The following is a 230,686-nucleotide window of genomic DNA, read 5'->3' on the forward strand; positions in this document are numbered from 1 at the left end:
GGCGTGAAATGGATTTGGCCGCTCATTCTCCCCCACAAAGTGTCGCGCAGGATCTGCTTTTCGACAACGCGGCGCGGAGCGGAGAGCTTGCGGTCTCCTGCTTCGATGCACCGTTACTTTGGCAGGGAATGCGCGCCCCCGCTTTCTCGTCCGTACAGAGTTTTGCTCAGGAAGAGCTTTTCGATGCTACGGATCGCGAGAGCCTGATGGCAGCCGCACCCTACGATCAATCGGCGCTTTGGCGAACGATGAGCGCAGCCTCCCATTCGAACCTGCAAAGCGCCGACCAAGCGGCGCTTTTCCATGGCATCGATCGAGATGATTTGCTGCCGGGGATGGCCTTCGATGCACCGGAACCGGCGTCGCGGGTGAATCTGGTCGTCCCTTCGCCCGTGCAAAGCATAGCCCAGAAACAGCTTTTCGAAGCCGCGGATCTGGAGGGCTTCCTGGTCGCGGACGATCTTGTTGTGCCGGAGTTTTTGCGGGAACTGGAGTCAACTGCCAACCTGCCCATTGAAAGTGCCGGCCGAGAAGAGTTTCTCGATGCTGCAACCTCGCAGCCGAACTCGCGACTGCGGAACCTTGCCTCTGAAGAATACCTCGCACGGACGATGGACCAAGGCGGTGCCGCCCCGGCCACAACGCCATTCCCAGCCAGCGAAAGTTTTGATGCTTCTTTGGTCGTTCCAGATGACTTCTCCCACGGCAACCAGCCCGCGCCGGATATGATGCGCTCCAAACTGGGCCATTGGGGTCTGTTGCCGGACGCGACGCAGCCGGTGAAGACCTACGACATTCACGGCGAGCCCTATACTGCCGTGTTAGGACCCGGAGGACACAATGATATTCAGCTTATTCATCTGCGCTCTCTCGCCGTCGGCGACACGTTTGATGTTTCATTCGCCGTGCCGAAGGACTTTTCCCATTGCACCCAGCCGGCACCCGACATGATGCTTTCTCAGTTGGGTAATTGGGACTTCTTGCCTGATGCGGAAAATCCGGTGATGAACTATGAGATTGCCGGTGAACGCTACACGGCTGTATTGGGACCGAGAGGGCCCAACGACGTTCAACTTATCCACCACCCTGGGTTCGTTTTGCGGGGTGAAGCTGCGCTTGTGACGCCGACGGCTCCCCCGCATATCTATAGCGGCCCTGTATCCGGGTTTAATCCACCCGCCACGCTCGAATTACGAAAGGACGCCCCTTCGACACTGGAGCCAAACCTTCCACTGCCGTCTGCGGCTTCGGCATGGAGCCATCAGCCGGCCCCGCAAATGCCTGAACTCGGAGAGTTGTTCGGCCCAGACTGGAGGCACGGCCCCCGAGAGGCTTCGCCTTTCGTGATCGACATGCTCCAAGACCTGGGCCTTCTGCCGAGCCAGGGCGTCCCCATGACCTGTTTTTTGATCCACGGTCAGCCCTACACGGCCGAAAGCTTACCCGGAGGCCGCATTCTTCTATTTCATCGGCCGCAATTTGACTGAGTGAGGTGCTCGTTGGCACCTTGTACGGCTACTCAGGCCGCGAAATCACATCGAAGCGTTTGCTTTTAGAGAACTTAAGACCGCAAGCGCATCAGAAGAGAGCTCGGCAAACTGTATCCGCGAGCGCGGAGAAGACCTTCAAAGACGCCGCTGGACATCTTCGCCTTCAACGTCGGTGACGGCCAACACGTCCTTCATATTGAGAATGTCGGCATAGAGATGGACACCGTCCACGCGGTAGGCGAAAGCTCATGAAGGACGATCAAGAAGAGCCTTTGAGAAGACTCTCTCCATGCGACTTGTCCGAACCATCGATTTCGTCAAGTTCGCCGAAACCAAGAATGCCGCCCTTCTTACGCTCTCCTCGGCTTGGATCATCGGTACGATGAACCTGCTAACGAGCCAGGCCAGCTTGCCACTTGGTTACAACGTCGCATTCTGCGCAGCGCTTCTTCTCTTCGCTGTGGGCGGTCTGGTTTGTATTCTGTCGTTTGTCCCGCAGGTGTTGGCTCAGTTTTTCGAGACGGATGACGACTCCGTCAGCTTGCTATATTGGGGCGCCGCGCCGAGCACACATTCAGGCGCTGCCTTCTTATTCCATATGCGAGGCGCTCCAAACCCTGATGGCCCGGGGTGCCAGTCTGGTATCGACGAGTTTGCTCCAGGACTTGCCTACTTCGATCCAGCGGCATTTTCGCGCGGGCAAGGTCTCCAGCACTTTTTGGGCAATAGGTGCGAGACTCGCAGCTTCGGAGGTTGGGTCAAGGCCAGCATCTGCAAGGATTTTCACGGCGGTCTCTTTGGATCGCATCCACGCCGCTTCGGTGAACCTGCTCTCCGAGAAATACTCGAAACAGGTGCGAAACGTCAGAGCACGTCCGATGACCTTATGGTTTGGTAATCCCGTCTCACTGAGCCATCGGCGCAAATGGTCGCACCATTCCTTGCTACTGAGATCGAGAAGATTGCCACCTTCGAAAATCAAAAGCGCCGCCATGCCGGCGATTTCACATCGCACGTCCTCATCTTGTTTTTCGAACCATTCGCGGATTGCTTGCAAGGGCGTCCTCGGCATCTCGGCCGCGCCGGTCCGTTTGAACGGGACGACGTTTTCCAGTGGGGGCATGCGCGGCCAAGGCTTGCCCTTTGCGTCCCATAAGACCCAACGCTCTGCGATCGCTTTTGCCTCTTCCGGTGATCTGGTCCGCCAAAGCTCCTTGAGCGCCTCGTCGACGTAGTATGAAACATCCGCCTTCAGGCCACGTGTACGCGCGATTGCTGCTAGGCGTCCGGCGTCAAGGAGCCGGGCCGCGAAGTTGTTTTCTGCGTTCATCTTCCGAGGTCTTCCGCGCCCTCTCCAGCGCGTCCCGTTCATTCTGCTCTAAGCGCACTACAAACCCGCTATTCATGCCGTTGAAAGTTAGCGGCGACGTGACAAGACGCCCGCCGGTATCGGACGAGCACACGCCGTCTGCCTTATGTCACGCCGCTAACTTCAGTGGCCAGCCACGGCCGCAACTTGCGATGGTAGCCATGCCCGGCGGGCCCCTAAGCATGGCTAGGGGTGTGCATTCTTCGTGCCAAGCAATAGTCGACAGTTTGGATGACGTTTGTGTTGGGTTTGTCTGTTTCCCGACATACTAAGGTCCCGATCCGAGCAGTAGAGCTTGTCCGCAGCGGCTCATCTTGATGCTGCCGTCTCCGCAACCACGCGAGCGACGTCGCTGGTGGATCAAAAAGCTTCTGTTTCGCTATTGGCGCTTTAAATCGGCCCCCGGCAACAGCGCTTGGTCCCCTCATGGTTAGTTTAGTCAGTCCAGTTCGTACAAAATTCCCGCTCCAAGCTGGTCGCGGTCACTCTTAGACACACAACCTGCGCTCCAATCGTCTCAATAGCAGTCTGGCCATTGGTGATTGTGCTTTCTATCTCAGGCGTCTTTAAAAATTTTCCGACAACGACGGCAGTTTAACGTCGCCGGCACGTGCATACGAGAGAGATGCACTGATACCCTAATAGGACAATTTTCATTCGCCGACTTTTTGGCAACTTAATGAGCGTATCGCGTACGGAGATCGACTCTAACAGATCGTTCCTTTTCGAGGACGATCATTTCTTTACTTTCTTCCATCGCCAAAAAAGGAGATGACTGGCTCTCAACTGTTGAGGAGGTCGATCGGCGCCGTGTTGTGTTTGCCTTAGTCGAATAAGTAATTTATCGAGTTGGCGCGTCGGCTTCGCCGATTTGGCTCGACGCGCGCCGAGCCTCCCATCCCGGCCTTCGATTACGCCCCCTCGCGAGGGGCTCCACCCCCGGCACCCACGAGGGCCGTTGCGCTCGCCGCGGCCGTCTCTCCGGCCTTTCGCGCTGCGCTTGTGCGGGCTGAGTCATCCCCTCGGCAGCGTCGTCCCTGCGTGCGCCCCCCGGTCTCAGTGGGCTGGGCATGACGATTCAGCGTGGAAGTCTGCGCTGAATCGTTAGCTCAAAAGGAAAACTGAAAAATCAAGAATTGCGTCCAAACGACAGCTTAAGCGGCGTGCAAACCACCGCGGCAGTCGCGGCACGATCTTAGGCGGGATGGTTCAATCACCGTGACCACATTTGGAACCACGATACTCTCAGATGAACGGACCAAAAAGACGTGGGATCCATGATACAAGCGCATTGTCGGGCGGCCGAGGAGTAAGCGTCATCAGCGCGGGCCGGCAGCTTGAACGGGTCCTCACAGGATCGCGGATCACGTGCGGACGTACTTTGGAACGACCCGTCTGGAATGTTCAAATGACAGGCCTGTCTCCGAACAATATGAGGATAGCCGGAACCGCCGATCTCCCGATAACTGCCGTTCAATGATGATCGATGGCCGTCGTACGATACCTTTAGACAGCAAGTTCGTGCACTCGATGCGCTTCAGGAAGAGACGGCCAGAAACAATCTGGCCGTCTCTCACGATCGAAACCATCCATCATGACGTGCGAAGGTATTTGCACAGTTAAAGGATCAAGGTTTCGAAGCGCGCCCCCCTGCGCTGTACTCTTCGTTTACCAGATGAACTTAGCGCCATCCGGCAGTTCGCAGATGAACTCGCCCTGATTCACGAGTTCGGTGCTCCCGACGACAAGCTTCGAGGCCCGCACCGTGAGCTTGCCTTCTCGGCTGAGGCTATGGCGGATGTACTCGGTCACGGCATGTCCGGAGCTGTCCACCGTTTGGTGCGCGTTGGCGAAGCTAATGCCGTTCTGGGGGGTCACCCTGAAGGCATTGATGACCAGGCCAGCCTGAGTTGCCGATGCAGCTTTGCCGCCCTCCGCGGGGGTACAGCGGCTCATGTCCAGGACGAGCTTCACATTCTTGCCGGTCTGCAGGGCGTTGAGCACCTCGGTGTATTTCGGTGAGGCCTCATCGGCTCTCGCCATCGTGCTCACGCCTACGATCGAAAGCAAGGACAACACGATCGCCAGTCCCCTGCCAGTGCACTTCATACGTTCTTCTCCCTCGATAAGTATCACAGATCGCACATTGCGAGACGTCGTGCTCCGAAGCCGATTGGCGGATTCAAGACATCATGCGCGCCTGCCACAAAGACAACCAGCGCAACTAGGCGCAAGAGGTTGTGACGGCTATTCCGACGTCACAACCTCGTAGGTCAGGTTTGCTAAAGCGGCTCGCCCCCGTGCGAAATCGACTAGAACGATTTGATCGAGCGTCGGCCGCTTGAAAAACACAAAACTGCAACCGGTCGCGCTCGTCCATTGATGCTGATCCGACGGCCGAGAGGGCCGTTCTTGCATCTTTGTAAGCAAACGACTTGAAACGAACACGTCGGTCCGTCGCATCCGCCAGCTCGTTCATATGATAGCTAGGGACTGCGGCCCCAAGAGGGCGTGGCCGCAATGAGGTGGTGGAGCAACCTCGCGCGGCGGTCCGAACAAGCTCAGTCAAGGGGGCCCGATCTCGGCTTATTTGCAACAGAAATGACAGAGGGTACCAGACAGCGCCGACTTCTGATGCCTAGTATTGCGCGCCTTCCTTCTGGCTGACGATCGCCTCACTGACCAAATCCATCCGGCCCCTCAAAACCCAAAGCAAATGGCTTTCTTCCTGGTCCGTCAGCTTCTCGAAAGCTGCGCCTGCAATAGTCTACTCCAATAGCCGGCGCTCGAATGGAGACTGAAATGAACGTTGATCCCCGGGTTGCCGCAGACACTAAATTCGAGGCTCACGACGTGCTGCAGCAGCCGAGCCGCGACGGGCGTTGCGAGGATCAAGCAAGCTTTAAGCAGCAGCTGGATGACCTGGACCTAGATGACCAGGATTCGGTCTTCCGAAGGAAGGATTCAGTCTCGTCAATACCAGGCTCCACAACCGGCACGTCCTCGTCTGCGCCGAGCGAGGCTACGAAAGCCGGTTGCTATCCAGCCACATCATTTGTCAGCGCCCGCGCCCAACTTGCCACAACACTGACGGGTGCCACTCTTGAAGCGCTCAGGAACGAGATCAACCTTGCCGAGCGGGAATCGGCGCGTTGGTCACCGGCGATCGCACCTCCCGTCGATCGGGATCGTGTGTTCGAGGACGTGGCGGGCTCGTCATACGTCACACTGCGGCGCTTTCAGAATCAGAACAGCGATTGCAAGCCGCGCGCCGAAGAACACACAAGCGCAATATCGCATGTCCGTAACACGGCTCGGGATCACTCTTCCGTTGGATACCCGCTAGAGCGCTATCCTCTCGACCGGGCGCGCCAAGCTGGCTGGCATATGCGCGGCAAGACAACCGCATCTGCGTTCGTATCGTTGGTCGAGGATCCGGAAAAGCTCGCCGTTTCGCGCGATACTTGGGCGAGAGCGATCGCCAACTATGCGGACGCGCTGCACACCTACACGGTACCTAAGGCCACGGTCTGGACGCCCGACGACGTGCTGAGCAGCATCGGGCTTGGAATGAACGCCGAAGATCCGGACCACATCGACGGGGACGTCGATTTGATGTGCTCACTCGGCAGAACTCCAACCCGAGAGACTGAGCGCCTGTTCCTAGGCGGCAATTTGGAGAGCTACCGAACCGCCCGCGAAGCAAATCCCTACAAGCGTGGGAGTAATGAATAGATACTCTGTCAATTGCGCAATTTAGCAGGTTCGTTTGGGTTCACACACCAAGATAACCACCTCAAGGAAGACTTGGAGCACGGCACACCTCACGCGCAACGATTTGAGCATAGGGCGTCAGCCCCTACCAACGCGCTAAGGGCGGGTTGACGGCTCCGAGAGCGACAGTCGCACTACGACTATCGGGAGGAGCTAGCCGTTCGGGACATCCTCGTTTCTTGGCTGCGTTCCGACATCGCACGGCCTCAATTTGTTAGTGGCCATCACACGTGGCCGGAGGCGTGATGAAGTAAGCTACTGAACGCGAAGCATCGCCCCTTTTAGCTAGCTCGACCTTACATTGACCGCGCGATCAACGCTTTGGCTCCGATCGCTTCAGCTATTCATTCGTCTGCGGCAAGCGATGCTGTTGCAGCAGGGCCGATCCGTCACCTGGATGTGTTCCATCAAAACAATCGATTTTTCCGATGGCACCTAAGCACCTCATAATCGACCGCGATCTATGGAGGCAGCATTCAAAATGACGTCTGGTAATCGATTCTCTCCTCAGTTCCTTGATGATCAACTTGGCTCGCGCGATCGCTCGTCCGCATCTCGGCTATTAGCTCATGCTCGTCACGTGAACGCGTACCCACCTCGGTCTTTACGCAATATTGCCACACATGAGGCGGGTCCGTCGCTCGTGCGATGGTGACGCCATGGCTTTGCTCAAAGCCTGGCACGAACGGCTGGCTCTTCGTGCGCATCCATGGCTCTGGCGCTAAGCTTGATCGGACGGCGAAATGATCACGACCCGGACAGCGCGAGACAGACCGCCATTCGAAGATTGATGGTCTGGTCCAAACTGTTTCACCCGCTATCTCTCAGGGCTTTCGAGTTTGATGGCATCGCCACAAGCAGTCAAAGGCACTTGAATCTCACCTAGCGTCAGATTGTAGGATTTCCGACAGTCTCGCGACAGAATCCGCTCGCGTGAACTCTTCCCGACAGGTAGCAAGAAATGCGAACGTCTCGAAAACTCAATGCTCGATGGCTCCGCCTCGTTAGGTTCCCTCGATAGCTTTTCTTCAGAGCGGACATCGTGCATCGCCTCTGCGCACAGCGGAGCACGAAGCGCACCATGTGTAATCAGGGCTAGATCCAGCCGGCGAGAAGAACGGGGGCAGCCGCAATTTTTCTCATGCCGGTCACACACCGAGTTAGAAATCAAATCATTGATTCGCCGTTCATCCCGTGTGACGACACGGTGCCGGCGTAAGCACCTCAGTCGATGCGCGATGACAACACTGGATTCGCTTCGTTCTTCGTTCGCAGCATTCGCTCCGCGGCGGCGTGAGAGGACTTCGGCGCGTCCGAACTTCGGGACGCTTGGCACCTCGCGTGGCAATCACCAACCGGCGAGAGGATGCCTAACAGGCCGATAGACGTACTGATCTTTTGTCATGCATCTCGGCCTTATCCAGCACTCGGCCAGATGCAGAGCGCGTGAACCGTCTTAAATGCGCGGGAAACCTTGCATTGTCGTGGCTTGACGACGCCACGGGCTCAACGCCTAGCAGGGACTGACCGCGGATTAAGACGAATTGGGGGAGTTTCCAAATGTCAGCTTCGCTAGTCTGTTCGGCCAATTCAGCCGCCCTCGCCTGCGATTTCGTTTCGCTCGTGCGGTTTGGCGCAATCGCCCCTGCAGGCGGCGGCCTCGGGCCACAGATGCATCAGCGCGCTGCCAAGGCTTTCAACGTTGTTGGAAATCGCAGAGCTCTTGCCGACATACAAGGTCTTTTGAACCCAGTCGCTGGCGGACGCGATGCGCGGCAGGCCGCCTATCCGATGACGATAGACCGGCAGACATTGATCGCCCGTCACTATGCTCAACCCTGGCAGTTCCGACTTTTCGAATTCACGACAAAGCGGCCGCCTCTCGGATCCACCGAGCCTCATGGTCAACCGTGACAGGCTCAAGTCCTGCCGAGGATGGACGAGAGGCGATGAATGCGAATTCTCCTGGTTGATCATCATGCCGACTTTGGTCGCGCCGTGAAGGAAGCGCTCTTGGATTGCGGCTTCGCCGTTGATGTGACGCGTACACTGGATGAGGCGTCGGCCGCGCTGGAATGCGCGAACTACCACATGGTCCTGCTCGAATCTGTCTTGCCCGACGGAGACGGACTTGAATGGCTGAAGCAGTTGCGGCGCGAGGGACGATCAATGCCGGCGATGATGATGAGTAGTCTCAATGATCTCAACCGCCGAATTGCGACTTTCAATGCAGGTGCAGATGATTTCCTGCCCAAGCCCGTGGCTATCGACGAACTTATCGCCCGCATGCGAGCTATTCTGCGGCGGTCGACGCAAATGACGGCGCCGGTGGTAACATTCGGCAACCTGCATTTCGACCCGATCGCAAGGCAAGTCTCGGTTGGCGGCCGGATACTGAGAATTGCGCGGCGCGAAGTGTGCATTCTCGAACATCTGCTCAACCGCGCCGGCCGCACCGTGCCGCGCACATCGCTGGAAGATAGCTTGTATGCGTTTGACGACGAGGTCTCGACCAATGCGCTGGAAGTCGGGATCTATCGCTTACGCGCGCATTTGAACCAGGCCGGTGCGACGCTCAGGATCAAGACTGCGCGCGGCGTCGGCTACACCCTTGAACTCGTCGGCGCAGCATCGGCTGCCTAGCAATCTAACTTGAAAGCAACAATCCCTTGAAGGTCGTCAAGAATGCTGCCGGCGCCAGTCTGCCGCCGATGGTCATCATCTCGCAACGCTCCGCCGCCCTGCCCCGCTTGTGCTACGTCCTGTGCGGGCTTGCTCTGCTGTTTCCACTTGCTGGCGCAGCCGAGACAAAACGGGACGGCAAAGGAGAGCCTGCACGTGCGGCGCCTGGCAGCACCACCGGCACGCTCAACCTCACCTCCTCGCAGGGCAAGACGGTTCATCTGAACGCGCCGGCAGCAAGCATTTTTGTTGCCGACCCGGCGATCGCTGATTACCAGGCGCCATCGAGCAGCACGATATTCGTATTCGGCAAAAAATCCGGACGAACCAGCCTGTTCGCCTTGAACGAGAACGGCGAGGCTCTCGCCGAGCTGCGCGTCGTTGTCACCCAACCGATCGAGGACCTGCGTGCCACGCTGAAGGCTGAGATCGGCGATTATCCGATCCAGGTCAGCTATACCCCACGCGGCGCAATCCTTGGCGGTACGGCTCCCAACGCCGATATCGTCGAGACGGCCAGGAAGGTGACCGAGCAGTTTCTCGGTCCGGGTGCGCTGGTCGTCAACAAGATTCAGGTGGCAGGTTCGCTGCAGGTGAATCTGAGTGTGCGGGTGGCAGAAGTCTCCCGCAGCGCCGTCAAGGACCTCAATATCAATTTCACGGCTTCCGGTCCGAACGGCGCTTTCCTTGTCACCGGAAAAAGTGGCGGTTCCGCGCCGGCCCGCGGCGGCGGCACGATCGGCATCGGGTACAGCGCTGGCAATACCAACCTGAGCGCTGTTCTCGATGCACTCGCCAGCGAACACCTCGCCTCGATCCTGGCTGAACCGAACCTGACCGCCATGTCTGGGGAATCCGCAAGTTTTCTGGCCGGTGGCGAATTTCCAATTCCGGTGATGCAGGACAACCGGCAAGTCTCGGTCCAATTCCGACAATTCGGGATCAGCCTGGAGTTCGTCCCGACCGTCCTCAGCAATAATCAGATCAATATCCATGTGAAGCCTGAAGTCAGCGAACTGTCGAAAGAAGGCGAGGTCAGCGTCAACGGAATATCGGTGCCCGGTCTCTCCACGCGTCGTGCCAGTACTGTCGTCGAGCTTGCCAGCGGGCAAAGCTTCGCCATTGGGGGGCTCATCAGGCGCAATTTCAGTACCGACATCGGCACTTTTCCTTGGTTAGGAGATGTTCCGATCCTTGGTGTGCTGTTTCGCTCCTCTTCATTTCAGAAGCAGGAGACCGAACTGGTCATCATTGTCACTCCCTACATCGTCCGGCCGGGATCTGGCCCGGGCAAGATGAGCGCTCCAACTGATCGCATCGGGCCACCTTCGGACGCAGGGCGCACCCTGACGAATACGCTGGCTGGTTCATCGAAGGGCCGTGAGGCGGCGCCGGCCACGGCCAGGGGTGCAACCATCGGTGCCGGCTTTATCATTGAATGAGGACTGCCAATGACCTTGCGACGACACCTATGTCTTTTGATCGCAGTTGCGGCTGCCCTTGGCGGATGTGCAAACAGTGCTGCGATTTCTTCCGGACCGGCCGGACAAACGGTCAGGGTGGAGCGGAAGACCAGTGTCCTACTGCTTCAAAATCTTCGTCGCAACGAGAGGTACGGCCTGCGGGATTTCATTGCGAATGCTAGCCGCGGCAGGCGCGATGCACTCCAACTCGACGTAGCCGGCTCACCGCGGCTCGTAGCGCAAGTTGCCCATGAGGCGCGCGCGATGGGCATTGCCCCCTACAATATCCGCCTGTCCGCCTCTCCCGTCGACCTACCCGCACATTTCGGGGTCCGGATCGAGGCAATTACCTACGAAGCACATCCTGCCGCCTGTCCGCCGTTCGCCGTCACCGGCCCTTCTCTAGGCGACAATTCTTTCGATCCAACGCTTGGCTGCTCAGTCCGCAATAACCTCGCAGTCATGGTCAATGATCCCGGCGATCTGCTAGGCAATAGCGCCGTCATGCCGACCAGCGGTGATCGTGCAGTTCTTCCCATCACAGCGCGTGGGCCCGCGGCGACCGGCAATCGCAGCAATTTGGAGGATGGAGCCCAAAACAAGGGTGCGCCCGAAACCCAATAATATCCGGCCAGGACCAATGACACTGGGCACTCTGGTTTCCATATCAGTTTTGCGATCGGCCGACGAGCTCGTGGACTCCGGTCTGTGCTCGGCCGTTGTTTTTGGTTCGCGGAGCTTTTGCCAAGTTCTGCGACAATAGGGGTTTTGACCGAAGGTCCGAGCGCGTCGACGCTACACAAGGCCGGCGGCAAACACCGCCTTTGCGACCCTCTCAAAACAAACCATGGGAACGGCCTTGCCCATCGCACCTTTACTGATCAGCTGACGCGCCAATACATGATCCTCGACAATGCTCAGACGCTGGGCCCGCGCCTGCGCAAGTAACTGTAACGCCACCTCGCCTTCACCGCGGCACACCAGGACCGGGACGCCTGTCTCGCCCCGCACGTAGCGCAGCCCAATCACCGTCGCCGGTCCAGTCAATATCAATGTTGCCTGGTGGATGCCGAGCGGAGACTCGTTCGCCGACTCGCGACGGAGCCTGCGGTGTTCACCCTTGATGTGCGGATTACCATCCTGTTCCTTGGACTCGCGCTTGGCCTCGCTCTGCGTCATGCGCATGTCGCGCAGGAATAACCAACGCTGAATGAGCAGATCGGCGAGCCCACCAATCAGAAAGGCGACGGCAGCAATCGCTATCAGCACTTTCAGCTCGTTAAAGACAAAACCAAGGCAGCTTAAATCGCACACGGGCAAATAGACCAATGCCCTCCAACCTGCGAGCACAGTGAAGACGAACGTGGCACCAAGAACCAATACTTTGACGAGGGACTTTCCAAGCTCCACAAGCGAGCGCTGGGACACAATCCGCTTCAGCCCCTTGACCAGATCCAATTTCTCAAAGCTCGGTTTCAGCGGCTCGACGGAAATCGTCAGCCCGCCGTTGGCCAAGACGCCGGCCAAGATGGCCGCAACCAACGCCGCACCCAGGATTGGGGCTACGGCTGCCATAGCAAGGTCCATCAATCCGACCAATGCCTGCCGGACCGCACTGTTGAATGGCTGGCCCTGCAGCTTGTCGATGAGCCGCACTGCTTCGCGCCATCCGTCTTCGATCGAGCCTGCCCTGAAGCACAGGCAGCCGAAACCAGCGCAAAGGCTTGCCGCGGTCACAAAGTCGGCGCTGCGCGGGCTCTGCCCTTTCTTACGCGCGTCCCTCAGCTTCTTGTGGCTCGGTGGAAGCTTTTTCTCCTCACTCGTGTCATTCATTTCAAGAACTTCTCGAGCCAATCCAGTACACCATCGAACTGAACGATCTCGGCTCCCATATATTCGATCAGGAAGACGGTGTAGCTCACCATGATGATGCCAAAGGCCGCATTCTTGATGGTCGGAGAGAGATCGTTCAGCTTGATTTGCGGCGCAAAGCGCCCAAGCAGCATGAGGGATACGTCAATCAGAAGCAGCAGAGCCAGCACAGGCCCGGCGACCACGAGCGTGGCATGCATGATATGGTCGAGAAGCTTGATAAATTCCATTGCCCCCTGCTGGGTCAGGGGCGGTAGCAGCCGATACACGGGCCAGATCAGATAACTCCCGTAAAGGCATCTGACCATTGTCTGCAGGCCTCCCGATACGACGAAGATCGTAACCGCCGCAGTTCCGAGAAAGAGCCCCATTGCGGAGGTTTGGCTGCGTGTCGCCGGATCGTCTACCTGACTGGAGATGCCGCGCTGGGTATCAATGATGTCACCAACGGCTTGGATGCTCCAAAGTGGTATGCTGAGCAGAAAGCCGAACAATAGGCCGATAAATATCTCCTTCACTCCGAGGAGCGCGACCGCAATCATACGGGTGCCGGGATCCAGCGCCTGCAAGCCGCTCTTGATTTGCATCAAGCAAGGCAATCCAATTACAACCGTCGCGCTTGCGCGGATCATCCCGCCAATGTGCGGCCGCGTGAATACCGGATGAACCAGCATAATGCCAAGCGCACGGGCCGCGCTAAGTCCAGCCGCAACGACGAATTCGACGGCAGTCTGAACCAGACTTTGCGTCTCGGTGGGTGACAACGCGTCCATTTGAGCTCAGCTCACCGCTCGCTTCAAGCCAATCTAATCGCCCGGGCGCCTCGCCATTATGCGAGTCGTCAACTCTGCTGGTCATCTACCTCGTGTCCTAGCGGCTGCAGATCGACATACCTAGCGCTAGGGTCACGTCACTTGCGCTTCAACTCTCCGCAGCCACGGCTGTCCACCAATAAGGTATGACCATCTCAATGATAGGACCCGCCGAATAGCGCCGCTACCAGGCCAGCAAGCCAAGCTCCTTTGGCTGTCACCGGCCGCAGGGCGGTTTCTGGTGACCTGGAGCTTCGGAGCTTGCATCAATTCAACAGTTCGCGGCGATCGGTCTCGGCCGGCACTTCATCGCGGCTTGATCCATCAGATCGTCAAAACCCTGCGCCCACTTGAGATCAAATCGGTTCGCCTATCCACCCAGTTAACAACTCGCCAGGTTATGCATCGAGGGCCAGGCCTCACAGCAGGTCATTTCATCGTGGAGCCAGACTCGAATTGAGTGGGTGACAATTTCAGATGAGGTCATTCCTCCTCCGAAGGCCGATCGAGCTGAACAGGACAGTTCGGATATCTATCTGTCCCATGATAATGAGGCGAGCTTTCGGTAAGCTGACGAAACTCGTCTCTTTCCATGGTTCAGAATGAGGACAGACAAGCGCGACGCCATAGCTGCAGGCTTGGTCCGCCTTGCGTTCCCCGCACTAATACCTCGCTGTGAGCGCCGGGAACTCGGTGAAGATGTGCTGTGCTTGCTCGATCAGTGGCGCGCTCAGCACCGGGGCGAACAGAACGAGCACCGCGACGACGACGAGGAGCTTCACTGTCAGTGGCAAGGTTTGATCCTGGAGCTGGGTTGCTGCCTGCACGATGCCGATACCCAGTCCGGCCACGAGGGCTGCCAGGAGCGGGGGAAGAACCCAGATCATGAACAGGACAAGTGATCGGCTCAGGTGGGTGAGGATGCTGGCTTCGTCCATCTCAACCTCCGGGGGTTGCGTAGCTTAACACCAGTCCGTGCATGAGCCGCGACCAGCCGTCGATTGTGACGAACAGAAAGAGCTTGAAAGGAACGGATATCATTGTTGGTGACACCATTGACATGCCCATGGCCATCAGAATTGTCGTCACGATCAGGTCGATCGTGATGAACGGAAGATAGAGAAGGAAGCCGATCTCAAATGCACGCTTAAGTTCCGAGATCAAAAAGGACGGCACGAGAATTGCAAAATCATCGGCTGTTGCGTTGCTGCGCATCTCGTCCGACCAGATATGTTCCGTCGATGACAGGAAGAACGTGCGCTGCTCCTCAGTAGTGAACTTTTTGAGGTGGGCGCGCAGCGGCTCGCTGCCCTCCTTGGCGGCGGTCAACCAGTCGTCGGCGGTTTGGTAGCGAAGTTGGGGATCGGTCACGCGGTTGTAGGTCTGCTCGAACACTGGAGCGCCTATGAACACGGTAAGAATCAATGCAGCGCCATACAGAACGATATTCGGTGGTATGGACTGAGTCCCGAGCGCGTTGCGAACCAGGAACAGAACGACAGAAACCTTTATGAAGGCGGTCGTTGTGACGACTGCGAACGCCAGCAGGCCAAGGCCGACCGTCGCCGCAAGAAGCGCAAGGATGCTCGGTTGAATGTCAACCATTGACTGCCAACCTGCTACGCAACCGGATCCCAAGCGCCTCACCAATGCGCACGATATCGCCCCGGCCGATCAATTGACCGTTGGCTACAATATCGACCGCACCGTCCAGGGACCGCCCAAGTTCGAACACGTGTCCCTCGTTGATGCTTCTCAACGTACCCAGCGGGATAGGCCAGCGGCCGCATTCGAACACAAGCGTGATCTCAACACTGTCGATGTCGGCTTCCGAGCGCGGGATTGCTTGTTCCGTTTGGGGGCGTATCGTCATATCTACATACCTTAGAGGATGGGGCTGCAGGCGGAATGGTCCGCGAAGGACAAGTCTGTCGTCCACGGCCTGCGCCGGCGCCCACAACTTGTCCGCCGTGAGGATCAGCTGACTATGGGCAAAGGGAATGACGTCGGGCAGCAGTGCGTCGCCGGGCTGTGCTTGGCGAAGTAGCCTGACAGGCGCCCGCAGCGAGCCGATCTCTGTCGTAATCACGACCGGCAATTCCGACGAAATCTTGCCTTGCTCTCGCGGTAATTGGCCGATCAATTCGCCTAACAAGCGAAACGCAGAAGGAATCCGACCATCAAGCGGTGCGAACAATAACAGGCGGGCCTTTCCCGCCAGCGCTCCGATGGCAACATCGAGCTCCAGATAGGGGTCTTTGGCCGTTGCGTCTTCGATGCGGATCAACTGCACATTCGATGCGAGCACGTTCTCTAGTCCAGCGATCCAGGGTTCCAGTGCGAGCTCGAGAACGAGCGAGCGGGTTGGGTCGGAAGGTAACGTAAGGCCCTGCTGGACCGTTGAAATCAGTGTCTCGACGAGAAGACGAGGTAAGGACAAAACAGCTGTCTCGCCGCCGGCGCCAAATACGCAGTCGAGCATCGACATGTCATATGGCTCTGCCTGCCAGACAAGACGGCTCACACGGATGGATAGTGGCTTGTCGCCATGGCGGCTCTGGAAGATGGTACGCCGTGCGGCAATCTCGTTGGCCCACGAGACCACTTCATGCGCCAGCTTCACCGCTGGCTGAAATAGTGCGGGCTCAGCCACGGCGCTTACCGACAGGTTGCACAGGCGCAGTTCGTGACGTCATAACAGAACAAGCCATTAGAACGCCCCGCCGATCGTCTGGCTGCGCGAACCACCCCGATATCGGAGCAAAACCTCATCGTCGGCGTCGATTTCGGCCGCAGACTCCGAACGAACGGCGCTCGCGCGCTGGACATTGCCCTCAATCTCTTGCCATTTCTGGCTCGCCGCCGAACGCCCGGCCCATACTGCCCGCGCCTCACTCACCGCCCGCTGTGCCTCCTCATGCGCGATGCGTGCCTGCTCAAGCGCCTGACGCGCCGATTCGATCTCTGCTGCCAGTCGCCCAGTGACGAGTTGACACCGTCGATCGAGTTCGGTCACGGACGTTATGCCGAGCGCCGCCAGTTCCCGATAAAGTTCAGCTTCGACCTTTGCGCGATGCTTCTGCGCGGCTTCAAGCCCCTCAGACGCCAGCTGCAGCGCGTCGGCTGCAATTCGGCGCTTGGCTTCCATGTTCGACAATTCACGAAGCGCGCTTCGCTCCCTCATGTCTTTCACCAGCCGCAATTTCGACGCTTGCACGGGATTCAGGCCGTGAGACGCGACATCCATGAAACGGTCTCCTCAAAGCTGGACGGCTCGTCCTGTCCCTGGCGCAAGAATGCGCGCAGTTCCTCGATTGAATCGATTGCCCGATCAGTCAGTGGGTCGCTGCCGGGCTTGTATTCACCGACCTTGATCAGAAACTCAGCTTCATTGTAGCGCGAGAGCAGATCGCGGAAGACGGAGGCCGCCTTGCGATGTGGCGCGGAGGCGACCGCATCCATGACACGACTTCGGCTCGACAGCACATCAATGGCGGGAAAATGCTCGCGCGAAGCCAGCGCGCGCGAAAGAATGATATGACCATCAAGAATGCCGCGCGACTCTTCGGCAATCGGATCGCCCGTGCCGTCACCTTCGACAAGCACTGTATAGAATGCCGTGATGGAGCCCCGCTCTCCCATACCGGCACGTTCCAACAGACCAGGCAGCAGCGCAAAAACGGAAGGAGGAAAGCCGCGTCGGGTCGGAGGTTCTCCCGCGGCGAGGCCGATTTCGCGCATCGCGCGGCTAAAGCGCGTCAGCGAATCCATCATTAGCACGACCTGCAGTCCTTGATCCCGAAAATACTCCGCGAGTGCGGTCGCCATATGAGCGCACTGCGCCCGCTCCATTGCGGATCGATCGGATGTCTCAACGACAACGATCGTGCGCGCAATGGCATCTCCAATATGACGTTCAATGAATTCACGTACCTCGCGGCCGCGCTCTCCTATGAGTGCAACTACGGTGACATCAGCGGCCGCCCCTTTTACGATTTGCGACATCAGCGTCGACTTACCGCACCCAGCATCTCCATAGATTCCGATCCGCTGACCTTCGCCACACGTCAGAAGCCCATCCAACACGCGGACGCCGAGAGGAAATGGCTGCTCGATGCTACGCCGTTTCATCGGGTTGGGTGCCCTGCCGCGGAGCGGACAAGTGTGGACCGTCTTTATGGGCCCCTTGCCGTCGAGTGGACGGCCGAAGCTGTCGATCACGCGACCGAGCAGGCCGGGCCCGACCGACACTTCCTGCATGCGCCCGGTCGGGACCACTTCCGCGCGGTGTGACAGGCCTACCATGTCGCCGATAGGCGTCAGCAGAACCCCATCCGGCAGCAAACCGATGACTTCGGCCTCAAGCGCCCATCCGGATGCGTGATCCTGCAACAGGCAAAGTTCTCCGACACGGGCCCCTGGTAATACGGCATGAAGTAACGTGCCGATCGCTCGCGTGATCCGTCCCCGCACAGCACGCGTATCGACATCCTTTGCTGCGGACCTTACAGATGCCAGCGCCGCACGCAAATCTCCTTCTCTGGCCGCTTGACCAGGGCCTGATCGTTGCATCGTCACGATTCGCCATCCTGAGAGGACGGATCAAGGCTGAGACGCAATTTGCGGAGTTGTGCGGCAAGTCCTAAATCCACATTGCCGAACTCGCTCCACAGAACGCACTGGTCAGGTCCCATAGCCGGGTCCTGATCAATTCTGACTTTCGGCCGACCATCCGTCCCGTCGAACGCCTCGAATTCATGTCTTAGTGCATCAGCGTTCACAGGAGACACGTGAAGGCATACTTCCGCGCTGCCATATCTTTGCTCGACGGCGTGACGAACGGTTCTTACCAGCATCTCGCCGGGATCAAAGGAGCCCAACAGGTCGGTCAATATCTCAAGGACGAGCTGTGGCAACTCCTGCTGCAGAACGGCTTTTCGCCGGGCCACATCGGAAGCAGCTCGGGCGATCAGCTGCGCCATTTGGTCCGATCCTGACCTAAGACCCTCGCTGTGGCCGCGCTCCCGCTCTTGCTGATAGGCTTTGCTTGCCCAGCTGCGAACCTGCTGCAGATATCGGTCGGCTAGCGCACGCGTCTGCACCGCATCGTACCAGATGCCGAGTTCCGCGGCTGGTATGAGTGGACCAACCGGCCGTATCCGCGGGCTATCTGGCTGGGCCATCTCATTGGCCGTCATGCCGCTGGCGCCTCGTTGGCCAAGTGGGCTACCACCAAAGACAGCAAACGACCCGCTGCGCTGTGGTGTTCGGCTGCTGGGGATTCGGCGGCGGTCCCAACACGTAAGCGGAAAAGGACGCGCAAACGGTCAAGCTCTGATGCGTCCTTGAGCCAGGCACCAAGGCTCGCATATCCGTCATGTTCAATCTGGCTCGACAGTTTATACGGATCGACAATCGATGTGGTCGCGACTGCAGCAGATAAGTGTCGGATTGCGAAAGCGTGCGCTTCCGCACCAATATTTTCGATCAGAATCGCCACATCATGCTTTGACACAAGCTTCAGCACCGAACGGGCATGCCAGATACTGCCAGCGAGCAAGGCCGCCCGACGCGGATCATGCCCGAGCAGAACGTCCCTGCCCCAGTCAGTTCCGTTCGAGGCCAGCTCACTTAGCAGCAATTCGGCCAGTCTTTGCTGCAACCTCGGAGTCTTCTGCAACTGCAGCACCGTGGCCTCCGACAGGAGCCCATCAAGATGGCCGGCCAAACGGCTGGGATGGATCAAGGCGGCAAGCTCGCGCAGGCGATCGGAATGCGCGTTGAGTGAATGATTTTGGTCGGGGGATACCATCGATACGAACCTGAATGCCGGCCTATTTCGCATCGGAGGAGAGCTTCTTGCCAGCGGACTGGACCGCTGGCTTGCTGGCACCACGGCCGAGATTTATCAGCTTACGCCAGGATTGGCGAAGTTGCCCCCCGCGTGCGCTCAGCAGCAGGCAAGATACGATGCCCAATACAGCGAGCGCACCGCCTGCGCCGATCGCAATGGGAGCCGCGACGAACCTGGTAGACTCGTTTGACGCTGCCGCTGGCGTAACCGAGACCTCATGCTGAGTCCGCTCGACGGGCACGAACACGACCGCCACTTTGTCGTATGATAGACCTTCGATGCTATTGGCGACGAGCATCTTGATTTGCGGCAGCAAGGCTGAGAGCTTCGCGCTGGAGGCGTGCCGAATGAAAACCGACGCCGAGGACGGGGTTGCATCCTGCCGCAGCAGATCATTCTTCGGTAGGACGACATGAACACGGGCGGAGAGAACCCCATCAATATCGTTGATCGTACGCGACAATTCTTCACTTAGGGCATAGACGTAGCGGGCCCGCTCCTCGACCGGAGAGGCAACGAGCCCCGATCCCTTGAACACCTCACCAAGGCTCTTGAAAGGCTGGCGCGGCAAGCCCTGGTCATTTAGCAACTCGATGGAATAGGCGAGCTGCTTTTCTTCGACCTGAATGGTGCTCGTCCCATCCTTACCGACGACCCGGATGGCATCCACGCCCCTGCTCAGCAGCAGCCCAAGCATCTCGTTGGCGTCACGCTCCTGCACTTTGGTATACAGATCCGTTTTGCAACCGGTGAGGGTCGGTAAAAGTAGCAGCAGAACAAGAGCATGAAGCCGCTTGCTCACGGGCCGACCGTTACCGATCTCACCTTTCGTCAAGACAGCCAACGGCCCGCTCAGCCTGCTGATAGAAGTTTATTCAGAGATGAACTGACGGCACCCGTACCCTTGGAGATGAGCGAAACCTGGACGACGCCGTTGTAAACATCGCGCAAATTCGTCAGCGCCGAATCGAAATGATCCGCACCTTCCGGCTTGCCTGCCGGATGCACCTCGACTTGCTGCGGCCGCAGGAGCGGTTGCGCGGCCGGCCCAAGCTGGAAACTCTTCGCAGGATCAAGGCCGCCGACGAGCGTCGGCGAAACTGCATCTCCAGGAAATGGTTTGCCCTGGTGGATAGCAGAAATGCTCTGAAGGACGCGATCGCCAAGCGGGCTCGCCGGCGTGACGGCGCGCTGCAGTTCCGGCACTGATGAAACTGGCGCGCGCCCGGTCACAGAAGAGTCGGCCCCCTGTTTCAAGGCGGCCTGCGCGAGACTCTCGTGAAACTGAGCGTGCGCCAGGGAACAGCCGCTGGAGGCACACTCGACGGGGTTGGCGGAGACCGACGCAATTCCAAGCAACATGGGAGAAATCATTTCTGTCCCGCGGTGAGATTAGCCATTCGCTCGCATGAATGGGCTGGCACCCTAGAGACCCAAACTGACCAAAAGCTGACGAGCATCTGTCATCTAATAATCACGGTTGGCTTCCAATTTCGGGCGAGGCGTCGGCCTCCAAATTTTGGGACGAATTCCGGTGCTTGGTCTCAATTAGAAGAAAATCGCTGGAATGCTCATCCGGTCTACAAGGTTGCATATCTTGAAGAAAGTTCTCTGTCTTGCTGTTTTCATGTGCTTGGGCGCCATCAAGGCGCTCGGCGCCCCGCTGGCGCTGCCGTCGACGCCGTATAGTTACACAGTGCTGGATCAGGACCTCGCGACCGCGCTGCAGGAGTTCGGTAACAACCTCAATATCAGAGTCAATATCAGCACCGGGGTGAAGGGACGAATTCGCGGGCGAATGCCGGATCTCCCACCGCGGGAGTTTCTCGAACGGCTGATCAGTCTCTACAATCTTCAATGGTACTACGATGGGCTGGTGCTCTACGTATCTGACGCGCATGAGGCGCAAAGTCGCCTTCTGATACTGAATCCGATCAGCTTTGACGCGTTCAAGGCGGCGCTCGACGCACTTAACATCTCGGACGAGCGCTACATCGTGAGAGCCGTGCCGGGAGATGGCCTCGTCTTCGCGTCCGGTCCACCTCGCTTTATCGCGCTTGTGGAGCAAACACTCAAAGGACTGGTGACGGAGGCACAGGCGCGACGAAACCCGAACGGAGCCGAAAAGCCACCGCATGAGTCGGTCTTGATGCTGTTTCGCGGATCTTCCAGCGTGGTCGTTCGCGAAGGACGCCCCAACGACGCTCCTTCACCCGAGCTTTCACATCAAGACGGCGTGGATCACGCACCCGATACTGGTAAGAAATGAACGGATAATAACAGATGGGTTGGGAAGAGATGTAATTTCTACCTATGCCCTCTGTCAGCTTTTCGAAAGCTGCAGCTGTCATGACGAGAGGGCGGCTGTCCAGCGGCGATGCCGCAAGACAGGCAATAAAGGGCCGGGCCTGCACCACGGATGCTCGAGCCGAAAAGGGCAAGCAGTATCCGTGACCTGCCTTGCAGCCTTAGCGTTTCATGCGAGCTTTTGAAAAGCTCTACGAAGTCCGTCATGAACTTCGCCGCATCGGTTGAGAGCCGCTTTGTTGTACAAAGGGAGGAACAGGATGGACTTCAATGCGCTAGGCGGAGCAGACAAGAGCCCACCGCCCCGCTCGCCCTCATCGCCCGCCGATCGAAGTGAGTTTGAGCGTGAACTGATGGCATTGCATGAAATGCCTGGATACAGTCAGGACCTGATTTGGCAGGAGCTTGGAGGCCGACCGCCGCATGTCGGGCCATCATTGACCGGCGGCGAGCAGTCCAATTCCCAACAGGCGGCCGCTCAAGATCGCGCGGGCTCCTCCGATTTCGGCAACGACCCGGTTTGGCAAGATCTTGAGCCTGGACTCATGCACGCGGGGTCGCCTCACGCCGGACGGTCTGAAGGGCGGCCCGCGCTGCCCGCACGCGTCGCGCCGCCGGAACTTGGCGATTTCGTCATGGCGAACGGATATCTCGCCAGGGAAAACTGGGTCTTTATCGGCCAAACAGCTTCGCCTGCTCAGATCGAGATGCTGAGAGGCCGTGACGTCATGCCGAGCAGAAATGTCCGGACTACAACGTTCACCATCCTGGGTGTGCCTCACACGGCGCAATGGCGAGCAGAAGGGTTCATTCGTCTCGAACCGTCGCTGGAAGCCGCCCTTAGGCCCGCAGGTTCGGGCGAACACCCGCCAGGTGACCAAGCACAATAAGATTGACAGATGCAGAGTGCATCTGAGATTCGAGGCGTCCAGAGTACCATGCACCGCTCAACTTTATGGGCGATGGATTGATTCGCGCGGCCACCCCAGCAATCTGATCCGATCATGCTGCATCGCCCCGTTCGGGCAGACGCCAATAACTTGTTTGACACGCAGGCGCGAGCTGGCTGAGCGCTGGTGAGTTGCCGAGAGATGTTGCGGAACCCGCGATGTGTTGCATGAATCAGCGCACGCGAATCCTGCGAAGAGCGGCAGACTCGTTGGCCAGGCCGTCGCAGAGGCGAGCGACCGAGCACCGAAGCAAGCCGATGCCGAATTGAGGACCCGTCGCCGCCTTGAGCGACGTCATTCTCAACTCATTGTGAAATCCTTTGAGCGCCGTCAGCTTCTCGAAAGCTAATCGCTCCTACCATACGGCGTGAATATCTAGACGGCGATATGCCTATAGATTGTAGCCAAACTGAGCGCTGGGAGCGCTGTGCAATCGGAAGCAAGCGGTAGGAGCCATTGAAGCCTATCGACATCTCTTGCTCGTTGTTCGCCGCGATCTCAGGCTGCGCCACATAGCCAGCTTGTGGTGCGATCTCAAATCAGAGGACGTATGATGTCAGTCAACAATCTGCCGCTAACCACCAGCTCGAATTTGGCTTTGTCGGGGCTAGCTTCCGGGCCCTCGCCGGCGCGTGACTTTTCAAGCTTCGAGGCGGTGCTGGTCAGTTTGTCGTTGAAGGACGCGACTGACGAGCATTCCCCACCGCAAGGTCCGGCGACCGAGGACTCGGCCAAGCAACTGACGGAGGAACTCACGCAAGAGGTGCGGAACATCATCCCGCCGGAGATTAAGGCCGCACTGGACGCATGTCAGGAGACCCCCGAGCCGTCCTCTGAGGAAGCCTCCTCCGCTGCGAACGCTCCAAAGATTGCAGAAGCCCCCGTACAAAGCTCCAGAATTACGTGGAACAGCGGCACCCCGACTGAGGCCGAGCTGCAGATTGTGTCGGTGCTGATCCGACACAAGGACAAATGCCCGCTGGATTGGAAATCTCTGGGAGATTTGGCTAACGATCCCTCCACACCGCCGGATCTAAAGGCGGCCATCGAGGCACTGCAGCGAGACCCCGAGCTCTTCTACGCGATAGGTTCGCAAGGCGACGGCCGCTGCGGCGGTAAAATCAAAGCGGGTGATCTCTCCGGCTTCTCCGATCACCACCCGCAAGTTGCTGAGTTCCAGGAGCAGCGGGCAAAGAACTATACGCAAAACTACATCCCCTCCGACGGCAGCGGCAATGGCGAGCCATCGGTTATGATGCTGACCGATGCATTGCGCGAGCTCTATCGCTATTCCGACAACCTGCCCAAGAACCTAAGCCTTTCGGATTTCAAGCAGATCGTCGACGGCGAAGCTAAGACGGGCAAATGCCCGCCGCAGGTTCTCGCGGCCGCTCAATACTTCCTCGACCATCCGGATGAATGGAAGCAGTTGTATGGCGGCTCGATAGACAAGGTCCACAAAGAGGACTTTCTGCAGGTTGCTTCATCATCGGTGAATCTCACGAAAGCCGAGCTCGATACGCTCGACACGATCAGCAAGAACCAAAGCGCCTTTTTCGGGAAGGGCGACCTGACGCGGGAAAAGCTGGCGAGCATGGCCGATGACAAGAGCCTCGCGCCCGAGGTGCGAAAGGCGGCATCCCAGCTGCTGTCCGACCCTGTGCTGTTCGGGTTGATGAACAACGCGATTACGGGCTACAAAACCCACCACAAGTTCTTCGACTTCGGCGGCGGCCATACGGTCGATTCCGGCAATATCAGCAAGAGCGACTTCAACCAGTTCTTCAGCAACATGTCCGGTGCGAACCGCACCGTTCAGCATGTGAAGACGCATGCCGCCCGAACGGCCGCCGAGAAGGACGCGGTCGCGGACATGACGATGGGCGTGGCAGACCAGCCCGACATCAAGTCTCCCAAAAAAAACGGCGGCGCCTTCATGCACGCAATCAATGACGTGCTCAAGGTTGGCTCGAAGGTACTCGACTGGGCCGCGACCGCAGTCGGTGTACTTAGCTTCATTCCAGGCTTGGGCGAATTGGCCGATCTGGCGTCAATGGTGCTCGAAGCCGAAGCGCAAGCTGCAAATCTTCTTCACACGGCGATCAGCGGTGGCAATATAAAGCAAGCGCTCGAAGAAGCTGGCCTGAACCTTGCGGCACAGGCGGTAGGTTGCGTCGGCGGCCCTGAGGTCAAATTGGCAATGCGAGAAGGCTTGGTGAAGCAGGCAATTCAAGAAGCAGCCACGGCGGGGGTCAACCTCCCGGTTTCGGTAGCCCAATCCTACGCCGAGGACTACCTGAATAACTTGAAGGCTCGCATCGAGTCCGAACGCATGCAAGCTGCAGGCGCTAACGCCTAGCCGCATCACACTATCTGTCAGGATCAGGCTGAAAACGCCAGTCGAGCTTGTGCGGCTTACGCGCGGTCGGGTCTCCCTGCCGAGCAGTCGGTCGCGCAAGCTCTACCATCCTCGATGCCGTCCGCCGGATCCGAGGAACTTGCTCGCTCTTCACTGCGCACAATTTGTGTAGGCCGCGCCCGATCGCGCGAGGCCGACCTCAAATGCAGTCTGCCGCTGCGAAGGTTAATCGGCCGCATACGCAGTCCGGCAAGAAGGTCGATGCATTAAAGCCGCGCGACAGAACCGGTCAGAGGTGCGGAGCCTGCCGGCTTGCGCAAGGATCAGGAGCATGCTGATCGCAGAGCGCCAGGGCGATGGACCGCTTCTCGAGCCGCAGGCTGCTGTTCGCTCTGCATGAAGGCGGGCCCCGATTGACGGATCCTTCATGAGCCCTCCAGGACCGAGGGATCATCCTTGATCGCTGAATCGCCGTCAATCTGGCTTTCCGCCCCGCTCCAAACCAGGTCAAGCTCCGTCCCGCTGCGCCCGGCCGCAAGAAAATTGTCGAAAGACCCGCGGGCATCGAAAGTGACGTCAGCCCGGGATTGCAACGCGTCGACTTCAAACGCGATCTATTAATCGTCGCGTTAACATCAGCCTGCTGAAGCTTTCGACTTGATGAGCAGCGATCCGACCCGATCGAGCTCCACAAACGAACGTTTATCCTGGTACATACCATCTGATCTGCAGCTTTCGCAGATCCAGCATCGGCCCATTGCATTTTGTAGAACTCGTCAGCTTCTCGAAAGCTAACGTTTGCACATTGGTGGGCGGAGACTTCCTCCATTGGCACGATTGAATTGACATAGGAGAACCCGATGCGCGTTACAAGCTCCAGCGCCACTGGGCACGTTGATGCTGACCTCCATGCGGCTGGCGGCAAAAGCAGCGGCAAAAACGGATCTCACAAACCTGACGAGCGCGATGAGCATGGCCGATCGCCAGATGCGAACAGTCCCGTAAACGGCGGCGCGTCCACGCCAGGCGGAACCTCGCGCGAAGCTGCTATGCAGCAAGCATTCAACGTCGCTCTGGGAGCCGCTGCTCTGCAGCTTGCAAATAGTGCAATGGGTCATTTTGACGACGTCATGGCCGAAACAGAAGAGGATTCCTGACGTCGCATGTTGCGACGGCAGGAAATTGGGAGCCGCACGTTGCGGCGAAATACAAGCAAACAGGAGAACTAGTATGACTAAGGGTGTTGGTGCAGCTGGCACCGCTGCTGCTGCGACCGCTTCCACCGCCGCTGAAGTTGCTGGAGAGGCAGCATTCCAACGGCAAATCGCCGCTCTGACTCTCACCAGCACCAAGGCTGCTGAGAGGGATGTGGAACTCCGCGTCGTCTCGACCGAGCTCTCGACCGTCAAGAAAGCAGCCGATGAGCGGGTGCAGTAAGGGATGAGGTGGGCGACGTACGTCGCCCACTTTCTCGGGCTGCTTAGTCCGTGAAGTCGCAACGGGCCGTACGGTTTTGCCGTACGGTTCCGTTCGCTGTTCAGGAGAGCGACCGTGAATGAGCCACATCGCTGGCGTTTCGAAGTGCTGCTGGGGTGCTATTCTGGGTTAACAGGTGAATTGGGGGTCGGATCGTGTCTGATCGGCAGCAGCCTCGATGCTGATTTAATCTTTGTCGAGCAAGGCCTCGAACCGCACCATCTTCGTGTTACCCCGCATTCCAATTCCATCGAGATTGAGGCCCTGGCGAGCGACGTCCGTGTCGACGGGCACGACACTGTTTTGCCTAACGAGCCCGTCGTTGTCCCTCTTCCTGTCGTCCTGCATGCCGGCCAGATGTCGATCCGTTGGTCTATCGAGGGTCTCGAAAAAGCCGGCTCTATCGATCGCCGGCGTGTGTCGCTCATCGGACTTGCCTTGGTTGTTATCGGCTTTGCCGCGGTTGGCGCATTAACGACCAGTTTTGTCCAGACCGACACCGCTGCGGTGCCAAGTTCCTCGCCTCCTGCCACGGACATTGCACCCAAGCTGGCGCTCAGCGCTCCTGATGCTCCGACCACCGATGCAGCTGCCGGGCTGCTGCAGGAAGAAGTTGACAGAGCGGGCCTTGTCGGCATCAAGGTCGGTTCTGGGGCCGGGGTTGTCACGGCCGATGGCAGCGTTACGCCCGCTGCACTCGCCGCTTGGCAAGACATCCAACAACGGTTTGATCGCACTAGCAACGGTGCTTATACGCTCGTCAATGCAGTCGCCATCAAGGATGAGAAGACACCTTCCGCGATCGGGATCCAGGCTGTGTGGCGCGGCAGCGATCCTTACATCGTCGTTGCTGGCCAAAAGTATTTTGTTGGCGCGCTGTTGAGCAATGGATGGACCGTCAACGGAATTGAGGAAGGGCGTGTTCTGCTGAGCCGGAATGGCCGGCTTTCCGCTCTGTCTTATTAGTATTTCAGGCTGCAGGTAAGGAAGCAAAGTGCCATGACTAGGCTGCCCCCGAATTCTGTCGAGCCTGGCCCATCTTTTGAGGGACCAAACGTTGATCATCATGCATCTGCTATCACGCCGGTCAATTCTCGAGCCAAGTCCATCGGGATCGATCGGACGCGCGGCAATGATGACAGGAGTCACGGCGCAGTTTCCCAGCATAACGACGCGCCCGATCGCTTGGTTGAGGGCACGATCGACAGCGCGCTCGAGCTCGGTTCGATTAATGCGATTTCGCGCGTCAATCTCGACGAGGCCCGCGCCCAACCAGGTCAGATCGAGCCAGGCTCGGAACTCGCTTGGCTTAAGGGGCCTAATCTCGCGCATAGCCTGCTCTCTTTCGTGACGCCGCGGCTACGTCATTCGCACGTTCTGCGTCCCGAGCAACACGGCCCTCTTTTGGAGCGTTTAGCCAATACGCTATCTGCCGCGCCAGAGGATTTGGTGGCACGCGAAGGAGCCGCCCTTCTGCAGCTGGAGCTGCAGCGGTTAATCTTGCTCCGGCAGAGCCACAACGGCTTGATCAAAGGCTAGCGATGGCCGAGCCAGACAAACTGCAACACGTCACATCTACGCAGCCGCCAAACGTTTCCGACGCCGATGCTCTCGAACTGGTCTCTGGGCCGGAGCGAGATTTGCTCTGCGTGCTTTCTTATATCTATCTTTCGTGCGGGCAGAGCGCAAAGAGCCTGGCTCTGTTGCGGCTTATTGCTCACGAACACTCTCGAGACATCGGCCTGCTGCGGATTCTGGCCTATGCTCTCATCTCGGAGCGTCGCGGTGACGAAGCACTGTCGGTATTGGATCGGCTTGACAAACTAGATGGCGAACCGTCTTCGTCTCTGCCCTTGATGCTGATGCGCAGCCACGCCCTGCGTCACGCCGGCCGTATGACCGAAGCGCAGGCCGTCTTCAAGCGCTATGTTTCATTGCGCGGCAACACAGCTCCAGCCAAACAACAATAAGGCTTCTCATGGCCAACGTTCTACGAAATCTCATCACGCGCGCGCCCGCCCACCCGGATTTGATGGTCGCGCTGATGCTTCTTCTGGCGATCGGAATGATGATCATGCCGATCCCGATCGTCGTGATCGATATGCTGATCGGCTTCAATCTTGGCTTTGCCATACTGTTGCTGATGGTCGCCCTGTATCTCAACACGCCGCTCGACTTTTCGTCCCTGCCGGGCGTGATCCTGATCTCCACTGTTTTTCGTCTCGCTCTTACCGTTGCAACAACGCGGCTGATCCTGGCCGAGGGCGACGCCGGCAGCATCATCCATACGTTCGGCGATTTCGTCATATCTGGCAACATCGCTGTCGGCATTGTCATATTCCTGATCGTAACCATGGTGCAATTCATGGTTCTGGCCAAGGGCGCCGAACGAGTGGCAGAGGTGTCGGCGCGCTTCACGCTTGATGCGCTGCCGGGCAAGCAGATGGCGATCGACGCAGAGCTGCGCAACGGCCACATCGACCAGCACGAAGCCCGCAGCCGGCGCGGCGTGCTGGAGCGGGAAAGCCAGCTTCACGGCGCGATGGACGGCGCCATGAAATTCGTGAAGGGCGACGCCATCGCCGGACTCATAGTCATCTGTATCAATATGCTTGGTGGTATCACGATCGGCTCGCTTTCCAGGGGCATGTCCCTTGAAGAAGCGATGCATCAATACACCATCCTGACGATCGGTGATGCGCTCATTTCGCAGATCCCGGCCCTGCTTCTGTCAATTACGGCCGCAACCATTGTCACTCGTGTCAACGGTCCTTCCAGACTTAATCTAGGCGCCGATATCGTCAACCAGCTTACGGCGAGCACACAAGCGCTCCGGCTGGCCGCCTGCGTCCTGCTTGTGATGGGCCTCGTTCCTGGCTTCCCTTTGCCCCCCTTTGTCATACTGGCCGCGCTCTTTTCCGCCGCCAGCTTTGTCAAGGTTGGCGAGCCAGAGAACAAGACCGCTCCCAAGGCCGGCGTCAGTCCCTCCGGTTCGGCTCCCGCTTCCACGCAGGCTCAGAAGCAAACCCTGCCAGCCGAAGCACTTCCGATTACCCTATTGCTAGCGCCGAACCTGATGAAGGCAATGGACGTGGGGGAACTCGAGCGGTGCGTCGCACGGGTTTCGGCACTGGTCTCAGCTGATCTGGGCATCACAATTCCACGCATTCCCGCCCAAAGCGCAAACCACCTTGCCCGATCGCAATTCAGTGTGGCCGTCGAGGGCGTGCCCGTAGAAGAGGGCGCTATTGACCCGACAAAGCTCCTGCTTGATGACGACGTAGCGAACATCGAATTGAGCGGCATCCCCTTCTGGCAGGATCCAGACACGAATCGGATCTGGATCGAACAGGGCCATGCGGCTGCTCTCGAAGCGGCCGGCATAGGGCATCACGGACCGAGCGAAATCATCGCCTTGCGCGTCCGGTCCACGTTGACGCGCTATGCACAGCGCCTGGTTGGCATTCAGGAAACGCGCCAGTTGCTTGGCCGGATGGAGCAGGAATATGCCGATCTGGTGAAGGAGGTGCTGCGCACGACACCGATCCCTCGGATCGCGGATGTCCTGCGCCGTTTGCTGGACGAGGGCATCCCGATCCGGAACACCCGCTTGGTTCTGGAGGCGCTTGCGGAATGGAGCGAACGGGAGCAAAATGCTGTACTGCTCACCGAATATGTGCGCTCTGTTCTGAAGCGGCAGATCTGTCACCGCTATGCCAACGCACATCGCGTTGTGGCTGCCTTTATCGTCGAGCGTGAGACTGAGGACATCGTGCGGGGTGCCGTGCGCGAGACCGCCGTCGGCCCATACCTCGTTTTGGAGGACCGGCAAAGCGAAATGCTGCTCTCCCAATTTCGCCAGATCCATTCAAGCATCGCGCGCAGCCAGAACCAGCCAGTTATTCTAGGTTCGATGGATATCCGGCGTTTCGTTCGCGGCTTTCTTACCCGTAACGGAATCGACCTACCTGTCCTTTCATATCAAGACCTCGCCGCGGATTTCACGGTCCAACCGATCGGATCCGTGAAGCTGGCAGCCGCCAAGGACAAGAGCCCTTCCCCAGGCGGTCTCCTGAGCGCTGCGAGTTGAGACTGCACGGCAGATCATCGTGAGCAGGCTATGAATTCAAATGGAACCAAACGTCGGCGACGCTTGTGCTTCGTTAGTCCAGGCCCACGGCCGGCTCTGCCTGCGATGCTCACTATTGTGATGCTCACCGGTTGCGCGAGCCCGTCCGATCTTTCGCGCCAGCAGCGGTCCACGTCAGACTTAGCAAGCGCCAAAGAGTTTGACCCCGCCATGCGCGAGCGCATCTCGCGCGCTCTCGTTGATGCCGATGAGCAGAGTCTACGCGCTACGTTGGACCAACAACCGGACAACGTCAATGCGGCAATTTCCCTTGCACGGGCCTTGTTGGCGCGCAACTCCGCAGATGAGGCACTTCAGGTGCTCAATGCGGTACTATTGGCAACACCCGGCGACCCGCGCGCATTGAATGCCAAAGGCGTAGTACTCGATCAACAGGGGCGCCACGAGGAGGCGCAAGTGCTATATCGTCGAGGCCTCGCGATCGAGCCCACAAATACGATGCTGCGCAGCAATCTCGAGTTGTCGGCCGCACTTGAAAGCAAGACGGGCATCCGAAACTCCAATCAGGAGTTGCAACCTGGTGACCAGTACGCATTAGCCAGATCGAGATCTCAAAGCCGACAACCGTAAATCGCGGATGCCTATCCATGTCAGTCGGCTGGCCGACAGACAGCCAGATAATAATCGCGTGCAGAGACTACAAGGCGCATTTGGTTTCGAACGATGTTGTCGCGAGGAGCGCAACTTTATCATGTATAATCGGGAGAGCCGAGCGCTGTCTCTTGGCTAAATGGCGTGAGCCCGACACGCGCTCGCTTGGACGGAGCAGGCCTCTACCCTCAGTTAGACGCCGGTAGGCAGCCGATCTTTCACACGACTTCGTAACCAGGTCACCTGCCCAACATTCTGTATCTTGAGTTTACCTATTCTTGGGTAGCGGATCTTTGGAACGTCCGGCCACTTCAACGAAGACATGCAGGCGAACAATCAAAATATCTCTCGAGCTCCGCAACCGCGCGCTCCTCCCACTCTATAGCTTGCGCCAGCAATGAGCCGCCTTGTATTGGCCGAAATGCGGCGGCCTGCCGGCACAGAGACGCTATCGCGCGATAGCGGCGCACGTTTTCCATAACGGCAAGTCCGGTCATGTGCGGATATTTCCCCTGCTGTCCCAGGCGAGAACTTGCTGCATAACAGTTTTCGATCCGTTAGCGGCAAGGGCGAAAGGCGTGAATGGTTGGCAGATTCTTGCCGGCCTGACAGCCGATGAACCTTTCCCAGGAGATGATCCTCCATCAAACGCGCTTCGGCATTGCCGGCCAAGGGCGCAGCCGCTCCGCGTTTGCTCCGCATACATCTTCAGCCAGGCAAGAGTATAGATGAAGAACAGGAGCGAGGGCACGTCTCGGCTTGCACAACAATCAAGCGACCTTTGTTACTGGTTGGCTTCCAATTTGACGTCGCATGCGGAGGCCAACGTTATCACCCCCCGCGACGAGGCCAAGGTTTGGAATCGACGCCGACGTACATCGACGTCCCTTGGTGCCAGTCCGAACCTCGGTCCCATGCCACACTACAGGTCTAATTCAACGCGGTCCAGACTGACCGATCCGTAGCCCTAACCAGCGGCGTCGCTGGATCTGGAGACATTAAGCCCATCAGCATGACAGCCCGCCGAGGCAGCACTCTCAGCGTCAGGTGCACCATCTTTCGCCTCCGAACGAGAGCCGGGCTTTCGATTTGCGGCCCTGGCCCCAAGCAGTTGCCGCCCCTCTCGGGTGACGCTTCGGTCAAGGCTGACGTCTCCGACCTAGAATCAACTCGCCAAAACAGATGGGTGACGGCACGTGTTGTTTGCAGCAGACTGCCTTACAAGCGCTCGGTTAACAATGGCACGCTGGAGCACTCGCACCGCGATTAGGGCACTCAGATGATCACGCCGGTTCGGCGGAACTGGAGTCCAAAAGAACTATTCAATTCTCTTACGCCAGCGATGTTCAACGCTGAGCCGTCGGCTATACGTGCGCGTTGGGATAAATTGTGGCCTGACCTGTACACGGAGTATGACGCCCGGCACTTGAAACAAGAGTTAGCCGACCGACAACTCATCGTTAGCGATGAAGCTGCGGCATTCTTCAGCGCCTGGGCGATCGACGAGGAGCGCCACACCGATGGCTTCATCCGCGTCATTGAACTCGTCGCTAATGGATCCGAAAAGGATCTTCGGGAGAGATTAGACGCTCGGTCGCACGATTTTGGTCCAATCGGTGAACACCTGAGGGACGAATTCTCCCTGATGGTTATGATTGCATTTGATGAGATGTGTACCTGCCGTGCCTATGCGGCAGAGAAGCCCTTCTATGACGCCCTTGGCAATACCACGTTTCATCACTGGCTGAGGGAAGTGATTGCCGACGAGGCGGTTCACTCGATGAACGCCGTGAACGTTATCCGTGCGCGCCACCGCGACCGCATTGGCCAAGCGGCCTCAATTCTCGATAACCTAATCCGCGCAACCGAAAGTCTACGCTATTCCGGAACCTTCGTCCTCGACTACTTCGGCGCAGTGTACTCTAAAGAGCTGCTCGCCGGTTCTCGCCTCGTGACTATGAGAAATATCAGCAGGCCATTCACGGTGTAGCATGGAATGTTGGCAGGTATCCTATCGAAGCTTGAGTCGCGCCACATCGCCGCCCTTCGCCTAACTTTCCATCGTGCCAGCTGGCCCAGCTCTTCATTTGCGTTCGAGCGGTTTCGACGACCGCGTCGGGAAGCCGCAATTCGACGCCCGATCTTTTGCAAGTCCGCCTTAGCTAGATAGATGCGGTTGGCATTGCGCCCGATGTTGTCGGACCGGTGCCCGGATTCCCTGCCTAACTTGTCCGCGACAAGATAATCCTGCTTCGACGCGAACAGATGCAGCATTGCGATTTGCGCCGTCGTGGATTCAAGCGCTCGCACATCCCGACGCCATCCTACCAGGGAGAGAGCGAGTTCGTACCCACCCATTTTTGAAACTGACAAGCCGCGTTCTAGCGAAAACGTCATCACGCGTCTGGAGACATTGGATCGGGCCAACCCATGTCGAACGAGCTAGATCCGCAACTTTTCTCAAGGCCAATGTAGCACCACCTCGATCCTGTTTACATCGAGGTTGAAAGCTGCCGCAGCCTAAGATTCACGCCCTTCATGCCAATCCAACGATCGGTAGATAGAACCTATCGTTATCGCCACGACCACCAAGCTCACGGTTGATCCTTTGGTCGCCGACCTTTCGGCTACTCACAAACCTGACGTAGATCACGAGCAGGAGCGATTACTTGCTGCTCTCGGCGTGCGTCGGCGCCTCAATCACACGACGCAACTCGCTCGATGTTGAAAACGTCGTCAACCTGAGGAGCTCCTTCATGGAAAATTCAATTACCCTTCTTTCTGCCATGTTCTCACCCAAAGCAGAGACGCGCCGATTGCGCACTTCGCGCGCGGCAAGAGCGAGTGTCTCAGGAGAATTTCATGGTGAAGCCAGTTGTGATTGTGGTGGGCGCAGACAAGGGAGGAGTCGGTAAGACGACCGTATCACGAACGCTGCTGGACTACTTCAGCGTCAACAACGTGCAAACACGCGCCTTCGATACGGAATCTCCGCGGGGGACGTTGAAGCGCTTTTATCCTGCGATTACTGAGATCGTCGACATGACGACGACCGCAGACCAGATGAAGATTTTCGATACCCTGAACTCCGGGCTATCCGTCACCGTCATCGACGCTCGCGCCGGACTGCTGTCCTCAGCACTGGCCTCCTTGCGCGACATCGGATTTCTGGATTCGGCGCGGTCCGGCCAGATTACCTTTGCCGTGTTCCACATCCTAGGATCGTCTATCGCTTCACTCGACGAGATCGCGGAGACCGCCACCTTCATGAGCGGCGCAAAGTACTATCTGGTCAAGAACTTCATCAATGACACTCAGTTCTTCCAGTGGGACCAGGCGACCTACAATTCCTACTTTCACCGCATCAAACAGGCGACCGAGTTGACCATCCCGAAACTTAACGAGATGGCCTATGAGCAGGTCGAAGTCGCATCCGTCCCGTTCGTAGATTTCGTGGCAAACAAGGGCCGCAACGATGAGCCCGCGAACAACTCCTTCGTGCTACGCGGTTATGTCCGGCACTGGCTGGCAAATGTCTGGAGCGAATTTGATCGCATCAACTTGACGGAATTGGCCGGCGCTAAGTCCGCGACGCGGAGTGGCGAGAAGTAGTCACATATTCTTGCGGGCCAAGAGCAGGCCCACATACGAAACGAGATTGATCTGCTGGCTATGTTAGCGACCCCTATCTACATCATCTGCTCTCCTAGCCCGCAGGTCGGAAAAACCCTCGTCGCTCGCGTCCTGAGTGAGTTCCTGCTGCTCAAAGACGGCACCGCCCTGTCGTTCGATGTCAATCTAAAAGAGCCATCACTGCTCGATTATCTCCCTAAGATCACCGAGACCGCGGATGTGACGGACACTTACGGCAAGATGCAGCTGATGGACCCGCTCATCGTTCACGATCGGATACCCAAGGTGATCGATCTCGGCTTCCATGCCTTCGACGAATTCTTCAAGATGTGCGAGGAAATCGGCTTCATAAAGGAGACGGCGCGCCGCTATGTTGCTCCTATCATTCTCTTCATCGCAGGCGCTGACCGCATTTCCTTTCGCGGTTATGACATGCTGCGGCGGCGGATCCCGCCAGCATCGCTGGTCACCATCCACAATGAATTTGCGCTGCGCGGCGGATTACCTGAAGTCATGGATGGCGAGCGGGTGCTCCAGATTTCCGCGCTGCCGCTGTTTCTCAAGAGATATATAGACCGACTTGGCTTTTCCTTCACCGGATATCTGCGGGACGAAAAGGACTGGTCCACCGAGCTGCACCAGTGGATACGACGAAACTACACGATGTTCCGCGATCTAGAATCGAGTTTGATGCTGCGAAGCTCCTATCGATCGCGTGGAACGAACATCGAGAGCCTGCGTTGCACAAAGGCAACTTGAGGCTGAGACTACTCGCCGGCTATTTGTCCAGCTTATGAGCAGTCGTTTGACCGACGCCAACGGCTTTGCCCATAATGAAATGCACTGCGCGAATCCCCGCCTGGATTTGGTGCAAATCAAGCGTACTTTTCCTTGAGCTCATCCGCCCCCAATCGCGCGACCGGCAACTGCCCTCTTGGGCTTTGCGGACGGCCGAGACGCATCGATGGTCTTTCCAGCGGAGGAGCTCATAGCTCGAAGCCGAGCTTCCCGAGCACCCGGTCCATGACCGTGCCTTTGATCTCGCGGGCGATCTCGTTGCGTATCTGGGCGCCGAGCACCCGCTCGGCATCGGCGCCTCCTGTCAGACCATCCTCCGCCAGCCGCCGATCCAAGCGGGCTTGAAACGGCTCACCCATCGCCTCGACGAGCCGTTCCTGCATCTCGGCATAGTCTTCGGGCGCGATGCGCCTTAGCACACTTTCCCATGGCTGCCATCGGGTCGCCAAGAGCTGCGGAAATTCCGTCGCTTCCTCGTTCCGTACTGCCGTCTCGGCCCTGGCGACATCATCCCCAGTAACGTGAGCGACGCTCATGAAGCGCATGTCAGGAGCGATGTGCCGCAGCTCCAGCGCATCACGCAGCTGGGTCTGGAAGGCAAGGTAGACCTCGATCTCATCGACGTCCGCGTCCGCGTCCGGATCAGTACGACGACGCGAGTTGACGGTCTCGCGCGCGATTCGGTCCAGGACCTCCAAGCGAAACATAACGCGGCCGTGCTGGAGCATTTCGTCAAGGCGTCCGTCATGGGCGCCGTCCTCGACATCCGCGTTCAGGCGTGCGCTCTGCATGCCGTTCCATGTCAAAGTGACGCGATCTTCGCAGCTCGCGCTCGCTCCGGAGGCCAGTTCGAAATACTGCCGCGCAGATTCGGCCTGATGACTGCCTGCCGCAGATCTTCGGCGACCGCGTGCCGGAACGCGTCGCTACCATAGTTCACGGTGCCGCGGAGCCTGTCGAGAAAGCGTGCATAATCTAGTGCACCTGGCTCTTCGGCGAAGGCCTGCCAAGCGGTTATTGCTGCCGGCCCGCCCTCGAGCCAGTGCGTGACAACCTCCTGCAGCGACCGCGGCTCAACTTGCACCGGGCCTGCGGTGTTCGAGAAGAAAACCTGCGGGCCGGCATAGTGTCCGGCATGCATGGCAGTCGCCTGGCCGGCCTGCACCGCGTCGGACAGAGGGTTGTTCTCCAGATCAACACTGGCGTCGCGGCTTAGCTGTGTCAGCATAGTCTAGGGCGCGCTGGTTAGCTGGTTGTTGCTGGCGGCAAGCCATAGCAGCTCGGCCGGAACCTTCTCGCGCAGACTGGTCAGCCGATTATGGCGGCACTAAGCCATTCAAGCCCGGCCGGAGGAGGCTCGGGCAGGTCGGTTGACCGGGCCATGATCCTCAAGCTCAACTGGCGCTTTTGCGGCTTGCGGCAGGCAAGCGGTAATTCCGCTCGCGGATCCGTTCCGAGACGAACAGACACCGCACATCATTATCGGGACCGAATTTCCTTACGTTGCGCTCAGTGTAGCCAGCCCTCGCCGCGACCAACGAACTCAAGCACCGACTGCGCTTGGTTGATCTCGCGCGACACGCGCTTCAATATCCGAATTGCGACCTCTTCCGTCGCGATCAACCCCGCTCTTTCGCAGGCCAGCCCGAAATGATGCAACACCTGTTCGTCGGATGGCGCGATACGATTCTGAAACAAGCTGATCGTCAATGATGAGAGCATATGCTCGACGACATCGTTTTCAGCCTGATTCACGAATCTACGTCCTTCTGATTGGTCGCTCAATTCGGTACAATATGGCGTCGCCGATAGAGCTATGACACCTTTCATTGTTCCGGGTTGTCGTGTCATGACATCGCCCCACGCGTATTGAACACCGCTAGCTGGCGCTTTCTTTCTTCGAACGCCTTATCTGCTAACGTCGCCTCTCCTCTCACGGACCTACGCGGTCTCAGACGCGAGTTGCAGCTCCCTGATGATCTCAGTCACCCTCCCTTGCTCGGCGGCGTGTTGCGGCCACTTGCTAAAGCCACTAAGCAAATTCTCCGCTTCCAGCTTGGTAAAATTAAAGAGCCTAATACCCCGCCCAAGGACCTCATTGACGATCGTGATCGTGGCCTGGCGAACGGCACTTTTTGGTGGCGATCTGTTGAAGCCGATCAGCAGCCCCCTGAGATCCTGGGTAGTGAAATCCGAGAGCCCCGTCTTCCGATCGGCGCGGCGAAGGACCTCGTCTGCGAGCACGACGGTCACTTGACCACACGGCAGCTCGTCCGGCCAGTTAGTGAAGCCGCTCACTAGGTTCGCAAGTCCCTGCTGTGAGAACTCGCAGAGCAGAGCGGCGCGGCGCAGGACCTCGCAAGCGAGTGCGACCGCGGCTCGGCGAGACGCGGCCTCTTCCGGCCACTTACTAAAACCGTTCACGAGGTTTGACAGCCCCTGCTGAGTCAGATCGGGGAGCTGGGCACCACGGCAAGATACTTCACCGGCGATCGCGACCGCAGCCTTACGGCAAGTCGCATCGTCAGGCCACTTGCAGAACCCGTTCACCAGGTTCGCCAATCCTTGCTGGGTATAATGCGGAAGCTGGACGGTACGGCGCAGGAGCTCACTTGCGATCGCGACTGTTGCTTGACGAGATGCATTCTCCTCTGGCCATTTACTGAAGCCATTCACCAAATTCGCCAGATCCTGCTCGCTAAACTCGTGGAACCGCGTCGCACGTCCAAGCACCTCGGTTGCAACCGCGACGGTGACTTGACCACAGGGCAACTCCTCAGGCCACTTGCTAAAACCGTTTACAAGGATGGCCAACCCCTGCTGAGGGAAATCGGCGAGCCGGCGGGGACGCCGCAAGATTTCCAGTGCAAGCGCGGCCGCGGCTTGGCGCGAGACCGCCTCTCCTGGCCATTTGCTAAATCCGTTTACCAGGCTCACTAACCCTTGCTGTCTAAATTCAGAGAGCTGATGGGGGCGCCCTGCTCGGCGGATGACCTCACCCGCGATTGCAACCGCGGCTTGTCGAAAGTCACTCCCTTCCGGCCACTTGCTGAAGCCGTTTATCAGCCCTGCCAGGCTGAGATTGTTCAATTCTTGAAGCGATCTGCTTTCCTCGCAACAAAATTTGGCTATTCGGACCGCCCCATGGCGACAATCCACTCTCCTGGCGTGCCTGCCGAATGATGCCACAAATACGGAAAGCGCTCTGATACCGATCTTTCTCATCAGAGCATGGTCCAGCTGCGACACGCGAGAAGCTATTCTCTCGCAAGTATCCCGCCCCGCCTGACCTCCAGCCCTTCGGCTCACCGCATTGCATGTCGTGGCATAGCCCCACGATTTCTCTGCACGGATGCTTTCCTCGAAACTCGGCAGAAATCTGGATTGAAACTCAACGGCAGCTTGTTGCAGAAACACCGGCAGGTCCGCCTTGCACAGTTGCTTGTCGCGCGTGACCACTGCAGTTGAGAATTCAACAATGCCGCTAGCACGATCGATTTCGTTTAGCGCCGTCGTGAGATTAGTTTGAACGGACATAGGACCTTCCGAGCTTTCATCGCAGCGCCCTTCGGCTATGTGCGTCATCGCCTCTGGCTAGATATTTATCATCTACGGTCTTCGAGCATCTGCCTGTGGGCGCCGGACTCTTCATTCAGGGCGCCTTGCTTGCGCGACTAAATGATTGCAGTTGTGGCAAGCCACATTTTGCTGCCCGCATGATTCCATCGGTCCAGCCATATGCCGACTCCCTTGCCAGCACTTGCCGACCGCCCGCCCAGCGTTCCCGTGGCGATGGTGCAACTGCCCTTCCTGGCTATCGCCTACAAGCAACAAGATGGCAATCAGCAAGCCGTCTTCCCTCGATCCAGATTTGGCAATGAGCCGTCGACACCTGCCCTATCCCGAGCTTTGTCTTGACGCATCGGCGCAAGTCTACAACCTGTCGCAACGTTAGATTCAAGCTATAAATCGGCCTCCTAGACCGGTGGCGGATTGTATACGGCGGATGTCGATCGCAATGATTCCCGGTGGAGGGCTTATTTAACGGGACACCGCGTCCAGCCGACATTTACGTCGATAGCTGAGATCCCACCCTTGGCTCATGCGCTTTGTTTGATCGATTCGCGAGCGCCGGAACCGCGGTCAGGCCCACCCATAGAGGAAAACATTTCCGCCCTACCAATTCTCATGCTGTGGGTGGAGGCGCCTTACTCATAAATATATCCATTGGGAACGACGATAGCCAATGCCCGGTGGCAACGCGGACTGCCCAACCATTAGAGAGGAGGCCAGTGCAATGAAGGCGCCACTCTTTATACCGCTCGAACGGCCAGAGAATGACGCCGCTTCATTCCGTCTCGCGCCACTGGTCTACAGTTTAGCCGCGCCCAGCCTGGGCAATCAACAAAGCCGCCGGACGCTTGTAAGTTTTAGTGCCATAGAGCACGGCGAGATGCGCCCAAGTTTGCCAGTTCATGCTCAAGCTGCCTAATGCCGGACGTGATTTAACATCTCTCCATCTTTCGTATCTGATGAGCAGGAAACTGCAGAGCGCAGGAATCATGCGAGATACGCCATCAAGGCGCGGATAAAACTCGCGAATCTGCCGCGATTTCTCGTCAGACACGCGGTGCACGGTGATAACGATTAGTAGGGGCCTTGCACAAATCGACCCGCTCGCCACATCTGCGCAGAAATGGGTGGACAGTCACAAGTCCTCAGACGGAATTATTCGGCGTGAATGCGGAGCCACCGCTACTCATGAAGATTCGCGTGCTTAAGCTCGAATGCCAAAGTGAACTACATCTGCAATGACTTCGATCGATGATAGATTAAGTGAGGTCAGGTGGCTGCGGAACGAGATCTGGCGCCGCCGGCGGCTACTTAAGACCGATCTATCTGACGCGGAACGCGAGGGTGTTGAGAAGCGCCTGCTTGAACAGCTGTCTGCCTTTGAGCGGCTCTTGTCGACGACGTTTCCTTTGGTTTTGAACCCTAATGTGAATTCAACCACGAGCACCTACGACCCGGCCAAGCGGCTTCTCTGAAGCGTCCATCGAAAACGCCGCAATGGCATCGAGCAGTTCCTTCGCGAACTCAATTGGGGGTTAACCTCGGCGGTCTTCTCGATTCGTCCCCTCGAGCCCAACCCAATCTCATTGGGAGAATATCTGGAAGACCGCGATCGAATGCCTACCCCAACGCGAGCATTCGCGATCTTTTGCCAGTCATAGTCGATCTAGTCACCTGCGGGAAATGCTAGACTGCCGACAACAACGCCATAGATTGATGGACAATACCGACTCCCGAACGATGTGCCGCCTAACGATCTCCGACGTTGAAGCAGATTAGTCCGTCGGATCATTTACAGGCAGCCGATGGCAACTTCACGGTTGCCTTGTCCGCCGAAGGGGCTGCAGCGCAGATAGCGCGCAACCGCCGCAGTAGCACATCGAACCTCAAGGCGAACCATGACCTCGTAACACGCACGGTGGGCCGGTCGATCGCCGAACGAGGTCAATCGGTTCGCGACGTTCATTTTCCGCTGGTGGATGCGTCCGGCTCGACTGGGTGACGATTCCAGCCCAATCGAACTTCGAAACAGCAGACAGGGCAAGTCCAGCGCCAATCAGCCTGGAACAGTCACTGTGCGTCAATTTCGGTGACTTCTGCCCGGACGGATCACTCTCGATGGAGGACGATCGAACCCTATTGAGACGTCGCTTTCGTCCGCCGCTTCTATCCGCGGCGGTTGGCATCGCGCGGCGACATTCGACGCCCAAGCTTTTGAAATTGTCCCTAAGACAAAACATGGCTGCGTCTACATCCCTACGTCCTGTGAAGCGCTCACAGAAGCGCATTACGTCTGGTCTGCACGACGTGAGGACCTCCTCGGCCCGATGATCTCGCGCGCGAGCGTGTCCTGTACACCACATGGCCGCGATCGCGATCACAGCAAGGGCGGTTGCCCAGCGGCGCGCATTGTAAGTCCACCCAATTCGTCGTTTTTGATTCACCAAACCCCTCTTAAGCCGCGTATCGTTCACTATGGTTCTTTGCTCAACGAGCATCATCTGTTTACCGGGAGCTAGGCGACAGCCCGGCAGCGGCCGTCGCGGGGCCGCCGCAATCATCGCGGTCTCCGGAATCATCGTCTCGCCGCGCGCAACACGTTCAATGCGAAGACCGAGACACGAGCAGAGGCCGGCTGCGCTTTGCAGCGCGCGCAACACGTTCCGGCGTTTGTGACATTCGCGATGCTAGCTCCCAATGTGCCGTTCCCTGATGCGAAAGTTCTGCTTCGCAATGCCTACAACCTGACGCTACGATCGATTCAAGCATTTTGAGTCCAGCAAGTGTGGATACGCTCTGAGACGGGCACATCCGCATTGCCGACGAACTCGCGCCAGCTGCCGTTTTCTGACTGCCCCCGGCGTATGAAACGTCGCCCGTGTTGGTCGATGATCGCTCGGCCTAGTCGGGTTGAAGGCGCGCTGGGATGATCGGCGAGAAGTTGTCGCCAATGCCGCTCGCTTGTTCGCCGCCCGCGCCAACGATCTTAGAGCCTACAGACAAGAGTTTGGCACGATAGTGTTCCGAGATGCACAAGACTTTGGACCGGTGGGTCAGAATAGCTTGCTCTGGATTGTGACGGTCGCGGCTCGGACCGACGGCGGATTCCGTAGGCTTAAGCCGCCTGCTGCCTATTACTAGTTTGCAATTGCTCGACGCCAGCTCGGCGGCTTCGACCTTGAGTCCCGCTGGCACGGCAGTTGCTACTCAGCGCGTGAGCTGGGTTTGGGTGAGCCTAGCCGCAACGCGGAAGACATCATTCGTCGTTGATTGCTGCGGATCTTTCTGTGGACGACCTGAAGCGCCCGCACCGCCCTATGCTTGCGATTGCATGATCTACAGCGGACGAGGCTGACTATGAGGAAACCAGCGGCAAGCGAGCTTTATATGGTAGGCAAGCTATTTGCCGTGGCCATTGTCATTCTGGTTTCGTCAGCGGCGGATGCCAATGATGATCTAATGAGCGCCGCCAGGCGGCTTTTCAAGCCGATCCCTTCAATGGTTCCGGCGGTGAAGGACAACCCGATCACCCACGAAAAGGTCACCCTTGGCAAGTCCCTGTTCTTCGATCCGAGGCTTTCGGCGAGCGGCGTCATTAGCTGCAACACGTGTCATAACGTTGGGATGGGCGGGGTAGATGCCGGTCCGACTTCGATCGGTCATCGCTGGCAGCAGGGTTCACGTCGCGCGCCAACTGTCTACAACGCGGTCTTCAACGTGGCACAGTTCTGGGACGGGCGCGCGGCAGACCTCAAGGCGCAGGCCGCGGGCCCTATCCAGGCCGGCGTCGAGATGAATGCGACGCCCGATCGCGTGCTCAGCACGTTAAATTCAATGACGGAATATGTCGTTATGTTCAGTAAGGCGTTCCCCAACGATGCGGCGCCCGTTACCTTTGAAAATTCTGCCAAGGCTATCGAGGCTTTCGAGGCGACCTTGATCACACCCACCGCCCCCTTCGATCAGTACCTTGAGGGCGATGGATATGCTCTCAGTGACAAGCAGAAAGTCGGGCTGAAGCTATTCATCGAAAAGGGCTGCTCCTCCTGCCACAACGGAATCAACGTCGGTGGGCAGGATTACTTCCCGTTCGGCGTGATTGAACGGCCCGACGCAAACGTGCTTCCGAGAGACGATAAGGGACGTTTTTCCGTCACTAAGAATCCTAGTGATGAGTATGTTTTCCGCTCCGCGCCGTTGCGCAATGTCGCATTGCGGTCTCCCTACTTCCATTCCGGTCAAGTTTGGAGCCTCAAACAAGCGGTTAGCGTAATGAGTGAGGTTCAACTCGGCATAAAGCTGAGTGACAAGGAAACGGACGAAATTGTCGCCCTTCTAAATTCGCTTACCGGGCAATTGCCGAAGATCGATTATCCGATACTACCCACACGCACCAACGTCACCCCAAGGCCCTCTTTAGACAAATAGGCCGTCACGATCGCGAGACTCACTTTGATTAGCGAGAATACAGCGCGGTGACTCAGGCCGCGACGAAGTCAGAATGGTGTGTGGTCGAGCTAGAGCTGTCAGCCAAACGTCTAAGCCGCCACCCTTTCGTCGACACCTCGGGTGCACTGACGGTGAGTTGGCCATAGCGATCGCGGATCGTCAGCGCTCGCTCATAATCGGACTGAACCAGCGACGGACCGGCGATCTCGTCGGCCAGGACGTGCGAGGCAGCAGATTCCGGCTCGACCAGCATCGCAAGACTACAAGAGCTCCAGATCGCCATTTCATTCCACGAAATGACAGGCTTGCGCCAACCGCGGCGACCTGATCAATGTCCGATCTCCCCGGCCGCCTGTAATATCTTGGCTTCGCCACAGCTGCCGTGATTGTTGCGGCCGGTCAGATATGCGATCATCTCCGTCAGCAGATCGCGCGCCTCGGCCTCGACAGCAATTGCCACCGGACGCTAGGTGCCGCTGATTGGACGTACATCATTTGGTCGACAGCTCTTTGATTTTCCGTGCTGTGCAATCGACGGGCTGCCAAAGATCGAACCTCTGTCGGCATCATGGCAGACGACCCTGCCAGTCGAATCCGTCTGCTCCAAGAACGCAACGTCGTGCTCTCGACATCTTTATGCAGGGCAGATGCGAGATGCGCAATGGAGCGATGGTGTTGTGTTGTGGTGTGTTGCTCCTGATGAGAGAATGCTCCACGCAGGGGCATCGTTGATCGTTCGCGACCGAATCCACCTGTGTTCCGATGTGACCAGGAGATCGATCATGAGTTCGCGCGTGACGCCTCGCCATCGGGTTATTTGGACGATCGCGCGAGGCTACGAATTGGACTGGATCTGAATGCTCATGCCAGCGATGACTCGTATCCGTGAGATGCCCGTCTAGGCGATCACGAAATCTTCTAGATAGCCAGTCACGTTCCTCAGGTTGCCAATGACTCAACCTTCTCTCCTCGGGCATATCGGTAAGATCTGACAAACTGGATCGTGTCTTATGCATTGTTGACGAGTTTGACGATCGCATGTTCGCCAACGAACCATCTCCAGCGCAGCGACGATAGCATCTCGCGCAGCTGTCATCTCATCGCCCTCCGTGTGCGGTTGATGACGCGAGCGTCCAAAACCCCACCATAAGCATGCGCGACCATCTAAGGCGCCGGGGCGGAGAGCGATGCGAACCCCCTTTGTCACGCGAGCCGCACGCCATATTCCTTGAAACGGCACGCGGATTGCTGGGCAAGGTTCAACGAGCTGCCGCGAAGAAAGCGGTCGCAACGGGCCCGGGGTCCAGAATGAGGCTTATCCGATTGATCTTGATCGATCTGACTTTGATGCTGCTTGCACCGGGGAACGCAGAAGCCACCATTAGGGCCACCGGCGCAGCCTTCACGTCTGCTAACAAAACTGTGGCGTCATTGGAGCGGATTTCGGCCGCAAAGCCAATCTTGAGCTCCGGCGCGAGCCGACAGCCTTCCCGCTCAACGACACAAGCGGCGCTATTTCAGCTTGCAATGAACACCCTTGGTCCGGCCAAGCCGGCTGAGCGTTCCACGATGCTGGAATTGGGCTCTCCCTGTGTGATCGGCAAGCGCGCAGGGCAGCGTCCGATTGCCACGATCATCGATAGCTCGGAGATGCTCAACAAGCCGCTTATCCTAACACCATCAATCTGTAGAGCCGCAGCCATGCGTTATGGCCTTTTGGGGGCGGAGACACCGGGCTGGAGCGGAACAGACTGGATTCTCGGAGGCATGGTGATCGCGACGATTCTGCTCGTGATCTTGGTAGAAAGATGCATCACAGGCGCGGGCACGTGAGAGAAGCAAGATCTGGCTATATCGAATTCGCCTTCAACGGCTCTCTCGCAAACGTTCCCCTAGTGGCCCAGTTTAGCGTACCCGCGAAAGGCGTCACGGCTATTTTCGGCCCGCCTGGCTGCGGCAAAACCGCGCTCGCACGCTGCATCGCCGGCGTGCAGCGTCTGCCGGGTGGATTTTGCGCAATCGATGGTGAGATTTGGCAAGATCAGACGACGTTTCGGCCACCTCATCTGCGTCCCGTCGCTTATGTATTCCAACGACCAATTCTCTTTTCTCATCTGTCCGTCAAGCGCACCCTTCTGTTCAACGCGTCGAAATCGAAACCGACACTGATCGATTTTGATGGCGTGGTCGAATTGCTCGCCCTTACCCCGCTGCTCGAGCGTTCGCCATCACATCTTTCTGACGCTGAGCGACAGCGCCTTGCCCTGGGCAGCGCGCTGCTAGCACAACCTCGGCTACTTTTGCTTGACGACCCGCTCATTTTGCTCAACCGCTCCGCTAAATGCGAGATCTTGCCGTTTCTCGAGCGCTTGCGGGAAGAGCTCCCATTACCCATGATCTATGTCAGTCATGACATGGCTGACATAGAGCGCTTTGCCGATCATCTCGTCATGATGAAAAATGGCGTTGTGACTGCGGCTGGGCCACTCAATGTCGTTCAGATCGGCCCGGCTCTTGCCGCGCGCGGCGATGCGGCAGTCTGCCTGGATACCGTGGTCGGCGGCTATGACGGGCGCTATGGGTTGATCATTCTCCGCCTCAAAGGTGCGCGCCTGTTGGTTCCTGGAGCGCCGCTTAGGCCGGGCGCACAGCTGCGGCTGCGCGTCGCAGCCGGCGATGTCAGCATCGCGTGCGAGCCGCCGCGCGCCAGCTCCATCCTCAATGTCTTTCCGGCACGCATCAAAGCCTTTCTGCCGTTCGACGACGCTGAAGTCACCTTGGTCCTGGCTCTCGAAACTGGCCGTTCGGGCGTACCGCTTCTGGCCCGCATCCCGCGTCGCTCCTTTGATGCGCTACGGCTCGGCAATGGCATTGACGTATTCGCCGAGGTCGCGCGCGCCGTGCCGGTCGCAGTTCCGGAGCGGTTGCGCGTAGGGCCTTCCACACCAGCACGAGGTATTCGACAGATAAGCGCCGATACGGGAAACGAACAGCAATCGGAGTACGACGATGATCGACGATCTTGATGAGATAAATCCGAAGCATATTGCGGCCGTCTTCGACCGGTCAGACGATGTAGATGTCCTACGGCGCGATTTAGCCCATGATCTCGCGCGGCAAGCCGTACGCGTCGGCGCCGTCATCCGACGACACTTGACGGGCGCACACGGTACCCGGCTTGGCCGCAGGGGACATTACGTCAGGGCAAGAAATCTCGATTTCCGAGCAAGTCGGCAGCGCAGCGTTGTCTATAAGCTCGACACAAATGGACTTGCGAAGACCGCAGCTATCGCTTTCCGAGCGCTTCGCGACCTGGTTGATCTCATCGAGAAGAGCATTTTGCCGGCGCAAACAACTGGCGACCGCCCCCGCGCCGAATTCGTCGACCCAGTCGCCCGTGACGTACCACTTCTGACAGCCGTTCTAGTTAGATGCCTTGCCGCTTGGCGAACTCTCCCGGCTAATATTGGCAAGTTGCTATTTTGCGATCGCCAAATCGTTCAGCGATGGTGGCGCTATATCTCCACGTGCCTAGCGCGCAGCTGGGCTTTCATTCCCAGCTGCGACAATTTAGGCACTGTGTTACCGGAGCGCTTGATGACCACTGTACGACCACCGGATACGTCGGCTCCGAAATCGCTCGTCGGGCTCCTTCGCCGTCTCTGAAAACAGCCTTAGCTCCGGGCTCCGCCCCTCGTTGCGAGGCACCATGATTGCTTTGATGCAAGGCTCCGATTGTGGACGTTCGACCGGCGAGAAGTCGCAGTTCAATCAACTTGGCGCTACTCAGTCGAGGCCGATATCAGCCCCTCAGCCGGGTTTGCAGTGCCTGCCGATCAATGACGAGATTGGTGAGACTGAGGTCTGACTGCCGTCCAACCTGACGCTACGTAGATTTCAAGCCTTCATTGCGACCGCAGCGAGCCTGGTTGAGTTTCATTCCTGTTTCAGATGCTGCAAATCCTCGCAGCGTGGTGATCAACCTGCCGTTTCGAGCGGCCTTAACGCGCGAGGCGACCCCTGCAGCCAAGCCGCTGCGCGGCACAACCAGGACAGTCGGCTCTTGAGAACTGATGGCATGTCGTTTGCTTCACCAGCGTGGTCACCATGTCCGGAAAACAAACGTGTGAGGACCGTATGCTTGGAATAGGAAGTCAATTGCCGCCGTTCGAGGTCACAGGCGTGAAGCCTGGCTTTCAAGCGCAGGAAGAAGATGGGCAGAGTGCATTCGAGACGTTGACCGAAGCCAGCTTCCCAGAAAAATGGAAGATCATCTTCTTCTATCCCAAGGACTTTACCTTCGTCTGCCCGACCGAAATCGCCGAGTTTGCTCGGCTTTCCAAGGAATTCGTCGACCGCGATGCAGTAGTCCTGGGGGGTTCGACTGACAACGAGTTCTGCAAGCTTGCGTGGCGACGCTCACATGTCGATTTGCAAAATTTACCAATCTGGCAGTTTGCCGACACAAAGGGGACCCTGGTCGATGGCCTTGGTGTGCGTTCCCCTGAAGGGGTCGCGTATCGTTACACCTATATTGTTGACCCCGCCAACAGGATCCAGCACGTCTATGCGACCAATCTCAACGTTGGGCGCAGCCCCAAGGACACACTGCGCGTGCTGGACGCCCTCCAAACCGACGAGCTCTGTCCCTGCAACCGCGAAATCGGCGGCGAAGTCCTGAAGGTCGCTTGAGGCAGCATGTCGTCGATTGAACAGTTGAGCGAAAAGATCCCCGATTTCGCCAAGGACGTCAGACTCAATCTGACGTCCTTGATGGCCGATGAGACACTCTCGCCGCAGCGGCAATACGGGCTGTTGCTGGCGAGCGCGATTGCGACCCGCAATGCAGACGTAATTGCCGCAATGGAATCCGCCGCGGTCGCGGAGATGACGCCTGTGGCGATCGCGGCAGCGAAATCTACGGCCGCAGTGATGGCGATGAACAATGTCTACTACCGCTTCGTTCACCTCGCCTCTAACCCGGAATACAAGACAATGCCGCCACGGCTGCGCATGAACGTGATTGGCAGTCCGGGTGTTGATAAGTCTGATTTCGAGCTATGGTCACTTGCTGTCTCCGCAATAAACGGATGCGGTGCTTGCATCGATGCCCACGAGAAGACACTGCGAGCTGCGGGCGTCAGCTCCGAAGTGATCCTCACTGCCGTGCGTTCTGCTGCTATCGTCCAGTCAGTGGCGATTGCTATCGAAGCCGTTCGGCGGAGCCCATCCCAGGCAACGGGCTGATGCCTCCTCTGCCATCCGATCGACAGGGTGTGGCGCCGTTCCGTATCGCCACACCGGTCCTGTTACCTTGATACGTGTCTAGCTCAAATTGCTCGCACCGTGCCAAAGGCGGAACGTGCGAAAGAAGCTAATATTCCGACGCTTAGGGGCGGTTCGTACCACGGCTTCGTTCCATTCTCACCTCACCCTCAGCCAAACTTGAACAGCACCCCATATCCGCCGCGCGGGTAACTCCACTGAATATCGCCGGTGGGCTCGGCGATCACCCGGCAGGTACCGCATTCGATACAGCCGTCGACAGTCACCTCGACCCGCCCCTCATCGTTCAGCTCATAGCATCGCGCGGGGCACGCTTTCAAAAGCGCAATTAGCTGCGGCGATGGGGTCGTGTGTGCGCGAACCTTTACGTGAGGACGACCAATGTCGACAAGGTAGCGGTTGTAATACAGCTTGTCTTCCACGCGCACCGAGGGTTCGGCATCCATGCTTTGTCCTTCCATACTTGGAACTCACACTGTTTGATAATTAGCGCCAGGCTCGCGCAAAGCGATATGCATCGCCGAACAGCCCCATCCATGAGCGCGCCTTGACAAACGATCTCAAGGTCGCCTTCTCCTTCTCAACCTTTGGCGTACCATCGACCCGCACAAAGTTTTGCATTGCCTTAGAGATGAGCTGCGGATAGGTGAGAAAGAAGTTTTGTGAGTGAGTATGCATCAGCGGCGGCAAATCCTTGTACTTCTTGAGGTCCTTGATGACGAAGGACTCATCCAACATCTTCTTGTAGAGCGACAGGTTTGTCGCTGTCATCGGCTCGCCGCGCGATTTCACCAGGCCGACCGCTTCGGCCGCTATGCGACCTGAGGTCATCGCGAGATTGGAGCCCTCGCGATGAACGGCATTGTTGAGTTGCGCCGCATCGCCAACGACCACCCAACCTTCCCCGTAGAGCTGCGGGATCGATTTGTAGCCTCCTTCAGGGATGAGATGCGCCGAATATTCCTTGACTTCGGAACCAGCTAGCAGAGGCAACACAGAGGGATGCCTTTTGAATTGATCGAGCAAGCCGTAGGGCGTCTGGCCGGTGCGCTGGAAATCGGCGACGAGACAACCGATGCCCAGCGAAATGCACTCTTTGTTGGCATAGATGAAACCCATTCCGGTCATACCGCGGGAAATGGTGCCCGCAGCCTCGATCACGACGCCTTCATCGCCCTTTAGATTGAAACGCGCTTCGATGGTCTCGCGGGGCAAGAAGTGCATTTCCTTGACGGCGAGCGCAACATTATCGGGTATTGGCCGCGCGCGCAGGCCCGCGCGCGTCCCAAGCAGACCATTGACCCCTTCAGCGAGCACGACGACATCGGCACGTATTTCGCCGTCGCGGCGGTCTGTACGAACGCCGACAATCCTTTCCCGCTCGTCCCGTACGAGCTCCGTCACGGTCGTCTCGCAGAGGACGGTCGCGCCGGCTTCGCGCACCTTTGACGAAAACCATTTGTCAAACTGCGCGCGTATGATCGTGTAACGGTTCGGCCGTTCCTCGTTGAAATCGTCCGAGCGGTAATGCATCCCGACATGCGAGCGGTCGTCCATCATCCAGAACCGTTGTTCAACCAGATGACGTTCGAGCGGCGCCTCTTCGCGAAACTCGGGGATTAGCTTTTCCATCATGTCCGCGTAGAGGATTGCGCCCTGCACATTTTTCGATCCAGGATATTCGCCGCGCTCGAGCTGCAGCACCTTCATGCCTTGCCTGGCCATGGACAGCGCCGCTGCGTTACCAGCCATACCCGCCCCTACCACGATGGCATCGAACCTCTCTTCAATCATCATCATCTCCTCTAAACCGCGATCCGGGCGCGCGAATTCGGCAAGAGCCGAGCGCGAAATGCCGCCGTCAGCGCCGGCAGCAATTGCATGGCATCACTGACGATCGCAACATGGGCGAAGTCGAAGATCGGAGCACGTTTGTCAGTATTGATGGCGACGATTAGATCCGCCCCCTCGACACCTACCCGGTGCTGGATCGCGCCGGAAATCCCGGCCGCAATATAGAGCTTTGGCCGAATCGTCTTGCCGGTCTGACCGATCTGCCGGTCAGACGTAACCCACCCCTTCTGCACCAGAGGACGCGAGCAGCCATATTCAGCGCCAAGAAGAGTTGCAAGCTCGCGCACCAGCCGGAAGTTCTCAGGCGATCCCAGTCCCAAGCCTCCCGCAACCACGACGTCGGCATAGGCCAGATTTGATGTCTCGGAATCACGATCTGGGAGGAACGACAGAACTTTCGTGACAATGTCGTCTTCGACGAGGCCGAGTGGATGGACGATGATACGGGCGGCATCACGTGCGACGCGCTCAGGCATCGGCATAACCCGCGGGCGCACGGTTGCCATCTGCGGACGATAATTCAAGGTATAGATCGTGCAGAGCAGCGAGCCGCCAAAGGTCGGACGGGTCGCCGCAAGAGAACCATCGGCGTCGACATCGAGCGCGGTGCAGTCGGCAGTGAGTCCCGTCGACAAAGTGGTCGCCACCGAACCCGCGAGATCGCGCCCCAGCGTGGTCGCGCCCAACAGCAGGATCTCGGGCTTGTAGGTATTGACGAGTTCGGTGAGCGCCTTGGTATAGGACTCGTTGCGGTAATCCGTCAAAACGTTGTCGCTCACGAGATAGGTCAGATCGGCCCCATAGCAAAAGGATTCAAGTGCGGCGTTACGGGTGGACTGCCCCTCCGGGCCGATGACGACGGCGGCGAGATTCACCTTCAGCTTGTCGGCAAGCCTGCGCCCCGCTCCCATGAGCTCCCAGGAAACCGGATGCACCTGGCCGCGCTCCAGTTCGACGAAAACCCAGACATGCTTGTAGGCCTTAAAGTGCTCCGGCAGTTCCTTCTTGGCTGCTGCGCGGCCGGCCGCCGCAGGCATAGCCGTTTTGGTGACATTGCTCATGCTTTAAAGTCCCCTCAAGAATACGCGCGCCCGCGCCACAGGTTTGTGTCTAGATTCGGTTTACTGAGGATCAGTTCTGATCAGCAAGTAGCCGGCTGCTCGGCTGCCCGGCCCGCTTGGTGCAAAGCGACCAGGCAATAAGTCTCGTCATCGACGTAGACGCTCCGGGCGGGCCAGAGCCAGGAATGTCCTCAACGGTAGTCCCTCGCGCGTCCGGCTCGACAAGCGTCATGGTGCCGGCGACGCCCCTGCGGCGTCGGCGCCCGGAAGAGTTGCTGCGTCCGCTTACTCTGCAATATCGGAGCCTCACTTTCGGCCCGGCGCTCAGCACCGGCTGCGAGCACCAAACCGATCCGAGGACCGCAGCTGCCATCCATTGCGTGGCCAGCCTCCAGCCCCGGCACCTTGCATCGGCGGAGCTTGGCGCGCCCGCCGAACGCATGTTGCTATCCGCGTTGCGACGAATGCCCCTTTGCGCGCATCCGCGGACCTGCTCGACGCTGACGACTACGTACATACCCTCTCCAGCTGTTTCGCAACGGACGACTTAGCCATTGACCACCATCTCACGGTTTGTGTTGGCTTCGTCCGCATCAAAGGCCATATCGAACGGACCGGGCGCGAGCGTGAGCCGCGAGATCATGCCGCATCGCTCATTAGGCGGTAGAAGCAGCGTCATAGTTCTTCCCTTCAGTCGACCGCCATCTGTCAACATCGATGACGCGATAGGCACGACAACAGCAAGTGTCGTACCACTTGCAAAAACCACTAACAATCAGGCGGACGCAGTGATTTGACAGACACTTAAATGCTTGCTCAGGGCCTTGGACGAGAACAGTCCGGACATGGGTCGGGAATGCGACAGCGCCGCTCGGGTCATGCTGGCAGAGAGATGATCCGGATGAAGGAGCCTTCAGACAGCACGGCAATCGTTGGAGAACACCTCATTGCGGTGGAACGCGGGGTCACTTCAGCTCGCTCAATGGAACAAAACCTGTCGGCTTGCCTGAGCCTGCAACCGCATCCTTCAAGACCTTGAAGACGCGCTGATCAATCGGCGGCGATGCCACGAAATCAGCATAAGCCTGCTCCAGCATCGCTTTGCAGCGAGCTCTGATTTCCGGCTCTGTGGCGCCAGAAAATTGCTCTTTGGCGAAATATTGTCCCATGCGCTTTAGGATGTGAAGGCGCGCGATATTTACAATCCTGGGATCATAATCGACGCCAAGCAACGAAAAGAACTCCTCTGCCGATGCGGCGTTGCTTAACCGGTCCAGGATAGGGGCCGCCGCGAATGAGTTGATCATCGAAAAGTCTCCTCTGGATCAGCTCTCGGACGCAAAGCAAAATACGCTTAGCGCCTGATGATATTGCCGCTGTTCTACCTCGCACAGCAGGATGCGCATCGCCAACGCCCGCCCTGGAACTGCAAATTCGCGATCCAGATCTGCAGGTTCGGCGGGCGGCGACGTCAGCCCGGATGAGGAAGGGGCATGAACGGCCAAACCGCAATCGGTGCTGACGCTCGTCCGACCGGTGGCCGCGCGGGACGGCAGCCTCAAGAGAAGACGTCGCTTGGCAGTCCGCGGACGGCTCGCTTCTGGATTGCAGATCACAGCATGAATGCTGAAATAGCCCGCAACAACTGGAGCGCAGATTTGCGACCGGCGCGCTGGCATGCGGAAGTGGGGCATTTTCGCGCCAATCAGTGGCATCGGATAGCTTCCTCGCGACACACTTGGTCTCTCGAATAGTCGGCGTAAACGATGCTGAGCACGGCTCTTCACCCGCCTCGCGTGACTGGACATCCGCACACGTCACGCCAAATTGCCGCCACCGTTTGGCGCTCGACCGGCAGCTTGTGGTCGATCGCATGCTTGCGAACTTGCGACAGGATCTGTCTTGCTTGATCGGCGCTGGCGGCGAGCTTGAGTTCATCGAGCAATGCCGTAATCGCCGCAAGTCCGGAATGCTTGCCGATCACAAAGCGGTTGCGGCGGCCAAGCAAAGCCGGATCAAGCGACTGATAGGTACGCTGATCTTTCAAAAGGCCATCGACATGAATACCGGATTCGTGCGTGAATACGTGCTCTCCAACGATGGCCTTATTCAGAGGAATGGCACGCGCGGCCGCGGCTGCCACCAGTGCGGCGACGTTCTCGAGTTCCGGAAGTATGATGCCGGTCTCGCGCCCGTAGAGCTGCTTGAGTGCGACCGCGACTTCCTCAAGCGGCGCGTTTCCGGCCCGCTCGCCTAGCCCGATGACGGTCACCGAAGCGTGGCTCGCGCCAGCTTTGATGGCGGAGAGTGTATTGGCGGTTGCGAGTCCGAGATCGTCGTGACCGTGAAATTCAAGTTCCAAATCGGTGGTCACACGCAGTTTCCTGACGAGCGTGTAGGTTGCGTCGGGATCAAGCACGCTGAGCGTATCTGCAATACGAAAGCGACGCGCGCCCGCGGCTTTTGCGACTGCAATCAGCCGGATCAGAAACTCGACGTTGGCGCGCGAAGCGTCCTCGCCGCCAACAGAGACCTGAAGCCCCTTCTGACGAGCATAGCCGACCAATCGCCTCACCTGTTCCAGTGCCAGACCGCGATGACCGCCAAGCTTGGCCGCGATCTGCACATCGGAAGTCGGGATCGACATGTTGATCATGGACACCTGGGCTTCAATCGCCGCGTCGACGTCCGCTTCCCTCATCCGGCACCAGCCTATCGTAGTCAGCGGAAGATCTGCTTCGACAATGGCGCGGATTGCTGTGATTTCCTCGCTGCCCATCGCGGGCGTTCCCGCCTCGATCTCCGTGACCCCGGCCCGCGCAAGCGCCTGCGCGATCGCCAGCTTTTCCTTTGTGGTGAACGCAACACCGGGCGCCTGCTCCCCGTCCCTTAGCGTGGTATCGTTAAGCACGGTCGGCTTTGCGCGTTCTTGATCGGACCATGAGGGTTCGTTGATAGAGGCGATCACGCAGGCTGGCTCCTCATCGTTTGACCACGTCTCCTTCAGCAACCCGCATGCCACTGCGCTATCCCCGGCAACCGATTGAAAATCTACGCTCCGTCCTTAACCTTCGCCCCCAACGGATTATCGAAGGCGACGGGCTCCTGAAATGGACACCTTGCTATTCGCAAGTCTGGTCCCAAGTCTCGCTCGAAAGCCAACGCGATTGCAGCGCGCCGAGATGTGGCGCTTGATCACTGAGCAATTCTAGCCGGCTGCCTTGGATCCATGGTCAGTTGCTGGCGTCGATACGGCGTTTGGCCGCACAACCAACCTGCCGGAGTTCGCCAGATCTGGGGGCGCTCTCGTGCCGCAACGTACGAGAACAAGCAAGTCAGATGGGCCAGTCAGCTGCGACCTCCTGGCGGGCCGCCAGCAGCAGAAGGTCGCGCCGGCGCTCCGCCATCCGGCTCTCACCGCTTTCTTCGCCGAAACACAGGTTGAAGTCGTTACATTGCGTGCACACTGGTGTTGTACACATCGCGAGGCCTTCATTCTCGCAAAGCATGCGATAGAAGAAACGCTTCCAACGCATATTGTTGACATTGCGCGCGGCGAGCGGCGCGTAATGACGGCTGAGCAACCGAGAGAGCTCGCCACGATTGCGCAATCCGAGATCTTCCCATAGATGGTCTGGTTCGATGGCTCGTCGTGCGATCATGGCAGCCAGCCAGCGGCCGAGATCTCCTTCCGTCGAGCGGTGCTTTAGCAGAAGATCGCGCACCATTGCGATTTCTTCGTTCTCGTCGCATGTGTACCTCAGGAGCTCATCGGGGAGTCCGACCTCAAGTGAGGAAAAGTACCGCGCGAGCAAAGCCGCGAGTTCATCGCCCGATAGGCCAGCCTTCTCCGGAAGAGCGCCACCATCCATCGTGGCAGCCGCCAGAATAGATGCCAAAGCGTGGCGGTCAAAATGACTGTCACTGGCAACGTCGGCATCCGCAGGAGGTACGCCGGTGAGGAGGCGGTAGACAACAATTCCGCTGCCATTGCTCGCATCAGGCTCACGAGCAACCATGAACGGAAGGAAGTGCACTTCGGACATGATCTTATGGGTCTCTATAGCGGCCAGATTTACCCCGCCGCATCCTGGTCCCGGCCGGCGGCGCTGATCAGAATGCCGGCCTCCCCGGATGGGGGTTGGGGGAGGCCGGCATCCGTCGCGGGCCTTGACAAGGCCGCGACTCACGACCCTTACGAGGCCGCAAGTTCGGCAGCAGTTTTGCCGATGATGGTTTCGTCGACCGGCTTCATAATGCCATGCTCCATCAGCATGTCCTCGAGCTCGTCCATGGAGATCGGAGTCGGAATGATGCCCTTCCCGCCATTGTTATGAACCTTGGTAGCGAGATTGCGATAGTGATCGGCCTGTTTCGAGTCCGGTGCATACTCAAGCACTGTCATGCGGCGGAGTTCGGCATGCTGCACCACGTTGTCGCGCGGCACGAAGTAGATCAGCTGCGTGCCTAGCTTCTTGGCCAGTGCCTCCGCCAGTTCCAGCTCCTTGTCCGTCTGTCGTTCATTGCAGACCAGGCCACCCAGCCGCACACCGCCCGAGTTGGCGTATTTCAGGATACCCTTGGAAATGTTGTTGGCGGCATACATGGCCATCATTTCACCGGACATCACGATATAGATCTCCTGCGCCTTGTTTTCACGGATTGGCATCGCAAAACCACCGCAAACGACGTCGCCGAGCACGTCATAGGATACGTAGTCAATGTTCTCGTAGGCGCCATTCTCCTCGAGGAAGTTGATTGAAGTGATGACGCCACGACCGGCGCAGCCGACGCCCGGCTCAGGACCACCGGACTCCACGCAGCGGATGTCCTTGTAGCCGACCTTCATCACGTCCTCTAGTTCAAGATCCTCCACGCTGCCGGCGCTCGCCGCCAAGCTCAGAATCGTGTCCTGCGCCTTGGCGTGCAGGATCAAGCGAGTCGAGTCCGCCTTAGGATCGCACCCGACAATCAGGATTTTCTGACCCATCTCGGCCAGCGCCGCCAACGTGTTCTGGGAAGTCGTCGACTTGCCGATGCCACCTTTCCCGTAGAACGCGATTTGCCTTAGTGAAGACATGTTGCTCTCCATCAACCGATTTGCCAAACGTTGCGCGCTTCTGATGCGCGAGCTTGTTTCTCTCTCAGAAACGGGGCACACGGGTTCAAGGGAAGGAGCACATCGCTCGTCTTACGCGTCGGCGTGCACTCAGCCCTCACTCAGTGTTGCTGCCCGATATTAGCAACCGCCATGCCAACGCTCATAAGCGCTCCCCAAGTCTTTGATTACATTTGAAAAGCGAGGTGCCCGTGAGTGCGCCTAGCTGTTTTGGAACCTATCGGTCAGCGCGGCTGTCAGAAAACGAACAAGAGCGGCAACTGCTGGCGCGAGAAGTTTGTTTGCATGGGCTATCCAATTCTTCAGCCATGGAATGGGACTTGGAATGGAACTTGCTATTCCTCTCGTGAACCGGCTCTCTGGGACTTGAGCAGTGCGACAATGTCGGTTGCGATCCAGACTAACCGGACAGCGGATACCAGCAGCGCTCAGCCAACCGACATTGAAGATGATCGGTAAGACCATCGAATGGGCGTAGAACGTAGCAGCCACATGGCAATTCAGCTCGACCTTCCGACATGGGTATGACATGGCGACAGTCATCTTTTATCAAAAGCCCCGCTGCGCGACCAATGCCCGTCAGCTTCAAGCGCTCAACGCTGCCGGTCACAACATTATAGCCAAAGATATTTTGACGGAGCCGTGGACTTCGGAAAAATTGCGCCGCTTCTTCGGCAATACGCCGGTCGCCTCCTGGTTCAACCAAGCGGCCCCCCGTATCAAATCAGGCGAAGTCAATCCCGCCATGATTGACGCCCAGAGCGCACTAGCGTTGATGTTAGACGATCGGCTCCTGATACGCAGGCCTCTGATCGACGTCGACGGATCACGATGCGCTGGATTCGATCATGAACTCGTGCTGTCGCTGCTTGACCGCAAGACCCCAGCTGATCTCGAGGGATGTGCGCATGACGCAAACGAGACGCGCTGTCCGCAAATGTGAGGCTGGGACAGAACGCTTTGATGTGACGCACCATGCGAAGAACCAGATTTCCTGCTTCCGGCTTGCTTCGCGATCGCCGATTTTGCCTTCGCTGAGAAGGCCGGCATGGTTGCTCCGTAACACGGATCTCTCCATATTGCGCCTTGGGTGTGCGCCCCCAATGCGAGGGGTTGCTGCATCGCCACCTTGATCGTAGATGGCCGAGCGGGACTGGTTGGACCAGGGACTCAAGCCAACAAGCAATTTGCTGAAGAGACTGAACTCAGCACAGGCTATGAATCGAACAAGCGATCTGAGCAAAGACAACGACGCTTCGACGGCCGTGCCTCTTATGCAACTCAGCCGTATAATTGCGGTGAGCCAGGCACCTTTTTGATCCGCATCAAATCCTCCGCCGCTCGTCCCGTGTGACAGAGTTCTCGCGCGCCTTATCGCGCGACTATTGGAATGGAGAATTCGATGAGAAAAAACACAATCCTGACGACGACGTCGCTCCTCTCGCTCGCGATCTCGTTGGCCAGCATCTCGGCACAGGCTGCGGATCTCGGTCCGGCGCCGGTTTACTACAAAGCGCCTCCGATCGAACCGTTCAATCCATGGATGATCCGCCTGCGGGTGCTCGGCGTTCTGCCGGATACCTCAGGCAGTTCAGTCCACGTCGGCGGGGTGCCCTCGCTGTCTTCTGCCAACTCTGGGCTGTCGATCAGCGATCAAGCCATACCGGAGCTCGACATCACCTATTTCTTCACAAAGAACATCGCGGCCGAACTCATTCTCGGTGTGACCCGCCATCAGATCAGCGGCACTGGCGCGCTTACTGGACTCGATATCGGCAAAGCCTGGCTATTGCCGCCGACGCTGACCCTGCAATATCACTTTACCGATTTCGGCCCACTTAAGCCTTATATCGGCGCAGGCATCAACTACACCGCATTCTTCAATCAGTCGGCGGCCAATACGTCGTTCGCCGGCCTTACCGTGACCGATCTGCGCATCAGCAACCAGTTCGGCGCGGCAGTCCAATTCGGCTTCGATTACATGCTTGACCGTCATTGGGGCCTCAACTTCGACGTGAAGAAACTGTGGCTGCGACCGGACTATTCTGCGACCGTAAACAATGCGATTCCCGTCTACGGGCGTGCCAATATCGACCCATGGCTCATCAGCGGCGGCATCGCTTACAAGTTCTGACGTCAGGACAGAATCCAGAGAAGAAGACCAGGTTGATCAATCCGGACGCGGCGAGCCGTCGAGCGCGTCCTTCAACCGCACCGCAGTGCGTCCGCGAGCGAGATGGCGTGTCAAAGACGCGTCGTCTCGCGAAGACAGTGAGCGCCATCCGCACCTTGGCTTACCCCGTGTCGCGTACAGATTGATCCGATAGCTATCAAAGAAATACGTTCTTGCTTTGTCAGGCGTTGCGACTGCGCCAGTTGCCGATCGGGGCCGAAAATTTTCAAGGCGGTGCGTTGCGCCGTGACAATGACCGTCTGACAAGGGAGTTGACGCTCAAGGTTCAGGCCCCGGGTACGAGCAGCGCTCTAATCTGGGCCCCATCTCACCGAACGTCTCAAAGAGCGCCTTAACGATAAGCTCCATGACGTGCTGCTCGCACGCCCTGACGCCTGAACGCCGCCCGGTCATCCTGAGCCGACCGACGCGCCGAGGGACAGCTAATCGACGGAGAAGCTGTCCATGCTCGATTGCCCGGCCAAGCGGCGCGAAGCAAGGCGTTTAGCTGCGCTTTAGCACCATTACGAGGCGGTCGACTCGTTTGCCCTGCTTGAGATGGGACTCCAGGATTTCGTCAACGTCCTCCGGCGTAGTCGCGCGGTACCAGATCCCGCCAGGATATATGACCATCAAGGGACCGGAGTTACAATAGCCGAGGCAGCCAGCCATCGTGAAACCGATATCATTAAGGCCTTGCGCTTCGATCGCCTTGCCCATTCGATCCCACAATGCTTGCGCGCCAGAGGCGCCGCAACTGCCGTGCGGATGGGTAGGCGGACGCTGCGTGTTGCAGGCAAAGACGTGATGCCTATAAATTTGGGGGAGCTCGAATTCGGTTTCTGAATCCATGTGCTTATCCTGTGATCGGTGCAAGTGATCCGAAAGAGACATGGCCCCGGGCTCGCATCGCCCTCACAGTGTCTCTTGCTGTTGAACGCCGCATCGATCGATTGATGTTACTGATTTCGACGCGTGCCCTGGGAACGCAGGCGAAATGAGCTAACGCGACACTAACTTTAATCGCTGACGATCAGCGACGGATGACGACTCACGTGCGGCACAACCTTCCTGATCCGATTCAACGTCTTCTCCTATCATCGCAATCTCTTCGCTCCTTCATTGCTCAATGGTCCGGTTGCTCCAAAGCAAGTTCTACACCAGATGCACAATCCTCGCGTTTTTACGACGATCTCTTGTTCTACCAAGGCGCTCCTCATCGTTGATGCTGGAGTTCCAACAATGTCGTTTCTTCTTCTGTTTTGGACAGAACAATCGTTGGCTTCGCGTTTTGACGCTCTCCATTCTTCCTCGGCCGTTCGCACGCAGATATGCGGCAGTTGCGATCGCTCTGTTTCGGCTGTTTCATGATCACGTCGTAACAAGCTTCGACAGCCCTATGCCGCTTTTCCAGCGGTGAGCGATCGGCTCGTGAAATCCAACGCCCTGCTCAGCCTTGGCGTGATCGGCTAGCTGCATCATCGGCGCGAGCCACCGTATCCGTTCGCCCAACATTGCATGATGCGCTCCAGCGTTGCCGAACTATTGTTTACCTCAACAAGATAGCGCCTGTCGCGAAAGACCAGCCAGGAGTGATCGCCGACCTGCGTTCAAGGTGATTGTTTAGGCTTGCATGGACTTGATCGGCCGCGGCAACACAGCGGTCCCGGATCGCGCCCACAGCCGTGCACGATACCGTCAAGGCGCACTTGCCGCCTTAATGTCGAACAGCGAACACGTGTTGATTCATACATGCGTCCGTAAACCGGCGGCGCCCACTGAGGAGCCGAGCGCTATACATTGAGAGGTCGCATTAAGGCGTTTGGCATCGCACTTGCAGCCCAGGCAATAAGCCAGCCATGGCGGACGGCCAAAAGCTTCGGACACAGGATCGTCATTGTTCCTCCCAAACGATCCTGTCAGTCTGGGTCTCCCCATTCTCGCAGCCCAGACGGTGTCCTCGGCGGACTTCCAGCCGCCGAGGACATTTTCTTGAACTATTCTATCGGCCGGCAGCAAAAACCATGTCCCGCCTGCCAGGTCCATTTGGCGAGTTGACGTAAGAGCAGCCTTTTGTTGTTGCGGCGGAGCTCGCCGGGCGTCTGGCAGCAATGCGCTGGATTGCCGTTTGCTCTGACAAGCTAAGAAAGCGTAATGTCCATCTGCACCAGCGCTCAGGAGCGACGATTTCGTCCTCTGATAAAATCCCTCAGACAACTTGAACAACAGCCAAATGATCCGCCGCTAATCGGGATGGATCGTGATATCCATTGTTTCTTCGCTGTACTCGAAGCATTCGGAAGCCCGATCCTGCTCCAGCAGCTTGACGCCGCATAGGCAAACGTCACCTTCGATCACGGCGAGCGCAACCGGCTCAAGCGCTTGTCCATTGCAAGGACCATCGATGCACACTCCGGTTTCGATCTCGAACCTTGCACCGTGCCGGCCGCATCGGAGAAAGGAGCGGTCTGCCGAGAAAAACTCGCCGGAGCCGATGTTGAGCCAGACGCCGTCATGCGGACAACGGTTGACATAGCCAAAATAGTCGTTGCCGAAGGTGCGCACCACAATAATGGAAAACAGCCGGCTCTCGCCGCTGTCATCGATACGCGACAGGCTAAAGCCCCTGGCGCCACTCCGCTCGATGGCATCGGCCGGACAGACGGCAAAAACCTCAATCTGATCGCGCGTTGCGTTCCCGATCATCGTTTGGTTATCCCGGCCTCGCGGTCTCCTGCTTGAAGGCTTCGATCGTAGTGCGGCTCAGTCGGAAAATGCCACGGCCACGAGCGAGCGGCCGATATGCCGAGCTAGCGCGGGCATTGAGGACTTCAAACCATTGGTTCGGCGTGAGCTTTGCCGGGCGCTCGCTGATCTGGACCACTCTCCCGTTCGGAGCGAAGCGGACGTGAATGATGACTTCTTGTACGTTCATAGTAATCTCTGTTTGACTAACTCGAGACAGCCCAGCCGAAACCGAAGATGGCGTGCTCAGATTCGAGCATCTTGGCGCGTAGGCCTCAAGCCACGGCGTGGGCACGGCACTTTGCGACGATCGAGCATGTTTTTTGCGAGCGCGAGGCTGGAGCATTTCTCCCACAGCATTCCGAACAGTACAGGATGCAGCGGCATGCGGCGTACTCCGCATTTACGCCGATCGCTATCTGCCCGCGGAGCATCGCATGACATGCGCTCGGTTGATTTCTCATCTCGCGCGCGCCCAAAGCTCCGATTGCACTCAATCAATCCTCCTCCTTTCATCTGGTGCATAACGATCATCTCAGTAGATCGCCGCACCTGCGCCCACGTTGATCGAGGCATCTTTCATGGTCTCCACGATAAACGCGATCTGCTTGTTCGCGAGATGGGTGTGAAACGGCAGCGCTAAAGCGCGATCGGCGACCTTTTCCGTAACCGGGAAATCGCCACGGCGATAACCGAGGTCATAATAGTGGCGTTGCAAATGCAGCGGTTGGCTGTAGGCAGCGGATTGAACCTGGGCGGCGCGCAGATCATCGATAATGGCGTCCCGACCGGATCGCGTGAAGCGTGTCCCTAATTGAACGAGATAAAGCATCCAGTTCACATCCGTCACATCGGGACCGACATAAGGCGGCTTGATGCCCTCAAATGACTGGATATGTGCGTTATAGAGCTGCTCGATGAGCCGACGCCGCTCCAAGATTTCATCGAGACGCTTCAGCTGCGCCAGCCCCAAGGCAGCCGTGAGATCGCTCATGCCAGCCTGGTAAGGTGCTGTGCTCGCGACGACAACTGAGAATCGCTCGTCCAGGCGATGGGCGCGATGGCGGCGCAACCGAACCGCAATATCGATGTCATCCGTCACCACCATTGCGCCTTCACCGCAGCTTAGGGCTACCGGCTGGGCAAAGTCGAACACGGCCAGGTCGCCAAATCGGCCGACGAGCTCCCCCTTGTAACTCGATCCGATCGCCTCGGTAGAATCCTCCAAAAGCAACAGCCGGTGGCGCTGTGCGACCGTCCGCAGTTCTGCCCATGGCGCAGGATGACCGTTCGGATTGGCGGCGACAATCGCCCGCGTGCTGGCCGTAATCCTCTCCTCGACCTTCGCGGGAACCAATGTTCCCGACCAATAGTCGACGTCGGCAAATACCACGCGTGCGCCTGCAAGACTGATGGCATGCGCTGTTTCGCGAAAGGCGTAGGGCGAGGCGATGACCTCGTGCCCTGCTCCGATCCCGAGCGCCTTCAGTGCAAGCAGGAGCCCAATAGTACCACTCGAAACCGCAACGGCATGTTTGCGGCCCAGATAAGCCGCGAAACCCTGCTCGAACGCCTCAGTGATCCGTCCACTGGAGATCTGCGACGAACACAGCAGGGTTTCCACTGCAGAGAGCTCAGCGACGGTAATATCCGGGTCCGACAGTGGGATGAAGGATACATTATTCTCCAGATTGTGCGCGCCATCGCACGGATGCCCTGCGAGCTCAGTACCGCTCACTGCGCAGCGTCTCTTTTGGCCAATATGATGCCGGTCGCCCGCGACGGATCGGCCGTAAGCTGCACGCAGTGATCCGATCCATCGATCAGATGGAGATCGAAACACACAAACTGCCGGAATGGCTGATCAGTGATATCCGACGCATCGCAGCGCACACAAGCAAGCTGCGGAAACCGGCGCCGCAGCTCGACAAACGGCTCCTCCTCGGCCCCTGTCGACCGCAAGCAGCTGCTCGATTTCAATCAATTCCTGCGTAGTGAGCGTCATCGTGGCTCCTCTGCCCCCCCAAAAGCCGCCCCTCATTGCCAGAACAGATGCTCCGGATCCGCGTTCAATTCCTCGATCGCTGAAGTCAGGCGGTGATATAGGCTGTAAAATTCCCAGATTCCTTGGGCGTGGTTCTTGCAAAACACCTTCCAGATTCCGCTCACGCCATCATAGAGAATCAGCGCGACGTCGATTAGAGCGCCGTCCTTGTCAATATTGCGCGAGCAACAGGGGCTCTCGACGAGGTAGCCGCCCTTCACCGGCGTCACCTTCGGCGAGACGTAGAGATAGCGCGTGCGGGAGCTCAAGCTGCGCTCGATCCGCCTGCGATCAAGCTCGTTGGGGTGCGCCACCAGCCCGGTCTTGACCTTCCTCATCAGCCCGGCATTCATCGTAAAAGCCTCCCTTCAAAGAACTGTGATTTCTTCTTCAAGACAACCGATGAGCAGCCGCTCTCCAAAATCGACAGTATAGATCGGCACGTTCGCCTCGGTATGGATGGCAACCCTGATGATCTCTCCAACCACTCCGGCACCGAGCAAGACGCCGTCAGGCTTCGCATTGGGAAAAGAGCCGTCGTTGATGATATCGACTGCGGTCATAACCCGCTGGCCTCGCCGATATTTTGGAAAGCCGGGTTCACTCATGACACGGCGTCTTCCGGCAATGGCAGATCATCGACCTCCCCGCTGCCATCCACTGGCTCGAGTTCCTTGCGCTTCATGCCAACGCGGTAGCCGCTTTCCAGAAACTCGACACCGTAGATGTAGAACTGCTGCAGGAATGTGCCGATCGAGATGACGTAACCGATCTCACCCTTCTTGACCAAGATGTCGCCAATCTCCTTGCCACGAAAGGTGCCATCATTCCGGATGGTACGATTGGCTCGTACCTTTTGGCTGAAACTGAAGACAGGCGGCTCGTCGAGCTCGACGACGTCGCTGTCGCGAACAATACCGCTCATGTAGCGCTCCTCATGCATCGCTCGCTGGCAGACAAGCCGGGGGTGCCGCCCAGCCCGACCAGGAGACATCTTTCACGATTGTTGCTCATCCCTCGCCGCACTCAGCCAATTCGTCCACCGCAATGCGGTTCGCCAGTTCGTGTCGACGTGCTGACCAGGATGTCGATGTAGGGCCGTTCGTGACAGCCGTTCTGCGATATCTAGCCGCGCTCTAGCGTATCTGCCCGTAGTTACGCCAAGTAGCCCAGCAACGGCAGCGCGACGCGGCACCATGTGGCGGAACTGGACGTCCTTGGCGCAGACCGATTGATTGTGGAGCTGCGCGGCGAAGTGGCGCACGAGAGTGTCGCCAGCTCCTTGTCGGTCCGCATCGGCATCATTTCCCGGTATGAAACGATCTTCCGGCTTGGACGACGAGGCTTCTATGGCCGTCAAGCATCGACAATAAGACAACGGCATTAGCTTGCGTGGACACGATCGCTCGGACCTCGACGTCTGCGCGCCAAACGCCGCCGTTGCTGAGCGCGGGATTCTGCTGGGAGAACTGCTGGAGACGTTGCCGGCACGATCATTTGCGCAAATAGCCGGACGCCGGCAGTCGCAGCCCTTCTTGCGCGACGGACGAGCGCAGGCACTGTAATTGCAGTGATGCTCCGGGACGGCGTTGCCAATGTGGTCGATCATCGGATTGGCTGCTCCGCTCAAGGACGTCCGCGAACGATTCGGCACCGATCGTGTCAGTCGGCTCGAGTTCGAACAGCTTGGTGGCGGCCTCGTCCCTTCTTCCAGATTGCCGGCCCATATCGGGAGGCCGGTGAAGTCCTTCAACCTGGAGGGATGCAACCGCGGCATGATGATATCGGCGTGATCAAGAGCAGCATCAGTCGCGTTAACCGTCCACCGGTCTTGGCCCGGGGCTTCACCGAACAAAGTACGCGCGATCAGCGCTCCCTGACCGGCAGATAGCGACTTGGCTGCTGCCTCGAAGGTCATCGGCAGCTTCGCTCGCCCGGCCCATTTCGCGATGTTGCGCGTCGGTAAGGCTGATCCCGCCGGGCATGCACGGATCGGCGTGGCCTCGTCAGTCACGTCAACGATAGCCGCGCCGCCTAGAAGCCTACGCTCGGAATTGAGAGGCGTTTTTGGCGCGCCGCGCCAGATGAAATGCCTGCCGATGCTCCGCTGCCAGCGAGCAACAGCACGATCGCGATGACATCCGCAGCAGTCGCCTTCGCGAAGGAATGTGCGAAGGTCGAGACCTGCGGTGTTGACAAAGCGCCGCACGACGTCTGCAACGCTTTCAGCCCCAGCTCTTGGCATGCCGTCCATGGAAGCTCGCGTTCTAGGCTGGCGCCTGATAGCGGGGCAAGGAGTTGTCAATTACGCAGGTATCGTCGACCGGACAGGCCGCAGCGCATTGCGGCTCGTCGAAATGGCCAACACATTCGGTGCATTTCGTCGCTTCGATGACAAAGCTTCCTCCCTTTTCCGAGATGGCAACGTTCGGGCACAAGGGTTCGCAAGCTGAGCAACTGGTACATTGAGAGGCGATGATCTTGAATGGCATATACCCCCCTTACGCCGCGGAGATCAGAGCTCCCTGGCGGATCGCGGCGTCGCCCCGCGTCTCATGCTGGACATCACCGCTCTTCACTTTGTCGAGATAGGACCTGAACCAGGCGATCGTCGACTTCTCGATGAACTCATGCGCGTATTGATCAACCGGCTCGATCCCGGCCTTGATCAGGTTGCCTTTTGGGCAGCCGCCGATCTTGGCCACGAACACCGCATGGCAGTCATGGATGCCACGAATGATGGTCGAAAGCCTGTCCTCCTCGCCATAACCCTCCTGGCAGTAGACGTCGACGCGACGGTGACCGATGAATTTGGCGCCGGATATAGAAAGTTCGTATACTTGGAATTCCTTTGCATGCCCAAAGTGCTCGTTGATGAGTCCCGAGCCCTTGGTTGCGACCGCCACCAGAACCGTGATCGCGCTCGTCTCGGCGGCGAACTGTGTAAGCTCTTGTTGGTGGGCCACGACGCTGGCGGCCCGCTCGTCCTCTACCCTGTCTTGATAAGCCTTCCGCGTAGCAAGGTCATATTTGACGTCCATTTTCATGATCTGATCGGTACTAAACTCTGCGCTGCGATCCTCTCCGATCAATCCGACAGCATCAGCGCGGCACTGGCGACAATGCCGCATGATGTTCATCTTCCCTTCACAAGCATCCTGCAGCGTCTTCAATTCCTGCGCCGTCGGCCCGCGCTGACCGTTTAGGCCAAACACTGTGCCGTGCTCAGGCGCGGAGATCAGCGGCATGATATTGTGCAGGAAGGCACCGCGCGCCTTCACCGCCTTGTTGACCTCGACGAGATGCTGATCGTTGATGTGGGGGATCATCACCGAGTTGACCTTGCACAGGATACCCCGTTCGCTAAGCATCTGCAGGCCTTGCAGCTGACGGTCGGTGAGTATCCTCGCCGCTTCGATGCCGATGTAGCGTTTATGGTTGAAGAAGATCCAAGGATAGATCTTGGCGCCGATTTCGGGATCGATCGTGTTGATAGTGATGGTGACGTGGTCGATTTTGGACCTGACGATCGTGTCAACATGGTCTGGCAGAGCCAGTCCGTTGGTCGACAGACATAGCTTGATGTCGGGCGCCGCCTTGGCGACCAGTTCGAATGTCTTGAACGTCTTTTCTGGATTGGCGAGAGCATCGCCTGGACCAGCGATGCCGAGCACGGTCATCTGTGGAATGGTGGTCGCGACCACGAGCACTTTTCTCACCGCCTGCTCGGGGGTAAGCTTTTCGCTCACCACGCCCGGGCGAGATTCATTGGCGCAGTCATATTTGCGATTGCAGTAGTTGCACTGGATGTTACAGGCTGGCGCGACCGCCACATGCATGCGGGCGTAATGATGATGCGCTTCTTCGCTGTAGCAGGGATGGTTCTTCACCTTTTCCCAGATTTCGCTCGGCAGATCGCCTTGGCTTGTCTGTGACCCGCAGCCTGCCTGGGCTGTCTTGGCTGCGGTGCGACAGCCCTTATGCTCGGCGGCAGACTGCATCATCGTGCCGTTATCCGGCGCAGCTTTGGCGTATCCGCCGCTCCCCACGACCGCATTCATTCTCTTTCTTCCCCGCAGGCACATTGGCTTCCCAGGACCATCCGTGAGCGAGCCTTAAGACGAGGCGTAGCAACTCACATGCCACGGCGCAGAAGACGACATTTGGCCAGCACGTCATAGCGTTAGCCGGCCCGACCGACGTTGAGACATGTAAGAGCGGCAATGATACGCTTGTTAAGAATGCGACAGATACGTCCTCATCCTCACTCACTCTGCGGGCTGGCGCATCAATTATGGTGCCAAAGCGCGCGCAACACCCGGCTTCATCTGAGCGGGCGTTTCGTGCATCGCGCCATCTCACAACTGGCGATACCAGTTGGGCTATCGAGCTTCACACGTCTAACGCGTGAGCAGTATCTCAACCGCGCAAGGGAGCCGAATCGCAAGCGGCGCCAGACCTTGTTCGAGTAGGAAGCGGAACTCGTTGCGCGACAGCGTATCCGGATCGACGATCGCATAGTGGGCGCCACCCGAGCGCTTGATAATCTGCCGCGCATAGCTGCGCAACAGCTGGTCGTTAAAGCGACAGCCGATGAAGAGAAAGGTCCGTCCGCTCCGCCTTTCCTTGATGATGTCCGGAATTGGCGTCTGAATGTCGATCTCGGTCAAGGCCTCGACATAGTCAGCATCGGAGATCAGGAAGTTGTTGGCCGGGTGCACGCTGCCATGCGGCTTATAGAGCACCGTCGCCCAGCTGCCGGCCACGGCACTGTCGACCTCTTGGCCAGAGGAATCATAGAAGCGATACCAACGATTCTCGCCAATGCCGGCACGGGTAATACCCTGCACTTCACCCCATCCCTCGCGCTTGCCCAGCGCGGCGCGCATCGCCCCATCGTACCATGCATCGACGATGACGGGCGGCGACAGGGACGCGAAATGATGATGTAGCGGCGTCGGCTCCGCTGATCGAGCGAAGGCCTGCACCATCAATGTCGTCAGCGTAGAGCGATGTTTGCTGACCTCGATATGCTGCGCCGACGCCCACGCATTGCCTTTGGTCCGACGAGGCAGCGCAATCTTGCTGGCGAAGAAGTCGGCCAGCGCCTCGGGCGTGGCCGGCACATCGGATCCGGACAGTCCGGTGAGGCCAGGACCGAGATAGGGCACCACGCGCGCAGCCCTTAACCCGGCAGCGATGTCGACGAGAATGGTCTTGGCATCGGCTGCATCGACAAAGTCGATCCGCCGAGGCCCCTTCACGGGCCCCCTCCGTCCGCGCCTCGTTTTTTGGCATCGATTGTGATTGGCAACTTTGTATCGCTCGCCATTTTGGGCAAATCGAGTACCCAGCCGTTGGCTATTTTGATCCATCCCCCCCAGAGCGTCTCGTACTCGGAATCAACGATCGGCTCTTCGAGATCCTTCTTTGGTACGTAGATCGACAGGCCTGCCTCTGGAGACCGGCGGATCATGATTTTCACATTCAACTCCTTGACTGAGTGCTATGGCTGGCCAAGCGGGCCGACTCCCGCGAAGTGGCGCGCAGGCGAGCCACGATGTCAGACACGGCGTACACGACCTCGTCGACCTCCGCGAATGAGGTTTCTCGCGATAGCGAGAAGCGCACCGCACCGCGCATGCTCCACGCCGGCACCTGCATGGCCTGCAAGACATGCGATGGCTCCATTGAGCCCGCATTGCAGGCTGATCCGAGCGACACGGCAATGCCGGTCCGATTGAGATGGTGGGCGATTGCTTCGCCTTCGAGATGGTCGAAGGCAATATTGGTCGTGTTCGCTAAACGGTTGCTGATATCGCCGAGCGGAATGCACTCGCCAATGTGTAGAATTCCCTGCTCCAGACGGTCGCGCAACGCAGCAATGCGCACGCGCTCCGGTTCGAGCCGTTCCGCCGCAAGCTCTGCAGCCTTTCCAAGTCCAACGATTGCGGGAATATTCTCCGTCCCGCCGCGGCGCCGCCGTTCCTGTGATCCGCCCCAGATGAGTGGCCGGAACTTTGTCCCCTTGCGCAAATATAGCGCGCCGATGCCTTTGGGCCCATGCAGTTTGTGTGCGGATAGCGACAGCATGTCGATCGCGCTGTCCTTGAGGTCTACGCGCGTCTTGCCGACGACCTGGACCGCATCGGTGTGAAACAACGCGCCTGCCTCATGGGTCAACCCTGCAAGAAACTCGACGGGAAATATCGTACCGGTCTCGTTGTTGGCCCACATAACGGAGACAATCGCTGTCCGTGGCCCAAGCGCGCTGCGAAACGCCTCGATATCGAGCCGGCCGCGGGAATCTACCGGTACGACGTGCGTCTTGACTCCTCTTGTCGCCAATTGCTCGGTTAGCGCAAGAACGGCAGAGTGCTCGACCGAGGTGGTAACGATTTCGTCGCGACTTTCCTCGGTCTCAAGTGCGGAGAGAATCGCGGTATTGTTGGCCTCGGTCCCTCCCGAGGTGAACACGATCTCATGATCGTAAGCGCAGCCTAGCAACCCCCGTAAGTTACGCCGAGCCTGCTTCAAGGCGACTGCAACCTCGCCGCCAAAGGCATGCGTGGATGAGGCGTTGCCAAATTGCTCGGTAAAGAACGGCAACATGGCTTGCACAACAGATGGATCGGTCCGCGTCGTTGCATTATTGTCGAGGTAAATCGGCACTTGAATTCCGCTCAATCCATTATCTCGCCGACAGCCGCAACCGGGACGAGACGAACGCATTCGCCGATTTTTTCGACCAGCCTCGTCTGAATGCGGTCCACCGTCAGTCTAGGACGCTTACGGAACGCGGATGCGCCATACAGACTGCCGATGGTGCTGTGGCTATTGGTCCCGATGAGCCGACAGTTGCTACGATCGCCATGCAGATCCACTTGCATCTGTCCGATTGCGTCGCGAATGCAACGCTCTCTTGCAGCGACCGATGATTGCCATAATTGTTCCGGTTCCGCCAACATGCAGCGATGTTCGTCTTCGTCAGCTGAACGATTTTCCGCAGGAGCAGCTCACGGTAGCGTTCGGGTTTTGAAAGGTGAAACCGGAGCGATCCGACGCCAAGACGAAATCAATGGTCGTGCCGATCAGATGCTCATGGCTCTTGCTGTCGACAAATACCTTCAGACCGCCGCATTCGATCACGGTGTCACCGAGCGTCGGCACCTCGGCCAAGCCCATATTGTATTTGAACCCATTGCAGCCGCCTGCTTCGACCATAATGCGCAGGCCGCCGGTCGGGTGCATCGATGATGCCATCGCGCCTCTGATTGCACTCACCGCGCTATCTGTCAGGTTGATCATGGTTTACCTCTCAAGAGCTTAGTCTGCCTGACAATGGCAAGTCATGTGCCAGCGTGCACAAGCTTGATCCCGCTTACTTTCTTTGATCGTATCTGTCGGCTTCAGCACCGGTGTCGAGTTCATGACAACGCTGCCTGGGACGATCGCCTCTCGCATACGCGTTTTATTTCGCGGCACGGCTGGATCGTTACAGAGGCGGCGGCAAGCATTTTGCATCGCGGCTGGCATCGGCCAGCGCGCCGGTGAAAAGCTCAAATCGAGGACGAATTTAATGACTGCAATCGAGAACACCGCACTCGGTCGACTTGAAAAGGAGGGCCGCCTGCTCAATGCTGTACTCAAGGGCGGGACGACCAAGCCGGGGCGGTTTGGTTTTCGCGGCGACATCGCACTAAAATTTCAGACTCAAGTCGCGGACGAGAAGCGGCCGCCGGATTATTCGATCGAACAGGTTCTGACGGTCGCGCAGGACGGAGAAGGCACTATTCCGGTCCTGGCCGGCTACCTGCACTCCTTCGCCTATCTTGCTGACGTCGCGGCCGTGCTTGATGGTGCCTTAAGCCCACAGGGCAGTTATTTCTTGTTCTGTAACAACATAGATTTGCTGGCGAAATACCAGACGAAGCTCGGTGGCATTACCTTCCACGTCCTGCCGTGCGATGAGTCCACTGTTTGGAAGGAAATGATGGACCTGGTCGGGCTCAACAAGGACGACCTCAAGAAGCTTGATGCAGGCGGTAAGCTTGACTACCTCCTCGAGGCGGCAAAGACTCTCGATCTGTCCTACGACGAGATTTCATACGAAGACGGGCTAAAAAGGATGGAGCCAGTAAGAAACCGCAACGAGAACCGGCCGGTCTGAGCGCGGACGTCATTCGTTCCGGGACGCATCGTCTTCGACAAGACGCACGCCGATGACGCAGATACACCATACAGAACTGTCAAGGCGATCGGCGTGAGCGTTCTGTCCTTACACGAACCCACCGACGCACAGCCCGGTTGCGAGCTCGAAGTGGATCAGTGCTTGCCGCACATCAGCTGAACGCCGTATGGGTCGAGGAACTCGTTCCGTTCCCAGTCTAAAGCAACGCCATTGTGCGGGCATCTATTGATATAGCCAAGCACCTTCTAGCCCCAGCGTACCACAGCGATGGACCACGGCCGGCGATTGCCGTCATGATCGAGGACCATAAGGTGGAATCCCATGGCCTTGTGGCTCGGAATGTCGTTAAAGCCACAAATCGCGCAAATAGCATCTGGCTGCATTTACTGCTCGTCTACCGCAAGGGCTCTGCACTGTTGCTGTGCCTTGAGCTGCAAGAACCGTCGGAGCGCTGCTCGGCGTTCGCGCAGCTTTAGCGGTGCCGTACAACTTGTCCGGCTAGCAGAACCGCAAGCGCGTACGTAGCTCGTTGCTCCTGGTGTAGCGGTCCATTCCGCCTCCCAGCGTACGCGCATTGGCGCTCCCGGCGTCTCTATGAAACTGATGTTCTATTGTACCGATAATTTCGCCTATGCGCTGGAGAGCCTGAAAAGACGCTCGATCGTACGCTGGAACGCCCGTTTGGTCCCACCCGATGGCACACCTCGTGTTCTTCACGACCGCCAACTACGCAACCCGTTGAGTGATACCAGATTCAACGGAAGTACTGACATCGTGAGCGCAATGGGTTCTCGCATTTTCCTCAGATTGCCGCTCAAAAGCCGGATTAAAGCAGGTCCTCTCCCAAACGGCACCAAGGCCCTGCTGGCTCGGCGCCGCAGGCCCTCCGGCACGCATGAAACACAAGACCGGCCCAGCTCCACCAACCAACTCACGAACTGGTATTTGGCAAGCATAAGGGAGCGCGACGTGGCGCGCGCTCCCTTCAAGGCTACGACTTCCGCTCGGGCGCGAGCAATGGCGAAAAACCGATCAGTTCCGCCGCGCTCCCACTATTCCGAATCGTCTTGCCCAACCGCCAATCCTCGAAGAGCGCGTTCCAAATAATACGAAGGATCATCGTCAGATGAATCCGTCTGAAAGCTCTCCTGACTATTGCTATCGCTATCTTCGACTTTGGAAAGATACTTTGTAGGCTTGCCTACTCGCTGCCACTCGTCGTTCTCGTTCTTTGTCCACACGTCGGGATGCTGGTGAGGATCGAGCACCCAGTGATTGCGGCCCACGTTAATAAAACCCATTTCCGCCAGGCGTGGTTCCACCTCCTCAACGGCAGGACGTGACAACACCAACGGATGATCACCGTCCATTCGCAGTTGATGCTCAAGCAGGATATCTCCCGCGTTCTCGACCAACGGATGAGTGACGCGTAGATCTACCACCGACGTAATGTCGTTTCGTCCGAACTGTTGGCGAAACTGGTCCCCCTTGATCCGGACCGGGCCTCCCGCTCTTAAGAGGCCGACACTTTCGTCACCCAGCTGATAGCTGAAAAATCGGGCGGGCTTATCCGGATCATCGTACGTGCTGGTATAGCCTCCAGCGACAGTTGCGGCGCGCTCGGCTTTCTCCGAAACGAACTGAGAGTACTCTTGCGGGTTGCTCGCGATGTGCCTGATATCACGACCCAGGAATTTCCTCACGCCCTCCATGAAGTCTTCTCGATCGAAGATCTCTATAATGGGTGGATCGGAACGCAGAGAGTATGGCGCCGCTGCCCCCGACGACGACCCACCTCGTTCCAGGCGGCCAACTGTCTCCGCGAAACGGGGGCTATCTCCCGCCTCGCTCGAATCATCAGCCTGATAAGCGCTTGTGGACTGGCTGGATGAGCCAACGGTTCTGCCATACATCAGATCGCTCTCCTATCGGCGAATTGCACGCAATCGAGCTCGTGCCGCGCAAGCTCCGCCGATGAGGATACCGAATCTAGCTGACCACAACCTGACCGCAGCACCGCCCCACTCCGGGGCCGGCAAGCCGCCTCCCGGAAGAAGGGCAGCGACTCGGCAACCGTAGGGCCCGCCCAATAGGCGAACCACGCGCCCCTTGTCGCGGACGGGCAATCAAGACTTGGCGCTCGACATTGCTGCGCTCGACCAGCACGAAAATAGCCGGTCAACTATTTTGGAATTGATCTTGGTCTCGGACATTCGAGCACGCCGCCTGATCGGCATGCGTGCTCACCTGATCAGGTGCGCGTCACCTCCCCCTGGCCCACGTGGCGCATTGAGTGCATGTATCTTCTCTCTGCTGCCGGACGAAGCGGCCTCCGCTCAGGCGACTTCAGCTCCGGCTGAGGCGTGGATCTGGCAATTGGCCGGGCACACCCTGGCGCAGGCGCCGCAGCCGATGCAGGCGCCCTCATCGTTCAGAACCATGATCTTCTTTTCGATCTCATCGTCCGCGTCATCGTCTAGATCGACAAGGTCACCCTCTTCGCTGATTCCTTTCAAAGTCATGACATCTCGACCGCACACTTTGAAACAACGGCCACAACCGATGCACTTCTTGTCATCGATCGATATCAAGTATTCCGGTATCCACTCGCGGCCATCGCGCGCTGCAAATGACATAAGTCAGCCCCTCTGGTTATTTTCCAGCGCCTTCAAATCATGACTCTTGCGCTCGAGTTCGGCATAGGCATCGTACGCCTTCTGCGCCACCGTCATGATCGAGCCCCAGTTGACAGGTAATTCTTCCGACAGGTCGTGCAAATCCATTTTGGCTTGCAGCGCTTTGCCTGACAGCTTCTTCAGTTCTGCTTTCAATGCGTCACGATCGTTCATGAGCGCCCTCAATAGTTCGCCACGTCCGGAAATCTGCGAACCATCTCGATTCCGTCGTTGACATATTTGTCGCCTTCCTCTGCCAGCTTTACGAGATTAGCGAAGCCGAAACGATGCACATCGCGTAGCTGCTTGTTCACGGCGATCAGCCGGCCAGCGATCAACACCACGCGGCCGAAGCCTTCATGATGCAGCTTCATAATGGGCTGGATCATCACGCCGGTGACCCTCTCGATCGAGAGCGCGACCGCGTCGAAGAATAGTTCAAGCCGCCACAGCGTGTCGGGATCGGGATCGCCGACAATAGGTAGGGCGCGCCGCTTCTCCTTATCCAAGATATAGGGTTCGAGCAGGTCGATGTCGCTTTTCTTCGTCCAGGCGCCGTTGGCATCCTGAGCACGCCAAATCTTGATCAATTCCATGAGGAACGGTGTGCCGATGCCGCTACCCTCTCGCACTATTTCTTCGGTCATCTCACCTCATTCGTCGAACTCAAACGCGCGGCGCTGGTCCTTGGCCATGGCCTTGCGCAGCCAGGGAGGTGGCGTTCCCTTCAGTACGTCCTGAAGCTTTTCAAGCAGCTCCAGGATGCTTTCCGGCTTGCTCACCTTGATGGGATGAATCTTGTTGGCCACCACCCGCGCGGCACCAGCACCGCCGATGGCGGCGACGTACAGAATTGCGCATTCCTTGATTGCCTCGATCTTCGGCGCCAACTTATCGTCATTGCCGTCCTCTTTGAGATCGCCCTCAAACTCAATTGCTTTAAGAAAGACGTGCCCGCCCGGCGCGACATCATAGATTGCGATATTCTTAGCCCAACCGAAATGTGCATCGACCCGTCTAAGATCTTGCGTAGCGAATGCGACCTTCATGCAATGGACCTCTCAGCTGTGCCAAGCGAGCTGTGGCCGGCTCGTCGCGGCGGTGGGGGCGGAGCCCGCCAGCTATCCGGCGTAGGCTGATGGTTCTCCTCTCGGTCAGCAATCACGAGATTGGCGATATCGAAGATCATGTCCCGTGTACCACGGTAGCCGACGGATAGCTGGTGTCCTGCACCAAGCCGATCGAACATTGGAAAGCCCGCGCGATAGAATGGGATTTTCAGCCGAGCCGCCGCTTGCCTGCCATGCGAATGCGTGATCAGCAGGTCGCATTGCCTGGTTCTGGCAAGCTCTTCGAGATCCTCGAGATCGCCAATGAAGACTTCCTCGGTCTTCACTCGCTCAATAACGACCGACTGCGTGGTTGTCACTGCTGCGGTCACCTGCGCACCCATGTCATGCAGCATACTGGACAGGTCGAACAGGAGGTCTGGCTCGGCGGCAATCGCAACTCTGCGACCACCAATATGGAAGTGCGCGTCCAGCATTGCATCGGTGAGTTGGCCACGCTGCCGCCGATATTTCACCGGTACTGGCCGGCCGCTGATCTCGCTTAAAAAGGTGATAAATTCGTCGTTGGGGTCGAGACCGCAAAGCCGTTCGAACAGGCGAAATGGCACGCCGGCCTTGGCCTGCAGGACCTCCGCCGCGCGTCGCATCTGTGCGCCAATTGCGATCGTCCATTGAGCGCGTCCCATGCTCGCAATTTCGTCGATGCCGATGCCGCCTGTGGTTGTCGGCATAAACTCATCGGGGATATGCCCATCAAGCGAGCCTGCCAGATCAGGCAAAAAGGACGGCCGCAACCCGAAATCCTCCAGGATGGCCCGGAGTTCGTCTAGATCACCGGGGGTGAGGTGGCATCCTGGAAGAACATTCACCTTGGACGGGTCGCGCAGTCCACTCGCGCCCGGCCGCTCGACCAGCGCCTCCACAATGCGCACCACAGCCTTCTCCCAGCCGTCCTGGAACGCTCCCTTGAAATCGGGTGTCGAGACATAGACCAGCGGCAACTTCGCAAGTTGCGGGTGCTTGTCGCGGATCAGCTTGAGGTAAGCATCGACATCGTCGCCATTGGTCTCTGTGACCCCAGTCGAGCAGATGCCGACGATCTTTGGCTTGGCTCGGCCGTAGATATTGAGTATCGCCTGCTCGAGATTCTCGTAGCCACCGAGCACGGTTGCGACCTCGCTCATAGCGGTGGTTTGCAGCGGCACTGCCTCCTTGAAATGCCGCACGAAGAGCGTGAGCCCGAAGGATGTACAGCCTTGCGAGCCGTGCAGAAGCGGCATAGCCCCACGCAATCCCATAAAGGCGAAGGCTCCACCGATCGGCTGGCTCATCTTCAGCGGATTGACCGCACAAGATTTAGTAGACGCTTTGACGAGGGCCATAACAGGTCTCTATTCTGCGGCCTGTGGCAGGGCAGATGGTGAGGCCGCCAAGATTCCCTCGATGCGCCTGTTGCAGCAGCCGCCGACCGCATTGGTGTGCTTTCTGACAGCCTCCACGCTGATCAAGCCATGCGCGGTGATTGCATCCTCGATTGTTCCGCGATCGACCTTGTTGCAGGAGCAGATCTCCTTGGCGCGGCGCGCCGTTTCGTCGAGCGCAGGATCGCAAGCGATCTCGGCCAGCGGCGATCGCATCTGCACCATAGCCTTCGCCAAGACCTGCCATGGCGCTGGTTGACGCAGTTGCTCCCACATCGGATTAGAGAGCGACTTATCGATCTCTTCCACCAGTTTGACCATTCCAACATAGCCTAGATAGGCATGGCACCGCTCCTGGTTGATATCGATCCAGGGCATCGCCGCCTTTAGTGCGACAAACTGCGATTTGCCGCCCGACAGCATGATGTCCGCTTCCGCTTCTTTCAACATTCTGTACATTTCGCGCGGCGTCATGTCTTCGATCATGTGGGCATCCTGCCCCATCAGCTCCTTGATGCGTTCCTTGTCCTGCTTGGTTGATTTCTTTACACTGGTTCCGACCAATTCGAGGCCAGCTTCCTGCAGTGCCGCGACGACCGACCATGACTTGACGCCGCCGGTAATCAACAAGACCTTTTTGCCTCTGAATCGTGGCTTGTACGGTTGGATGGCAGCCCAGGCGCGCGCTTCCTCGCGCGCGATCACCGCATCAGTGCGCCCGAGTAGCTCTTTGGGAGCTCCGCGCTCGACCAACAAGCGGGCAATCTGGCGAAGCGAATCACTCGAATCCTGAATACCGTAGAACGCCCCCTCGAAGAACGGGATCCCGTAGCGTTCCTTCATCCTGCGCGCGACGTTGATCATAGATTTTGAGCACACCAACATCGCCGCCCGCGCGCGATGAGAAGAAGCGACCTCGCGATACTTTCCGTCGCCAGAGATGCAGGAGAGAATCCGGATTCCGAGCTCGTCCAGCAACGGTTTAACTTGCCAGAGCTCTCCCGAAAGGTTGTATTCTCCGATCAGATTGATGTCGTACGGCGTTGTGTAGTCCGGCTCCTGCGTTCCGATGACATGTTCGAGCAGGGCCTCGCCGGCGAGCTTGTTACCCAGGTTCTTGGAGCCAACGAACCCGGGGGAATTGATCGGGATCACTGGCTTACCGAACCTTTGAGACGCCGCCTTGCAGACCGCATCGATATCGTCGCCGGTCATCGCCGGGATGCAAGTCTGATAGACGAAGATCGCGGGAGGGTCCCACTTATCGATGATTTCTTTGATTGCTTTGCACAGCCGCTGCTCGCCTCCGAATACGATATCGGTTTCGGTCAGATCGGTTGTGAATGCGGTCCGCCACAGGTTCAAGCCAGAAGACGCGGAGCCGCGATTGTCCCAGGAGTTGCCTTCGCACGCAATCGGACCGTGCACCAGGTGAGCGACATCGGTAAACGGCTGCAGCGCGATCTTGGCACCGTCGAAGGCACAGCCCCCCGCAGCACTGCCCGGCTGCAGTTGCTTGGTGCAGCCCTTCCTGCGTTCAGCCTCCGACTTACTGCCATTCTTGGCGCAGCCCGGCTCGTCGAAAATATTCTGGACCGTAGCCGCCAGCGAACTCATCCGTTTTCCCCTCAGCGGAAGCCAATTGAAAGGTTTAATGCGTTTGTGCCATCGCCGGGTTCGGCGATGGCACGTGCGTACTATTCGTCATCAACGAATGATGTCGAAGCTGTAGTCGGTTTTGCCAAGAAGGTTGGTCTTCTTGTCGATTTCGTCGAATATCTTGTCGAGGATCTTGACCAGCACATTCAGGCCGCCCTGATAACCCCAAACGGGCGAGCGGTGATGGTGATGCCGATCAAAGACTGGAAAGCCAATTCGGATCAGTGGCGTTCCAGTATCGCGCTCAAGGTACTTGCCGTACGTGTTGCCAATTAGAAAATCGACCGGCTCGGTAAACAGGAGCGAGCGCATGTGCCAGAGATCCCGGCCAGGGTAGACTTGGCAGCCCTGCCCAAACGGCGAGCTTGCAAGCAGCGCTGCCATTTTTGTCTGCCATGCCTTGTTGCCGTTGGTGGAAAGCACATGGGTTGGCTCGGCGCCCAGTTCGAGCAGAAAGGCAGCCACCCCATAGCAAAGATCCGGATCGCCATAGATCGCAAACTTCTTGCCATGGATATGCGCACTGGAATCAGCGATGGCATCGACCAAGCGGCCACGCTCTCGTGCGAGTTGCTCCGGAATGTCTTTGCCTGCGATCCGTGATAACGCCACCAGCAAGTCATCCGTTGCGGATATGCCAATCGGGTAGTTGAAGGATACGACATCCTGCCCATGCTCGGCCACGAATGGCAGCGTTTTCTCCGTACACCACTCCTGCATGGAGATTGTCGCCTTGGCGTGAACGGCGTTGGCTGCGTCTTCCAGCGTGGTGCCACCGTCGTACATCCGGAACTCGCCATCTGTCGGGGTGTCGAAGACTTCGGAGTTGTCGGCGAGTATGGTGTGCTGGATTCCCATCAACTCCAAGATGCGCTTGATCTCGCGAAGGTTACCGACGGTATAGCCATCGAACCCGCCGATGATGTTGATGGCTTGGTTCGGCCTGCGCTCCAGCTTCGGCGCTGTTCCGGCCTTGCCGTCCCAAAAATGCTCCAAGATGCCCTTGAGCGCGTTGTCGTAGCCGGTGACGTGGCTGCCGACGAAGGCGGGCGTGTGGGCGAATGGCACGTCGAACTCCGCCGGAACCGAGCCTTTCTCCTTGGACGTCTTGATGAAGGCGTTCAGGTCATCGCCGATCACCTCAGCCATGCAGGTCGTGGAGACCGCAATCATCTTAGGTTTGTACATGTTGTAGCTATTGGCGAGACCGTCGATCATGTTGTTCAGGCCACCGAATACAGCAGCGTCCTCCGTCATGGACGAAGAGACGCAGGAGCTCGGCTCCTTGAAGTGTCGCGACAGATGGCTGCGATAATAGGCCACGCAGCCTTGCGAGCCGTGGACGAAGGGCAGCGTGCCTTCAAAGCCGACGGAGGCGAATACGGCGCCAAGCGGCTGGCAGGCCTTGGCCGGGTTTATCGTTAGCGCCTCCCGCGAAAAGTTCTTCTCGCGGTACTCCGGAGTTTTCGTCCATTCCTTGATACGCTCGACTTCGGCTGGCTCGCGGGGATCCTCGAACATCTTCTTCTTATCCAGCATCTGCTGGTATTCTGGACCGCGGAACAGTTCGAGATGGTCGAGCACGTGCTCGGCACTTTGCGCCATTATTTAGATCCTTTTACTATCGAAATTGATCGCCCACTCTCTGCTGAGAGCGTGACTTATTGCCCTATTCTGCAGCCAGGAGCTTTGCGCTCGGCGTTTCCTTCCAGGGCGCCTTCGTCTTTTTCCAAACAGGCGAGTTGACAGCCATGTCCATGTCGCGCGCGAAGATCGCAAAGCCGTCATAGCCGTGATATGGACCCGAATAGTCCCAGGAATGCATCTGCCGGAACGGCACACCCATCTTCTGGAACACGTATTTTTCCTTGATGCCCGAACCGATGAGGTCAGGCTGGAGCTTTTCGACGAAGCGCTCGAACTCGTAGCCATTGACGTCGTCATAGATCAACGTGCTGTCCTTTACGTAGTTCTGAGCGGTGCGCTGATAGTCGTCGTTGTGGCCAAACTCGTATCCGGTACCCACGACTTCCATCCCGAGGTCTTCGTACGCGCCAATCACATGACGCGGACGAAGCCCGCCGACATACAGCATGACCGTTCGGCCCTCCAGGCGCGGGCGATACTTCGCAACCACCGCGTTCACCAGCGGCTGGTACTTTTCAATCACCCGCTCAGCCCCTTCCTTGATCTTGTCGTCGAAATAAGCGGCAATCTTTCGCAGCGATTCTGCGATCTTTGAAGGTCCAAAGAAGTTGTATTCGCACCAGGGGATACCGAATTTCTCTTCCATGTGGCGGGAGATGTAGTTCATGGAACGGTAGCAATGAAGAAGGTTAAGCTTGGCTTTCGGAGTTGCCTCGAGCTCAGCGAGTGAACCGTCCCCGGACCACTGCGCAATCACGCGCAGACCCATTTCCTCCAGCAGAATTCGCGATGACCAAGCATCGCCGCCGATATTGTAGTCGCCGATGATAGCAACATCGTAAGGCGTCGGCTCGAACTTTGGCGCGCCGTCGGCCTCGAGCTTGTCGAAGATCCAGTCACGTACCGCGTCGTTGGCAATGTGGTGACCTAGTGACTGCGACACGCCACGAAAGCCCTCGCAGCGGACCGGCACGATGGTCTTACCTCCATACTCCTTGGATTTCGCTCTTGAGACAGCCTCGATATCGTCACCAATCAGCCCGATCGGGCATTCCGATTGGATAGTGATGCCGTTGTTGAGGGGAAACAGCTCCTGGACTTCGTCAAGAACTTTGACCAGTTTCTTGTCACCACCGAATACGATGTCCTTTTCCTGGAAGTCGGAGGTGAATTGCAGGGTCACGAAGCTATCGATTCCCGTCGTGCCAACGTAATAGTTGCGCCGCGATCCCCACGAATACTGACCACAGCCAACAGGACCGTGGCTGATATGGACCATGTCCTTGATCGGCCCCCAAACCACGCCCTTGGATCCCGCATAGGCGCAGCCTCGGATCGTCATCACGCCGGGTATGGATTTGATGTTGGACTTCACCCCGCAGTCGGACTTGCCGGCCTGGTGAACGTTGAGGTGTTTGGCACGCCTTTTCGCGGTTTTCTCCGGATAGACTTTCAGCACCTCCTCGATCAGCTGTTTGTTGCGAGCCCTGATATCTGCGATACTCTGGGTCGTGGCGAGACTCATCTGATGTCCTCAAGGTTAGCTGTTGCAAGAGCGGCTTCTGACCGGGACTTTTGCAACCAGCATGCCAGCGCCTCGTGAACACAAAACCCATAACGATTAACGGCAGTTAGCGCGTCTCGCGCGGGTGCAACACCGTTGTTGCGAACGCGACATCGCGCTTTGCTCGCAGACTTCTTGGTTTGACCTGTTCGAAATGGAACAAGGGCGAGCTATGCGCGAAATGGCCCCGCTCAGCTATCAGCGCGTGTTTTCGTTCTAGACGTGAATCCATAAATCTGCCGAGCGGAGGGCTTGCCAGAATCCGCTATGGCCCGATAGCGACCAAATTCCGCAGCGCGACGAAATAACGCGAACGGCCAGGAGCGGACGTCAGCTCCAGCTCGCGCTCCACTATAAACTTGGCGCAATCTCAGACCTGATCCATTCCACGAAGGTCTGCAAAGCGCGGCGCTGACGGCCAGCGCGCGGGAACACTAGATGATGACCAACGTAGCGGATGTCGGTGGAGCGGCCAGCCAGTGGCGCTATCAGGCGCCCCGATGCTATCTCACTTTCAGCCAAGCGAGTTGATTCCAACGTCACGCCAACCCCGCCGCAAGCCATGGCTATTGCGAGGAAGCTACGGTCGAATCGCATTCCATGGATTGCTGGAGGTTCGAGCCCGTTCGCGGCGAACCATTGATACCATTGAACCTGCTTCACGTCGGAGCGAATGAGAACTTGGCTCAACAAATCCTTTGGCTGGCGGATTCTCTTCGCGATCTGAGGAGCACACAGAGGGGTGACAGTTTCCTCACCAAGCGGGATCACTTCGAGGCCCTCACCGCGAGGTGAACCGTAGACGATGTCCAGGTCGAAATCGTCGTTCGTGAAGCGGGCGTACTCCGTATTGGCGGCGAGCCGAACCTCCAGTTTCGGTTCGGCCGCGAGAAATTTGGTCAGGCGCGGGGCCAGCCATTGCGCTGCGAAACTTGGGGCACAATGCACCCTCAGGAGCTTCGGCCCGCGACCTGCGACTTCTTCGATCCCGCGCCGCAAATTGTCGAAGGCCGCACCGGCGTGGCGCATCAGGTTCTCGCCAGCGGGCGTTAGACGGACGGAACGAGCACTCCGCTCGAACAGAACGGTGCTCATGGTGCTTTCCAGCTTGCGGATCGCGTGGCTGACGGCGCTCGGCGTCAAATGCAACTCGTCGGCCGCGTCGCTGAAGGAGCCAGTGCGCGCAGCCGCTTCGAAGGCCCGGATGGCGGAGATCGGGATGCTCGACAGCAGCATACCCATAAGTGAACCAGATTCACACATCCAAGACAACTGCGCGTTTGTCCCGGCCGGCCCCTCGGCTCTAGCAATGGGGCAAGAGGACCGGCTGCCTACCGCGGCGTCCAAAACGACAGGGACAGGGAGGATTCGAATGCTGCTTCGCGGCAAAACGGCGATCATCACAGGGGCGGCCTCGCCTCGCGGGATTGGCCTTGCAACCGCCAGGCGATTTGCCGAAGAGGGCGCGCGGGTCGCCATCCTCGACATCGACGGGACCGCTGCGCAAGCCGCCGCGCAAGGCCTCGGCGACGCTCATATCGGTATTGCTTGCGACGTCGCCGACCAGGCTTCGTGTCAGAAGGCAGTCGAAGCTGTCGCTGACGCTTTCGGCCAAATCGATATCCTGATCAACAATGCCGGCATCACACAGCCGGTCAAATTCCTCGACATCACGCCGGCCGACTGGGACCGTATCCAGGACGTCAACCTGAAGGGCATTCTGTTTCTGTCCCAGGCAGTGATCCCGCATATGCGGAAGCAAAAATCGGGATCGATTGCATGCATGTCGTCGGTATCGGCCCAGCGCGGCGGCGGCATTTTCGGTGGTCCGCACTACTCGGCGGCGAAGGCGGGGGTCCTTGGGCTTGCCAAGGCGATGGCTCGGGAATTTGGCGCCGATGGTATCCGCGTCAACTGCGTCACGCCAGGATTGATAGGCACCGACATTACCTCCGGCAAGCTCGACGACGAGATGAAGGCGAAGATTCTGGAAGGCATTCCGCTCGGACGGCTCGGGGAGGCCAAGGACGTTGCCGGCATCTACACATTTCTTGCATCGGACCTCTCGGCATACGTCACCGGCTCCGTGATCGACGTCAACGGCGGGATGCTCATTCACTAAGAGCAGCGATGGAGAGAGAGATGTCAACGAGTGCACTTGTTAACGCGCCTAGCCTTTCGCAGCGTGCGCGCAACATTCGCCGCAACGCCCTGCGCATGGGCGAAGTTCAAGGCCAAGGCTATATCGCGCAGGCGCTCGATATTTCCGACGTGTTGGCGGTCGCATATTTTCACGCGATGCGCTACCGGCCCGAGGAGCCGACCTGGGAAGATCGCGATCGTTTCCTCCTTTCCAACGGTCACTACGCGATCGCCCTTTATGCCGCACTGATCGAGGCCGGCATTATCCCCGAAGTCGAACTCGAGACGTATGGCTTCGACGAAAGCCGCCTGCCGATGTCAGGCATGGCGTCCTACACGCCCGGTATGGAAATGTCCGGCGGGTCTCTGGGGCTCGGACTGAGCATCGCGGTCGGCATGGGCCTCGGGTTGAAGCGCAAGGGCTCCAAGAGCCGCGTCTTCACGCTGTTCTCGGACGGAGAGCTCGACGAGGGTTCAAAGTGGGAAGCAATGATGTCGGCTGCACACCACAAGCTCGACAATTTGATCGCGATAATTGACGTCAACAACCAGCAGGCCGACGGCCCTTCGAGACAGATGATGGGGTTCGAGCCGTTGGTCGACAAGCTCGAGGCCTTCGGCTGGTTCGTACGTCGAGTCGACGGCAATGACCTGGACGCCGTCGTGGCAGCATTCGACGCAATGATTTCGCATCCCGAGCCGCAACCGAGGATCATCATCGCCGACACTCTCATGGGCAAGGGAGTTCCGTTCCTCGAACAGCGAGAAAAGAATCACTTCATTCGGGTCGAAGCGCACGAATGGAAATTGGCGCTGGCAGAACTTGATGCGGGAGACGGGTCATGAAGTCGGTTACCTCAGGTACGCTCGGAAAACCTCGGCTCACCACCTCCGCGATGATCGCGTCGATCGCCGCCGAGGGACAAAAGACAAAACCAGCGCCGTTCGGTCACGCACTTGTCGAATTGGCCCGGAGCCGCCCCGAGGTGGTGGGCCTCACCGCCGATCTGGGCAAGTACACGGACCTGCACATTTTCGCAAAGCAGTTTCCAGACCGCTACTATCAAATGGGTATGGCAGAGCAGCTCCTCTACGGCGCGGCTTCGGGCATGGCGGCTGAAGGATTCATGCCCTTTGCTACGACGTATGCGGTGTTCGCCTCGCGGCGCGCCTACGATTTCATCCACCAGACGATTGCAGAGGAAGACCGCAACGTAAAGATCGTCTGCGCCTTGCCCGGCCTCACTTCCGGCTACGGCCCAAGCCACCAGGCGGCGGAAGATCTCGCGCTGTTCCGCGCAATGCCGAACATGACCGTGATTGATCCCTGCGACGCTCATGAGATCGAGCAGATCGTTCCGGCCATCGCGGCGCATCACGGGCCCGTATATATGCGGCTCTTGCGTGGTCAGGTGCCCCTCGTCCTGGACGAGTACAACTATCAATTCAGGCTCGGCAGGGCATCCTTGATTCGGGACGGTCGGGACGTCTTGATCATCTCCTCTGGAATTATGACCATGCGAGCGCTGGAAGCCGCAAAGGAACTCGCCGGTGATAGCGTGGACGTAGCCGTGCTGCATGTACCGACAATCAAGCCGCTCGACCACGGAGCGATACTGCGCGAAGCAGCGAAACCCGGCCGTCTCGTCGTGGTCGCCGAGAACCATACCATCATAGGCGGGCTCGGAGAGGCGATTGCAGCGCTGTTGATGCGCTCCGGCGTCCATCCAGCCTTCCGCCAGATCGCGTTGCCCGATGAGTTCCTTGCCGCTGGGGCGCTTCCCACGCTGCACGATCGCTACGGCATTTCGACTGCCGAAGTTGCAAGGCAGATCAAGGGGTGGCTGCGCTAAACGCGCAACCTCGATCGTCAACTTCGAAGAGAAGAATCGCCTACGCGGCGCCGCCGCGGAGAACGATGGCCGCTGCCTGACGGCCGGTGCCCGAGAACCGGCCGGAATTGCAGAAGCGTGCTGCGGCCGATCAACAGACCGATACTCAAAGGAGGAAGCAATGCCCCAACGAAAATCGACTGCCATCACCCGCCGCCATTTTCTCCTTGCCGGCACGGCCGTCCCGTTGTGCACCGTCCTCAGCCGCCCGGCCGCCGCCGCAGAGTTCACTTACAAGCTCGCGACCGGGCAGGACCCCGCGCATCCGGTGAATGCTCGGGCCAAGGAGGCCGCCGATCGCATCAAGGAAGCGACGAGCGGGCGCCTGGAAATCAATCTTTTTCCCGCCAACCAGCTTGGCTCGGATACGGATCTGCTGACGCAGGTTCGCAACGGTAGCGTCGAGTTTTTCAACCTCTCCTCTCTGATCCTCGCTACCCTTGTACCCGCCGCCGGCGTCGTAAATCTCGGCTTCCTCTTCCCCAACTACGATGCCGTCTGGAAGGCCATGGACGGCGAACTGGGCGCTTACATCCGTGCGCAGATCGCCAAGACGCCCATCATGGCGGTGTCCAAGCCTTGGGACAACGGCTTCCGCCACATCACTTCGTCGGGCCGTGAGATCAAGACACCGGACGACCTCAAGGGCTTTAAGCTCAGGGTACCTGCCGCACCCAATCTAACGTCGCTGTTTCTTGCGCTCGGGGCAGGACCAGCTCCGATCAACTTCAACGAGGTCTATTCCGCGCTCCAGACCAAGGTCGTGGACGGTCAGGAAAATCCCCTTCCGATCATAGCAACGGCGCGCCTATATGAGGTGCAGAAGACCTGCAGCCTGACGGGGCACGTCTGGGACAATTACTGGATCCTCGGCAACAAGCGCGCGTTCCAGAAGCTTCCGCAGGACGTGCAAGAGATCGTGACGCACGAGCTCGATCGCTCGGCCAACGATGAACGAGCCGACATCGCAAAGCTTAGTGCATCCCTCCGCACCGATTTGACGGCCAAGGGGATGCAATTCCTCGACGTCGACCGATCTGCCTTCCGGCAGGCGCTGGCAAAGACGAGCTTCTATACCGACTGGAAATCCAAATTCGGCGCAGAGGCCTGGATTCAACTTGAGAAAGCCGCGGGCAAGTTGGGGTGAGCCATGGAACATGCGCAAATGGACGGGGCGACACTTGCTCTTCCTGAGCCTGCCGCCGGATGGCGCAAGGCTGTTGTGAACCTGAACAAGGCACTGAAGCCCGTCGTCGCCATTCCTGCCGCATTGCTGGTCATTGCAGAGGTGATAGTCCTTTTCGTCGGCATCGTCTCTCGCTACGTGCTCCATACCCCGATTGTCTGGTCGGATGAGCTCGCCGGCATCCTGTTTCTGTGGCTGGCGATGCTGGGATCGGTCGTCGCCTTCCAGCGGGCCGAGCATATGCGGATGACGGCTATCGTTGGCATGATTCGCCCGGAAGCCAGGTTGTTCCTTGACGTCTTTGCGACGGCTGCCTCGTTCGCGTTCATGCTTCTGGTGGTTCGCCCCGCCTACGAGTTTGCAGCCGACGAAGTCTTCGTCACAACTCCGGCTCTGGGCATAGTCAACACTTGGCGCGCCGCCGCCCTGCCGGTCGGCATCGGCTTGATGCTGGTCGTTGCCACTCTAAGGCTGGCAGCCACGGCCAACGTGAAGCACCTCGCGGCTGCAATCGCTGCGGTGGGAACGCTGATCGGAGTTCTCGCGCTGCTCGCACCGATCCTTAAACCGCTCGGCAATCTGAACCTGCTGATCTTCTTCGTGTTTATCGTTGGCGCCATGGTTTTCGCAGCGGTGCCGATCGCCTTCGCGTTCGGCCTAGCGACCATCGGCTACATAACGCTGACGACCAGCACACCCAACGTGGTCGTTATCGGTCGCATGGACGAAGGCATGAGCCATCTCATCCTGCTTGCGGTACCGATGTTCGTGTTCCTCGGCTTGTTGATTGAAATGACCGGGATGGCCCGCGCCATGGTCGGTTTCCTCGCCAGCCTGCTCGGCCACGTTCGGGGCGGCCTCCAATATGTGCTGGTCGGTGCGATGTATCTGGTCTCGGGTATTTCGGGGTCCAAGGCGGCCGATATGGCAGCGATAGCGCCTGTGCTCTTCCCCGAAATGACCAGACGCGGCGCAAAGCGCGGTGATCTCGTCGCACTCCTCGCGGCGACCGGCGCTCAGACCGAGACGATCCCCCCATCATTGGTGTTGATCACAATCGGATCGGTGACGGGCGTGTCGATCGCGGCCCTGTTCACGGGCGGGTTAGTGCCGGCGATCGTGCTGGCGGTCGGACTGTGCGCGGTGGTGTGGTGGCGGTACCGTGGAGAGGATTTGTCGCACGTTCAGCGGGCGACCAGGCGTGAAATCGGCCGTTCCTTTCTGATCGCGATTCCCGCCATTGCCCTTCCATTTGTGATCCGCGCTGCAGTGGTCGAGGGGGTCGCAACAGCCACCGAGGTCTCGACGATAGGCATCGTCTATTCCGTATTGGCCGGGCTTTTTATCTATCGCCGGTTCGATTGGCGTCGCCTCTATCCGATCTTGGTTGAGACCGCGGCTCTTTCCGGCGCGATCCTCTTCATCATCGGTGCGGCGACGGGGATGGCCTGGGCTTTGACCCAATCGGGCTTCTCGGCATCACTTGCGAACTTCATGACCTCCTTGCCGGGTGGTGCACCGATATTTCTGATCGTCACGATCCTTGCGTTCGTCGTCCTGGGAAGCGTGCTCGAAGGCATCCCTGCCATCGTGCTCTTCGGTCCGCTGCTTTTCCCCATTGCCCGCCAGGTGGGGGTGCATGAGGTCCACTATGCCATGGTCGTCGTTTTGGCGATGGGGATTGGACTTTTCGCGCCGCCATTCGGCGTCGGCTACTATGCGGCGTGCGCCATCAGTCGGATTCATCCCGACGAAGGCATGGGTCCGATCCTGGCGTACATGCTGGCCCTGCTCCTCGGCACGGTCATAGTGGCTGCTGTGCCGCGGATTTCCATAGGTTTCCTTTAAAATCTGCGAAACTCTCAGTTGCGGAGATCGTCCGCACCTCTCTCCTTTCACCGCGGTCAGACGGACGCAAGGGTGAGCTTCTGGCGAGCTAGACAGGTTGTTCGCACAGTTCTTTGCCCCTCGTGGAGGCAACGATCCGCCTTCCTCCGGGCGCGGAGCGACGCACGGCGTTCAGGGCCATAAGACCATGGATCGCGCATCGACCAGATCGCCATGCGAGTTTTCGAAAAGGCCTGACGTGAATGCGGGTCGCCCCTTCGCTCGAAGCTCCGATTATTTTCACGACAGCGCGAATAGCCTCTGGAAGGACGGTCTTACGTCATGTCCACTTCGGTCATGGACGACCGGATCGAGCCACTAGCATGCCCGCCCAAGTCCTCTATGCCGTCGAAAGCGGAAGTATACTCAGAGCGTTAGCGGCTCGGCCGCGAGGCGTTGCCGGTTGATGGCGCGGGCCCGAGACATGATTCAAGCTCCGAAACCGGAGATTCAAATCATGCGGTACGAACTCAGCGATTACGAATGGACGCCATCAAACCGATGCTGCCAAACAAGCCGCGCGACGTTCAGCGCATAAATGACCGTCGCGTGCTCAATGGCATCTTTTGGGTCCTGTGTGCCATGACGCGACCTGCCTTTAGAACTACGACCCCGCGCTCGACGAAGGCGGACGCAAAGAAGAAACGGCTGCAAGGTGCCCTGGCCGAAGAGGATTGCCAATGCGACCTTTGCTTGCCGAGACCTGCGATGATGATGATGATGCTCAGGAGCACGACGTCATTCAACTTCGCAGCTCAATGCAGGCTCAATCTCACCTCAACGCAGCTCGCTCGCCGATCATGCGAATAGCTGGCGTGCCTTGATCAGCGCGTGCACGAGCACATCAATTTCTTCACGGGTGTTGTAAAGTCCAAGGGACGCACGGCATGTTGCCAGTGCGCCGAAGCGCTTGAGCAGCGGCATCGCGCAGTGCGCCCCCGCCCGCACCGCTACACCGGCGCGATCGACGACGGTGGCAATATCGTGCGCATGCGCACCTTTCACATCGAACGAGATGATCGGCCCCTTCTCAGCCGGCGCCCCGATCATGCGCACACAGTTGATGTCACCGAGCTTCTCCCGCGTGTAAGCGAGCAGTGCGCTCTCGTGCTTGCGGATCTGCGCCTTGCCTATTGAATTGATGTAATCCACGGCCGCGCCCAACCCGATCGCCTCGACGATCGGGGGCGTACCCGCTTCGAACCGGTGCGGCGGATCACCATAAATGACGCCGGAACATGAGACCTCGCGGATCATCTCGCCGCCACCATTGAAGGGCGTCATCGATGCCAGATGCTCGAATTTTCCGTAAAGCACGCCGATTCCGGTCGGACCATAGAGTTTGTGGCCGGTCATGACGTAGAAATCGCAATCAATGTCGCAAACATCGGCGCTCAGATGGACGCATCCCTGCGAGCCGTCGACTAACACCGGGATACCACGTGCATGTGCGACTCTGACCAGCTCTTTTACCGGCAAAACCGTGCCGAGCACGTTCGACATCTGTGTGATTGCAACCATCTTGGTGCGGGAGGTCAGCAGTCGTTCAAATTCATCGAGCAAGAAGTTACCGTCATCATCTACTGGTGCCCATTTGATCACTGCACCGAGCCGCTCCCTAAGAAAATGCCATGGCACAATGTTGGAGTGGTGCTCCAAAATTGACAGGACGATCTCATCACCCGGGCTGATGCGCTCTCGACCGAAAGTCTGTGCGACAAGATTGATCGCCTCGGTGGCGCTGCGGGTAAAGACGATCTCTTCGTTCAAATGCGCGTTCACAAACCGCGCTACCTTGGTACGGGCCCCCTCATACGCCTCGGTTGCTGCATTGGCGAGATAGTGCAAGCCACGATGAACGTTGGCATATTCGCTGGAGTACACCTGCGTCATGCGGTCAAGCACCGCATTTGGCTTTTGCGCGGACGCAGCGTTATCGAGGTAGACAAGCGGCTTGCCGTACACGGTCATGGCCAGCGCCGGAAAATCATTACGCAAACGGTCGACCTCGTAACGACCATTGCTGACCGCGGGATGTTCGCTCATTGCCGTTCCTGCAGCCAGTGTTCAGCCTGCGCGGTCACAAAATCGCGCAGGTTATCGGCGGAGATCTCCTCAATCGACTCTCCAATGAACGCTTTAATGAGCAACATCTGCGCATCCTTCTCGGACAGCCCCCGCGCGCGCAGATAGAATACGAGATTGCCATCCAACGCTCCTGAGCTCGCTCCGTGGCCGCAGGTCACGTCGTCGGCCGAGATTTCAAGTTCCGGCTTATTGTCCGCCTCGGCCTGGTCGGATAAGAGCAGCGCTCGCGTCGACAGGCTGGCGTCGGTCTTCTGGGCGACGGGACGAACGACGATTCTGCCCTGAAACACCGAGCGGCCGCGATCATCAACGACCGCGCGGAATTTCTGCCGGCTGGTGCAATGCGGCACGGCGTGGTCGACCACGATTGTTGTGTCGGCGTGCAGTTCATCTTTGATGAGATTAACCCCATTCGCAGAGAGCTTGGATCCCTCGCCACCCAGCGTCACGAATCCCTGATAGCGATTGATGGAGCCGCTGCACGTCATGCTGAAGAGATCGAGCTTAGCTTTCGTGCCGACCGCGATGATCGCCGACGAGATGTTCACCGCATCGGCGGCGTCAGCCGCGATGCGGATATGCGAAAGGCTCGCCTCGTCCCCAGCCAGGGCGATTAAGACATCGTTGGCCTGATAGCGGCTCGCGCCTTCGACCGAGATGAAACTTTGCACCACGGTCGCCTGCGCCCCTTTATCCAGCTGCAGATATGAGCGGGTAAAAGCGGACACCGACGATCCCGTCGCGACCTGAACGATTTGAATAGGGCGTCTAATTGTGTTGCCTTCGGCAATCGAAATCACCAGACCATCTGAGGCCATTGCCGCATTGAGCGAGATCACCGCATCGTCCGTCGTCGAAAGCACCAAACCGGCCATTGCGCCAGTGGCCGAATTCTCCAACAGCTCTCGCAGTGACTGCACATGAAGCTCATTTTGCAGCTCGCCGAGATCCGATAGCTCGGGCGAGAATATGCCGTCCACCAAGACCAATTTGACCGCCTGATCGACAGCCACTCGTCTGGCCGCCCCCTTTGCGCGCGCCAACGCCGCCGTGTCCGGTCGCGGAGCGAGTGGCGATACCTCGCCGATCAGGGCGCGCAGATCCGTGTATCTCCAGGCCTCCATGCGCCGATGCGGCAGGGCCGGCGCGCTCATAGGCTTCGAATGCCCTCGCACGGATATGGGGAACGAGGCCCGCGCCAGGCAGCCGTCCGAGCGCAGCTGCGAGAAAATTGCTCGTTGCGCACCCGGCATCGGCCTTAGCCAATACATGCTTCATGGGGGAAATCCCTTGAGCCGTCAGGCCGCGGTTTCGAACTGGGCGTAGCCACAGGCCTCGAGTTCCAGCGCGAGTTCCTTGCCGCCACTCTTCACGACGCGGCCTTTCGACATCACGTGCACATAATCGGGCACGATGTAATGAAGGAGCCGCTGATAGTGGGTGATCAGGATCATCGCCCTTTCCGGCGAACGCAGGCCGTTGATGCCGCTCGCGACAATACGCAGGGCGTCGATATCCAGCCCGGAATCGATCTCGTCCAGGATGCATAGACTCGGCTCGAACAACGCCATCTGCAGGATCTCGTTGCGCTTCTTCTCGCCGCCCGAGAACCCGACATTGACGCCGCGCTTGAGCATGTCCCGGGTAATGTTGAGTGACTCGGCCACCTCACGGACCTTTTTCAGAAATTCGGGCGTGGAGAATTCCCCTCGGCCGCGCGCCTTGCGCTGGGCGTTCAGCGCCGCGCGCAGGAAGTTCATGGTGGTGACGCCGGGGATCTCGACCGGATACTGGAACGCCAGGAACACGCCCTTGGCGGCGCGCTCGTTGGGGTCCATCTCCAGGAAGTCCTCGCCGTTGAACAGGATCTGCCCGCCGGTGACTTCATAGCCCGGCTTGCCGGCAATGACGTGGGACAGCGTCGACTTGCCGGAGCCGTTCGGCCCCATGATCGCGTGCACTTCGCCCGCATTGACCATGAGATCGAGGCCACGGATTATTTCGCGACTGTCGACATCAACATGCAGATCTTGAATTTCGAGCAGCGTCATTTTTTGATCTGATCCCTCAAAATACGTCGTCCGGAACGGCGAGCCGCATTCAAAGGCTCGCGGGACGTTTGGTTATCCGACAGATCCCTCGAGGGAGATCGAGATCAGCTTCTGCGCCTCCACTGCGAACTCCATCGGAAGCTTTTGCAGGACATCTTTCGCGAAACCGTTGACGACAAGGCCGATGGCCTGCTGCTCGTTCAAGCCTCTTTGCAAGCAGTAGAACAACACGTCCTCGGAAATCTTCGACGTCGTCGCTTCATGCTCGAACGTCGCCGAGGAGTTCTTGGCCTCGACATAGGGCACGGTGTGCGCGCCGCATTTGTCGCCGATCAGGAGCGAGTCGCAGGCGGTGTAGTTGCGCGCACCCGTCGCCTTGCGATGGGCGCTGACGAGGCCGCGATAGGTATTCTGCGACTTACCGGCGGCGATGCCCTTGGAGATGATCCGGCTCGACGTGTTCTTGCCGAGGTGGATCATCTTGGTGCCGCTATCGACCTGCTGGAAGCCGTTCGAGATCGCGATCGAGTAGAACTCGCCGCTCGAATTGTCGCCGCGCAGGATGCAGCTCGGATATTTCCAGGTGATTGCCGAACCGGTCTCGACCTGGGTCCAGGAGATCTTCGAATTCTTGCCGCGGCAGTCGCCACGCTTGGTGACGAAATTGTAGATGCCGCCCTTGCCCTCGGAATTGCCGGGGTACCAGTTCTGCACCGTCGAATACTTGATCTCGGCGTCATCGAGCGTGACGAGCTCGACCACGGCGGCGTGCAGCTGGTTCTCGTCGCGCTGCGGCGCGGTGCAGCCCTCGAGATAGGAGACGTAGGAGCCCTTGTCGGCGATGATCAGCGTGCGCTCGAACTGGCCGGTGTTGCGCTCGTTGATACGGAAATAGGTCGACAGCTCCATCGGGCAGCGCACGCCCGGCGGCACGTAGACGAACGAGCCGTCGGAGAACACAGCCGAGTTCAGCGTCGCGAAGTAGTTGTCCGAGGTCGGCACCACGGTGCCGAGATATTTCTGCACCAGCTCGGGATGCTCGCGGATCGCCTCCGAGATCGGCATGAAGATCACGCCGGCCGCCTTCAGCTCCTTCTGGAAGGTGGTCGCAACCGAGACCGAATCGAATACGGCGTCGACCGCGATCTTGCGGTTCGGCATCTGCTCGCCGCCGGGCGGCGGCTCGACGCCCTCGAGGATCGCGACCTCGCGCAGGGGAATGCCGAGCTTCTCGTAGGTCTTGAGGATTTCCGGATCGATCTCGTCGATCGAGGACAGCGTCTTCTTCGGCTTCGGCGCCGCGTAGTAGTAGATGTCCTGGTAGTCGATCTTCGGATAGTCGACGCGCGCCCAGGTCGGCTCGGTCATGGTCAGCCAGCGGCGATATGCCTCCAGGCGCCATTCCAGCATCCAGGCGGGCTCATTCTTCTTTGCGGAGATGAAGCGGACGGTGTCTTCCGACAGCCCCTTCGGGGCCTTGTCGGACTCGATCAGCGTCTCAAACCCATATCGATACTGGTCGACGTCGATGCGCCGGACGCGCTCGACCGTCTCTTGTACAGCTACCATTGCCCACTCCGTTCGCGCATGGACGACCTCCCCACGGCGATAATTGCGTCACCTCTCCTCCGAGCAGATCGCCCCGTCACGGCCGACTCGAAGCCGGGGTGTGAAAGAACTAGGAGACCGCCCCAAAAGGTAGCCGCCCTCGATAGGATTTCGATCATGTTCTGCGCCGGAGGCCACCCGTCGGCCATTCGATCTATGCCGGCACACAGGTATCGGGCACAGGACAAACGACGACGCATTGCGGCGCATCAAAATGCCCTTCACATTGAGTGCACTGACTCGGATTGATCACATATATGTCGTTCTTCAGGCTGATCGCGGCATTAGGGCATTCATACTCACACGCACCGCAGACCGTGCATTGTGACGCGATTATTTTGTAGGCCATCACTCCGATTCCATAAGCAAAGGTGCGGGACTACGCCTTGCCTTCAAGTCTCATGCCAAGGAGTCTTGTGCTTGATTTGTCTCGGCTACTTCCGATAGCGCAAGCCGCCGGCTCGACCAGGTGTCGTAAACCCTACAATTGGCATCGCAGCTGCTTGATCTCGTAGCTTGCGCATTGTCGACATTTCGCGATAGCCAGCGATCATGTGAAGGGGTTGGCCAATAAGACGCAGCTCGGCTCGACCTGACCTGACGGCGGAGCGCTTTTGAAGTGGTATCGATTGCAGCCCTGCCACCGCCTCGGTGGGGATCGCAGATCGCCCTCTGGTGATGGCTTTGCTCACCCGGGCAGCGGCAGCGAAGCACCACGATGTCAATCGGGCGAGGTCGTCATCGGCTCAACCAACGTCTCGAAATCGCAACCAGAAAAATCGTCGCGATGGCGCTAGAGCATTTTCGGTTCTGATTGAATCAGAACCGAAGCTCGAGCTTCTTGTTTTGATTTTCTTCACGCGAACCGGTATCCGCTTCGCTCGAAAAACGCTCTAGTTAGATAAAGCCGCTCCGGTGATCGAGGCTCCCTGGCCGAGCCGACGCACGCAAACGTTCAAATCTCGCAGACTACGGCCGCGCTCGGGGTCGCAAATAAATCTCAGCGGACCCCAGGAGATTGACAGAGCAAAAAAAAGCCACCCCGGAGGGTGGCCCAAGTCAGGGAGGAAACGCCCGTAGGGGCCTCTGGGATCAGGCTGCAGCCTGCTCGATCGGTGAGAACGGGAGCCCGAGACTGTCGGCCACCGCCTTGTAAGTCAGCCGGCCTCGATGGACGTTGAGGCCTGCACGCAAATGCGGATTTTCCAGCACGGCGGAAAAACCCTTAGTGGCCAGAGCCAAGCCAAATGGCAGCGTGGCGTTATTTAGTGCCTGGCTCGAGGTCAGCGGCACGGCGCCGGGCATATTGGCCACGCAATAATGAATGATGCCATCCACTTCATAGGTTGGATCGGCGTGAGTGGTTGGGTGCGAAGTCTCAAAACAGCCGCCCTGATCGATAGCGACATCCACGAGCACGGCCCTCTTACGCATCGAGCTCAGCATGCTCCGGCGGATCAGCTTCGGCGCACTCGCCCCTGGAACGAGCACGGCACCAATCACAACATCAGCCGCAAATACCTCTTCCTCCACAGCTTCGATGGTCGAAAACCTGGTTCGAACGCGCCCTTCGAACAGCTCATCCAACTCGCGCAACCGAGGTATCGAGCGGTCGATGATGCTCACCTCTGCACCCAGACCGACCGCCATCCGTGCCGCGTGCGTACCAACGACGCCACCACCGATCACCACGATGCGGGCCGGCTGAACACCGGGCACGCCACCGATCAACAGCCCTCGTCCGCCTGCACTGCGCTTTAGGGCGCTACCCGCCGCTTCGACCGCGAGCCTGCCTGCGACCTCGCTCATCGGAGCCAGCAGCGGAAGGCCACCATGCCCATCAGTCACGGTCTCATAGGCGATCGCGGTGCAACCCGATTTTAGAAGCCCCTTAGCCTGCTCCGGGTCTGGCGCCAGATGCAGATATGTGAACAGGATCTGGCCCTCCCGCAGCTGGCTCCATTCGGACGGCTGAGGCTCCTTGACCTTTACGATCATTTCGCTCGATGCGAATACCTCAATTGCAGAATCCAGAATCGCTGCGCCGGCGCTGCGATAATCCTCATCGGTTGCGCCAATGCCAGCGCCGGCATTGGTCTCAATCATTACGCGGTGTCCTGCTGCCGCGTATTCGCGGACAGCTCCAGGGGTCAGGCCCACTCGATATTCGTGTGCCTTGATTTCCTTGGGAACTCCGACCTTCATTTGCAAACTCCCTGCCTAGTGCGCCTTTCTAATTGAAAGAGCGTAGCGATATCGCGACGCAGCAGCCCAAATGGCGCAGGAATTCAGCGATCTTTGACCAGCCGCGCAGGTTTTCGAATAAGCCGATGCCGAGTGGGTTGAGTGACCGTGCTCGCTAAACTTAACCTTCGTACTCCGCGATGCGATGTCTCGGTTAATCGGGCTTTCGGCTCGTGGAAAAGCTAACCAGGATTCCAGTCTTGCGGACCTTGTTGAAGAACGAATATTGTAGTTTGCCAGTGAGGCGAGATTTGCCCAGAGACTGGATTGTTTGCCACCGCTGATGGCCAAATGACCATTATTGATCATCAATCTGGTTCCCAGAACGGCGGTGCCGACGCTTGACGCCTTCATGCTCGTCGCAGTTGGGCGAGGATTGTTCAACAAATCCGAGGCAACTGTTCCCCCGACAACCAATCGACGATCCGTCCGCCGCCGAAACTGGTCGCTATCTGCACAAACTTGTGATCGTCAGCTACCGTCTCGCCGATATCAGCAGCATCGCATCCGAGGGGATGCGTCTTCATGGCTGCAAGCACTGCATCGGCCAAATCGGGCGCGACGATCGCAACGAGCTTGCCCTCATTAGCGACGTGGATCGGATCGAGCCCGAGGAGTTCGCAGGTTGCCGCAACCGCTGGCTTAACGGGAATGGCTGCTTCCTGTAGACGGAAGCCAAGGCCCGATTGATGCGCAATCTCATTGAGGGTTGCCGCAAGACCGCCCCGCGTAGGGTCGCGCATCACCCGGATGCCGGCGCCGCCAGCCGCAATCATGACCGCGACGAGGTTATGCAGCGCTGCGGAATCCGACACGATCTCGGTTTGAAACGCGACGTTCTGGCGTTTTGACATAATTGCCACGCCATGGTCGCCAAGGCTGCCGGACACCAGCACACGGTCCCCGACCATGGCCTTATCGGCGGAGAGATCGAACCCATGGGCCAGAGTGCCGATCCCGGTCGTGGAGATAAACAGACCATCCGCCTTGCCGCGCTCGACGACCTTAGTGTCCCCCGCAATGATGTAAACGCCCGCGCAGCGCGCTGCCGCGCCCATCGAATCCGCAATCGTCTTCAGATCAGACAGCGGGAAACCCTCCTCGATGATGAAGCTGGCCGACAGATAGAGGGGGCGCGCGCCGGACATCGCGACGTCGTTAATCGTCCCGTGCACCGCGAGAGAGCCGATATTGCCGCCGGGAAAGAACAGCGGCGAAACCACATAACCATCGGTCGTCATCACCATTTTACCCGCCTCAACGTCAAAGGCGGACTGATCATTGCAGCGGGCAAGCCATTCATTGCCGAAGGCTCGGTGAAATAGGCTGGAGATCAGCTGTGCCATGGCTCGTCCCCCGGCCCCATGGGAAAGATCAACGCGTCCGTTCTCGAGATCGAGGTTGCGTTGATAGCCCTGTACGCTCATGACGTTCGCCTCACCTGATCATCGCGAACCCGGCCGTATGTCCAATATGCCGCACAAGCACCTTCCGATGAGACCATGCAGGATCCTATGGGAGTTTCCGGCGTGCAGAGGGTTCCAAACAGCTTGCAGTCGACTGGCTGCTTGACGCCGCGCAGGATCGCGCAGCACTCGCAGGCCGGATTGTCGGCGACACGCAGTTCGTGCATCGCAAAACGCGCCTCCGCGTCGAACCGCGCGTAGACGCGCTTCAGCTTCAGTCCACTATTTCGTACGAAACCGAGCCCGCGCCATTCGAACTGCTCACGCGCTTCGAATACCTGCGAGATCTCGTCTTTGGCGCGCCGATTGCCTTCACGCCTCACTGCTCGGCTGTATTGGTTCTCCACGTCGTAGCGGTCTTCGTTCACCTGCCGCACCAGCATCAGGATCGCCTGCATCACGTCGAGCGGTTCAAATCCGGCGATCACGATCGGCTTGCCGAATTGCTCCGCCAGGAGCTCGTAAGGCTGCGTCCCGATGATCGTGCTCACATGTGCAGGCCCGACGAAACCGTCGATTGCGACCCCGCCAATATTGCGGATCTTCGGGTTCTCGAGAATGCTCTGCATCGCAGAGGGTGTGAGCACGTGGTTGCAGAACACGCTAAGGCTCTTCAGCCGCTTCTTTTCGGCTATCCGGATCATCACGGCCGTCGGGGGTGTCGTGGTCTCAAATCCGATGGCAAAGAACACGACCTCGCGGCTCGGCGCCTGTTCGGAGATCCGGATGACGTCGAGCGTCGAGTAGACCATCCGGATGTCTGCGCCAAGCGCCTTGGCTCGTAACAGGGACTGTCCTTGCGAGCCAGGCACCCGCATCAGGTCGCCGTAGACGCAAAGGGTGACCTCCGGCCGCTCGACGAGACGAAGCGCCATATCGATGCGGCTGGCGGGTAGAACGCAGACCGGACAACCGGGCCCGTGGATCATGCGCACATTTGCGGGCAGCAGATCCTCAAGCCCATAGCGTGATATCGCATGCGTGTGTCCACCGCAAAATTCCATGAACCGATAGGCTTTTTGCGGATCGGCTTCCGCGCTAATCGCACCGGCGAGCCCCTGCGCGAGGGTCTTGTCGCGAAATTCGTCGGCATATTTCATGGCCGGAGTTCCTGCCCTGCGCTGCCTAGCTCCTGCAGTAGCTCCAGCGTGCGCTTGGCTTCTATTGGATCGATCTTGGCCAGTGCATACCCAACATGGACAAGGACGTGATCGCCGACGTCGAGCTCGTCGATAAGAGCAATCGATATCTCCAGGCTAACACCATCGATGCACACGACGGCCATGTGATCGGGAAGAAGTTTTACGATTTTTGCCGGAACCGAAAGACACATATCAGGCTCTCCCTTCGCTGGCGGACGACTGTCCAGCAATCTGCAAAGCGGCAATCCAGGCTTGGCCAAGGCTCAAACCACCATCGTTGGACGGCACCCGCTGCGGCACCAGCGGGGTCAGGCCGGCAGCGCAGCACCCGCGCCAGATTTCATCCATCAGTACCGCGTTCTGAAAGCAGCCTCCGCTCAGAACGACGGTATTGACGCCGGTTGTCCGCGCGAAGTGCATGACCCAGTCAACGCAGGCAGCGGCGAAGGTGCCATGAAACAAACCCGCTCCGCCCGCAGCGTCAATGTCGTCCGCAATCAACCGCGCAAACAGCGGACGAAGCGACAGTACGCCACCATCGATCATCCACCCGGCCTCTAGAATCGCAGTCCGCCGCACGAGCGCCTCGAGCTTGATCGCGGCTTCACCTTCATAGCTCTGCCAACTCACAATCCCCAGCAGCGCCGCCACCGCGTCGAACAACCGGCCCGCGCTGGTCGTGGTGGACCCGCCTGACTGATCGAGCAAGGCCGACATACACCCAGCTTGCCGTTGCGCTGCAAAGCGCGGCGCAATTTCGTTACCCCGCCCGAGCCAATGTAGTACCGCGCTCGCCATGCGCCACGGCTCACGGGCTGCGCGATCACCACCAGGCATTTGCAGCGGCGCGAGATGCCCAATGCGTCGGCACATCGCGCCTTCGCACAACAATAGCTCGCCACCCCAGTTACCAGCATCCGAGCCAAAGCCATGGCCGTCGAGCACAAGAGCTAGCGCCGGTCCCGCATGGCCATGTTCGGCCATCACGGCGGCAGCGTGTGCATGGTGGTGCTGGACTGCAATCAGCGCGCGGCCGCTTGCTTGCGCAAAGCGGGTGGATGCCATGTCGGGATGCAGATCATGAGCGATGACGACAGGCTCTATGTCAAGGATCGATGTGAGGTGTTGGATCGTCCCCTCGAACACACGGATACCTTCGGGCGTATTGAGATCGCCAATATGTTGGGAAACGAACGCTTGGTTGTCGCGCGTGATGGTGACGGTCGATTTCAGCGCGCTGCCGACGGCGAGCACAGGCGGCACAGAATGCGCGAGCTGGATCGGTTCGGGAGCATAGCCCCGAGCGCGACGAATGAATTGGGAGCGGGCCTGCGACCACCGCGACCACGGAGTCATCAGCACGCGTTAAAATATCCCGATCATGGGTCACGACAAGGTCGGCGATCGCCTCGAGCCGGCGCAGCGCCTGCGCGTTGTCGATCAGGAGCGGCTCGCCGCAAGGATTTGCACTGGTGACGACCATGACCGGGCTTGGTTCCGCAACCCACGCTCTTGTCGAGCCAAGCGCATGAAAGATCAGGTGATGCAGCGGGGCTACAGGCAACATGACGCCAACGCGAGACAAACCGGGCGCGATGGCGGGCGCCAGACATTTGCGCGAAGTTAAGAGCACAATGGGCCGCGCTGCAGATTCGAGCATTGCGAGCTCGAGAGCGTCCGCTTCCGCGATCTCGTTGACGCACTCTATAGAACCGAGCATAACTGCAAACGGCTTCTGACGGCGCTGCTTTCTGCTGCGCAGGCGCTGCACAGCGTCCTGGTTACGGGCATCGCAGAGGAGCTGGTAGCCGCCGAGACCCTTTATGGCGACGACTTGACCGCCTGCGATTGCAGCGGCAATGGCGTTGAACCCATGGCTAAGCCGAGGGCCGCATTCTGGACACGCGATCGCCTCCGCATGAAACCTGCGGCTCGCCGGATCCGCATATTCGGCGGTGCAGGCGGCGCACAGCCTAAACGCCTTCATCACCGTGTTGTGGCGATCGTAGGGGAGCCGCCCGGCAATAGTGTAGCGTGGACCACAATGGGAGCAACTAATGAAGGGATAGAGGTAATGGCGATTCTCTGGATCGAATAGCTCGCTGAGGCATTGGCCGCAGGTCGTGGCGTCGGCGATGATGTGCGTTGACACTTTTCCGCCTTCGCTCGCGCCGATCGAAAAGTTTTCTGTCGCGAGCGCCGCTGTCTCCTGAACGCAGATGTGGTCGATGCGCGCCAACGGGGGCACCTCGAGCGGCAATGTGGCAACAAATTCCGACGCACGGCCACCTTCGACTTCGATTGTGACGCCTTCCGGGCCGTTGGCGACAAATCCCGCCAATCCGTACCGCGTAGCGAGGCCATAGACGTAAGGACGAAAGCCGACCCCTTGCACCGCTCCGCTCACGCGCACGCGCAGTCGTGTTCGGTCGCAAATGGTTGCGGCGCTCATCGCCTGGCGTCCTTTGCGGCCTGCCTTTGGTGGGCCACCTGTCTATCGATCCAAGCGTAGAGCGCGCCAAAACCCTCGCCGGTACGGGCCGAAACCGTAACTACTTCGATCTTCGGATTCGCGCGTCTTGCATACACAATGGTCTTGTCCAGATCGCACTCAAGCAGTGAAGCTAGATCGATCTTGTTGATCACCATGAGTGATGAAGCCGCGAACATATCGGGATATTTCAGTGGCTTGTCTTCACCCTCGGTCATCGACAACACAACGATCTTGCAGGCCTCGCCAAGATCAAAGGCCGCGGGACAGACCAGGTTACCGACGTTCTCGATGAAGAGAATGCCGCGCGTGAGCCGCGGCAAGCGGCGATAAGCCTCGCCAATCATTGCAGCATCGAGATGGCACCCCTTACCCGTATTGACTTGAATAGCTGGCACGCCGGCCGCTCGAATGCGTTCGGCATCGTTTGAGGTCTGCTGATCGCCCCCGATGACTCCGGTCGGATAGCTGAGCTTGAGCTCGGATACGGCGCGGACGAGCAGCGAGGTTTTGCCCGCACCGGGACTCGACATAAGATTAAATACCAGTAGCTCATCGGCCGCAAAGAGCGTCCGGTTGTCGGACGCGATCGCATTATTCTTGCCGAGGATGTCACGCTCGACCCGAATGATGCGTTCGCGGGTTATACCCATGACCTTCAATCCAGCTGGGCTCGCGCCGGAGCTCAGAAGCGCTTGCCGACCATCACTCTGATAATGTTCGTGATCATGACTGTGGCGGGCATCGGATGAATGCTGCACTCGCTCTTCGCCGTGAAAATGTGCGTCATGGCGTTCACCATCGTCCTGCCCATGAGGATCGCAACGGCCTCGGGTCTCCGGATCACGCGCTCTGGCAGGTTCGATTGAAGACGTCGCTTGGCTGCAACCGCAAACGGTACACATCAATCGATCTCCAGTTCTTTCACTCGCATCTGCTCGCCGCCGGTTACTTGCAACTGATAGCTGCCGCAGCAAGGACAGGGATCACCGCGGCCAGCAATTTCGACACTGTTAGAACAGCTCATGCACCAGGCGATACCCGGAAGTTCGAGGATCTCAAGAGCTACCCCCTCGGCAATCGTTCGCGTCGCAACGACAGAAAAGGAGAACCTGATCGCATCAGGCGCGACATGACTCAGCGCCCCGATTTCCAGACAGATGCTCCGCACCCGCGACAACGATCGCTGACGCATCTCCTCCTCGACGATTTGGATGATGCCCAGACAAATCGCCATTTCATGCATCGTCAACTTTGCGAAACCTGAGTGTGAATCCGCCACAGGGATCAAGCGATTCAATCACCGCACGAACCGCTTTCTGATGCCGTCTCGCCGTCAGAACCGCGCCATGCAGGTTCCGGACAAGCGGTCCGGTCCTATGGAAATTCCATTCCGTCGGAGCAAGAAATTCGAAGCGGTCTATCTGGCCCTGAGGATCAAGCTCAACCGCATGATAGAGCCTGCCCCTGGCGCATTCGACCGCGGTCGCGGCGCATCCCGGACCCAACCTGTAGCTTTTGATAATCCCAGGCTCTGCTGAGTCGATATGAGCACCGGCCTTGAGCCAGTCGCATAGCCGAACGATTTCTGCAATTCTGGCCTTCAGCCGCTCGACCGCACCCGACCGGCCCAGCCAGAGCCGATCACGCGTCATCTGGCGTGCCCATGGACCCGTCTCGGGCGCACGCCCCCCAAGATCGGGACAATGGCAAAATGTCGGGTCATCGCCGAGCAGCCGTTCAATGATGTTGCGGTCGTCGGCAACGGACAGGAACGAGTGCGCGATCCGGATCGATTTCAGGTCGATCTCGTCCAGCGCAGCTATGCGAATTGCCAATGGGCTGCAGGGCCTGGGCGCGCCATCCCCGTTCGGTATGCCGATCGCGCCCAGCCCAGCCACAATTCTTGCCGTCGCTTCGCGTCGAGCAGGCCCGCAGGCCGGTTGTCCGCTACCGATGAGTGCTGACATTCCCTGCATCACGGAACGAATAGCCGCGGCACTGGCGGTGTCCCGGGCAAGATGTCCGACAAAGAGACCCCGCAGTAATTCCGCGATGCGCTCGGCAACGACCAGCGCAACACGATGCTGCCTTGTCGTGGGGCTGATCGCTTCGTCGCGCGCCGTCTCGATCGCAGACAGAAGCGCGGTTTGCTGCGCAACGGCACACAATGCAAAGAGCCGCGGGATCTGTCTGAGCAGTAACGAGGCCGGTTTGCCGGCGAACAGCCGCGCCAGCGGTGGCCGAACTCGGGGCATGATCTCGACCGCGGCAATTACGTCGGCAGCAAGCCAGACAGAGACATCGATTTTGTTGCGGACCGCGAAACTCATATGCACCGCTGCATCATTAGCTCGCGCAAAACATGTCGGCAGCGGCCGTCCGCGCGCAATCTGCGAGGTCCCACCGGATTGCGAGCATTCTTTGAGTTCTTCATGTGAAGTACGCCTCCATAATTTCCTGCAGGCGCTCGGCAGAGTCCTCGAAATCCTCGTCAGCAGCCAAGGCAACGATCGGCACGTCTCCGACCTCCACCGTATCAAGGATGACGTCGTCCAAAGAATTGAAGTACTGCACCGACCAGACGTTCCTCACCCCGGTCGCCTGCACGCGGCATGTGCCGTAACCGCGGAAGATGAGCTGGACCGGACCATTGCCCAAACTTTGCTGTAGGAATGCCATGTCTACAGCACTCATCGGCAGCAACGTCAGATTGATAACATGCGCCCGCATCTCCGACCGCCAGACACGCGCCCGCTCGCGTATCTCCGCAAGCACCGCGCGCACGTTCATGGCACCGTCCGGTGCCGTGCCGATCAGAAAGTCGGCAGACGTCAACTCAGTTGCGGCGCGCTGCACAATCTGCGGGATTGCCCCAACCTCAACATATTCGTGCGCCGGTTCGGCCCCGATACGCACGCGCCAGATTCCCGCAAGGACCGCCTCCCGGAGTTGCGCAAAAGAGCCATCTGGCAGCGCAACTACGCCGGTGACCTCGCCCTCGCCGAGCACTTCGCCAATCAGCTTGCGCTCGAGCTCGCTGAGATTGGCGAGTCCGTACAGCTGCGTCCGAGTGCTCTGCTGATGGCCGCGAGCGGCAGCGGCGACATTCGACAACAGCACCGTGACATTCGGATAGTTCCTTGCAAGCTCGTCGCCGTCGCGCCGGGCGCGCTTGGCTACCGCCTCCATAGTCGCCGGCCCGCTATGGAATACATCGAGACTTTCCGTGCCCGTGGCAGACTTGTTCACCACCCCCTCGGCGTCCTCGGATACGACGCGGACCGCTGTCTTCATGATGCGATGTCCGGTTGGATCTATCGGGAGGCATTGCCGGCACAAATGCTACCAGCGTACAGCCAAACGATCGGTGCGACGATGCGGTCGATCTCGACCAAGCGAACCAGACGCCTGCCGATCAGGCCACGCGTATCGTGCCGATGGCACCAAATTAGCGTCGATCGACGACGCGGGCCGAGCCGTCCGACCAGCTTTCCAGCCGACGCATGCGCAGGCACTGCCACCTTGCGCGCAACGCCGAAAAGTCTTGATCAATTCAGGAAGGGATAATGCGACATGGACGGCCCGGAGCGAATGTACGGCATCGACCGTCAGCAGCACTTCGGGCGCGCTCGTGGAAGCGTGCGTGACCAGGCGTGCATGCGCGCTGATGCTCTCTACCTCAGACGGACAGGGTCCGAGGTTGTACCGCGCTGGCTGGAACTTCATCAGACTCCTTTCAGATAGTCCTTGGTTTGAGCTAGGTGAGATGTAGCAAGGCACGTGCCAATCATCGTCGCGCTGTGAAGGAGACGGGAATCATCGTTCGAAGCATTTGACTTTTCCATGCGGACGGTGCGCGCGATTGATCGATTTGCGGGCGGGCGTAGTCACCGCAACTTCGCAGCAGAACCACTAACGTAGGTGCTTGGGCAATTGCGGCTCACGACCGACCAGGTCCGCAAAGAAGGGGCCGCAGTCCTGGCCGTTACGGCTGGCGTCAAGCCCATCGAGTGCTTCCGAGATCAGTCTTGCTTCATCCTCATCCAAGAGTCGCACGGCGGTGTCGATATGAACGAGCACTCTGGCGCCGACCGGGGCGCAGTCGAGCAGCATGACCGAGACACGCCGCTGTTCGTTGCGATACTCACAAAGTGCCGTGATGTCGTCCGCCTCAACAATCGTCATTGGTAAGCCAAGGCACATGATTCAATCGCGGGCCGCTAGATCGGCTGCGCTCCCATCTCATAACTTGCATGGTCGATATTGTTCGCCAACAGCCGTTCTGATGCAGGCAGCGGCGCCGTTCGCAGTGTGGCCGGCGAGCCCCACTGCGCCAGGAGTTCGCAAGCTAGTTCGATCGCCGGCGCAATCTGCAAGCGCACCGGAGCTGTCAGCGGACCGCCCCAATGCTCCAGGTCCCGCGCCTGACATCCGATGAGAGCGAGGTCTCGCGGGCAGCGACCAAGCAGATCGGCCGCACTTAAGACCTCCTGAAAGCCGGTCTGATGTAAGCTTATCTTCTTGGCGCCAGCAAATTTTGGCACCTCGGCATCCCGCATGAGCTTCAACTGTCCGGGCTGGAGTGCGAAATCGATGGCATCGAACACGATCAGGCAATCAGCCTGCTCAAGATAACTCACGAGGTAGAGCCCCTGCGTGCCGCCATCGAGGATGGTGACGTTGTCAGCGACTACATAGCGGCGATGGAATTCCTCTACCGCCCGCACGCCGAACCCCTCATCGGCCCACAGGATATTGCCGATGCCAAGCACAAGGATCCGTTGCTTGTTCTCCGGAACTAGTAACCGCTTGCCATTCAATCGCGAAACTCGCGCTCACCTGAAATCATGGAGGAGATGCTCCGGCGCGACATGATGTCCTCCCGAATCACCGCGTAGATGTGAACCAGTACAAAGACCACGATCACCCACAGGCCGAGATGATGCCAGGTATGGACGTCCTGGCTATTCGGCCAGATTGAAAACACCCAACCGAACAGCCTGTCCTGCCAACTGTCGCTACCGGTGTCCTGCCCATAAAGTGCAAAACCTGTGACGATCATGAACGTGATCGTTTGCGTAAACATAAGGAACATTGCGAGCTGAGCCAGGGGGTTGTGCCCGACGCGTCTATCGGCCTCAACTGCAAGGAACGCGTACCAGCGAATCTCGTGGTGCACCTCGCGCCAAAAGCACCCGCGCCAGAGCGGAACACAAAAGATCTGCATGGCATATCGATTTCCGATCAGGGCCGAGTAAATGCGCAGAACAAAGCCGACGCTGAGGACATACCCTGCAGAGAAATGAGCAAATCGGATATAGCCGAACAGGAAATTGCCGCTTGCCTGTCCCGACATCGCCGGTGTGCCCGTTCCGATCAGATAGCCGGTTAAGGCCAGCATCAGAATGGCCGCCGCATTGACCCAGTGCCACAGTCGCACGGGCGCGTCATAAACGTGGGCGTCGCGATCGCCGATGCCGCGCTCGGTCGGTGCCGCATCGACAGCAGCGGGGGGCTGCCGAGCCTCGTTTCGCATGTGCCTAACGAACACTGACTGAAACCATTTCTTGGCCGTCAAGACTCATCACATGCGTCGAGCACGCCAGGCACGGATCAAAGGAATGGATCGTACGCAAGATCTCCAGGGGTCGCAGCGGATCGGCCAACGGAGTGCCGATCAGCGAGGCTTCAAAGGCGCCAATATTGCCCTTGGGATCGCGAGGAGATCCGTTCCATGTCGTCGGCACGACACATTGATAGTTGTCGATCTTTGTGTCCTTGATCTTGATCCAGTGTCCAAGCGCACCGCGCGGCGCCTCAGCGAAACCGTAGCCCATGGCCTCCTTGGGCCAGCTTTCCGGCTTCCATCTTGTGACATTGGCAGTTGCCGTATTGCCTGCCTTAATGTGGGCGACCAACTTATCCTGGAAATAACGCAGCTGATGCGCCGCCCACTGACATTCGAGTACCCGCGCCGCGGTACGGCCAAGCGTCGAGAACATCGCCGTCAGGGGAAGATTCAGTCCCTTGAGCAGTCTGTCGGCCGGCTCCTTGAACTCGGCTTTGCCCTGCGCATAACCGATGATGTATCGCGCCAAAGGCCCGACCTCGACGGCGTGGCCGCGCCAGCGCGGCGCTTTGATCCACGAATACTTGCCGCCTTCGTCGAGTTCCTTAATATCAGTCTTACTGCCCTTGACTTTTGGCCCGAGCTCGAAACTCGGTTCGGTGATGCCATCCCATGGATGCAGTCCACAGCAATCGAGCGGGTATTTATACCACGAATGCGTGACGAACTCCTGGATCTGCTCGGGATCACTATGGTCGATCGGCAATATCTCCGAGAGGTTGCCATCAAGGATCACGCCGCGCGGCAGCTTGAGATTGTTCGCAGAACAGTCGTTGGCGTTTTCTAGGATGTCGCCATAGGACATTACGCTTTTGCTTGAAAGTCCGCCGCCATGGAGCCAATCCTTATAGAACGAGCCGATCATTGCGACGTCCGGCAGATAGACCTGCTCGACAAACTCGATCGAACGGTCGATGATCGAGGACACGAGATTAAGGCGCTCCATGTTGATCGCACCCACCGCACCAGTTCCGTCGATGTTGATCGCGCAGGGCACGCCGCCGACCAGCCAATTCGGATGCGGATTTTTGCCGCCATAGACGGCCTGGATTTTGACGATCTCCTTCTGGAAGTCGAGCGCTTCCAGATAATGTGCCAGGGCCAACAGGTTCGCCTCCGCTGGCAGCTTGTAGGCCGGATGCCCCCAATAGCCGTTCTTGAAGGGACCTAGTTGCCCTGATCCAAAGAATTTAGTCAGCCTGATCTGCAAATCCTTGAAATAGCCAGGGGACGACAATGGCCACGACGAGATGGACTGTGCCAGCGCAGAGGTCGACTTGGGGGCGGCCTTGAGCGCGGATACCACGTCGACCCAATCGAGCGCGTGAAGATGGTAGAAATGCACGAGATGATCATGCACGAGCAAGCACAGCTGCATGATATTTCGGATCGAATTGGCGTTCTCCGGAATCGTGATCCCTAACGCATTCTCAACCGCGCGCACGGAGGTCAGCGCATGGGTGCCGGTGCAGACACCGCAAATCCGCTCAGTAAACGCCCAGGCGTCGCGTGGATCGCGCCCGCGCAGGATGATTTCGATGCCACGCCACATCGTCCCGCTCGAAACCGCATTGCGGATCACGTTGTCGGAATCGACATTGGCTTCGACACGCAGGTGGCCTTCGATGCGCGTCAACGGATCGATGACAATTCGCTTGCCGGAGCGATCGAGATTGAACCCATTTGGTATCTGTCCGGCCACCGTCATCCTCTTGTCAATTCCGTTTACTTGGGTGGCGCGCTGCGATCCGGCTTTTTGGTCAACCGCTTCACGGCGGTGACCGCCGCATGGGCGGCGACGGTCAGCCCAACCGCCCCGGCAGCAGCCATACCAATCTGATCGGCATTCTTCTCAATACCGAACTGCTTGATGGTCGTGAGTCGGTCGTAAAATGAACCCTTGTCCCAAAAACCGTCTTCGGAGCAACTCAGGCAGCCGTGGCCGGATTGAATCGGAAATGAAACACCGCCGTTCCACCGAAGGGCCGAACAGGCATTGTAGGTGGTTGGTCCCTTGCAGCCCATCTTGTAGAGGCAATAGCCCTTGCGTGCGCACTCATCGTCCCACTCTTCGACGAATTGGCCGGCATCGAAATGGGAACGTCGATAGCATTTGTCGTGAATGCGCTCGGAATAAAACATCTTGGGGCGCCCTTGGCGATCGAGCTCCGGAAGCTTTCCGAACGTGGTGATGAAAGTCACCAAGCCGCTCATGACCTCTGCGATCGGCGGACACCCGGGCACCTTGATGATCGGCTTGTTCTTGATCACCTGATCGATCGGCGCAGCGCCAGTCGGATTGGGCTTGGCCGCCTGGACGCATCCCCAGGACGCACACGTGCCCCAAGCGATGATCGCCATCGACTCGTCAGCCATCGACCTGAGCTTTTCAACGAATGGCTTGCCGCCGTCAATGCAGAACATACCCTCCTGCTTCAGCGGCGGATTACCTTCGACCGCAAGCAAATACCTGCCTTTATACTTGGCGCGGGCTTCCTCCAGGATGGCTTCAGCCTGCTCTCCCGCCGCCGCCATGATCGTATCGTCATAGTCGAGCGAAATCATCGACAGCAGCGTGTCTTTGATCAGCGGATGGGCCGAGCGGATAAAGCTTTCCGAGCAGCAGGTGCACTCGAGCCCGTGCAGCCAGATCACGGGTACGCGCGGTTTGGTCTCCAGGGCGGCGGCAATAGTGCTTGCGGCAAGCGGACCAAGTCCCAAGCTTGCGGCCGTCAAACTGCAGAATTTGTGGAAACTACGACGCGTGATGCCCTGACCTCTGATCACGCTATAAAACGTTTCCGTTGCCCCACCCATGAACCCTTCCATGTGAGTCGTCGTCGGCAGTAACGAACTGCTGACGCAGCAGCAAGAAACAGGCCATCGGAGCGCAACGCTTGACCGGGTGCCAAACCAGCCTTTCGACTCTTGCCCTATCGGCGGGCGAACCAGCAAGCCCCAGGCACGCGCCGTCGAGCCCTGTCATGCCAGTGATGTCGGGCTTTGAACGTCGATGTGAGAACTTGAACAGAGCAGCACAATGATTTGCCAATCCTGGCGACCACGTCATACTCGCTTTTGCGTCGGAACACGCGCGCGCATGCCCTAATTAAAAGGAGTGGAGCAGGTGACGAGCACCGCGCCAGCCGTCCGTCTCAATCAGACTTGCTCGCTGCGGACCAATTGGGGGGTCGATCGCGTCCTTGTCCGACTGCGGAAACACGCCAAAGTGGCAGCCCAGCGCCGAACAGAAGGCGATACCGAGCCGTGCAGCGCACATGCGTTAATTTGCAAGGCGGATCGATCCGATCTGTCTGTCTTGCAATGTGGCTACGCACGGCATCACCACGGGATCGGGTGCGAAGGGCTGGATGTTCTTGAGTCTAGGAGCGCACCGCGCGAGCCAATCGATGGCAAGCCGCGGTCCTCTTAGCGTATCACGACACCGCACTCGCCTCGAGAATCGCTTCGCGATGCGGAGGCGTCGCGTTCGTCCTAGCACCGGCGCAATCCGGCCGAGGATAGCGGGAGCCGGCGCTGACGTTCAGTCATCGGTGTCCAGCTCACCGGTTTCCAACCACCCCAAACTGTCGTCGGGCTCTTTCACCGCCGGGCGAACTATCGAATTATTGCGGCATAGACGATGTACTGGACTTGTTCGCGATAGTACTTCCGGATTTCTCCGGGCGCGGCCGTTCCGACCACCACGACCAGACGTTCCTTTGGGTCGCAGAAGAACTGTGTTCCGTAAGCGCCGGTCCAGGTGAACTCACCTGGATTGCCCGGAACCGCCGAGAGACCCTCTCTTATGCGTACAGCCACACCGAGTCCAAAGCCGAAGCCGGCACGATGTGCCTCCACATTGGAGACCTTATTCCTGATCTCCGGCCCGAGGTGGTTGGAGATCATGTGGCGCACCGTCTTCGGGCCGAGAATGCGCTGCCCATCAAGCTCCCCACCGTTGAGCAACATTTGTCCGAAGCGCACGTAGTCACCGACTGTCGCAAACGCGCAGGCTCCTCCGCAGTCAAACTTTGTCGGACTCTCGAGGAGCTCGATCTCTTGTGGCTTTCCCGTCAGCGGGTCGTCTGGAAACGGATGCGCGAGGCGCTCGCGTTGCGATCTGGACAAATGGAAGGTGGCATCCTGCATGCCGATCGGCTTCCACAGGTTGTTGGCAAGATAGTCACCCAATCGTTGTCCGCTGACCTGTTCCACGACAGCTCCGAGCACGTCGGTTGAGAAGCCGTATTCGAATTCCGTCCCCGGTTGGCGTGCTAGCGGCAACTTGGTAATGGCATGGATGAAAGCCTGCTTGTCGCCCTTTACCGGCGGGGCTGCAAATTCCGGGTAGAGGCGCGCCACTTGGTCTGGGCTATCTGGAGGCGCGCCATAGGTGAGACCTGATGTGTGTCGATAGAGATCGTGGATGTAGATCGGAGAACTCTGCGCTAGATATTCTAACGAACCGTCAGGCCGTGGCACCGCCACCTTCATGTTTGCGAATTCCGGGTAATAGTCCGTAAGCCTGCCCCGTAGAGGCAGGCGACCTTGCTCCATGAGGGTGAGGCCGGCAACGGCCACCATCGGCTTGGTCATAGATGCGAGCGCGAACATCGCATCGAGCTGCATCGACGATCCTTTTGCAGGATCAAGTTGGCCGTACGCCTTGTAGTGGATCAGCTTGCCGTCTCGGGCGATTGCAACCACCGCGCCCGGCACGCGTTTGTTTTCGATCTCACGATCGAAGAACTCGTCTAGCTTGGCAAGGCGCTGCTGAGAAACTCCGACATCATCGGCCATGACCTCGGGCAGAGGCGCTGGATGCACTGAATTAAAACTGATTCCAGCAACCGCTGCGGCCATAACAAGCTTGTTCATTCTATCCTCGCCATTAGACGGAGCTGGCTTGGGCTGCTCCAGCTCTGGCAAGTCTGGTTTGGCGAGCGGAAAGCCCCTCGATCCGGCTTGGCGTGTCTGCGCTCATGTGCTTCTCCTGGCACAGCGTCTGTCGAGGAGAGCTAAAGTGAAGATGACCGCAAAAGCGAACATCACCATACCGCCCGCAACCACACTCGCCTCGCGCCAGCGTGATGCTTGGACGTAGTCTATGACGTAGGCTGACAACACCTTAGTGCGCCCGGGAATATTGCCGCCGATCATCATCACGACGCCGAATGTGCCGATCGTATGAGCGAAACCAATCACAGCGGCTTTGACAAACTCCAATCGCGCCAGCGGCAAACCGATTGTAATGAAGGCATACAATGGAGAAACCCGCGCCGCAGCTTCCAGCGGAGGGTCGCCCATCGCAACAAAGGCGTTGCGGATTGGCTGCACCACCAAAGGCAACGCCGAGAGCACCGATCCGACTACGATTCCTGCGAAGGTAAAGGCGAGCGAGCGCTCGCCCCAGAAAGAAGCGAGAAGCCCGCCCGGCCCGCTGGGGCCGAGCAGCACGAGGACGCAGAAACCGAGTGCCGTCGGCGGCAACACCAGCAGCAGCGTGATGATCGCTGCCACGGCCTCGCGCAGAGCAGTCTTTGAACGCGCTAGCCACCACGCGAGCGGCGCACCAATCACCAGGAGGATCATGGTCGTCACGCTGGCGAGCTCGACCGTAAGCGCAACGGATTGCCAAATCTCTGCCGAAAACGCATCCATCGCCGTCAGCTCCCCAACGAGAGACGGCCGCCGTCTCGGGGCAGTGATCGCCTGCAGGTCCGGCGCGCCGAGGCATGGGGCCCACAGCGCCTCTTAGTCGTGCGGAACTTCGTGGCGGCCACCACATTGACGTGCGTCGTTCTCGCAACCAAGAGCAGCGTCGCAAGCTTCATAGGAAACTCCTGTTACGGGCCGCTTCGACCGATCTTGACGGCGGCAGCTCCTCGCTCATCGTCCAGCAATCCCTGTGCCGCTTGCGCAATGTGGTGCACCCTAGGCTCAAGGTGAAAAATACGCACGGACGACGAGTTCGCGGTGGAGTTGATCCTGCGCTCTGTCAGGTTTCCGGCATCTTTGTTCCCGTGCAGACAGCGACGGCACAATGATTTGCAGAGTTTGACGCCCTCAGGGTTGCTATTGGATCTTACGGCGCTTTTTGATCAATCGACGCGATCCTCAAGTGGATTCTGTTTCGAAAATTGCCCCGGCCGCTCAAAGTTCGCTCGAACGCGGGCGCGGCTGAGCGCGAGCACAAACCCGCCCCATTTCCATTTACGATAATGGACGCGGCTGGTCGCAAGGATATCGGAATTAATGCCTTTGCTTGACAGTGCTGGAAACGACCATCAAGCAGAGATGCCTCCATCCGGCAATCATGTGCGCACCATAATCAGCGGGCGCACAGCCTTGCGACATGCAGCTAGTTGCGCTGGGACCGGGACCTGCCGCCAAGAACGGTTTGCAGCGAACCTACAGAGCGTCCGGGAGGTGCCGTAGGTCGACCGTGATAGTGCCCCGAGCGCGAATATCTTTTCGTTCGCGCGTTTCTGCGGCTCGCCGAAGAAGACGTCACGGTGGTCAAGATCAGCGTCGGTCTTGACGATGTCGATGGTCCAAACGCCACACTCGCGGCGCACCAAATTGCCGAAGCGCGCCTCTGCGCGATTTGCGATAGTGGCAGCCCCCTGGGGTGCATGGATAGCGTGAAGGCGCGTTGCTCAAGCATCGTGCATGCTTGGACAATCCGATAAAAAAAAGACGGAATCAGCGCGCCCATTCCTCTTGCTCCGCGCCGCATGCGCTGTGCTCGGAGATTCTCATCAAACCACGATTCGGCGCTGTAGTGCGCGCCCACATGCGGGAGCTATAGAGCATGTGCGGTATTCCCATTTCTGGCCAACCGCGCGTCGAGCAGCGACGACGGTAGCCCCGTCTTGAGGGGCCACGTTGCCGCTGAACTCGGCAACACACGGCAGGACTTCAAGGGCCATAAGATTCCTTCTTGGACGACCTCTGCGGGCTCCCAGATGTCCGCCTTCTGCTGAACTGTGCGGTCACTTCACCTGGAGACAAATGCCCCGCGAACGGACATGCTCTGCCGCTAGCGAAAATGTGGCGACTCCATCACAGAATTTGGAGGCAATCGGGTTTCAGATCTTCTGATGTGCCAGACTTCCATCGTGTGAATGCCTACGATCGAAACTATCGATTTTACCAATCTCACGCAGTGTTGCATCAATCTCATCAGTCGGCGCATACCGATCACGCCAAGCTTCTAGGTCGAGACGAGCCCGCGCTACCCCCAGCCGACCAAAGATACGCATTATGCTGCAACGTCATGTTCGGGCTTGCAACCGTGGTCCGAGCACCTGGACCGAGCCAATGGCCAGAGACGGCTTATCCGCGAACACATGATTCGCCGCAGATCGGACATCTGGTGCATATCTTGCTTAGCGAAAAAAGATAACGTAACTGAACGCCTGCCTTTGGGATGACGCGCCGTCTCGCGGATCGTCTTCACTCGACACGGCTAAAACAACGAGCCTCGCATGAATGCTGTCGCCTCTCAACGACGCGGCGGCTTGCATTCGAGTATATTCGGGAAGGAAGCGTCATGACCACCATGGCAACCGCGGCACCCGCGCGCGCGTCGCAGACTTGGTATAAGATCCTCTACGTCCAGGTGTTGATTGCCATCGTGGTTGGTGCCTTGGTCGGTTGGCTGTGGCCATCTGTCGCGACCAACGATTGGGTCAAGGCGCTCGGTGACGGATTCATCAAACTCATCAAGATGGTGATCGCACCGATCATCTTTTGCACCGTCGCATCCGGCATCGCGCACATTCAGGATGCAAAGAAAGTCGGTCGCGTGGGCGTCAAGGCATTGGTCTATTTCGAGATCGTCTCCAGCTTTGCGCTGCTATTGGGCCTTATTATGGGTAATCTGATCCAAATCGGTCGTGGCCTTGCACTCAAGCCGGACGCGGCAGCGGTCGCCAATTACGTCAAGCAAGCGGAAGCGTCTAAGAGCGTCGATTTCATCCTCAACATCATTCCCGATACCGTGGTCGGCGCGTTCGCTCGCGGTGATGTTTTGCAGGTACTCCTGTTCGCGATCCTGTTCGGTTTTTCTCTGATGGCACTAGGAGAACGCGGGGAGCGGCTGCGCGGCATGATTGATGACGTCGCGCACGCGGTGTTCGGCGTAATCGGCATCATCATGAAAGCGGCCCCGATCGGGGCCTTCGGCGCCATGGCCTTCACGATTGGCAAGTTCGGGCCGGCAGCGCTCGGCAATCTGATCGGTCTGATCGCGCTATTTTACGTGACGGCTGCGCTTTTTGTGGTGGTGGTGCTCGGCGTTATCGCACGCATTGTCGGCTTTTCGATTTTCAAGTTCATTGTCTATATCAAGGACGAGCTTTTGATCGTGCTCGGCACTTCGTCCTCGGAAAGCGCGCTGCCGCAATTGATGGAGAAGCTTGAGCGGCTCGGCTGCTCCAAGCCCGTGGTCGGCCTGGTGGTCCCAACTGGGTACTCCTTCAACCTCGATGGCACCAACATTTATATGACGCTTGCCACATTGTTCATTGCCCAAGCGCTCGGAGTCGATCTCACCTTTGGCCAACAGCTCACGATCTTGCTCGTGGCAATGCTGACCTCCAAGGGGGCAAGCGGCGTCACCGGCGCGGGCTTCATCACGCTCGCCGCAACATTGTCGGTCGTCAACCCAGCGCTGGTACCGGGTATGGCAATCGTGTTCTCGATCGACAAGTTCATGAGCGAGGTACGCGCCCTTACCAACATCACTGGCAATGGCATTGCAGCCGTGTTCGTATCCTGGTGGGAAGGCGAGCTAGAGCACGCGACGTTGCACGCTCGGCTTGACCGGCCCACCACTGTCGACACAGGGCGGTAGACCCCGGATGTTGGTCGCCGTCATTGCAAGACGCGTCGAATCCAAGCGCAACCGCATTTACGATTCTTCGTAGTTCAAGTCGGCACCGTGCCTGATCTGCGAATCGGAGCGTTCTCCCACGACATCGCAGAACGCAGCTCTTGCTCCGCGTCACGCCCCCGGCAGTCGCCGGGGGGGGTGACCGCACGCGATAAGGAGCTGCAGTTTTAGAAAGTCATTTTCAAGCGTAATCTTTCGAGGTCAGGCTTCTGGCGAGCCGAGCGCCTGTGCAACATTGCCGAGCCAGGCAGGAAGACTGCGAAGGAACGTATCCAGCGTGACGGACCAAGGTGTTGGCCTGCCCACAAATGCCCATGTGCGTGGTCAACACACTTGCCTCGCCCGGCCGACGAGGCGGTAGCATCTTCCGCGTGCAACTCAGTACTACGGTGCGTATCAGATCCGATGGATGTGATCAGCGTGGACTAGATTGGCACCTTGACTGAGACGAGGCGGCTCGCAGAAGCAAGTGTCGGCTCGACCCTCATATACCCGCTCTGGATTCCGGCTGACGGCTCGTCGGCACCGAGCCTGGGCGGACATGGCCGCGAGGCATAGATAGCCGTTGCATAAGTTCGCCTTGCTATCTCGGCACATCACATTACGCTCCCTTCCGTATGATCGATCGCGAGATGCGTGGTCCTGCAGCTTGCACCTGCCCTTTCCGGGTTCGACAAGTGGGCTGCTTTTTCGGCCGCGACGTCCTGGCTGAACTGGAGTCCTTGTCCTCGTCGCGGGTGCCACTGGGTCGCGGCGGCGGTCCTCGGCCGCAGCCTCGAATGCCTGCCCCGAGGTCACCGGCGGAGGAAAGCCGACAACCCAGCCTCGATTGTACAGAGGTCAGCGCGCAATATTGAAAGGTTTAGGACAACTATACGTACGTTTGTAATGCGTCTTCCTTCGGCGCGTGCTGAGTTCAACACTAGGCAATCAATCTCGAAACCGCGCACGAGCGTCTATCGGCACGGAAAGGATTGCCTCATTTTTGCCTAAAATGTTATAGCTCTCCCGCCGGAGAAAAGGCCGGACGATATAAAAATGCCTAGCCAGATCAGCAGTTTGAAAGTTTCAGCACCTCAGTTTACCTTCGGCAGCATAACGTTAGCCGTAGTAACGCTGGCTTGCCTGTACCTTCACGCGCCGTTCGCTGCGACGGCGTTCGCCTATTTGTTAGTCGTATTGCTGTTTTCGTTGATGGGCAGCCTCATCGCGTCATCCGCGCTTTGTGTCGTGGCCATCGCAGCTCTCGCTTACTACTTTGCGCCGCCAGCGTTCAGTCTGCGGATCGATGACCCACAAGATCTTCCGGTGGTCGTTGCGTTCTTCATTGTCTCGATCATCGGAACGCACCTGATCGGAAAAGTCCGCCAAGAAAGCCAAGCCGCGCGTGAGGCCGCAGCCAAACTCCGGATCAGCGCGGCCGATCTGGAGGACCGCGAGAAACGCTGGCAAGCAATCTTTGAACACAATCCCGCCATGTATGTCATGGTCGACGAAGCCGGTACCGTCCTCAATACCAATACGTTCGGCGCGGCACAGCTCGGCTATGCGCGTCCCGAACTGATCGGCCACTCCATCCTGGGGGTCTTTCTGGAGGAGGATCGCGAGCTAGCTCGCGAATGCATTCGCGCCTGCCTTGAAGATATCGGTCGATCGCGAACCTGGGAGGCCCGGAAAGTCAGGAGCGACGGCTCGGTACTGTGGGTACGTGAAAATGCCAAAGCCATGCTGTGGGCTGATGATCGGCCCATTGTTCTGATATCCTGCGAAGATATCACGGAACGGAAGCGGACCGAGTTTGCCCTGCAGCGGAGCGAAGCACATTTGGCCCAGGCTCAGGAGCTGAGCAATACGGGCAGCTTCGGCTGGAACGTCGTCACCGGCGAGGTCTTCTGGTCAAAGGAGACGTTTCGAATATTTGAGTTGGACCCGCAGACCGTTCCGTCGCCGCACCTCGTCGTCGAGCGCACCCATCCAGATGATAGGGCTTCGGTTCAAGAGGTCATCGATCGGGCGATGCGAGATCCGAAGGATTTCGAACATGAATACCGGCTGCTGCTGCCGGACGGCTCCGTGAAGCACATCCATGCGCGGGCACGAGCCACGAGAACCGCCAGCGGTGATATTGAGTTTGTCGGAGCAGCGACGAATGTTACCGCGGAGCGGCAAGCAGAGCAGAAGCTGCGCCGCAGTGAGGCCTATCTCGCCGAAGCCCAGCATCTCAGTCACACGGGCAGTTGGTCCTGGGACGTTCATCGGCTCGATTTTGTGTATCGCTCCGCCGAGGTCGATCGTCTGTTTGAGTTTGATCCGCAAGAGACTGTATCAATAGAGACCATTCGCTCGCGCATCCATCCAGACGATCTCCCCGGGCTCCAGGAGGTGCAGCGCCAGGCTATCGAGCTCAAGGAAGATCGCTTCGAGTATGATTTTCGAATCCTTCTAAAAGACGGCGGGATAAGGCGCATACACTCCGTTGCGCACATCGTGCTCGGCAACGATGGTTGCGTGAGCGAACTGATCGGAACGCATATGGATGTGACCGAGCAATACGCCGCCAGAGAGCGCCTGGAAAACACACTGGCTGCGCTGCGCGAAAGCGAGCAGCGCTTTCGCGATTACGCCGAGACGGCTTCCGATTGGCTCTGGGAGACCGGGCCGGATCACCAGGTTACGCGCTTGTCCGAGCACACCAGCGCTGCGGGAATCTTAGCGACAGGATTGATGGGCCTGCTCCGCTGGGACATTGCGTGCGATGTCGAAGAGGAACCTGAGAAGTGGCAGCAGCACCGGGCCACACTGGAGGCGCATCTGCCGTTCCGGGATCTCATCTACCGTACTGTCAACCGGACCGGATCTCCGATCTACGTTCGGACGAGTGGCAAGCCCTTTTTTGATACGAACGACAAGTTCCTTGGTTACCGCGGCGTCAGCACCGACATCACCGCCATTATTCGCGCAGATCAAGCCGAACAACAGTTGCGAAAGGCACATGCGGAACTTGCGCATGTGACACGTGTAACAACGTTAGGAGAGCTGACAACCTCCATTGCCCATGAAATTAACCAGCCACTCGCCGCGATCATCAGCAACGCCGACGCGTGCCTCGGCTGGATGGGCCGCGAAACTCCTGATCTATCGGCGGCGCGCTCTTCGGTTGAGTGGATCATCGAAGACGCAATACGGGCAAGCGAAGTGATCCGTCGCGTGCGCGCTCTTGCGAAGAAAGGCGAGATCGAGATGGTGCCGCTCGATATCAATGAGGTCGTTAGAGACGTCATTGCGCTAGTGACCCGAGAGCTGGTGAGCCACCAAGTGGCGTTGAGAACCGACCTGGTGGCAACGCTGCCTACGATTCTGGGTGACCGGATTCAGCTGCAGCAAGTGATCATCAATCTAGTGATGAACGGGATCGAAGCCATGGACGCAGTTAGGGACCGAAAGCGTGAGTTGCTTATTCAGTCCTCTATGGACGATATGGGGCATGTGCAGGTGGCCGTGACAGACTGGGGCGTCGGGATCGCCGAGAATGATGCAGACCGCGTGCTAGAGCCTTTCTTCACCACGAAATCCAGCGGCCTTGGAATGGGTCTTTCGATCTGCCGGTCGATCGTTGAGGCTCACGGAGGACGGCTGTCAGTGGTGCGCAAGCAGGAGCCGGGCGTGACATTCCAGTTTGCCCTGCCGTTGCATGAGGAGATCGTCTCATGACGCGACGCTTTGACCCGCCAAGCAATCTCGAGGCTTCGACAAAGGCCATGGTCTTCGTCGTCGAGGATGACATCTCCATGCGTCGGTCGCTCACCAACCTTTTTCAATCGGTAGGATTGGACGTCGTCGCATTTGGATCGGCCCGCGAAATGCTGCAGAACGCACTTCCGGATGTTGTTAGCTGTCTGGTTCTTGATGTCCGCCTCCCAGGCTTGAGCGGCCTCGAGTTCCAAACCGAGCTGGCGAAGTTGAACATACATATTCCGATCATTTTCATTACCGGCCATGGCGACATTCCCATGAGCGTCAAGGCGATGAAAGGAGGCGCGGTCGATTTTCTTACCAAACCGTTTCGCGATCAGGAATTGCTTGACGCGGTGATCGCCGCGACCGAGCGCGACCGCAAAAGACGGGAGGCCCAGCAAACCGTCGCAAACCTGCAGTCCCTATTTGAAACCCTAAGCCCGCGCGAACAGGCGGTGATGAAGCTGGTCGCTTCCGGCCTGATGAACAAGCAGGTAGCCGCTGAGCTTGGGCTCGCCGAGATTACGGTCAAGATCTACCGGGGACACGTAATGAGGAAGATGCGTGCCCGCTCGCTGGCCGATCTGATCAGAATGGCTGAGACTCTGGGGATCGGCGCCAATCGTCCTGAACAAACCTAAGTATGATTTTACAATTTCGTCCCTCGAGCCCACTTTTCATCCAGGGTGGCTAATGCCTCGGCAGCCGTTAGTCCCGCGCCAGGAGGGATCGTCTTGTCCACGCCTTTGATTTCTGTCGTAGACGACGACGCATCCGTCCGTGCGGCGACGGAGAACCTATTGAAATCGCGCGGCTACATCGTTCAAACGTTTACATCGGCGGAGGACTTTTTGAGATCGCCGCGGTTGAAGGAGACCTCCTGCGTAATTACGGACGTGCAGATGCCGGTTATGAGCGGCTTGGACCTGCTGGCGGAAGTGCGGACTCGCGGTTACGGGGTGCCATTCATTTTCATTACTGCCTTCCCGAACGACCGCGTGCGCGCCTCAGCTCTGAGCGCAGGAGCGGTTGGCTTTTTGGCCAAGCCCTTCGCCGGACATGCACTGATCGAGCACCTCGATGCCGCACTGAAAGAAAACCGCAACGGAGGATGCACTTGAAACGATCAGCCGGCAGCGAGTCATTTCAGCCCGAATGTCGAGATCCGGTCGCGAGCTCGGTACGATCTTATTGAAGCGGCCTGTGCGAAATCAGGTGGCCCGGCGCCAGTCGATGTCGCATTGCCTTCTTGGCCCTTGAGCTGCCCAGGCATCAGGCCGCTCAGAACGACGTTGCCACCAGGGTCGGAGTACTTGGCACTTCTAGGCTCCGCTCGCCCCTTCTTTTTGGCACTTCGGGGAACATTGCGCAGAGGGTGTTCGACAAAGCTCAAGCGCGAAAGTTCTGCGCGAGCTGCTTCCGCCACAGCGCCAGCCGCCGCATTTTTCCCTGCCTGCCATCGCTCCGTGCTTTCTTCAGACCACCCTTAGAGCGGCCTCCTCGACGCTCCCCAACCCCTGCACATGTTAGATGGTGTACAAGACCTCCGCAGCCAAGCCGTCCAGATACTCAAGGGAAACGCCCGGCCGCCAGCGGCGGCCTGGCGCATCTTGTTCTGATCTGACGTAGCCCATCACCGGATGCGAGCAACTCCGTCTATTGGATTGCGCACCGAATCGGCTGCTCAGTAGGAGCGAAGCCGGGCGACGCAGCTGTACTCTAAGCGGTATCTCGCTCAAAAACACCAGGCTCTCTTCCTGCGGCGGGCCGCAATAGGCCGCTTAGTTACTGAAGATTTCGCGAAGAGCGGCGCTAGCTAGTCTAGATGACGATCTTAGGTAAGATCCTCTCGTTACAGTTGTGGCGGACGGCCGAGAGGATGACGTTGGCGGCATCGCCGGCGCGGCGTTTGAGGTAGCAGCGGCCGAGGTGACCATCGGTCTTCGATGGCGGAGCGGCCGCCAGCTCGCGCTTGATGACCCGAAGACGCCGCGCTTCTGGCCGGAGATGAAGACCCGGCGGGGATTTTATGTGTCATGGCCGCGGTACCCCTTGTTGACATAGGCCCGTTCGATCGCACAGGCGGTGAGTGTCTCGGTGCGGTCGATTACGTCCCGCAAGGTGTGACCGTCGTACGGGTTATCGGGTAGCGCACTGGCATGCAGCACGAACAGGCCGCCGGGAGCCCGGCGGTTGTTGGTGACGATGGAGGCTTTGACACCGAACTCGTAAGGCGCGGCTGCTTTGCCCTTGCCGTTGCACTCGACCTCGGGAGCATGGAAAGAATACAGCTTCCAGCCGCGCTGGCGCTGCTGCTGCGAGCGGATCTGGGAGGCCGGCTGAGCGAGAGGGCGAAGGTGTTCTCGAGTACGGCCAGGCCTTCGATCTTGCGGCGGATATCGCGGATGATCCGGCCCAACCGGCTGCGCAGGATGCGAACTGCCGCTGATGCCGCTTGAATTGCTTGGCGTGGGCGTAGCGTCCCGCCATCATGGCCGCGGTCTTGGCAATGCGAAGATAGGACTGCCGCAGCTTGACCCCGTGCTTCCTCGCCAGGCGGTTGAGCCCCTTGATCGCCGCGTGCAGCAGCTTGACATTGGTCGGGAAGGTGATGGCCTTCGGCTGCACGGCGGTATCGACCGTGACCCGCTTGAAGTCCTGACTGGGCAACGCGCCGGCCTCGTGCACCACCCGCAGGCTCTCGGCCAACAGCAGCTCCAGCTTGTCGCCGAGCCGCTTGCGCCAGTGGCTCAGGTCCGAGCGCTTGTGCGGGAACGCATGCTGAAAGAACTCTTCGCCGGTGAAGTACTGGAAATATAGGTCGTGGACCCAGCGCTCGCCCCCCTCATCGGACAGGCCGTAAATGTGCTTGAGCAGCAGCAGCCCGATCATGAAGCGGTCGCCGTCCCCGGTCGACCGTTCTCGCTATAGAGCGGCGCGATCTCGCCGTCGATCCAGTCCCAATCAACCCTGCCGGCGAGCTGAAACAGCTCGTGCTTCATGTTGATGATCCCTGGCCCGGAACAGGTCGCCCGATCCCGTTGCTTTGGGCTTCTTCGGTCGCATCGCCACCTCCGATGCGAGCACGGAATCATGACTGGCGATTCGACCGATTCCTGAAAATGAATTTGCAGGGTTCCGATGCCCGAAACATCAAACTTCTGCAGTCCCAAAACAGGCCACAACGAATAATGCAATCTCACCTCAGTCGCTTAGCCGCTCTTCACGGTCGACGCGTTAAATGGCCGGAAGCGGACACGATGACGCTCGCGCCTGCCATAGGCAATCCGCTCGTGCCGTCTGGCGGCAGTCGAAAACCCCGGCTGCAAGCCGGGGTTTTCTGCTGCGCTATTCATAGCCAACCAACTCTCGTAACCGCCGCGGTACGGTGAGCTACGGTGCACCTCACGCATTGAGCCGAATTGGATTCGGCTTCGTTCAGTCCTGGGCTCGATCGTAAGCCGCAGGTGTTGGTTTATCTGCGCTCCTGCACCTCCTTTCATGGAGGTGCAGATCTCACGTCACATAAAGTCTCCGTCCGAGTCGGGCTCTGAAGAAGATTCGGTATCGCTCTCCACTTTGGAGAGATACCTCGAAGAACTGGTTGCACGCTGCCATCCACCATCCCTGTATCGCCATTGGCTGGACTGGCTGGGATCGAGCACCATATCATTTTGATCCACTTCAACGAAGCCCATTTGTTCTGCACGAGTTCTCGCTTCGTCATTAGCAGGACGCCAGTTCACCAGCGGCCGTTCGCCGTCTTGCCGTAGCTGGTGCTCGAGCAGAATATCGCCAGCGTTGCCGACGAGCGGATGAGCAACCTGAAAATCCACGATCGAGGTGACGTCAGTGCGTCCGGGGAACTGTTCTCGCCACTGTTGGCTGTAGAACTCACTCTCCATGGAAAATCCCGCTTCCGTTCTTTGAAGACCGACGCTCCTGTTTCCTAGTTGGTAGCTGTAATATCGGGCGGCGTCAGAATCCCTTCGGATCCCAAAATTGCTAGCGACATCCGCCGTGCGCCTGGCTCTTTCGGATACATATTCCGAGTACTCCTGCGGATTGTTGGCGATATGATTGATTTCGTCGCCATGAAAGTTCCTCACCTCTCGCCGGAATCTGGCTTGGTCGATTTCAATGACAGGAGGGCTTGAGCTGAGATAATAATTCGGCTGCGACGATGAGCTGGCACCGGAATCGTGCAATCGCATTCTAGCGAACGCGTCGGAAAAGTCGTCGGCATTCCCGTGACTGCCTGAGTGATGATACTCATCATCGGATGGAACACCCGACCAGTTGCTAATTCCATTGTACATGACGACCAGACTCCTATCGATGTCGCATTTTGTTCAGGTCCCTCCGACCTGCCAAGGCCTGTTAGGCCGTGTGGAGCTGATAGGCAGCCTGGCTTACGAAAACCTGACGTGGATCCCTCTAATCGTACTTCACTCTGGCTTGTCACCGTGCTTGCTTCAAAACACTCACGGCTGACACGCTCAAGCCATCGGCATTTAGTTGGCTTGATAAGGCCGAGAGCAAGTCCGAGAATGCCTCTTCACCAACAACTGGGTCGTTCGATGTTGGCCTGCTGATTCAAGCGGCTCGTTCGCGTTCCAACGGCTCGTCGCACCGCCTGATATCCTGTTCTTCGTTTCGATAGTTCAGTGGAGCTCGAGGACGGGCCGACTTAAATAGATTGGCGACGTCCTGGCTTTGACCGGCGATATCGCCTAGCTAATTGCGACTCATGGCAGCAGGCCCCTTGTCAGCGTCAGCGCTCATTTATCCAAATCCGCATTTCGCCTTCACCGCGGTTCGCCCAGCTGAACCAGGGGATGAATGTCAACCGCTTCGGTTCTAGCTGTCCAGGCACCCTGTCGTAATGATAAAGTGGCGCTTCTTCGGATTGCGTGTGTTGAAGTCGCGCTCCGTCCGCCTGCAGCAAAATCTTGCCGTTGAAGAGACCAGTTCCGTCGACAAGGGAAAAACGGCTGCCTGCATGAAGCCAAACGTTGTGTAACTCGGTCCCGTTGTCGACTTCCTCAAGGCAATAAACTAGCGGGCCACGCTCTATGGCCACCTTGCCAGCCAAATTACGAACTTGCGGATGGCCGTAAACGCGACGTACTTGCATCGGCAGCAATAGTTTGACGCGATCTCCCTGCCTCCATGTCCGGTGAATGTGCAAATAACCACTTCGGGGCTCGCAATTGATACGCTCTCCATTCAGACTCGCCTCGGGCGCGCTGCACCATTGTGGTAGGCGCAGAGCGAGTGTGTGGGAAATTGGCAGCGCGGATTCGACGGCGATCTCCACTTCGTCTTTCCAGGGATAGTTGCCGCTCATGAGCAGTCGCAGCTTAGTCCCGCCGACCGGTATTTCCACCCTATTGCCTACGTAGAGATTTACATAGAGCGCATCGGCGCGGGGTGTATAGATATAATGACCAATCGATGCGAAAAGCCGTGCGATGTTCGGTGGACAGCACGCACAGCCAAACCAGTGCCTTCGCACCGGCGAGACATGATTATAAATGCCATTGGACCTCAGCGTTTTGGGATGCATTTCGAGCGGATTAACATAGAAATAATGACGACCGTCGAATGCGATACTGCCGAGAACGGTATTGTAGAGCGCGCGCTCCATCACGTCGGCATAGTGACCATCCAGCTCCATCTCCAACATCCGACGCGCAAACATCATTAGGCCAATGGACGCGCAACTTTCCGCATACGTCGTATCATTCGGCAGATCGTAATCGCAGCTAAACGCTTCGCCCGCGCTCTGCGAGCCGATGGCGCCGGTGATATAGATCTGGCGCTGCACCATGTTTTGCCACAGCCGTACGCAAATCTGACGTTGCTGATCGTTCTGACGCAGCCGGGCAAGATGAGCTACCCCGGTCATGAGGTATACAAAGCGAACCGCATGGCCGGTGGCAGTCCGCTGCTGCGAAAGCGGCAAATGCGCTTGGCTATATGCTTTGTTTCTCAACATCCATGGCGGGCCGCCTGATTTGGTCGCACAGGATCGCCGGCGCTTCTCGTACTCAATGTCGTAAAAATGGGGCTCCGAGCCCCGTTGCTCCACGAAAAAATTGGCTAGCGCGAGATATCGCTGCTCATGCGTCACTTCGTAAAGACGCACTAACGCAAGTTCAATTTCCGGGTGGCCATCGTAGCCATGTAGCTGATCGCGCTCCGGGCCGAAGACTCTGTCGACGTGGTCAGCAAGTCTGCAACCAACCTCGAGCAATCGCCGTTTACCCGTCGCCTGAAAGAAAGCGACACCCGCTTCAATCAAATGGCCGGCGCAGTAAAGCTCGTGGCACTCTGCTAGGTTGCTCCAGCGCTCCCGCGGCGCGTTCAATGTGAAATAGGTGTTAAGATAGCCATCGCCACATTGGGCGGTTGCAATCAATTCAATCAGCTCGTCGGCGGCCTTCTCCAGCTCTGGATTGGGTGCCTGGCATAGCGACCAAGCAACCGCCTCCAGCCATTTTGCGACGTCACTGTCCTGAAAAACCGTTCCATGGAACTCGCCTCTTGCATCTCCGGCGGCGATGCGGAAGTTCTCCACCGCGTGGCTCGGGACCGCCTCTGGATCGCGATCGTTCAGCACCTCCCATTGGTAGGGAATTGCCACTTCCCTTACCAACTGCTGACATTTCCCAATCAGTGGATCCAAGACGTGTAGGTTGTGAAGATCGATTTCGGCCACATCCCGCTCACTCATTTCAATCCTCCCTGGTGGGACGGAAGGACGCCTAGCCGGGCAAGCCGACGCACCATGATTGCGTTGCTGGAGTTGCGGCACTGAGGTTTGCAGCTGCACAGTCCTATTCCCGAAGCGAGTGTTGCAGTGATAAAAATGGAGAGGGTTCTCCTGCGGCGTTGCACTACCAAACATGTGCTGGCAGCGGCTCGTTCGAGGAGCGGGCCAGCAATTCCCATGCCGAGAATGAGGAGTGTTCTTCTGGTCGATCCGATCCGCGGCTCTGCGATAAGCATCCGTCGCGATCGCTGGTCCACCAACCGGATTAGCCAGTCGAGGTAAATCCCCCATCGCCGCAGCGCTGGGGCGATCCTGGCACACGAACCGATCGGCTGTCCCCAGGGCAGATAATGGCCCACATACTCGCCGGCCGCAGATACAGCCGGAACACCGCTCCTTTCGTCGCGACCAGCCGCCCGCACCTGATTCGAGGTCTTCAATATGCTGCGCGGGAATGTCAGGTTTCGGACAATCCTTTGATGACGCGTGGCAGGTGGGAGGGGTGCGCAGGGCGTGTGAAACCCAAGTCGGATCGAATGGGCCGCTGCCACGCTGGATTCAGCGGAAAACTGGGCCGTTAATCCTAGCCCCCGGTCGAAGTGTATATATAAGTTGGCCGAGATGGCGCGCATGCTGGCATTTGGAAAAAGTAAGTTGCCGCGCCTACGCCCTGCCAATGAGCCAGCCGCGACGAAGCAGCCCGGAGCTCTTTACGCTGGTCTGCTCGTTGGCTTTGCGAGGATGCGGAGCATCCGTTCTGAATCGGCTTCAGGCTGATTTGGCCCTGTGGGCAGGCGGGCCTCGCTCCCATCGCGTTAGTTAGGGTTACGATCCGAGTAAGAATCAATCTGCTCGTCCAACTGATCGGGCTATGATTGACCCGTTGATGCCGGGAATCGTTCTCCATCGAGACTTACCGTCTGGCCGATCGGCGGAGCCCCGGGGCGGCGGCGACAGCATTGCCTGAGCGAGCAACCAGCAGAAACTACGAGCAACTTCGGATTCAACTGGATCAAGGACTTGTCCTGCTCCGTCATCCACAACCAACGGAACGGAACGCAAATCCAACAGCCCGATACCTTGGCGGGAGGCTCTGCGGCTTCATTCGACAGTCACCGATTTAGCGAGATTACGTGGCTGATCTACATCCGCGCCTCTTACCAGGGCGACGTGGTAAGCCAAGAGCTGAAGCGGAATGGCATAGACCATCGGCGTAAAGTTTGCGACCATCTCCGGCAGCACAATGGTTATGAGTGTGTCCAGCGTTGCTTCCAAAGCGCCCCTCGCATCGGTGATCAGGATGATCTTGCCGCCGCGAGCTGCAACTTCTTGCATATTCGATACGGTCTTCTCGAAGAGCTCGTCGTAAGGCGCAATCATCACCACAGGCACGGCCTCATCGATCAAGGCGATCGGTCCGTGTTTGAGCTCGCCGGCGGCATACCCTTCTGAGTGGATATAGGAAATTTCCTTCAACTTGAGTGCACCTTCCAACGCCAGGGGGGCGGACGTGCCACGGCCGAGATAGAGCACGTCCCTTGAGTTGGCGATATCACCCGCGAGCTTTTCGATCTGCGGCTCGATCAACAGCGCCGCAGCAATCAACCGCGGCACTTCAATGAGCTCGCGCACGAACTTCGATTCATGGATCTCTGACAGCTTACCGCGCTCTTTTCCTGCTGCGACGGCAAGCACCGCCAATACCATCAACTGGCAGATGAATGCCTTCGTAGAAGCGACGCCGATTTCTGGCCCCGCCAGCGTCGGCAGCACGGATTCGCTCTCGCGCGCAATCGTCGACGTAGGGACGTTAACCACAGAGATCGTGTGCAGGCCCTGGCTTTTGGCGTATCGCAACGCAGCTAGCGTGTCAGCGGTTTCGCCGGACTGCGAGATGACGATCGCGAGATCGCCCTCGCGCAAAGGCGCCTCCCTGTAGCGGAACTCGGATGCTACGTCGATCTCGACAGGCAAGCGAGCCAACCGCTCGAACCAGTATTTGGCGATGTGACCGGCATAATTTGCCGTTCCGCACGCAGTAATTGAGATACGCTGAATGGAGTTAAAATCGAACGGCAATGTGAGCGGCAGAGCTACGCGCTCGCCTGCGGTATCAAGATAATGCGTCAGTGTTTTGCAGGCTACTCTCGGCTGCTCGTGAATTTCCTTGGCCATGAAATGGCGATAGTTCTCTTTATCCACAAGGAGTGACGATACGCCGGGCTTTGATGTCTCCCGCTGAACGACGGTGCCGTCTGCGCTATAGATCACGCAGATCGCGCGGGTAAGCACGGCCCAGTCGCCGTCTTCGAGATAGGTAATGGTGTCGGTCAAGGGCGCGAGCGCGATCGCGTCTGATCCTAGGTATACTTCGCCGTTGCCATGTCCAATCGCGAGGGGCGATCCCTTGCGCGCACCGATCATAAGGTCGTCGTGGGCCTTGAAGAGGAATGCAAGCGCGAAGGCTCCGCGCAGCCGCGGCAGCGAAGCTTGTACTGCATCCTGCGGCGAGTAGCCATTCTTGAGATAAGATTCGACGAGATGCGCCACCACCTCGGTGTCCGTCTCTGAGTAGAAGTTGGCCCCATCCCGCTCCAGCTCGGCTCGCAACTCGCGGAAGTTCTCAATGATTCCGTTATGAACGACCGCGACATTTTCCGTCGCATGCGGATGAGCGTTGCTCTCTGTCGGTTTTCCATGAGTCGCCCAGCGGGTATGACCGATACCGGTGCGACCCTCGGGCGGACAATAGCGCAGCCGCTCCTCAAGGTTTCTCAGCTTACCTTCAGCCCGCCGGAGCTCGATACGTAGCCCTTCGAGCGTCGCAAGGCCTGCGGAGTCGTAGCCACGATATTCCAATCGCTTGAGTGAAGCGACCAACTGCCCGACGACTGGACCACGCCCCAAGATGCCGACAATTCCACACATATCGATTAATGCCGCCCAAGTTCAAAGAGCCTGACGTCCCCGACAGGAACTCTGGTCATGAAATTCGCTTTCGACAAAAACTGACTTTCTCTGGATGGCGACGATGGCGTCGTTGCCGCATAAGGCCGCTGCAAGGATACGTCGCGCAAGTCGTGTGGTGTCACCTTACAACTTCCTGCTCTCGCATTCACGCAACCGTTCTAGGGTTTGTCGCGCTGGTATAATAGGCTTCTCAGCCTCTGACGGTTTCCAGCTATGTTGGTCGGGATGAGACTAGACGATTGGTACCGAAGCTCCATTGTACGGACGTAAGCTTTCGATATCGAACTTGTTCGAAGAACTATACCAACGTTTGCTGCGTTCTCACATTTCGTGCTTGCGTCAACCATCCGCCGCTGACGCGAGCGGGCCACCAGCAGAAAAGCGATGATCGTCGTCGATGATCCTGCCGCTCAGGCTACAAGTTCCGTTCAGAAGAAGGATCGGGGCATTTTGTTGGGCAATCGTTATTCATGCGCAGGCTCGCCGTGCTCTTGCTTACGTGCCAGAGTTCAGACGAATGCATCGACTACCGCGGCTTCAGCAAGTCACCCTCTTGCGCCATGGTTACACCGAGCGAATGCACGCATGCGCCCAATGAAAGATAGAGGACACAGACTTCGGCCTATCTCATTGACGTTTGCACATAACCGACGTTGGCTTTCGTTTTGAAGCTCGATGGTATTCCCCCTCCAGCACGATATAAATCAATGTATATAGTGTGCAATCCTGCACGATGTGTATGACTAGATCTAAAGATAGGTTTCCTCTGATTGCCAGTGAAGTGCGCCGGCGGATTTCTCGAGAAGCCCGTCTCGCAAAGGACGATTCGAAGGGAAGCTTTCTTTCCAGCGCAGCTAAGAGAGACCATGGCGGCTCAGGACTCAAAGCGGCGCGTTGCGCTGATCACCGGCGTGACCGGGCAGGACGGCGCGTATCTCGCCGAATATCTGCTCGGGCTCGGCTATACCGTGCACGGGATCAAGCGCCGCTCGTCCTCGTTCAACACCGCGCGTGTCGACCATCTCTACCGGGACCCGCATGCCGGCAACGTGCCGTTCCTGATGCACTACGGAGACATGACGGATTCGACCAATCTGATCCGGCTGGTGCAGCAGATCCGGCCGACCGAGATCTACAATCTGGCCGCCCAGAGCCACGTCCAGGTCAGTTTCGAGAGCCCGGAATACACCGCCAATGCCGATGCCATCGGCGTGCTGCGCCTTCTGGAGGCGATCCGCATCCTCGGCATGGAAAAGGAGACCCGGTTCTATCAGGCCTCGACCTCGGAGCTTTACGGGCTCGTGCAGGAGGTCCCGCAGAAGGAGACCACGCCGTTCTATCCGCGCTCGCCCTACGGCGTCGCCAAGCTCTACGGCTACTGGATCACGGTGAACTACCGCGAGGCCTATGGCATGTTCGCCAGCAACGGCATCCTGTTCAACCATGAGAGCCCGATCCGCGGCGAGACGTTCGTGACGCGCAAGATCACGCGCGCGGTCGCCCGCATCGAGGTCGGCCTGGAGAACAAGCTCTATCTCGGCAATCTCGATGCCAAGCGCGACTGGGGCCACGCTCGCGACTATGTCGAGGGCATGTACAGGATCCTGCAGGCGGACGAGCCCGGCGACTTCGTGCTCGCGACCGGCGAGACGCGTTCGGTCCGCGAATTCGTCGAGTTGGCGTTTGCGGAGGTCGGCCGCAGCATCGAATGGCGCGGCAAGGGCGTCGAGGAGGTCGGTGTCGACAAGGCGTCCGGTAGCACCCTGGTGCAGATCGACCTGACCTATTTCCGGCCGACCGAGGTGGATCTTCTGATCGGTGATGCGAGCAAGGCGCGCGCCAAGCTCGGCTGGGCGCCGAAGACGCCGTTCGCGCAACTGGTGAAGGAAATGGTCGCAAGCGATCTCGTCGAGGCCAGGCAGGATGCAGCCAATGGCAAGCACGGCGTTTGAACTGAAGGGCAAGACAGTTTTCGTCGCCGGCCATCGCGGCATGGTCGGCTCGGCGCTGCTGCGCAGGCTGGCGCGCGAACAGGCCGATCTCTTCACGGTGTCGCGCAGCGAGGTCGATCTGCGCGACCAGGCCGCGGTCAATGGCTGGTTTGCCGCGAAGCGGCCGCAGGCCGTGTTCCTCGCCGCCGCCAAGGTCGGCGGCATCGTCGCCAATAACACGCTGCGGGCCGAGTTCCTCTACGACAATCTGGCGATCGCAACCAATGTGATCCAGGCGGCGCACGCCAATGGCTGCGAGAAGCTGATGTTCTTCGGCTCGTCCTGCATCTATCCGCGCCTCGCGCCGCAGCCGCTGCGCGAGGATTCGATGCTGACCGGCCTGCTCGAGCCGACCAACGAGCCCTACGCGATCGCCAAGATCGCGGGCATCAAGATGGCCGAGGCCTATCGCAGCCAGTATGGTTCGGACTTCATCAGCGTGATGCCGACCAATCTCTATGGTCCCGGCGACAATTATCACCCCGAATACAGCCACGTCGTCGCCGCGCTGATCCGCCGCTTCCATGAGGCCAAGGTGTCAGGTGCCGGCAATGTCGTGGTGTGGGGCACCGGCACGCCGCGCCGCGAATTCCTCTATGTCGACGATCTCGCCGACGCCTGCATCCATCTGATGAAGACTTACTCCTCGCCGGAGCTGGTCAACATCGGCACCGGCGAGGACATCACCATCGCAGACTTCGCACTCATGGTCGCAGCCGCCATCGGCTTTCGCGGCGAGATCAGCTTCGACACCTCGCGCCCCGACGGCACGCCGCGCAAGTTGCTCGACGTCAGCCGACTGGGCAGGCTCGGCTGGCGCGCCCAGACCTCACTGCAGGAGGGCATTCAGTTGGCGTATCGGGCGTATCTCGCCGACAGCAGATGGACGGCTAGAGTAACCGAATGTCCCGACAAGCGGGCGCAGGGCCGATCCAAGAATTACTCGGCGGTAAATGTCCCAACATAGCCGCGCTAGCCGCTCACGCAGATAATCAACTCGCCGCACAGCCAACCCAGTTCGTTAACAACGACGCTCGGTGGGACGCCCAGCACCGAGTGCCCCTGTTGTGCCAAAGCCACGGCTCAGCCAGCCGACTTGCAGGGACGGAGGCATGATCGACGTGCTGTTCTACGCCGATCAAGTTGCGAGCTATCGACGCTCGGCACGAACGCCGCCTTGCGACCGGCCATTAGCTCGACGCGCGGCGCCATTCCCTCTGGGCCGACGCTTAGAGAGACTCTGCCATCACCATCCGCGCCGACAGCGTCGCGATGCACATGAGCACACCTAACATCGCGAACGCCAACGGCAAGCCGACCATGTGTGCGACGAGCCCGATGCTGGCGGGACCGACCAGTAGACCAGCATACCCTGCTGTAGTGATGACCGCAATCGCAACGCCTACGGGCATCACTTTCTGCTTGCCGGCGCGTCGACACAGTACGGGTACAACATTTGAAACACCCAATCCAATGAGCACGAACCCCGCCATGGCAATCAACGCAATCGGCGCGGCCACCACGGCCAAGAAGCCGATCAAGATTGGCACGGTCCCGAGCATCAACATGGTACGGTCGCCGAGTCGAGCTACCATGGTATCTCCGCTGAGACGGCCTGCAGCCATCGCAATTGAGAAGAGCATACAACCAAGGCCGCCCTGGGCCTCTGCGAGCAGGCCTTGCCCAACGAGAAGCAAAGCGCTCCAATCAAGCATTGCACCTTCGACGAGAAAGGTGATAGCCGCGAGTACGGCTACTAGCAAAACACCGCGATTGGGCAAGACAAACAACGGCTCCTGCCGTCTCGAACCCATGGCGAGCAACCGCGGCCAAGCTGATAAAACCGCGATCATCATTAAGGCCGAACAGACTAACGTCGAGATAAGCGGGCCACACTGCAGCGAAAGAACCGTGGTCACCGCGGCAGAGCCGGTGAATTCGCCAATGCTGTACTGGGCGTGGAAGCCGGACATCAATGGACGTCCAGCGGCGTGCTCCAATTCGATCGCATGAATATTCATGGCTACATCGATCGAACCAAGTGAAACACCGAAAGCAAACAGCATGGCACCGAGGCTGAGAGGTGTGCCGGCAACTGCAAGCCACGGCAGGATGAGCGCGATGCCAAGCCCACTCGCGATAATGATGGGCTTGCTGCCGTAGCGCGCATTCGACACACTGGTCAAAAGCATAGCGATGACGGACCCCGCTCCGAGACAGAGTAGCAGAAGACCAAGCACGCGGTTATCCACCTCGAGCCGCTCCTTCGCGAGCGGCACCAAGGGCGCCCAGGCCGCGAGGCCGAAGCCGGCCACAAAAAATGCGAGCCGCGTCCCGAGCAGGCCCGCAGACCAGTTGGCAGATGGTATCACAGGCACTCCTGAGAGGACGGCTCGCGAGCGCGGCTCCCCTCATCCGGTGAAGCTCGATGATGGCGGCCTCAAGTTGACAATCCTCAGCTCTGCAAATGCTATGCCGTCGTGAAACGGGGCCCAGGTCCTGGCGCGAGAACGCCTAAGGAGCGTGATTGTCGAGCACCGTCCGGCGCGTCGCGCCATCTTTCTGGGACAAGCCCTAAAGTGACAATCGTCTTTGCTGGCAACGACGGTCGGGAGCGCAAAGCTCAAGGAATCCCTGTCGGAAAACATACAAAGCCCAACGCGCCCTTCCATGCACTGATTCACCTCGAACACGGTCGTCAGTTTTTATGACATAACTTTTAGCCAATCCGGAAGCTCTCATCATAAGCAACGACACTGCGTTGCAAGATCAATACAACGAGCGTCACTAGCGCGGGCTTTCCAGATCAACACCTAGCTTTATTCGGCACGGTCGCGGAGGCCAAGGCCCCTTCATTCGTGCGGTGTGCGCGAGGCCTCGGGCTTTGCGTCTGGCTTCTCCGCAAGCGCTTCCGTCAGCCCAATGAGCTCAGCGAACTGCCATCTCGTTATCTAGGACAGATTGCGCCGAATGCGACGATGCTAGAAGCTGAGCAGGCTGAACGTGCGCGCGGGGATCTCGCGGACGAGCCGGGACGCAATTAAGTCCCGCTGATGACGAAAACGACATCTCTGCCGATAAAGCGGCGGGGGACGATTGAGCCGTAGTGAAAGGTGATGACCGATGGGACGGCGGTCGCGCGCAAGCCGTCAATGCCGGTCCAACACTTGCGAGATCCCATTTATTCCCAACTTCAGGCTGGTGATTCCCTACGCCGTGCCAAATGTCTTCGTATTTCGGGTGATCGGGTCTTAGTGTGCACTGACGAAGATCACCACCATTTCGGGTCGAACGGCGAGAACATCAGCTCCAAACGTTCTGGGCTTTTCCTCTGATATTGGATATCTGGCCCGTGGGCTGGGTTGTCTTTGGAGCAATCAGCTGGATGTCCATATCGTTCTCGTCGACACCGAAAGGGGCCGCGCGGTCCCGCGACGACATCAATTCAATTGGCTCTGCGATCGCTTGGCCGGGTCCAGGACAGGTGCCTTCGACATAAAGGCGCCCGCTGGCATTGTTCAAGCGCTTATACCCGCGACTTGCCGAGGTTGCCGCTCTGACCAGCTCGAACGGCGCTGGTAAGGAACGAGTATAGTAACCAAAGATCGATTAATATCGTCGCGGCCATCACGCTATACGCCCATGCGCTCTGCATTAGATTGAGCTCGATCAGAGCCCGTGACAAACCGAAGCCCACGATCCAAGCATCAAAGCTCATGCAGATGCGTCGAAATATCTCCGGATCAAGTCGGCGAATGACGTAGGATCCCAGCGGGATGCCGAATACAACGCTGGGTACCAAGACATGGAGAAGAGCGCCGCTTTCGAGAAATGAACAGACCGAGCTTGTGATAGACGAACGCGGTCACGCTCGATTCCGCCACGCGTACCAGGGCAAGGCCGGCGCGAAATTCGTTTTTAATCAGGCCCTGATTATTAAACAGCATCGCCAAGGGCGGGCCGGAGATAGTCGTCACCGAATAGAGGATGCCCAGCATCGATCCGAATGGCAGACCGATCAGCCAGCTTGCCTCGATAGGGCGGCGCCAACCGGCCGCTTGCAGCAGGATCAAAGGTAGAATGATCGTGAAGGTGGCTAATTTGATCCAGCCGGGCTGCAGTGAAGCCAATGCATAGCCGCCAAGCGCAATGCCCGGCAACAGTCCAACCAAGATAGGAAACACGCGCCTCCAAACCGCCGGTACGCCCTTCAGATTGATGACGAGCACGTAAACGTTGACGAAGACTTCGACGATGACAATGGCAGGATTGAGAATGCGATTGGTGTAGAAAACCAGCGCAAGCGGCACAGTGAGCGACGAAAAACCGTAGCCGATGGCTCCGTTTACGAAAGCCGCAAAACACGTCGTTGCGGCCAGGAACCAGATAGAAGCATCAAACCCAGGCATTTCCTTAACTTTCTCACGCCGGAGGGCGCCCAATCCCGCCAGGGAATCAGACGTAAACATTGGTCTTCAAGATTGCGAAAGATTCTGACCACTCGCTTACGAAATGCGGCCGTCTTGATAATGGCGATGACCGTGGTCAAGTGCGTAGCTTCTACATCTGCTCCCTGTTATGGGCTGCAGTTGTGCAACAGAAAGTGGCGCGGTACTTCCCGCTACCTAACTACATCACTCAGCATGGGCCTCTGATTGCTCCACCAATGGGTTTCGTATCGAAACCTCAACTGCGTCGGCATCCGTATAAGTGCGGACAACCAGTTCTCCAACCCCACAGAATTTCCCTTATCGGCAGCACTTGAGGCGGATCAGACTGGAGTTTGTCTATTTCAGCTAGCAATTCAAACGCGATCGGATGAGAGCAAGTAAATTTTTCTATCATCGCAATTTGGACGATGCGAAAGCTGCTTTTGCTCGAGAACACATTAATTCGCTCCGCGCCTGGCGGTGAGCCGGCGTTCGGCTGCGGTGAATGTGCGGCAATTCATCGTGGCGAAACAGCATCGGATTGCTGATGTGTTCTTCAAGCGCCCGATACGCACCAACCTCGGCAGCAATGGCGCGAAGATCTCGATGAAACGGAGCGTTACGCCTCTCCTAAGGCTCCCCCGTTCACCACGCCGATAGCTCGAGATGATCTTCTTTCCCTTCTATGAGGTAGTCCTTTGCCGCGGGTTAACGATAGGTCGACAAGAGCACCACGCGAGCGATCATCCTTCGGTCCCGTCGCGAGTTTCAGGGCGCATCAGATCACCACGTTGTGCAAGAAGCGTACCTATCGTAGAGCCCCAATCGGTCGATCCGGCCTGATCCTGGCGTCATTGCTCGGCCGGCTGGGCCTCGGCAGCGCTGGTGAGGTCGAACTTAGGGCCCTTCTTCGCCTGACCGACACTCGCATCGGCACGGTGATCGGAGGCGATCGCGACATAGACTGCCGGCAGGACGAAGAGCGTGAACAGCGTGCCGATAGACATGCCCGCGACGAGCACCAGCCCAATTGAGAAGCGGCTCGCGGCGCCAGCTCCTGTTGCCGCCAACAAAGGTACCACGCCAGTGACCATCGCCGCCGTCGTCATCAAGATTGGACGAAGTCGGACGCGAGCCGCCATCTCTATCGCCGAGCGACGGTCTAGTCTCTCCTTGAGCTGCAGCTCGTTGGCGAACTCAACCATCAGGATCCCGTGCTTGGAAATTAAACCGACCAGCGTCAGCAGCCCGACCTGAGTGTAGATGTTCATCGTCGCCCAGCCAAAGAATAGTGGTATCAAGGCGCCGACAATTGCCATGGGTACACTGATCATAATAATGAGGGGATCGCGCAGACTTTCGAACTGCGCCGCAAGCACCAAGAATATGACGACCAGTGCAAATGCGAAGGTGATGGCAAGTTGGTCGCCCTCGTGCACATATTGCCGCGCATCGGCAAGGAAGTCGTGGCTGAAACCCGCCGGCAGCTTCTTTGCCTCTGCTTCCAGGAAGTCGACGGCTTGACCGATCGTGACCCCAGGCATCGGCACGGCCTGAAAGGTCGCGCAGTTGAGCTGGTTGTAGTGGGTGAGCGCGTTCGGATCAGTCGCAGTCTCCACCGAGACGACGGTAGATAGCGGAAGCATCGAGCCCGTCGCAGTCTTTACATAATAGTTCCCAATCGCTTCCGGGGCCATGCGTTTCTCGCGCGGCACCTGCGGGATCACCTGGTAGGAGCGGCCCTGCAGATTGAAGCGATTGATGTAGTTTCCGCCAAGTAGGGTGGCCAGCGCGTCGCCGATATTCTGCATGGTGACGCCAAGATCGTTGGCCTTGGACCGATCGACCTTGATCCGCACGACGGGCTGGTTGAACTCGAGGTCAGAGTCGCTAACCATGAACAGACCGCTCTTGCGCGCGGCGTCCTTCAGTTTCGACATCTGCTCATAGACGGATTGGAAGCCAAGCGTCGAATTGATCACCATCTGAACGGGCAGGCCGTCCGATCCGCCCGGAAGCGCCGGTAAGCTAAAAGCAAATGCGTTAATGCCTTCGATTTTCGACAGCTCGGCTTGAACAAGGGACCTAAGCACGATCGATGATCGCTTGCGCTCGTCCCATGGCTTCAGCAACATTCCGGCCATGCCTGATTGGGAGCCGCCACTACCGTTGAGCACGAAGCTCAAATCGGTCTCGGAAAACTTTCGGAATGCCTTTTCGAGCTTGGCACCGTAATAGTCGAGATAGTCGATATTGGCATATTTCGGCGCCTTCGTGAGTGCGAATACGATACCTTGATCCTCCTCGGGTGCAAGTTCCTTAGAGGTATGCGCATAGAAAAAGCCGGCAAGGCCCAGCATGGTCAGCGCAAACAGCCAGGTAATTGGGCGATAGTCGAGCGAGCGATCAAGCTTGCGGCCGTACCAGCGTGTCATAGCAGCGAACACGCGTTTCGCGAATCTTGCAAACCGCCCCTCCTCGGCGCTCTTTAGAAAGACCGAGCACATCATCGGCGACAGCGTCAAAGCGATCACGCCAGACACGATCACCGCCCCGGCCAGCGTGAACGCGAACTCGCGGAACAGCGCACCGGTGAGGCCACCGAGAAAGCCGATGGGAGCGTATACGGCCGCCAACGTAATCGTCATGGAGACAACGGGGACCACGATCTCGCGCGCTCCCCTCGCGGCGGCCTGCAGGGGCGGCGCCCCGTCCTCTAGATGACGATGGACGTTCTCCACCACGACGATCGCGTCGTCGACCACAAGACCTATCGCGAGCACCATCGCAAGGAGGGTCAGGAGGTTAAATGAGAACCCCAGCGCCAGCATCAAGCTGCAGACGCCAACGAGCGACAGCGGAATGGTGACGACGGGAATGATGACCGATCGCAGCGAGGCCAGGAACAGGAAGATCACCACCACCACGATCGCGATGGCCTCGATGAGGGTCTTCTCGACTTCATCGATCGACGATTGGATGAATTTCGTTGAATCGTAGGCCACTTTCATCTTGAGCGATGGCGGCAGGTTGCGCTCCATTTCTGGAAACAGCGCGCGAACACCTCGTACTATGTTCAGCGGATTGCCTTGTGGACCCGCCTGCACGCCGATGACGACCGCGTGCTCGCCGTTCATGACGGCACTAACGTCAGTCGTCTGTGCGGCAAGCTCAACTGTCGCGATGTCTTCAATGCGCACAAAGCCACCATCATTGGCTTTAACGGTCATGCGCTTGAAGTCATCCACACTCCGTAGGTCGGTATTTGCCGTGACGTCGGAGATAGTGAAATATCCCTTGGTCTGGCCGGCCGCCGCCTGGAAGTTATTGGCGGCGATTGCAGCCGAAACATCAGCCGGCGAGACGCCGCGCCCTGCCATTTTCGCCGTATCGAGCCATAGCCGCATCGCAAAACTTTGGCCGCCCAGGATGTCTGCCGCGGCGACGCCGTCAACGGTTGACATAACCGGTTGCACGACGCGCGAGAGATAGTCGGAAATCGCGCTGGCCGTCAGTTCCTCGCTGGAGAAAGCGATATACATGACAGCGGTGGCCTGACCCGTTGCCTTGGTGACGACTGGATCGTTTGATTCCTTCGGGATTAAATATTTGATTGAGTTGACCTTAGAAAGCACCTCGGTGAGCGCCTCGTTGGGATCGAAATTCAGCTTTACGTAGACTTCGATCGTCGACGTACCGAGTACCGATGAGGAAGTGATGTAGTCGACGCCCTCGGCGGAAGCGACGGCCTGCTCCAGCGGAGCGGTTATGAACCCCTGGATCATGTCGGCGGAGGCGCCAGGATAGGAAGTCGTGATATTGACGACCGTATTGGACAGCTTGGGATACTGCCGGATCGGCAGAACGGTAGCCGCGCGAAGTCCGATCAGCAGGATCAGGAGACTGAGGACGACAGACAACACCTGGCGTTTGATGAAAAGTTCGGTAAATGCCATCTCGACTCGCATTCAAGGTAACGCAAATCGCGAGCAGGTCATGCTGCCCGCGGCTAATGCGCGTAAAATTTGGGAACTGGAAACGCCCGATCCAAAGGCACACGCTCCCAAGCAGGGAGCTCAGTCCTGCGCTTGTTACATCGTGGTTGCTGGGATGAACATCGGACCTACCCTTCTCATCACTGACCGCGACCTCGAATTGCGGGAGCACTTCCCAAGTTAAACATCCATGTCTTTTTTGCGCCTAAGCAGCCGGCGGGCCGCCTCAAGACGTGGAATTGGGCTCACCTGTTTCCATGCAGTTTCATGCTCAGACCTTGATGGAACGCAACGACCTCCAGCAAGGATTCAAGCCAGCTCAAGGCTTCGCTTCGATCGCTCGTTCGAATGATCCGGCTTCGGTGTCGAAAGTAGAAACGATCTGACGGATGCTCAACTCTACAAAGGTGAGTGGGTAATATAGGATGGGCTGTCAAACCTATACCAAGGTTTTGTCAAAACGGAACGCTGAAGCCTCATCGCCCCCCTCAACACCAGTGAAAAGCTCGCCGGGTTGGAAAACCCTATCTTTTGACTCCGCGCCGGCGCGGCCTGCTGATTCTACGCACGTCGCGCGCCTTCATAAGGACATGATAACTGCACCAAAGCAGGCCTTCGGACCGAATTCACGCTTCGAGCTACAGAACGTGAAAGGAACGTCTGCGGAGAAGTCCGACGCGCGGGCGCTAAAGCATGACCGAACCTTGCGGGAGCGGCAGACAAGCTGTAACGATGCCAGCACGCTGCGCCGCCGTCCCTTGTAGCGGGGCCTGTAGCTCAATGGTTAGAGCCAACCGCTCATAACGGTTTGGTTGCAGGTTCGAGTCCTGCCGGGCCCACCAATTTCGTCAACAACACAACAATAATAACATGCGAGACACATTTAGAACGACTCGATTTGCTCTCTTTGGAGCGGCGGCTCGATTTCGTTCTAAGAAGGACTTGTCACTGAGACGACGGCCGAATTTCCCGCCTTTTTTCGCCGATTTTTAAGCTTGAGACAGCCGAGGGTAATGCCTCCAGGAAATCTGCTTTATGAAACCTGCTGGTCGACGTGGCACAACAGCCGGTGATCCGGGCTGGTCGAACTGCGTCTCCTACGGCACGGCGGCTGGCAAGTCGGCCCGTGCGCGCGAACACATCATCCCGATGTGGCTCCTGCGCGCCACAGGACCCTCATCGCATGATCGCACCGGCCCTGTCTGTGCTGCTGCAAACCAGCGAACGCCCCGGATCAATGGCCCGCCGCCGCCTCGCCGAATGCCTTTGGCTAAAGCCGCCAAACTTGATGGCAAGCAGTGGACTTCTTGCGGGCGCCCACCGAACGACAGCGGCTTCGTCGACACGTCGATCAGGCTCCCTAGTCCGCTGCGGTCCCCTCTCAGCCCGCTCGACATGCAGATGCTGCTGCTCGGTGGCACCGGCATGTCATCCCGACATGTGGCATGATCGGCGCCGATCATATTACCCACCGCGCGGGCGATCGTGATCATGCCGATTGCGATCATTCCCCCCTTGGCCCATCGGCCGGTTCCGCATTATTCTTGAGCCACCATCGATATGATTAGCTGGCTTTGGCCTTCACGTATCTGCCGGGCGCCGGCTCGCCCGGAGGATAGAGGTTACTCCCAAGTTGGGAGCGTGCAGCCAACGCTCCTCCGTCCAGGACTTACGCCACCCCATCCAGTTGTTCCACCAGCTCTCCGGCTTCTCCTCCGCATGGGCGAGCCAGGTCTGCGGCTCATCGCTTCGATTGGCCGACAGCCAATAGCTTCTCCTGTTCTTGGATGCAGGATTGATCGCGCCGGCAATATGTCCGCTCGCGCCAAGATTAAAATGAACGTCTCCACGGAATAGCCAGTAATCTGGTAAGCAGAGCGTTCCAACACGTTTCTACTTGAGGGCTTTCCCACAGACGACACAATGGCCATTGACGAGCGTAAAAACATGCCGCTGCCGCTCCCTGCACCGGCCTTATGGCGACAAGTAGTATCAATGAGTGAAATTGTTGATTGCCAAATTCAATCCATACAAGATTGAAGGCTAATGTGACGATTGCCGCACCGATCACGCATTCTGCGGCTCGACTGTAGGCACTACGCACCCGTCGTCAGTACACAAGCGGCCTGTTGCCCCGAATACGATATCCAATTAACACCATAGTTGGTCTCACGGATGAATTCGTCGAAAGCTAATCTTTCGTGCTTCTCGAACCCTACGTAGTTGAAGTATTCGTCAAACACGATAACGCATCCGGGCCGAATCTGAGACTTGAGTCCCGTAAAGATACTTCTTGTGCTTGAATATATGTCGCAATCGACGTGGATGAACGCAATGGGCAGCTTGCGCTGAGCGAACACCGGTATCGTCTCATCAAACAGACCAACAATAAGCTCTACGTTCTTCGGAACGTCAGGCACCTTGCCTCCACGATCGAAGTCCACTGGAAGGTACCCATTCCAGCGCTCCGGCAGCCCATTAAAGCTATCGAAGCCATAAAACTTCCGCTCCAAAAATCGCTCGGCCATGGTGCTGATGGTGTAACCGCTATAGACGCCGAACTCGAGGGCAACACCCGCACCCGCTTTTGACAAGGCATCAAACCTGAACTCATCATGATCGATAAAAAACACAGCGTCAGCCATTTCTGTGCGGATAATCTCAATGGTTCGTTCCTGCGCAATCACAGACAAAGTACGAAACAAGCTATGATTTGTTCTAGGTAACCCGTACATTTCCGCAGCGGTTACAAGTTTGCGCAGGTGTTCATTTGCAATGTCCTGCTTGCTCAGCATTGTCGACAAAGCTTTGGCTACCTCTCTGGAAGATTTTGCTAACCGATCAATTGCTGCCAATAGGCGATGATCAACCGTTTCTTTCATCGCGTCATTCCTCTTGACTACACAAAATCCATTGCTCTCGCCGATCCCCACGAAATTAGCTCATCGATCCTGTGAAAAGCGTAGCTTTGAAAAAGCATTCTATGAGACAGGTAAGAGCGACTCGATTTCGGACCATAAGAACAACTGATTTGCGGCTGCTGCGACTACCAAATCCAGCAAAGTGCAAGATTGACACGGTGCAATTCGAAGAATGGGCGCCGAATTTGGCACGGCCAGCAGGCGGCTAGTAGCGCCGGTATCCGATGGGGGGTGATCCAACTCTGCTGCTGGTCCTGCTGCTGGTCACCGCAGATACTTGACGATGCCGATGATCGGGTATGTCGATGATCATCACCAACATGATGATGATGCGATGATGCCGTCGAACAGCATGTTCATAATGCCGACGATCAGTTGATCATCGAGTATCTGGCACTTTGGCCTCGATCCCGATCGCCGTCCAATTTAGTCAGGTCTCCGCCGCGCTACGGCATGATCCGGCTGGTAGGCCGGTCCGAGCGAATCCCGTCGTCCAACGAGATCGAAAGCGTCGTTTTCGATCACCAGAAGCGCAACGTCTGCTTCACCGTACCATTTGGCGCTTCGGTACTGCGTCGGTAACGAACGCTCGCAGTCTGACAACGGGACGACCCGCCGTACTTCCTGAGGTCAGACTTCCGCTCAACAGACTTGTAATCCTCGTTCGCTGAGCCCGAGATCGCACCTGACGAGCCCGTTCGTCGATTGCGCGTCTGGCCGCGGAAGCGCGTCCAATTCTGCCGTGGCCTTAACGCTTCTCTACCACCTCTACAATCGCACTCTTCAGCCCCGGGGATGCATCCCTGCCTCACCAACGCCATAAGCCGTCCATCCCCAGTCCTCATATCGACGCCGTGCCCGCCGACGATCCTGACGGGATGCTCGTTCGTGTCTTCCTCAACGAGTCCTTGGGAAATAGCCAAAGCCGAGGTCTCGCAGGCAACGGATTCTTTCCGATGAAATGAACCGGCGTCCCCCTTCGCCTGAACGTTTCAAATTGTAGCGATCGTTCGCGGCACTCGTTCACCGCCGCCGGCCAACCTTTGAAGCACACGCGAGAGCTTTTCCCGCGCACGAAGAAACTTTGCCGCAGGCGACGTGCCTGGCCGGCGCCAAAATGGAAGTGCGACGTGTCCTCGGCCCATTCAAGCATTTGCAGGCGGAAACTGCCTTATCGGGAGTGCCACGTGATCGTCTCAGGACCGGAAGATCCGGCGGCCCCAGGCACCGTCACCTGTATCGATGTCGAGACCGGCACGTTCATTGCTAACGCTCGGATCGCCGATCGGTACGATCGTCCGATCGGGGACGAAGAGGTCACGCGGATGGTCGGGGGAGCGTACCGATTGGTCTCAATCGCGGTGGATTTGGAGACGGATCTCCTGTCTCGCCGCAGCAGGCGCATTTCGGATATCCTGCGGACCCGCCGACGTCTCTGGCGTCGCCACTGCCGCGTCCGACTGTACGCTCTCGGCTGATTTTTTCGCTCCGCCCGCGTCTTGCAGGGCCGAACCATTAAGATCTAGGGCAGGAATGTAGCGCGATCGCGGCCGCTTCGGAGCGGCTGAGAAATCATCCGGATCAGGCTCGTCTGGATCGACCTCGGCAAGGATGGGTTCTTCGCCGAGTGGACGATTGATGATGGCGAGAGCTTCGGGAGCAGCATAGACCCGGTTGCGCGCGTAGCCGTCGATTCTTCTGATTGAACGCGCCGCTAAACACCGGGCAACGCATATAGCGCGCTGGTAATGCGTCGAGCCCCGAGCCTTGCTGCTCCATTCGGACGGCGAACATGCATGCGCGAAGAGAAGAGGTGCTCAATATCGCGGACCATTGTACGGTTTTGCGCGCCTCCCCGGAGGTGTCGGAAAATTGTCCCAGCGACTCATAATTGCCCGACGCAGCCAAACGGATTCTCTGTCGAAGCCAATATCAATTACCGGATGGTAGGCCGGAGTGGCCGTCCGGTTAGAGATGCGACCAATAATCGGGATTGCCTTTTTTGTTTTTGGGTTTCTGCGTGACAACCGAAGCCACGGCATCAAAAGCGATATGGCCATATGTGTTTTTGTGCCTTAAGCTGGATCTCTAATGCTCAGGAGGTTGTCAGCATGGATGGTGCAGACTCGATGTCTGATTTGGTCGACTTTGCATTCGAGGTCGCTGGAAGCGCAGGTTTTCACGCCACCGAATGGTTTCGGCGGCCGATAGACATCAACACGAAGGATGACGAGAGCCCCGTTACGGAGGCAGATCGGCGTGTCGAGGAAGCCATCAGAAAGGCGATTTCCGCTCGATTTCCAGAGCATTCGATTTTCGGTGAAGAATACGGGATCCAGGGTGATCTCGATTCGCCTACGTGGGTGGTTGATCCCATAGATGGCACGCGCAGCTTCATTTCCGGGTCTCCGCTTTGGGGAACGCTGGTCGCGCTCGCTATCCAAGGGCGTTCACAGATTGGCGTCGTCGAGATGCCCGCATTGCGGGAACGCTGGACGGGCGCAACCGGCCTGGGTAGCTGGTTTGTCAACTCGAGCGGCATTCGCACAAAATGCCAAGTTCGCGACTGCCGGCGCCTCGCCGACGCAAACTTCTACACCACGTCGCCCCTCTATTTTGCAGACTCAGAACGCGATCAAATCTTGGGCATCAGCCAAGCTGCCCGGATGTGTCGCTTCGGCGGCGACTGCTACAATTATGGATTGCTTGCATCGGGACACATCGACCTCGTCATCGAGACGCGGATGGAGCCTTACGATTTCATGGCGCTGGTGCCGGTGATCGAAGAAGCCGGCGGCATTGTCACCGACTGGGAGGGCAAGCCGCTCACGATCACCTCCGGCAAGCGGGTCATCGCTGCAAGCACGGCAGAACTCCACGCCGAAGTTCTGCCGTTGCTCTAGAAACGATGGAAGCGCGGCTGAGTCGGGCAGTTGCGTGGAAAGATGGGCGCCAGCATCATGTCGGTTGGACGCATCGGGCCTATTGTCGTATCGCGTGCCCGAAGCCGATGATGGAACAGTTTAAAAGCTGGGAGCATCTATGTGGCAAGAGGAACGACGGCGTCACATTCAATCGATGTTGACAACGTTCGGCACGCCAAGCGTTGATCGGCTGACGGAAGATTTTGGAGTATCGCGCGAAACGATACGCCGCGATCTCATGGAGATGGAAGAAAGTGGAGGACTCCGCCGGGTCTGCGGCGGAGTCGTTCCGGTTGCGGAGGACAAGGGAGGAGGCTCCCTACCAAGTGCGCACTGCCGTACGTACCCGCAAGAAAAGAGTGATTGCCAAAGCGGCCGCAGGAATGGTCGAGGCCGATTAGACGATCTTTCTCGACGCGAGGCGCGACAACCACCCTCGCCCAACGTTCAGCTCAGATGGAAGGCCTTCCTGCCGTCACCAACTCTCTGAATGCCGCCAAGTGCATGACATCCTCGGGCGATTGTATACAGCGGAAACGGGTGGTGATCTTGGGTGGGGACAGACGATCCGCCCGCAAGGTCGCCTTCCCGCAGTAGGCGATCACCTGCGCCGTATCCTTGGCGAGGAGAGATCGATGAGGTGCGGTGACGGTGTATACCGACGAACTGACGATCGATTCTGATCGGATGTGCTAACCCATCATAGCAACCTGCCCCGTCCCCTTCCAGCGACTCACGTGCTGTCAAGAAAATCTGAAACGAACCCAGTTGTGAGCTGCGGCGAGGCTCTGGCGACCGCTTGCGGCTCGCGCCATTGTGCCGCCATCGAATTGCTCAAAAGTGAGCGGAGCGCGCGTCCGATGTAGCGCAGCGCTGTGCTGCCTCTGCGGATACAGCCGCGCGCCCGGATCGCTCGTGGGCACGTGCATGCTGCTGCGCGATTGTCCGCGGAAGTCGCTGCCGCCCTCGTCATCGCCGTCATCCTTGAAACTGCTCTGCCCGGCCCAGGCCTAGATCAACGTGCCATCCACACTGAAATGTTCGCCCGACAACCATCCCGGGTCATCGGCGATCTCCACCACTTTGTTGAACAGCGCGACCACCGCATCGTGCTAGATCAATCGCTCGCAGTTCTTACGACCGTAGCCGGCCGTTTACTGATCCAGCATGACGTCCGGATAATCGGCCTCGCGCCGAGCTCAGGGCGGTGTCGCTCATGTTCGCTCCATCGGTTGCATCGGGCGACGAATCGGACCGACGGCAGTGCGCGCACGCCCTCGCATCCCGCGCGTTCATGCCGGCGCACGATGGCCTCCCCCCACAGCGTCGCTGCGGTAGCGGCTGGTCGAGGTCTGGTAGTACTGAGCGCGGATGGCCACCATGGCCTCGATCAACGCGCCCCACGGCGCGGGAAAGCGTTCTTCCGCCATCACCCCGTGCAGCATGCGCGTATGGCCCGCCAGTTCGTTGTTAAGGAACTCCAACACAGGCATAGCCGGATAGCGCTGCAGCAGCAGGATCGCGGCGTTGTCGGCCTCGCCGGCCGACGTGTCCTTGTCCCGTCCATGCAGATCGTTCTGTAGGCGCCCTATCGCGGAGATGAGTCGCAGGACCTGACGAAACGCCGGACGCGCGCGCAAGGTCGCCATGTCCAGCCCCCACAGCAGCGACAAGCAACAGAACACGTTCACATAGGCGATCGAATCGATGCCGTTGTGCAGGTACTCGGCGTAAGACCAGCGTTCTGCCTCTGCCGGCCGCGCCTGTCCGGCGCGCAGCGCAGCGCAGTAGCGCCGGGTATCGTCGAGAAGCTGAGCATAGTCGCGACGATCGTAGGCAAGTGCCGCCAGCGAAGCGCGCAGCACAGAGCAGCCCTCGAATCCGGGGAGCGCGCACGGCTCGCCCTGCCCCAGCGCCTTCTCCACCGCGGCGAGTTGTTCCGGCGCGATCAGGCCAAGGTCGTTGCAATCGTCGAGCCAGAACAGCAGCGCCAATTCGCGATAGAACGCCACGATCAGCGTTTCGTCCTGCGGATCGCGGCCGGTGCGGGCGCTGGTGTCGCGTAGGCTCGGGTGGATGAACTGCAGGATGTACTGGCCGCCCCTGACCGCTTCCATGGCATGCTCGTCGGCGAACCCGGTCAGGGAACGCCCCCACTCCAGCACCTGCTGCAGCGCGCGTTGGGGCTGGATCATGGCGCCGCTCCTGCTTTCTCGGCCTGGACGCGCCGCCCCCAATGAAGCGACAGCCACAACCCGGCGAGTTCGGCCACGCGCACGACCCGGGTGGGGCAATACAGTTCCTTGCCGATCCACAGCGGCGTTTGCGGCAGTGCATGCGCCGCATGGCGGGCGAGCATCCACTCCAGCGCACCCGCGACCGCCTGCGCGATGCGCCAGCGCCCTGTCGGCTCTTCGCTGCCGTCCATCACGCGCAACGCAAACAACGCATAGGCGGTTTCCTCGAATGTGGACGCGCGACCGGCGCCCCAGCCGCCGTCGTCGCGCTGCGCCTGTATCAGCGCCGCCAGCGCGCGCTCGTCGCGCCACTGGGGCTTGCCTTGCGCCAGCGCAGCGATCGCATGCGCGGTGGGATACAGCCACGAAACGTGCCATTTTTCGTTGTTCCATAGACCATGCGGGTTGCGATTGGCTTCAACGTAGGCGCTGGTGCCGGCGGCGGGCTTTCCCAATAGTCGCAAGGCATGCAGGGCATGGATGTTGGTCGACACCGAAGCATTTCGCTCGCCGGGGAAGGTGGCGAACAGATCGCCGATTTCGAAATGGCGTAACGCATCGACCGCCGGGTCACGGCCAGCAAGGTGCAGGACGCATAACGCAACGGCGGTGTCGTCCGCATCGGCCGCGAAGTGCAAGGCCGGCCCCAGACCGCGCCCGCTCAGACGCGCGTCGAGCTGCGCGGCTATCACGCGCACCGCCTCGGCGAGCGCGGGATGCGCGAACAGCCCGGCCAGATGCAGGGTGTACAGCGACCAGCATGGCTCGAACACGTTGATCGGCCAGACGTTGGGAACGACACCTTCGATGCCGCTGCGCGTTGCCCGCGATGCCGTCTGCAAATACGCGTCGGCGCGCGCGACCTGCGGCATGCTTCCCTGTGTCACGGCATGCGCGCGCCACGCGGCGGTGGCCGCCGGACTGATGCCGATGCTGCCGTCCTCATCCGGGCGTGCAGTGGTCGGCGACGTCCCCCAGGCTTCCCAGGAGTGCAGCAGCGGATGGCCGCTCTGCAACGTCGCCATCGCCGCCAGCTTGACCAGGCAGGCTTGCCGCAACGGCAACAGCGCTGGGTGGCGCGGAAACGTCACGCCGCCCAGCAAGGATACCGCCTCGCCGCAAAGCTGTGGCAGAATGAGTTCCGCGCCGATCGGCGCGTCTTCCGGGACTGCATGCGCATAGGGATCGGGCTGGCGCTGGAGGAACCGGCTTGCAGCCTGGACTGCGTCGGCAGCGCCGGAAAGAGGACAGGCGCGCTGCAATGCCAGTAATGCCGCCCACGTAGGCGCATGGCGGAACAGCGGGAAGTCCGCGCTTCCCCATCCGCCATCGGCCTGTTGCTGCGCGATGACCCACGCGTATGCGTCCTGCCGACCGGTGACTTTGCCGTGAAACCGCAGAGCTCGCGCCGTGTCGTAGACGGACGGACCGACGCTGCCGCCATCGCTCATCTCGCTTAGCAGACGACGCAATTCGGAAAGGATCTGTTCGGACAGCGCGTTCACGCGGGATGCCCCTTCTGCAAACGGATGGGCAGACGTCGCGCATGTCGCCGCGGGCCGTCGTATAGGCAGTGCCGGACGGCCGCCCTGCTCCGGCGCGGGCGCCCCGATGCTGGCGCCGGCCCGCCGAATAGGCTTGCGCGCAGTGCGCCGCGCGCGCCGCGGCCGTGCGGGGCAACCGCTGCGATCGGTGCCGGAGACTTCGCACATAGTGCAGCTTGCACCGCTGCCGCCAGCCAATCGCAGCGGCACACGGGCATCTCCAAGCGGACGGGCACGCTCATGCGCATGGCGCGTGCTTGAACAGATACGCGTTGGCCTGCTGCAGGATTTGCGCCAAGCGTTCTGTACCCGGCCCCAGCGGCGCGATGGCCTCCCCGGCATCGCGCAACAGATCCAGCGCGAACTGGCGCGCTGCCTGCAGTCCCATGATCGACGCGCAGGTCGGCTTCTGTGCCGCCGCGTCCTTGCCGGGGGTCTTGCCCAGCGTCGCGGTATCCGCTGTCACGTCGAGAATGTCGTCGATCACCTGCAACGCCAGGCCGAAACAGGCGCCGTAGCGATCGAGCGCACAGTACAGCGCAGCGTGCGCGGCATCCTCCGCGATGGCACATAGCGCGCCCATGCGAACGGACGCGCGCACTAGCGCTCCGCTCTTCATCCGGTACATCGCCACGATCCTGTCCAGCTCCACGTGCTTTCCAACCAGCGACAGATCGATGGCCTGCCCACCTGCGGCACCCTCGGCGGACACCGCCTGCGCCAGTTCGCGCACGAGCGCGATACGGTGGTCGCCCGGCGCATCCAGGCTCGCCAGGGTCAGAAAGGCGTGCGCCTGCAACGCATCGCCGACCAGGATCGCAGTAGCTTCACCGAACTTGACGTGCACGGTCGGAAGGCCGCGGCGAAGCACGTCGTCGTCCATCGCCGGCAGATCGTCGTGCACCAGGGTGCAAGCGTGCATCATCTCGATGGCAGCGCCGACGCCCTCGAGCATGTGCGCCGGCGTGTCGGACAGTGCGCCGGCAGCCAGGCAGAGCAAGGCACGGGTGCGCTTCCCGCCATGCAAGGTGGCGTAGCGCATCGCGGCCATCAGCTCGGTCTCGCCGTCACGCTCGACAAAGAGAAGGCGCGCCAGCACCTGTTCGACCCGCTTTGCACCGTCCTGCATCCAGATCTCGGGCAGCAGCCCGCCGGATGCGCCGCGCGCCGGCGCGCCCAATCCGCCGAGCGCGGAATCACCAGTTCTGTCGTCCTGTGCCGTGGAACCGGTCTGCATGTTGTTCATGTCCTTGTCCCCGACGAGCGGGCCACCGAGGTGTTGTCGGCGTCGCACCGTGCGCGCGCCGAGTGCAGCGTTGCCGCACGGCGCCGGCGCCGCTGCCTCGCCACATGCGCTTGCGATGCCAGCTCATGAGAATCCGATGCGCATAGTCATGGACGGATGTGCGGTCGGGTAATAGCGCCGGCCTTTTTCGGCGTCGCTCAGCAACCGCGGCCGCACCCCGGCCTCGTGCATGGTCAGCGCCAAGGCGATACAGAACTGCACCAGTTCCAGCCATGCCAGGTGGTAGCCCATGCAGACGTGCGGACCGGTACCGAACTGCAGCATGTCCATCGGACGGATCGGCTCGGTGCGTTGCAGCCACCGCGCCAGCCGAAACTGATCAGGCGCCTCGTGCAGCAGCGCCGAGGTCGAGAAATGCAGCAGCGGGACGCACAGATCGGTGCCCGCGGGAATGCGCCGTTCGCCGACTCGCAATTCCCGCACTGCGCGACGCACCAGGAGCGGCGTCGCCGGATGCACGCGCAGCGTCTCGCGGAACAGCGCCTCGGCAACCGGACACTGCGCCAGGTCCGCGTGCCGGGTCGGCACCGCACCCACGCGTTGCGCCTCCTCGACCAGGGCGTCCCACAGCCCAGGCTGCCGCGCCAGCTCGATCACCATCCAGGCCATCGTCGAGGCGGTGGTGTCGTGCCCGCCAAGCAGCAGCAAGCGGATATTGGCGACCAGGACGTCATCGGAAAGCGCATCGTTGCTGCGATCGAAGGCGCTCACCATGTCGTTGATCAACCCGGTGCGCGAGGCATGTTCACGCGCGGCGCGGACGAACTCGCGTAACCGCGCATCGATCCAGTCGCGGGCGGCGCGGCCGCGCCGCAATGGCAGTCCGGGCAGGTCGACCGGGGGCGCGACGATCAGCTGCAGCAGTTGCCGGTATTTGCGATGCCATCCCGGCAGGTCCTGCGCGGCGATTCCCATGAGACTGAAGATGAGCTTGAGCATCAGATCGCCGGTTTCGCGCAGGATGGTTACGTCGCCGCGGTCGCGCCACCTCTGCACGCGCGCCCGGATGACGGGCGCGAACAGCTCGCCGATGCCGGCCTGGGTCAGTCCCTTGGGCAGAAGCGCCACCTGGATCGCGTCGCGCGCCTGCCGGTGCGCGATGCCGTCCTGGGCAACCAACGTTCCGCCAAACAATTCGGGCGCGATGTCTTCGATCAGCGCCGAGGACACGTCCTTGTGCCGGAGCAGTGCGAGGGCGTCCGGATCCAGACTGGTCATCAGATGTCCGGCAGGGCCGAAATCCAGCCAGAAGTGGCTGCCCAGCGTCCGTTCCGCGCGCCGCAGCAGGCGCGGCAGGTCGCAGACGACGGCGGGAAGATGTCCGACCAAGGGGAAAGCGCCCGGCACGACCGGGATGTCGTGCCGCAGCCGATGCCGACGGTTCAGCGGGTTGAGCAACATGTCCATCAGCAGCCCCGCGACGCGTCCGCTTCGGCGGTCTTGCCGGAAGGCCGCGCGGCGCGGCTGTTGCCACCATCGGCGTACGTCGGCACATGCGCCAGCATGCCGCCGTCGATGCACAAGACCTGGCCAGTAATGAACGCAGCATCGTCGGAGAGCAGGAACGCCACCAGCGCGGCCACGTCTTCGGGGCGGCCGACGCGCGGCAGGAGCTGGTGCCGGCGCAGATGCCATTGTGTGCACTCGTCCAGCTTGGCGAGGAGACGATCGGTCATGATGAGACCCGGCGCAACCGCGTTGCAGCGGATCTGCGCATGACCGTACTGGGTGGCGAGCGAGGCGGACAGCATGTTCATCGCCGCCTTCGACGCGGCGTAGGACGTCTGCGCGGTGTCACCGCTGAGCCCCTGGCACGACGACATGTTGACGATCGCGCCACCACCGCGGGCGATCATCCGTGGGATGGCCTGCCGGCAGCAGAGCAACGTGCCGCGCAGATTGGTCGCCATTGTCTGATCCCAGACCGCCAGGTCCAGGTCGAGGATCGCGCGGTCGCGCGGAGTCAGATGCATGGCGCTCGCGTTGTTCACCAGCAGGTCGACCCCACCGAAGTGCCGCTCCGCCGTTTCGAACAGCGCAGCCACCGCCTGCGCATCGGCGATGTCTGTGGCCGAGGCCAGCGCGCGGTCCGCCTCGGATGCAATTTGCGCGGTGCAGGCGATGGCCGCCGAGCCATCAATGTCGGCGACCACCACCCTGCCTCCCTCGCGCGCGATAGCGAGGGCGCATGCCTTGCCGATGCCGGCGCCGGCACCGGTCACCACGGCCACCTTGTCTTCAAATCGTCCCATCGTGCCCTCCTGGGTGGCGTTGGTCTCTTGCGGCATGCCGCTCGGCCTCCGGTGTAGAAGGCACAGGGTCGGCGCTGCCGCGCTCGTCATCGCCAGCGTCGCTTTCGATGACCCGAATGGCGGCGACTGGGCACTGGCTCGCCGCCAGCCTCACGGCGGCGTGCAGCGCCTGCGGGACCGTCGCCACGCATACTTCGGCCACGCCGTCCGATTCGCGCTGGCGAAAGGTGCCCGGCAGCGTCAGCACGCACTGCCCGCTGGTTCCGCACAGATCCTGGTCGACCACGACGCGCATCTCAGCTCCGCTGCGCATGCAGCCGCACCGGCAGCGCGCGGAACGTCCGAAGGAACGCGGAGGGCTCCCGGGTCGGCTGCCCGGCCAATGCCAGCGTGGGGAAACGGGCCTGGATCCGCGGCAGGCTCTCGGCCAATTGCACCCGGGCCAGTTGCGCACCGAGGCAGAAGTGAATGCCGTGGCCGAAGCTCAGCATGATCTGCCCGTCGGTCGAGATACCTGGACTGGTGCCGTAGAACCGCGCCGGATCGAAGCGATCGGGATCGGCGAAGGCGTCCGGGTCGCGATTACCGGACGCGATCAGCACGCGCACGTCCGCGTTCTTCGGGATCACCACGCCGCCCAGTTCGATGTCGCGCTGGGCGATACGCGGAATGGAGCTGAACATCGCGGGCGCGTCGCAGCGCAGGACTTCTTCGACGAACGCCTTCACCCCCACGGCGTCTCCCTGCAGCCAGCGCCTCTGTTGGGGATACGCCGACATCGCCAGGACCGCATGGTCGATGGTGGCAGCAGTGGTGGCGAAGCCGCCGAGCAGCATGCCCCACAACATGCTGATCAACTCCGCATCCGACAGCGTGTCGGCATCATCGTCGTGTGCACCGACCAGCATCGACACGATGTCGTGGCGGGGATCGGTGCGCTTGCGCTGGATGAGGCCCCCGAAATAGGCCTTCACTCTGGCACTGGCCGCGTCCGCCGCGGCGAGCTGGGGATACCTGGCGCGCGGGCTGAGGCCTTCCAGAATGGCGCCGATGCCGGCGGCGAGCCCGAACATGTCGTCCTGGGGCATTCCAAACAGTTCAGCGAAGATTAGCATGGGCAAGACCAGCGCGAATTCCCGATGCAGGTCCACGGCCTCCCCGCGCTCCAGTGCGGGCGCCATGCCGTCCAGGCGCGCGGCGACGATGCGCGCGATGCTCGGCCGCAGGTCGTCGATCTGGCGCATGGTGAAATCGCGCGAGATCAGCCGGCGCAGACGCGTATGCGCCGGTGGGTTCTTCATCGCTAGCGTGGACGCCAGCAGATTGAGCGACAGGCTGGTCGCCGCATGCGGGAAATAGCGCGCCAGTTCGCCTGGCGCCGGTCCCAGAAACGCATCGCCCGTGGCCTTGAGCGCCCAGTAAATGTCGGAGTGGCGGCTCAACAGAAAGAGGCCCGACGCCGCGCGATGCACCGGATCGTGCTCGCGCAACCACCGCATGAACGGATACGGGTCGTGGATGCATGCCGGAGACGCCAGTTCGGCGAAGGCGTCCCGGTATGCTGCCCTGGTTTCTTGCACGTGCATCCTGATTACCTGTCGGGGGCTTGATCTAACCGGCGCGCCCCAGGCGCGCCGGCAAATTGCGGAGAGGATCGCGATCAGCGTTGGCGTCCGTGCATCACCAGAGCACCGGGAATTCCTCGAAGCCGCCAGTAATGATCTCCTTGCGCAACTTCAGTTCTTCAGGCGCCACGGCCAGACGCAGCGCGGGAAAGCGCTGGAAGATCGAACCAAACACCGCCTTGAGTTCCAGCCTGGCCAGCGCCCCGCCGATGCAAGAGTGCGGCCCGTAGGAGAACGCCAGGTGCGGCTCTTCCTGGCGTTCGATATCGAAGATTTCCGGGTCATCGAAATGGCCCGGATCGAACGACGTCGCCGGCAGGCCGACCAACACTTTGCTCTCCGCGGGAATATCCACGCCCGCGATGGTCACGTCGGTCCTCGGATAGCGCATGATGCCGTCCCAGCCCGCGCCCGGCGGGTACATGCGCAGGATTTCCTCCACCGCCTTGTCCACCAGGGACGGATCGCCGACCAGGCGTTCGCGCTGTTGCGGATGGCGGAACATGGCCAGCAGGCCGAATTCGATCTGCGCGACGGTGCTCTCGTGCCCCGCCACCAGCATGCCCGCCGCAAGGCCGACCGCCTCTTCCTCGGTCGCCTTGCCCTGGTCGACCGCCGCGAGCAGATCCGTCAGCAGGTTGTCGCCCGGAGTCTGGCGCTTGTCGCGCATCTTGCCGCGCATGTAGGCGCGCAGTTCTTCCCAGGCCCGGCGCGACGCACTGCGCGGGCCGCTTTCATGCTGGTGCGTCATCACCTCGTCGGACAGCCGGGCGAAAAAGGCGTGATCCTCGTAGAGCACGCCCATCAGCGCGCTGATGACCATGGCCGGAAGCGGAAAGGAGAGGTGGCGCCTCAGGTCGGCGGGCTGAGGCTGGGCCGCTAGTTTCTCAAACAACTGCGCGGCGATCGCTTCGACCTGCTGCGCGAGCAGGTTCACCCGGCGGTTGCTGAAGGCCGGCGCCACGATCGTGCGTAACCGGGCATGCTCGCCCCCCTCGTGCGACACCAGCCAGCCCGGCGAACCGAGAATCACCGAATCCGGGGTGAATGCCGCCGGCGGCATTCCCGCGGGCCGGAACGCCGCGTCGGACAGCACCGCCTTGGCCTCGTCATAGCCTGTCACCCACCAGCCTTCGTGTCCGGACGGGAAGCGCACGCGGTGGATCGGACCGTTGGCGCGTAGCGCCAACATCTCCGGCGAAGGCTCGATGTGATCGACGCGCCACATCGGCAGCGTCGGCAAGGATTGTTCGGACATGGTGGCACATCACTCTCTAAGCGATGAAGGGGCGGAAGGTGACCGATAGGAGCCGCAGGGCAGCGAAGACGGTAGGTAAACGACAGCCTCCGCGACGTTGGTCCGCACCAGATCCCCGATCCGCACGAGTGGCGCGAAGAGGCTCATCGCAATTCCAGTCGTCCCAGCGCACGCTCAGGCAGAAGGGGGCCCTAGCCGAACGGCAGGTGCGGGTTGCCCCGACGCATGACATCGAACCTGTCGGCATTGCCAAGATGGACTGACCGTAAGGATTGGTGAAGGAGGCTCGAGGTACCCGCCATCAACTTGCCCGCCAATATAGCTTGCGGCGCAGTCGCACTTTTCCGGTGGCAGTTTCGCTGGCTCCCAAAAGAAGAACTCTAGATCGCATCCAACCCTTCCCTGCATTTCTCGGTCCACTACCGAGCGCCAAGTCATGCCACAGCAAACCGTCGGAATGGACCAAACGCGAGCGGCGGCGCGCGCCGTGTCCGTCCCGAAGATCATCGCACCGCGATCGGTGATGATGCCGTGAACAGAGCAAATCGCGTGCCGAGGTGAGTTCGCAGGCTCAGCAGGCACTTCGTAGCGCGCGTATGTCAGGTTTCTGGCATTGAGTCTCAATGCCGACAATGGCGCAGCAAGTGCCAGACAAAGGCCCGCTCTCGCGCTGAATGTGCGGGGCGGCCTTGCACGGATTTCAAACAACCGGAGTGGTTGTGGAATGTGGTTCGCAGGAAACCACTTCGATGTCGACGGTAGTTATCCCGAAAATGAAACCCGCCTCTCCGACATCTCGCTGAGTTGGATGGCGCATGCGGCCGAGACCTTTCCCGACCGCAAGGGACGCGGCGGATTCGGCATCAAGGTACACGATAGATTTCTGAAGCTGAATGCGGATCGCTTGGTCCCTGGCACGACAAGCGCGAACTCGGTCACTTTTGACTGCAAGTCAGGGGCCGTGCCCCTGACTGCAAGTCAGGGGCCGTGCCCCCCAACACGAGAGCGCGGTGCGGCTCTGCCTGCACGCGCAAAGACCTAAGCGAACGTGATGCAGGCCATCCTACAAGAACCGCCCGGCATCTTTCACAGGGATCTCAGAATCGGGGAAACCTTGTCCTCTGCTTACTGGGAATCCAGCCTTGTGCGAGGAGCCGGAACAGATGGCGGACCACAGGTTTCGTCGTATTCGGAGCCTACTTCAATGCTGATGACTACTGAACGAAGGCCGACAATACGGACGCTGCGCGGATGGGAGATCCACGTGCTCCGGGAAGCGGGCCCATCCGCGAGTGCGAGGAGCACGCTTGGATGCAGGACCGCGCCAGTCCGCATGCACGAGAGCGGGCCTTCAATATCGCCCGTCGAGACCCGCCAATAGGCGTCTCTGGACTCGATTGGAGACACCTGTCCAGAATGCCCCCAACGAGGATGACCGGCACTAAGCATCTACGCCAATTCGTCTCTGACTCAGCGGCCTACTGTTTCTCCATCCGCTTGCGCGCGTCGCCGACCTTTTTGACGGCCTTCTTCACCGCCGGCGCCGACTTTCCGGTCTTCTTCGCCTCGTACTGCACTTCGTAGCCCTGCCCGCCTGCCACCCGCGGCCGGTCCTGCTTCGTCCGCGCGCCGTGTTGCTCTTCTTCGCTGCAGCCATCGGTGCCTCCTGTTGTGACATTGAAAGCACCGCGACAGGGATTCGCAGGTTCTGGAACGATTCGAACTGTGCCAATTTGAATCGGCGGCAACGTTGAGTTCTTCCTGTGCCTTTTCAGCGTAAAGCCAACAGCTACCGGCGGCCGACGGCACGACCGACTTCTCGGTCCTGCAGAACGAGCTCAAGGGCAAATCGAAGAGCATCATCCTCGTAGCGTTCGATCTGCTCTATCTGAAGAGCCTATGCGACATCCGACTCCCGCTCTTTCAGCGCAAAGCCGAACTTAAGAAGATCCAATAGCGGTACCCGGCAACGGGCCGTAATAGCCACGCCGGCATACGCCATGATGGCGGGCCCCTTTCCCGAGTGCCCCCGGCGAGGAGCTTCATGAGTCCTTGCGCGAGGGATCGAATCCGCATGACCGAGACGCTGCGCGGCTCGGTTCAGGAGAGCCCGTTGCGGCATCGGCCGCACGCGCCAAGCGGAAGAAGTGACCCGGGCTTGAATCTGAGACTCTAGATTTCCTCACGCGCATGCGTCTGCGCGTCATAGATCCTGACCCGAAGCTTGGGAAAGCGTCTCTTCAGTTCTTCTCCGCCGGCCCTGGCGCCCTCTTTCGTTGCAAACTCAGCTTTTAACAGGCCATCGACTTCGATCGCGAAGCCTGAAGTCGGCATCTTGCGGGCGGCAGCAACCATCTTGTTTCGTCTCATATTGGATTTTGCGCACGAACTGCTTAGCCTGAGTCGGCGAGAAGCCGCCAGTCACAACGGCCATTGTTGACCACCAAGTAGCGCCTGTCTGCAATTCGCATGCTGATCTGGATGCTTTTCGGTCTACCCCTCCCCCAACCTACGCCGCCTGGATTCTAGCGAGGAAGTCGTCCAGCTCGCGCTTCAGCCGAGTACCTTCCTCAGAAAGCAGTTCGGCAGACCTTAGCACTCCCGCCGAAGCCTCCCCGGTCAGCTTTGCGCCCTTAGTGACCTCACCGGCGCTTGTCGCCACCAGCGTCGTCCTGGCTGCGGCTTCCTGCACATTGAGTGCGATGCTTTGGCTGGTCGTCTCCTGCTTTCCGATGGCCTCCACCACGTTCCCCGCAATCTCCGAGATGCGTCCGATGAGGCCGCCAATTTCGGCAATAGTCCCGACCGAATCACGTGTCGCAGCCTGTATTCCGCCGATGTGTTCGCTGATCTCAGCGGTGGCATGGGCGGTCTGCGTCGCGAGAGATTTCACTTCCTGCGCGACGACCGCGAACCCCTTGCCGAAGCCTCCGGCGCGTGCAGCCTCGATGGTGGCGTTGAGCGCGAGCAGATTTGTCTGCCGCGCGATCGCGGCAATCAGCTGAACGACGCCACCTATCCGCTCGGCTGCAACTGCTAAACCGGATATTCGCTGGTCGCTCAGTTGCGCCATGCGAACCGCTTCGTGCGACATACTGGCCACCTGGTCGACCTGCCGGCCGATGGTGGCGATGGTTCCGGCCATTTCACCGGTTGCGTCCGCGAGGCGCTGAACGTTGGCGGAGGTTTCCTCCGACGAAGATGCGACCTCGACGGAGAGTTGCCTGCCGCGATCGGCCGTGCCGGTGAGACTGCGCGCGGAGGCTTCGAGCTCTGAGGATGCGGATGAGACGGTGCCGATAATCTCGCCCACGGCGCTTTCGAACTCTCCGGCGAGTCGGGCGATATCGGCCTTACGCTGCCCGGCGGCGACACGATCCAGTTCGGCGCTCGCATCGAGCTCCGCCTGCGCCTTCTGACGGGCCTCCAGTTTGAACATCTCGACCGCTTCGGCCATCTCACCGAGTTCGTCCTTTCGGCCAAGTCCTGGCAAAACGACATCGAACCTCCCCTCGCCGAGCTGGCGCATGGCCGTTGTCATCGACGCCACTGTTTTGGCGATGCGCTGGCCGAACAGCAGTGCGGTGAGCCCCACAAGTACCGTTGAAAGTCCAATCACCCAGATGAGCGTCTCCCGGATTTCTTCCGCCCGAACTTCAGCAACCTGCGAACGCGCCCCGGCGGCGGCCATGATCTTCACGAGCGCTGGCCGGACACGGTCGTAGATCTGTCCAAGATCGTCCACCTGGTCGTTCAGTGCTTGCTGCGTCACCATGAACGCAACAAAACTCGACTTGTATGCGCGGATCAGTTCCAGGATCTGGGATTTCGCCTCTTCTGGCAAGTTTGCCTGACCAAGCGCGGTTTCAAACGCCGCTTCCTGATCCACCAATTGATCGCCATATTTGTCCTCGCCACGCAGGATGAAATCCTTCTCGTGCCGGCGCATCATCAACATCAAGGTGGTGAGACGCGGCTGGTTCAGCTCTTTCAGGCGCTGCTCGACGTCGTGAACGGCATTGCGCAGCTTGCCTTGAAACCCTTCATTTTCGTTGAAGCCGAGATTGCGTTGGGCGGAGACGACGTTATGAAAGCGTGTTGCGTAGAGACCGATCACCGAGCGCAGGGACGTCACGTGCTTGAGCGGGTCGTCAGCGGGCAACATCGTCACAAATGTTTCAACGTAACCGAGGTCCGCGAGCTGCCGCTCATAATTCTCCGCATGGTTCTTGATCAAGACATCACTTGGTTTGCGGAGGAAGTCGTTTGCGATTTGTCGCGACTCCAGGAAACTCTGTGACAGCGATGCGACATGATCCTTGAATTTGTTGCTGTCGTTTGATTCGCTCTGGACGAGGCGCGCGTAGTTCAGAGCGCCGGCGCAGATCACGCCGGTGACAAGGACCCCGGAAATCCCGAGTAGTGCCATTTGGCTGCGCAACCCCATGCGGAAACGCCTCGATGGCCTGCCGTTCCTCGTCACAACTTCGCTCATGTTACCCCTCGAATGAGTTCTTGCCCCAGTGGCCGTGTTGTTGAACAACGGCGCCGACAGGCGCTGGTCAGTATTGGCTAGACGGGAGTTGTTGACCTGGTTCGTTCGGTCGATGATGACCGGCTCAATAGGTCAGATTGATTTCGAAAATCTGAACTCGCACTGTGCGTTCTGATCGACGCGAACTACGAGGCCCCTCCGGCGACGGCAACATCATGCCCACGATAGGCCGATCATCGGCGACCTTTACAGAAAAGATGCGCGCGTGACGCGAAGTTCGCCGATAAGCGGCACAACACATCGGATAGCGCTCGGATTCGGACCCGCACTATTCTGACTACAATAAAAAAGATCGCCCGCTGGCTCGATGCTTCCGCAGCCAATCACCGCGGAAAATCATCTTCCGCAAGTACCGACGCGCGTCATTGGCATCCCGGCGACAATGCACTCTATTCATTGCTCGGAGACTTCCGTGACGCACTGCACTTCCCGGGACACAAATAGTACTGAACGGACGAAGGTGGGGAGTAGTTCGCTGCCCCATTGTGAGCAACTCCGCGGACGCCTATGGATAGACGGATATTCTGGCTCATTTGGAAGACGCGCTTGCATAGTCCCCGGGCCAACCAAAGCGAAAAATCAGTCCGCGATGCTGGAAGAGAGAAGCGGGAGACCTGTCCCGACAGCGGGCGTCGATCACGACGGCGAGTGCCGATCGCCCCATAGCCGCCCTTGTCGGTTTCGATGCGCAGGGATTTCCTGCTGGACGCTTACGGAAAGGCCGACTGTAGCGAGGCAGGAGATCTTCACCGGCCCCGATTGCGAGGGGCGCATCTTGTGGCCGCTCTGCGATGAGGCCGCCAATCCGGCTGCAGGTCATGCCCGTACGATAGATCAAGCTGGATGTCGCTTGCTCATTGCGGCTGTTCGCGTTCGCCGGAAGCGCTCACCGGGTCCACGACATAGCACCGGTCACGGTTCCCTGAGAGCCGCCGATATCTCGCCTAGATCGGCTTGCTCGGGAAGCAAGGGCTCCTCGCCGAAGGGACGGTTGATGATACTGAGCGCTTCGTAGGCGGCATACACGCGGTTGCGCGCGTAGCCGGTCCGCTCTTGCAAGATGCCTGCCTCTTCCAATTGGGCGATAGCCTGATGCACCTGTGGAGGGCTGATCTCAAGAAGATCGCTTAGCCGCTTGGCAGTCACAACCGGATAATTGTGAAGTTCGTCAAGCGCGCGGACCGCCGCAGAACCCTTGCGGAATTTCCGGCGCCGCCGCCAGAGTTCGGACAAGTCCGACAGCGCGTTGCGGGTTCGGATGAGTTCATCGACGGTGCCGGTGACGGCGTCGGCCATGAAGGCAATGATCGGCTGCCAGTCGAGTCGCTGCTGGGCGTCCTTGAGGGAGGCGTAGTACGTCTCTTTTTTGCTCTCGATGTAGGGCGAAAGGTACAGAGGGACGTGCTTCTCGGCAGCCATCATAAGAGGAAGAAGGAGACGGCCGACACGCCCGTTGCCATCGCGGAAGGGATGGACCGCCTCGAAGTGAGCGTGCGCAATCGCCATCCTAGTGACGAAGCCTTGTGTCATCTGCTGCATCCCCTCATTGCGGAGATAATCGACGGTCTGGGCGAGACAGTCCGGAACGTCGGCAGGAGGCGGAGGGTTCAGACTGGAATACGCGATGTCGCCTTTTCCGCCGATCCACACGACGCGGTTGCGGAGCTCGCCGGGAGCATCCTGGTAATCCGGATCATCCTTCATCACCGCACGATGGAGATCTCTAATCAAATCCATCGTGAAGACGCGGTATCCGTCTTTGGCCGCAAGCGGAATGAATCCGTCAAGCGCGACGGCATAGTTGCGCACCTGGCGCGCTTCGTCCCTGGCGTCGTCGCCCCCCGCTTCCTCCACGGAAAGCAGTTCATCGAGCGTGCTTTGGGTGCCTTCGATCGATGAGGAACTGACGGCTTCGCGTCTGGTCAGGATCCGGCTGACGATGTAGGGGTCCTTCAACTGAGCGCCGATGGCGTCGACCCGCCCGAAGGCGAATTGAGCAGCATCGAGGGCCTTCGTCGCCCCTGCGACCGAAACTCCGTCTTCGGGAGGGGGCCGGCGGGACGATCCCGTAGTGGGAATCGTACGGCGGCGGCAACCGTTTGAGGGTCTCCCTGATTGTGTGGCTGAGATCGCTGCGCTTCATGAAAAACCAAAACTAGAGGTCGGCGACCCTATTTATAATTAGGGTTTCTGCATTAAACCATAATAATGCGCGGTCTCGGCCTGCTTGAATAGGGATCCGTACGCCCTTCGACTCCCAGCTCAGACCAAATTGTTCCCTTTATGTTCTATCGCGGCGATTGAGTTTGTGGATTTCAAACCCATGGCTTGCCGGACGATCTCGACTCTGACGCGAGGAAGCACCGGCTTCCGTAGCGTCCGCCGATGGCGGCATTTCTTTACGTGGCGATTTAGCCAAGTTCTCCAGCGCCGCGTTGAATGGGCTCCCAAATTCGTCCGTCCCGGCTTCGCGAACTTATCGATTTGAGTCTTCTTCATCATGCAAGACACCGGAATATTGTTGCAAGTCGGCAAGCTAGACGCGGCTCACACCCAATTGAGGATCGCAATCAGGATGTGGTTCTACGACGAAGATTGGGTTTCAGCTCATACCCTTGCCTATGCCGCTTACGAGAGCGTCCATGTAGTCAGCAAGGCAAAAGCCCGAAACGGCATGGCCTGCTACTCGATTCCGGATACATCAAGTCGGGCACCCGCGCTGAATTCAACCGGCAACTCAAAGAAGCGGCTAATTTCTTCAAGCACGCGGACCGCGATCCTTATGGGTCTATTGAATTTTCGCCCAGGATAACAAGCCTATTCATCTACTACGCGATCAGGGGTCTCGATTGTGCGGTGTGACGCTCGCCAACGAGCTGCTAGCCTTCGGCTACTACCGGGTTTTGCTGGTGCCGCGTGCCGGCGCGGCGCTGCCCGGCAACCTGTCTTGGACCTCGTTCAAGTCGCTCGGCAGCCTGGTCAGACGTGAGGCCGGCACGATTGTCTGAAAGGCCTTCTGAACGCTATCTTTTTCTTCGCTGCGGCATCCAATTACACGACGAGCTCATAGCGGCCATTCCGCTTAGGCACCGCCCAAGCATGATGCTCTGGATGATCACCGACGCCGACATTTTGTGGAGTGGCGCCAGCGCAGGTGCGTGCACCTCGATTAATTGCTCGATCACCTAGAGGTTCGATCGTGCGTGAAGCGCCTCGCAAATTGTCCTTGCAGACGACTCCAGACAAGGCGATCTTACGGCTTGCGCGCGTACTTGCTCGTCTGGCCGCGAGGGAAGATCATGAAAGAGAGCTCGCCAATCGAAGAGACGACAAGGAAGAGAGCGACGATCTATGCTCGATTCTCAACCGATCTTCAGAATGAGCGTTCGATTGAAGACCAGCTTTCGCTTTGTCAAAGCTATGCCGAGCGGGAAGGCTTAACCGTTATTAGCACCTATGAGGATCGGGCCCGTTCGGGTGGCTCCGTCATGGGACGCGAAGGCCTTCTGCGGATGTTGGACCAAGCGCGGGAGAGATCCTTTGACGTAGTAATCGTCGAAGCGCTCGATCGTCTTTCCCGCGACATGGAAGATCTCGCAGGCATCCATAAGCGGCTGTCTTTTCTCGGAATCGAGATCCGGGCGGTTCACGAAGGTGTCGTCAATACCGTACTGGTCGGCCTTCGCGGCTTGGTCGGACAACTCTATCGTGAAGACAACGCTCACAAGGTGCGCCGTGGCCAAGCAGGGCGGGTCAAGCAAGGTTTGGCTGGAGGTGGCCTGACATACGGATATGCCGCGATCGCCGGAAAAAGCGGCGAACGGGTCGTCGTTGAGTCCGAGGCACAAGTGATCCGGCGTATCTTTCAGGAATATGCGGACGGTCGAACGCCTCGCGAGATCGCGCACGATCTCAACAAAGAAAGGATATCACCCCCGCGAGGGCGCGCATGGAATGCTTCAACTATTAATGGCAACTTTCAGCGTGGCGCCGGAATCCTGCAGAACGAGCTTTATGTGGGGCGCCTCGTCTGGAACAAAGTCAGGATGGTGAAAGATCCCGACTCGGGAAACCGCCTGTCACGACCGAATCCGAGGAGTGACTGGCAGGTTGCTGAAGTGCCGCATCTTGCAATTGTCAGTCCAGAGTTATTCACAGCTGCTCAGCAACGCAAAGGGGAGCGCAGCCACGGCCACCCCAGCCATCAACGTCGGCCCCGTCGGATGCTATCTGGCTTACTCCGTTGCGGCTCATGCGGCGCAGGCATGGCAACCAATGGACGGGACAAATCGGGGCGCGTTCGCATTCGCTGCTCGGCGGCGACGGAGAGCGGCACGTGTCCTGACGCCAAGACTTTTTATTTAGACACCGTCGAGAGCGCAGTCCTTAGCGGCCTAAAAGCCGAATTGCGCGCGCCCAAGGTTATTTCGGAGTACGTACGCATTTATCTAGAGGAGCGGAAGCGCCTCGCAGCTACATCAAGTGCAAAACGGCAGCGCCTCGAGCAGCAGCTTGGGCAATTAAACCGGGAAATCGAACGGCTGGTTGATGCGATCGCGAAAGGACATGGCGATCCATCCGTTCTCGGACCGCGATCGACTGCCTTAGATGCCGAACGACAGCGGATATCTGAGGAGTTGCAGAGCCAGCCACCCGCCCTGAAGGAAGTCGCGCTGCATCCGGCCATCCTTAAACGATATGAGGAGCAACTCGGTCGGCTTGAGGAAGCACTGGGCAAAGGTGTCAGTGCGGGCGACGGAGAGGCCGCAGAAGCCATCAGAGACCTGGTCGAGACGGTCACTGTGTTCCGCGATCCGGGGCGCCCAGGTGGTGTAGCCGTGGAGATAGCTGGCCGGCTAAATGCCCTGCTCGGGGAAAAAGCCTATCCAAACCACGTCAAAGGGGTGTGGGGAAAGATGGTAGCGGGAGAGGGACTTGAACCCCCGACCCCAGGATTATGATTCCCGTGCTCTAACCAGCTGAGCTACCCCGCCACGGGCTCGCGATCGGCGGCGTCAAGCCGCACCTTGCGAACGCGCGGCATATAAAGAGCGGCATGCGCGCCTGTCAAGCAAACCCAAGCGTGACTGCAACTTATTGCAGACAGGGGCTATTTCGGCCGGACCGTCGGGTCGCCGCCGGGGCTGCCGGGCGGTGGAATCACCGGCGTGTTGCCGCCCTCTGGGGTCGGCGCACGCATTTCGGGATCGACGCCGGCCGGCGGGCATAACACCCCGTCCGATTTGGCGAGCTTATCACCCAGCGGCTGGCTGGCCTGCCCGGTGGTGGTTCCCTCGGGAGCCGCAGCCCCCGGACGCGACGGCTGCTGTGGCGCGCAATTCTGATTCTGGGCGGCGCGCTGCGGTGCCGGCGGCGCGGTCTGCGCCGGCGGCGTTGCGGGTGTCGGCGGCGCCTGCGCCGCGGCAACAACCGGCGCCAGCATCAGCACACAGGACAATGCGAGTGTTCGGTTGAATCTCATGACGAGAAAACCGGGACGAGGCGCCGATGTTCCCTGTGAAAATCGCCGCAGCCTCACGATTTGCGGAAGCGGATCAGCGAGAAGTGCCCCATCGGCGGCATCGGCCTGCGTTCCGCGAGGCTGACGCCGCCATGCTTCGCGGCCCAATTGGTCAGCCGCTCCCACGGAAATTCCGGACGCCAGCCGAGCCGCCGCGCCAGCGGCGCGAAGGCGAGCTCGAAAATGCGGCGCGGGCCGCTTTCGGCGCCGATGTGATTGACCAGGATCAACTCGCCGCCCGGCTTCAGCACGCGAATGAAATCGTCGAGCGTCGCTTCGGGATCGGGCACCGCGGTGATGACATATTGCGCGACCACCGCGTCGAAGAACGAATCCGGGAATGCGAGGTTCTTGGCGTCCATCACCGCCAGCGTCTCGACATTGCCGAGGCCCAGCGCGCGCACGCGCTTGAGCGCCCGCCGCAACATCGGCTCGGAAATATCGACGCCGTAGAGTTTCGTGCTGCGCGAGTAGTCCGACAGCGACAGACCGGTGCCGACGCCGACGTCGAGCACGCGTCCGCCGATCCGATCGGCTTCCGCGATCGTCGACTGACGGCCCTGATCGAACACCTTGCCGAACACGAGATCGTAGATCGGTGCCCAGCGGCCATACGCCTTTTCGACCCCGTCGCGGTCGATGTCCCCAGCCATTCCCCTGCCCCGAATTCAGCTTTGTTTGCGCATGACCGCTTCGGAAAACCGGTTCCCACTTTTCCGGATCATGCGCTATCCGCGAACCGCTTCCGCGAGCGGCGCCATCGCATCCTGCGCTGCAGCGCGCGCGACGCGGCTCGCACTCGCACTCCTGATGAAGCCGCCGCCGAGCACGCGCGCCTGCCCCGACGGCGCGTCGTAAAACACGCAGGCCTGGCCGGGCGACACGCCCTCCTCGCCGGCGACGAGCTCGACCTCATAACCGCCATTGGCGGCGCGCAGCCATGCCGGCTGCGGCGCACGCGTCGAGCGCACGCGGACATAGATCTCGATGCCCTCGCCGATCACGCGATCCAGCGCGCCGTCGCCGATCCAGTTGACGTCGCGCAGCGCGATGCGATCCATCCGCAGCGCCTCGCGCGGTCCGACCACGACCTGGCGCGTCGCCGCATCGAGCTTGACCACATAGAGCGGGTGGCCGGATGCGATGCCGAGGCCCTTGCGCTGGCCGACGGTGAAATGAACGATGCCCTGGTGCTGGCCGACGACATTGCCGGCGAGATCGACGATATCGCCCGGCGCGATCGCATTCGGCTTCAGCCGTCCGATGATGTCGGTGTAGCGGCCGGTCGGCACGAAGCAGATGTCCTGGCTGTCCTGCTTGTCGGCAACCTCGAGCTCGAAGCGCCGCGCCAGCTCGCGGGTCTGCGGCTTGGTCATGTCGCCGAGCGGGAAGCGCAGGAAGTCGAGTTGCTCGCGCGTGGTGGCGAACAGGAAATAGCTCTGGTCGCGATCGGCATCCGCCGCGCAGACCAGTGAGCGCGATCCGTCGGCCAGCCGGCGCGAGGCGACATAGTGGCCGGTGGCGAGCGCCTGCGCGCCGAGCTCGCGCGCGGTCGCCAGCAGATCGCGGAACTTGACCGAACGGTTGCACTCGATGCACGGCACCGGCGTCTCGCCGAGCGCGTAGCTGTCGGCGAAATTGTCGATCACCGACTGCTTGAAGCGGCTTTCATAGTCGAGCACGTAATGCGGAATGCCGATCCGCTCGGCGACATTGCGGGCATCGTGGATGTCGCGGCCGGCGCAGCACGCGCCCTTGCGATGGGTCGCAGCGCCGTGGTCGTAGAGTTGCAGCGTGATCCCGACCACGTCATAGCCCTGCGACTTCAACAGCGCAGCCGTCACCGACGAGTCGACGCCGCCGGACATCGCGACGACGATCCGTGTGTCTTCAGGGCGGCCTTCAAGATCCAGACTGTTGAGCATCTCTAAGCGGTCATTGGTCACTGTCGCGGCGACGTTATGCGCTCCGCGACGGAATTGGAAAAAGCCTTTGTCCAGAGAGCCTTAGAACGTGTCCAAGACCGGGTCGGTCGGTTCGGGACGCGTCGGCGGCCACTCTTAATATAGGCCGTATTCCGACGAGGCAATCCGGCCGACACCGTGCCTTGCCGCGCGCGGACGGCAAATCTTGCCGCCGGGCAAAAAGGAGACCCGCCGGGAACCCGCTTCAGGGCTCCGCGGCTACTCATAACCAGCTGAAATAACTCACCATTTATTGCACCCGCGGGTTGGCCCGCTCCTTGCTGACATAACGCCGGAAGTCTCATTTGCGAGGGTTGGCAGTGGTCAGCGTGACGTCGGAAGCATTGACAAGCCGGTCTTTTCAGGCCACGCGGTCGGCGCGGCCCGATCCCGCCCCGCAGGCGGGGAACGACGGCTTTGCCGCGCTGGTCGACAGCAGCACTGCGTCCGCGAGCGACAGCAGCCGGTATGACTCCGAGCCGGCGCCCGCGCGCCGGTCCGACGATTCGCCTTCGACGACCGACACCCGCTCCCGCGACGCCAGCACGGCCCCCGACCGGACATCGCGCGATGACAAGACCGTCGACGATGACAGCGACACCGGCACGCCGCGCAAGACCAAGTCGAAATCGAAATCGGACGGCTCGAATTCGAGTGCCGATGCGCCATCCACTGGTGACAAGTCCACCACGACCCAAGCGACCCCGGCGCAGGATCCGGCCGGTGCGGCAACGGCCAGCGCGTTGATTGCTCCGGTCGCCGCGGCGGCGACTGCCCCTGCGACAACGGCCACCACGCCATCGGACCAGCCCACCGCACCGCTTGCGATTGCAGCCGCGGCCATCGCGGCAAGCTCCGCGATCGCCGGCACCGGTGCCGCGACCGGCACCGGCGTGCCGGCCGCCGCGGACCCCGCCATAGCGGCAACCGGCACCGCGAATGCCGACAAGGTCGCCAAGGCGGCCGGCGTCAAGACCGAGGCTCAGATCGTCACCCCCGATGCGGCCACGGTTTCCGGCGCAGCAACTGCGACCGGCGATGCGACTCTCGCCGCCACCGTTGCCGCCGGAACGCCGGCCGCGAAAGCACCGACGCAAACCAAGGCACAGGTCGCCGCGAAAGACGCAACCGCCGCAGCGCCCGCCGACCCCGATGGCGCGGCCCCGAGCAGCAGCACCACCGCGCCGGCCAATCCGACGACGGTCGTTCCCGCGGTCGCGCAGGCGGCTGCGGTCTCCGGCAAGGCCAAGGCCGCCGCGGACGGTGCCGCCGATGCCATCAAGGCCGATGCGAGCAGCGGCGACGGTGCCACGCCGACGCCGGCGGTCGGCGGCCACGCAGCGGCGCAGGCCCAGGTCACGACACCAGATCCGAGCGCGCAGGCCGCGAATACATTCCAGGCGCAACTGGCGAGCAGCCAGACGACACCGTCTGCGACCGCGCAATTGACCGTGACCAACGCCGCGCAGAACGCCGCCGTGCCGCTCAGCGGCCTTGCGATGCAGATCGCGGCCTCCGCCAAGAGCGGCAAGAGCCGCTTCGAGATCCGGCTCGACCCTGCCGAGCTCGGCCGCATCGATGTCCGCATCGATGTCGACCGCAACGGCCAGGTGACCTCGCATCTCACCGTCGAACGCCCGGAGACGCTGTCGATGCTGCGCCAGGACGCCAACCAGCTGCAGCGCGCGCTCGACAACGCCGGCCTGTCGACCGGCAACGGCGGATTGCAGTTCAGCCTGCGCGATCAGTCGCAGTCGGGCCAGAACAACAATAGCCAGTCGAATCCGAACGCCCACCATTTGATCGTCGCCGAGGAGGACAGCGTTCCTGCCGCGGCGGCTGGCCGCTCCTACGGCCGCGCAACCGGCGCCCTCGGCGGCGTCGATATCAGAGTGTAAGGAGTTCACCATGGCAGTCGATGCAACCATGCCGACGCCGGTCGTCTCGGCACCCGCCACCAACAATGGAACGAGCTCCGGAAGCAGCAGCAGCAGCAGCGGCCTGACCACGTCGTCGCAGGGCATCGCCGACAATTTCCAGACCTTCCTGACGCTGTTGACCACGCAGTTGCAGAACCAGAACCCGCTCGACCCGCTCGACACCAACCAGTTCACCCAGCAGCTCGTGCAGTTCGCCGGCGTCGAGCAGCAGCTGAAATCCAACGACCAGCTGAAGCAGTTGATCGCGATCGAGAAGAGCGCGCAGTCGACCCAGGCACTGGTCTATGTCGGCAACACGGTCGCGGTCGACGGCAGCAAGACGCAGTTCGACAAATCCGCGACCTGGAATCTGGTGTCCCCGCAGGCCACCAGCGCCACCATCACGATCACGAGCTCGACCGGCCAGACCGCCTACTCCGGCAATTTCAACCTGAAGCAGGGCAACGCCAGCTTCGTCTGGGACGGCAAGGGCAATGACGGCACGCAATGGCCGGCCGGCACCTACACGCTGACCGCCACCGGCAAGGATTCCAAGGGCAACGACCTAGCGATCTCGACCGAGATCCAGGGCATGGTCGACTCCGTCGACCTCACTGCCTCCCCACCGCTGCTCTCGATCGGCGGCCAGACCTACACCACCGACAAGATCAAGCGCGTGGTGCGCGGTGCGACTGGTGGCAGCAGCTAGTTCGAGACTTGGCTGGATTCTGCCGACACGGCTCTGAACTTCGCAGAAGATGCAGAGGCCCTTTGAGGGTCGCCGGTGCGCGTCGCACACGTCTGTCGTCCCCGCGGCAGGCAGGGACCCATGCGCCGGGGCTTGTGTCGTGAACGAGACTCGTCGTTCCAGCACCGCACAACAATCTGCATTTGTGGTTATGATTCCCTGTGTTCGCCGGGACGACGATGCTGATGGTTCTCGCGCGGTAGAGCTCAACCCGTCATCGCCGCTCAAAGGCTTCGCCTTTGCGCGGGGATGACGGGGATAGGTTTGCGCACACATCCGCACTCTCGCGACATCATCTGTCCGAAGTTTTGCATTTCGTTTCGCCGCTCTGGAGGCAGAGGGCGCAGGGAAAGCCGGGTGCCGATCGCACCCATGGGTCCCGCGTAATAAAAACGCGGGAGGTAGGACCACAGGTGTAACCGGGAACATCCCGGCTTTCCCTGCGCGATGGTTTTACGGCTTATACGTGCTCGCCCCGGTGAGACTGGGCTTTTTTGTCACCGCTTCCGCAACAACGCTTGCGCGTTGTGCGAGAGGACACCTGCCGCTAGGGCGTCAGGTCTGCACGACTTCGCCGTCCGCTACATTGTGCACGTCGTCAGTGCGCAAGCAGCGTCCACCGCATCCCACCGCAACACTCCTGACGATGCGCAGCGCCCCTCGATCGGGTGAGACCGGCGAACCATACACTGAGTTGCCGTTACGATAAACCGAAATATTTCACTTCCGAGAGCTTGCGCCGTCGGGCAACTCAGGATTATATTCCGCAGTTTTGCGACGGCAGCGGTCTCCCGCGCCGGTGCAACGTCCCACCCACGGCAGACACGATCAGAAGTAAATGCGGAACGTCAGCTGTCTGTAAGCTAGCCGACGCTATCGTGATTTCGTGCGCCTGACCGGCCCGTAAACCTGCGCAACGACCCGAACCGCCCGCCTTCGACCACCCGGGAAAGAGTTAGCTCGTGAATCCGATACGCCCTCCATCGCCCGACAGCGCCGAGAACGCGGCCCGGCAGGCAATCGCCCTTCCTCCCCAACTCGCCGAGACGATGGCCGAGAACGCGCGGCTCAAGACCATCGCCATCACCGTCATGCTGGAGATTGCGGCGCTCCGCGAGCGACTGACGGCGGCCGAAGAGTAGTCGCCGACAGCCCTCGCGCGACCGCGACGCGCTCCGATCTTCTGGATCGGCGGGGGCATTGTGCCTGGCTGCAATCGCAATCTGCCTTTGGTCCGATGGCCTGTCCTGGCGGCCGACGCCGAGCCCGCAATGAGGCATTGGTTGAAGCGGCGCCAATTGCTCGAATGGCTTTTGGCGCACAACTGATCGTCAGCTCCTTTCCAATCTCCAACACTCCCCTCGCGAACGGCGCGACGGCTACTCCACGGCAAGCCGGCACCCTCAACCAAAGGGTCCGGCACTCACCGCAGTTGGCAAGGTATGCCGGGTGGGTTGTAATCGGAGACCACGAGATTTGTCAGCAGCTGGGAGACTGCCGATGCGGCCGCCTGTCACACTCAAGTACCGAGCTTTTCTGTCCTACGCACGCGCGGACACCAGCTGGGCGACGTGGTTGCATCGGCGGTTGGAAGGATACCGGATCGACCCGAATCTCGTTGACGGAGAGACAGACATTGGTCGGGATCCGCAAACGTTGCGACCCATCTTCCGCGACCGCGAGGATTTTGCCGCGGGACGCGGGCTGACGGAGGCCACGATCGCTGCCGTCGACCAAGCGGCGGCAATGATTGTGGTGTGCTCAGCTGTCGCGGCGGGCCGCCCCGCGGTCAATGAGGAGGTGCGGCTGTTTCGATCGCGTCATCCGAAACGGCCTTTGATCCCCGTGATCGTCGACGGGACCTTTCCGGACAATTTTCCGCCTGCGTTGAGGTTCGAGCTTGGAGACGACGGCAGTGTCACTGAGCGCCCCATCACCATCCTTGGGCCAGATCTGCGTGAGACCGGCGACGGGCGCGAACTCGGGTTGGCCAAGGTGATCGCAGGCCTGACGGGGCTCGACACCGACGTCGTCTTCCGCCGTGCAGAGCGCGCCAGGCGCCGCAGGCGCAAGTACGTTGCCATCGCCTCGGCGGTAGTCCTTGGCGTGGTGACTTCACTTGGCTTCTGGTCGGAACTACAACGTCGTCGCTTCGTCGATTTTTTCGAGCTAGCCAGTACATTCCAGTCATTCGAGATTCCCGATGCAACCGCAGACGTTGCTGCTCGCAAACCGGGTTGGGGCTCTCCACGTGAACTCGCACGAGAGACCTTGGACGCGGCGCGGCAGATCGCTTCGACTCCATGGAGCCGAAGGAGAATTCTTTGGTTTGATGATAAGCCGCAGCTGAGTCGGGCTGCGAAAGATGAGTTTCGTCGGAGGATGCAGGGGGTTGGCATCACAATCCGGGAAATGGACGACATTGAACTTGCAAAGAAGAGCCTAATCGATCGTTACGATGCGATTATTGCAGACTACGGGAATCCCAAGGATCGATTCGCCTATCAACTTCTGGCCGAGGTCAGCCAGCGGGGACTGAGCACCCCGCTAGTCGTCTATGCAATGGCTGAAGAGTCCGCTTATGCCAAAGAGGCGATATGCTATGGCGCTGTAGCGAGGGTGACTGAAATTGATGCTCTCTTTGCAGCCGTGCTACGAGGCATGGAACGCTCTCCCGTTACACGTATCTCGAGTGAGCAGCTGCAGAAATGCATCGATGAAAAGGTCAAACCTTTCGATACGCCCGATTGGCGCCAATGGCTTCTTGAAACGAAATCCGGGCAGACGCCGACAACGCCAAAGTTGAACTGGGATTGAAAGGCGGCCTCCGCGGAGTATCGCCGCTACCCGGCTGTTGCGTCATTTCGAGCGGCGGCCGTGGGCCAAAGTACGCTGGCCGGCGCCACTCACTCCGCCTGTCCCGCGGCAGCGAGGATCAGCCGCGCGATCGGCTCGGGCTGCGAGATCAGCGCGAGGTGGCTCGCCTTCACCTCGATCGTGGTGGCACCCATCCGCTTCGCCATGAAGCGTTCGAGATCCGGATTGATGGTACGGTCTTCGGCCGAGACGGCGTAGTAGCTCGGCTTGCTGCGCCAGGCCGCGTGGCTGGTCCTGCCGGTGAGCAGCTGCTTGTGGAACGGCTGCTGCACGGCATAGAGCACCTTTGCTTTTGCTTCCGGCAGGTCGCCGGCGAAATCGCGCAGGAAAGCGGCTTCGCTCAACCGTCCCTCGTCGCCGTCGAACACGATGCCGGCGCTCGCCGGCGGCGTCGGATAGGTTTTTGCAAGCGCAGTGTAATCCTCATCCGCATCGGGCGCGCGCGCCGCGACATAGACCAGCGCCGATACATTCGGATGCATGCCGGCCTCGGTGACGATCATGCCGGAGAAGGAATGGCCGACCAGCACGGTCGGACCGTCCTGGCGATCGAGCACGCGCTGCGCCGATGCGACCGCCTCCGGCAGCGTGGTCAGCGGATTCTGCACCGACGTCACATTGAGCCCGGCCACCTGCAGGCGCGGAATGACTTCGGACCAGCACGAGCCGTCGGCAAACAGGCCATGCACCAAAACGACGTTGCGCGCCTTCACCGGCGGCGTGGTTGCGGCCATGGCGCGCGAGGACACCAATGAGGCTGCCGCGCCAGCAAGCAAGGCAGCCGAGAAAGTGCGTCTGTTCATGATCATGACAAGGGCTCGGGTGGACGGATGGTTGGAATGCGCCCACCTGCGGTGAGCGGACAAGTTCTCCTACGCACGCCAGGGCACGTGGTTACGCGCGGCGCCGATGTGACGATCAAGGATCGGTGAACGGGATGCGGACGCGACTTTTCGACAGGCAGCGTGGCGTGGCGCAGAGATTGCGAGAGCAAGTCTCAAATCGATCATCGCGCCCGGGGCTTACCCCTCTCCCCAGCCCTTCCCCGCAAGCGCGAGAAATGTGAGGGACGCGCTGGCGGATGGGTTCCCTCCCGCCTTGCGGGGGAGGGTTAGGGAGAGGGGTACCGCTTGCTCAGGAGCCCGACGTAAGGAGCACAGCCAGGATGTGGCTGCCCGATCCGCCCCCCTGTTCCCGGCCATTCCAACGAGATTCGTATTGAACGCTTGGGCTTAGGCAAATTTTAAACCGGTGGGCGTAGGTTACCACTTGCGAGTTCAGTGGTTGAGAGTTTGTGAGTACGCCATGACAGAACCCCATCGCCCGAGGGTGAAATACGTCATCGGGCCTGACGGCAGCCCGTTAACGATTGCGGATTTGCCGGCCCCCGGTACCAAACGGTGGGTCATCCGCCGCAAGGCCGAAGTCGTCGCTGCGGTCCGCGGCGGCCTGCTCTCCCTTGAGGAGGCCTGCAGCCGCTACACATTGACCGTCGATGAATTTCTTTCCTGGCAGTTCTCGATCGACCAGCATGGTTTGGCCGGGCTGCGCACCACCCGCATTCAGCAATATCGGCAGTAAGTCCCCGCCGATCCTGTGGCATTTGACGAAAACCGGCCTCGCTTTGCGAAGCCGGTTTTTTTCATGTCCGCGTTTTTGCCGCGGTTCTTAACCTTCGTTAACCATATGGAAACCATACCCTAGGCAATATTTGCCCAGTCGGACCCGCGTGGGCCGAATCCCTGGGGGCCGTTGGTGCAAAGTCTGGTTGCTTTCCTGAGAGGTCTTGGTGCGGCCCGCCTCGCGGCCATGGTTGCGGTCACCGCGGCCCTGATCGGTTTCTTCGCGTTCGTCATCATGCGCGTCACCACGCCGCAGATGACCACCCTCTTCACCGACCTGTCGACCGAAGATTCCTCCGCCATTATCAAGGAGCTGGAGCGCCAGGCGATCCCGTTCGAGCTGCGCAATGACGGCGCCGCGATCATGGTGCCGAAGGACAAGGTGACGCGGCTTCGGATGAAGCTCGCCGAGGGCGGCATGCCGAAGGGCGGCGGTGTCGGCTACGAGATCTTCGACAAATCGGACGCCTTGGGCACCACGAGCTTCGTCCAGAACATCAATCATCTGCGCGCATTGGAAGGCGAGCTCGCCCGCACCATCCGTGCCATCGACCGCGTGCAGGCCGCGCGCGTCCACCTGGTGCTGCCGGAAAAGCCGCTGTTCTCGCGCGAGACGCCGGAGCCGTCTGCCTCGATCGTGCTCAGGGTGCGCGGCGCGCTGGAGCCGCAGCAGATCCGCGCCATCCGCCACGTCGTCGCCTCCGCGGTCAACGGGCTGAAGCCGCAGCGGGTCTCGATCGTCGACGAAGCCGGCCAGCTCTTGGCCGACGGCGCCCAGTCCGACGCCGACGCCGCGGTCGGCGACGAGCGCCGCGCCGCGTTCGAGAAGCGGATGCGCAAGCAGGTCGAGGACATTGTCTCCTCGGTGGTCGGCGCCGGGCGCGCCCGCGTCCAGCTCTCCGCCGACTTCGACTACAACAAGATCACCCAGACGTCGGACAAGTTCGATCCCGAGGGCCGGGTGCTGCGCTCGACCCAGACCCGCGAGGAATCGAGCCTCACCGCCGACAATTCCGGCCAGGTCACCGTCGCCAACGAGCTGCCGGGCAACCAGAACCAGGACAACGCCGCCCGCGCCCGCGACCAGAGCAAGAAGAGCGAGGAAACCAACAATTACGAGATTTCCCGCACCACCAAGACCGAGGTGACCGAGGCCGGTCGCGTCAACCGCATCTCGGTCGCGGTCCTGGTCGACGGCGCCTATTCCAAGAACGAAAAAGGCGAGATGGTCTACCAGGACCGCAGCAAGGAGCAGCTCGACCGCATCGCCGCTTTGGTCCGCTCCGCGATCGGCTTCGACCAGAAGCGTGGCGACCAGGTCGAGGTCGTCAACCTGCGCTTCGCCGAGCCGCCGGCCGCCCAGCCGATCGCCGAACCCACCGGCCTGCTCGGCATGCTGCAATTCACCAAGGATGACGTGATGTACGTCATCGAGCTCGGCGTCATGATGATGCTGGGCCTGGTCGTGCTGTTCATGGTGGTCCGCCCGCTGGTCAAGCGCATCGTGGCGGCCGACGCCATTCCGTCGCTGGCAGGCAGCGGCCTGCCGGCACTCGCCGAAGCCCATGCCGAGAGCGCCGGCGCGACAGGCCAGGCGCTGATCCCGAGCGGCAGCGGCGCGGCGCAATTGATCGACGTCGCCCAGATCCAGGGCCAGGTCCACGCCCAGGCCGTGCACCGGGTCGGCGAGCTCGCCGAGCGCAATCCGAACGAAACCGTCTCCATCGTCCGTCAATGGCTGAGCGAGCCGGTAGAGAACTGACATGGCCGCCGTACCCCAGACCACCAACGCCAACGATATCGCCACCGTCCTCTCGACGCTGGCGAACCGGCAGAGCGCGCGGCCCAAGGGCAAGCCGCTGCCCGGCCCGAAGCGCGCCGCGATCCTGATGCTCGCGCTCGGCGAGCAGTATGGCGGCAAGATCTGGTCGATGCTCGACGACGAGGAGGTCCGCGAGCTGTCGGTCCACATGTCGACGCTCGGCACCGTCGAGGCCGACGTGGTCGAGGATTTGATGCTGGAATTCGTCTCGCGGATGTCGGCATCGGGCGCGCTGATGGGCAATTTCGACGCCACCGAGCGGCTGCTGCAGCAATACCTGCCGGCCGAGCGCGTCTCCGGCATCATGGACGAGATCCGCGGCCCCGCCGGCCGCAACATGTGGGAGAAGCTCTCCAACGTGCAGGAAGAGGTGCTCGCCAACTATCTCAAGAACGAGTACCCGCAGACCATCGCCGTAGTGCTGTCGAAGCTCAAGCCGGAGCACGCCGCCCGCGTGCTCGCGATCCTGCCCGAGGACATCGCGCTCGACGTGGTCGGCCGCATGCTGCGGATGGAGGCGGTGCAGAAGGAAGTCATCGAGCGCGTCGAGCAGACGCTGCGCACCGAGTTCATGTCGAACCTGTCGCAGACCCGGCGCCGCGACGCCCATGAGGTGATGGCCGAGATCTTCAACAATTTCGACCGTCAGACCGAGACCCGCTTCATCACCTCGCTGGAGGAAGAGAACCGCGAATCCGCCGAGCGCATCAAGGCGCTGATGTTCACCTTCGACGACCTGATCAAGCTCGATTCCGCCTCGGCCCAGACGCTGATGCGCAACATCGACAAGGACAAGCTCGGCGTCGCGCTGAAGAGCGCCAATGAGGAGGTGCGCAGCTTCTTCCTCGGCAACATGTCCTCGCGCGCCGGCAAGATGCTGATGGACGACATGGCCGCGATGGGCCCGGTCAGGCTGCGCGACGTCGACGAGGCGCAGGCGCTGCTCGTCAACCTCGCCAAGGACCTCGCCGCCCGCGGCGAGATCACGCTGACCAAGAACCGCGCCGACGACGAGCTGGTGTACTGATGGCCGCACCTGCGAAATTCCTGTTCGACACCGACTTCTCGGCCCCCGACCGCGCCCGCGAGCGCGCGCCGACCCCGGCCGAGGTGGCCCAGAAGGTCGCCGACGCCGAGGCGCGGGCCTACCGCGCCGGCTACGAGGCGGCGCTGCGCGAGGCCAAGGTCGAGAGCGACCGCCGCATGGCGCAGGCGCTGGAGGAGATCGGCGCCGCGATCAAGGGCATCGCCGCGCGCTTTGCCGGCATCGAGACCCGGATGGAGACCGAGGCCGTCGACGTCGCGGTCGCGGTCGCCCGCAAGCTCTGCAATGAACTGGTGGCGCGCGAGCCGCTCGGCGAGATCACCGCGCTGGTCTCCGACTGCTTCTCGCATCTGGTCGCAACCCCGCATCTCGTGGTCCGCATCAACGACGCGCTCTACGAGGCGGCGCATCACAACATCGAGCAGATGGCGGCGCATTCCGGTTTCCAGGGCCGGCTGGTGATCCTGGCCGAGCCGACGATCGCGACCGGCGACTGCCGGATCGAATGGGCCGACGGCGGCGTGGTGCTGGAGCGCGCTGCGATCGAAGGCAAGATCAACGAACTCGTCGGGCGCTATCTGGCGTCCCGCGGCCAGACCGGCTGAAGGGCATTGAGGGCTGAACCATGAGCGACACCGACACCCAAGTCCCGCTTCCCGATCTCAACGCCGCCGACGCGCCCGGGATCGACGACATCGGCTACAACGAGGACGAAAATGCCGCGCGCATCGCCGCCGACCTCGAGGCCGTGTTCGACGTCCCGGTGCAGGTCTCGGCGGTGCTCGGCCGCTCCAAGATGGACGTCGGCGACCTGCTGAAGCTCGGGCCGGGCACCGTGCTCGAACTCGACCGCCGGGTCGGCGAGGCGATCGACATCTACGTCAACAACCGCCTGGTGGCGCGTGGCGAAGTGGTGCTGGTGGAAGACAAGCTCGGCGTGACCATGACCGAAATCATCAAGGCAGAACGCTCTTAAACGAATGCAACGGGAGCGCGCGGAACCTGCGCGACCAGACCAACAGGAGATCATCATGCGGCTTCTCATCGTTGGCACCCTGAAGGGCCAGCTCACGACCGCGACCAAGATCGCGATGGACAACGGCGCCTCGGTGACCCACGCCGAGGCCGCCGAACAGGCGATGAACGTCCTGCGCGGCGGCAAGGGCGCCGACCTGCTGCTGGTCGATGTCGGCCTCGACATCCGCGACCTGGTGATGCGGCTCGAGGCCGAGCACATCCACGTTCCGATCGTCGCCTGCGGCATCTCCAACGACGCCCGCGCCGCGGTCGCCGCGATCCATGCCGGCGCCAAGGAATACATCCCGCTGCCGCCCGACCCCGAGTTGATCGCAGCGGTGCTCGCCGCGGTCGCCAACGACGCCCGCGACCTGATCTGGCGCGACGAGGCGATGGGCCGGGTGATCAAGCTGGCGCAGCAGATCGCTGGCTCCGACGCCTCGGTGATGATCACCGGCGAGTCCGGCACCGGCAAGGAAGTGCTGGCGCGCTATGTCCATTCCCGCTCGGCCCGCGCCAAGCGGCCGTTCATCTCGATCAACTGCGCGGCGATCCCGGAGCACCTCCTGGAATCCGAACTGTTCGGCCATGAGAAGGGCGCCTTCACCGGCGCGGTGGCGCGCCGCATCGGCAAGTTCGAGGAAGCCACCGGCGGCACGCTGCTGCTCGACGAAATCTCCGAGATGGACGTGCGGCTCCAATCCAAGCTGCTGCGCGCGATCCAGGAGCGGGTGATCGACCGCGTCGGCGGCACTAGGCCGGTCCCGGTCGACATCCGCATCATCGCGACCTCGAACCGAAATCTGTCGGAGGCGGTGCGCGAGGGCACCTTCCGCGAGGACCTGCTGTTCCGCCTCAACGTCGTCAATCTGAAGATTCCGCCGCTGCGCGACCGTCCGGCCGACATCCTCGAACTGGCGCAGCACTTCGCCAAGAAATATGCCGAGGCCAACGGCCTGCCGGTCCGTCCGATCTCGACCGAGGCCCGCCGCGTCCTGACCGCGAACCGCTGGCAGGGCAACGTCCGCGAGCTCGAGAACACCATCCATCGCTCGGTCCTGATGGCGCAGGGCGACGAGATCGGCCCCGACGCGATCCTCACCCCCGACGGCGACCGCCTCGACCTTGCCAAGACCGCGCCCGCGGTGGCGCATGCGACGCTGGCCGCCGAGCAGGTCACCCGCGCGCTGGTCGGCCGCACCGTCGCCGATGTCGAGCGCGACCTGATCCTGGAAACGCTGAAGCACTGCCTCGGCAACCGCACCCATGCCGCCAACATCCTCGGCATCTCGATCCGCACGCTGCGCAACAAGCTGAACGAGTATGCCGACGGCGGCATCCCGATCACCCCGGCGGGCAACGGCGCGCCCGACTATCAGCGCATGGCCAACGCCGGCTGAGCAACGGAAGGCGGCGGAGCGATCCCGCCGCCTGCCCCACGTCACGAATAGTTCGGCGCGTCGGGCTTGCGAAAGATCCGGATCGGATCGCCCGGCGCGATGTCGCGGCCGGTGAACGTCACATAGGCATACAGCGCGAGATAGGCGACGGCGATCGCACCGACGAGATAGAACAGCCAGGTTCCCACGCGCTTCATCGAACCGTCATGCCTCCGAAATCTCGCGCGCTTTTAGAGCATGATCCGGAAAAGTGGAAACCGGTTTTCCGAAAAGATCGTGCTCAAACAATGAGATGAGAATCATGATGCGATTCCGTGGAAACGCATCATGATCCGATCTGCTGATCAAGGAAGCGCCCCGGCCAACATGCCGCGCCAAGCGCTTTGGCCGTTCCTCCCTTGAATCTTGGGAACAGTTGCCGTATTCAATCTCCTATTGCGCTTTTATATTTTGACAACTGGAGAGTGATATGGCCCTTTACGCGCAGACCAGCGGCACCCTGTCCACCAACTCCGGCACTTTCACGCCGATACAAGGCCTCAGCCTGACGATCCCGGAGGGCGTCGGCACCACCGCGATCGTTACGCTCAACGTTCCGAATCCCTACGCCACCGGCACCGATATCCCGGGCGGCATGTTCGGCGTCACCGTCAATGGCAAGGTCTCGCCTGTCGTCGCGAGCTTCACCTATAACGAAACCCCGTCGAGCTTTGGCCGCATCCCGACCACGCTCGTGGTCGGCATTGCGCTGGGCAATACGGCTCAGACCATCCAGGCCGTATGGGGTGGCGTTCGCGGCAGCACTGTGATCATCGACAGCCCGGCGTCACTGAGCGCGGTCTTCTAAAGGCCGATCCGGGCACGCAACGCGGGCTAGACGTCCCGGGCATGAACGTGACGCGACGGCAGGCTGACCTCGGCCAGCCTGGCTGCGTCTTCGTCATGGTCGATCGCGACGTATTCGCCGTGCCAGTAGGCCAATGCGGCGGTGCGCTCTGACGCGATCACGTCGAGCACGCGGCCGATGACGATCGCGTGCGAATGCCGCTCGACGATCTCCTCGACGTCGCAGTCGATCGCGGCCAGCGCCCCGACCAGCAGCGGCACGCCCGATGCGCGCGTCGTCCATTCGGCGCCGGTGAACCGCTCCGCGCCCTTCAGGCCGCCCTTGCCGGTGAAGCGCTCGGCGATCTCGAGCTGGTCCGCGGTCAGGATGTTGACGCCGAACGCGCCATGGCGCGCGATCAGGGGCCATGACGAGGCGGCGCGGTTGATGCTGACGATCAGCGACGGCGGCTCGACCGACAGCGACGACACCGAGGTCACCGTCATTCCCGAAATCTCCTTGCCCCGCCCGGCCGTGATGACGCTGACGCCGCCGGTGAGGTGGCGCATCGCGCCGCGGAAGTCGGCGGCCGCCACCGCCGATACGATCGAAGCATTGCGGACGAGGGAATTCATCGCGACCTCACAGAGTATCTTCGCTGCCTTCGAGCAGATGCTTCAAAATCTCGCCTTCCAGCGCGGCGAGCTCGGCCGAGCCGCGCCGGCGCGGTCGCGGCAGGTCGATCGTGACGTCCTGCGCGATGCGGCCATCCTCGATCACCAGCACGCGATCGGCGAGCGCAACCGCCTCGGCGACGTCATGGGTCACCAGGATCGCGGTGAAGCCCTGGTCGCGCCACACCCGCTCCAGCAATTGCTGCATCGAGATCCGCGTCAAAGCATCAAGTGCGCCGAGCGGCTCGTCGAACGCCAGCACGCGCGGCTGGCTGACCAGCGCCCGCGCCAGCGCCACGCGCTGCTTCTGGCCGCCCGACAGCACCGACGGCCACTGGGTGCGCTTGTCGCCAAGGCCGACCTCGACCAGCGCACGCTCGGCGCGCGCCTGCGCATCGGTTGAGGAGCGCTCGCGCCCCAGACCCACCTCGACATTGGACAGCACCCGCGCCCAGGGCAGCAGGCGCGGCTCCTGGAACATGACGCGGACATCCTGCGCCCGCGGCTCCTCGCCGAACGCAATGCTCCCCGCCGTCGGCGCGTCGAGCCCGGCGACCAGGCGCAGCAGCGTGCTCTTGCCGCAGCCGCTGCGGCCGACGATCGCGACGAACTGGCCGGAAGGGATATGCAGGTCGATGCCGCGCAGCACCTCATTGTCGCCGAACGATTTGCGCAAGCCGCGAATGGTCAGCGACAGGCCGCGGGCCGCGCTGTCCGATCCTCGCCGCAACTGCCGCGCCTGCACGACGATGTCGGCACGCTCGACCGGTTCGGCACCGGCGGACTGGAAACGAAGCGCTTCTTGCATGCTCATTCTCACTTCTTCTGGAAAGCTGGGTGCCACGACAGGGTCAGCCGCTCCAGCGCCCGCGAGGCGCTGTCGGCGAGCTTGCCGAGCAAGGCATAGATCAGGATCGAGAGCACGACCACGTCGATCAGCATGAACTCGCGCGCCTGCATCGCCATGTAGCCGAGGCCCGACGAGGCCGCGATGGTCTCGGCGACGATCAAGGTCAGCCACATGATGCCGAGCGCAAAGCGCAGGCCGACGAAGATCGAGGGCAGCGCGCCCGGGAAGATCACCCGGCGGAACAGCTCGCCGTCGGTCATGCCGTAGATGCGGCCCATCTCGATCAGCTGCGGATCGACCGTGCGGATGCCATGCAGCGTGTTGAGATAGATCGGGAAGAACACGCCGAGCGCCACCAGAAAGAGCTTTGCCGTTTCGTCGATGCCGAACCACAGGATGACGAGCGGAATCAGCGCCAGATGCGGAATGTTGCGCACCATCTGCAGCGTGGTGTCGGTGAGCTTGGCCGACAGCTGCGACAGGCCGTTGGCCAGGCCGAACACGAAGCCGATGCCGCCGCCGATCACAAAGCCGATCGAGGCGCGCCAGAAGCTGACCCAGATGTTGCGGATCAGTTCACCCGACAGCAACAGCTTCCAGCCGGCGAGTGCGACGTCGGTCGGCGCCGGCAGCACCCGCGACGGCACGTAGCCGGTGACGCAGGCAAGCTGCCAGATCAGGACGATCGCCAGCGGCACGATCCAGGGGATCAGGCCGTCGACCTTGGGCAATTTGGGTGCGCCGACGCGCGGTAAACTGTCGATCAAGCTCATGATTGCGATGCCTGTTTCTGCGGCCGATATTCATTGCCGATGGTCTCGCCGAACGGCCCGGTGTTGACCCGGATCGGCGTCACATTGTTGCCGTGCCCGAGCGACAGCAGCGGGAACACCAATTCGGCGAAGCGATAGGCTTCCTCGAGATGCGGGTAGCCCGACATGATGAAAGTATCGACGCCGATGTCCTGATACTCCTTGATCCGTGCCGCGACGGTCTCGGGATCGCCGACCAGCGCGGTGCCGGCGCCGCCGCGCACCAGACCGACGCCGGCCCACAGGTTCGGGCTGATCTCGAGCTGGTCGCGCCGGCCGCCATGCAGCTGCGCCATGCGCTGCTGGCCGACCGAGTCCATCCGCGAAAAGATCTTCTGCGCGGCGGCGACGGTGTCGTCGGTGACGTACTGGATCAGCTCGTCGGCCGCTTTCCAGGCCTCGGCATTGGTCTCGCGCACGATCACATGCAGACGGATGCCGAACGACAGCTTGCGGCCGCGCTGCGCGGCCACGGCTTTCACCTTGGCGATCTTCTCGGCGACCTGCGCCGGCGGCTCGCCCCATGTCAGGTATTTGTCGACGGTGTCGACTGCGACGTCGATGCCGGCATCCGACGAGCCGCCGAAATACAGCGGCGGCCGGGGCGATTGCACCGGGTTGAACAGTAGGCGGCCGTCCTCGATCCTGATGTGCTTGCCCTCGACATTGACCGTCTTGCCGGCGAGCAGATCGCTGTAGACATTGAGGAACTCGCGGGTCACCGCGTAGCGCTCGTCGTGGTCGAGGAAGATCCCGTCGCCCTTGTTCTCGACCGGATCGCCGCCGGTAACGACGTTGATCAACAGGCGGCCGTTCGACAGCCGGTCGAGCGTCGCGGTCATGCGCGCGGCAACGCTCGGCGATTGCAGGCCGGGCCGCACCGCCACGAGATAGCGCAGGCGCTCGGTCCAGGGCGCGACGGCCGAGGCCACTACCCAGGAGTCCTCGCAGCTGCGGCCGGTCGGCAGCAGCACGCCGTAATAGCCGAGCTGGTCGGCGGCCTGCGCGATCTGACGCAGATAGTTGAAGCTCACCTCGCGGCCGCCGATCGACGTGCCGAGATAGCGGCTGTCGCCGTGGGTCGGCAGGAACCAGAGGATGTTGGCGTTGGTTGCGGTGCTCACGTGCCCGGCCTCCATGCGACGTCGGAAATCTTGATTTGTTTCGGGATCAGGCCGAGCGCGAAGAACGTGTCGGCGACCTGCTGCTGATCGGCGATCACGTTATCGGTGAGCGGCTTGATGCCGTAAGCCTGCCGCTTCAGCGCGACCTCGACCACCGGCACCGACAGGCCGATGCTGGGCGCGAGCTGCTCGGCGACGGCGTGGATGTCGCCCTTGGCCCAGTCGTCGACCTCGCTGAGTTGCGCCAGCACCAGCTCGACGATCTTCGGATCGGCCTGCAGGAACTTCTTCGAGGCGAAATAGAACTGATAGTTGGCGACGACACCGGTGCCGTCGGCGACGGTGCGCGCGCCGGTCGCAGCCTCGGCCGCGGCCTGGAACGGATCCCAGATCACCCAGGCATCGACCGCGCCGCGCTCGAACGCCGCGCGTGCGTCGGCGGGCGCCAGGAACACCGGCTCGATCTCGGAATATTTGACGCCGGCCTTCTCCAGCGCCTTCACCAGCAGATAGTGGACGTTGGAGCCCTTGTTCAGCGCGATCTTCTTGCCCCTGAGGTCGGTGACCGACTTGATCGGGCTGTCCTTCGGCACCAGGATCGCCTCGCCTTTCGGCGCCGGCGGCTCATAGGCGACATATTGCAGCGGCGCGCCGGCAGCCTGCGCGAAGATCGGCGGCGCTTCGCCGGTGTTGCCGAAATCGATCGCGCCGACATTGAGCGCTTCAAGCAGCGGCGGCCCGGACGGAAACTCGGTCCAGACCACGGAGTAACCGACCGATTTCAGCTTCTGCTCGAGCGAGCCCTTGCTCTTGAGCAGCACCAGCTTGCCATATTTCTGGAAACCGATGCGGACCACCTTGTCCTGGCCATAGGTGGCGCCGACGCTCGCAGCGACGATGCTGACCGACAGCACCGCGCGGGCGACCCAGCGTCGAAACAAACGCGTCATGGGAATATCCTCTGCATTGAATGGACCAAGGAACTGAGCAAGGAATTGAGCAAGGCGCGCGATCAGGTCTGGGTGTTGCGCCAGACGATGTCGCGGATCGCGATCTGCTTCGGAATCAGGCCCAGCTTGAAGAAGCGGTCGGCGACGCCCTGTTGGGTCGCGACGATATCGTCGGTGATGGGCCCGACCGAGAAGCCCGCCCGCCGCGCCGCGATGGTCTGGATATCGAGCGGCACGCCGGTGACGGCGGCGAGCGATTGCGCGACCTCGTCGGGATGCGCCTCGGCCCATGCCGCCGTCGACGTCGTGACGTCGACGATCTGCTGCAACAGCGCGCCGTGCTTGTTCGCGAAGTCGCGGTTGGCGATGTAGAACGAGTTGGTCTTGGTGATGTCGCGGGTCTTCACCAGAATGCGGCCGTTCTGCTTGGTCTCCGCGATCGCGAAATACGGATCCCAGATCGCCCAGGCATCGATGCCGCCATTGGCAAAGGCCGGCCCCGCATCCGGCGGCGTCAGATAGACCGGGGTGATGTCATCGTAAGTGAGCCCCGCCTTCTCCAAGGTCTGGATCACGACGTTATGGGCGCTGGATCCCTTGGTGAAGCCGACACGCTTGCCCTTGAGACCGGCGATATCCTTAATTGCCGAATTTTGCGGCACCAGGATGCCCGAGCCGTTGATGATCGGCTGCGCGGCGGCATAGACGATGGCCGCACCGGCGGCCTGCGCGAAGATCGGCGGGGAATCGCCGACCGCGCCGTAATCGACGCTGCCGACATTCATCGCTTCCATCATCGGCGGGCCCGAGGAGAACTCGACCCATTTCACGCTGACGCCCTGCGGCTTGAAATGTTTTTCCAAGGCTTCGCGCTGGCGCGTGATGACCAGCACGCCGTTCTTCTGGTAGCCGATACGAATTTCCTTCGCGTCGGCCTGTGCCTGCGCGCCTCGTGACAGCGCAGCGGCGGCGGCTGTGACCAGCGACAGTTGAAGGAACTCACGACGCTTCATTCCAAGACTCTCCTGACGATCAAGCGCGCATTCGCGCTGCACGATCATGCGAAGTCAGGATGATGGGGGGCGCGAATGAAGCTGTCGAGCACCGCACAAAAATAGCGATGCCTGCACTTCGATGCAGGCATCGCGCGTGTCGTTTCTTTTAAGGCGCAGAGCGCGTGTAGCGAATTATTTTCCTCACGGAAACGCGAGGTCGCTGCACATCAATTGATCAGCCGGCAGCGGCGGCTTTTGGACCGACATTGACGGCGAGTTTACCGTAGCGGTCGGTGAACGCCTGGGTGTCGATCTCCTCGAGCTGGATCGAGCCGTCGAGCACGCCCTTCTTCCAGGCATCGTGCTCGGGATCGTGCTGGAACTCCGGCATCACTTCCTTGCCGAACAGCTCGAGCGACTCGCAGATGTGCTCATGCGTGTTCTTGCCGGCCTGGTTGAGCAGGATCACCTGGTCGATATGCGAGGCGCGGAAGCGGCGCAATTTCTTGCGCAAGGTTTCCGGCGAGCCGATCAGCCCGCCGCGCAGCGCGGCCTCCTGCGCCTCCGGATTGTCGCGCTTCCACTTGTTGTACTCGTCCCACATGTTGACGGTGCCGGGCGCCGGCCGCTGCCGGTTCTGGGCCTGACCGTAATAGCGCAGCGCGAACTGGAAGAAGGTCGCGCCGTCGGCACGCTTGCGTGCTTCCTCGTCGGTCTTCGCGCACATGAAGAATGAGACCAGCGCCATGTTCGGATTGATCTCGTAGTCGGCGAGCTTCTTCAGCCGCTTGGTGATCGCGTTGTAATAGGCGTGCACCCAGGCATGCGCCGCCTCGGCGCTGACGAACTGGAAGCCGAGCGCGCCGAATCCGTTCTGCCCGGCGCGTTCGATGGTCGTCAATTGCGAGCAGGCCATCCAGAGCGGCGGATGCGGCTTCTGCACCGGCTTCGGCACCACATTGCGCAAGGGGATGTCGAAATACTTGCCGTGATGCTCGGTGCCGACCTTGGTGAACATCGGGAAGATCGCTGCGACAGCCTCCTCGAACACCTCGCGCTTGGTCTCCATGTCGCGGCCGAACGGCGTCAGCTCGGTGATCGAGGCGCTCTCGCCCATGCCGAACTCGCAGCGGCCGTTGCTGAGCAGGTCGAGCACCGCGACCCGCTCGGCGACGCGCGCGGGATGATTTGTCGTGAGCTGGAAGATGCCGTGGCCGAGCCGGATGTTCTTGGTGCGCTGGCTGGCAGCGGCGAGGAAGGATTCCGGCGCCGGCGAGTGCGAATATTCCTCGAGGAAATGATGCTCCACGACCCAGGCGTAGTCGTAAGCCAGCCGGTCGGCGGTCTCCAATTGGGTCAGCGCGTTCTGGTAGAGCCTGAGCTCGTCGCCATCGTTCCAGGGACGCGGCAGTTGCAGCTCGTAGAAGATGCCGAATTTCATGGCGTCACTCCCAAGGTCCGTCCCCGACCGTTTGTTGTTTTCGGCAGTCTAGTGTCGCGGCGACCCAAGTCTAGCCTCGGGGACGAAACCCCAATTCCGCGCAGCGGAAGCACGCTTGATTGGAACGCGCGAATGGTTAGCTTGTGCTGGCCTGAGTCGCGGCGTTATTGATTGCGCGCTCATCCCTCCGAAAGCTCATGACCACCTTTACGCCGCACCAGGATTCCGCGCTGAAAGCGGTCGCCGATTGGCTGAAAGCCAAGCCGGGCAAGAACGGCACGCCGCCGGTGTTTCGCCTGTTCGGCTATGCCGGAACCGGCAAGACCACCCTTGCCCAGCACATCGCCGAAGGCGTCGACGGCGAGGTGAAGTTCGCGGCCTTCACCGGCAAGGCGGCGCTTGTCATGCGCAACAAGGGCTGCGACGGCGCCTCGACGATCCACTCGCTGATCTACCGCGCCCGCGAGTCCGGCGTCGAGCAGCCGAGCTTCGAGCTCTGGGACGATGCGCCGGCGTCGAAGGCCAAGCTGATCGTGATCGACGAATGCTCGATGGTCGACGCCGAACTCGGCCGCGACCTGATGTCGTTCGACTGCCCGCTGCTGGTGCTCGGCGATCCCGCACAGCTGCCGCCGATCCAGGGCGGCGGCTTCTTCACCGACGCCGAGCCGGACGCGATGCTGACCGAGGTGCATCGCCAGGCGCAGGACGATCCGATCGTGCGGATGTCGATGGATATCCGCGAGGGCCGCGAGCTCGAGATCGGCCGCCATGGCGAGAGCGAAGTGGTGTCGCGCAAGGAGCTCGATCCGGATCGCGTGATGAGCGCCGACCAGGTGTTGGTCGGCCGCAACAACACCCGCCGCGCCTACAACATGCGGGTGCGGCAGCGGCTGAACCTCGAAGATCCGCTGCCGGTCGCCGGCGACAAGCTGGTCTGCTTGCGCAACAACCGCAAGAAGGGCCTATTCAACGGCGGGCTGTGGCGGGTCAAGGCGCGCGCGCAGTCGAAATCCAGGATCATCACCATGCGCGTGATGCCGGACGAGGATTTCGGCCACAAGGTCACCAAGGTCTCGGTGCGCGGCGAATGCTTCGACGGCGGCGTCGAGGGCGTGCCGTGGGAGCAGCGCAAGCCGTACGACGAGTTCGACTACGGCTATGTGCTGACCGTGCACAAGTCGCAAGGCTCGCAATGGGACGACGTCGTGCTGTTCGACGAGAGCTTTGCGTTCCAGGATTCGCGCGCAAGGTGGCTGTACACGGGGATCACGCGGGCGGCGAAGCGGCTCAGCGTCGTGGTATAACGTGCCACGCACTTTACCCGTCATCCTGAGGAGCCGCGAAGCGGCGTCTCGAAGGATGCACGGCCCGGCTACTGGCCGTTCATCCTTCGAGGCTCGCCCAGCGGCGCAATTGCGCCGCAAGGCTCGCACCTCAGGATGACGGGACGCACGCCATCTACCCCTTGAACCACCACCATTTCCCTCACGAAACCGTGTGGCCGGTCCCGTAACAAATCGCCCCCTTGCCCGTATTTTGAGACGTCGGAGCAGCCCGGCCTGATTTGCCAATGCCGGCTCCCGCTCTAGACTGGCCCCAATTGCGATCCCACGAGGAACCCATGTCCAAGAGCTCCCTCAGCCGCCTTTCGCTTTGCGCCGCCGCGATCGGCGCGCTGGCCGTCACAGCTTTTGCCGTCGCGCCCTCGCTTGCTGCCGAGGACGCCGTGATCATCCCGCCGCCGGTCGCGAGCGCGCCGGAAACCGGCATCAAGACCGCGGTGCTCGCCGGCGGCTGCTTCTGGGGTGTGCAGGGCGTGTTCCAGCACACCGCCGGTGTCGTCAGCGCGGTGTCGGGCTACTCCGGCGGCAGCAAGGCGAATGCCGATTATGAGAAGGTCTCGACCGGCACCACCGGCCACGCCGAATCCGTCGAGATCAAGTACGACCCGCAGAAGATCTCCTACGGCAAGATCCTGCAGATCTTCTTCTCGGTGGTGCACGACCCGACCCAGTTGAACCGCCAGGGCCCGGATTCCGGCACGCAGTATCGCTCGGCGATCTTCACCACCAGCGACGAGCAGAAGAAGGTGGCGGACGCCTATATCGCCCAGCTCAACGCCGCCAAGGTCTACAAGAGGCCGATCGTCACCAAGGTCGGCGCGCTGGAGGCGTTCTATCCGGCGGAGGGCTACCATCAGGACTACCTGACGCTGCACCCGAGCCAGCCCTATATTGCGTATAACGACATCCCGAAGGTCGAGAACCTGAAGAAGATCTTCGCGGAGAACTACATCGAGAAGCCGACGCTGGTGGGCAGCAGCAAGGTCACCAACTGAGGCGATAGTCATCGTCATTGCGAGGAGCCAACGGGTCCGGCCTTGGCCGGCCCGATGATAAACTCCGCGAACGAAGCAATCCATCGTGCGTCCCCCACACTGGATTGCTTCGCTTCGCTCGCAATGACGACAAACAGGGAGTTTCCATGTCCGATACCAAAACCGACGGCAAGGTCCGCAAGAGCGAGGCCGAGTGGCGCAAGGAATTGACGCCGATGCAGTATGCCGTGCTGCGCGAGAAGGCGACCGAGCGGCCCTTCACCGGCGAATATGAGCATGATCCGCGCAAGGGCACCTATGTCTGCGTCGGCTGCGGACAGACGCTGTTCGAGTCCGACCAGAAGTTCGATTCCGGATGCGGCTGGCCGAGCTTCTCCAAGCCCGCGGTCGAGAGCCATGTCGACGAGGAGCGCGACATGAGCCACGGCATGATCCGCACCGAGGTGCTGTGCTCGAAATGCGACGGCCATCTCGGCCACGTCTTCAACGACGGTCCCGGCCCGACCGGCCTGCGCTACTGCATCAATTCGGCGGCGCTGAAGCTCAACGAAGCGAAGTAACCGCAGCGATCAACGCCCCGCGCGACCAGATCCGGTCCCGCGGGGCTTTGTTTCGGCGGGCGGCGCAACTACATCTTTGAGGATCGGCCGGAGGCCTTAACGACTCGCGGGCCGGAATGTGCTTTGATCCGGAATCGCGGGGCCGTAGGCGTCTCGCCGTGCGGCTGCCGCCTGTTCTGAGGAGGGCGCCATGTCGCTTGGACTGATCCTCATCATCCTGCTGCTGATTATCCTGCTGGGCGGCTATAGCGGCCGGATCCGCGGCTATGGCTATGGCCTCGGCCACTCCGGAATGGGGCTTTTCGGGGTGATTTTGATCGTGGTCGCGATCCTGGCCTGGCTCGACAAGATCTGAGAGCCGTAACACATTGAAATAGAAGGGCTTATTCGATCGGACCCCGTGCTATGCGCGGATTCAGCATGTGCCCTGTCGAGGGCGCTTCTGGGGTCGCATTTTTGTCAAAGAGGCCTATATTAGGGATCGAAATGACATGTACGGCGCGTCGCCAAGGTTAGGCCGCCGTCCCCCAAATCCCTTACGCCACGCCAACTGACAAGAACACAAGAGGTCGTCGACCATGCGTCCCCTGCGTCCGTTCAACTACAACACGTCCGCCGAACTGTTCCCTGCCGCGATCCGCAAGAAGAAGCGGGCGGGCTTCGCCTACCGCCGTTTCGGCACTGCTGCCGAGGCCGTGCAGTTCGCGATGGAGCAGCTGCCGGCGGATTCGCTGAACGGCGCCTATCTGCAGGTCGAGGAAGCCCGTTTCGACCAGAATGGCATCCGCTCGCTCTATGAAAGCGAAGCCTTCCCGCTGCCGCGCCGTCCGCGCCCGGCTGCCAGCCAGACCGACGCCGACGCCGCATAAGATTTCTGCTCCTCGCTTAACGAAAAGCCCTCGGACCGATCCGGGGGCTTTTGTTTTTGGGATTAGAGCCTGATCCGGAAAAGTGTGAAGCGGTTTTCCGAAAAGATCATGCTCAGAGAACGAGCGATCTAAAGCATCGCGGTATTGTGGCGCAAAGCCACAAGAGGCGCTTGCGGCAACTTCCGATGTCTCACTTCCTGAAGGGACTCGGAATAATTGCGCGACTCCGATATGCCGTAAGGCATGCTAAGTATTCTAATTCAAGCATCCGCGACGGCTGGCCCTGTGGCTCTCACGATTATGGGGGTTTGGGTGTCAATTAGACCGCCAGCTTCCGGCACTCGCGCTCAATGGATTTGGGTAGCCGCTTTTCTAATTATCGGATTCAGCACCGCTGCAGCTCTCTTCTGGGAATTGAGAGGCACCGACGCAACTCTCGACAAGATCGCAGGGCATCTAGAGTTAGAAAGCGGCCCCAGACTTGAATTCGCTGGCATAAAGTATGACGAAAAGTCGGAGATTGCATCGATACAATTTTCCAATACCAGAGATATTGACGCCGTCTCTGTTTTTATTTCGGGGGGGATCGTAGTCACAGAAAATGATCTTTTGGACATCCAGACAGCCCTAACAGCTGAGCGGTCCGACGCCATAAAAAACTCAACTCTCCATAAAGGAGCAACGCCTGTTTCCAGAGGAATGGGCATTACTTTATCAAATTTGCGGATATCCAAGGAGGATGTCGCCGCGATATCCAATGGCACTAAGCGAGGATACCTGTTGGCCTTGGCGATATATGTTGGGGGAAATACTCCTGCTCAGAAGCTTTGGGCCACGAAGATTTGTGCGGTTATCACGAAGCCTATGGATACTTTCGAGCCGTGTCCGGGAATCCCGACGGGATATTTTTATTCAGACAAAGAGCTGACAGAGGTTCCGAAGCCTTAAATCTCCTCCAACACCACCTGTTCAAGCTCGCGCCGTAATACCGCGTCATCGCGCTTTAAAGTCGCGGCTGCTTGTCCAGCCAGCGCCGCAGCATCCGCACATTGCGGATATTGGCGCGGAACATGACGTCGAAGGCGTCGCCGGCCACCGGCACCATGCCGATCACGCCGTCAACCGCGACATTGGCGAGCATCCGCGCGGTGATGTGCCAGGGCGCACCGAGCAGCCGCGCCTCGCGCACCAGCCACAGCGAGATCGCGGTCGTGATGATATCGCCGACCACCGGGATCAGGCCGATCAGCCCGTCGATGCCGTAGCGGACATTGGTGCCCGGCACCACGAAGGCGACGTCGAGCAGCCTTGCGATCATCTCAAGCCGCTTGAGCCGCTCCTCGCGGGTCAGATTGCCGAACGGATTGGCGCTGGAATTGCGGAAGTCGAAGCGGAAGCCGTCCTGAAAGCCTTGAAACTGCGAACCTCGGAACTGCGGATGCAGCGGGCCATCGCCGAGCTCGCGCCCGTCCTGATCGATCACCTTGCCGCGCGCCTGCGCCCCGCCGAAGGGCGGCCGCGATCGGGTGGCGTGGGGCGTGAAGATGTCGTCCTCGGGCATGGCCATCACATGGTAACGCAGGCAAGCGGTTCAAGTTGCGTCACATTACCACTGAGTCACGTTACCACTCAGTCACGTTGCAGGCCGGTTACCTAATACACGCCCTTGTTCATGGTCCTCAGCCGCTGCGCAAGCGTCCTCATCACCTTCAAGGCAAAATGCGGCGTCTGGCCGACGAGGAAGAGAAACTGCTTTTCCGAGACCGGGACCAGTTCGACATCGGTGAGCGCTGTCGCGGTCGCGCTCCTCGGCTCGTTGTCGATCAACGCCATTTCGCCGAAGATCGTGTCGGGCGCGAGGTCCGCCATGGTCTTGTTGCCGACCTGGATGCGCACATAGCCGCTCTTGATCACAAACAGCTCGTTGGCCTGCTCACCTTCGCGAAAAATCACGCCGCCGGCGCGCACCAGCCGCGTTTCGATATCGTTGCCTGTCAGAAGGCTGAAGCTTGCGTCTGCCACTTTAAATTCCCTTTCTCCGAACCGGGACGCAGACGTCCCTGTTGTCTGCGGCTCCGGCTAGAATAAATGCGCGAACACGAAGTAGAGCGTGCCCGAGATCAGCATCGCGACCGGCAAGGTCAGCACCCAGGCCATCGCGATGTTGCGGATGGTCGACCATTGCAGGCCGGAGCCGTTCGCGGTCATGGTGCCTGCGATGCCCGACGACAGCACATGCGTCGTCGACACCGGCAGGCCGTAGCCGTCCGCCGCGGCGATGGTCGCAGCCGCGGTGATCTCGGCGCAGGCGCCCTGCGCGTAGGTCAGATGGGTCTTGCCGATCTTCTCGCCGACTGTCACGACGATGCGTTTCCAGCCGACCATGGTGCCGAGGCCGAGCGCGATGGCGACCGCGATCTTCACCCAGGACGGAATGAATTTAGTGGCGGAATCCAGCGAGCCCTTGTAGCGATTGAGCGTCGCGACATCGGCATCGCTCAGCCCGTGGTCGCTGCTCTTCATCAGGAGGCGCAACGCCTCCGACACCAGATACATGTCGTTGCGCGTGTTGCCGACGGTCTCGGCCGGGAATTTCGCCAGCGACCCGTACTGCACGACCTGGTCGCGGATCTCGCTGACCAGAACGGCGAGGGAGGGATAGGTCTCGTCGGTGAGCTGCCGGAGCGTGATGTAGTTCGTCACCGCCGGACGCGGATTGCCCGCGATCTTTCGATCGGCGCCTCTGTCCTCGATCACCTTGCTCGCCGCCGCCGAGTTCGCGGTGAACGCCTCGATCTGGCTGGCAGGCATCGCGCGGTTGAGCGCATAGGCCGTCGGCACCACGCCGATCAGGATCAGCATGATGAGGCCCATGCCCTTTTGGCCGTCGTTCGATCCGTGAAAGAAACTGACCAAAGTGCAGGTCAGGATCAGGATGCCGCGGATCCACCACGGTGGCGGCTGATCGCCCTTCGGCTCGCCGAACAGCTTTGGCGTCGCGCGCAGCAGCACGCTCTTAAGGCCAAAGAGCAGGATCGCGGCCAGCATGAATCCGAACAGCGGCGACAGCAGCAGTGCCTTGCCGGTATTGACCGCCTGCGACCAATCCACGCCTGACGTCCCTTCCCTGCCGTGCATCAGGGCGTTCGCGATGCCCACGCCCATGATCGATCCGATCAGGGTGTGCGAGCTCGAGGCGGGCAGTCCGAAATACCAGGTGCCGACGTTCCAGATGATCGCGGCGATCAGCAGCGCGAACACCATGGCGAAGCCGGCGCTGCTGCCGACCTGGAGGATCAATTCGACCGGCAGCAGGGAGACGATGCCGAACGCGACGGCGCCGCTGGAAAGCAGGACGCCGATCAGATTGAACAAGCCCGACCAGACCACGGCGATGTGAGCCGGCATCGAGCGCGTGTAGATCACGGTCGCGACAGCGTTGGCGGTGTCGTGGAAGCCGTTGACGAATTCGAAGCCGAGCGAGATCAACAGCGCAACGAACAGCAGCAGAAACGCCGCATAGGAGGTCTTGCCCGCGCCGGTCGACCCGACATCGGCGTAGATGCTGTAGGCCACGAACAGCAGCGCGGCGCCGATAACGCCCAGATAGATGATGCCGGTAAGCGGATGAAAGCCCTTCTCGAGATCAGGCCCGCCACGCCGCGCAGGCTCGATCGAACCAGGTAACGCCAAATCGCTCATGTAAATGCCCTCATAGCCGCGGGAGGACAAAAGCGGCCATGTGACATTGGGACTACGTTTACATGACGCCCATGTGACAGTTACGTGAAGGATAGCACAGCCGCGCGCGGCCAGCACCTAATGCGTTGATAGGATTGCTGTAACTGGCGCTAATGCTGCGATGCCGGCTCAGCCGGCGCATGCAGCTCTTCGGCATATTTGTGCGCCAGCCAGGACGTGATCACGCCCGGGATGAAGCCGACCATCCCGTACAGGATGAACTGCACCGCGCCGCTCTCGGAGCCGTGCGAGGCGTAGGTCAGCGCCGCGCCGACGAACGCCACCGCGCCGACCAGCAGCATCCGCACCGTCGGCGCGATCCGCCGCACATGCATCAGGATGTCGTCGATCGCGCCAAACATCAGCGACGGCACGATGCCGAACAGATAGTTGTATTGCAGCGACTTCACGAACACGACGAGCAGCTTCGTCACCTCGCCGCCATTGGTCTCGGTCCAGTAGCCGGACTGATAGGTGGTCATCAGCAGCAGCAGGAAGCCGCCGATGAACGGCCCGATGGCTGCGAAGATCAGATAGCGTTTCATGGCGTGCCCTTGCCCGACGTCGGCCAAGTGTAACGCAGCCACGCGATGGTTCTAGGGAAAATAGAATGCGCCCGGCAAATGTTGGCGAGTCGGCGCGTCGATGCGCTGCAACAATCCGCCGCCTATGTCGCTGCGATACGGAAGCGCCCGGACGAAGCCGGGCGATGACGTCGTGCAGCGAGGTGAGGGCGAGGGGCTTTACTCACCCCACGCCGCGAACGCGTCGTTGAACGCCCGCTCGCCGGGGGCGCCCTTTTCGATGGCGATGATGGCGCGGCGCTGGTTGGTGTAGACCAGCGGCACGTCGAACCAGGAGCGCTCCTTCAGGAGCTGCAGATTGCGCGAGCGGTCGGCGTCGACGTTGGAGAGGCCGACCAGGAAGAAGCCGTCGGTGACCTTGACCGCGAGGCCGGCCAGCGGCGTGCCGCGCGCCTGCTCGTTGGACTTCATCAGGATGCCCGGCACGTTGCCGACGCCGCCATTGGCGAAGTCCTGCGGCAGGATGAAGGTCAGTTCCGCGGTATGGCTCGCCGGCAGCGATGAATCGGTGTTGCGGCGGAACGACATCGTCATCTTGAACTTGCGATCGGGGATGTCGATGTCGGCGCGCACGGCGATGTCGGGCTTCTGGTTGCCCGAGCCCTTGACCTGCTCGGTGCGCCAGACCACCGAGCCGACATATTGCTTGCCCTTCGGATCCGACGGGTCCTCGTCATAGAGCACGACGCGCTGCGCCACTGGCGCGACCGGCTCGCCCGACGACGACGGCTGGCCGACGCGGTCGGTGATCTTCTTGCTCGCGGGCGCCGTCGAAGCATCCTTCGGCGCCTCGACCGGAGAAGAGGACGTGAACAGGCTGCTGGCCAGAGTGGTGAGCTGCTGCCGCATCAGGATGCCGGTACCGACCAGGATCAGCAGGATGCCGATCACGATCGCGGTCTTGAACGGGAACATCGAGCCGACGCGCGGCTTCTTCGGCTCGCGCTCGGCATTGCTGACGCGCGAGCGCTGCGGCGGCGCCCCCGGCGGCTGCGGCGTGTAGCGCTCGGCCTCTTCGATCGACTCGTCGTAGGAATATGGCGCCTCGGGATCGCCGCCGCGGTTTTCCAGGCTCGGCTCGAGCCGGTCGAATTCCGGCGAGGGCGATGGCACGTTGGCGTAGGTCTTGCGCGCGTTGCGGCTGGCTTGCGCCGCAGCACGGCCGAGATCGTCGGCATCGGCGGTGATGTCGCGGAAGCCGCGAACGCCCGGTGCGGCCGGCGGCGGCGCGCCTTCCGGACCGCGGCGCGGCGGACCCGGCGGCCGGGCCTGCGGCGCCTGGGTCTCGGGAGCGGGCGGGTTTTGCGGCCGCGGCGGGGCCGGCGGCGCTGCATCGGGGCGCAGATTGCGCGGCGGACGAGGCTCGGCCGGTGGCCGCGCACGCGCGGCAGGGTCGGCGGAACCGGCCTCGGGCCGTGCACCTGGCTCCGGCGGCCTGGCGTTGGCGCGGCTGCTACGGGCAGCACCGCCGCCGCCCGGGCGCGAGGCGTCGCGGGCGCGCTGCGCGGCCTCGGACTCGACCTTGCGAACCGCCTCCTCCAGCGACAGCCGTTCCCGGGTGATCTCGGATTCGGAGAGCGGCGGCTGCACGCCGCGGAGCTGCTGGATCAACGCCGTTCGCGCCCGCGCATACAGCGCGCGGCGGGCTTCGCCGGGGGCGTTGGGGTCCAATCCGGCGATGGCGCGGGCGATCAGCGGGTAGTAGTCAGCCATTTCCACACAATTGGAGGGATATAGGTAATATCCCGTTAAGCCTCGAACGGATTCTGTACCAGAATAGTATCTTCACGTTCCGGGCTGGTGGACAGCAGGGCGATCGGGCACCCCACCAGCTCCTCGACCCGGCGGACATATTTGATGGCCTGGGCCGGCAGGTCCGCCCAGGACCGCGCATTGGCGGTCGGCTGCTTCCAGCCCTCGATGATCTCATAGACCGGCTCGACCCGGGCCTGCGCGCCCTCGCCCGCCGGCAGATGGTCGATTTCCTTGCCGTCGAGCTTGTAGCCGATGCAGACCTTGATGCTGTCGAAGCCGTCGAGAATGTCGAGCTTGGTCAGCGCCAGCCCGGCAATTCCGCAGGTGCGGACGGTCTGCCGCACCAGCATGGCGTCGAACCAGCCGACCCGGCGCTTGCGCCCGGTGTTGACGCCGAATTCCTTGCCGCGGCGGCCGATTTCCTCGCCGATCTCGTCATGCAGCTCGGTCGGGAACGGACCCTGGCCGACGCGGGTGGTGTAGGCCTTGCAGATGCCCAGCACATAGCCGACCGCACCCGGGCCGAGGCCGGTGCCGGTCGCGGCCTGCCCCGCCACGGTGTTGGACGACGTCACATAGGGATAGGTGCCGTGGTCGACGTCGAGCAGCGCGCCCTGCGCGCCCTCGAACAGGATGCGCTTGCCTGCGCGGCGCTCGAGGTCGAGCAGCCTCCATACCGTCTCGGCATAGGGCAGCAGCTTCGGCGCCATCGCCGTCAGCTCGGTGAGAATGCCCTTGCCGTCGATCTCCTCCAGATTGAGGCCGCGGCGCAGCGCGTTGTGGTGCGCCAGCAGGCGTTCGATCTTGTGCGGCAGGGTGTCGAGGTCGGCGAGGTCCATCAGGCGGATGGCGCGGCGGCCGACCTTGTCCTCATAGGCCGGGCCGATGCCGCGGCGGGTGGTGCCGATCGACGTGATGGCGTTGGAGGATTCGCGCAGCGAATCCAGCTCGCGATGCAGCGGCAGGATCAGCGTGACGTTCTCGGCGATGCGCAGATTGTCCGGTCCGACCGCAACCCCCTGCCCCTTGAGCTTGGCGACCTCGTCGAGGAACGCCTGCGGATCGAACACCACGCCATTGCCGATCACCGCGAGCTTGTTCGGGCGCAGCACGCCGGAGGGCAGCAGCGCCAGCTTGTAGGTCTCGCCATTGATCACCAGCGTATGGCCGGCATTGTGGCCGCCCTGGAAGCGCACGACGATGTCGGCCTGTTCCGACAGCCAGTCGACGATCTTGCCCTTCCCTTCGTCACCCCATTGGGCGCCGACGACGACAACATTGGCCATTGCGAAGATGTTCCCTTCAGGTGTTTCAGAGACCATGATCGCGGCGAAAACGCGTCCGCCCACAGCGATCATGCATTGGTATGTCCAGCCCCAATCGCGGCGCCGGACCGCGCGCACGCAAGGCGCCTACCGGATAACGGAAGCGGCTCGGCTGCGCAAGCAAGAAGGGGGTCGTTTACGCCTTTTAGACGAGCTACAACCCTTTGATATCCCCTGAAAATTCCATGCGGCCCCTGACGGAACCGGGCTGGCGACAATTTAATGTTGGCGCGGCCCGAAGCTGGTCGTACGGCCGATTGATCGCCGGGCCCGTTGCGGCGATCATTCAGCCCGATCAACCGGCAGGATCCATGCCCAATTCGACACCAGCGACGATGGCACTGCGCAAGCTCGGCATTGCCTTCAAGCTCCACACCTATGTCTACGATTCCAGCGCCGAGAGCATCGGCCTGCAGGCGGCCGAGGCGCTCGGCGTCGAACCGAGCCGCATGCTCAAGACGCTGATGGCGGAAGTCGACGGCAAGCCGGTCTGCGCCGTGGTGCCGTCCGACCGCGAGGTCAGCATGAAGAAGCTTGCCGCGGCCCTCGGCGGCAAGTCGGCCAGGATGATGCGCCCGGCCGATGCCGAGCGGCTGACCGGCTACCATGTCGGCGGCATCAGCCCGTTCGGCCAGAAGAGGAAGGTGCCGACCGCGATCGACGAGACCGCGCTCACCCACGTCACCGTGTTCGTCAATGGCGGCCAGCGCGGCCTGCAGATCGAGATCGATCCGAACGACGCCGCGCTTGCCGCCGGCGCCTCCATGAAGGCGCTGGTGGCGATGCAGGACTGACCCGAAGTCCGATGATCGCGATCAATGCGAGGATTTGTCGCGGGAAAACTCCGCGCCGACGAAGTCGGACAGGCCGGTCAGTTCCTCTGCCGAAATATCGTTGACGTTGAGCCTGAGCTGCATGATCGCGAGGTCGAGCAGATGTGCGGCAAAGCCTGCGCCGGCCGCCGTCACGATGCTGCGTTGCTCGATCAAGACAGCGATGACGTCTCGCAGACTGCGCACTTGCACTTGATCCATGGCCCTTTGCCCGATGCTGGCCGTTGTTATCTGAGTTGTCATGGGGATACCGATTGTAGTGTGCTGATGGACGCCGCGGCGACCGGTGGAATGTAAGGCAGATGCTCCGCTTCCTCGCCGAGATGCGGGACGCGCGACGGCACCTCGCGAACTTCGATGTCGATCTTCATCGGCGGCGGAATCAGCGTCACCGAGGCTTTCGGCCACGGCGCCGGATTCGGCGTGACGGCGGTGAAGCGATAGGCGGCGGCGATCTCGAGCGCGAGCAATTGCAGCTCGAGCATCGCAACTCCCATGCCGGCACAGGCGCGCGGGCCGGCGCCGAACGGGATGAAGGCGTCGGTGTTGTAGCGCCGCGTCATCAGGAAGCGGTCCGGCTCCTCGAAATGCCTGCCGTCGCGCTGCAATTGCCAGGGGCAGATCAACAGCGAGGTGCCGACCTTGAGGTCGCGTCCGCCGATCGTCACCGGCTGCATCACCTCACGCGAGAACCACCAGGCGCTGGGATAGAGCCGGCAGACCTCCTTGACCAGCGTGGCGCTCAGATTGGCGTGTTTCACCGCGTCGAGCCGCAGCTCGCCGTCATCGCCAAGGCACTCCGCCGCCTCGTCGGCGATCTCGTCCATCAGGGCCGGGTTGGCGGCCATCTGGTAGAACATCCACGCCGCCGTCGAGCCCGTGGTGTGATGGCCGGCCAGCAGCAGGGTCAGGATCTCGTCCTCGAGATCGCGATCGGTCAGGCCGAGCGCCTCGAGATCGCGCAGCGCGCTGCTCGAGCCCGCCTTGCGGCGCAGGCGCTGCACTACGGCCGACATCGCGAGCTTGGCGCAGACCCGGTTCTGGCGACGCCGGTACCAGGCCAGCGGACCGAACGGCAGGGCGCGGAACATCTCCTCGGCCAGATCGTCCTCGATGGTGCCGACCGCCTGGACCAGGGCTTCCTCGTCGCCCGACGACATCACCTGGGAGCCGAAGATCGCGACGCAGATCGTGCGCAGCGCCAGCATCGCGGTGACGTGGTGCGGATCGAACGAGCCGAGCCGCGCCAGGCTGGCGCCGACCGCGCGGATCTCGGCGCACATATGCGGCAGGAATTTCTCGACGCTGCCCTTGGCCATGTGCTTCTGCAGCACGGCCCGCCGCCGCTTGTGCTCCTCGCCGCTCAGCATCAGCGAGCTGCGGCCGAGCACCGGGGTCAGCTTCTTGATCAGCTTGCCCTTGCCGATATCGGTCTCCGGCGCCTTGAGGATCGGGCGCAGCAGGCCGGGATCGTTCACCAGCAACACCGGTGCCGGACCGAGCCGCAACGGCACGAGCCCGAGCTCGGCCTCGTTGCCGCGCGTCAGCAACAGGCGCAGCGGATCACGCTGGAATGCTCGAACGTCCGAGAACATGTGTGGCATCGTGGATCTCCAATTGCCGTCCAAGGTCGAGGAATTTGGTCAGGCCGGGATTGTCGGCGAGACCGAGCGGGATTTCTCCGGCGAGCGCCGTCAGCGGGCGGCCCGTGCGATCGTTGCCGATCACCTGCGGCGGGCCGTAGCGGCGGGTGCGGATGTCCATGCGGGTGAGAAAGCGCTCATAGGAAAGGTCGGCCAGCGCCACCAGCGCCTTCGCGCCGCGCAGCTCGGCGAAGCGGAACATCAGCGCATAGTTGACGCGTGCCGCCTGCGGCCGCGCGACGTTCGACAGCACGCCGAAACGGCTGATCTCCCACACCTCGCGGCTGCTCGGAAAGCGCAGCACCGCAAGCTGCGGGAACACCGACTTGGTGAGATAGGGATGATCGGTGCGGATCGCCCGGAAGCCGCCGACGAGCTCGACCCCGGAGAACAACAGGCAGTGCTCGGTATACCAGCAGTCGAACTGATCGCGTTCGACATCCCCGGTCGTGGTCAGAAGCCAGCCGCAATGGTCGACGAACAGCCGCTTGCGCAGCCGCATCATCGCCTCGACATGGGCCGGATCAAGTTCTTCCCTGGTAATGAGCGCGTGAAAGCCGTTCAATGAATAAAGCATTTGTCCCTTCCTCCAAATGCGGGAACATCTGGGACAAAAGGGGTCAACTGTGATACCCCCGGAAACCGGGGGTTTTAGGCAATGGGCCTGGTAGACGCGATTTCGACCATCGAGGCGTCAGATACCATCGACGAGCTGAGCTCGTCCCTGCACCGTATTGTCCAGGACTACGGCTTCTCCGGCTTCGCCTTTGTCGATGCCGGCCGGCCCGATCTCGATCTGCCCTACCACGTCGGCACATTTCCCGACGCCTGGAAGCGGGCGTATGTGCAAAACGAGTTCGTCCACGCCGATCCGGCGCTGGCGCGGTCGCGACGCACCAACACGCCGTTCAGCTGGAGCAGCCTGAAGCTGCCGGAGCGAAGCGGGCACAAGCGCGCGCCGGAGGCCAAGACGATGGATGCCGCCCGCGAATTCGGATTCAGGGACGGTTTCGTGGTGCCGTTCCACTATCGCGACCGGCTCGGCGCCGTGCATTCGAGCTCGACGGTGTTCTTCTGGGAAGACGAGCAGCGCGAGTTCGACAAGCTGTTCATCTGCCATCGTCACGAACTGCATCTGTTGATGATCTACTGGGTGCAGCGGGCGATGGACATCGTCAACCGCGACCAGCGCAACGCACCGACCATCCTGAAACCTGCCGACGCCGCCGAGACCATCAAGCTCACGGGCCGCGAAAAGGAAGTGATCGCCTGGGCCGCGCGCGGCAAGACCGTGGCCGACACCGCGCAGATCCTCGGCATCTCGCCGGAGACGGTGGAAGGCTTCATCAAGCAGGCGCTGCGCAAGCTCGAGGCCTCCAACAAGACGCACGGGGTGGCCAAGAGCATCGCGCTCGGGATCATCGACCTGTGAGCGACGCCGCGACATATGATGAGGTCACACATCAGGATTGGGCTCTTTTCAACCATCCCTCCAAGGTTGCATTCGGGCGCGCTCTTGGTAATAAGGTCAGGCCGATAAGGCGAAAGCCGGATGACGCGAAAGCGCGCATCTCAGACCATGGGCGCGGACAATACCGCCCGCCCTCCACGACGGCCCGGCCGTCGTGGAGGCGCGGATCGACCTGTACGCCGCCGGTTGCGGCACGACCAGTCGTCGATCCCGATGATCCGTAGAAGTCCCGTCACGACGAACCGCAGTTCCATTTGCTACCAATCCATCTCGGGGAATTGCTGCCCACGGACGTAGCTGGAGATCGCCTGAGCGCACCATGAGCACATCGCAGGACGACCAGATCGATCAACTGGTGCAGGCGCGTTGGCGCGCGATCGGGCTGTCGCAGGCAGATCTCGCCGCGATCCTGTGCGCGGGCGCCTCGCTGCAAAAGAACGGCGTGGACGGCACGGTGAAAGTCGATACCGGCCGCCTGGCGACCGTAGCCGAGATGCTCGGGATCGCCGCCGACATGCTCAATCGCCGGCCCGCCGCGACAGCGCAGACCCACGGCGGCCAGGCCGCGGAATCGCTGCAATCCCTGCTCGAACTGCGCATGCTGCGGGTGTTCCGCGAGGTGCAGGACCCCGACACCAAGCGGATCCTGATCGAGCTCGCCGAGCAGATCGTCAAGCGCCAGACCGCGCCGCGGTAGGGGCGGGCAAAACGCCGCCGGGCTCCGCGTAAGGGGCCTTCGCGCATGGTCGCGATGCGTCCATCCCCATTGATGGAATGGCGGAATCCGTGTCTGTGACAGGAGCCGGGGAAATCGATACCGGCCCGGCGCCATCAGCCGGGCGGGCCGCGGCGTCGTGAACCCGGGCCTCATCGAATGTCTGCCTCCGATTCCACCGCAACGCCTGCCTCCGGCTCCTGGATCGCCAACCAGCCGTATCTGCTGCTCAGCATCACCGCGCTGTGCTGGGCCGGCAATGCGATCGTCGGGCGGCTCGCCGCCGGCCATATCCCGCCGGTGACGCTGTCGTTCCTGCGCTGGTCGGCGGCGTTCCTGATCATCCTGCCGTTTGCCTGGAAGCACCTGGTCCGCGACTGGCCCGCGATCCGCAGCAATCTCGGCATCATGATGCTGCTGTCGATCACCGGCATCAGCGCCTTCAACACGCTGCAATACTGGGCGCTCGAGCACACCCAGGCGCTGAACACGCTGCTCCTGCAATCGGCGGCGCCGCTGGTGGTGGCCGTATGGTCGCTGATCCTGCTCGGCAGCCGGCTGACGCTGGCGCAGCTCTGCGGCGTGTTGCTGTCCCTGTGCGGCGTGCTCGTCATCCTGCTGCACGGCGATCTCACCACGCTGTCGAAGATCGACTTCAACAAGGGCGATCTGATCTTCACCGTCGCGCTGGTGATCTTCGCGCTGTATTCGGTGCTGACCTTGAAGCGGCCCAAGATCCACGGCCTGTCGGTCGCCGCCTTCACCTTCGGCTGCGGCGCGCTGGTCCTGATCCCGTTCTTCGTCTGGGAACTCGGCGCGCGGCCGGTGATGCAGCTCACGACCAACAACCTGCTGTCGCTGTTCTATGTCGCGGTGTTCCCCTCGACCCTGGCCTATCTGTGCTTCAACCGCGGGGTGCAGCTGATCGGCGCCAATCGCGCCGCGCCGTTCTTCCACATGGTTCCGGTGTTCGGCACCATCATGTCGATCGTGTTCATCGGCGAGCATCCGCAGGCCTTTCATTTCATCGGCTTCGCGCTGGTGCTGGCCGGCGTGTTCGCGGCATCGCGGCAGCAGTCGGCCTGATCCTTCGGGTGCATCTTTTCCCTCGCCCGTTCTTACGGGGGAGGGTCAGGGTGAGGGGCTCGCTCCGCAGAGTCGGCAAGAGATGAATGCGCGGAGACTCCCCCTCACCCGGAACGCATTCCGCTGCGCTGCATGCGTTCCGGCCTCTCCCCGCACGCGGGGAGAGGCAAGCACGGGCGCGATGACTATCGGCGGCAAATCCGCTATGTCTTGAGGCCTTCTGCTTCGCGGACAGGTTTCACGCATGGCGCGCGCCAGCAATCTCATGATCGGCACCCTGACGCTGGCCCTCGTCGCCGGCTCGCTCGGCGGCTGGCTGGGCTATCAGCGCTATGCCGGCATCAAGCGGATGGTGCCGTTCCGCGTCGTGTTCGAGGGCTCGGCGTCGGGCCTGCGCCGCGGCGCCAGCGTCAACTTCGCCGGCGTGCGGATCGGCGAGGTGGTCTCGATCCGGCTCGACCGTCACCGCGTGGTGGCGATGACGCGGATCGAGGGCAACGCCCCGATCAAGAAGGACACCCAGGCCGGCCTCGAATTCCAGGGCCTCACCGGGATCGCCTCGATCTCCTTCACCGGCGGCACCGACGAGGCGCCGCCGCCGGCCGTCGGCGCCGACGGCATTCCGGAGCTGACCGCCGACGCCGAAGGCACCATGGGGATCCAGGAGAAGCTGCGGGTCGCGCTGCGCAATGTCGACCGCGTCATCACCGAGAACGAGGCCGACATCAAGGACTCGCTGCTCGGACTCGAGAACTTCACCAACTCGCTGTCAGGCAATGGCGAACTGATCGCCGGCTTCATCGACGCCGCCGACGACGGCATCAGCGCAGTCGACGCCAAGATGACCTCGGCCGACAAATTCCTGAAGAGCTTCGGCAGCGACAAATATGGCGGCGAGCTGCTGCCGACCGTGATTTCGCTGCGCGAGCTGATCCAGAGTTTCGACAAGAAATCCGGCGCCATGATCGCCGAGACGCGCAAGACGCTCAGCGACGTCAGCCAGTCCGTCAACGCGTTCAACGCGAAAATTGCCGGGCCCGCCGCCAGGCGCTAAGGCACGTCAGCGCGCTTCAGCCCTGTGTTGAACCATGATCTCCGCGCAACGCGTTCCGCGTTTGCCGCGAAGCAAAACCGCTTCGCACTTGTCCGGTTCGTGCTCTAGACTGCCGTGTCAAGAACCAAGAACAACGGAAACATCAGACGTGCACGACCGGACCGCAGCCCTTTCCCCGCCTCCCGCCACCGTCAACCGCGCAGCGCCCGCCGTGCCCCGGCATCTGCGGCGCTATCTCACGCTCGACGATTTCGAGCCGCAGGCGCGGCGGCTGCTGCCGAAATTCCTCTACGGCTACATCTGCGGCGGCGCCGAGACCGACACCGCGCGGTCAGACAATCGCAGGGCGTTCGACGAATACGGCTTCGTGCCGCGGGTCTTGAACGACGTCTCCGGCCGCGACCAGACCACGACGCTGTTCGGCAGGAGCTACGCCTCGCCGTTCGGGATTCCGCCGATGGGCTCCTCAGCGCTGTGCGCCTATCGCGGCGACATCGTGCTGGCGCGCGCCGCGGCAGCCGCCAATGTCCCGATGATCCTCTCGGCCTCCTCGCTGATCCGGCTTGAGGACGTCCGCGCCGCCAATCAGCAGGCCTGGTACCAGGCCTATCTCGCCGGCCTCCCCGAGCGGATCGAGCCGCTGGTCGATCGGGTCGCGGCGGCCGGCTACGACACCTTCGTCGTCACCGCCGACGTGCCGGTGCCGCCCAACCGCGAGAACAACATCCGCAACGGCTTCCAGGTGCCGCTCGAGATCACCCCGCGAGTGTTCTGGGACACCATCACCCATCCGGACTGGCTGCTCAACACCTGGGCCCGCACCGTGTTCAACCACGGCATGCCGCATTTCGAGAACATGGACGCCAAGCAGGGCCCGCCGGTGCTGTCGAAGAACCTGATGCGCAACATCGGCAGCCGCGACCAGCTCGCCTGGAAGCATGTCGAGCTGATCCGCAAGCGCTGGCCCGGCAAGCTCGTGGTCAAGGGACTGATCTCGCCGGAAGACGCGCGGCTGGCGCGCGAGCATGGCTGCGACGGCGTGATGGTCTCCAACCATGGCGGCCGCCAGCTCGACTACACCGTCTCCGCGCTGCGCACGCTGCCGGAGATCGCGGCGCAGAAGGGCGACATGACCGTGATGGTCGACGGCGGCATCCGCCGCGGCACCGACGTGATCAAGGCGCTGGCGCTCGGTGCGGATTTCGTCTGGGTCGGCCGTCCGTTCCTCTATGCCGCCGTGGTCGCCGGCGAGGCCGGCGTGGCGCGCGCGATCTCGCTCTTGCATGCCGAGATCGACCGCGATCTGGCGCTGCTCGGGATCCGCAGCCTGAAAGAGATCACCCCGGACCTGGTGCGGAAGTTCTAGGCATAGCGCGCCGCGCCCATGCAGAGCGCGGTGATAGCGAGCAGGCCGGCTGCGATGCGCTGCGCGACAGCGAGCCGCGAACGGGCGGCTGAAACATCACCCGCTTCGCTGCGCAACTGCCTGATTGCGCCACCACCGACGATGATCTGCACGGCAATCGCAGCCAGAGCTGCGGTCGCGCCGCCGGCCAAAATCTGCTCCGACAACGCGAACGTACCTTCATGAACCAGGTGCCACAGCGTGGCGCCGGTCACGATCGCAACGGTCGCGGCACCGATCTGCGGAATCAGCAGCTTTTCGCCGCCGAGGCCGCCGGTGCGCGCCAACGTGAAGCTGGAGCCGGCCCAAAACACCGATGACAGGACGTGAAGGGACAGCGCTATGATGAGGACGGTCTGCATGATCTCGCTCCAAACGGCATTGGAATTAGATATACATAATGTATAGTCAATATGACGAAAGCAAGGCCTGCCGATGCCGCCGCGCAGCTATGTGAGCCCGGCGCGCAGCGCCGCCGCGGCCGAGACGCGCGAGCGCGTGATCGAGGCCGCCTCGCGCACGCTGCGCGAAGGCGAGAGCATCGCTCGCTTCTCGCTGGATACGGTGGCGAAGGCCGCCGGCGTGACCCGGCTGACCGTCTACAACCAGTTCGGCTCGCGGCGCGGGCTGCTGGAAGCGGTGTTCGACGAGATCGCGCGTCATGGCGGGCTGCATCAATTGGCCGACGCCATGGCGATGGCCGATCCGCGCGCCGCGCTCGACCGCATGGTCGAAATCTTCTGCGGCTTCTGGAGCCGGGATTCCGCGGTCGGACGCCTGCACGACGCGATGGCGACCGATCCCGAATTCGCCGAGGCGATCCGCGAGCGCAACGAGCGCCGCCGCCGCGGCGTCAGCGCGCTGATCGAGCGCATCGCCGACAAAAGCGCCTCACCGCAGGCCCGCCGGGACGCCGTCGACCTGATCTTCGCGCTGACGAGCTACCCGACCTTCGCCTCGCTCAGCGCCGGGCGGTCGAAGGATGAAGTCTGCCGGGTGGTGCAATCGGCCTGCCGCGCGGCGCTGGCGCAGCTCAGGCTCTCAAACCCGTCATCCTGAGAGGATGTGAAGCTTTCGCCGCCGTCATTGCGAGGAGCGGTAGCGACGAGGCAATCCATGCTTCCGCGTGTGCCGTGCGATAGGTTGCTTCGCGGAGCCTGTCATCCGGCGGCGCTTCGCGCCGACCGGGTGGCTCGCAGTGACGAAGATAGACCCGTCATCCTGAGGAGCCGCGAAGCGGCGTCTCGAAGGATGAATCGGCCACAGTGGGGCCGTCGACCCTTCGAGACGGCCGCGTTGCGGCCTCCTCAGGATGACGGAGATGGGTTTGCAGACGCGGGGGCAGTCAAGAGGAGGCGCGTCTCTACGCGCCCACCTTGAACTTGCTGTAGGCCTCGCGGGTCGCGATGATGACGTGCTCCTCGCAGCCATTGCGGCGATGCGGGTCGCACAGCGTCTCGTAGTCGGCCGAGGTCATCATGTCGATGAAGGCGGCGACGCTCGGGTAGTAGACCAGCGCGAGATAGTCCCAGCGCTGGCCGGTCGGCTCGCCGAGCGCGACCGTCTCGGCATTGCCGGTCCAGAGCAACGTGCCGCCGCGCGCCTTGATCATGGGCACGGTGAGCGCGCTGTAGCGCAGATAGGCGTCCCAGCCCGAACCGTCGCCGTCGAGCGACCGCGCACGAAATCGCATCAGGTTGACCATCACGACCGGCGCCTGGCGATCCAGTTCGCTCAGGCCTTTGACGTTCAAGAGATCGACGCCCATCACCTGCTCCCGGGCCGGAACGGCCCGGCCGCAACGATTATGTCACATCGCGGGACTACCCTGAAATGCCGGCAGGCCGTAAGCTCACCCCCCGATCTCGGAGGTCAATGCCGTGATGACCCTTCCCGAACTTGCGGCCGACGCGCTCGGCAAATTCCTCGGCGAATACATGCAGCGCCGGTTCGGCTCGTCGCAAACCGAGCTGGTCGAGATGGTGCCCTCGATCGCGCGGATCGCGCTCGAATGCATCGGCAACAGCGATGCGCTCTATCACAATGTCGAGCATACCATGCTGGTGACGCTGGCCGGCCACGACATCCTGCGCGGCCGCGCGCTGCATTCGCACATGAGCGCCGAGGATTACGCGCATGTCATCATCGCCTGCCTCACCCATGACATCGGCTATGTGCGCGGACTGTTCGACGCCGACGACCAGACCGGCTATCTGGTCGATGCCGACGGCCGCAAGGTGATCCTGCCGCGCGGCTCGTCGGATGCGGCGCTGATGTCCTGTCACGTCAACCGCTCCAAGATCTTCGTAATGGAGCGGCTCAAGGGCGTCCCCCAGCTCGACAAGGAGCGCATCGCGCGCGCCATCGAGGGCACCCGTTTTCCGCTCACCGCTCCCGATGACGATGAGGATTTCGGCGAAGAGGCGACGCTGCTGCGGGCTGCCGATCTGATCGGCCAGCTCGGCGATCCCCATTACATCCGCAAGGCCAACGCGCTGTACCTCGAATTCGAGGAGGCCGGACTGAACCGCCAGCTCGGCTACGATTCGCCGGCCGATCTCGTCGATCTCTATCCGCGCTTCTACTGGGACAGCGTCGCGCCGCATGTGCAAAAGGCGATCCGCCACCTCAACATCACCTCCAGCGGCCGGCAATGGATCGCCAATCTCTACAGCAACGTGTTTCGCGCCGAGCGCGACATCTCGCTGTCGGGACCGCAGAAATAGGCGGGGTTTTCGAGACACGTGCACGAGCTAGTCCCGTCACCCTGAGGAGGCCGCACCGCGGCCGTCTCGAAGGGTCGATGGCCACCGGCCGGGCCGTGCATCCTTCGAGACGCGCTACGCGCTCCTCAGGATGACGGAATCCAGTTCTCGTGCTGCCGCGAGTGCTGTCGAGTTCGGCCACGCATGGCTCCAATCCGCACTCTCATCTTGTCGCAGCAGCGGATTCGGGCACAACATCCGCCGAACAATGACCGCCTTGCCCGCACCTTCCACCACCCCGCGCCGCTCCCCGCTGCACTGGCTCAACAACCAGCCCTATCTGCTGCTCAGCCTGACGTCGCTGTTCTGGGCCGCCAACATCGTGCTGGCGCGGCATGTCGGCAGCCATGTGCCGCCGGTCACGCTGACCACGATCCGCTGGTTCGGCGTGTTCCTGATCCTGTTGCCGTTCGCCTGGCCGCATTTGAAAGCGGACTGGCCGAAGCTGCGCGGGGCGCTGCCGCTGATGCTGCTGTTGTCGGCGGTCGGGTTCGCGTTCAACAACGCGATCTCCTACTGGGCGATGCAGTACACCGAGGCGCTGAACGCGCTGTTGATCCAGTCGGCGGGCCCGCTGTTCGTGGCGCTCTGGTCGCTGATCCTGTTCGGCGTGCGGCTGACGCCGGCGCAGCTGGCCGGCATCGCGATCTCGCTGGCCGGCGTGCTGACCATCATCCTGCGCGGCGACTTCTCGGCGCTCGCCAGCATCTCTTTCAACCGCGGCGACATCATGTTCGGCGCCTCGCTGGTGTCGTTCGGGCTCTATTCGGCGCTGATCCCGCGCCGCCCGAAGATCCATCAGCTCTCGCTGATCTCGTTCACCACCTGCTGCGGCGCGCTGATGCTGCTGCCGGTGGCAATCTGGGAATTCCTGAACGGCGTGACGCTGAAGCTCGACATCCTGACCTTTGCGACGCTGGGCTACGTGCTGATCTTCCCGTCGACGCTGGCCTATCTGTTCTTCAACCGCGGCGTCGCGCTGATCGGGCCGAACCGCGCCGCGCCGTTCTTCCATCTGGTGCCGGTGTTCGGCTCGGCGATGGCGATCCTGCTGCTCGGCGAGACGCTGGCGCCGTTCCACCTGATCGGCTACGCGCTGGTGCTCGCCGGCGTCATCATCGCTTCGCGGCAAGGATCGGCAAAGGGCTAGCCGACCTTGCGCAGGCCGGCGGATTTGCGTGGCGATTGCGGCCTTGCCGCCAGCGTTTCCGTGATGAAGTCGATAAACCGCCGCACCTTGGCCGGCACGTGGCTGCGCGAGGCGTAATAGACGTAGAGCGGAAAGCGCTCGTCGGGCCAGTCCGGAAACAGATCGATCAGCGCGCCGCTCTTCAGATGATCGTCGAGCCCGATATCGATCACCTGCGCGATGCCGAAGCCGGCGAGGCAAGCGCCGAGCTTGGTGCCTGAATCGGTCACGGTGAGCCGGCCGTTGACCGCGACCGGCACCACCTCGCCGCCGCGCCGGAACTCCCAATCGAACGGGCGACCGGTCGCCGCATCGATGGCCAGGATGCACTGATGGTCGCGGCTCGCCAGCTCCCGCGGATCGCGCGGCCGGCCGTGTCGCTCGAGATAGACTGGCGAGGCCACGGTGAGCACGCGCGCATCGAGCACGCGGCGCGCAATCAGCGCGGACGGCGCCGGCTCGCCGAAACGCACCGCCAGATCGAACCCGTCGCTGACCAGGTCCGCGATCCGGTCGCGGGTCTCGATCCGCAGCTCCATGCCGGGATTGTGCAGCAGGAATTCGCTCAGCTTCGGCGACAGCACCATGCGGGAGAACAGCGGGTCGACATTGACCCGCAGCCTGCCGCGTACCGCATCGCGCGATTTCGAGGTCTCCGCCGCCGCCTCGCCGATCCCGGCGAGATGCGCGGCGACCCGCTCGACCAGCGCGCGTCCGTCCTCGGTGAGCTCGACGGCGCGGCTGGTGCGGTGAACCAGCCTGGCATCGAGGCGCGCCTCGAGCTTGGCGATCGCCTTGCTGACCCCGGATTGCGTCATGCCGAGCCGTTCGGCGGCGCGGCCGAAACTGCGCGCATCCGCCAGCGCCGCAAGCACCACCAGGCCGCCGACCAGCCGACCGTCAACTTCGTCCATGCCGATGTCTCTCGGTCATCCAAGAGATGACCGCCCAGTCGTAGCACTCCGCCACCAGATCGGCCACTGTCGGCGCAGATGAGGCCCCCGCCACATCATCGCCTGAGGAGATTTTGCAATGAGCGACATCCAGGCCATCGCAGCCGCGATCGATGGATATTTCGACCTGATGTATGAAGTCGACGACAGCCGGTTCCGCGATGTGTTCGCCGATGCCGCCATCGTGCACGGCATCCGGGACGGCAAGCACACCGTGCGCTCGGCCGCGGAATTCCGCGACTTCATCCAGAGCCGTCCCTCGCCGGCGTCGATGAAATCGCCGCGCGAGGAGGCGATCATCAGCGTCGACCAGACCGCGCCCGATCTGGCCATCGCCAAGGTGCGCGTCAGGGCCGGCCAGACCGGCTTGATCGACCATCTGGTGTTTCACCGGATCGATGGCCGGTGGCTCATCACCACCAAGGCGTTTCACGTCGCGCAGGTGTTTCCGGAGGGATCGTAACGCCCGACATTTTTCGGAATATTAGAAATACGACACTGATTTGCCGACGTGTCAAGTCGGCCGGTGGTGAGCCGGCCAGTCGCAGGCCGGCCGGCTCCGGTTCCTTTGCATGGGGTTGTTTTTCGATATTTGGCAGCGCGCCCCTGCGACGGCGCGGGAGTGGCAGTAAGCGCCGCCCTTCTGCGAGTAGCGAAACGACAAATCTCCCAACTCCGTCATCCTGAGGAGCGCGCCGTTGCGCGCGTCTCGAAGGATCGACGGCCACCGGCCGGGCCGTACATCCTTCGAGGCTCGCTCCGCTCGCACTCAGGATGACGGATGCGAGAAGCGCAGGGTGGGTTACGCCTTTGGCTAACTCACCCTGCGCAATCCGTTACGCCGCGCGCACCTTCTCCAGGAACTCGTCGACCGCGTTGCGCAGCATGCCGGACTGGGTGTCGAGCTCGCGCGCGTTCGACAGCACGTCGCCGGCCGCGGTGCCGGTGGCGGCGGCCGCTGACGTGACGCCGCCGATATGGGCGGAAATCTCGCTGGAGCCGGCCGCGACCTGCTGGATGTTGCGTGCGATCTCGCGCGTCGCATCGCCCTGCTGGTCGATCGCGGTCGAGATCGAGGCCGTGATCTCGCTCATCTGCGCGATGGTCGCGGTGATGCCGCCGATCGAGGTCACCGCCTCGCCGGTGGAGGCCTGCATCGCCGCGACCTGCGCCGAGATCTCCTCGGTCGCCTTGGCGGTCTGGTTGGCCAGGGCCTTCACCTCGGAAGCCACCACGGCGAAACCGCGGCCGGATTCGCCGGCGCGCGCCGCCTCGATGGTGGCGTTGAGCGCGAGCAAATTGGTCTGCGCCGCGATCGAGTGGATCAGCTTGACCACTTCGCCGATCTTCTCGGCGCCGGTGGAGAGCGCCTGCACCGTCGCGTTGGTGCGCTCGGCGTCGGCCACCGCCCGGCTCGCGACCTCGCTGGAGCGCGCCACCTGGCGGGAGATCTCCGCAACCGAGCTGGAGAGTTCCTCGGCCGCGGCGGCAACGGTGCCGACATTGTTGGAGGCCGAGTCGGAGGCGGCGCCCACCGTCGCGGCCCGCGCGCTGGCGTCGCTGGCGGTCGCGGTCATCGACTGTGCCGTGGTCTGCATGCCGGCGGCGGCGGAGGCCACCGTGCGGACGATGCCGTTCACGCTGCGCTCGAAATCGCTCGCAAGGTTCTGCATCGCGTTGCGGCGCTCGGATGCGGCGCGCGCCTGGGTCTCGGCCTCGGCCTGCTCGAGCCCGCGGATACGGATCGCATTGTCCTTGAAGACCTGGACGGTTGCCGCCATCCCGCCGACCTCGTCGCCACGGCCGACGCCGGGAATGTCGCCATCAAGCTTGCCGTCCGCGATGTCGCGCATGCGGGCACCGAGCAGGTTCAGCGGCCGGGAAATGCTGCGCCCGATCAGCCAGGCCACCGAACTCGAGATGACGCCGATGCCGATGATCGCAAGGCCGAGCAGCCAGGCAATGGGGCGCATCTTGGCGTCGATATCGTCGAGATAGGCGCCGGTGCCGAGATACATGTCGAAGCCGGGGACCGCGACGGCGTAGCCGAGCTTGCGGATCGGCGTCTCCTGGCCGGGCTTCACATATTCATAGAACAAGAGGATGTCGCCCTTGGCCTTCACGCCGTCCATCAGCTCCTGCGACAGCTTGCGGCCGTTGGTCACGACGTCCATGCGGTTGGTTCCGACCTGTTTCGGATCGGGCGCCAGCACCGTGATGCCGTTGTAGTCGGTGCCGAACAGATAGCCCGAGCCATTGTCGTAGGTCATCGCGTTGCCGCGCTTGCTCAACTCGGCGAGTGCCGCCTCCTTGGTCATCTTTCCGGCGTCGACATCCTTCTTGAGGCTCGCCGCCATGTTCTTGGCCATCTCGACCATGGCCTTGGCCTGGTCGATGCGCGCATTCGTCATCTCACGCTGCATCAGATTGATTGCCAGGATGCCGGCCGTGCAGAGGCCAAGGAGCGCCACCCCCACCAGAATGCCGAGCTTGGGGGTGATCTTCAGATTTGACAGCTTCACGGGGATCTCCAGAAGAGGCGGGGAACGCGACGCGATTGGTGGATTGATTCCATTCACCGTAATGTGAGACCCTTTACCCGATGGTTACGCAGGTTCCCCGTAGAAGCCCGGAGAATCCGCCCGCGGACCAACCGGCAATTGTGGAGAGAACAGCAGAGCTCGCGTAGAAGTATGGCAAGGCGGCGCGACAAGCCGCGCTCCAAGAATCTAGAAGACAAGAATCAAGAAGACCAAGCACCAAGACCAAGAAACAAACCAGCAAGAAGCAAGAACAGAAGACCTCACATCGGGAGCAGACAATGTCGAAATTCAGGGTGGTGACGCCGAAGGGCGCGAGCTTCACGGTCGCCGGCGGCGGCTATGATTACGAGCGCGAGGCGCTCGATCCGATCGGCGCCGAGATCATCGAGGCGCCGGCCAACGAGGCCGAATTCATCGCCGCCGCCCGCACCGCGGACGCGATCTACGCCAAGGGCATGCCGATCACCAAGGCTGTGATCGACGCGCTGGAGAACTGCAAGGTGATCACGCTCGGCAGCGTCGGCGTCGACTCGGTCGACGTCAAGGCCGCGACCGCCCGCGGCATCCCCGTCACCAACATCCCAGACACCTTCATCGAGGAAGTGGCCGACCACGCCATGATGCTGCTGCTGTCAGCCTTCCGCCGCCTGATCGAGCAGGACAAGATGGTGCGCAGCGGCCGCTGGTCCGAGGGCCGCTCGGCGCTGTTGAAGATTCCGCGGCTGATGGGCCAGACGCTCGGCTTCATCTCGTTCGGCCGGGTCGCCCGCGCGGTCGCGAAGCGCGCCGCGCCGTTCGGGCTCCGGATGATGGCCTACGACCCCTTCATCCAGGAAACGCTGATGTACGACCACGGCGTGATCCCCTCGACCTTGTCGGAGGTGCTGTCGCAGTCGGATTTCGTCTCGATGCACGCCCCGGCGCGGCCCGAAGTGCATCACATGCTGACCGAGAAGCATTTTCGCCAGATGAAAAAGTCGGCTGTCTTCATCAACACCGGGCGCGGCGCCACCGTCGATGAGGAATCGCTGATCAAGGCGCTCCAGGAAGGCTGGATCGCCCATGCCGCGCTCGACGTGCTGGAAAAGGAGCCGCCGTCGCACAACAATCCGATGCTCGGGATGGATAATGTTACCTTGACCGCCCATGTTGCCTCGGCCTCGGCACGTTTTGACGAGGCACGCAAGCGCCGGGTGGGCTACGAATTGTCACTAGTGCTGCAAGGCATGTGGCCGGTAAGCTGCGTGAACCCGTCGGTGCTGCAAGACACCGCGCTGCGCCGCTGGCAACCGGTCAGCATGGATCGCGGTCCGAACAGCTAGGCGGAACGCCGCTCTTCGCGCGAGGGCCCGTCTGATGCGGGCCCTTCGCGCGGCGGGCGCACCGAGACCACAAGACCCTTCACCGGCGGCCAAACGCCGGGAAGGAACAAGAAAAAAGGGAGTGCGAACGACATGAAGTACGAGATCACGCGTCGCGACGCGCTGGCGCTGGGGGCATCCGCGGCGGCACTGGCCGTCACCGGCGCCGCGGCGCAGGAGGCGTCGAAGGTCAAGGCTGCCGACGTGGCGGCGCCGTCGCTGCCGATTGAAAAGGGCGCGACCCTGCGCATGCTGCGGCCGGTGCGCTTCGTCCAGGCCGACGAAGACGTGTTCCGCGCCAATGCCAAGCGCTTCACCGACAAGACCGGCGTCGAGGTCAAGGTCGACTTCGTCGGCTGGGAGGACATCAATCAGCAGACCGCAGTGACCTCGAACTCCGGCGCCGGCCCCGACATCATCATCGGCTTCGGCGACGCGCCGCACATCTATATCGACAAGCTGATCGAGCTGACGGACGTCGCCGATTATCTCGACAAGCGCTACGGCGGCTGGCTCACGCTGGCAAAACGCTACGGCATGCGCTCGAAGTCGAAGAGCTGGGTCGGCCTGCCGTTCGGCGCCTCCGGCGGCCCGCTGGTCTACCGCAAGTCGCTGGTCAACGCGGCCGGCTTCGACAAGGTGCCGGAGGACCACGCCGGCTTCCTCGAGCTCTGCAAGAAGCTGAAGGCGGCCGGCAAGCCGGCGGGATTCGCGCTCGGCAACGCCGTCGGCGACGGCAACGGCTTCGCCAACTGGCTGTTGTGGTCGCACAACGCCGCGCTGCTCGATGAGGAAGGCAACATCATCATCAACAGCAAGGAGACGATCGCCGCGCTGAAATACCTGAAGGAGCTGTATCCGACCTTCATCGCCGGCACGCCGTCCTGGAACGACGTCTCCAACAACCGCGCCTACTCGTCGCAGGAAATCGGCCTGACCGCCAACGGCGTCTCGCTGTACTTCTCGCTGAAGAACGATCCCGCCACCAAGGCGATCGCCGACGACACCGAGCATCAGTTCCTGATCAAGGGGCTGGCGCCGGTCTCGCCGATGTCCGGCCTGACGCTGAATGCGATGGCGTTCAAGCACAGCCCGTATCCCAATGCGGCGAAGGCGTTCCTGCAGTTCATGCTGGAGCACGAGCAGTACGAGCCGTGGCTCAACGCCAACTCCGGCTACTGGTCGCAGCCGCTCGCGGCCTATGCCGATGCCGCAGTGTGGTCGGGCGATCCCAAGGTCGCGATCTTCAAGGACACCATGAAGAGCCCCTACTACAACGGCTACAAGGGGCCGATCTCGACCGCGACCGGCGCCGTCAACGCCGACTACGTGCTGGTGCAGATGTGCGCCTCGGTCGCGACCGATGCGGCAACGCCGGAGGCCGCCGCAGCGGAAGCCGAGCAGCGCGCCAAGCGGTACTTCCGGCGGCAGGGCCGGTAACGGCGGGCGTTGAACTGCGAAACTTAATCCACCGTCATTGCGAGCGAAGCGAAGCAATCCATAACGCCACCAGGAGAAATGGATTGCTTCGTCGCTTCGCTCCTCGCAATGACGACAAGACGAGCATTCAATGTCCGTAACCACCTTCCCCTCGCGCGGCGCGGCCCTGCACCAGCCGGGCTGGCTCGCGCGCCTGTTCGACTACAAGCCGTTCCTGATCGTGATGTGCCTGGCGCCCGCGGTCGGCCTGCTCTTGGTGTTCCTCACCTATCCGCTCGGCCTCGGCATCTGGCTCGCTTTCACCGACACCACGATCGGCCAGCGCGGCATCTATATCGGGCTGGAGAACTTCCAGTACCTGCTCAAGGATCCCCTGTGGTGGAACGCGGTGTTCTACTCGATCTTCTATACCGCGGTCGCGACCTTCGGGAAGTTCGCGCTCGGCTTCTGGCTGGCGCTGCTGCTCAACAACCATTTCCCGTTCAAGAGCCTGATCCGGGCGATCGTGCTGCTGCCGTGGATCGTGCCGACGGTGCTGTCGGCGCTGGCGTTCTGGTGGATCTACGATCCGCAGTTCTCGATCATCTCCTATCTCTTGGTCGACGTGCTGCATTGGCGCGACAGCAATGTCGACTTCCTCGGCTCGCCCTGGCCGGCGCGGTTCTCGCTGATCGCGGCCAACATCTGGCGCGGCATCCCGTTCGTCGCGATCTCGCTGCTGGCCGGTCTGCAAACCATTTCGCCCTCGCTCTACGAGGCGGCGATGCTCGACGGCGCCACCTCATGGCAGCGCTTCCGCTACATCACCTTCCCGATGATGATGCCGATCCTCGCGATCGTGATGACGTTCTCGATCATCTTCACCTTCACCGACTTCCAGCTGGTCTATGCCATCACCCGCGGCGGCCCGGTCAACTCGACCCATCTGCTCGCGACCTTGGCGTTCCAGCGCGGCATCGCCGGCGGCGAGCTCGGCGAGGGCGCTGCGATCGCGGTCTCGATGATCCCGTTCCTGGTGTTCGCGACATTGTTCAGCTACTTCGGCCTCGCCCGCCGCAAATGGCAGCAGGGAGAAGCCAATGACTGACATTGCAGCCCAATCCTCCAACGTCGCCAGCGCCACGCCGGACACGATGGCGTGGGACTCCCGCGCCCGGCGCGTGGTGATGATCTATCTGCCGCTCGCCTGCTTCATCCTGATCCTGCTGTTCCCGTTCTACTGGATGGCGATCACCTCGTTCAAACCGAACGCCGAGCTCCTGAACTACAAGGAGCACAACCCGTTCTGGATCACCTCGCCGACGCTCGCGCATGTCAAGCATCTGTTATTCGACACCTCGTATCCGCGCTGGCTGAAGACCACCATGCTGGTCGCGATCGGCTCGACCTTCCTGTCGCTGTTCGCTTCCACGCTCGCCGCCTACGCGATCGAGCGGCTGCGCTTCCGCGGCAGCCCCTATGTCGGGCTCGGCATCTACCTTGCCTATCTGGTGCCGCCGTCGATCCTGTTCATTCCGCTCGCCACCGTGATCGTGCAGTTCCGGCCTGTTCGATTCGCCGCTCGCGCTGATCCTGGTCTACCCGACCTTCCTGGTGCCGTTCTGTACCTGGCTCCTGATCGGCTATTTCAAGTCGATCCCCTACGAACTCGAGGAATGCGCGCTGGTCGACGGCGCGACACGGCTGCAGATCCTGTGGCGGATCACGCTGCCGCTCGCGGTGCCCGGCCTGATCTCGGCCGGCATCTTCTCCTTCACGCTGTCCTGGAACGAGTTCATCTACGCGCTCGCCTTCATCCAGAGCGGCGCCAACAAGACCGTGCCGGTCGCGATCCTGACCGAGCTCGTCACCGGCGACGTCTACCAATGGGGCGCGCTGATGGCCGGCTCCCTGCTCGGCTCGCTGCCGGTCGCGCTGTTCTACTCGCTGTTCGTCGACTACTACGTGTCGTCGCTGACGGGGGCGGTGAAGGAGTAGCAGGGAATTTGAGCAATTGGGTCACGCCGTGACGCCCTTGGAGCGCTCGGTCATCAGCACCTCGAAGCCTTCGAACCTGGGATGGCCGAGATAGAGGCTGCCGCCGGTCTCGTTGCCGGCGCGGGAATGGGCACGGCGGAACGCTTCCGATTTGGTCCAGTCCTCGAACGTCGTCCTGCTGGACCACACGGTGTGAGTGGCATACAGCGTGTGGTCCTCAGCCGCCGGCCCCTTGACCAAGTGAAATTCGATGAAGCCCGGAACATCGCCAAGATAGGAATCCCGCGTGCTCCAGACCGTCTCGAACGCCTCCTCCCTGCCCCTGATCACTTGAAACCGGTTCATTGCGATGAACATGAATGGGTTCTCCTGTTAAGCGGCGGACATCCACGAGTGATCCGCCGGTTGATCCCGTTGATATCATGGATGGCTCAAGGCCGCGCTGGGAAACCAGCCTCACGGAGACCGGCACAAGGTCGGGCATGACGGAGGAAGGCGACGTAACGCCGCAAGCCTCATCCCGCCGCAACACGCGTCATTCACAAAACTGTCAGCCGGTTGTAACAGGCGGCTCGGAGAACACCGCATCGTTTATCCTTTGGGAGATCAACCATGCGCTTGTCCCTGCTCTGCTCCGTCGCCTCGCTCCTGCTCGCCACCTCGGCGTTGGCGCAGAGCGAGGGTGAATTCCCGGCAACGCTGGCGGGACATGTGGTGATGCCGGCGGAGAGCTTCATCGACGCGCCGGCCGACGCCCCGAACGATTTGAAGACCTCGGGCAAGTACACCACCGGCAAGCGCGTCGACGACATCGGCACCGTGATGGGCAAGTCCTACGAGCGGCCGACCGGCGTGTCGCTGCCGTTCAAGGGCCAGCCGCTGCAGGGCCACTCCGGCATCAAGGCGATGCCCGACGGCTCGTTCTGGGTGATCACCGACAACGGCATGGGCTCGCGCTACAACTCGGCGGACTCGATGCTGTATCTGAACCGCTACAAGATGGATTGGGCCGGCGGCAAGATCGAGCGCCAGGAGACCGTATTCCTGCACGATCCCGACAAGAAGGTGCCGTTCCGCATCGTGCATGAGGACACCGCCAAGCGTTATCTGACCGGCGCTGACTTCGACACCGAGGGTTTCCAGATCATCAACGACACGTTCTGGATCGGCGACGAGTTCGGGCCCTATATCCTGAAGGCCGACAAGACCGGCAGGATCCTCGCGGTGTTCGAAACGGTCGCCGACGGCAAGCCGGTGCGCTCGCCGGATCACTGGGCGGTGCAGTCGCCCGGCGCGCCCGGCGCCACCTACAGCAACGTCAATCTGCGCCGCTCCAAGGGCTATGAAGGCTTCGCGTCCTCCAAGGACGGCAAGTTCCTCTATGGGCTGCTTGAGGGACCGCTGTGGGACGCCGACAAGAAGGACTGGGAGAAGGTCGATGGCAAGGAAGCCTCGCGCATCCTCGAATTCGACGTCGCGGCGGAGAAGTTCACCGGCCGCTATTGGCAGTATGTGTTCGAGCAGAACGGCAACGCGATCGGCGACTTCAACATGATCGACCCGACGCAGGGCCTGGTGATCGAGCGCGACAATGGCGAAGGCACCGCCGACAAGGCCTGCCCGCAAGGCCAGCGCGGCGAGACCTGCTTCCCCGACCTCGCCAAGTTCAAGCGCGTCTACAAGATCGAGCTGTCCGACGCCAATGTCGGCAAGCCGGTGCGCAAGATCGCCTATGTCGACCTCTTGAAGATCCGCGATCCGAACAGGAAGGCGCGCAAGCCGTTGAATGACGGCGTCTACACCTTCCCGTTCTTCACCATCGAGAACGTCGACCGCGTCGACGACACCCACATCATCGTCGGCAACGACAACAACCTGCCGTTCTCCTCGAGCCGCGATCCGAACAAGGCCGATGACGACGAGTTCGTGCTGCTGGAGGTCGGCGACTTCCTGAAGGCGAAGTAATGCACTTCTCGCCACAAATAATAGTGTCGTCGCCCGGTTCAACCGGGCGACCCGGTATTCCAGAGGCGTTCGAGTTCAACAGATAAGCCGCGGCGTACTGGATGCCCCGCTCAAGGCGGGGCATGACAGCGAATTTGTGGAAGCCGGGTCCGATCCAGCTTGCATTGGCTAACGCATGGCTTCTGGCCTCGCCCATTCCCAACGGTTGTCCTACAATTGCGCTTCTATCAAAACGCTAGATGATGATAGCCTCGACCGATACTTGAATCGCTTCGGGGCAAATCATGAATGAGAAATCCGCTTTAACCTATATTGAGGCGCTGATCGCCGCGGGCTTCATTGCGTGCGTGGCCTGGGACCAGAGCTGGGGTCTGCCGCCGCCGTGCATCGCCTTGATGCTCGCCGTGATCGTCTACTTTGCCTATCTGTGCCTGATGCGCTGGCTGGTGCGGCTTCATCAGAGCACCTATCAGGTCGTGGCAACCATCCTGGCTCTTGCTTGGGCCGTACTGGCCTATTGCGCAACCGCCGCGCTGCAGGCGGGATTCGCCAACCAGATTCCCGGTACGCTGCTGATGCATCTATGGCCCTGGATTGCGGCGATCGCCGCGTTCCTGGGAGCGCTCGCCAGCAAGGTGCGCTTCATGGACGATGCCCGCGACTATGTCCTCGGCCGCCGCGCGCATTGGGACAACCAGCAATGCCTGGAGGAGAACGCCGGCTTCTAGCCGGCGTCGGCCGCGTCATTCCGCCCGATAGTCCGATCTCAGGCTTTTGCTTTTGGCAAAGTGATGCCTGAGATCGGGAGTGATGTCATCGGCTGCCAGCGCGGCCTCAGCCCGCCGGCACCATCACGACGCCCTTGTCCTTGGGCCAGCGCATCCGCCAGGCGAAGTTGATATCACGGACCTCACCGGCCTTGGCCTCGAACGCCCATTCCAGCACGCCGCGCTTGTCGCGCAGATTGGTGGTCGTCGCAGCCGTCGACGACGGCAGCAGCTCGACCACGATATCGTCGTTCTCGCTGACCGGGAGCTGATCCTGGATCGCGACCTTGATCGGGAAGTCGTGGCCGTTGCGAACCGTGGTCTTGAACGCGCGCTCGTCGGTCTTCGATGTGGTGACGATCAGGCCGGCCGAGCCCTCGTTGCGTTTCACCACCGTGCGCTCGATCTTGACCTTGTCATCGGCGCCGAAGCCGAGCCGCACGGTCTCGTCCTTGGCGGCGCTCGCCATCCGGCTGCGGCCGACAAAGATGCCGTCGCGATAGATCGCGACCTGGCCCGGCAGCAGCGGCGCGTCGTCGGTCTGCACGAAGCTCGCCTCCAGGAACGCGGTCGGATCCAGCACAGGCACCGCACGCACCGCGAGATCGGGGGTGATGGTCGCGGTCGAGATGCGCAGGCTCTTTGCTCCCTCATTGGCGGCAACGCTGACGCGGCCGGGAATCCTGAAGCTGGCCTGGAAGGCGCTGGCTTGGGCAGCCGCTTCCTGCTCCTCGGCCTTCTTGAACAGATGCTGCTCCATCGAAGGCGCAGCCGGTGCGGGCATCAGTGCCGAGGGCTGTTGCACGCTGTCAAACGCTCGGCCAGCCGCCAGCGGTCGCGGCGGCTGCGGATACTGCACGATCAGCGAGCGGAGGTCGGGCGCATTGCCGCCGCGGGCGACGCGTACGGTGGAGACGTCGAGCGCGACATTCGACCAGTCCTCGCCGGTCGACTGGGTGATCTCGGCGCGGCGCACCAGTTCGATTGCGGGCTTGCGGTCCTTGGCGCCGGTGTCGAGCCGGGCGTCATAGATCGGCGTCCAGCGCGCGTTGGGAACCGCATAGGTGACCCGCAGCGTGGCCTTGGTCGCCGCCGCTGATGCCAGCTCGATCCGCACCTCGAGCTTGCTCGGCGGCTTGGCGGCGCGATCGGCCTCCAGGCGCGCGATCTCGCGATCGATGTCGCGCTGCTTGCGCGTGGCGTCGCGGATCGCGTTGTCGGCGGTTGCGACCTCGTCCCCGACCGCAGAGAACGCAGCACGCCATTCGCTCACCGGGCGCGCCTCGCCCTTCTCGCCGATGCCGACCGGCGCGGCCTCGGCGAAATGCTCGGCGAATTTGCGCCGCGCCTCGGCCGACGTGATCATCCCCTGCAAATCCTCGCGCTGGTCGCGCAGCGCCTCGATCCGCTTGTCGATCTCGGGCAGGTTCGCCGGCTCCGCCGGGCGTGGTGGCCGCGCGTCGATCGCCCCGATCGTGAGCTTCGTTCCACCCTCGCCCTCGACCCGCAGCGAGGACGGATCGAGCCCGAGCGGGAAATCCTTCGCGACCAGCGTGTTGTCGCCGGCGGGCAGATCCATCGTGATGACGCGGGTGACGCTCGCGCCGTCGGGATAGACGGTGACGGCATCGACCTGCGAAGCCGCGTCGAGATTGGCCGCATGCAGCGGCCCGGCAACCAGCGCTCCCGCCAGCACCAGGCTGGTGGTGACGAGATAATTCGCAATCCTTGACATGACATCCCTCCGGAAAAACGCACATCGCGCGCGATGAACGGCCGCCGAACTCATTGGCGCGCCGTTTCTCGTGGTGAGACGCAGCGAGGAAGGGACTGGTTCGATTGAGGTTTCGCTGCGGCGCGACGATGGCGCCGCCGCGGCTGCAGAATGGCGCGGCGATGTCTTTCGGGTGTTAGCGACCTGTCCGGCGCCGGATGAACAGAACATTCGGCACGAAACCGGCAAGCGTGATCGCGATCATGATCCACCAGCCGCGATGAAACGCCGCGATCCGCTCGGTCATCGTTGCGGGGCTAGCCAGGATCGCGACAAAGATCGCTACGCCGATCGCCAGCGCCGCCTGCCGGATCATGTTGATCACGCCGGAGCCGGTGGCGAACGACGACGGCGGCAGCGAACCGGCGCCGACGCCCATCAGGGTCGGAAACGTCAGCCCGACGCCGACACCGGTGAACATCATACCGACCACGAAGGCAGGCATGTTGGGCTGTGCACCGAGCAGCGTTGCCCAGATCATAAGACCGCCCGCGAACGACATGATGCCGGCGGACACGACGGCCGCCGCGCCAAATCGCGCGATCAGGCGACCGGCAAACAACAGCGAGGTGAACGGGACGAGCAACGGACCCGGCGCGATCGCAAGGCCGGTCTTCAGGGCCGACCACCCCCACACGGTTTGCTCCCACAGCGCCACCGACAGCAGCATCGCGCCGAAAGCCGCCGAGTAAGGCGCCATGACCAACGTCGCCCCGGTAAACGGCCTGACTGCGAACAGCGCCGGGTTGACGAAGGGGTTCTGCGATCGGAGGCAGTGCCATGCGAAGGCGGCGAGCGAGAGGCCTGCGACGGCAAAGCCGAGCACGACGCCGCGCGAGCCCCAGCCCCAGTCATTCGCCTTCACGATGGCGAATGTCAGCGCGCCGATGCCGGAGGTCACCAGCAGCGCCGCCCACCAGCTCGGCCGCGGCACGTCGTGGCCAGGCACCTCGGGCAGTTTGAGCCAGCCGACGATCAGCGCCACCACGCCGATGGGGACATTGACGATGAAGATCCAGCGCCAGTCGAAAGTGACCAGCACGCCGCCGGCCAGCGGCCCCAATGCTGCGGCAAGGCCGCCGATCGCGGTCCAGGTGCGCACCGCGCCGGCGCGCTGCTCGGGCGGAAACGAGGCCAGCAGCAGGCCGATCGAGGTCGGTGTCATCAATGCGGCGCCGGCGGCCTGCGCCACGCGGAACAGGACCAGGAGCTCGACGCTGGGTGCCAGCGCACACGCCGCCGAGGCGGCCGTGAACAGCGCAACACCGAGCAGGAAGCTTAGGTTGCGGCTGTGGCGCTCCGCCAGGCGGCCGAAAAACACCAGCAGCGCCGCATAGACGATCGCATAGGCATTCAGGATCCAGGACAAATCCTCCAGCGAGGCGCCGCGGAATTCCTGCGCGATGTTCGGCAGCCCGACATTGACGATGAACAGGTCGAGATTTGCCAGGCAGATCCCGACCGAGACGATTGCCAAAACCTGCCGCGGAGTTGCAGTCGCGGCGTGGGACCGCGGCCGTGCTTCGGGTCCGGCCGCCAGCCCGATGGTTTCCGCCTCGACCTCCGACATCACACATCTCCAGGTACGTGCATATGCATCTATTGCCATTAGGTGCATATGCATGTATCTGTCAAGTCCAGTTTGGAGGCAGCCAATGGCGAAGACGGAAGCCACAAGGTGCAATCTCACGGCGCTGCGCAAGGCGACACGGCGGGTGTCGCAGCTCTATGACCAGGTCCTCGCGACGTCGGGGCTGCGCGGCACGCAGCGCGCCATCCTGGTCCATGTCAGACGAACGGGCGCCCCGACGATGGGGGAGCTCGCCGCAGCTTTGGTGCTCGACCGCACGGCGCTCAATCACAACCTCAAGCCGCTGGAGCGCGACGGCCTGTTGACCATCACTGTTGACAAGAATGACCGCCGCAACCGGCTGGTGCGGCTGACCAAACGCGGCGAAGCCAGACTTGCGGAGTCGCAGGCCGCCTGGCTTGAGGCGCAGGACCGCTTCGAGACGGCGTTCGGCGCCAGGCAGGCCGCCGATCTCAGGCAGACGCTCGAACTGGTCGCCGCGCTCGAATTCGGCGAACCCGCCGCGGATGTGCCGGCATCATGACGGGCCTCAAATGAAAGCGGCCCGGCGATACCGCCGGGCCGCTCGTTCGCACGCGATCGTGTCGAAGCGCGCTTAGCTGTAGATCTCGAACAGGCCGGCGCCGCCCTGGCCGCCACCGATGCACATGGTCACGACGCCCCACTTGGCCTTGCGGCGACGGCCTTCCTGCAGCAGGTGGCCGGTGAGCCGGGCGCCGGTCATGCCGAAGGGATGGCCGATCGCGATCGAGCCGCCATTGACGTTGTACTTCTCGGGATCGATGCCGAGCTGGTCGCGCGAATAGAGGCACTGGCTGGCGAAGGCCTCGTTGAGCTCCCAGAGGTCGATGTCATCGACCTTCAGGCCATGGCGCTTCAGGAGCTTCGGCACGGCGAACACCGGACCGATGCCCATCTCGTCGGGCTCGCAGCCGGCCGAGGCCCAGGCGACGAAACGGCCGAGCGGGTTGAGGCCGCGCTTCTCGGCGTCCTTGGCTTCCATCAGCACCACTGCGGCGGCGCCGTCGGAGAGCTGGCTGGCATTGCCGGCGGTGACGAACTTGCCCGGGCCCTTGACCGGCTCGAGCTTGGCGAGGCCCTCCAGCGTGGTCTCGGGGCGATTGCACTCGTCGCGATCGACCACGTAGTCGACGATCGACTCGGCCTTGGTCGCCTTGTCGACCACCTTCATCTTGGTCTTCATCGGGACGATTTCGTCCTTGAACTTGTTGGCCTGCTGCGCGGCCGCCATGCGGCGCTGCGACTCCAGCGAATACTCGTCCTGGTATTCGCGGCTGAGCTTGTAGCGCTCGGCGACGATGTCGGCGGTGTCGATCATCGCCATGAAGATGTCGGGTGCCGTCTTGAGCAGATCCGGGTCGATCGATTCCTTCGGCGAGCCGCCGCCGGGAATCGAGATGCTCTCGACGCCGCCGGCGACGATGCAATCGGAGCCGTCCGAACGAATCGAGTTGGCGGCCATCGCGATGGTCTGCAGGCCCGACGAGCAGAAGCGGTTCACCGAGACACCGGCGGTCGACTTCGGCAGGCCGGCGAGCAGCGCCGCCTGGCGGCCGATGTTCGGGGCGCCATGCGCGCAATTGCCGAGATAGCAGTCCTCGACATACTCCTTGTCGACGCCGGCGCGGTCGACCGCGTGCTTGATGGCGTGCGCGGCGAGCGACATCGGCGGGGTGATGTTGAATCCGCCGCGGCCGGACTTCGCCAGGCCGGTGCGCGCGTAGGAAACGATGACAGCTTCACGCATTGTTTTCTCCCTCTGAGATGACGGTCATTGTGGCGTGTCGTGGCCCGTTCGTACACATTTTTCGACGGGCGCAACAGCAATACCGGAGGCTCCGGAACGACAAACGCCGCCTCCGGGGCCGGAGACGGCGTCATGTTCCGCAGATCGGAATTTGGACGTCCTGAGCGGTATCTTCATTCGTCACGCCCGGACGCCTCCGGGCGATGACAAGACTGTTCGAACAGTGTTTAAAACGTCAGCGCCTTCAGAACGTCAGTGCCTCAGAACGTCAGCGCCTTGGCCTGCTTCACCTGCGGCAGCGCCTGCACCTTATTGAGCAGCTCCGCCGGCACCGCACCGTCGACCTCGACCAGCGCAATGGCATCGCCGCCCTGTTTGACGCGGCCGAGATGGAAGGTCGCGATATTGATCTTCGCGTCACCCAACAGGCTCGCGAAGGCACCGATGAAGCCCGGCTTGTCCTCGTTGGTGACGTAGATCATCGACTTGCCGAACTCGGCGTCGACCCGGATGCCCTTGATGTCGACGAGGCGCGGCTTGCCGTCGGCATACACGGTGCCGGACACCGAACGCTCCTGGCGCTCGGTGGTGACGGTAACCGTGATCAGGCTTTCATAGTCGCTCTGCGCGGCGCGGACGACCTCGTCCACCACCATGCCGCGCTCCTTGGCGACGACCGGCGCCGAGACCACGTTGACCTCGCCCAGCATCGGCCGCAGCAGGCCGGACAGCACCGCCGAGGTGATCGCCTTGATCTTCATCTCGGCGACGTGACCCTCATAGGTGATCTGGGTCTTGAGGATGCCGCTCTCGGTGAGCTGGCCTGCGAACGAGCCGAGCTTCTCGGCGAGCTCGATGAACGGCTTCAGCTTCGGCGCCTCTTCCGCCGTGATCGACGGGAAGTTGACCGCGTTCGAGATCGCGCCCGACAACAGATAGTCCGACATCTGCTCGGCGACCTGCAGCGCGACGTTCTCCTGCGCTTCCGTGGTAGAGGCGCCGAGATGCGGGGTGCAGATCACGTTGGGATGGCCGAACAGCACGTTGGTCGTCGCCGGTTCCTCGACGAACACGTCGAAGGCGGCGCCCGCGACATGCTTGGAATTGAGCGCATCGACCAGCGCCTGCTCGTCGACCAGGCCGCCGCGGGCACAGTTGATGATGCGCACGCCCTTCTTCATCTTGGCGATCGCCGCGGCATCGATGACGTTGCGGGTCTTGTCGGTCAGCGGCGTATGCAGCGTGATGAAATCGGCGCGCTTCAAGAGGTCGTCGAGCTCGACCTTCTCGACACCGATGTCCTTGGCGCGCTCCGGCGACAGGAACGGGTCGAACGCGATCACCTTCATGCGCAGGCCGAGCGCGCGGTCGGCGACGATCGAGCCGATATTGCCGCAGCCGATCACCCCCAGCGTCTTCGCCGTAATCTCGACGCCCATGAAGCGGTTCTTCTCCCACTTGCCGGCCTGGGTCGAGGCGTCGGCCTGCGGGATCTCGCGCGCCAGCGCCAGCATCAGGGTGATGGCGTGCTCGGCGGTCGTGATCGAATTGCCGAACGGCGTGTTCATCACGATGATGCCCTTGGCGGTCGCGGCCGGAATCTCGACATTGTCGACGCCGATGCCGGCGCGGCCGATCACCTTGAGCCTAGTCGCCTTCTCGATGATCTTGGCGGTCGCCTTGGTGGCCGAGCGGATCGCGAGGCCATCATAATTGCCGATGATCTCGGCGAGCTTGTCCTTGTCCTTGCCAAGGTTGGGCTGGAAGTCGACCTCGACGCCGCGATCCTTGAAGATCTGCACGGCGGCGGGCGACAGCGCGTCGGAAATCAGAACTTTGGGCTTTGTCATGAGTATGATCCGTCAATGACGATTGATCTGCGGCCGTCACCCGCGGGCTCGACCCGCGGGTCCATCCTTTTTTGATGGATGGCCGGGTCAAGCCCGGCCATGACGAGATGAGATAAAGTTAGCTTACGCCGCCTTCGGCAATGCGGCCTTGGTCTCGGCAAAGGCCCAGTCGATCCACTGCGTCAGCAGCTCGACGTCCTTGGCCTCGACGGTGGCGCCGCACCAGATGCGCAGGCCGGCCGGCGCATCGCGGTAGTACGCGAAGTCGAAGCCGGCATTCTCCTTCTCGACCAGCGCGACCAGCTTCTTGCAGAAGTCGGCCTGCACGTCTGATGGAAGCGAGGTGATCGCGGGATCGGTGAACTTCAGGCACACCGAGGTGTTGGAGCGG

197 protein-coding genes, 2 tRNA genes and 13 pseudogenes (2 of these 212 only partly in view) are annotated in these 230,686 nt (G+C 60.6%); 84 read left to right on the plus strand and 128 right to left on the minus strand.

Annotated elements, in window-relative coordinates:
* On the plus strand, positions 1-1,487 hold the 3' portion of the coding sequence (locus ACVMB0_RS01185) for a hypothetical protein (protein WP_461345035.1). The gene continues 841 nt to the left of window position 1, outside the view; only the last 1,487 of its 2,328 coding nucleotides appear in the window; its start codon lies beyond the left edge, outside the window; it ends in the stop codon at positions 1,485-1,487.
* Between the two features lie 592 nt (positions 1,488-2,079).
* Here the strand turns inward: ACVMB0_RS01185 and ACVMB0_RS01190 are convergent.
* Positions 2,080-2,820 carry a hypothetical protein gene (locus tag ACVMB0_RS01190; protein ID WP_461345036.1) on the minus strand — a complete coding sequence of 247 codons (741 nt, stop codon included), beginning with the start codon at positions 2,818-2,820 and terminating at the stop codon, positions 2,080-2,082.
* A gap of 1,707 nt (positions 2,821-4,527) precedes the next feature.
* On the minus strand, positions 4,528-4,968 hold the full coding sequence (locus ACVMB0_RS01195; protein WP_461345037.1) for a VirK family protein: 441 nt from the start codon (positions 4,966-4,968) through the stop codon (positions 4,528-4,530).
* A 693-nt stretch (positions 4,969-5,661) separates the two neighbouring features.
* On the opposite strand from ACVMB0_RS01195, the gene ACVMB0_RS01200 reads away from it, so the two are divergent.
* Positions 5,662-6,594, plus strand: coding sequence for a hypothetical protein (locus ACVMB0_RS01200; protein WP_461345038.1), 933 nt, complete (start codon positions 5,662-5,664; stop codon positions 6,592-6,594).
* Positions 6,595-8,223: 1,629 nt separating this feature from the next.
* Here ACVMB0_RS01200 and ACVMB0_RS01205 read toward each other — a convergent pair.
* Positions 8,224-8,469 (minus strand): hypothetical protein, encoded by a 246-nt coding sequence (locus tag ACVMB0_RS01205; protein ID WP_461345039.1) that lies wholly within the window; start codon positions 8,467-8,469, stop codon positions 8,224-8,226.
* A gap of 117 nt (positions 8,470-8,586) precedes the next feature.
* Here ACVMB0_RS01205 and ACVMB0_RS01210 point away from each other — a divergent pair, with 117 nt between their 5' ends.
* Genes ACVMB0_RS01210 through ACVMB0_RS01220 form a run of 3 tightly spaced genes read left to right on the plus strand, consistent with a single transcriptional unit; the run spans position 8,587 to position 11,402 of the window.
* Positions 8,587-9,276 carry a response regulator gene (locus ACVMB0_RS01210; RefSeq protein WP_461345040.1) on the plus strand — a complete coding sequence of 230 codons (690 nt, stop codon included), beginning with the start codon at positions 8,587-8,589 and terminating at the stop codon, positions 9,274-9,276.
* Between the two features lie 26 nt (positions 9,277-9,302).
* Entirely contained in the window at positions 9,303-10,757 is a 1,455-nt protein-coding gene (locus ACVMB0_RS01215; RefSeq protein ID WP_461345041.1) for a type II and III secretion system protein family protein, read from the plus strand.
* Between the two features lie 9 nt (positions 10,758-10,766).
* Positions 10,767-11,402, plus strand: a complete 636-nt coding sequence (locus ACVMB0_RS01220) for a CpaD family pilus assembly lipoprotein (RefSeq protein WP_461345042.1) — start codon at positions 10,767-10,769, stop codon at positions 11,400-11,402.
* Between the two features lie 171 nt (positions 11,403-11,573).
* Here the strand turns inward: ACVMB0_RS01220 and ACVMB0_RS01225 are convergent, their stop codons facing one another.
* The 11 genes from ACVMB0_RS01225 to ACVMB0_RS01275 all read right to left on the minus strand — a co-directional run bounded on the left by ACVMB0_RS01225 (position 11,574) and on the right by ACVMB0_RS01275 (position 20,690).
* On the minus strand, positions 11,574-12,611 hold the full coding sequence (locus ACVMB0_RS01225) for an EscU/YscU/HrcU family type III secretion system export apparatus switch protein (RefSeq protein ID WP_461345043.1): 1,038 nt from the start codon (positions 12,609-12,611) through the stop codon (positions 11,574-11,576).
* Positions 12,608-13,423 (minus strand): type III secretion system export apparatus subunit SctT, encoded by an 816-nt coding sequence (sctT, locus tag ACVMB0_RS01230; protein ID WP_076828273.1) that lies wholly within the window; start codon positions 13,421-13,423, stop codon positions 12,608-12,610. The genes ACVMB0_RS01225 and sctT overlap by 4 nt, the downstream gene beginning before the upstream one ends.
* A 701-nt stretch (positions 13,424-14,124) precedes the next feature.
* Positions 14,125-14,400 (minus strand): EscS/YscS/HrcS family type III secretion system export apparatus protein, encoded by a 276-nt coding sequence (locus tag ACVMB0_RS01235; RefSeq protein ID WP_025038819.1) that lies wholly within the window; start codon positions 14,398-14,400, stop codon positions 14,125-14,127.
* Position 14,401: 1 nt separating this feature from the next.
* The gene (gene sctR, locus ACVMB0_RS01240) at positions 14,402-15,067 is read right to left on the minus strand and encodes a type III secretion system export apparatus subunit SctR (protein WP_461345044.1); all 666 of its coding nucleotides are present in this window, start codon (positions 15,065-15,067) and stop codon (positions 14,402-14,404) included.
* On the minus strand, positions 15,060-16,115 hold the full coding sequence (sctQ, locus tag ACVMB0_RS01245) for a type III secretion system cytoplasmic ring protein SctQ (RefSeq protein WP_461345045.1): 1,056 nt from the start codon (positions 16,113-16,115) through the stop codon (positions 15,060-15,062). The genes sctR and sctQ overlap by 8 nt, the downstream gene beginning before the upstream one ends.
* Positions 16,116-16,172: 57 nt before the next feature.
* Entirely contained in the window at positions 16,173-16,709 is a 537-nt protein-coding gene (locus ACVMB0_RS01250; protein ID WP_461345046.1) for a hypothetical protein, read from the minus strand.
* On the minus strand, positions 16,685-18,034 hold the full coding sequence (sctN, locus tag ACVMB0_RS01255) for a type III secretion system ATPase SctN (RefSeq protein WP_253641093.1): 1,350 nt from the start codon (positions 18,032-18,034) through the stop codon (positions 16,685-16,687). Before sctN ends, ACVMB0_RS01250 begins: the two co-directional genes overlap by 25 nt.
* A gap of 2 nt (positions 18,035-18,036) precedes the next feature.
* Positions 18,037-18,660: a type III secretion system stator protein SctL gene (sctL, locus tag ACVMB0_RS01260; protein ID WP_461345047.1), complete on the minus strand. Its 624-nt coding sequence runs from the start codon at positions 18,658-18,660 to the stop codon at positions 18,037-18,039.
* Positions 18,657-19,274, minus strand: coding sequence for a nodulation protein NolU (locus ACVMB0_RS01265; RefSeq protein WP_461345048.1), 618 nt, complete (start codon positions 19,272-19,274; stop codon positions 18,657-18,659). Before ACVMB0_RS01265 ends, sctL begins: the two co-directional genes overlap by 4 nt.
* A 22-nt stretch (positions 19,275-19,296) precedes the next feature.
* Positions 19,297-20,136 (minus strand): type III secretion system inner membrane ring lipoprotein SctJ, encoded by an 840-nt coding sequence (gene sctJ, locus ACVMB0_RS01270; RefSeq protein ID WP_461349568.1) that lies wholly within the window; start codon positions 20,134-20,136, stop codon positions 19,297-19,299.
* A gap of 32 nt (positions 20,137-20,168) precedes the next feature.
* Positions 20,169-20,690, minus strand: a complete 522-nt coding sequence (locus tag ACVMB0_RS01275; protein WP_461345049.1) for a nodulation protein NolB — start codon at positions 20,688-20,690, stop codon at positions 20,169-20,171.
* 193 nt (positions 20,691-20,883) lie between these two features.
* Between ACVMB0_RS01275 and ACVMB0_RS01280 the strand changes: the two genes are divergently transcribed.
* From ACVMB0_RS01280 to ACVMB0_RS01325, 10 genes are all read left to right on the plus strand, one after another.
* Positions 20,884-21,585: a secretin N-terminal domain-containing protein gene (locus ACVMB0_RS01280; RefSeq protein ID WP_461345050.1), complete on the plus strand. Its 702-nt coding sequence runs from the start codon at positions 20,884-20,886 to the stop codon at positions 21,583-21,585.
* Between the two features lie 298 nt (positions 21,586-21,883).
* On the plus strand, positions 21,884-22,513 hold the full coding sequence (locus tag ACVMB0_RS01285; protein ID WP_461345051.1) for a hypothetical protein: 630 nt from the start codon (positions 21,884-21,886) through the stop codon (positions 22,511-22,513).
* A 613-nt stretch (positions 22,514-23,126) separates the two neighbouring features.
* The gene (locus ACVMB0_RS01290; RefSeq protein WP_461349569.1) at positions 23,127-24,932 is read left to right on the plus strand and encodes an HrpF/NolX family T3SS translocon protein; all 1,806 of its coding nucleotides are present in this window, start codon (positions 23,127-23,129) and stop codon (positions 24,930-24,932) included.
* A gap of 860 nt (positions 24,933-25,792) precedes the next feature.
* Positions 25,793-26,089, plus strand: coding sequence for a hypothetical protein (locus ACVMB0_RS01295; protein ID WP_461345052.1), 297 nt, complete (start codon positions 25,793-25,795; stop codon positions 26,087-26,089).
* A gap of 73 nt (positions 26,090-26,162) precedes the next feature.
* Positions 26,163-26,369 (plus strand): nodulation protein NopA, encoded by a 207-nt coding sequence (locus ACVMB0_RS01300; protein ID WP_076828259.1) that lies wholly within the window; start codon positions 26,163-26,165, stop codon positions 26,367-26,369.
* 114 nt (positions 26,370-26,483) lie between these two features.
* Positions 26,484-27,374: a SctD/MshK family protein gene (locus ACVMB0_RS01305; RefSeq protein WP_461345053.1), complete on the plus strand. Its 891-nt coding sequence runs from the start codon at positions 26,484-26,486 to the stop codon at positions 27,372-27,374.
* Between the two features lie 33 nt (positions 27,375-27,407).
* Entirely contained in the window at positions 27,408-27,947 is a 540-nt protein-coding gene (locus ACVMB0_RS01310; RefSeq protein WP_461345054.1) for a hypothetical protein, read from the plus strand.
* Between the two features lie 2 nt (positions 27,948-27,949).
* Positions 27,950-28,378: a type III secretion apparatus assembly chaperone SctY gene (sctY, locus tag ACVMB0_RS01315; protein WP_461345055.1), complete on the plus strand. Its 429-nt coding sequence runs from the start codon at positions 27,950-27,952 to the stop codon at positions 28,376-28,378.
* A gap of 8 nt (positions 28,379-28,386) precedes the next feature.
* The gene (gene sctV, locus ACVMB0_RS01320; RefSeq protein WP_461345056.1) at positions 28,387-30,498 is read left to right on the plus strand and encodes a type III secretion system export apparatus subunit SctV; all 2,112 of its coding nucleotides are present in this window, start codon (positions 28,387-28,389) and stop codon (positions 30,496-30,498) included.
* A gap of 105 nt (positions 30,499-30,603) precedes the next feature.
* On the plus strand, positions 30,604-31,128 hold the full coding sequence (locus ACVMB0_RS01325) for a tetratricopeptide repeat protein (RefSeq protein WP_461345057.1): 525 nt from the start codon (positions 30,604-30,606) through the stop codon (positions 31,126-31,128).
* 332 nt (positions 31,129-31,460) lie between these two features.
* Here the strand turns inward: ACVMB0_RS01325 and ACVMB0_RS01330 are convergent, their stop codons facing one another.
* Positions 31,461-31,646 (minus strand): hypothetical protein, encoded by a 186-nt coding sequence (locus tag ACVMB0_RS01330; protein ID WP_461345058.1) that lies wholly within the window; start codon positions 31,644-31,646, stop codon positions 31,461-31,463.
* Positions 31,647-32,428: 782 nt separating this feature from the next.
* Between ACVMB0_RS01330 and ACVMB0_RS01335 the strand changes: the two genes are divergently transcribed.
* The 3 genes from ACVMB0_RS01335 (at position 32,429) to ACVMB0_RS01345 (ending at position 35,541) form a co-directional block, all read left to right on the plus strand.
* Positions 32,429-33,139 carry a hypothetical protein gene (locus ACVMB0_RS01335; RefSeq protein WP_461345059.1) on the plus strand — a complete coding sequence of 237 codons (711 nt, stop codon included), beginning with the start codon at positions 32,429-32,431 and terminating at the stop codon, positions 33,137-33,139.
* Between the two features lie 872 nt (positions 33,140-34,011).
* A complete protein-coding gene (locus tag ACVMB0_RS01340) occupies positions 34,012-34,761 on the plus strand; it encodes a P-loop NTPase family protein (RefSeq protein WP_461345060.1) in 750 nt (249 codons plus the stop codon).
* A 60-nt stretch (positions 34,762-34,821) separates the two neighbouring features.
* Positions 34,822-35,541 (plus strand): hypothetical protein, encoded by a 720-nt coding sequence (locus ACVMB0_RS01345; protein ID WP_461345061.1) that lies wholly within the window; start codon positions 34,822-34,824, stop codon positions 35,539-35,541.
* Between the two features lie 227 nt (positions 35,542-35,768).
* Here ACVMB0_RS01345 and ACVMB0_RS01350 read toward each other — a convergent pair.
* From ACVMB0_RS01350 to ACVMB0_RS01365, 4 genes and pseudogenes are all read right to left on the minus strand, one after another.
* Positions 35,769-36,808 (minus strand): annotated as a pseudogene (locus ACVMB0_RS01350) (NEL-type E3 ubiquitin ligase domain-containing protein).
* A 281-nt stretch (positions 36,809-37,089) separates the two neighbouring features.
* Positions 37,090-37,335 carry a hypothetical protein gene (locus ACVMB0_RS01355; protein WP_461345062.1) on the minus strand — a complete coding sequence of 82 codons (246 nt, stop codon included), beginning with the start codon at positions 37,333-37,335 and terminating at the stop codon, positions 37,090-37,092.
* 186 nt (positions 37,336-37,521) lie between these two features.
* A complete protein-coding gene (locus ACVMB0_RS01360) occupies positions 37,522-39,117 on the minus strand; it encodes a hypothetical protein (protein ID WP_461345063.1) in 1,596 nt (531 codons plus the stop codon).
* 841 nt (positions 39,118-39,958) lie between these two features.
* Positions 39,959-40,207: a hypothetical protein gene (locus ACVMB0_RS01365; protein ID WP_461345064.1), complete on the minus strand. Its 249-nt coding sequence runs from the start codon at positions 40,205-40,207 to the stop codon at positions 39,959-39,961.
* Between the two features lie 711 nt (positions 40,208-40,918).
* Between ACVMB0_RS01365 and ACVMB0_RS01370 the strand changes: the two genes are divergently transcribed.
* Positions 40,919-41,155 (plus strand): hypothetical protein, encoded by a 237-nt coding sequence (locus ACVMB0_RS01370; protein ID WP_461345065.1) that lies wholly within the window; start codon positions 40,919-40,921, stop codon positions 41,153-41,155.
* A gap of 1,355 nt (positions 41,156-42,510) precedes the next feature.
* On the plus strand, positions 42,511-43,581 hold the full coding sequence (locus ACVMB0_RS01375; protein WP_461345066.1) for a cytochrome-c peroxidase: 1,071 nt from the start codon (positions 42,511-42,513) through the stop codon (positions 43,579-43,581).
* Between the two features lie 52 nt (positions 43,582-43,633).
* Here ACVMB0_RS01375 and ACVMB0_RS01380 read toward each other — a convergent pair whose 3' ends face one another.
* Together ACVMB0_RS01380 and ACVMB0_RS01385 are read right to left on the minus strand one after the other, a co-directional pair.
* A complete protein-coding gene (locus tag ACVMB0_RS01380) occupies positions 43,634-43,855 on the minus strand; it encodes a hypothetical protein (RefSeq protein WP_461345067.1) in 222 nt (73 codons plus the stop codon).
* A gap of 75 nt (positions 43,856-43,930) precedes the next feature.
* Positions 43,931-44,062: a hypothetical protein gene (locus ACVMB0_RS01385; RefSeq protein WP_461345068.1), complete on the minus strand. Its 132-nt coding sequence runs from the start codon at positions 44,060-44,062 to the stop codon at positions 43,931-43,933.
* Positions 44,063-44,931: 869 nt separating this feature from the next.
* Between ACVMB0_RS01385 and ACVMB0_RS01390 the strand changes: the two genes are divergently transcribed.
* The 5 genes from ACVMB0_RS01390 (at position 44,932) to ACVMB0_RS01410 (ending at position 48,849) form a co-directional block, all read left to right on the plus strand.
* A complete protein-coding gene (locus ACVMB0_RS01390; protein ID WP_461345069.1) occupies positions 44,932-45,435 on the plus strand; it encodes a hypothetical protein in 504 nt (167 codons plus the stop codon).
* On the plus strand, positions 45,432-46,628 hold the full coding sequence (gene modC / locus ACVMB0_RS01395; protein WP_461345070.1) for a molybdenum ABC transporter ATP-binding protein: 1,197 nt from the start codon (positions 45,432-45,434) through the stop codon (positions 46,626-46,628). The genes ACVMB0_RS01390 and modC overlap by 4 nt, the downstream gene beginning before the upstream one ends.
* Positions 46,612-47,268, plus strand: a complete 657-nt coding sequence (locus ACVMB0_RS01400; RefSeq protein ID WP_461345071.1) for a DUF2478 domain-containing protein — start codon at positions 46,612-46,614, stop codon at positions 47,266-47,268. The genes modC and ACVMB0_RS01400 overlap by 17 nt, the downstream gene beginning before the upstream one ends.
* A gap of 471 nt (positions 47,269-47,739) precedes the next feature.
* On the plus strand, positions 47,740-48,294 hold the full coding sequence (locus ACVMB0_RS01405) for a peroxiredoxin (RefSeq protein ID WP_076828230.1): 555 nt from the start codon (positions 47,740-47,742) through the stop codon (positions 48,292-48,294).
* Between the two features lie 6 nt (positions 48,295-48,300).
* Positions 48,301-48,849 (plus strand): carboxymuconolactone decarboxylase family protein, encoded by a 549-nt coding sequence (locus ACVMB0_RS01410; protein WP_461345072.1) that lies wholly within the window; start codon positions 48,301-48,303, stop codon positions 48,847-48,849.
* A 188-nt stretch (positions 48,850-49,037) separates the two neighbouring features.
* On the opposite strand, the gene ACVMB0_RS01415 is transcribed toward ACVMB0_RS01410, so the two are convergent.
* The 9 genes from ACVMB0_RS01415 to nifH form a co-directional block, all read right to left on the minus strand.
* Entirely contained in the window at positions 49,038-49,334 is a 297-nt protein-coding gene (locus ACVMB0_RS01415; protein WP_461345073.1) for a ferredoxin family protein, read from the minus strand.
* 40 nt (positions 49,335-49,374) lie between these two features.
* Complete coding sequence (locus tag ACVMB0_RS01420) at positions 49,375-50,682, minus strand: FAD-dependent oxidoreductase (protein WP_461345074.1); 1,308 nt, start codon at positions 50,680-50,682, stop codon at positions 49,375-49,377.
* Between the two features lie 11 nt (positions 50,683-50,693).
* Positions 50,694-51,803: an electron transfer flavoprotein subunit alpha/FixB family protein gene (locus ACVMB0_RS01425; RefSeq protein ID WP_229157559.1), complete on the minus strand. Its 1,110-nt coding sequence runs from the start codon at positions 51,801-51,803 to the stop codon at positions 50,694-50,696.
* A gap of 547 nt (positions 51,804-52,350) precedes the next feature.
* Complete coding sequence (locus ACVMB0_RS01430) at positions 52,351-52,482, minus strand: hypothetical protein (RefSeq protein WP_461345075.1); 132 nt, start codon at positions 52,480-52,482, stop codon at positions 52,351-52,353.
* A 286-nt stretch (positions 52,483-52,768) separates the two neighbouring features.
* Positions 52,769-53,110: a nitrogenase stabilizing/protective protein NifW gene (gene nifW / locus ACVMB0_RS01435; protein WP_461345076.1), complete on the minus strand. Its 342-nt coding sequence runs from the start codon at positions 53,108-53,110 to the stop codon at positions 52,769-52,771.
* Between the two features lie 18 nt (positions 53,111-53,128).
* A complete protein-coding gene (locus ACVMB0_RS01440) occupies positions 53,129-53,518 on the minus strand; it encodes a hypothetical protein (RefSeq protein WP_461345077.1) in 390 nt (129 codons plus the stop codon).
* Between the two features lie 68 nt (positions 53,519-53,586).
* Positions 53,587-54,771, minus strand: coding sequence for a homocitrate synthase (gene nifV, locus ACVMB0_RS01445; RefSeq protein ID WP_461345078.1), 1,185 nt, complete (start codon positions 54,769-54,771; stop codon positions 53,587-53,589).
* Between the two features lie 367 nt (positions 54,772-55,138).
* Positions 55,139-55,849: a nitrogen fixation protein NifQ gene (locus ACVMB0_RS01450; protein WP_461345079.1), complete on the minus strand. Its 711-nt coding sequence runs from the start codon at positions 55,847-55,849 to the stop codon at positions 55,139-55,141.
* Between the two features lie 149 nt (positions 55,850-55,998).
* Positions 55,999-56,883 carry a nitrogenase iron protein gene (gene nifH, locus ACVMB0_RS01455; protein WP_229157553.1) on the minus strand — a complete coding sequence of 295 codons (885 nt, stop codon included), beginning with the start codon at positions 56,881-56,883 and terminating at the stop codon, positions 55,999-56,001.
* 568 nt (positions 56,884-57,451) lie between these two features.
* On the opposite strand from nifH, the gene ACVMB0_RS01460 reads away from it, so the two are divergent.
* Both ACVMB0_RS01460 and ACVMB0_RS01465 read left to right on the plus strand, forming a co-directional pair.
* Positions 57,452-57,865, plus strand: a complete 414-nt coding sequence (locus ACVMB0_RS01460) for an ArsC/Spx/MgsR family protein (RefSeq protein ID WP_461345080.1) — start codon at positions 57,452-57,454, stop codon at positions 57,863-57,865.
* Between the two features lie 459 nt (positions 57,866-58,324).
* On the plus strand, positions 58,325-59,056 hold the full coding sequence (locus ACVMB0_RS01465) for an OmpW/AlkL family protein (RefSeq protein ID WP_461345081.1): 732 nt from the start codon (positions 58,325-58,327) through the stop codon (positions 59,054-59,056).
* A 543-nt stretch (positions 59,057-59,599) separates the two neighbouring features.
* On the opposite strand, the gene ACVMB0_RS01470 is transcribed toward ACVMB0_RS01465, so the two are convergent.
* The 7 genes and pseudogenes from ACVMB0_RS01470 to ACVMB0_RS01500 form a co-directional block, all read right to left on the minus strand.
* Entirely contained in the window at positions 59,600-59,947 is a 348-nt protein-coding gene (locus ACVMB0_RS01470) for a (2Fe-2S) ferredoxin domain-containing protein (RefSeq protein WP_461345082.1), read from the minus strand.
* Between the two features lie 1,392 nt (positions 59,948-61,339).
* Positions 61,340-61,801, minus strand: a complete 462-nt coding sequence (locus ACVMB0_RS01475; RefSeq protein WP_461345083.1) for a Rieske (2Fe-2S) protein — start codon at positions 61,799-61,801, stop codon at positions 61,340-61,342.
* Positions 61,802-62,375: 574 nt separating this feature from the next.
* Complete coding sequence (locus ACVMB0_RS01480; RefSeq protein ID WP_461349570.1) at positions 62,376-63,530, minus strand: DegT/DnrJ/EryC1/StrS family aminotransferase; 1,155 nt, start codon at positions 63,528-63,530, stop codon at positions 62,376-62,378.
* Positions 63,531-63,574: 44 nt separating this feature from the next.
* A pseudogene (locus ACVMB0_RS01485) lies at positions 63,575-63,845 on the minus strand (hypothetical protein).
* 32 nt (positions 63,846-63,877) lie between these two features.
* A complete protein-coding gene (locus tag ACVMB0_RS01490; protein ID WP_461345084.1) occupies positions 63,878-64,237 on the minus strand; it encodes a DUF3024 domain-containing protein in 360 nt (119 codons plus the stop codon).
* Positions 64,238-64,252: 15 nt separating this feature from the next.
* A complete protein-coding gene (locus ACVMB0_RS01495; RefSeq protein ID WP_461345085.1) occupies positions 64,253-64,492 on the minus strand; it encodes a nitrogen fixation protein NifZ in 240 nt (79 codons plus the stop codon).
* Positions 64,489-64,809 (minus strand): nitrogen fixation protein NifZ, encoded by a 321-nt coding sequence (locus ACVMB0_RS01500; RefSeq protein WP_229157541.1) that lies wholly within the window; start codon positions 64,807-64,809, stop codon positions 64,489-64,491. The genes ACVMB0_RS01495 and ACVMB0_RS01500 overlap by 4 nt, the downstream gene beginning before the upstream one ends.
* Before the next feature lie 670 nt (positions 64,810-65,479).
* Between ACVMB0_RS01500 and ACVMB0_RS01505 the strand changes: the two genes are divergently transcribed.
* Positions 65,480-65,677, plus strand: a complete 198-nt coding sequence (locus ACVMB0_RS01505) for a hypothetical protein (protein WP_461345086.1) — start codon at positions 65,480-65,482, stop codon at positions 65,675-65,677.
* Between the two features lie 474 nt (positions 65,678-66,151).
* Here the strand turns inward: ACVMB0_RS01505 and ACVMB0_RS01510 are convergent, their stop codons facing one another.
* From ACVMB0_RS01510 to ACVMB0_RS01535, 6 genes are all read right to left on the minus strand, one after another.
* On the minus strand, positions 66,152-66,376 hold the full coding sequence (locus ACVMB0_RS01510) for a 4Fe-4S binding protein (protein ID WP_461345087.1): 225 nt from the start codon (positions 66,374-66,376) through the stop codon (positions 66,152-66,154).
* Positions 66,377-66,385: 9 nt separating this feature from the next.
* On the minus strand, positions 66,386-67,945 hold the full coding sequence (gene nifB / locus ACVMB0_RS01515; RefSeq protein WP_461345088.1) for a nitrogenase cofactor biosynthesis protein NifB: 1,560 nt from the start codon (positions 67,943-67,945) through the stop codon (positions 66,386-66,388).
* Positions 67,946-68,284: 339 nt separating this feature from the next.
* Positions 68,285-69,148: an SIR2 family NAD-dependent protein deacylase gene (locus tag ACVMB0_RS01520; protein ID WP_461345089.1), complete on the minus strand. Its 864-nt coding sequence runs from the start codon at positions 69,146-69,148 to the stop codon at positions 68,285-68,287.
* Positions 69,145-69,369: a putative nitrogen fixation protein NifT gene (nifT, locus tag ACVMB0_RS01525; protein WP_461345090.1), complete on the minus strand. Its 225-nt coding sequence runs from the start codon at positions 69,367-69,369 to the stop codon at positions 69,145-69,147. Before nifT ends, ACVMB0_RS01520 begins: the two co-directional genes overlap by 4 nt.
* A gap of 2 nt (positions 69,370-69,371) precedes the next feature.
* Positions 69,372-70,571 carry a cysteine desulfurase NifS gene (gene nifS, locus ACVMB0_RS01530; RefSeq protein ID WP_461345091.1) on the minus strand — a complete coding sequence of 400 codons (1,200 nt, stop codon included), beginning with the start codon at positions 70,569-70,571 and terminating at the stop codon, positions 69,372-69,374.
* A 300-nt stretch (positions 70,572-70,871) separates the two neighbouring features.
* Entirely contained in the window at positions 70,872-71,192 is a 321-nt protein-coding gene (locus ACVMB0_RS01535) for a HesB/IscA family protein (protein ID WP_461345092.1), read from the minus strand.
* Between the two features lie 271 nt (positions 71,193-71,463).
* Between ACVMB0_RS01535 and ACVMB0_RS01540 the strand changes: the two genes are divergently transcribed.
* The gene (locus ACVMB0_RS01540; protein WP_461349571.1) at positions 71,464-72,054 is read left to right on the plus strand and encodes a hypothetical protein; all 591 of its coding nucleotides are present in this window, start codon (positions 71,464-71,466) and stop codon (positions 72,052-72,054) included.
* A 9-nt stretch (positions 72,055-72,063) separates the two neighbouring features.
* On the opposite strand, the pseudogene ACVMB0_RS01545 reads toward ACVMB0_RS01540, so the two are convergent.
* Positions 72,064-72,458 (minus strand): annotated as a pseudogene (locus ACVMB0_RS01545) (Rieske (2Fe-2S) protein).
* Between ACVMB0_RS01545 and ACVMB0_RS01550 the strand changes: the two are divergent.
* Complete coding sequence (locus ACVMB0_RS01550) at positions 72,369-72,551, plus strand: hypothetical protein (RefSeq protein WP_461349790.1); 183 nt, start codon at positions 72,369-72,371, stop codon at positions 72,549-72,551. The pseudogene ACVMB0_RS01545 and the gene ACVMB0_RS01550 sit on opposite strands and share 90 nt — an antisense overlap.
* A gap of 576 nt (positions 72,552-73,127) precedes the next feature.
* On the opposite strand, the gene ACVMB0_RS01555 is transcribed toward ACVMB0_RS01550, so the two are convergent.
* The 10 genes from ACVMB0_RS01555 to ACVMB0_RS01600 all read right to left on the minus strand — a co-directional run bounded on the left by ACVMB0_RS01555 (position 73,128) and on the right by ACVMB0_RS01600 (position 83,344).
* Positions 73,128-73,988, minus strand: coding sequence for a host specificity protein (locus ACVMB0_RS01555; RefSeq protein ID WP_461345093.1), 861 nt, complete (start codon positions 73,986-73,988; stop codon positions 73,128-73,130).
* A gap of 423 nt (positions 73,989-74,411) precedes the next feature.
* On the minus strand, positions 74,412-74,711 hold the full coding sequence (gene fdxB, locus ACVMB0_RS01560; RefSeq protein WP_461345094.1) for a ferredoxin III, nif-specific: 300 nt from the start codon (positions 74,709-74,711) through the stop codon (positions 74,412-74,414).
* A gap of 3 nt (positions 74,712-74,714) precedes the next feature.
* A complete protein-coding gene (locus ACVMB0_RS01565; RefSeq protein WP_461345095.1) occupies positions 74,715-74,924 on the minus strand; it encodes a CCE_0567 family metalloprotein in 210 nt (69 codons plus the stop codon).
* Between the two features lie 8 nt (positions 74,925-74,932).
* Positions 74,933-75,397: a NifX-associated nitrogen fixation protein gene (locus ACVMB0_RS01570; protein WP_461345096.1), complete on the minus strand. Its 465-nt coding sequence runs from the start codon at positions 75,395-75,397 to the stop codon at positions 74,933-74,935.
* Positions 75,398-75,403: 6 nt separating this feature from the next.
* On the minus strand, positions 75,404-75,799 hold the full coding sequence (nifX, locus tag ACVMB0_RS01575) for a nitrogen fixation protein NifX (protein ID WP_076828194.1): 396 nt from the start codon (positions 75,797-75,799) through the stop codon (positions 75,404-75,406).
* Positions 75,796-77,202 (minus strand): nitrogenase iron-molybdenum cofactor biosynthesis protein NifN, encoded by a 1,407-nt coding sequence (gene nifN, locus ACVMB0_RS01580; protein WP_461345097.1) that lies wholly within the window; start codon positions 77,200-77,202, stop codon positions 75,796-75,798. Before nifN ends, nifX begins: the two co-directional genes overlap by 4 nt.
* A 9-nt stretch (positions 77,203-77,211) precedes the next feature.
* Positions 77,212-78,858 (minus strand): nitrogenase iron-molybdenum cofactor biosynthesis protein NifE, encoded by a 1,647-nt coding sequence (gene nifE / locus ACVMB0_RS01585; RefSeq protein WP_461345098.1) that lies wholly within the window; start codon positions 78,856-78,858, stop codon positions 77,212-77,214.
* Between the two features lie 90 nt (positions 78,859-78,948).
* The gene (gene nifK / locus ACVMB0_RS01590; RefSeq protein WP_461345099.1) at positions 78,949-80,505 is read right to left on the minus strand and encodes a nitrogenase molybdenum-iron protein subunit beta; all 1,557 of its coding nucleotides are present in this window, start codon (positions 80,503-80,505) and stop codon (positions 78,949-78,951) included.
* A 64-nt stretch (positions 80,506-80,569) separates the two neighbouring features.
* Entirely contained in the window at positions 80,570-82,072 is a 1,503-nt protein-coding gene (gene nifD, locus ACVMB0_RS01595) for a nitrogenase molybdenum-iron protein alpha chain (protein ID WP_461345100.1), read from the minus strand.
* Positions 82,073-82,462: 390 nt separating this feature from the next.
* The gene (locus ACVMB0_RS01600) at positions 82,463-83,344 is read right to left on the minus strand and encodes a LysR substrate-binding domain-containing protein (protein ID WP_456710920.1); all 882 of its coding nucleotides are present in this window, start codon (positions 83,342-83,344) and stop codon (positions 82,463-82,465) included.
* A 139-nt stretch (positions 83,345-83,483) separates the two neighbouring features.
* Between ACVMB0_RS01600 and ACVMB0_RS01605 the strand changes: the two genes are divergently transcribed.
* The 6 genes and pseudogenes from ACVMB0_RS01605 to ACVMB0_RS01630 all read left to right on the plus strand — a co-directional run.
* Entirely contained in the window at positions 83,484-84,233 is a 750-nt protein-coding gene (locus ACVMB0_RS01605) for an SDR family NAD(P)-dependent oxidoreductase (protein WP_461345101.1), read from the plus strand.
* 20 nt (positions 84,234-84,253) lie between these two features.
* Entirely contained in the window at positions 84,254-85,099 is an 846-nt protein-coding gene (locus tag ACVMB0_RS01610; protein WP_461345102.1) for a transketolase, read from the plus strand.
* The gene (locus ACVMB0_RS01615; RefSeq protein ID WP_461345103.1) at positions 85,096-86,106 is read left to right on the plus strand and encodes a transketolase family protein; all 1,011 of its coding nucleotides are present in this window, start codon (positions 85,096-85,098) and stop codon (positions 86,104-86,106) included. The genes ACVMB0_RS01610 and ACVMB0_RS01615 overlap by 4 nt, the downstream gene beginning before the upstream one ends.
* 160 nt (positions 86,107-86,266) lie before the next feature.
* Positions 86,267-87,292: a TRAP transporter substrate-binding protein gene (locus ACVMB0_RS01620; protein ID WP_461345104.1), complete on the plus strand. Its 1,026-nt coding sequence runs from the start codon at positions 86,267-86,269 to the stop codon at positions 87,290-87,292.
* Between the two features lie 3 nt (positions 87,293-87,295).
* Positions 87,296-89,179 (plus strand): TRAP transporter large permease, encoded by a 1,884-nt coding sequence (locus ACVMB0_RS01625; protein WP_461345105.1) that lies wholly within the window; start codon positions 87,296-87,298, stop codon positions 89,177-89,179.
* 496 nt (positions 89,180-89,675) lie between these two features.
* A pseudogene (locus ACVMB0_RS01630) lies at positions 89,676-89,833 on the plus strand (transposase); the annotation flags it as partial.
* A gap of 183 nt (positions 89,834-90,016) precedes the next feature.
* Here the strand turns inward: ACVMB0_RS01630 and ACVMB0_RS01635 are convergent.
* The 21 genes and pseudogenes from ACVMB0_RS01635 to ACVMB0_RS01735 all read right to left on the minus strand — a co-directional run bounded on the left by ACVMB0_RS01635 (position 90,017) and on the right by ACVMB0_RS01735 (position 113,604).
* Entirely contained in the window at positions 90,017-91,264 is a 1,248-nt protein-coding gene (locus ACVMB0_RS01635; protein ID WP_461345106.1) for a cysteine desulfurase, read from the minus strand.
* A pseudogene (sufD, locus tag ACVMB0_RS01640) lies at positions 91,261-92,584 on the minus strand (Fe-S cluster assembly protein SufD). The gene ACVMB0_RS01635 and the pseudogene sufD overlap by 4 nt, the downstream one beginning before the upstream one ends.
* 20 nt (positions 92,585-92,604) lie before the next feature.
* Positions 92,605-93,357 (minus strand): Fe-S cluster assembly ATPase SufC, encoded by a 753-nt coding sequence (gene sufC / locus ACVMB0_RS01645; protein WP_461345107.1) that lies wholly within the window; start codon positions 93,355-93,357, stop codon positions 92,605-92,607.
* Positions 93,358-93,429: 72 nt separating this feature from the next.
* The gene (sufB, locus tag ACVMB0_RS01650) at positions 93,430-94,926 is read right to left on the minus strand and encodes a Fe-S cluster assembly protein SufB (RefSeq protein WP_461345108.1); all 1,497 of its coding nucleotides are present in this window, start codon (positions 94,924-94,926) and stop codon (positions 93,430-93,432) included.
* A gap of 193 nt (positions 94,927-95,119) precedes the next feature.
* The gene (locus tag ACVMB0_RS01655) at positions 95,120-95,314 is read right to left on the minus strand and encodes a 4Fe-4S dicluster domain-containing protein (RefSeq protein ID WP_076827827.1); all 195 of its coding nucleotides are present in this window, start codon (positions 95,312-95,314) and stop codon (positions 95,120-95,122) included.
* 743 nt (positions 95,315-96,057) lie between these two features.
* Positions 96,058-97,170, minus strand: coding sequence for an alanine dehydrogenase (gene ald / locus ACVMB0_RS01660; protein WP_461345109.1), 1,113 nt, complete (start codon positions 97,168-97,170; stop codon positions 96,058-96,060).
* A 419-nt stretch (positions 97,171-97,589) separates the two neighbouring features.
* The gene (hypE, locus tag ACVMB0_RS01665; RefSeq protein ID WP_461345110.1) at positions 97,590-98,636 is read right to left on the minus strand and encodes a hydrogenase expression/formation protein HypE; all 1,047 of its coding nucleotides are present in this window, start codon (positions 98,634-98,636) and stop codon (positions 97,590-97,592) included.
* On the minus strand, positions 98,633-99,775 hold the full coding sequence (gene hypD / locus ACVMB0_RS01670) for a hydrogenase formation protein HypD (protein WP_461345111.1): 1,143 nt from the start codon (positions 99,773-99,775) through the stop codon (positions 98,633-98,635). Before hypD ends, hypE begins: the two co-directional genes overlap by 4 nt.
* Complete coding sequence (locus ACVMB0_RS01675) at positions 99,772-100,008, minus strand: HypC/HybG/HupF family hydrogenase formation chaperone (RefSeq protein ID WP_253640857.1); 237 nt, start codon at positions 100,006-100,008, stop codon at positions 99,772-99,774. Before ACVMB0_RS01675 ends, hypD begins: the two co-directional genes overlap by 4 nt.
* Position 100,009: 1 nt before the next feature.
* Positions 100,010-102,269: pseudogene (gene hypF / locus ACVMB0_RS01680) on the minus strand (carbamoyltransferase HypF).
* The gene (hypB, locus tag ACVMB0_RS01685; protein ID WP_461345112.1) at positions 102,266-102,961 is read right to left on the minus strand and encodes a hydrogenase nickel incorporation protein HypB; all 696 of its coding nucleotides are present in this window, start codon (positions 102,959-102,961) and stop codon (positions 102,266-102,268) included. Before hypB ends, hypF begins: the two are co-directional and overlap by 4 nt.
* Before the next feature lie 251 nt (positions 102,962-103,212).
* A complete protein-coding gene (gene hypA / locus ACVMB0_RS01690) occupies positions 103,213-103,554 on the minus strand; it encodes a hydrogenase maturation nickel metallochaperone HypA (RefSeq protein WP_461345113.1) in 342 nt (113 codons plus the stop codon).
* Positions 103,547-104,641 (minus strand): hypothetical protein, encoded by a 1,095-nt coding sequence (locus tag ACVMB0_RS01695; protein ID WP_461345114.1) that lies wholly within the window; start codon positions 104,639-104,641, stop codon positions 103,547-103,549. The genes hypA and ACVMB0_RS01695 overlap by 8 nt, the downstream gene beginning before the upstream one ends.
* Before the next feature lie 100 nt (positions 104,642-104,741).
* Entirely contained in the window at positions 104,742-105,605 is an 864-nt protein-coding gene (locus tag ACVMB0_RS01700; protein WP_461345115.1) for a hydrogenase expression/formation protein, read from the minus strand.
* Positions 105,606-106,223: 618 nt separating this feature from the next.
* A complete protein-coding gene (locus ACVMB0_RS01705) occupies positions 106,224-106,514 on the minus strand; it encodes a HypC/HybG/HupF family hydrogenase formation chaperone (protein WP_461345116.1) in 291 nt (96 codons plus the stop codon).
* 17 nt (positions 106,515-106,531) lie between these two features.
* Entirely contained in the window at positions 106,532-107,131 is a 600-nt protein-coding gene (locus tag ACVMB0_RS01710) for a HyaD/HybD family hydrogenase maturation endopeptidase (RefSeq protein ID WP_461345117.1), read from the minus strand.
* Positions 107,128-107,847 (minus strand): Ni/Fe-hydrogenase, b-type cytochrome subunit, encoded by a 720-nt coding sequence (gene cybH, locus ACVMB0_RS01715; protein WP_461349572.1) that lies wholly within the window; start codon positions 107,845-107,847, stop codon positions 107,128-107,130. Before cybH ends, ACVMB0_RS01710 begins: the two co-directional genes overlap by 4 nt.
* A gap of 4 nt (positions 107,848-107,851) precedes the next feature.
* Positions 107,852-109,642 carry a nickel-dependent hydrogenase large subunit gene (locus tag ACVMB0_RS01720; RefSeq protein WP_461349573.1) on the minus strand — a complete coding sequence of 597 codons (1,791 nt, stop codon included), beginning with the start codon at positions 109,640-109,642 and terminating at the stop codon, positions 107,852-107,854.
* A 23-nt stretch (positions 109,643-109,665) separates the two neighbouring features.
* Complete coding sequence (locus ACVMB0_RS01725; RefSeq protein WP_461345118.1) at positions 109,666-110,757, minus strand: hydrogenase small subunit; 1,092 nt, start codon at positions 110,755-110,757, stop codon at positions 109,666-109,668.
* Between the two features lie 801 nt (positions 110,758-111,558).
* Complete coding sequence (locus tag ACVMB0_RS01730; RefSeq protein ID WP_461345119.1) at positions 111,559-112,821, minus strand: serine hydrolase domain-containing protein; 1,263 nt, start codon at positions 112,819-112,821, stop codon at positions 111,559-111,561.
* Positions 112,822-112,923: 102 nt separating this feature from the next.
* On the minus strand, positions 112,924-113,604 hold the full coding sequence (locus tag ACVMB0_RS01735; protein WP_229158754.1) for a molybdate ABC transporter permease subunit: 681 nt from the start codon (positions 113,602-113,604) through the stop codon (positions 112,924-112,926).
* A gap of 1,894 nt (positions 113,605-115,498) precedes the next feature.
* On the opposite strand from ACVMB0_RS01735, the gene dctA reads away from it, so the two are divergent.
* The 4 genes from dctA to ACVMB0_RS01755 all read left to right on the plus strand — a co-directional run bounded on the left by dctA (position 115,499) and on the right by ACVMB0_RS01755 (position 121,698).
* Positions 115,499-116,803, plus strand: coding sequence for a C4-dicarboxylate transporter DctA (gene dctA / locus ACVMB0_RS01740; protein ID WP_461345120.1), 1,305 nt, complete (start codon positions 115,499-115,501; stop codon positions 116,801-116,803).
* A gap of 1,077 nt (positions 116,804-117,880) precedes the next feature.
* Positions 117,881-120,553, plus strand: a complete 2,673-nt coding sequence (locus tag ACVMB0_RS01745; protein WP_461345121.1) for a PAS domain S-box protein — start codon at positions 117,881-117,883, stop codon at positions 120,551-120,553.
* Entirely contained in the window at positions 120,550-121,218 is a 669-nt protein-coding gene (locus tag ACVMB0_RS01750) for a response regulator transcription factor (RefSeq protein ID WP_461345122.1), read from the plus strand. Before ACVMB0_RS01745 ends, ACVMB0_RS01750 begins: the two co-directional genes overlap by 4 nt.
* A gap of 93 nt (positions 121,219-121,311) precedes the next feature.
* The gene (locus ACVMB0_RS01755) at positions 121,312-121,698 is read left to right on the plus strand and encodes a response regulator transcription factor (protein WP_461345123.1); all 387 of its coding nucleotides are present in this window, start codon (positions 121,312-121,314) and stop codon (positions 121,696-121,698) included.
* A gap of 736 nt (positions 121,699-122,434) precedes the next feature.
* Here ACVMB0_RS01755 and ACVMB0_RS01760 read toward each other — a convergent pair.
* The 4 genes and pseudogenes from ACVMB0_RS01760 to glmS all read right to left on the minus strand — a co-directional run.
* Positions 122,435-123,643, minus strand: a pseudogene (locus tag ACVMB0_RS01760) (IS5 family transposase); the annotation flags it as partial.
* 455 nt (positions 123,644-124,098) lie between these two features.
* Positions 124,099-124,896: an effector protein NopP gene (locus ACVMB0_RS01765; RefSeq protein WP_461345124.1), complete on the minus strand. Its 798-nt coding sequence runs from the start codon at positions 124,894-124,896 to the stop codon at positions 124,099-124,101.
* A 455-nt stretch (positions 124,897-125,351) separates the two neighbouring features.
* On the minus strand, positions 125,352-127,316 hold the full coding sequence (locus ACVMB0_RS01770; protein WP_461345125.1) for a glycoside hydrolase family 127 protein: 1,965 nt from the start codon (positions 127,314-127,316) through the stop codon (positions 125,352-125,354).
* Positions 127,317-128,456: 1,140 nt separating this feature from the next.
* Positions 128,457-130,283, minus strand: coding sequence for a glutamine--fructose-6-phosphate transaminase (isomerizing) (glmS, locus tag ACVMB0_RS01775; RefSeq protein WP_461345126.1), 1,827 nt, complete (start codon positions 130,281-130,283; stop codon positions 128,457-128,459).
* A 908-nt stretch (positions 130,284-131,191) separates the two neighbouring features.
* Between glmS and gmd the strand changes: the two genes are divergently transcribed.
* Together gmd and ACVMB0_RS01785 are read left to right on the plus strand one after the other, a co-directional pair.
* Positions 131,192-132,277 (plus strand): GDP-mannose 4,6-dehydratase, encoded by a 1,086-nt coding sequence (gmd, locus tag ACVMB0_RS01780; RefSeq protein ID WP_461345127.1) that lies wholly within the window; start codon positions 131,192-131,194, stop codon positions 132,275-132,277.
* Positions 132,258-133,283 carry a GDP-L-fucose synthase family protein gene (locus tag ACVMB0_RS01785; protein WP_461345128.1) on the plus strand — a complete coding sequence of 342 codons (1,026 nt, stop codon included), beginning with the start codon at positions 132,258-132,260 and terminating at the stop codon, positions 133,281-133,283. The genes gmd and ACVMB0_RS01785 overlap by 20 nt, the downstream gene beginning before the upstream one ends.
* A gap of 262 nt (positions 133,284-133,545) precedes the next feature.
* On the opposite strand, the gene ACVMB0_RS01790 is transcribed toward ACVMB0_RS01785, so the two are convergent.
* From ACVMB0_RS01790 to ACVMB0_RS01800, 3 genes are all read right to left on the minus strand, one after another.
* Entirely contained in the window at positions 133,546-134,685 is a 1,140-nt protein-coding gene (locus tag ACVMB0_RS01790) for an MFS transporter (RefSeq protein WP_461349574.1), read from the minus strand.
* 1,374 nt (positions 134,686-136,059) lie between these two features.
* On the minus strand, positions 136,060-136,785 hold the full coding sequence (locus ACVMB0_RS01795) for a sulfite exporter TauE/SafE family protein (RefSeq protein WP_461345129.1): 726 nt from the start codon (positions 136,783-136,785) through the stop codon (positions 136,060-136,062).
* Between the two features lie 812 nt (positions 136,786-137,597).
* Positions 137,598-140,702 (minus strand): efflux RND transporter permease subunit, encoded by a 3,105-nt coding sequence (locus tag ACVMB0_RS01800; RefSeq protein ID WP_461345130.1) that lies wholly within the window; start codon positions 140,700-140,702, stop codon positions 137,598-137,600.
* A gap of 805 nt (positions 140,703-141,507) precedes the next feature.
* Between ACVMB0_RS01800 and ACVMB0_RS01805 the strand changes: the two genes are divergently transcribed.
* Positions 141,508-141,583: transfer RNA gene (locus ACVMB0_RS01805), tRNA-Ile, on the plus strand.
* 1,254 nt (positions 141,584-142,837) lie between these two features.
* Here ACVMB0_RS01805 and ACVMB0_RS01810 read toward each other — a convergent pair.
* Positions 142,838-143,623: a class I SAM-dependent methyltransferase gene (locus tag ACVMB0_RS01810; protein WP_461345131.1), complete on the minus strand. Its 786-nt coding sequence runs from the start codon at positions 143,621-143,623 to the stop codon at positions 142,838-142,840.
* Between the two features lie 2,150 nt (positions 143,624-145,773).
* Here ACVMB0_RS01810 and hisN point away from each other — a divergent pair.
* Both hisN and ACVMB0_RS01820 read left to right on the plus strand, forming a co-directional pair.
* The gene (gene hisN / locus ACVMB0_RS01815) at positions 145,774-146,565 is read left to right on the plus strand and encodes a histidinol-phosphatase (RefSeq protein ID WP_461345132.1); all 792 of its coding nucleotides are present in this window, start codon (positions 145,774-145,776) and stop codon (positions 146,563-146,565) included.
* Positions 146,566-146,704: 139 nt separating this feature from the next.
* The gene (locus ACVMB0_RS01820) at positions 146,705-147,076 is read left to right on the plus strand and encodes a DeoR family transcriptional regulator (RefSeq protein WP_461345133.1); all 372 of its coding nucleotides are present in this window, start codon (positions 146,705-146,707) and stop codon (positions 147,074-147,076) included.
* A gap of 357 nt (positions 147,077-147,433) precedes the next feature.
* Here ACVMB0_RS01820 and ACVMB0_RS01825 read toward each other — a convergent pair.
* The 9 genes and pseudogenes from ACVMB0_RS01825 to ACVMB0_RS01865 form a co-directional block, all read right to left on the minus strand.
* A pseudogene (locus tag ACVMB0_RS01825) lies at positions 147,434-147,722 on the minus strand (IS5/IS1182 family transposase); the annotation flags it as partial.
* Positions 147,723-147,878: 156 nt separating this feature from the next.
* Positions 147,879-148,781 carry a terpene synthase family protein gene (locus ACVMB0_RS01830; protein ID WP_461345134.1) on the minus strand — a complete coding sequence of 301 codons (903 nt, stop codon included), beginning with the start codon at positions 148,779-148,781 and terminating at the stop codon, positions 147,879-147,881.
* Positions 148,778-150,328 (minus strand): hypothetical protein, encoded by a 1,551-nt coding sequence (locus ACVMB0_RS01835; protein WP_461345135.1) that lies wholly within the window; start codon positions 150,326-150,328, stop codon positions 148,778-148,780. The genes ACVMB0_RS01830 and ACVMB0_RS01835 overlap by 4 nt, the downstream gene beginning before the upstream one ends.
* 277 nt (positions 150,329-150,605) lie before the next feature.
* Entirely contained in the window at positions 150,606-151,604 is a 999-nt protein-coding gene (locus ACVMB0_RS01840) for a polyprenyl synthetase family protein (protein ID WP_461349575.1), read from the minus strand.
* Positions 151,605-151,736: 132 nt separating this feature from the next.
* Positions 151,737-153,080, minus strand: a complete 1,344-nt coding sequence (locus ACVMB0_RS01845) for a cytochrome P450 (RefSeq protein WP_461345136.1) — start codon at positions 153,078-153,080, stop codon at positions 151,737-151,739.
* Positions 153,080-153,925, minus strand: a complete 846-nt coding sequence (locus ACVMB0_RS01850; RefSeq protein WP_461349576.1) for an SDR family oxidoreductase — start codon at positions 153,923-153,925, stop codon at positions 153,080-153,082. The genes ACVMB0_RS01845 and ACVMB0_RS01850 overlap by 1 nt, the downstream gene beginning before the upstream one ends.
* The gene (locus ACVMB0_RS01855) at positions 153,912-154,220 is read right to left on the minus strand and encodes a ferredoxin (protein ID WP_461345137.1); all 309 of its coding nucleotides are present in this window, start codon (positions 154,218-154,220) and stop codon (positions 153,912-153,914) included. The genes ACVMB0_RS01850 and ACVMB0_RS01855 overlap by 14 nt, the downstream gene beginning before the upstream one ends.
* 1 nt (position 154,221) lies before the next feature.
* Positions 154,222-155,511, minus strand: coding sequence for a cytochrome P450 (locus tag ACVMB0_RS01860; protein ID WP_461345138.1), 1,290 nt, complete (start codon positions 155,509-155,511; stop codon positions 154,222-154,224).
* Between the two features lie 94 nt (positions 155,512-155,605).
* A complete protein-coding gene (locus ACVMB0_RS01865) occupies positions 155,606-156,808 on the minus strand; it encodes a cytochrome P450 (RefSeq protein WP_461345139.1) in 1,203 nt (400 codons plus the stop codon).
* Positions 156,809-157,532: 724 nt separating this feature from the next.
* Between ACVMB0_RS01865 and ACVMB0_RS01870 the strand changes: the two are divergent.
* Positions 157,533-157,643, plus strand: a pseudogene (locus tag ACVMB0_RS01870) (phospholipase effector Tle1 domain-containing protein); the annotation flags it as partial.
* Between the two features lie 369 nt (positions 157,644-158,012).
* A pseudogene (locus ACVMB0_RS01875) lies at positions 158,013-158,243 on the plus strand (hypothetical protein).
* Between the two features lie 43 nt (positions 158,244-158,286).
* Here ACVMB0_RS01875 and ACVMB0_RS01880 read toward each other — a convergent pair.
* Positions 158,287-158,465: pseudogene (locus tag ACVMB0_RS01880) on the minus strand (DUF3606 domain-containing protein).
* Between the two features lie 132 nt (positions 158,466-158,597).
* On the opposite strand from ACVMB0_RS01880, the pseudogene ACVMB0_RS01885 reads away from it, so the two are divergent.
* A pseudogene (locus ACVMB0_RS01885) lies at positions 158,598-158,759 on the plus strand (DNA ligase); the annotation flags it as partial.
* A 221-nt stretch (positions 158,760-158,980) separates the two neighbouring features.
* Here ACVMB0_RS01885 and ACVMB0_RS01890 read toward each other — a convergent pair.
* From ACVMB0_RS01890 to ACVMB0_RS01900, 3 genes are all read right to left on the minus strand, one after another.
* Positions 158,981-159,163 (minus strand): hypothetical protein, encoded by a 183-nt coding sequence (locus tag ACVMB0_RS01890; RefSeq protein ID WP_461345140.1) that lies wholly within the window; start codon positions 159,161-159,163, stop codon positions 158,981-158,983.
* A gap of 154 nt (positions 159,164-159,317) precedes the next feature.
* Positions 159,318-161,303, minus strand: a complete 1,986-nt coding sequence (locus ACVMB0_RS01895; RefSeq protein ID WP_461345141.1) for a methyl-accepting chemotaxis protein — start codon at positions 161,301-161,303, stop codon at positions 159,318-159,320.
* Positions 161,304-162,275: 972 nt separating this feature from the next.
* On the minus strand, positions 162,276-163,319 hold the full coding sequence (locus ACVMB0_RS01900) for a Fic family protein (protein ID WP_461345142.1): 1,044 nt from the start codon (positions 163,317-163,319) through the stop codon (positions 162,276-162,278).
* 902 nt (positions 163,320-164,221) lie between these two features.
* Between ACVMB0_RS01900 and ACVMB0_RS01905 the strand changes: the two genes are divergently transcribed.
* Positions 164,222-164,371, plus strand: coding sequence for a hypothetical protein (locus ACVMB0_RS01905; protein ID WP_461345143.1), 150 nt, complete (start codon positions 164,222-164,224; stop codon positions 164,369-164,371).
* A 291-nt stretch (positions 164,372-164,662) separates the two neighbouring features.
* Positions 164,663-166,324 carry a recombinase family protein gene (locus tag ACVMB0_RS01910; RefSeq protein ID WP_461349577.1) on the plus strand — a complete coding sequence of 554 codons (1,662 nt, stop codon included), beginning with the start codon at positions 164,663-164,665 and terminating at the stop codon, positions 166,322-166,324.
* Here the strand turns inward: ACVMB0_RS01910 and ACVMB0_RS01915 are convergent.
* The 4 genes from ACVMB0_RS01915 to mnmA form a co-directional block, all read right to left on the minus strand.
* Positions 166,281-166,357 (minus strand) — tRNA-Met (locus ACVMB0_RS01915). The genes ACVMB0_RS01910 and ACVMB0_RS01915 overlap by 44 nt on opposite strands.
* 116 nt (positions 166,358-166,473) lie before the next feature.
* The gene (locus tag ACVMB0_RS01920; protein ID WP_456797332.1) at positions 166,474-166,845 is read right to left on the minus strand and encodes a hypothetical protein; all 372 of its coding nucleotides are present in this window, start codon (positions 166,843-166,845) and stop codon (positions 166,474-166,476) included.
* 53 nt (positions 166,846-166,898) lie between these two features.
* Positions 166,899-167,537 (minus strand): class I SAM-dependent methyltransferase, encoded by a 639-nt coding sequence (locus ACVMB0_RS01925; RefSeq protein ID WP_456752469.1) that lies wholly within the window; start codon positions 167,535-167,537, stop codon positions 166,899-166,901.
* A gap of 75 nt (positions 167,538-167,612) precedes the next feature.
* The gene (gene mnmA, locus ACVMB0_RS01930; RefSeq protein WP_456797331.1) at positions 167,613-168,809 is read right to left on the minus strand and encodes a tRNA 2-thiouridine(34) synthase MnmA; all 1,197 of its coding nucleotides are present in this window, start codon (positions 168,807-168,809) and stop codon (positions 167,613-167,615) included.
* Between the two features lie 383 nt (positions 168,810-169,192).
* Here mnmA and ACVMB0_RS01935 point away from each other — a divergent pair, with 383 nt between their 5' ends.
* From ACVMB0_RS01935 to ACVMB0_RS01950, 4 genes are all read left to right on the plus strand, one after another.
* A complete protein-coding gene (locus ACVMB0_RS01935; RefSeq protein ID WP_461345144.1) occupies positions 169,193-170,746 on the plus strand; it encodes a flagellar hook-length control protein FliK in 1,554 nt (517 codons plus the stop codon).
* 10 nt (positions 170,747-170,756) lie between these two features.
* The gene (locus ACVMB0_RS01940) at positions 170,757-171,476 is read left to right on the plus strand and encodes a flagellar hook assembly protein FlgD (protein ID WP_456752466.1); all 720 of its coding nucleotides are present in this window, start codon (positions 170,757-170,759) and stop codon (positions 171,474-171,476) included.
* 1,001 nt (positions 171,477-172,477) lie between these two features.
* Positions 172,478-172,657: a hypothetical protein gene (locus ACVMB0_RS01945; protein ID WP_461345145.1), complete on the plus strand. Its 180-nt coding sequence runs from the start codon at positions 172,478-172,480 to the stop codon at positions 172,655-172,657.
* A 358-nt stretch (positions 172,658-173,015) separates the two neighbouring features.
* Positions 173,016-174,332 (plus strand): toll/interleukin-1 receptor domain-containing protein, encoded by a 1,317-nt coding sequence (locus tag ACVMB0_RS01950; RefSeq protein ID WP_461345146.1) that lies wholly within the window; start codon positions 173,016-173,018, stop codon positions 174,330-174,332.
* Positions 174,333-174,421: 89 nt separating this feature from the next.
* Here the strand turns inward: ACVMB0_RS01950 and ACVMB0_RS01955 are convergent, their stop codons facing one another.
* Entirely contained in the window at positions 174,422-175,201 is a 780-nt protein-coding gene (locus tag ACVMB0_RS01955; RefSeq protein WP_461345147.1) for an alpha/beta fold hydrolase, read from the minus strand.
* A 496-nt stretch (positions 175,202-175,697) separates the two neighbouring features.
* On the opposite strand from ACVMB0_RS01955, the gene sciP reads away from it, so the two are divergent.
* The 6 genes from sciP (at position 175,698) to flbD (ending at position 181,298) form a co-directional block, all read left to right on the plus strand.
* A complete protein-coding gene (gene sciP, locus ACVMB0_RS01960; protein ID WP_002714638.1) occupies positions 175,698-175,973 on the plus strand; it encodes a CtrA inhibitor SciP in 276 nt (91 codons plus the stop codon).
* Positions 175,974-176,147: 174 nt separating this feature from the next.
* Positions 176,148-177,776: a flagellar basal-body MS-ring/collar protein FliF gene (gene fliF, locus ACVMB0_RS01965; RefSeq protein ID WP_456752462.1), complete on the plus strand. Its 1,629-nt coding sequence runs from the start codon at positions 176,148-176,150 to the stop codon at positions 177,774-177,776.
* A gap of 1 nt (position 177,777) precedes the next feature.
* Positions 177,778-178,863 (plus strand): flagellar motor switch protein FliG, encoded by a 1,086-nt coding sequence (gene fliG / locus ACVMB0_RS01970; protein WP_456752461.1) that lies wholly within the window; start codon positions 177,778-177,780, stop codon positions 178,861-178,863.
* Positions 178,863-179,486: a FliH/SctL family protein gene (locus tag ACVMB0_RS01975; RefSeq protein ID WP_456752460.1), complete on the plus strand. Its 624-nt coding sequence runs from the start codon at positions 178,863-178,865 to the stop codon at positions 179,484-179,486. The genes fliG and ACVMB0_RS01975 overlap by 1 nt, the downstream gene beginning before the upstream one ends.
* Before the next feature lie 20 nt (positions 179,487-179,506).
* Positions 179,507-179,857: a flagellar motor switch protein FliN gene (gene fliN, locus ACVMB0_RS01980; RefSeq protein WP_050631817.1), complete on the plus strand. Its 351-nt coding sequence runs from the start codon at positions 179,507-179,509 to the stop codon at positions 179,855-179,857.
* Positions 179,858-179,912: 55 nt separating this feature from the next.
* Positions 179,913-181,298 (plus strand): sigma-54-dependent transcriptional regulator FlbD, encoded by a 1,386-nt coding sequence (gene flbD / locus ACVMB0_RS01985; protein WP_456752459.1) that lies wholly within the window; start codon positions 179,913-179,915, stop codon positions 181,296-181,298.
* Between the two features lie 41 nt (positions 181,299-181,339).
* Here flbD and ACVMB0_RS01990 read toward each other — a convergent pair whose 3' ends face one another.
* Positions 181,340-181,495, minus strand: a complete 156-nt coding sequence (locus ACVMB0_RS01990; RefSeq protein WP_461345148.1) for a hypothetical protein — start codon at positions 181,493-181,495, stop codon at positions 181,340-181,342.
* 272 nt (positions 181,496-181,767) lie between these two features.
* Between ACVMB0_RS01990 and ACVMB0_RS01995 the strand changes: the two genes are divergently transcribed.
* On the plus strand, positions 181,768-182,145 hold the full coding sequence (locus tag ACVMB0_RS01995; RefSeq protein WP_461345149.1) for a hypothetical protein: 378 nt from the start codon (positions 181,768-181,770) through the stop codon (positions 182,143-182,145).
* Between the two features lie 26 nt (positions 182,146-182,171).
* Here the strand turns inward: ACVMB0_RS01995 and ACVMB0_RS02000 are convergent, their stop codons facing one another.
* From ACVMB0_RS02000 to ACVMB0_RS02030, 7 genes are all read right to left on the minus strand, one after another.
* On the minus strand, positions 182,172-182,759 hold the full coding sequence (locus ACVMB0_RS02000) for a flavin reductase family protein (protein ID WP_461345150.1): 588 nt from the start codon (positions 182,757-182,759) through the stop codon (positions 182,172-182,174).
* A gap of 7 nt (positions 182,760-182,766) precedes the next feature.
* A complete protein-coding gene (locus ACVMB0_RS02005) occupies positions 182,767-183,606 on the minus strand; it encodes an ATP-binding cassette domain-containing protein (protein ID WP_461349578.1) in 840 nt (279 codons plus the stop codon).
* Between the two features lie 8 nt (positions 183,607-183,614).
* A complete protein-coding gene (locus tag ACVMB0_RS02010) occupies positions 183,615-184,421 on the minus strand; it encodes an ABC transporter permease subunit (protein WP_461345151.1) in 807 nt (268 codons plus the stop codon).
* Entirely contained in the window at positions 184,418-185,599 is a 1,182-nt protein-coding gene (ssuD, locus tag ACVMB0_RS02015) for an FMNH2-dependent alkanesulfonate monooxygenase (RefSeq protein ID WP_461345152.1), read from the minus strand. Before ssuD ends, ACVMB0_RS02010 begins: the two co-directional genes overlap by 4 nt.
* Positions 185,581-186,534, minus strand: coding sequence for a sulfonate ABC transporter substrate-binding protein (locus ACVMB0_RS02020; RefSeq protein WP_461345153.1), 954 nt, complete (start codon positions 186,532-186,534; stop codon positions 185,581-185,583). The genes ssuD and ACVMB0_RS02020 overlap by 19 nt, the downstream gene beginning before the upstream one ends.
* A gap of 62 nt (positions 186,535-186,596) precedes the next feature.
* Positions 186,597-187,547 carry a sulfonate ABC transporter substrate-binding protein gene (locus ACVMB0_RS02025; protein WP_461345154.1) on the minus strand — a complete coding sequence of 317 codons (951 nt, stop codon included), beginning with the start codon at positions 187,545-187,547 and terminating at the stop codon, positions 186,597-186,599.
* A gap of 217 nt (positions 187,548-187,764) precedes the next feature.
* A complete protein-coding gene (locus ACVMB0_RS02030; protein ID WP_461345155.1) occupies positions 187,765-188,970 on the minus strand; it encodes an LLM class flavin-dependent oxidoreductase in 1,206 nt (401 codons plus the stop codon).
* A gap of 197 nt (positions 188,971-189,167) precedes the next feature.
* Here ACVMB0_RS02030 and ACVMB0_RS02035 point away from each other — a divergent pair, with 197 nt between their 5' ends.
* The 6 genes from ACVMB0_RS02035 to ACVMB0_RS02060 all read left to right on the plus strand — a co-directional run bounded on the left by ACVMB0_RS02035 (position 189,168) and on the right by ACVMB0_RS02060 (position 193,688).
* Complete coding sequence (locus tag ACVMB0_RS02035) at positions 189,168-190,277, plus strand: ATP-dependent DNA helicase (protein WP_456752450.1); 1,110 nt, start codon at positions 189,168-189,170, stop codon at positions 190,275-190,277.
* Between the two features lie 317 nt (positions 190,278-190,594).
* Complete coding sequence (gene msrA, locus ACVMB0_RS02040; protein ID WP_456752449.1) at positions 190,595-191,311, plus strand: peptide-methionine (S)-S-oxide reductase MsrA; 717 nt, start codon at positions 190,595-190,597, stop codon at positions 191,309-191,311.
* 146 nt (positions 191,312-191,457) lie between these two features.
* On the plus strand, positions 191,458-191,871 hold the full coding sequence (gene msrB, locus ACVMB0_RS02045; RefSeq protein WP_461345156.1) for a peptide-methionine (R)-S-oxide reductase MsrB: 414 nt from the start codon (positions 191,458-191,460) through the stop codon (positions 191,869-191,871).
* 190 nt (positions 191,872-192,061) lie between these two features.
* Positions 192,062-192,226, plus strand: a complete 165-nt coding sequence (locus tag ACVMB0_RS02050; protein WP_016844323.1) for a DUF3309 family protein — start codon at positions 192,062-192,064, stop codon at positions 192,224-192,226.
* Between the two features lie 223 nt (positions 192,227-192,449).
* The gene (locus tag ACVMB0_RS02055) at positions 192,450-192,740 is read left to right on the plus strand and encodes a hypothetical protein (RefSeq protein ID WP_016844322.1); all 291 of its coding nucleotides are present in this window, start codon (positions 192,450-192,452) and stop codon (positions 192,738-192,740) included.
* Positions 192,741-193,025: 285 nt separating this feature from the next.
* A complete protein-coding gene (locus ACVMB0_RS02060) occupies positions 193,026-193,688 on the plus strand; it encodes a hypothetical protein (protein WP_461345157.1) in 663 nt (220 codons plus the stop codon).
* A gap of 55 nt (positions 193,689-193,743) precedes the next feature.
* Here ACVMB0_RS02060 and ACVMB0_RS02065 read toward each other — a convergent pair whose 3' ends face one another.
* From ACVMB0_RS02065 to ACVMB0_RS02090, 6 genes are all read right to left on the minus strand, one after another.
* Positions 193,744-194,307: a DUF4112 domain-containing protein gene (locus ACVMB0_RS02065; protein ID WP_456752447.1), complete on the minus strand. Its 564-nt coding sequence runs from the start codon at positions 194,305-194,307 to the stop codon at positions 193,744-193,746.
* A gap of 86 nt (positions 194,308-194,393) precedes the next feature.
* Positions 194,394-194,762 carry a Crp/Fnr family transcriptional regulator gene (locus ACVMB0_RS02070; RefSeq protein WP_456752446.1) on the minus strand — a complete coding sequence of 123 codons (369 nt, stop codon included), beginning with the start codon at positions 194,760-194,762 and terminating at the stop codon, positions 194,394-194,396.
* Positions 194,763-194,819: 57 nt separating this feature from the next.
* On the minus strand, positions 194,820-196,442 hold the full coding sequence (locus ACVMB0_RS02075) for an inorganic phosphate transporter (RefSeq protein ID WP_461345158.1): 1,623 nt from the start codon (positions 196,440-196,442) through the stop codon (positions 194,820-194,822).
* A 149-nt stretch (positions 196,443-196,591) separates the two neighbouring features.
* Entirely contained in the window at positions 196,592-197,026 is a 435-nt protein-coding gene (locus tag ACVMB0_RS02080) for a DUF5413 family protein (RefSeq protein ID WP_461345159.1), read from the minus strand.
* A gap of 198 nt (positions 197,027-197,224) precedes the next feature.
* The gene (locus ACVMB0_RS02085) at positions 197,225-198,778 is read right to left on the minus strand and encodes a hypothetical protein (protein ID WP_461345160.1); all 1,554 of its coding nucleotides are present in this window, start codon (positions 198,776-198,778) and stop codon (positions 197,225-197,227) included.
* Between the two features lie 35 nt (positions 198,779-198,813).
* Positions 198,814-200,106, minus strand: coding sequence for an adenylosuccinate synthase (locus ACVMB0_RS02090; protein ID WP_461345161.1), 1,293 nt, complete (start codon positions 200,104-200,106; stop codon positions 198,814-198,816).
* A gap of 350 nt (positions 200,107-200,456) precedes the next feature.
* Here ACVMB0_RS02090 and ybaK point away from each other — a divergent pair, with 350 nt between their 5' ends.
* Positions 200,457-200,939 carry a Cys-tRNA(Pro) deacylase gene (gene ybaK, locus ACVMB0_RS02095; RefSeq protein ID WP_461345162.1) on the plus strand — a complete coding sequence of 161 codons (483 nt, stop codon included), beginning with the start codon at positions 200,457-200,459 and terminating at the stop codon, positions 200,937-200,939.
* Positions 200,940-200,960: 21 nt separating this feature from the next.
* Here ybaK and ACVMB0_RS02100 read toward each other — a convergent pair whose 3' ends face one another.
* From ACVMB0_RS02100 to ACVMB0_RS02110, 3 genes are read right to left on the minus strand one after another with little or no spacing between them, the layout of a single operon-like run.
* Entirely contained in the window at positions 200,961-201,164 is a 204-nt protein-coding gene (locus tag ACVMB0_RS02100; protein ID WP_456797325.1) for a hypothetical protein, read from the minus strand.
* Between the two features lie 53 nt (positions 201,165-201,217).
* The gene (locus ACVMB0_RS02105; RefSeq protein WP_456752440.1) at positions 201,218-202,582 is read right to left on the minus strand and encodes a cytochrome P450; all 1,365 of its coding nucleotides are present in this window, start codon (positions 202,580-202,582) and stop codon (positions 201,218-201,220) included.
* Positions 202,542-203,198 carry an acyl-homoserine-lactone synthase gene (locus ACVMB0_RS02110; protein ID WP_461345163.1) on the minus strand — a complete coding sequence of 219 codons (657 nt, stop codon included), beginning with the start codon at positions 203,196-203,198 and terminating at the stop codon, positions 202,542-202,544. Before ACVMB0_RS02110 ends, ACVMB0_RS02105 begins: the two co-directional genes overlap by 41 nt.
* An 81-nt stretch (positions 203,199-203,279) precedes the next feature.
* Here ACVMB0_RS02110 and ACVMB0_RS02115 point away from each other — a divergent pair, with 81 nt between their 5' ends.
* The 5 genes from ACVMB0_RS02115 (at position 203,280) to ACVMB0_RS02135 (ending at position 208,313) form a co-directional block, all read left to right on the plus strand.
* Positions 203,280-204,053: a LuxR family transcriptional regulator gene (locus ACVMB0_RS02115; protein WP_456752438.1), complete on the plus strand. Its 774-nt coding sequence runs from the start codon at positions 203,280-203,282 to the stop codon at positions 204,051-204,053.
* A 358-nt stretch (positions 204,054-204,411) separates the two neighbouring features.
* On the plus strand, positions 204,412-204,789 hold the full coding sequence (locus ACVMB0_RS02120) for a hypothetical protein (RefSeq protein ID WP_461345164.1): 378 nt from the start codon (positions 204,412-204,414) through the stop codon (positions 204,787-204,789).
* A gap of 177 nt (positions 204,790-204,966) precedes the next feature.
* Complete coding sequence (locus ACVMB0_RS02125; RefSeq protein ID WP_461345165.1) at positions 204,967-205,893, plus strand: DMT family transporter; 927 nt, start codon at positions 204,967-204,969, stop codon at positions 205,891-205,893.
* Positions 205,894-206,137: 244 nt separating this feature from the next.
* Positions 206,138-206,947 carry an MlaD family protein gene (locus ACVMB0_RS02130; RefSeq protein ID WP_461345166.1) on the plus strand — a complete coding sequence of 270 codons (810 nt, stop codon included), beginning with the start codon at positions 206,138-206,140 and terminating at the stop codon, positions 206,945-206,947.
* A gap of 211 nt (positions 206,948-207,158) precedes the next feature.
* Positions 207,159-208,313 (plus strand): alpha-hydroxy acid oxidase, encoded by a 1,155-nt coding sequence (locus ACVMB0_RS02135; protein ID WP_461349579.1) that lies wholly within the window; start codon positions 207,159-207,161, stop codon positions 208,311-208,313.
* On the opposite strand, the gene ACVMB0_RS02140 is transcribed toward ACVMB0_RS02135, so the two are convergent.
* Complete coding sequence (locus ACVMB0_RS02140; protein ID WP_461345167.1) at positions 208,310-208,714, minus strand: hypothetical protein; 405 nt, start codon at positions 208,712-208,714, stop codon at positions 208,310-208,312. The two genes, ACVMB0_RS02135 and ACVMB0_RS02140, sit on opposite strands and share 4 nt — an antisense overlap.
* A 73-nt stretch (positions 208,715-208,787) precedes the next feature.
* Here ACVMB0_RS02140 and ACVMB0_RS02145 point away from each other — a divergent pair, with 73 nt between their 5' ends.
* The gene (locus ACVMB0_RS02145; protein ID WP_461345168.1) at positions 208,788-209,411 is read left to right on the plus strand and encodes a TetR/AcrR family transcriptional regulator; all 624 of its coding nucleotides are present in this window, start codon (positions 208,788-208,790) and stop codon (positions 209,409-209,411) included.
* A 304-nt stretch (positions 209,412-209,715) separates the two neighbouring features.
* Here ACVMB0_RS02145 and ACVMB0_RS02150 read toward each other — a convergent pair whose 3' ends face one another.
* Entirely contained in the window at positions 209,716-210,120 is a 405-nt protein-coding gene (locus tag ACVMB0_RS02150) for a DUF1330 domain-containing protein (protein WP_461345169.1), read from the minus strand.
* A 112-nt stretch (positions 210,121-210,232) separates the two neighbouring features.
* Here ACVMB0_RS02150 and ACVMB0_RS02155 point away from each other — a divergent pair, with 112 nt between their 5' ends.
* Together ACVMB0_RS02155 and ACVMB0_RS02160 are read left to right on the plus strand one after the other, a co-directional pair.
* Positions 210,233-211,078 carry a metal-dependent phosphohydrolase gene (locus tag ACVMB0_RS02155; RefSeq protein ID WP_461345170.1) on the plus strand — a complete coding sequence of 282 codons (846 nt, stop codon included), beginning with the start codon at positions 210,233-210,235 and terminating at the stop codon, positions 211,076-211,078.
* 247 nt (positions 211,079-211,325) lie between these two features.
* Positions 211,326-212,267 (plus strand): DMT family transporter, encoded by a 942-nt coding sequence (locus tag ACVMB0_RS02160; RefSeq protein ID WP_461345171.1) that lies wholly within the window; start codon positions 211,326-211,328, stop codon positions 212,265-212,267.
* Here the strand turns inward: ACVMB0_RS02160 and ACVMB0_RS02165 are convergent.
* Positions 212,264-213,220 carry a LysR family transcriptional regulator gene (locus ACVMB0_RS02165; protein WP_461345172.1) on the minus strand — a complete coding sequence of 319 codons (957 nt, stop codon included), beginning with the start codon at positions 213,218-213,220 and terminating at the stop codon, positions 212,264-212,266. The genes ACVMB0_RS02160 and ACVMB0_RS02165 overlap by 4 nt on opposite strands.
* A 118-nt stretch (positions 213,221-213,338) precedes the next feature.
* Between ACVMB0_RS02165 and ACVMB0_RS02170 the strand changes: the two genes are divergently transcribed.
* Entirely contained in the window at positions 213,339-213,722 is a 384-nt protein-coding gene (locus ACVMB0_RS02170; protein WP_461345173.1) for a nuclear transport factor 2 family protein, read from the plus strand.
* Positions 213,723-214,095: 373 nt separating this feature from the next.
* Here the strand turns inward: ACVMB0_RS02170 and ACVMB0_RS02175 are convergent, their stop codons facing one another.
* The gene (locus ACVMB0_RS02175) at positions 214,096-215,781 is read right to left on the minus strand and encodes a methyl-accepting chemotaxis protein (protein ID WP_461345174.1); all 1,686 of its coding nucleotides are present in this window, start codon (positions 215,779-215,781) and stop codon (positions 214,096-214,098) included.
* Positions 215,782-216,080: 299 nt separating this feature from the next.
* Between ACVMB0_RS02175 and ACVMB0_RS02180 the strand changes: the two genes are divergently transcribed.
* From ACVMB0_RS02180 to ACVMB0_RS02195, 4 genes and pseudogenes are all read left to right on the plus strand, one after another.
* On the plus strand, positions 216,081-217,124 hold the full coding sequence (locus tag ACVMB0_RS02180) for a C-terminal binding protein (RefSeq protein ID WP_461345175.1): 1,044 nt from the start codon (positions 216,081-216,083) through the stop codon (positions 217,122-217,124).
* Positions 217,125-217,256: 132 nt separating this feature from the next.
* Positions 217,257-218,603 carry an ABC transporter substrate-binding protein gene (locus ACVMB0_RS02185; RefSeq protein ID WP_456752425.1) on the plus strand — a complete coding sequence of 449 codons (1,347 nt, stop codon included), beginning with the start codon at positions 217,257-217,259 and terminating at the stop codon, positions 218,601-218,603.
* Between the two features lie 130 nt (positions 218,604-218,733).
* A complete protein-coding gene (locus ACVMB0_RS02190) occupies positions 218,734-219,690 on the plus strand; it encodes a carbohydrate ABC transporter permease (RefSeq protein WP_461345176.1) in 957 nt (318 codons plus the stop codon).
* Positions 219,691-219,736: 46 nt separating this feature from the next.
* Positions 219,737-220,580 (plus strand): annotated as a pseudogene (locus tag ACVMB0_RS02195) (carbohydrate ABC transporter permease).
* A 21-nt stretch (positions 220,581-220,601) separates the two neighbouring features.
* On the opposite strand, the gene ACVMB0_RS02200 reads toward ACVMB0_RS02195, so the two are convergent.
* A complete protein-coding gene (locus ACVMB0_RS02200) occupies positions 220,602-220,937 on the minus strand; it encodes an antibiotic biosynthesis monooxygenase family protein (RefSeq protein ID WP_461345177.1) in 336 nt (111 codons plus the stop codon).
* Positions 220,938-221,192: 255 nt separating this feature from the next.
* Between ACVMB0_RS02200 and ACVMB0_RS02205 the strand changes: the two genes are divergently transcribed.
* Both ACVMB0_RS02205 and ACVMB0_RS02210 read left to right on the plus strand, forming a co-directional pair.
* The gene (locus tag ACVMB0_RS02205) at positions 221,193-222,545 is read left to right on the plus strand and encodes an esterase-like activity of phytase family protein (protein WP_461345178.1); all 1,353 of its coding nucleotides are present in this window, start codon (positions 221,193-221,195) and stop codon (positions 222,543-222,545) included.
* A gap of 284 nt (positions 222,546-222,829) precedes the next feature.
* Positions 222,830-223,273, plus strand: a complete 444-nt coding sequence (locus ACVMB0_RS02210; RefSeq protein WP_461345179.1) for a hypothetical protein — start codon at positions 222,830-222,832, stop codon at positions 223,271-223,273.
* A gap of 106 nt (positions 223,274-223,379) precedes the next feature.
* Here the strand turns inward: ACVMB0_RS02210 and ACVMB0_RS02215 are convergent, their stop codons facing one another.
* Positions 223,380-225,047 carry a mucoidy inhibitor MuiA family protein gene (locus tag ACVMB0_RS02215; protein WP_461345180.1) on the minus strand — a complete coding sequence of 556 codons (1,668 nt, stop codon included), beginning with the start codon at positions 225,045-225,047 and terminating at the stop codon, positions 223,380-223,382.
* A 175-nt stretch (positions 225,048-225,222) separates the two neighbouring features.
* Positions 225,223-226,656 (minus strand): MFS transporter, encoded by a 1,434-nt coding sequence (locus ACVMB0_RS02220; RefSeq protein ID WP_461345181.1) that lies wholly within the window; start codon positions 226,654-226,656, stop codon positions 225,223-225,225.
* Positions 226,657-226,741: 85 nt separating this feature from the next.
* Here ACVMB0_RS02220 and ACVMB0_RS02225 point away from each other — a divergent pair, with 85 nt between their 5' ends.
* Positions 226,742-227,200 carry a MarR family winged helix-turn-helix transcriptional regulator gene (locus ACVMB0_RS02225; RefSeq protein ID WP_461345182.1) on the plus strand — a complete coding sequence of 153 codons (459 nt, stop codon included), beginning with the start codon at positions 226,742-226,744 and terminating at the stop codon, positions 227,198-227,200.
* Positions 227,201-227,272: 72 nt separating this feature from the next.
* On the opposite strand, the gene ACVMB0_RS02230 is transcribed toward ACVMB0_RS02225, so the two are convergent.
* The 3 genes from ACVMB0_RS02230 to ACVMB0_RS02240 all read right to left on the minus strand — a co-directional run.
* The gene (locus ACVMB0_RS02230) at positions 227,273-228,445 is read right to left on the minus strand and encodes a thiolase family protein (protein ID WP_050423239.1); all 1,173 of its coding nucleotides are present in this window, start codon (positions 228,443-228,445) and stop codon (positions 227,273-227,275) included.
* A 260-nt stretch (positions 228,446-228,705) separates the two neighbouring features.
* Entirely contained in the window at positions 228,706-230,295 is a 1,590-nt protein-coding gene (gene serA, locus ACVMB0_RS02235; RefSeq protein ID WP_461345183.1) for a phosphoglycerate dehydrogenase, read from the minus strand.
* Positions 230,296-230,418: 123 nt separating this feature from the next.
* A protein-coding gene (locus tag ACVMB0_RS02240) for a phosphoserine transaminase (RefSeq protein WP_461345184.1) crosses the window boundary here: on the minus strand, positions 230,419-230,686 show its end. 905 nt of this gene lie beyond the right edge of the window; only the last 268 of its 1,173 coding nucleotides appear in the window; the start codon falls outside the window, past its right edge; it ends in the stop codon at positions 230,419-230,421.

Source organism: Bradyrhizobium sp. USDA 4451 (genome assembly GCF_054822585.1).

Excerpts from the sequence above, each read along its gene's own strand:
- ACVMB0_RS01190 (WP_461345036.1), bottom strand. The coding sequence starts at position 2,820 with ATGAACGCAGAAAACAACTTCGCGGCCCGGCTCCTTGACGCCGGACGC.
- ACVMB0_RS01195 (WP_461345037.1), bottom strand. The coding sequence starts at position 4,968 with ATGAAGTGCACTGGCAGGGGACTGGCGATCGTGTTGTCCTTGCTTTCG.
- ACVMB0_RS01200 (WP_461345038.1), top strand. The coding sequence starts at position 5,662 with ATGAACGTTGATCCCCGGGTTGCCGCAGACACTAAATTCGAGGCTCAC.
- ACVMB0_RS01210 (WP_461345040.1), top strand. The coding sequence starts at position 8,587 with ATGCGAATTCTCCTGGTTGATCATCATGCCGACTTTGGTCGCGCCGTG.
- ACVMB0_RS01220 (WP_461345042.1), top strand. The coding sequence starts at position 10,767 with ATGACCTTGCGACGACACCTATGTCTTTTGATCGCAGTTGCGGCTGCC.
- ACVMB0_RS01225 (WP_461345043.1), bottom strand. The coding sequence starts at position 12,611 with ATGAATGACACGAGTGAGGAGAAAAAGCTTCCACCGAGCCACAAGAAG.
- sctT (WP_076828273.1), bottom strand. The coding sequence starts at position 13,423 with ATGGACGCGTTGTCACCCACCGAGACGCAAAGTCTGGTTCAGACTGCC.
- ACVMB0_RS01235 (WP_025038819.1), bottom strand. The coding sequence starts at position 14,400 with ATGGACGAAGCCAGCATCCTCACCCACCTGAGCCGATCACTTGTCCTG.
- sctR (WP_461345044.1), bottom strand. The coding sequence starts at position 15,067 with ATGGTTGACATTCAACCGAGCATCCTTGCGCTTCTTGCGGCGACGGTC.
- ACVMB0_RS01250 (WP_461345046.1), bottom strand. The coding sequence starts at position 16,709 with ATGGATGTCGCGTCTCACGGCCTGAATCCCGTGCAAGCGTCGAAATTG.
- sctN (WP_253641093.1), bottom strand. The coding sequence starts at position 18,034 with ATGCAACGATCAGGCCCTGGTCAAGCGGCCAGAGAAGGAGATTTGCGT.
- sctL (WP_461345047.1), bottom strand. The coding sequence starts at position 18,660 with ATGACGGCCAATGAGATGGCCCAGCCAGATAGCCCGCGGATACGGCCG.
- ACVMB0_RS01265 (WP_461345048.1), bottom strand. The coding sequence starts at position 19,274 with ATGGTATCCCCCGACCAAAATCATTCACTCAACGCGCATTCCGATCGC.
- ACVMB0_RS01275 (WP_461345049.1), bottom strand. The coding sequence starts at position 20,690 with ATGATTTCTCCCATGTTGCTTGGAATTGCGTCGGTCTCCGCCAACCCC.
- ACVMB0_RS01280 (WP_461345050.1), top strand. The coding sequence starts at position 20,884 with ATGCTCATCCGGTCTACAAGGTTGCATATCTTGAAGAAAGTTCTCTGT.
- ACVMB0_RS01285 (WP_461345051.1), top strand. The coding sequence starts at position 21,884 with ATGGACTTCAATGCGCTAGGCGGAGCAGACAAGAGCCCACCGCCCCGC.
- ACVMB0_RS01290 (WP_461349569.1), top strand. The coding sequence starts at position 23,127 with ATGTCAGTCAACAATCTGCCGCTAACCACCAGCTCGAATTTGGCTTTG.
- ACVMB0_RS01295 (WP_461345052.1), top strand. The coding sequence starts at position 25,793 with ATGCGCGTTACAAGCTCCAGCGCCACTGGGCACGTTGATGCTGACCTC.
- ACVMB0_RS01300 (WP_076828259.1), top strand. The coding sequence starts at position 26,163 with ATGACTAAGGGTGTTGGTGCAGCTGGCACCGCTGCTGCTGCGACCGCT.
- ACVMB0_RS01310 (WP_461345054.1), top strand. The coding sequence starts at position 27,408 with ATGACTAGGCTGCCCCCGAATTCTGTCGAGCCTGGCCCATCTTTTGAG.
- sctY (WP_461345055.1), top strand. The coding sequence starts at position 27,950 with ATGGCCGAGCCAGACAAACTGCAACACGTCACATCTACGCAGCCGCCA.
- sctV (WP_461345056.1), top strand. The coding sequence starts at position 28,387 with ATGGCCAACGTTCTACGAAATCTCATCACGCGCGCGCCCGCCCACCCG.
- ACVMB0_RS01325 (WP_461345057.1), top strand. The coding sequence starts at position 30,604 with ATGCTCACTATTGTGATGCTCACCGGTTGCGCGAGCCCGTCCGATCTT.
- ACVMB0_RS01330 (WP_461345058.1), bottom strand. The coding sequence starts at position 31,646 with ATGACCGGACTTGCCGTTATGGAAAACGTGCGCCGCTATCGCGCGATA.
- ACVMB0_RS01335 (WP_461345059.1), top strand. The coding sequence starts at position 32,429 with ATGATCACGCCGGTTCGGCGGAACTGGAGTCCAAAAGAACTATTCAAT.
- ACVMB0_RS01340 (WP_461345060.1), top strand. The coding sequence starts at position 34,012 with ATGGTGAAGCCAGTTGTGATTGTGGTGGGCGCAGACAAGGGAGGAGTC.
- ACVMB0_RS01345 (WP_461345061.1), top strand. The coding sequence starts at position 34,822 with ATGTTAGCGACCCCTATCTACATCATCTGCTCTCCTAGCCCGCAGGTC.
- ACVMB0_RS01360 (WP_461345063.1), bottom strand. The coding sequence starts at position 39,117 with ATGTCCGTTCAAACTAATCTCACGACGGCGCTAAACGAAATCGATCGT.
- ACVMB0_RS01375 (WP_461345066.1), top strand. The coding sequence starts at position 42,511 with ATGAGGAAACCAGCGGCAAGCGAGCTTTATATGGTAGGCAAGCTATTT.
- ACVMB0_RS01380 (WP_461345067.1), bottom strand. The coding sequence starts at position 43,855 with ATGCTGGTCGAGCCGGAATCTGCTGCCTCGCACGTCCTGGCCGACGAG.
- ACVMB0_RS01400 (WP_461345071.1), top strand. The coding sequence starts at position 46,612 with ATGATCGACGATCTTGATGAGATAAATCCGAAGCATATTGCGGCCGTC.
- ACVMB0_RS01405 (WP_076828230.1), top strand. The coding sequence starts at position 47,740 with ATGCTTGGAATAGGAAGTCAATTGCCGCCGTTCGAGGTCACAGGCGTG.
- ACVMB0_RS01410 (WP_461345072.1), top strand. The coding sequence starts at position 48,301 with ATGTCGTCGATTGAACAGTTGAGCGAAAAGATCCCCGATTTCGCCAAG.
- ACVMB0_RS01415 (WP_461345073.1), bottom strand. The coding sequence starts at position 49,334 with ATGGATGCCGAACCCTCGGTGCGCGTGGAAGACAAGCTGTATTACAAC.
- ACVMB0_RS01420 (WP_461345074.1), bottom strand. The coding sequence starts at position 50,682 with ATGATTGAAGAGAGGTTCGATGCCATCGTGGTAGGGGCGGGTATGGCT.
- ACVMB0_RS01425 (WP_229157559.1), bottom strand. The coding sequence starts at position 51,803 with ATGAGCAATGTCACCAAAACGGCTATGCCTGCGGCGGCCGGCCGCGCA.
- ACVMB0_RS01430 (WP_461345075.1), bottom strand. The coding sequence starts at position 52,482 with ATGACGCTGCTTCTACCGCCTAATGAGCGATGCGGCATGATCTCGCGG.
- nifW (WP_461345076.1), bottom strand. The coding sequence starts at position 53,110 with ATGATCAACTCATTCGCGGCGGCCCCTATCCTGGACCGGTTAAGCAAC.
- ACVMB0_RS01440 (WP_461345077.1), bottom strand. The coding sequence starts at position 53,518 with ATGCCACTGATTGGCGCGAAAATGCCCCACTTCCGCATGCCAGCGCGC.
- ACVMB0_RS01450 (WP_461345079.1), bottom strand. The coding sequence starts at position 55,849 with ATGTCCGAAGTGCACTTCCTTCCGTTCATGGTTGCTCGTGAGCCTGAT.
- nifH (WP_229157553.1), bottom strand. The coding sequence starts at position 56,883 with ATGTCTTCACTAAGGCAAATCGCGTTCTACGGGAAAGGTGGCATCGGC.
- ACVMB0_RS01460 (WP_461345080.1), top strand. The coding sequence starts at position 57,452 with ATGGCGACAGTCATCTTTTATCAAAAGCCCCGCTGCGCGACCAATGCC.
- ACVMB0_RS01465 (WP_461345081.1), top strand. The coding sequence starts at position 58,325 with ATGAGAAAAAACACAATCCTGACGACGACGTCGCTCCTCTCGCTCGCG.
- ACVMB0_RS01470 (WP_461345082.1), bottom strand. The coding sequence starts at position 59,947 with ATGGATTCAGAAACCGAATTCGAGCTCCCCCAAATTTATAGGCATCAC.
- ACVMB0_RS01475 (WP_461345083.1), bottom strand. The coding sequence starts at position 61,801 with ATGATCGGGAACGCAACGCGCGATCAGATTGAGGTTTTTGCCGTCTGT.
- ACVMB0_RS01490 (WP_461345084.1), bottom strand. The coding sequence starts at position 64,237 with ATGAATGCCGGGCTGATGAGGAAGGTCAAGACCGGGCTGGTGGCGCAC.
- ACVMB0_RS01495 (WP_461345085.1), bottom strand. The coding sequence starts at position 64,492 with ATGAGTGAACCCGGCTTTCCAAAATATCGGCGAGGCCAGCGGGTTATG.
- ACVMB0_RS01500 (WP_229157541.1), bottom strand. The coding sequence starts at position 64,809 with ATGAGCGGTATTGTTCGCGACAGCGACGTCGTCGAGCTCGACGAGCCG.
- ACVMB0_RS01505 (WP_461345086.1), top strand. The coding sequence starts at position 65,480 with ATGTGGTCGATCATCGGATTGGCTGCTCCGCTCAAGGACGTCCGCGAA.
- ACVMB0_RS01510 (WP_461345087.1), bottom strand. The coding sequence starts at position 66,376 with ATGCCATTCAAGATCATCGCCTCTCAATGTACCAGTTGCTCAGCTTGC.
- nifB (WP_461345088.1), bottom strand. The coding sequence starts at position 67,945 with ATGAATGCGGTCGTGGGGAGCGGCGGATACGCCAAAGCTGCGCCGGAT.
- ACVMB0_RS01535 (WP_461345092.1), bottom strand. The coding sequence starts at position 71,192 with ATGATCAACCTGACAGATAGCGCGGTGAGTGCAATCAGAGGCGCGATG.
- ACVMB0_RS01540 (WP_461349571.1), top strand. The coding sequence starts at position 71,464 with ATGACTGCAATCGAGAACACCGCACTCGGTCGACTTGAAAAGGAGGGC.
- ACVMB0_RS01550 (WP_461349790.1), top strand. The coding sequence starts at position 72,369 with ATGATCGAGGACCATAAGGTGGAATCCCATGGCCTTGTGGCTCGGAAT.
- ACVMB0_RS01555 (WP_461345093.1), bottom strand. The coding sequence starts at position 73,988 with ATGTATGGCAGAACCGTTGGCTCATCCAGCCAGTCCACAAGCGCTTAT.
- fdxB (WP_461345094.1), bottom strand. The coding sequence starts at position 74,711 with ATGTCATTTGCAGCGCGCGATGGCCGCGAGTGGATACCGGAATACTTG.
- ACVMB0_RS01565 (WP_461345095.1), bottom strand. The coding sequence starts at position 74,924 with ATGAACGATCGTGACGCATTGAAAGCAGAACTGAAGAAGCTGTCAGGC.
- ACVMB0_RS01570 (WP_461345096.1), bottom strand. The coding sequence starts at position 75,397 with ATGACCGAAGAAATAGTGCGAGAGGGTAGCGGCATCGGCACACCGTTC.
- nifX (WP_076828194.1), bottom strand. The coding sequence starts at position 75,799 with ATGAAGGTCGCATTCGCTACGCAAGATCTTAGACGGGTCGATGCACAT.
- nifN (WP_461345097.1), bottom strand. The coding sequence starts at position 77,202 with ATGGCCCTCGTCAAAGCGTCTACTAAATCTTGTGCGGTCAATCCGCTG.
- nifE (WP_461345098.1), bottom strand. The coding sequence starts at position 78,858 with ATGAGTTCGCTGGCGGCTACGGTCCAGAATATTTTCGACGAGCCGGGC.
- nifK (WP_461345099.1), bottom strand. The coding sequence starts at position 80,505 with ATGGCGCAAAGTGCCGAGCACGTGCTCGACCATCTCGAACTGTTCCGC.
- nifD (WP_461345100.1), bottom strand. The coding sequence starts at position 82,072 with ATGAGTCTCGCCACGACCCAGAGTATCGCAGATATCAGGGCTCGCAAC.
- ACVMB0_RS01605 (WP_461345101.1), top strand. The coding sequence starts at position 83,484 with ATGCTGCTTCGCGGCAAAACGGCGATCATCACAGGGGCGGCCTCGCCT.
- ACVMB0_RS01610 (WP_461345102.1), top strand. The coding sequence starts at position 84,254 with ATGTCAACGAGTGCACTTGTTAACGCGCCTAGCCTTTCGCAGCGTGCG.
- ACVMB0_RS01615 (WP_461345103.1), top strand. The coding sequence starts at position 85,096 with ATGAAGTCGGTTACCTCAGGTACGCTCGGAAAACCTCGGCTCACCACC.
- ACVMB0_RS01620 (WP_461345104.1), top strand. The coding sequence starts at position 86,267 with ATGCCCCAACGAAAATCGACTGCCATCACCCGCCGCCATTTTCTCCTT.
- ACVMB0_RS01625 (WP_461345105.1), top strand. The coding sequence starts at position 87,296 with ATGGAACATGCGCAAATGGACGGGGCGACACTTGCTCTTCCTGAGCCT.
- ACVMB0_RS01635 (WP_461345106.1), bottom strand. The coding sequence starts at position 91,264 with ATGAGCGAACATCCCGCGGTCAGCAATGGTCGTTACGAGGTCGACCGT.
- sufC (WP_461345107.1), bottom strand. The coding sequence starts at position 93,357 with ATGACGCTGCTCGAAATTCAAGATCTGCATGTTGATGTCGACAGTCGC.
- sufB (WP_461345108.1), bottom strand. The coding sequence starts at position 94,926 with ATGGTAGCTGTACAAGAGACGGTCGAGCGCGTCCGGCGCATCGACGTC.
- ACVMB0_RS01655 (WP_076827827.1), bottom strand. The coding sequence starts at position 95,314 with ATGGCCTACAAAATAATCGCGTCACAATGCACGGTCTGCGGTGCGTGT.
- ald (WP_461345109.1), bottom strand. The coding sequence starts at position 97,170 with ATGAAGGTCGGAGTTCCCAAGGAAATCAAGGCACACGAATATCGAGTG.
- hypE (WP_461345110.1), bottom strand. The coding sequence starts at position 98,636 with ATGAGCGTACAGGGCTATCAACGCAACCTCGATCTCGAGAACGGACGC.
- hypD (WP_461345111.1), bottom strand. The coding sequence starts at position 99,775 with ATGAAATATGCCGACGAATTTCGCGACAAGACCCTCGCGCAGGGGCTC.
- ACVMB0_RS01675 (WP_253640857.1), bottom strand. The coding sequence starts at position 100,008 with ATGTGTCTTTCGGTTCCGGCAAAAATCGTAAAACTTCTTCCCGATCAC.
- hypB (WP_461345112.1), bottom strand. The coding sequence starts at position 102,961 with ATGGGTATAACCCGCGAACGCATCATTCGGGTCGAGCGTGACATCCTC.
- hypA (WP_461345113.1), bottom strand. The coding sequence starts at position 103,554 with ATGCATGAAATGGCGATTTGTCTGGGCATCATCCAAATCGTCGAGGAG.
- ACVMB0_RS01695 (WP_461345114.1), bottom strand. The coding sequence starts at position 104,641 with ATGAGTTTCGCGGTCCGCAACAAAATCGATGTCTCTGTCTGGCTTGCT.
- ACVMB0_RS01700 (WP_461345115.1), bottom strand. The coding sequence starts at position 105,605 with ATGAAGACAGCGGTCCGCGTCGTATCCGAGGACGCCGAGGGGGTGGTG.
- ACVMB0_RS01705 (WP_461345116.1), bottom strand. The coding sequence starts at position 106,514 with ATGTGCCTTGGCTTACCAATGACGATTGTTGAGGCGGACGACATCACG.
- cybH (WP_461349572.1), bottom strand. The coding sequence starts at position 107,847 with ATGCGAAACGAGGCTCGGCAGCCCCCCGCTGCTGTCGATGCGGCACCG.
- ACVMB0_RS01725 (WP_461345118.1), bottom strand. The coding sequence starts at position 110,757 with ATGGGTGGGGCAACGGAAACGTTTTATAGCGTGATCAGAGGTCAGGGC.
- ACVMB0_RS01730 (WP_461345119.1), bottom strand. The coding sequence starts at position 112,821 with ATGAACAAGCTTGTTATGGCCGCAGCGGTTGCTGGAATCAGTTTTAAT.
- ACVMB0_RS01735 (WP_229158754.1), bottom strand. The coding sequence starts at position 113,604 with ATGGATGCGTTTTCGGCAGAGATTTGGCAATCCGTTGCGCTTACGGTC.
- dctA (WP_461345120.1), top strand. The coding sequence starts at position 115,499 with ATGACCACCATGGCAACCGCGGCACCCGCGCGCGCGTCGCAGACTTGG.
- ACVMB0_RS01745 (WP_461345121.1), top strand. The coding sequence starts at position 117,881 with ATGCCTAGCCAGATCAGCAGTTTGAAAGTTTCAGCACCTCAGTTTACC.
- ACVMB0_RS01750 (WP_461345122.1), top strand. The coding sequence starts at position 120,550 with ATGACGCGACGCTTTGACCCGCCAAGCAATCTCGAGGCTTCGACAAAG.
- ACVMB0_RS01765 (WP_461345124.1), bottom strand. The coding sequence starts at position 124,896 with ATGTACAATGGAATTAGCAACTGGTCGGGTGTTCCATCCGATGATGAG.
- ACVMB0_RS01770 (WP_461345125.1), bottom strand. The coding sequence starts at position 127,316 with ATGAGTGAGCGGGATGTGGCCGAAATCGATCTTCACAACCTACACGTC.
- glmS (WP_461345126.1), bottom strand. The coding sequence starts at position 130,283 with ATGTGTGGAATTGTCGGCATCTTGGGGCGTGGTCCAGTCGTCGGGCAG.
- gmd (WP_461345127.1), top strand. The coding sequence starts at position 131,192 with ATGGCGGCTCAGGACTCAAAGCGGCGCGTTGCGCTGATCACCGGCGTG.
- ACVMB0_RS01785 (WP_461345128.1), top strand. The coding sequence starts at position 132,258 with ATGGCAAGCACGGCGTTTGAACTGAAGGGCAAGACAGTTTTCGTCGCC.
- ACVMB0_RS01795 (WP_461345129.1), bottom strand. The coding sequence starts at position 136,785 with ATGTTTACGTCTGATTCCCTGGCGGGATTGGGCGCCCTCCGGCGTGAG.
- ACVMB0_RS01800 (WP_461345130.1), bottom strand. The coding sequence starts at position 140,702 with ATGGCATTTACCGAACTTTTCATCAAACGCCAGGTGTTGTCTGTCGTC.
- ACVMB0_RS01810 (WP_461345131.1), bottom strand. The coding sequence starts at position 143,623 with ATGAAAGAAACGGTTGATCATCGCCTATTGGCAGCAATTGATCGGTTA.
- hisN (WP_461345132.1), top strand. The coding sequence starts at position 145,774 with ATGGATGGTGCAGACTCGATGTCTGATTTGGTCGACTTTGCATTCGAG.
- ACVMB0_RS01820 (WP_461345133.1), top strand. The coding sequence starts at position 146,705 with ATGTGGCAAGAGGAACGACGGCGTCACATTCAATCGATGTTGACAACG.
- ACVMB0_RS01830 (WP_461345134.1), bottom strand. The coding sequence starts at position 148,781 with ATGATCCAGCCCCAACGCGCGCTGCAGCAGGTGCTGGAGTGGGGGCGT.
- ACVMB0_RS01840 (WP_461349575.1), bottom strand. The coding sequence starts at position 151,604 with ATGCAGACCGGTTCCACGGCACAGGACGACAGAACTGGTGATTCCGCG.
- ACVMB0_RS01845 (WP_461345136.1), bottom strand. The coding sequence starts at position 153,080 with ATGGACATGTTGCTCAACCCGCTGAACCGTCGGCATCGGCTGCGGCAC.
- ACVMB0_RS01850 (WP_461349576.1), bottom strand. The coding sequence starts at position 153,925 with ATGGGACGATTTGAAGACAAGGTGGCCGTGGTGACCGGTGCCGGCGCC.
- ACVMB0_RS01855 (WP_461345137.1), bottom strand. The coding sequence starts at position 154,220 with ATGCGCGTCGTGGTCGACCAGGATCTGTGCGGAACCAGCGGGCAGTGC.
- ACVMB0_RS01860 (WP_461345138.1), bottom strand. The coding sequence starts at position 155,511 with ATGCACGTGCAAGAAACCAGGGCAGCATACCGGGACGCCTTCGCCGAA.
- ACVMB0_RS01865 (WP_461345139.1), bottom strand. The coding sequence starts at position 156,808 with ATGTCCGAACAATCCTTGCCGACGCTGCCGATGTGGCGCGTCGATCAC.
- ACVMB0_RS01890 (WP_461345140.1), bottom strand. The coding sequence starts at position 159,163 with ATGGTTGCTGCCGCCCGCAAGATGCCGACTTCAGGCTTCGCGATCGAA.
- ACVMB0_RS01895 (WP_461345141.1), bottom strand. The coding sequence starts at position 161,303 with ATGAGCGAAGTTGTGACGAGGAACGGCAGGCCATCGAGGCGTTTCCGC.
- ACVMB0_RS01910 (WP_461349577.1), top strand. The coding sequence starts at position 164,663 with ATGAAAGAGAGCTCGCCAATCGAAGAGACGACAAGGAAGAGAGCGACG.
- ACVMB0_RS01920 (WP_456797332.1), bottom strand. The coding sequence starts at position 166,845 with ATGAGATTCAACCGAACACTCGCATTGTCCTGTGTGCTGATGCTGGCG.
- ACVMB0_RS01925 (WP_456752469.1), bottom strand. The coding sequence starts at position 167,537 with ATGGCTGGGGACATCGACCGCGACGGGGTCGAAAAGGCGTATGGCCGC.
- mnmA (WP_456797331.1), bottom strand. The coding sequence starts at position 168,809 with ATGCTCAACAGTCTGGATCTTGAAGGCCGCCCTGAAGACACACGGATC.
- ACVMB0_RS01940 (WP_456752466.1), top strand. The coding sequence starts at position 170,757 with ATGGCAGTCGATGCAACCATGCCGACGCCGGTCGTCTCGGCACCCGCC.
- ACVMB0_RS01950 (WP_461345146.1), top strand. The coding sequence starts at position 173,016 with ATGCGGCCGCCTGTCACACTCAAGTACCGAGCTTTTCTGTCCTACGCA.
- ACVMB0_RS01955 (WP_461345147.1), bottom strand. The coding sequence starts at position 175,201 with ATGATCATGAACAGACGCACTTTCTCGGCTGCCTTGCTTGCTGGCGCG.
- sciP (WP_002714638.1), top strand. The coding sequence starts at position 175,698 with ATGACAGAACCCCATCGCCCGAGGGTGAAATACGTCATCGGGCCTGAC.
- fliG (WP_456752461.1), top strand. The coding sequence starts at position 177,778 with ATGGCCGCCGTACCCCAGACCACCAACGCCAACGATATCGCCACCGTC.
- ACVMB0_RS01975 (WP_456752460.1), top strand. The coding sequence starts at position 178,863 with ATGGCCGCACCTGCGAAATTCCTGTTCGACACCGACTTCTCGGCCCCC.
- fliN (WP_050631817.1), top strand. The coding sequence starts at position 179,507 with ATGAGCGACACCGACACCCAAGTCCCGCTTCCCGATCTCAACGCCGCC.
- flbD (WP_456752459.1), top strand. The coding sequence starts at position 179,913 with ATGCGGCTTCTCATCGTTGGCACCCTGAAGGGCCAGCTCACGACCGCG.
- ACVMB0_RS01990 (WP_461345148.1), bottom strand. The coding sequence starts at position 181,495 with ATGAAGCGCGTGGGAACCTGGCTGTTCTATCTCGTCGGTGCGATCGCC.
- ACVMB0_RS01995 (WP_461345149.1), top strand. The coding sequence starts at position 181,768 with ATGGCCCTTTACGCGCAGACCAGCGGCACCCTGTCCACCAACTCCGGC.
- ACVMB0_RS02000 (WP_461345150.1), bottom strand. The coding sequence starts at position 182,759 with ATGAATTCCCTCGTCCGCAATGCTTCGATCGTATCGGCGGTGGCGGCC.
- ACVMB0_RS02005 (WP_461349578.1), bottom strand. The coding sequence starts at position 183,606 with ATGCAAGAAGCGCTTCGTTTCCAGTCCGCCGGTGCCGAACCGGTCGAG.
- ACVMB0_RS02010 (WP_461345151.1), bottom strand. The coding sequence starts at position 184,421 with ATGAGCTTGATCGACAGTTTACCGCGCGTCGGCGCACCCAAATTGCCC.
- ssuD (WP_461345152.1), bottom strand. The coding sequence starts at position 185,599 with ATGGAGGCCGGGCACGTGAGCACCGCAACCAACGCCAACATCCTCTGG.
- ACVMB0_RS02020 (WP_461345153.1), bottom strand. The coding sequence starts at position 186,534 with ATGACGCGTTTGTTTCGACGCTGGGTCGCCCGCGCGGTGCTGTCGGTC.
- ACVMB0_RS02025 (WP_461345154.1), bottom strand. The coding sequence starts at position 187,547 with ATGAAGCGTCGTGAGTTCCTTCAACTGTCGCTGGTCACAGCCGCCGCC.
- ACVMB0_RS02030 (WP_461345155.1), bottom strand. The coding sequence starts at position 188,970 with ATGAAATTCGGCATCTTCTACGAGCTGCAACTGCCGCGTCCCTGGAAC.
- ACVMB0_RS02035 (WP_456752450.1), top strand. The coding sequence starts at position 189,168 with ATGACCACCTTTACGCCGCACCAGGATTCCGCGCTGAAAGCGGTCGCC.
- msrA (WP_456752449.1), top strand. The coding sequence starts at position 190,595 with ATGTCCAAGAGCTCCCTCAGCCGCCTTTCGCTTTGCGCCGCCGCGATC.
- msrB (WP_461345156.1), top strand. The coding sequence starts at position 191,458 with ATGTCCGATACCAAAACCGACGGCAAGGTCCGCAAGAGCGAGGCCGAG.
- ACVMB0_RS02050 (WP_016844323.1), top strand. The coding sequence starts at position 192,062 with ATGTCGCTTGGACTGATCCTCATCATCCTGCTGCTGATTATCCTGCTG.
- ACVMB0_RS02055 (WP_016844322.1), top strand. The coding sequence starts at position 192,450 with ATGCGTCCCCTGCGTCCGTTCAACTACAACACGTCCGCCGAACTGTTC.
- ACVMB0_RS02065 (WP_456752447.1), bottom strand. The coding sequence starts at position 194,307 with ATGGCCATGCCCGAGGACGACATCTTCACGCCCCACGCCACCCGATCG.
- ACVMB0_RS02075 (WP_461345158.1), bottom strand. The coding sequence starts at position 196,442 with ATGAGCGATTTGGCGTTACCTGGTTCGATCGAGCCTGCGCGGCGTGGC.
- ACVMB0_RS02080 (WP_461345159.1), bottom strand. The coding sequence starts at position 197,026 with ATGAAACGCTATCTGATCTTCGCAGCCATCGGGCCGTTCATCGGCGGC.
- ACVMB0_RS02085 (WP_461345160.1), bottom strand. The coding sequence starts at position 198,778 with ATGGCTGACTACTACCCGCTGATCGCCCGCGCCATCGCCGGATTGGAC.
- ACVMB0_RS02090 (WP_461345161.1), bottom strand. The coding sequence starts at position 200,106 with ATGGCCAATGTTGTCGTCGTCGGCGCCCAATGGGGTGACGAAGGGAAG.
- ybaK (WP_461345162.1), top strand. The coding sequence starts at position 200,457 with ATGCCCAATTCGACACCAGCGACGATGGCACTGCGCAAGCTCGGCATT.
- ACVMB0_RS02105 (WP_456752440.1), bottom strand. The coding sequence starts at position 202,582 with ATGCCACACATGTTCTCGGACGTTCGAGCATTCCAGCGTGATCCGCTG.
- ACVMB0_RS02110 (WP_461345163.1), bottom strand. The coding sequence starts at position 203,198 with ATGCTTTATTCATTGAACGGCTTTCACGCGCTCATTACCAGGGAAGAA.
- ACVMB0_RS02115 (WP_456752438.1), top strand. The coding sequence starts at position 203,280 with ATGGGCCTGGTAGACGCGATTTCGACCATCGAGGCGTCAGATACCATC.
- ACVMB0_RS02120 (WP_461345164.1), top strand. The coding sequence starts at position 204,412 with ATGAGCACATCGCAGGACGACCAGATCGATCAACTGGTGCAGGCGCGT.
- ACVMB0_RS02125 (WP_461345165.1), top strand. The coding sequence starts at position 204,967 with ATGTCTGCCTCCGATTCCACCGCAACGCCTGCCTCCGGCTCCTGGATC.
- ACVMB0_RS02130 (WP_461345166.1), top strand. The coding sequence starts at position 206,138 with ATGGCGCGCGCCAGCAATCTCATGATCGGCACCCTGACGCTGGCCCTC.
- ACVMB0_RS02140 (WP_461345167.1), bottom strand. The coding sequence starts at position 208,714 with ATGCAGACCGTCCTCATCATAGCGCTGTCCCTTCACGTCCTGTCATCG.
- ACVMB0_RS02145 (WP_461345168.1), top strand. The coding sequence starts at position 208,788 with ATGCCGCCGCGCAGCTATGTGAGCCCGGCGCGCAGCGCCGCCGCGGCC.
- ACVMB0_RS02150 (WP_461345169.1), bottom strand. The coding sequence starts at position 210,120 with ATGGGCGTCGATCTCTTGAACGTCAAAGGCCTGAGCGAACTGGATCGC.
- ACVMB0_RS02160 (WP_461345171.1), top strand. The coding sequence starts at position 211,326 with ATGACCGCCTTGCCCGCACCTTCCACCACCCCGCGCCGCTCCCCGCTG.
- ACVMB0_RS02165 (WP_461345172.1), bottom strand. The coding sequence starts at position 213,220 with ATGGACGAAGTTGACGGTCGGCTGGTCGGCGGCCTGGTGGTGCTTGCG.
- ACVMB0_RS02170 (WP_461345173.1), top strand. The coding sequence starts at position 213,339 with ATGAGCGACATCCAGGCCATCGCAGCCGCGATCGATGGATATTTCGAC.
- ACVMB0_RS02180 (WP_461345175.1), top strand. The coding sequence starts at position 216,081 with ATGTCGAAATTCAGGGTGGTGACGCCGAAGGGCGCGAGCTTCACGGTC.
- ACVMB0_RS02185 (WP_456752425.1), top strand. The coding sequence starts at position 217,257 with ATGAAGTACGAGATCACGCGTCGCGACGCGCTGGCGCTGGGGGCATCC.
- ACVMB0_RS02190 (WP_461345176.1), top strand. The coding sequence starts at position 218,734 with ATGTCCGTAACCACCTTCCCCTCGCGCGGCGCGGCCCTGCACCAGCCG.
- ACVMB0_RS02200 (WP_461345177.1), bottom strand. The coding sequence starts at position 220,937 with ATGTTCATCGCAATGAACCGGTTTCAAGTGATCAGGGGCAGGGAGGAG.
- ACVMB0_RS02205 (WP_461345178.1), top strand. The coding sequence starts at position 221,193 with ATGCGCTTGTCCCTGCTCTGCTCCGTCGCCTCGCTCCTGCTCGCCACC.
- ACVMB0_RS02210 (WP_461345179.1), top strand. The coding sequence starts at position 222,830 with ATGAATGAGAAATCCGCTTTAACCTATATTGAGGCGCTGATCGCCGCG.
- ACVMB0_RS02215 (WP_461345180.1), bottom strand. The coding sequence starts at position 225,047 with ATGTCAAGGATTGCGAATTATCTCGTCACCACCAGCCTGGTGCTGGCG.
- ACVMB0_RS02220 (WP_461345181.1), bottom strand. The coding sequence starts at position 226,656 with ATGTCGGAGGTCGAGGCGGAAACCATCGGGCTGGCGGCCGGACCCGAA.
- ACVMB0_RS02225 (WP_461345182.1), top strand. The coding sequence starts at position 226,742 with ATGGCGAAGACGGAAGCCACAAGGTGCAATCTCACGGCGCTGCGCAAG.
- ACVMB0_RS02230 (WP_050423239.1), bottom strand. The coding sequence starts at position 228,445 with ATGCGTGAAGCTGTCATCGTTTCCTACGCGCGCACCGGCCTGGCGAAG.
- serA (WP_461345183.1), bottom strand. The coding sequence starts at position 230,295 with ATGACAAAGCCCAAAGTTCTGATTTCCGACGCGCTGTCGCCCGCCGCC.